Here is a 230,686-nt window from a genome sequence, read left to right on the forward strand (position 1 = left end):
TGCGGTGCAGTCCTAGACAGCTCCACCACACCGGAGGTCTTCGCCATGATCAAGCACCGGCACATGTCAACAACGCTCGTGATCAATACACCTAGGCCGATTGGGGACGCGCGGTCGTACGGCCATACGTATGTCCGTACGACCGCACACCCCGTACGTCTCCCCCTGAGCGCGGGGCCGGGTGCCGGTCAGCCCGCGATCACCGCGCCCAGCCACGCGCCCGCCACGACGAGGCACGCCAGGAGTTCGACCAGGACGGAGCCGCCCACCGCGCGCATCGCGGTGCGGGTCGCGGTCCAGGCGGCGCGGTGGCCGCCGAGGCGCACGCGCTCGGTCGCGTAGATCGTGCCGACGAAGCCGAGGACCGCGCCCAGCACGGGGATCAGGAAGAAACCGGCGATGGCGAAGGAGCCCGCGACCAGCACGGTGTGCCAGGTGATGCCCGAATCGCGGATCCGGCGCGCCGGGAGCAGCCACACCACCACCTGGACGACGGCCAGCAGACCGGTCGCCCCGGCCAGTACGCCCCAGGTCAGGCTCGTGTGCTCCTGCGTCGCCCACCACATGACGGCGGCCCAGCAGAGCAGCGTCCCCGGCACGCCGGGGGCCAGCACACCGACGAGTCCGAGCAGCATCACCGCGCCGATCAGGCACACCTGTGCGGTCCCCATGAGCCCACCCTGCCCGATGACGCGCCCGTCCGCCGGGCGGATCACCCTCGGGGCGCAAGGCGAGACCTGTCCGAGACCCGTAGGACCACTCGCGTACGCCGCTCGTACGCCGTCCGTACGCCGTGGGGACGTCGTCGGTCCGCCGCCCCGTCAACCGTCCGGTGGCGCGCTCACCCTTCCGGTGGGACCGGCGGGACCGGCGGACCGGCGACCGGCCACCGCGTACGGCCCCGCGCTCATACGTCCGTGTCGCCGCGCGCCACCCAGCCGCGTTCGTAGGCGTGCCAGCCGAGCTGGAGGCGGGTGGTGACCTCGGCGATCTCCATCAGCCGTTTGACCCGGCGCTGCACGGTGCGCAGCCCGAGGTCGAGCTGCTTGGCCGCCGAGGCGTCCGTCAGACCGGCCAGCAGCAGCGAGAGGATGCGCAGGTCGGTGCTGTCCGGCGCTTCGGGGGACTCCTCGGCCACGGTGCCCGTCCCGTCCAGGCTCAGCGGCATCCCCTGCCGCCACACTCCCTCGAACAGCCCCATCAGCGACTCCAGCAGCCCGCTGGCGTGCACGACCAGCGCGGCGGGCTGGGCGAGGCGGCGGGTCAGCGGCACCATCGCCAACGACCGGTCGGCCACCACCAGTTTGGTCGGCACCCGGTCCACCACCCGCACCTGTTCGTTCCTGCCGAGCGCGGCGGACACCTCCGTGAAACCGCTCGGGCTCGTCACGACGGAACGTTCCAGCACCACGCGGTACGTGACGCCGCGTCGGGACGCCTCCTGCTCGGCGTCGTTCTCCGTCCCGGTGATGGCCACCGGGCGGTCGGTGACCAGGGCGCAGACCTCGCTCTCCGCGCCGAACTGGAGTTGCAGGAAGCGCTGCGCCACCGCGTTGGCTCCGGTGACCACCTCGACCAGGTCGTGCACGGCCGGCTCCGTCGCCTCGGCGCGGAACTCGGCGGCCAGGACGGCGGCGGCCAGCTCCGCCTGCTCCAACTCGTGCCGCTGCCGGGTCAGCAGCGCCGACAGCGCCACGGCCGGTGGCGCGGCGACCCAGCGGCCGGGCCGCGCCGACGACTGCGCGACCAGCCCGTGCCCCTCCAGCCTGCGCAGGATGCGGCCCGCGTCCTCCTCGTTCAGCCCGAGGCGGTGCGACAGGTCGCCGACCTCGGCCGCGCCCAGGCCGACCAGCGCCCGGTAGGCCGATTCCTGCACTTCGTCCAGACCGATGGCGCCGAGCACGGAGCCCCCTCCCTGCGGTGATGGTGACGGTGGCGGAAATGAGCCACGGCGGTTTCCCGCCTTGGTCATCTTGTACTCCCGCAGGTCCGCTCTGCCAGTGTGATCGACACCGAGCTTTCCGGAGAGCTTGACGGAGAGCTTGACGGGGAGCTTTTCGGTGGCTTCGCGGGAGGCGGGACGGAGGGCGCCGGGGACGGTGTCCGTGGCAGCCCCCGGAAGAAGTCTCCGGACGCGTCCGAAGGTCACGGTGCGGTCCCCGGAGGATCTTTCCCGAGGTCCCGGCCGGGGACGCCGACTCCGCCGGGCGGCCCTGCTGTGGGGGCGGGGCCGGCCCGGCGGTTCCACGTTTCCCGGCGGCCCGCGCGGTGGACAATAAGGGCATGAGCCAGCAGGGGGACTCCCACAGCAGCCAAGAGGACGACTGGTGGCGTCAGTTGTACGACGACGACGCGGCCACGCCGTCCGCCACGCCGGATTCCGTCGACGCGCACTTCGATACGGCGCTGGACGCGGTGGCGCCTCCGCCGCCGACGCCGGCCGCCGACACGTTGCGACTGCGTCGGCCCACTCCGCCGCCTCCGCCCCCTTCCTGGCCGGGGCCGCCGCGCACACCGGGTGCGCCTCCGGCGCCGGTCCCGACCACGGCGCCGGTCTCGGCTCCGGAGCCCGCTTCGGTGTCGATTCCGGCTCAGCAGGACGCGTCGCCCGAGGTGCCGGCCGACGAGGCACCGGCTGACGAGGTGCCGGCCGACGTGGTGCCGGTCGATGTGGTGCCAGCCGAGCGGCCGGTCGAGCCGCCGGTCGAGTCCTCGGCCGAACCACCCGCCAAGCCGTCGATCGCCGCGCCGGACGCGCCGCCGGTCGATGACGCTCCCGCGTGGGACGCCTGGTCGGCCGAGCCGACCTTCGGCACGGCGCCGCCGCCACCGGAAGAGGCTCCGGAGGCCGCCGCGCCCGAGCCCACTCCGCCGCCCCGGCCGGAGCAACGCCCTTGGGACGCCTGGTCGTCCGCTCCCACCTTCGCCGAACGCCCCGAGCCGTCGGCCCCCGCCCCGGAGCCCCGCGAGGCGCCGCGCCCCGCGTCCGACTCCTGGTGGACCCGCTCACCTTCGGCCGCCCCCGAGCCGGCACCGGCGCCGGAGCCCGTCGCCGAAGAGCCGGAGGCGTCGGAGGGCGATACGCCCGGAGCATCGTGGGACGCGTGGTCGGCCACCCCGACCTTCGCCGTCGAGGACCCCCCGCCCGCTTCCCCGGACGAGCCTGCCCTCTGGCCCCGCACCGCCTGGCAGGCCCCGACCCCCGAGACGGCCGAACCGGCACCGGCCGAGCCGGACGATTCCGGACCGCCGTCGCCGACCGACTCGGCGCTCGACCAACTCCTGGCAGCCCGCCGCCCCGCGCCCGAGCCGCCCCCCTCCGACAACTCCTGGGCCACCCCGGAGGCGGACCGCCCCGAGGCCGAGCCCCACCGCCCGTTTACCGCCCCGACCGGCGCGGCGGACCCCAACTACCCCTGGCCGCCCGCCCCGACCACGCCGAGCGCACCCCCGAGCCCGCAGACCGCCCCGCCCGGACCTGCCCCCGATCGTTCCCCTTCTGCGGCCCAACCACCCGCCCCTGCGACACCGGACGAGCCCGCCCAGCCCATTCCCCCGCAGCCGTCCGCCCCGCCCGAGCCCCGCCGCCCGTGGGTCCCCCCGACCGAGGCGGAGCCCGCCCAGTCGGGTCCCTCCCCGCAGGCGGCTGACGCCGAGCCTGTCCCGGCCGACCGGGAGGCCCCCACCGCCTCCCCGGAGCCCGGCTCTCCCTGGGCTGTCCCGCCCGGGGCGGAGGTCGATCGCTCCTGGGCGGCCCAGCCGCCCGCCGTACCGGAGCCCGATCAGCCGAGCCCCCCGCAGCAGTCCGCCCCGGCCGAGCCCCGCCGTCCCTGGGTGGGTCCGACTGCCGTGGGTGTGCCGACCGCAGCGCAGAACGATCAGCCGGGTCCTTCTCCGGAGGCACTGGCCCAGCCGGGTCCTTCTCCGGAGACACCTGCGGCCGAGGCCGAACCGGTCGAGCCGGAGCCCGATCCGTCACGCCCTTCGCAGGCGGCTGACGCCGAGTCTGTCCCGGCGGTGCCGGGCGAGTCCGACGGGTCGGAGTCCGAACAGCCCAATCCCCCGCAGCCGTCCGCTTCGGTCGAGCCCCGCCGTCCTTGGGCGGGGCCCGCGGTCGTCGGCGTGCCGGTCGGCGGGCGGAAGGGGCAGGCGGGGGAGCGGGACGGTGCCGAGGCCGGGACCGGGGCGACCGAGGGCGCAGGGAAGGCGGCCGGGTCGGCGGCGGGGTGGGGGCGGGAGACGGGGTTCGTGGAAGGGGAGGTGCGGTGGGCGCCGGAGCTGCCGCCCGGGTGGGTGGCGGCGGTGGGGGCGCGCGACGAGGTCGCGGAGCCGGAGGTGGTGGGCGGGGGGCCGCCGACGTACGCGGCGGAGCCGACCGCGTGGCCGGAGGCGGAACCGGACGACCTCGGCGCCCTGGTGGCGGACACGGTGCTGGACGGCGCGCGGTACGGCCGCATGACGGTCCGGACGGTGTCGCTGCGCGGCGACTCGGCGCGGTACCGGGGCCAGCCCCGCAGGGACGCCCTCCTCACGGCCCGCTTCGGCAGCGGCGACGAGGCGCTGCTGCTGGTCGCGATGGCCAGCGGCGCCCGCGCGGCGGACGACGCGCACAAGGCGGCGCAGGACGCGGTGCGGTGGATCGCGGGCGCGGTCGGCCGGAGCAGGAACCGGCTCTCTGACGACCTGCGCGCGGCCCGCAGAGGCTCGCTCAAGTCGGGCCTGCACCGGCTGACCGACCGTTGCTACGGACGCCTGCGGGCCCGCGGCGAGGACCTGGGCCTGGACGAGGGCACGTACACCGCCTCGCTGCGCTGTCTGCTGCTGCCCGCGGACCCGGAGTGCCGGACCCGGCTGTTCTTCGGCGTCGGCGACGGCGGACTGTTCCGGATCAGGGACGACACCTGGCAGGACCTGGACCTGGCGCCGGACGAGACGGCGGCGCCGTTCCGCTTCCGGGCCACCGTCGCGCAGCCCGGCGACGCGCTGGTGATGTGCAGCGGCGGCCTCGCGGAACCGCTGCGCGGCGAGCCCGCGCTGGCCGTCCACCTGGCAGGCCGCTGGGGCGCGGGACCGCCCGGCATGGCCGCGTATCTGGCCGACGCCCAGACCCGCGTCAAGGGCTACGCCGACGACCGGACGGCGGTGACCGTCTGGGACGCGTGACCGGGCGCGCCCCGGCGCTCCCGGATGCGGGGCCACCCACTTCCCGGTGAGATGAGAGGAGTCACCGACGAGGACAGGTGGGCCCGATGGCGAAGCAGACCGTGGCCGAGCAGTTCATCGACGTGCTGGTGCGCGCGGGCGTACAGCGCGTGTACGGGGTGGTGGGCGACAGCCTCAACCCCGTCGTGGACGCCGTACGCCGCAACCGTTCCATCGAATGGGTGCACGTACGCCACGAGGAGGTCGCGGCCTTCGCGGCGGGCGCGGAGGCCCAGCTCACCGGCAAGCTCGCGGCCTGCGCGGGTTCCTGCGGCCCCGGCAATCTGCACCTGATCAACGGCCTGTACGACGCGCACCGCTCGATGGCCCCGGTGCTGGCGCTCGCCTCGCACATCCCCAGCAGCGAGATCGGCACCGGCTACTTCCAGGAGACCCACCCCGACCAGCTCTTCCGCGAGTGCAGCCACTACAGCGAGCTGATCTCCAACCCGGCGCAGATGCCGCGGGTCCTCCAGACCGCCATCCAGCACGCGGTGGGCCGCGGCGGCGTCAGCGTCATCAGCCTGCCGGGCGACATCGCCGCCCAGACCGCGCCGCAGCGCAGCATCGAGCACGCCCTGGTCACCCGCCGCCCCACCGTCCGCCCCGGCGACGCGGAACTCGACGTCTTCGCCCGGCTCGTCAACGGCGCCAACAAGGTCGCCCTGTTCTGCGGCAGCGGCACCGCGGGCTCGCACGACGAGGTGATGGCCTTCGCCGAACGCGTCAAGGCCCCGGTCGGCCACGCCCTGCGCGGCAAGGAGTGGATCCAGTACGACAATCCGTACGACGTCGGCATGAGCGGTCTGCTCGGCTACGGCGCCGCGTACGAGGCGATGCACGAGTGCGACCTGCTGATCCTGCTCGGCACCGACTTCCCGTACAACGCCTTCCTGCCGGACGACGTGACGATCGTGCAGGTCGACGTGCGGCCCGAGCACCTCGGGCGCCGCTCGAAGCTGGACCTGGCGGTGTGGGGCGACGTCGGCGAGACGCTGCGCTGCCTGACGCCGAAGGTGCGGGAGAAGTCCGACCGCAAATTCCTCAACCGGATGCTGAAGAAGCACAGCGACGCGCTGGAAGGCGTCGTGAAGGCGTACACCCGCAAGGTCGACAAGCACGTGCCGATCCACCCGGAGTACGTGGCGTCCGTGCTCGACGAAGAGGCCGCGGACGACGCGGTGTTCACCGTCGACACGGGCATGTGCAATGTGTGGGCGGCCCGTTATCTGACGCCCAACGGCAAGCGCCGCGTCATCGGCTCCTTCACGCACGGCTCGATGGCGAACGCGCTGCCGCAGGCGATCGGCGCGCAGTTCCTCGACCGCCGCAGGCAGGTGGTGTCGATGTCGGGCGACGGCGGCTTCACCATGCTGATGGGCGACTTCCTGACGCTCGTCCAGTACGAACTCCCCGTCAAGGTGGTGCTGTTCAACAACTCCTCGCTCGGCATGGTCGAGCTGGAGATGATGGTCGAGGGCCTGCCCGCGTACGGCACCACCAACCACAACCCGGACTTCGCGGCCATCGCCAACGCCGCCGGGGCCTACGGCGTCCGGGTGGAGAAGCCCAAGGACCTGCGGGACGCGCTGCGCGGCGCCTTCCGGCACAAGGGGCCCGCCCTGGTCGACGTCGTCACCGACCCGCACGCCCTGTCCATCCCGCCGAAGATCACCGGCGAGCAGATCGGCGGCTTCGCGCTGTCGGTGGGCAAGGTCGTACTGGACGGCGGCGTCGGCAAGATGGTGCAGCTCGCGCGCTCCAACCTGCGCAACGTGCCGCGCCCGTAGCCCCGTTCGGCTCCGTTGCGACCCAGGACCGCGCCCTCCGGCACACCCCGACCGGCACGTTCCACCGGCTCGACCCCCCGTCCCGGTCCAGCGGTGCCCGGACAATCAGCCGTCGCTGTACGGGTACCGCGGGACGGAACAGGGGGCCGACGGGAAAAGCCGTCAACTCTGGATCAGATCGAACTCCTCCCACTGCCCGATGGCCGCCCGATTCGCGATCAGCGCCGCCGCGCCCCCGTTCTCGGCCGTCACGTACTGGTTGTTGACCCGCGCCCGCAGGCTGACGCTCCCGTCGCCGTTGCGCACGAGCTGGAACTGCTCCCAGGTGCCGACCGCGTCGACCTTGGCGAGCAGCGGGGCGGCGCCCGCGTTGTCGGCCGTCACGTACTTGTTGTTGGCGTGCGCGCGCAGCGCGATCCAACCGCCGCCCTGGTCGATCTCGTCGAACTGCTCCCAGGGCCCGATGGCCGTACGGTTGGCGATCAGCGGCGCCGCGCCCGCGTTGTCCGCCGTCACGTACTGGCCGTTGGCGTGCGCGCGCAGCGAGACCACCGTGCCGCCGCCGGGCGCGGTGCCGCCGCCGTCCAGACCGATCTGCACATTGCCCAGGTGCTTGGCGGCGGTGGCGGGGGAGCCGGAGACCTGCGCGTAGGGCAGCGCCGTGGTCGGCGCGGCCACCGGCTCGACGAGGTACGACTGCCCCGAGGCGACCGGCACATTGAAGGTGCCCGCGGTGGTCGGCGCGACCACGACGGCGTTGCTCGAACCGTTCACCACCTGCACCGACTGACCGGGCCAGGGGTTGCGCACGCGCATGGTCTGCGACGACCCGGCCTGGATGGCGACCGTGACCGGGGTGCCGTTCTGGACCTGCACGTCCACCTTGGTGTTGCCCTGCACCGAGACCGTGCCCGCCGCGTCCCAGCCGGCCGGCCAGGCCGGGGCGATCCGCAGCAGCCCGTCGTAGTCCTGCACCAGCGCCTCGTTCAGCGCGGTCGCGACACCGGACGCCTGCTCGATGTACGCCTCCGTGCCGACGGTGTTGCCGAGGTCGGCCAGCCCGTTGATGTACACCTGGTGGCTCTGGGTGATCGACGTCAGCCTCGCCGCGACCTCACTGGCCAGCCCGAGCCTGGCCGCGTCGATCGCGTCCATGCTCCAGTCGTTGCCCCCGGTCACCGCCCGGTGGTTGTACGAGCGCACCGCCAGGTCCCGCAGCGCCCCCGGGTCGTCGGTGACCAGGTTGTACGGCCACACCGGCTCCAGGTCGATGTTCTCGCTGTTCCTGATCTGCGCGGTCGGCTGGTACGAGTACGCGATGATGTCGTTGTTCGACGCGTCCGCCGACGGCGGCAGCACCTGCGTACGGCCGTAGTCGGTACGCGCCCACGCCGGTATCTGGCCCTGCGCGGTGGTCAGTTGCGAGATCAGCGCGGTGTCCCCGGTGTTGAGGAGCTGCGCCGCCTTGATCACCACGGGGAAGAGCGCGGCGTCCGCGGCCAGGTCGGTCGTCGGGTCCTGCACCGCCCACTGCGTCTCGTGCGCGTTGGCGACCGCGTGCAGCTTCCCGTCCGAGCCGACCTTCTGGTAGTTGAGCAGGAAGGTCGCCGACGACTTCAGCAACGGGTAGTACGTGCGCAGGAAGTTGATGTCGCCGGTGGCCAGGTACTGCTGCCAGATGAACAGGCTGATCTCGGCGCCCGAGGTGATGTTCAGGGCGTTCCAGTTGGGGCTGCCCGGCTGGCTGCACGCCGCGTTGGCGCCGTTGCCCGGGTCGCCGCCGTTGCCGTTGAACCGCATGACCTCGGGGACGCAGGCGCCCGGTGTGCCGCCCATCTGCTGCTTGGTCCACGCCTCGATGGCGGCCAGGTTGTTCTGGTAGAGGTTGAAGATCGGGATGTTCAGCGCGAAGTTGCCGCTGCTGGTGTTCGCGGAGATCTGGGTGCGCAGATTCCACAGCCAGGTCGCCGACGGCGTCCAGTTCTGGTGGTCCTGGCCGAAGTTGAACATGTCGGCGACGCCCGCCTGGCTGCCCGGCACGGTGCCGCGCATCGAGGCGGCCTCCATGTACAGGTACAAGGTGCGCAGCGTCTCCATGTACTGCGCGGTGCCGTCGGCCGAATTCGCCTCAAGGACACCGGAGTTGGCCCAGAAGCCGGACCACCAGGACTGCTGGGAGGACAGCAGCGAGGACTCGGCGGCGGTCGCGTCGGAGCCGAGCAGATTCGCGGCGGTGGTCGCCGCGTTGCCGCCGGTCCAGGCCGGGGCGCCGAGGATCACCCGGTAGGAGCCGTCGGCGTTGGGGGTGAACGCGACCTTCACCTGGGTGGAGTTGACCACCGAGGCGGTGACATTGCGACCGCCCGCGGAGAGCGCGGCCAGCGAGCCGAAGGTACGGCCCGAGGAGCCCGCCTCCTGGTTGTCCACCCAGGTCTCGGCCAGCGTGCCGACGGTGCCCGAGACGGCGGCCTGCGGACCGCGGCCCGACCACAGGCTCAGCGTCGCGGTCTGCTGGGCGCCCGGATCGGCGCCGGTGACGTCCACGATCAGTTCGTCCTTGGTCGCCGACACCCAGGACTTGAGGGTCATGCCGCCGCCGGACTCGGTGAGCACACCGGTGTAGACGTCCAGCGAGCCCTTGAAGTCGCTCGCGTTCGTCAGCGCGGACAGGCCCGGAATCTGCACCTGGCCCGGGGACTTGCGGCCCGGCAGGGTGTCGGCGCGGTTGAGCTGCGCGGTGAAGCCGCCCGCGGCCCAGGCGGCGGCGCCCAGCGAGCCGTTGCCCAGCGGCAGCGACTGCGCGGCGGCGGTGTTCGGCGAGCCGAGCACGATGTTCGAGCGGCGGATCACATTGGGGGTGTCGACATGGAAGCCGCCGTTCTGCCAGGCCGTGGTCGCGGTCGCCGCCGCGGCCGGCGGGGCGGCGGCGGGGACGAGCAGGCCCGCGGTGAGCAGGCCCGCCGCCAGAAGTGCGGTGGTGACGAGCGCGGGTGGTCGGATCATTCGCCGACGTCCGAGTTTTCCTTGCGGTGAGTACACGGGCCCCTCCCGAGGCAACGGGACGACAACACAGGCGCAACACCCAAGAGACACATGGGATGAGTGCGCCACAGAGTGGAGGCCGTGACCGCGTAGTGTCAAGGATTTTCACAACGCTGAGTCGGCTATACATCGGACCTCTCTAGGGAGTGGAGGTCAGAGTGCCTGCCCGGGTCGAGAATCCGCGACGGCGGCGGCGCGATCCGCAGACCTCCGATGTGACGTCGGCTGCGCGCATCCGGGACACATCAGGGGATCACGCGTGCAGGACTGGAACCTGTGGGGCTGGGAATGCCTATCGGCAAGAAAGTTCGACCGGGGAATCGCGGCGGCGACCGGAGCGGGGCCATGGAAGAGCCCGAAGCAGGGGAACTGGGGGATCAGACGGACATCACGGGGCAGATACTGCGGCATACGGTGCGGCACGCCGACCTCCCGGCCGTGGCCGAGGTGCGTCGCCTGCTGCGCGAGCATCTGCGGGACTGGGGAGTGCCCGTGCTCTGCGACACGGCGGAGCTGCTCGCCACCGAGCTGGTCACCAACGCACTCCAGCACACCACCGACGGGGCGGTGCTCACCGCCACACTCGTCCCCGGGCGGACGGCCGGGGAGCGGCTGCGCGTCGAGGTCTACGACGACCTCGCCCGGCACCCGAGGCTCCCGGCCCAGGCGACCGCCCCCGAGGACCACGGCACTTCGGGCCGCGGGCTGCTCCTCGTGCAGTCCCTGGCCGACGCCTGGGGCGCGCACTCACGCGGCAAGGGCAAAGTCGTCTGGTTCGAAGTCGACGCCCGCCGCGCGTGACAGCGCCCACGGGGCGGGGACCCGGGTATCTCTCCCGTGCCCCACCACCCGTGGGCGGCAGTCGACAACCGGCTTTCGGCTCAGCCGAATTGGCGTTCCATTTCCTCCAGCTTGCGTTCCAGGGAGTCCAGTCGGGGGAGGGTCATCGTGTCGTCCTCCGCCGTCAGGTCGATGGTGAAAGGGGCCGCGGCGTCCTCGCGTACCGGCTGGAGCGCCGGACGGGCGCGGACGGGGAGTTCGGCCGCGTGGGCCTCTATGGCAGGCTCCGATGCGGCCTGGCCGCTGCCGCCCGCGGCACTGGCCGCCGGAGGCAGTTCGACCTGACGGCCGCCCCGGCCGCCACCACGCGGCCAGTTCCTGTGCTGCCGGTTGAGCGCCTTGACGCGCGCCCGCTCCAGCCGGTCGTGGTCGCGGCGGCGCATCACGTTCTGCTCGCGCTCCCGCTTGTCCTCCCGGACCTCCTCGACCGCCTCGTCCAGCGTGCGTACGCCTTCGAGGAGCATCAGGGACCAGGCCGCGTACGTCTCACGCGGTGCCCGCATCCACCGCACCATGCGGATCTGCGGCAGCGGACGCGGTACGAGCCCCTGTTCGCGCAGCGCCGCCCGGCGGGTCTGCTTCAGCGCGCGGTCGAAGAGGACCGCGGCCGAGAGCGACATCCCGGCGAAGAACTGCGGAGCACCGGCGTGGTCGATACCGCGCGGCGCGTGCACCCAGTTGAACCAGGCGGCGGCGCCGGCGAACAGCCACACCAGCATGCGCGAGCCGAGAGCCGCGTCACCGTGGCTGGCCTCACGGACGGCCAGTACGGAGCAGAACATCGCCGCGCCGTCCAGGCCGAACGGGACCAGGTACTCCCAGCCGCCGGTCAGGTTGAGGTTCTCCCGGCCGAAGCCGACCAGGCCGTGGAAGGAGAGGGCCGCGGCGACGGCGGCGCAGCAGAAGAGCAGCACGTACGAGGCGCTGCCGTATATCGCCTCCTTGCGACGACGGCGCTCCTCACTGCGCTCCCACGAATCCACCTGGGCGCCGTCGGCGCTGCTCGAACTCGCCTTGCGGTTGCGGAAGACGAGCACGCAGGCCACGAGGACGACCAGGCCGATGGCCCCCGAGAGCGCCCAGTCCAGCGATATGTCCGTAAGTCTCATGTGCGATTCCTAGTGTCGCTTCCGTCGCGCTCGGGCCGCGGGACGGCTTACGAGCGACATCTTTGCGAAGAGCGCGGATGACTGGAGAGGTTATGGCCCAAGAGCACGCCTTCGGATGGATTGCTCGAACTTCCGTGCCACAACAACTCAGTTGAGCGAGATCGTAGCGTGATCGTCAGGCCGCCGAGACCAGCCGCCTGATCCGGTCCGCGTCGCAGGTCCGCGGGCAGGTGGTGCAGGCATCGGCCGGACTGATCGTATAGAACCGGCAGCAGGTGAGCCGGTCCCGGGTCCGGCTCACGGGCGGTGACGGTGCGTCAGTACCGGTCGGGACCGTCAGTTCGCGGAATGCGGCGCCTCCCGCATACGGCGTAGTGCCACCGGGCAGCAGCGCGGCCAGCTCCGCCGCGGCCCGCTCCTCCTCGCCCAGCAACTGCCCCACGCGCCAGAGCCCTTCGGTGATCTCGTCGGTCGCCATGCCCCACAGCGCACGCGGTCCGCGCCGCAGCCGCGGCCCGAATCCCTCCAGCAGCGGCGCGAGATGCTCGGCCAGCGCGGCCCGCAGCTCGTCGCGCAGTGCCGCCTCGCCGGGCACGACGCGGGCGTGGGGGAGCGCCGCGGCCGGGTCGTCCGGCAGGCAGGCGAAGGAGCGCGGCCGTACGGTCATCCGGCCCGCCGCGCGGTGGAAGGACACGTCGGTGACCGCCAGCCGCGGCACCCGGCGGCTGAGGAACCACGGCACGGTGAAGAGCAGGCACGCGGGCCACGCGTAGCGGTGCAGCGCCAGCGCCGCCGCCACGTCGGGCCGCGGGCGGCGGCCGTGGTCGGCCGTGACCTGGGCGGCGACGGTGTCCGTGAGGGCGTCCGCCGCGGCGCCGCCGTCCGCCAGTTCGCGCGCCCCGACCCAGCCGGGGCCGTGCGGCAGCGGCTGGGTCACGTCGGTCGCCTCGGTCACGACGAGGCCGGGGAAGACCTCGGCGAGCCGGTCGTACGCCATGGTCAGTGGCGAGCCGGTCGGTGCGGCGGGCGGCAGGATTCTGGACACGGGCATGCGGCTCACCATCGGGTGTTTCGAGCGACACGAGATCGTTACGAGGTAAGGCTTACCTTACTCATGGAGAAGGGTTCTTGAGCAATCCGGGGTGTTTGCCACTACGGCATTCGGGGGAAAGGCGTGCCCGCACGCCCCCCTCCGGCTGCCCCGCGCCCCCACCGGCCCGCCCCGGCCGCCGCCCGCGCCGGGCGTGTCGCGTCGCGCCGCTACCGCTGCGCCTCCAGGTCGCGGAGCCAGCGGAGCTGGGTGGCGCGGTGCTCGGCGGAGCCGCCCTCGTGGCCGTTCCAGGGGTAGACGCTGATGTCCTTCGTGCTGCCCGACCAGTGGTTGTACGAGGCGAAGACCGTCGACGGCGGGCAGACCTGGTCCATGAGCGCCACCGAGTACAGCGCGGGAGCCGTCGCGCGGGCGGCGAAGTTGAGGCCGTCGAAGTACGAGAGGGTCGTGAACACGTCGTCGTCCGTGCCGCGTTGGGTCGCCAGGAACAGCACGATCTCCTGGTACGGGTCCCGGTCGGTGAGGGTCAGCGCGCGCCGGAAGTGCGACAGGAAGGGCACGTCGATCAGCGCCGCGGCGACCCCCGGGTGCAGTCCGGCGGCGGCGGTCGCGATGCCGCCGCCCTGGCTGCCGCCGGCCACGTACACCCGCCCGGCGTCGACGGCGGGATGGGCCGCCGCCACGTCCACCGCGCGGACGGCGTCGGTGAAGACCCGGCGGTAGTAGTACGCCTCGGGGTCCAGGATGCCGCGGGTCATGAAGCCGGGGGCCTGCGGGTTGCCGCCGCCGTGCGGGTCCGGCGTCGAGCCCGCGCTGTTGCGGCCCACCGCGCCCTGGCCGCGGGTGTCCACCACCAGCACGGCCCGGCCGGTGGCGGCCCACACCAGATGGTCGTGCGGCAGACCGCGCCCGCCGCCGTACCCGATGTACTGCACCACGCACGGCACCGGGCCCTCCGCGCCGCGCGGCACGACCAGCCAGGCGGATATCGGGTGGCCGCCCCAGCCGGAGAAGGTCGTGTCGAAGACGTCGACGGCCGTCAACGCGGCGTCGACGGGCAGGAATTCGGCGTCGGGAGCCGACCGCGCCGCCTCGTCGAGCGTGCGCTTCCAGAAGGCGTCGAAGTCGTCGGGCTCGTGGCGCTCCGGCCGGTACGAGCGCAGTTCTTCGAGGGGCAGATCGAACAGGGCCATGCGGACTCCATGGGCGAGAGCGAACCGAGAGTAAACAAGGTCGCACAAGAATAAACGAGACCGCACGCCCGGTCGGCTCCGCCAGCCCGGTCCGTTCTCTCGGGCTGGTCCAATGCCGGTGGGGGATAAGGCCGTTGGACCAGTCCACGCATGGTTCCGGAAGCTGACGTCGGACCTGTCCGACGTCACTGCGTCGCACGGAATCCGGTGCGGGGAATTCCCGTCGGCGGGCGGTGACCGGCGCGTGTACGGCGCTCCGCGCGATACCCCGTGGGGGTAATGCGCGGGCGGCCGGGGACACCACCGGCGCGGGTTACGCTTACCGCACTGCGCCACCCGAGTGGCGTCACCAGGCACTGGTCACCGGTCACGGCCAGGACGGCCGGTCACGCTCACGGAGTACGGAGAGGGACGCCGCGTGGAACGAGCCGCACCCGGGGGCGCCGAGCAGGTACGCGGCGACCACCCGCACGCCGGGCAGCCGGAGCTGCCCGCGCCGCGGCGCATGCCCGAGCGGCTGTCCGTACGCGACCAGGTGCTCGGAGCGCTGCGGCACGCGCTGGTCAGCGGTGAGCTGCCGCCCGGCACCGTGCACTCCGCGCCCGCCCTCGCCGGCCGCTACGGCGTCTCCGCCACGCCCATCCGCGAGGCCATGCAACTGCTGGCCCGCGAGGGCGCCGTCGAGGTGCTGCCCAACCGCGGCTTCCGGATCACCGAGCGCAGCGCCCGCGACCTGGCCGAGCTGGCCGAGATCCGCGCCCTGCTCGAGGTGCCCGTCGTCCTCGGCCTCGCCCGCAGCGTCACCGCCGACCAGTGGGAGGCGCTGCGCCCGCTGGCCGAGGCGACCGTGACCGCCGCCGCCCTCGGCGACCGGGCCGCCTACGCCGAGTCCGACCGCGCCTTCCACCGCGCGATGCTGGGCCTGTCGGGCAACCTCCAGCTCGTCTCCGTCGCCGACGAGCTGCACCGCCGCGCCCAGTGGCCGCTGGCCGTCCCGCGCCCGCCGCACGCCGCCCGCCCGGCCCCGGCGGAGCTGCTCGCCGACGCCACCGAGCACGCCGTACTGCTCGACGCCCTCGTCGCGGGGGACACCGACACCGTCGAGGCGCTGGTCAGGGAGCACTTCTCGGGCGCCGCCCGCGGCTGAGCCGGTCGAGACGGCCGAAGACGCCCGCGTATGCCGGTGAGCGGGTCGGCCATGGTCCGGGGGAGGGCCGCTGACGTTGGCTTGACCCATGACGACGACAGACGCACGACACGAGACGGTGCTGGTCCTCGGCGGCAACGGGAAGACCGGCCGCCGCGTCGCCGCCGGGCTGCGCGAGCACGGGCTGCGGGTACGGATCGGCTCGCGGGCGGGCGAGCCGCCGTTCCTCTGGGAGGACCGGGGGACCTGGCCGAAGGTGCTCGACGGCGTCCGCGCCGCCTACATCGCCTACTCCCCGGACCTGGCCGCGCCCGAGGGCGCCGACGACGTGGGCGCCTTCGCCGCGCTCGCCGTGGAGCTGGGCGTACGGCGGCTGGTCCTGCTCTCCGGCCGCGGCGAGCCGGGCGCGCTCCGCGGCGAGCGGGCCGTCCAGGACAGCGGCGCCGACTGGACGATCGTACGGTCGAGCTGGTTCGCCCAGAACTTCAGCGAGGACTATCTGCTGGAGCCGGTGCTCGCCGGGGAGATCGCGCTGCCCGCGGGTGAGGTCGGCGAGCCCTTCGTCGACGCCGAGGACGTCGCGGACGTCGCCGTGGCCGCGCTGACCGCGCCGGGGCACGAGGGGAAGGTGTACGAGGTCACCGGGCCCCGCCTGCTCACCTTCGGCGAGGCCACCGCCGAGATCGCCCGCGCCACGGGGCGCGACATCCGGTACACGCACCTGCCGGCCGCCGAGTACGCCGCCCTGCTCGGCTCCCACGGGCTTCCCGCCGAGCTGGTCTCGCTCCTCACCGACCTGTTCACCGAAGTCCTCGACGGCCGCAACGCCCACACCGCGGACGGCGTCCGGCAAGCCCTGGGGCGTCCGCCGCGCGACTTCACCGAATACGCCCTGCGGGCCGCTTCCGAAGGCGCCTGGACCCGGGGCTGACCCCGCGCCGCCCCGGGGAACGCAACCGCGCGGACCGCCGCCACCGGCAGGTGTCCGGAGACGCCCGAACCGCCCCGCCGGGGCCGGTGGCGGGGGCCTGCCCTAGGCCGCCGTGAAGGCCGGGGCGAGCCAGGTGGGGACGCCGTCCAGGAGGGCGTAGAGGCGGGCGGCCTCAAGGCGGAGCCGGGCGGCCTCGGGCTCGTCCTCGACATCGGCCAGGGCGAGCAGCGCCGGGGCGGTGCCGACGAGGTGCCCGAGGGAGACGCGGATGCGGAGGGACTCCGCGAAGCCGTGCCGGGCCTCGGCGATCTCGCCGTCGGCAGCGGCGAGCCCCGCGAGGTGGCGCCAGGTGAAGGAGGTCAGGAAGACGTCGCCGTGGGCGACGGCGCCGGCGTGGGCGCGGCGGTAGGCGGCGCGGGCGGCAGCCGGATTGGCGGCGATGTTCTCGGCGACCAGGCCGCGCCGGAAGTCCAGCAGCGGCCTGCCGGGAGAGGCGGGGGACAGCAGCGCGGCGGCGCGGCCGAACGCGGAGCTGGCCTCGTCGGCGCGGTCGCGTACGGAGAACAGCGTCGCGCCGTACGCGAGGTACCCCCGTTCGGAGGCGGCGGCACCGCGCTCCTCGTCGGTGCCCGCCAGCGCTTCGGCGGCGCGCAGCGCGTCCTCCGCATCGGACCAGCCGTCGAGGTGGTAGAAACACCCCTCGACCAGCAGTTCCGCCCTCCGTAGCGCGGCTCCGGCGTGGTCGGCGCAGAACGGCGCGAGCAGTGTCGCCGCCTCCGCCCAGCAGCCGCGAGCCCGCAGCCGCCATACGTCCGGTTCCCCGACCACCGATTCCGACAGGGCGGTTTCCGCCACAGTCTCTCCCCCAAGCGCGTCGTCGAGCGAGTGCGAGTTCCTGCTTACGTGCAGTGGCCGAAGTCCAACATGGCGCGGGGGTCCACGCCAAGGGGTTGGAGATCACCTTTTGTGAACGGGATCACTAATGCCTGTTCGGCAGGTCGGACGGTCCAACAGGTGAACGTGTGAAGGAGATTCGACGGCCACTCCGGCGGGCGCGCCGCCCGTACCGCCGTGCCGTCAGCTCATCCGCAGCGCGAGGAAGAAGTCCAACTTGTCCTCGAGGCGCGACAGATCACGCCCCGTCAGCTGTTCGATCCGCCCGATCCGGTACCGCAGCGTGTTCACGTGCAGGTGCAGCCGGGTGGCGCAGCGCGTCCAGGAGCCGTCGCACTCCAGGAACGCCCCAAGGGTCGGGATGAGGTCGGCGCGGTGCCTGCGGTCGTACGCGCGCAGCGGGTCGAGCAGCCGGGCGGTGAAGGCACGGCGCACGTCGTCGGGGACGAAGGGCAGCAGCAGGACGTGGGAGGCCAGCTCCTCGTGCCCGGCCACGCAGACCCGGCCGGGGCGGGCCGCGGCCACCCGGCGCGCGTGCCTGGCCTCCTCCAGGGCGCCGCGCAGCCCCTCGGCGGACTGCACGGCGGCGCTGACGCCGATGGTCAGCCGTCCGTCGTCGGCGAGCCCGCGGCCGAGCGGGCCGCGCAGCACGTCGAGCAGCCGGTCGGCGTGCAGGGTCGCGGGGGAGTCCTCGCCGCCCTCCTGGGCGCCGGGGACCGGCGGCGGCAGCGGTACCAGCGCCATCGCCTTGTCGTCCAGGTGCGCCACCGCGATCCGGTCCGTCGCCTCGGCCCCGGCCGCCGCCGGGTCGACCAGCACTTCCTCCAGCAGGTCCCGCGCCACCGGTCCCGGCGCCAGGTCGCCGCCCGCCCAGTCGACCCGGGCGACCACGATCTGCCACTGCGGCGCGCCGCCCGCGCCCGGCACCAGGACGGGCGCCGCGGCCCGCAGCCGGGCGCCGATCTCGGCGGGCGGCGCCCCGCCGCGCACCAGCTCGAAGACCTCCGCGGCCAGCCGCCGCCGTACCGTACGGGCCGCGTCCCGCCGCTCCCGCTCCACCGCGATGAGCTGCGTGACGCCGTGCAGCAGGTCCAGGCGCTCCGCGGGCCACTCTCCGGCGTCCGCCTCGACGGCGAGGAACCAGTCGGACAGTACGGTCGCCCGTACGTCCTCAGCCCCCGCGCGGACCGGGAAGAGCGAGTAGATCCGGCCGCCCTGGACCGCGACGCGGTGCGGCGCGGGCCGGGCGGTGCGGGCGGCGGCCTGCTGGGCGCCGGCCAGCTCGGCGCGGACCGAGGCGGCCAGCGACTGGCCGGAGCCGCCGATCTCCCGGCCGACCGCGGACAGCACCCAGGCGCGCAGGTCCAGGTCGCTGCCGAGCAGGTCGAGCACGGCGTCGGGGCCGCCGCCCGCGGGCCCCGACGACATCAGCCGCCGGTGCCGGTCCACGACCGCCGCGAGATCACCCGCCCGGCCGCCGGAGACCTGCCGGACCACGTACTCGGTGACGGTCGCGAAGGCCACCGTCTCGTCCACCGCGAACAGCGGCAGCCGGTGCCGGGCGCAGGCGGCCACCAGATCCTGCGGGATCGTGCTCAGCCCCGCCTCGCCCGCCGCGAGCGCCGCCACCCCGGCGCCGGCCAGCAGCCGGACGAAGGGCTCGCAGTCGTCGGGGCCGCGCCGCCAGGCCAGACCGGTGAGGACCAGTTCGCCGCCGGTCAGATAGCGGCTGGGGTCGCGCAGGTCCGTGGTCATCACCCCGCGGACCGTACGGTCCAGCTCGTCCTCGCCGCCGAGCAGCCGCAGGCCGAGGGCCTCGGTGTCCAGCAGTGCGCGCAGCCGCATAGTCGTCGCCTTGTCCTCTGCCGGGTCGTGGTCGCGGTCCCGGCCGTCGTCGCGGGAGCCCGGGTCGCAGTGTCGAACACCGGTGTTGCGGGTGGGCTGCCGCGAGGTTTCGGAGCGGACCCTTTCGGAGGAATCTACAAGACCCGCCCCTTGGCCAGCCAACCGCTTCATGTTTTCGGTGACTGCACCCGGACGGCCCCACAGCCGTGTACTGGGGCCACCCCGCGTGTACAGGACATGAACAGCCCACTCGGATTCGAGAAGAGAACCCCATGGAATTCCTGCGCCCCGCCAGCTGGGAGGAAGCGCTCGCCGCCAAGGCCGAGCATCCCTCCGCTGTGCCCATCGCGGGTGGCACGGACGTGATGGTCGAGATCAACTTCGACCACCGCAGGCCCGAGTTTCTGCTGGACCTGAACCGCATCGGTGAGCTCCAGGAGTGGGAGGCGGCCGAGGACACCGTCCGGCTCGGCGCCTCCGTCCCGTACACCCGGATCATGGAGAACCTCAGAGCCGAGCTGCCCGGCCTCGCGCTGGCCAGTCACACCGTCGCCTCCCCGCAGATCCGCAACCGCGGCGGTGTCGGCGGCAACCTCGGCACCGCCTCCCCGGCGGGTGACGCCCACCCGGCGCTGCTCGCGGGCGGCGGCGAGGTCGAGGCGCAGTCCGTACGCGGCACCCGGCTGATCCCCATCGACGACTTCTACCGGGGGGTGAAGCGCAACGCGCTGGAGCCCGACGAGCTGATCCGCGCCGTGCGGCTGAAGAAGGCGACCGGGCCGCAGCAGTTCTCCAAGGTCGGCACCCGCAACGCGATGGTCATCGCGGTCTGCGCCTTCGGCCTGGCCCTGCACCCCGAGATCCGCGAGGTCCGCACCGGCATCGGCTCGGCCGCGCCCACCCCGATCCGGGCGCGGACGGCCGAGGAGTTCCTGGCCGCCGCGCTGGACGAGGCCGGGCTGTGGGAGAGCCGCGGGGTGATCCCGCCCGCCGTCGCCCGGCAGTTCGCGGAGCTGGTCTCCGGGGCCGCCAACCCGATCGACGACGTCCGCGGCACCGCGTCCTACCGGCGGCACGCGCTGGCCGTCATGGCCCGCCGCACGCTCGGCTGGTCCTGGGAGCAGTACCGCGGCAACGAGCCCCACGAGCTGGACGACAGGAGCAAGCCATGCGCGTGACCTTCACCGTCAACGGCAGTCCGCAGGAAGCCGACGACGTATGGGAGGGCGAGAGCCTGCTGTACGTGCTGCGCGAGCGGATGGGCCTGCCCGGTTCCAAGAACGCCTGCGAGCAGGGCGAATGCGGCTCCTGCACGGTCCGCCTGGACGGCGTGCCGGTGTGTTCGTGTCTGGTCGCCGCGGGCCAGGCGCAGGACCGCGAGGTCGTCACCGTCGAGGGCCTGGCCGGTGAGGGCGGTGAACTCTCCACCGTCCAGCAGGCGTTCGTGGACGCGGGCGCCGTCCAGTGCGGCTTCTGCACCCCCGGACTGCTGGTCGCCGCCGACGAGTTGCTCGAACGCGTCCCCGAGCCGTCCGACGGCGACATCCGCGAGGCGCTGTCCGGCAACCTGTGCCGCTGCACCGGCTACGAGAAGATCCTCGACGCCGTACGGCTGGCCGCCGCCCGTACCGAAGGAGCGGTGTGAGCATGCCCAACACACCCGCGCCCGGCGCCGGTTCGTCCGTCACCCGGACACCCACCAGCCTCACTCAGGGCGCCGCCTCCAAGGGCGGCATCGGCGAGTCCACGCTGCGCCCTGACGGCATCCTGAAGGTCACCGGCGAATTCGCGTACTCCTCGGACCTGTGGCACGAGGACATGCTGTGGGGCTACACGCTGCGCAGCACCGTCGCGCACGCCGAGATCCGCTCCATCGACACCTCGCAGGCGCTGGCCACCTCGGGCGTCTACGCGGTGCTCACCTACGACGACCTGCCCACCGAGGTGAAGAACTACGGCCTGGAGATCCAGGACACCCCGGTCCTCGCCCACGGCAAGGTCCGCCACCACGGCGAGCCGGTGGCGCTGGTCGCCGCCGACCACCCGGAGACCGCGCGCCGCGCCGCCGCGAAGATCCGCGTGGAGTACGTCGACCTGCCGGTGATCACCGACGAGGCGTCCGCCACCGCGCCCGGTGCCGTCCTGGTCCACGAGGGCCGCGAGGACCACCACATCGGCCATGTCCCGCACCCCAACATCGTCCACCGCCAGCCCATCGTGCGCGGCGACGCGGACGCGGGGGCGGCCCGCGCCGACGTGGTCGTCAGCGGCGAGTACGTCTTCGGCATGCAGGACCAGGCGTTCCTCGGCCCCGAGTCCGGCCTGGCCGTGCCCGGCGAGGACGGCGGCGTCGACCTCTACGTGGCCACCCAGTGGCTCCACTCCGACCTGCGGCAGATCGCGCCGGTCCTCGGGCTGCCGGAGAAGAAGGTCCGGATGACGCTCTCCGGCGTCGGCGGCGCCTTCGGCGGCCGTGAGGACCTGTCGATGCAGATCCACGCCTGCCTGCTGGCGCTGCGCACCGGCAAGCCCGTCAAGATCGTCTACAACCGCTTCGAGTCCTTCTTCGGCCACGTCCACCGCCACCCCGCCAAGCTCTGGTACGAGCACGGCGCGACCCGCGACGGCAAGCTCACCCACATCAAGTGCCGGATCGTGCTGGACGGCGGCGCCTACGCCTCCGCCTCCCCGGCCGTCGTCGGCAACGCCGCCTCCCTGTCGGTCGGCCCGTACGTCGTCGAGGACGTCGACATCGAGGCGCTGGCCCTCTACACCAACAACCCGCCCTGCGGCGCGATGCGCGGCTTCGGCGCGGTCCAGGCGTGCTTCGCCTACGAGGCGCAGATGGACAAGGTCGCGGCCGAACTCGGCCTGGACCCGGTCGAGTTCCGTCAGCTCAACGCCATGGAGCAGGGCACGCTCATGCCGACGGGCCAGCCCGTCGACTCGCCCGCGCCGGTCGCCGAACTGCTGCGCCGGGTCAAGGCCCGCCCGCTGCCGCCCGAGCGCCAGTGGGAGGTGGCCGGGGGAGCCGCCGACGTACGCGCGCTGCCCGGTGGTCTGTCCAACACCACGCACGGCGAAGGCGTCGTACGCGGTGTCGGCTACGCGGTCGGCATCAAGAACGTCGGCTTCTCCGAGGGCTTCGACGACTACTCCACCGCCCGGGTGCGGATGGAGGTCATCAACGGCGAGCCGGTCGCGACCGTGCACACCGCGATGGCCGAGGTCGGCCAGGGCGGCGTCACCGTGCACGCCCAGATCGCCCGCACCGAACTCGGCGTCACCCAGGTCACCATCCAGCCCGCCGACACCCGGGTCGGCTCGGCCGGTTCCACCTCCGCCTCCCGGCAGACGTACATGACCGGCGGCGCGGTGAAGAACACCTGCGAAGCCGTACGCGAGAAGGTGCTGGAGACCGGCCGCCGCAAATTCGGCACCTACCACCCGGCGTGGGCCACCGCCGAACTCCTGCTGGAGGGCGGCAAGGTCGTCACCGACGGCGGCGAGGCGCTGGCCGACATCGCGGACGTCCTGGAGGACGAAGCCGTCGACCTGGAACTGGAGTTCAGGCACCGCCCGACCGTCGCGTTCGACCTGCGCACCGGACAGGGCAACGGCCACGTCCAGTACAGCTTCGCCGCGCACCGCGCGGTGGTCGAGGTCGACACCGAACTGGGCCTGGTCAAGGTGGTCGAACTCGCCTGCGCCCAGGACGTCGGCAAGGCGCTCAACCCGCTGTCGGTCGTCGGCCAGATCCAGGGCGGCACCACACAGGGCCTGGGCGTGGCGGTGATGGAGGAGATCATCGTCGACCCCAGGACCGCCAAGGTCCGCAACCCGTCCTTCACGGACTACCTGATCCCCACGATCCTCGACACGCCGACCATCCCGGTCGACGTGCTCGAACTCGCCGACGAGCACGCGCCCTACGGCCTGCGCGGCGTCGGCGAGGCGCCCACGTTGTCGTCCACTCCCGCGGTCCTCGCGGCGATCAGGAACGCGACGGGGCTGGAGTTGAACCGGACCCCGATCCGGCCGGAGCACCTGACCGGAACCTAGGCGGCCGGGGGGCTCCCGTCCCCCGGTCCCCCTTTCTTGTTCGTCTCGGGCCGTCCCCCGGGTCGTGCAGGCCACGCAGATCCCAAATCCCGTACACCGCGTACGAGTGCCCCTGTGAACCTTGGGAGTTGGCACCATGACCCAGACGCCAGTAGAGCCGCGGACGGCGGCGGAGGACGCGGGCGAAGGCTCGCGACAGCCCGCCGGGAGATCCTGGCTCGACCGGTACTTCCACATCTCGGCCCGAGGCTCGTCGATCCCCCGCGAGGTCCGCGGCGGCATCACGACCTTCATGGCGATGTGCTACATCCTGCTCCTCAACCCGCTGCTGCTGTCGGGACCCGACGTGGCGGGGCACAAGCTCAGCCACGCCGCGCTGATCACCGCGACGGCGCTGGCCGCCGCCGTCTCCACCCTGCTGATGGGCTTCGTCGGCAAGGTGCCGCTCGCGCTCGCGGCGGGGCTGAGCGTGGCCGGGGTGATCTCCACCCAAGTGGCTCCGAACATGACCTGGCCGCAGGCTATGGGTATGTGCGTGATCTACGGCGGCGTCATCGTGCTGCTGGTGGTCACCGGGCTGCGCGAGATCGTCATGAACGCGATACCGCTGGCGCTCAAGCACGGCATCACCATCGGCATCGGCATGTTCATCGCGATGATCGGCCTGGTCAACGCCGGTTTCGTCGGCAAGGGCGACCCGCACGGCACGGCGCCGGTCGCCCTCGGCGCCGGCGGCCAGCTGCGCGGCTGGCCCGTGCTGCTCTTCTGCGTGACCCTGCTGCTGATCTTCATGCTCCAGGCCAGGAATCTGCCGGGCGCGATCCTGATCGGCATCGTGGCCGGCACCGTCCTGTCCGTGATCGTCAACGCGGCGGGCGACCTCACGGCGGCCGACTGGGGAGGCAGCGCGCCCAAGCTGGAGGGCAGCGCGGTCTCGATGCCGGACTTCGGGCTCTTCGGCCATGTCGAGTTCGGCGGCTGGGGCTCGATCGGCGGTATGACCGTCGGCGTCATCGTTTTCACTCTGGTGCTCGCCGGGTTCTTCGACGCGATGGCCACCATCATCGGCGTCGGCACCGAGGCCGGGCTCGCCGACGACAAGGGCCGGATGCCGGGCCTGTCGAAGGCGCTGTTCGTCGACGGCGCGGGCGGCGCGATCGGCGGCGTCGCGGGAGCGTCGGGGCAGACCGTCTTCATCGAGTCCGCGACCGGCGTCGGCGAGGGCGCCCGCACCGGCCTGTCCTCGGTCGTCACCGGCGTCCTCTTCGCGCTCGGCCTGTTCTTCACCCCGCTGGCCCAGATCGTGCCCGGCCAGGTCGCCGCCGCCGCGCTCGTCGTGATCGGCGCGATGATGATGAGCAACGCACGGCACGTCGACTGGTCCGACCGCGCCGTGGCCGTACCCGTCTTCATGACCGTCGCCCTCATGCCGTTCACCTACTCCATCACCGCGGGAGTCGGCGCCGGGGTCGTCTCGTACACCGCCATCAAGGCCGCGCAGGGCAAGTGGCGCGAGCCGGGGCTGTTCATGTGGATTCTCACGGCCGTCTTCGTCGTCTATTTCGCCCTGCACCCGATCGAGGGCTGGCTCGGCGTCAAGTGACCGCCGGGCAGAGCGAGTTGTAGGAAGAAGGAGCTGGAACGCCATGCTGGACATCGCTGACGAGTTGTACCGCTGGTGCGGTCTCGGGCGTCCGTTCGCCGTCGCGACGGTCGTCGCGACCGGCGGCAGCGCCCCGCGCCAGCCCGGTGCGGCGCTCGCCGTCGACGGCGGCGGCGACGCCATCGGCAGCGTGTCCGGCGGGTGCGTGGAAGGCGCGGTCTACGAGCTGTGCCGGGAGGTGCTGGCCGCGGGCCCCGACGCGGCCGCGGTCCTCCAGCACTTCGGCTACTCCGACGAGGACGCCTTCGCCGTCGGCCTGACCTGCGGCGGCGAGATCGACATCTTCGTGCAGCGGATCGACCCCGCGGTACGGCCCGAGGTCGTCGCGGCGCTGGCCGCGGCCGTCTCCGGCGAGGCGGCGGCGGTGGCCCGCGTGGTCGAGGGCCCGGCGGAGCTGCTGGGCCGGGCGCTGCTGGTCCGCGAGGCCGAAGGCGCCGGTGCGTACGCGGGCTCGCTCGGTGACGACGAGCGGGACCGTACGGCGGCGGCCGAGACCCGCGCGCTGCTGGCCGCCGGGCGCACCGGGACCGTCGTGATCGGCGCGGACGGCAGCCGATGCGGCGCGCCGCTCACCCTGCTGGTCGAGGCCAGCGTGCCGCCGCCGCGGATGCTGGTCTTCGGGGCGATCGACTTCGCGGCGGCGCTGGTACGGGCGGGCAAGTTCCTCGGCTACCACGTGACGATCTGCGACGCGCGGCCGGTCTTCGCCACCGCCCGCCGCTTCCCCGAGGCCGACGAGGTAGTCGTCGACTGGCCGCACCGCTACCTGGAGGCAGAGGCGCGGCAGCGGCGGCTGGACGGCCGTACAGCGGTCTGCGTCCTCACCCACGACGCCAAGTTCGACATCCCCCTGCTGGAGCGGGCGCTGCGGCTGCCGCTGGCCTACATCGGCGCGATGGGCTCGCGCCGCACCCATCTCGCGCGCCTGGACCGGCTGCGCGACACCGGGGTGACCGAACTCGACCTGGCCAGGCTCCACTCGCCGATCGGCCTCGACCTCGGCGCCCGCACGCCCGAGGAGACCGCCCTGTCGATCGCCGCCGAGATCGTCGCCCACTCGCGCGGCGGCTCCGGCGCCCCCCTCACCGGCGCCCGCACCCCGATCCACCACGAGCCCAAGACCCCGTCCCGCCGCCTGGGCTCCCCGGCCGCGTAGCGGCCACCGGCCCGCCGAGACCGGGTGCGGGTCCCGATCGGGACCCGCACCCGGACCTCGCCGCACCGCCGTTGCGGGGCCCGGGCCCAGGGCGGCCCGAACTCCTGTTGGCGGTGTCGGTCAGCGTGCTTTGAGCGGCGCCTGGACGACCGGGGGCAGTTCCACGATGTCCGAGGGGTCCGGGGCGGGACCGCCGGGCATCTGGCCGGGATGGTCGACGACGCCGGTCGTCACGCGGGCGAAGGAATCGGAGAAGTCGCTCTCTCCGTGCCAGTCGACGCGGTCGCCGCGGTAGGTGTACGTGCTCGGGTCCAGGATGAGGTACTCGTGCGTTCGTTGCCGATCGTGGAAATCGAAGGCGATGGCGAGTCCCGGCCGACCGGCCGCGTCTCGCATCGGCGTGCTGACCAGCGTGGTTCCGGGGATCAGCGCCAGCGCGTGGTAAAGCGCGGCGTTGATCCGGGGCGGGACGGTCGATGCGGTCCGCAGAATGTGGAGGATCCTGGTGAACTGCGCTGCGGGTGTGACGGCCGGGGGCCGTTCACCCAGGCTGTGGAATATTCCGTAGGTGGGGGCCGCGCCCGGCTCTTCTCCTGAACTGTTGAAGAAGGGGTCAGTACTCACCCGCCTGAGGAGCTCGTGGGGATCGGTGGGCAGTCGGGACAGAACCTCGCGGGTCTCCCGCGGATGGTCCCCGACCTTCCCCGAGCGGAAGGGGGTGAAGACATCGCGCACCTGGACGGCAGTGCGGTTTCCTGACGCCAATGACTTGCCGACCGACGCGCTCTTGAGACCGTCGTACCGGTACCAGGACCGCTCGTGCCCGCACGTCGTCACGCAGACAACATCGTCCGTGTACAACCACTGGTGGAGACCCGGCTCCTTGCCCGGACCCTTCGCGGCGTTGTCCGCGGCGGCGTCCAGCACCTGGGCGACCGTCATGGCGTGTACCGGCCGGGGCTGCGCTCCCCGGACGGAGGAGGTCGCGACGATCGTGGTGGCCGCCACGCCCGCGGCCAGGCCCGCGAACGCGGTCCGACGTACGGCGGGACGTGCGAGGATTCCGCGGGCGGCCACCGGCAGCTTTGGTCGGGGTGCCCGCTCTGTTTCCCGCTGTTCGGCTCGTGCCTGTTCCAGTAGGGCCAGCTCGGCACCGAGGCGTTGCTTGAATCCGACCGGGGTGTTCATCGGGTGACCTCCGTGAGGGGGGAATCGAATGCGGCGGACGGGGTGGTGGATTCGGCACGCAGGGCGGCGCGGGCGCGGTGCAGGCGGACCCGGGCGGTCGCCTGGGAGATCCGGAGCACCTTCGCGGCCTCCTTGGTCGTGAGACCGTCGACAGCGACGAGGTCGATCACCGCGCGCAGCGGCTCGGAGAGCCCGGCGTGCCGGGCGAGCAACTCCCTGGCCGCCCATTCGGCGTCGATGCGCTCCTCGAAGCGCTGCATGTCCTGCTCGTCCAGCAGCCGCCGACCGCTGACCGCGGCCACCGCGTCCCGCTCACGTACCGCGCGGCGGGCATGCGCGGCCGTGGTGTTGCGGGCGATCCCGTAGAGCCACATGAGGTGCGTGCCGCGCCTGGGGTCGTAACCCTCGAATGCCTCCAGCGCGGCCACGAAGACGTCGGCGGTCAGGTCGGCGGCCAAGTGCCGGTCGGTGGTTCTCCGGGTAATGAAGCCGAGAACGGCGTCGAAGTGCGCCTCGTACACCTCGCCGAACGGGGTTCGGTTCCGTCCGGGCTCGTGCGTGGGTATCTGCACGCGGGGACCTCCTGTGCTGTCTGCCACCTGTCACCCATCACTTGGTTCGGGGACCGAAAACCGTTTCTTCCCGCAGGTCAGGGTGGTCAGTGGCTCGGCCGTCGCGCGCACCGCCCGCACCGCCCGCCCGCCGTCGCGGACAGCAACTGTCCGCGACGGGCCCTAGCGTAGGAGCCATGCTCACGCCGCTCGACCGCCGCACTCTCAACCGGACCCTGCTCGCGCGCCAGCTGCTGCTGGACCGGCGGCGGACGGCCGCCGAGGACGCCGTCGCCCATCTGCTCGGACTCCAGTCGCAGCACCCCACCTCGCCCTATCCGGGCCTGTGGACCCGGCTGAACGGCTTCCGCTTCGACGAGTTGGGCACGCTGCTCACCGAACGCGCGGTGGTGCGCGTCGTCTTGATGCGCGGCACCGTGCATCTGGTGACGGCGGCGGACGCGCTGCGGCTGCGGCCGTGGATCCAGCCGATGCTGGACCGGGGATTTCGCGGCTCGCAGTGGGCGGCGGGCGCCGCGGGCGTCGACCGCGCGGAACTGGTCGCGCACGGCCGCGAGGCGCTGGCCGAACGGCCGCTGGGACCCGCCGAGTTGCGTACCGCGCTGAGCGCCCGCTGGCCCGACGCGGACCCCGCCTCGCTGGTCAACGCGCTACGGGTGTGGGCGCCGCTGGCACAGGTGCCGCCGCGCGGGCTGTGGGGCGCGAGCGCCCAGCCCGCCTACACCCTGCTGGACGACTGGCTGGGACAGCCGATGGCCGACCCCGCCGCGACCGCCGCGGAACCGGCCGCGCTGGTCCGCCGCTACCTGGCCGCGTACGGCCCCGCCACCCCCGCCGACATGCAGAAGTGGTGCGGACTCACCGGCCTCAAGAAGGTCTTCACCGCGCTGGACTGCCGGACCTACACCGCCGAGGACGGCAGGGAGCTGTACGACCTGCCGGACGCGGAACTCACCGACCCCGCCACCGAGGTCTCCGCGCGCTTCGTCGCCGACTTCGACAATCTGCTGCTCTCGCACGCCGACCGCACCCGCGTCCTCGCCGACGAGCACCGGCCGCGGGTGATGACCGTCAACGGCATCATCCGCGGCACGGTCCTGGTCGACGGATTCGTCGGCGGCACCTGGCGGTTCGAGCGCGCCAAGGACACCGCGGCCGTCGTCGTCGCGCCCTTCGCACCGCTGCGCCCGGCCGACCGGGACGCGCTCGACGCGGAGGGTCTGCGGCTGCTGGCCGCCTCCGACCCGCGGGCGCGGACGCCCGAGGTGCGGTTCGAGCGACCCGCTGGGTGAGGCGGCGCGCTGCGACCGCTCAGCGCGCCGCCTCGAACGCCCGCCCCGCCGCCGTCTCCACCGGACCGCTGTGGAACAGCCCGCTGCTCGGCTTGCTGTCGTCGGCGGGCAGCCCGAACCAGGCGTACCGCTGGAGCCACGGCAGCCCGTCGAGCATCTTCGTCGCGGCCGTCACGAAGGCGGCCTGCTGGCTGTCGGTCGGGAAGCGGACGCCGTTGGCGAAGTCGATCAGTGCGAATTCGGTGAGCCAGATCGGCTTGTTGTACCGGTTGTGGACCGCCGTCAGATACGACTTGAGCTGGGAGACCGCGTTCGGCGTCGTGAAGTCCCCGCCGTACCAGTGCAGGGCGATGAAGTCGACGCGGTAGCCGCGCTGTTGAGCCCCCGACATGAACCGGTCGAGCCAGCCGCCGGCCGTGTCGCCGCCGTAGGCGACCGCGGGACTGCCGAGCACCTTGCCGTTCGCCATCAACTTCGGCCACAGCGACAGCGCCTGATCGACCGTCATGTTCGCCTGGCCGCCCATGTCCGGCTCGTTGAAGCCCAGCAGGTACGGACCCGCCGCCTTCGCCTGCGCCAGCGCCGTCGGACTCGCGCTGTCACCGCCCCAGATCATCGGCACGAAGCCGGGTCCGCTGATGCCGCCGTGCGTCGTGGACCACGTGTAGTACCAGCCCGCGCCCGACCGGTCGAGCGCGGTGCTCACACCGGGGAAGGACCACACCCCGACGCCCTTGCGGACCGAGGAGACCGGCGCGACCGGCGGCGGCGCCGCGGGCGGCGGCGCGTGGGTCGTCGGCGTGGGCTTGCGCGGCGGCTTCGTCGTCGGCTTGGCGCCGGTCCTCGTCGCGGACGGCGTGGGGGAGGGGGAGGCGGTCGTGGCGGGCGCCGAGATCGTCACCGAAGGACGGATCGGCGTGCTGTCGGCGGTCGGGGTGCCGGGGGACCGGTCGGCCGACAGGTGCACGGCCAGCAGCGCTCCGGCCGCCACCGCCGCGACCGCGCCCATCGCGGCGGCCGGGACGCTCAGCGGACCGTGCAGCAGCCTGCCGCGGATTCCCCGGGGCGCACCGCTCCGCCGTGGGGGGCGGTGTCGCGGAGCGGTGCGCGGGGCCGCCGCTTGGGGAGCGGCCTGGGAGGGGGGTATCGGGGAGTGCGCGGGCGGCGGGCCCGCGGGGCCGGTGTGCGGGGGCGCCGCCGGGGCGTGCCCGCCGAAGGGCGCGCTGAACGGCATCCCGAGCGGTACCGGCAGCAGCGGCAGCCCGCTGAGCAGCCGGTCCATCGGCAGCAGCGTCCGGCCGCGCTGCCCGCAGTCCGGGCAGCCGCGGATGTGCCGCGCGAAGCGCTTGCGCCACAGCGGGCTCGGCACACCGTCCCAGCCGCCGGTCACATGCGTGAGACCCGCGCAGCCGCCCGCGTCGCCGAGCGCGCGCACCACCGTGCGCGAGGTTTCGAGCTGTTCCTTCATCCGCTGGACCTTCACCGCGGCGTGCTGCCGGGTCAGGCCCAGGGCGTCGGCCAGCTCCGAGCGGCCGAGGTCGCCGGTCTCCTCCAGCCACCACAGCGCGAGCAGCGTACGGTCGTCGCGGTCCAGCCAGCGGGTGGCCTCCGCGATCTCCCGGCGCTGGTCGGTCAGCCCGAGCCGCAGGATCGTCACGGCGGCGAAGTCCGAGGCCGGGTCCGGTATCAGCTCCGCCGCGTCCAGGGCGGTCTGCTGGTGCCACGCCGCCTTTCGCGCCTGCTCGCGGTCGCGCACCTGGCGGACCGCGATGGCCACCAGCCAGGAGCGGAACGCCGCCGGGTCGCGCAGGTCGGACAGGCCGCGGACCACTCGCAGCAGCGTCTCCTGCACCACGTCGTCCACGTCGTCGTGCCCGTCCAGGGCGCGCCCGACGATGTTGTAGACCAGCGGCAGGCACTCCGCGACCAGCCGGTCGAGTGCCGCCTGGTCGCCCGCCCGCGCGGCACTCACCAACGCGGGGTCGGGACCGACCCGGTCGCCTGCGCGCATGCTGCTCACACTCCGTCCTGGCCCGGACTCCGGCCGGGTGACACGTATCTGCCCTCGGACAGGAGACGCTGCCACGACCAGGGGGATAACAGAAACCCGCCGGCCCCCCGGACTTCCCGCGCGGGGAGGTCCGGGGGGCCGGCGACCGGACGGCGGGCCGGGCCCCCGGTCCGGGGTCCCGGCCGCGCCACCGGATCAGGAGGACGGCACGGTGTCCGTGAAGGTGGTGCCCGCCGTGCGGTAGGCCGCGACCTGGGTCTGCACCTGGGCGGGCGTCAGCACCTGGTCCTTGAGGAAGTACACGTAGTCGACCTGCTGGTTGTACGAGCGCGGGGTGTTGCTCGTCTGGCCCGCGAGGTCGATCAGCCAGTGGTTGAAGTCGATCCACTGCGGCGTCTCGGGCAGGTACGGCTCGCCGTGCTGCGCGACCTGGTTGCCGTCGATGTAGTAGGTGATGTTCGTGTTGTCGATGGTGATCTGGAGGTTGTGCCAGCCGTCGAGGCTGCCGTACTGCTGGCCGTGGGTGTTGACCGCGTTCCACGGGTCCGGGTTGTAGGTCTCCCAGGACGTCTCGTACATGATGTTCTGGGTCTCGCCCCAGCCGCCGTTGGGCAGGTACTCGAAGTCCTGCTCGCTGTAGTTCGGGTCCATCGGCGCGTTGAGCGGCGTGAAGGTGAAGAAGGTCTGGTTGACGTGGTCGCCGTCGGGGCCGCCGGTCGGTGTGTCGTTGAACTTGACCCGGGCCGCGTAGGTGCCGTTCTTGAACTTCCTTGCGGTGGTCTGGAGTTCGGTCTCCTTGGTGCCCGCCGCCGTGCCGTCGGTGGTGAGCCGCAGATTCATCACCTTGTTGCTCGCGCCGTCGGCGACGAAGGTCACGTCCTGCGGCGACCAGGTGGCGCCGGCCACACCGGGGCCGCCCTGACCGGACTTGACCGTCCAGCCGTGCTGCTGCACGGCCGGGTCGGAGCTGGAGGTGTAGGTGAAGTCGTCGAACATCGCGGGACCGGTCGGGTTGCCGGTCGGCGGGGTGGTCGGGGGAGTGGTGGGCGGGTTGGTCGGGTCGTTGCCCGCGGGCGCGGTGCCCCAGACCACGGCGCCGCTCTTCTGCACCGTGACCTTGTTCCAGTTCGCGTACGCCGTCTGCGAGCCGTTGAAGGAGTAGTCGTCGGACTGCGTGAGGGTCTGCCAGTCGGCGCGGTAGAACCGCAGTTGCATGTCACCGGTGTTCTGACCCGGCGTCAGCGAACCCGCGCCCGAAGTGAAGCCGATCTCCAGGTAACGGTCCGCGGTGGCCGTCGGATTGGCCAGCGTCCCGAAGGTGCCGGTGATGTTGCCGCAGCCCTTGACCGCCCACGAGCACGCGAAGCGGTAACTGACGTTCGGGCCGTCGGACTTGAAGTAGTACCGCACGGTGACGGTGTTCAACGGCACCGTGGTGCTGCCGGTGTTGGTGACCTCCAGCCACGGCTCCGACTGGTCGGCGGTGGCGCCGGAGGCGCTGGTGCGGTACTGCGCGCTCAGCGAGTCCTGCGCCGCCGAGGCGGGCATCGCGGTGAGCGCGGCGCAGGCGAGACCGGCCGCCGTACAGACGGCCATCGCCGTACGGACGCGGGTCGACATGCGGAACTTTCCTGACACGGTGATCCCTTTCCAGAGGGGGGTGATGGTGCGGGACTACTGGGAGATGGTCCGGGGAGAGGTGGTGCGGGAGGTGGCTCGGGGGGTGTGCGGCGGGACCGCGGGGTGCGGAATCGTCCGGTGGGCGATACCCAGCGCCGCCAGCCGGTCCTCGTGCCGGAGCAGGGCGGGCAGGAAGTCCGTCGACCAGTCGCCCGCCGGATTCCAGGCCCGGTCGGCGAGCGCGCACAGCCGGGGGAAGATCAGGTACTCGGCGTGTTCGGCGGTCGGCACGAATTCGCTCCAGAGCTGCGCCTGCGTGCCCAGCACCCGTGCCGCCGCGGCCGGTTCCCAGTCGGCGGGTACGGTCTCGCCGCCGTGCACGGCCCGCAGGTCGACGATTCCGCCCGCCTGGCCGAGCGGTTCACCGGGCTGTTCGGTCTGCGGGTAGTCCAGATACGTGGAGCGGTGCGGCGCCATGATCACGTCGTGGCCGCGCCGGGCGGCGGCCAGCCCGTGGTCGGTGTCCCGCCACGGCATCACGGTGAACTCCGGCGGCAGCGTGCCCGAGTCCTCCGCCCAGCACAGCGGGCGCCGCCCCGCCTCGATCAGGAAGTCGCCGATCCGCCCGAGGAACCAGCCGCGCAGGTCCTTGGGCGCGGCCAGGCCCAGCTCCGCCGCGCGCCGCCGCGCCGCCGGGCTCTCCTCCCACTCGGTGACCGGGCACTCGTCGCCGCCGATGTGCACGTACGACGAGGGGAACACGTCGAGCACCTCGCCGAGCACGGTGCGGCAGAAGTCCAGCACCTCGTCGTGGACGCCGAGGATGTTGCGGCACACACCCCACTCGGTCCACACGTCCAGCTCGCGCCCCGGCACGTTCCCCAGGTGCGGATAGGCCGCCAGCGCCGCGCGGGTGTGCCCCGGCATCTCGATCTCCGGCACCACCGTGACCCCGCGCTCGGCCGCGTAGGCGACCAGCGACCGCAGCTCTGCGGTGGTGTACGCCCCGGCGTGCGGCAGGTCGTCGAACCGGCCGCTGCCCGAACGCCCGATCATCGAGCGGGGCCTGGCCCCGCCGACCTCGGTGAGCCGGGGGTAGGCGGCGACCGGCATCCGCCAGCCCTGGTCGTCGGTCAGGTGCAGATGCAGCACGTTCAGCTTGTGGAACGCCAGCAGGTCCACGAAGCGCCGCAGGAACGACACCGGCTGGAAGTGCCGGGCGACGTCCAGCATCATGCCGCGCCAGCCGAACCTCGGCACGTCGGTGACCTGCACGCACGGCATGCGCCAGGCGACCCCGCTCTCCGGGCGCTCCGACAGGGCCTGCGCGGGCAGCAGTTGACGGATCGTCTGCACACCGTGCAGCAGCCCGGCCGGCCTGGCCGCCCGCAGCAGCACCGCGTCGGGCCCGACGGTCAGGCCGTAGCCCTCCGCGCCGAGACCGCCGAGTTCGGGGTCGAGCGCGAGCACCACCCGGCCGGTGGGCGAGGGCCGCAGCGGCAGCCCGGTGGCGGGCGCGAGCAGCGTACGCAGCAGGTCCGCCGCGCCCTGGGCGCCGTCGCTCGCCCGGACGGACGTGGTCGCGTCGAAGGTGAAGTGGCCGGGGATACGGGCGAGATGGGAGGGGTGCGGAATGATCACAGCGGCTCCAGTGGGGGCGGCGGGGGTCGGCGGTCGACGGCGTCGAGCGAGGTGACCTGGGAGCGGGCGCGGGGAGCGGGCGTGGGGAGGGAGCGTGGGGAGCGGTCGCGGGCAGGGGGCGCGGGGAGCGGTCGCGGGGTCAGCCCTTCACGGCGCCGGCGGTCATTCCGGTGGTGACCCGGTTCTGGAGGACGAGGAAGACCAGCAGCACGGGCAGCATGAACAGCGAGGAGGCGGCCATCGTGGCGCCCCAGTCGGTACCGAAGACATTGCTGAACGAGGAGAGCCAGACCGGCAGCGTGCGGGCGTCCTGGTTCTTGATGATCAGCGTGTTGGCGAAGGCGAACTCGTTCCACGCCGTGATGAAGCCGAACAGCGACGTGGACAGCAGGCCGGGCGCGAGCAGCGGGAAGGTGACCCGGCGGAACGCCTGCGGCCTTGTGCAGCCGTCCACTTGGGCGGCCTCCTCCAGTTCCACCGGGATCGCCGCGAGGAAGCCGCGCAGCGTCACGATCGTGAACGGCAGCGTCGTCATGAAGTAGACCAGCGTCAGCATCGACAGCTTGTCGAGCATGTCGGTGTCCCGCGCGATCACGTACATCGGGATCAGCAGCGCCTCCCACGGCGCCATCTGCGCGGTGAAGACCAGCAGGATGAAGGCCCGCCGGCCGCGCCAGCGCATCCGGCCGACCGCGAAGGCCGCCAGCAGCGCCACCACCAGCGACATCAGCACCGCGCCGAGCGTCACGGTCAGGCTGTTGCGCCAGAAGGTGCCGAAGCCGTCGGCGTGCATGGCCGTGCGGAAGTGCGCGAAGGTGGGGTGCAGCGGCAGGAAGGACGGGGTGTCGGCCTGGATGGCGGTGGTCGGCTTGAAGGCCGTGATCACCATCCAGTAGACGGGGAAGGCGGCGACCGCCAGCGTGAACAGCGCGGCCAGATTGAGCGGCAGCCGCCGCAGGGACCCGCGGCCCGGCCGCTTCCGACGGCCCGCGCCGCCCGCGCCGCCCGGTCCGCCCGCGCGCGGGGCCTTACCAGTTGCGGTGAACGTGCTCACTGCGCGCCCTCCTCACGGAACATCCGGCGCAGGTTGAAGACCAGCACGCCGAGCAGGATCAGGACGGTCAGCGTGGAGACCGCGGACCCGAGGTCGTACTTGTGCAGGGACTGCGCGATCTGGAAGGCGTAGACCGGCAGCGTGGTGGTCGCCCCGTTGGGACCGCCCTCGCTGATCACCCAGATCTGGGCGAAGCACTTGAAGCACCAGATCACCTCGAGGGAGGTGATCAGCGCGAACAGCGGGCGCAGCATGGGGAAGGTGACCAGCCGGAAGGTCTGCCAGGCGCCCGCGCCGTCGATCCTGGCCGACTCGTACAGCTCCGCCGGGATCGTGGTGAGGCCGCCGTAGAGGGTCAGCGCCGCGAACGGCACGGACTGCCAGACCACCAGCGTCACCAGGATCGCGAAGGTCGAGCCGCCGTGCGCGAACCAGGTGTAGTCGCGGTACGACTCGAAGCCCAGCTTTACCAGTAGCCAGTTGACCACTCCGAAACGGGACTGGAACAGCCACTGGAAGATCGTGGTGGCCGCGATCACCGGAGTGGCCCAGGCGAGGACCAGACCGCTCATCACCGCGAGCCGCATCCGCTTGCCGAGCTTGACGAGCATCAGCGAGACGAGCGTGCCGAGCACCATGATCAGCACGACGTTCAGCCCGGTCCACCACAGGGTGCGGCGGACCACCGTCCAGAACTCCGGATCGTCCAGCACCGTACGGTAGTTGGCGAAGCCGACCCAGGTGGCGCCGCCGCGGATCAGCTCGCCGAGGCCGAAGTGCTGGAACGACATGACGGTGTTTCTGACCAGCGGGTAGACCAGCAGGAAGGCCGTGCCCACCACGGTGGGGGCGACCAGCAGATACGGCCAGACCGCGGCGAGCGGGCGGCGGCGGCGCCGGCGTTCGCGGGGCGGCGGTGGCGGTTCCGCGACGGCCGGCCGTGAGGCGGCGTTGGGAGCGGTGAGCACGGCGGTTCTCCTCGGGGCGCTGATCGGACGCTGTCGGGCGGACGCGGATCAGATAGGGAGCGGGCGGGGCGTGGCCGGTCAGGAGGCGGTGTTGAGGGCCTTGGTGACGGCCGCCGAGGCCGTCTTGCCCGCCGCGTCCGGGTCGCTGCCGGTCAGCACCTGCGTCATGTACTGCTTGATCGGGTTGTTGGCCTCGACCGCCGCCCAGTTGGGCGAGTTGGGCGTGGCATGGCCGTTGGCCGCGCCGACCGCCATCACCGAGGCGCCCTCGTTGCCCGCCAACACCCCCGCGAGCGAGGTGCGGTTGGGCACGTAGCTCATCTCCTTGGCCATGTCCGTCTGCCACTTGGTGCCCGCGAGCGCCTTGACCACCTCGTAGGCGAGCGCCTGGTGCCGGGACGCCTCGGGGATCACCAGGTCGGAGCCGCCGGTGAAGACCGCGCCCGGCTTGTCGGCGGTCTTGCCGGGGATCGGGAAGAAGCCGATCTTGTCCTTCATCGCGGGATTGGCCTTGACGATGGCGTCGGCGCCGCCGGGCACCGAGATGATCTGCGCGCTCTTGCCCTTGGCGAAGACGTCGGCCTGGAGCGGCTTGGCCTCGTCGGAGTCCTTCGGGCCCTTGCCGAGCGCCTGGAGCCGCTTGTAGAACTCCATGCCCGCCTTGGCCTGCGGGGTGTCCAGCGCGCCCTTCCAGTTGTCGCCGTCCTGGACCGCCAGGTCGCCGCCCTCGTCCCAGATGAATCCGGCCAGCGCGTACCAGGTCTGGCCCGGCAGGTAAATGCCGTCGTTGCCCCCGGTGTTGAGCTTGGTGGTGTCCTGGATCCACTCGTCGCGGGTCTTGGGCGGCGCGGCGATGCCCGCCTTCGAGAAGAGGTCCTTGTTGTAGATCACGACGCGGTTGGCCGCGTACCAGGGGATGCCGAACTGCTTGCCGTCGATCTTGCCGGGGTCGGCGAGGCCGGGAATCCAGTCGGCGCCCTGGAGGTCGGTCACCTTGTCGGTGAGGTCCTTGACGCCGCCGCTCGCCGCGTACTGCGCGACCTGCGTGTTGCCGACCTCCATCACGTCGGGTGCGTCGTTGCTGGCCAGCGCGCTGGTGATCTTCTGGCCTATGCCGTCCCACTCCTGGATCTGGATGTCCAGGGTGGTGCCCTTGTGCCCGGCCTCGAAGTCGGACCTGAAGCGGCTGAGGAAACCGTCGGACATGCTGCCGCGCATGATCCACACGGTGAGCTTGGCGGGAGCCGGCGTCTTGGCGGAACCGCCGGTGCCGCCGGAGTCACCGGAGCCGCCGGATCCGGAGGAGGAGCCGCACGCGGAGAGCGCGGCGACGGCGAGGACGAGCGCCGCGGCGCCGGGAACGAGTCTGGATCTCACGGGGATGTCACCTCGGGCAGGGAGCGAACAGGACTTACCACTTGCCAACTGGTCTAGTGCTGGTCAGTGAAAATGGCATAGACCACTGAGCACGTCAAGAGTTCGCGCACCCGTCGCCCGCCGACCCGCCGTCCGCCGCGCACCCGCCACACGCAGGCCGTATACGAATGAGGCCCCCGAAAGCCAGGTGGCAAGGAGCGCTGGCATACTGGTCAGCATCTGGATAACCTCAGCTCACCAGCACGTCGCATGAACCCACCGGCACGTCCCCCGAACTCAGCAGCACGTCATACGAACTCACCCGCACGACGGCGGCACACCGGTGACCCGTCGGCGGCAGGAAGGTGCCCCCCATGGCCAGCGAGCCGCCGCGCTCGGCGCTGAAACGCGAACGGGTCCGCGACTACCTGATGGAACTGGTCGAGTCGCGCGCGCCCGGCGACCCGATCCCGTCGGAGCGCACCCTGTGCGAGCAGCTCGGCGTCTCCCGCCCCACGCTCCGCTCCGCCGTGGACGAACTGGTCACCACGGGACTGCTGGTCCGCGAACACGGCCGCGGCATGTTCGTCGCCCGCGCCAAGATCACCCAGGAGCTGGCGCTCGACGGCCAGGCGCACCGCCTCCCGCAGGCGTCCGGCACCTGGGCCAGCCGCGTCCTGGAGTTCACCACCGTGCAGGCGGGCGCCCGCGTCGGCCGCAAGCTGCACATCTCCCCGGCCGCCGAGATCACCTACATCGCCCGGCTCCGGCTGGTCGACGACGAGCCGATGGCCATCGAATACCTGCACGTCCCGGCCGACCTCGTGCCCGGCCTCCACGCGGCGGACATGGAGTCCGGCGACTTCTACGACTTCCTGCGCGCCCGGCACGGCGTCCACGTGCACGAGGCCGTCCAGTCCATCGAGCCCACCGTGACCAACGACGAGGAGGCCCGGCTGATCGGCGTGCCCGTCCTGTCACCGGCGCTGCTCTTCGAACGGCTCACCAAGGACGCCACCGGCCGCCCGGTGGAGTACGTCCACTCCGTCTACCGCGGCGACCGCTACCGGATCGTCTCCCGGCTGGCCCTCGGCGACGCCGCGCCCGCGACCGCGCAGTCCGCCGACCGGCACCACCCGGGCATCCCGCCGGGCGACCTCGCGGGGCGCGGGGACGTGACGGCGCAGATGGTGGGGGAGGTGCAGCCCGCGGGCTGAGGCCGGGGGCGTACGTGCTCAGGGTGCGCCGCGGCGCACCCTGGCGTGCCGGGGTCTCGAACGGCGAACTACGGTGCCAGGCCCGCCGGTTGCTGGCGTATGCCGTCGCCGCCCTCGTCCCCTTCAGCGGTGCCCGCCGCGGCGCCGTCGGTGCCGCGCCGCGGGCAGGGGCGGCCCGCCGCCGGATCGGTCCAGGAAGCCGGGGGCCGGGCGGTCAGCAGCGGGTCGACGGTCAGATGCCGGGCGCCCAGCGGCTCGGCCATCGCGCGCAGCGCGCTCTCCGAGAGCTTGATCCACGGCTGGGTCGGCCCCAGCACCGAGCGCAGCCGCTGGTCACTGGTGAAGGCGACCGCCGTCCTGCTGCCGACGGGCGTACGCCACAGCCGTACGACATAGCCCGCGGGCCCCTGTCGCACCGGCACATACAGCGGCCCTTCCGGTACGGGCACGGATTCCGCGGTCGGCGAGACCGGCCCGGGGGGCGTCTCGCGGGCCGTCTGCTCGTGGGGCTGTCCTTCGGGAGTCCGGTCACCGGGTCCGTCGTGCTGGCTCACGTGCATGCAGCCACCGTAACCCGGCCGCCGGACGCGCATTCGGCGAGGTCGAGGCGTGGACACCGCGCCGACCGGGCGCGCGCGCCGCTTCGGCCGCCCGCCCGCCCCGCGCCCGGCACCCGCCGATCGAGTGACGCGTCCGCCGGTCACGGCCGCGGACCGCCGTCGTCCATGTGTCCTCGCCACGCTTATGGCGTCCGATCCGGGGCGAACGTTACGTTTGCGCCATGACAGCGCCGAACACCGTACTCACCTGGCAGGTCGAGGAGACCGGCGGATACGAGACCGCGTGGGTCGAACTGGCCGCCGGACGGCTGCGCGCGCACGGCCGCGCGGTCGGACTGAAGCCCGAACCGTACTGGCTGAGCTATGAGTTGGACACCGACGTCGGGTACGTGACCCGGCGGCTGCACGTCACCTCGCACACCGTCGACGGCACCTACGACCTCGAACTGCGCCGGGACGAGCGCAGCCGCTGGACGGCCAACGGGCAGGTCGTCCTCGCGCTCGACGGCGCGCTCGACTGCGACCTCGGCATGTCACCGCTCACCAACACGATGCCGGTGCTGCGGCACCAACTCCACCGCAACGAAGGCCATCAGGACTTCCTGATGGCCTTCGTCCCCGTCCCGACCCTCGCCGTCCGCCCCTCCATCCAGGGCTACACCCACCTGACCCCGCTGATGTCAGGGGCCCGGCTCGGCTACGCCTCCGGCACGTACCGCAGCGAGATCGACGTGGACGCCGACGGTCTGGTCGTGCACTACGAGGGCCTGGCCACGCGCCTCAACCGGGCGGCCCCCAAGCTCTGAGGGCGCGCCCACCGCCCCGCGGCCGGGTGCTCAGACGCCTCCGCCCTCCTCCGCGAGCACGGGACCCTCGGCCCCGCCCTTCGTCCGCCGCGCCCGGCCGATCGCGACGGCGGCCAGCAGCGGCGGGACCGCCGCCAGGAGGAAGCAGAGCGCCAGCGGCACGCCGGCGACCAGCAGCGCGGCCACGGCGCCACCGGCCGAAGACCCGGCGTTGACGGCCGAGTTGACCCAGGTCGTGGCGCGGGTGGTGGCGCCGTCGGGCGCCGCGCCCGCCGCCGCGAGATAGGCGGTCGAGAGGATCGGCGCGGTCAAGGTGCCCGCGGCGGCGACGCACAGGCCGAACACCGTGAGTACGGGGGCGGCGGCCGTGACCGAGACGAGCGCGGCCAGGACGAGGAGCAGGCCGGGGAGCCGGGCGGCGGCGGGCAGCCGCCAGGAGATCCGGCCGTACAGCAGACCGCCGAGCGCGCTGCCCGCCGACTGCGCGGCGAGGATCCAGCCGACCGCCGAGGGGTGGTGGTGCCGGTCGGCGAAGGCGATCACGAACAGCTCCACGCAGCCGAGGCAGCAGCCGATCCCGGCGGCGGCGTACGCGGCCCTGCGGACGCCGCCGCCCTTCTCGCCGAACAGCCGCAGCCGCCCGGCCGCCGAAGCGGTCGACGTGTGGCGCGGCGGCAGCAGCCGGGCGGCGGGGGAGGTGACCATCGCGAGCGTGCCGCAGCCGATCAGGGCGCCGGAGAGCACCAGGCCGTTCACCGGGTGCACGGCCACCACGAGCAGCGGCCCGCTGAGGAAGATCAGCTCCTCCGCGACCGTGTCGACGCTGAACGCCCTTTGCAGCAGCGCCTCGTCGGGCGTCAGCGCGTCCCACAGCGCGCGCATCGTCGGCCCGAGCGGCGGACACAGCGCCCCCGCCGCGCCGCTGAGCCCGGCGAACGCCCACAGCGGCGTGCCGGGCTCCCGTACGGCCGCGGCCAGGACGAACAGGGCCGCGGCGAACGGCAGCGCCAGCGTGGTCAGGCCGCGCCTTGCGCCCCAGCGGTCCACGAGCGCGGCCCGCGCGGGGCCGAGCAGGACGGACACGGTCGCGAAGAGCGTGGCCAGCAGCCCGCCGCGCGACAGCGACCCGGTGGCGGAGGTCAGGGACAGGACGAGGGAGAGCGAGACGACGCCGTAGCCGAGGCGTCCGAAAAGGGCCGCACCGAAGGTGCGGCGGGCATGGGGAAGACGGAAGACGGCAGCGTAGGACGCAGCCTGGACAGGCGCGGACATGGGGGTGATCCTCGGGTTTCCGGGGGAAGGCGGGCGGTTTCGCGTATGCCGCGCAGCGCCGTCAACCCGCCGTCAGGGCGGGGCCGGTCGTCTGTGGGCGCTTACCGCTGCCTAGACACGGTGGGGGAGGATCATGCGCCGCACCCTACCCGTCGGACAGGGTGCGGGAAAAGAGAGACCGGCCGCCCGGCCTGTGCGCACGGGGGCGGCGCACTGGCCGGGCGGCCGGTCGGGGGGCCGGGGGTGCCGGGTGTCCCGTCCCCACGATGACCCGGCGGCCCGGTCCCCTTGACCCCGGCCCACTACCGCTCACTGCGGGGCCGGGGGGCTTGGGGAGCCCGGAGGCTTGCTTACATGTGGACGGCCTGGACGGTGGTGTCGCCCTGGCTGGGACGGCCGCTGCGGTACATGAGGGCGGCGAGGACGAAGCCGACGGCGAAGAGGCCCGCCGACCACCAGTAGGCGGTGGAGTAGCTGTGGAGCTGGGCCTGCGCGGCCACGGCCGGGGACGGCTTGTGGCTGGACAGGTAGCTCGTCGCGGCGCTGGCGGCCAGCGTGTTGAGCAGCGCCGTACCGATGGAACCGCCCACCTGCTGCATGGTGTTGACGGCCGCGGAGGCCACACCGGCGTCGTCGGCGGCGATCCCCGCGGTGGCCACGCTCATGGCGGGCGGCAGGGCCAGGCCGATACCGAAGCCGATGACGAGCAACTGCGGCAGGACGTGCGCCGCGTAGGTGCTGTTGAGGTCGAGGACGGTCAGCCAGGCCATACCGGCGCCGGCCATCGCCATGCCGAGCGGGACGATCGGGCGGGGCCCGAACCGCGGCATCAGGTTGTTGGTGGCGATCTGCGCGGAGACCATCAGCGCGCCGATCATCGGCAGGAACGCCAGACCGGTCTTGACCGGCGTGTAGTGCAGCGACGCCTGGAGGAAGTAGGTCAGGAAGAGGAAGACGCCGAACATCCCGGCGCCGGAGATCGCCAGCATGATGAAGGACGCGCCGCGGTCACGGTCGAGCAGGACGCGCAGCGGCAGCAGCGGGTGCGCGGCCCTGGTCTGCCACCAGGCGAAGGCGCCGACCAGCACGCCGCCCGCGACCAGGAAGCCCCAGGTCATCGGGGAGCCCCAGTGGTGGGTCTCGGCGTTCGAGAAGCCGTAGACCAGGCCGAACAGACCCGCGACGACCATGACCGTGCCGGGGACGTCGAGCTTGGGGCGGTCGGCGGGAGCGCCCTTGCGCAGGAAGGCCATACCGCCGACGAAGGCGAGGACGGCGAAGATCAGGTTCACGTACAGCGTCCAGCGCCAGCTCAGGTGCTCGGTGAGCACACCGCCGAGCAGCAGGCCCACACCGCCGCCCGCGCCCGCGATGGCGCCGTAGATGCCGAACGCCTTGGCGCGTTCCTTGGCGTCGGTGAAGGTCGTGTTGAGCAGCGACAGCGCGGCCGGCGCGAGCAGGGCGCCGAACAGGCCCTGGAGGGCGCGGCCGGTGACCAGCACCTCGAAGTTCTGCGCGGCGCCGGCGAGGGCGGAGGCGCCCGCGAAGCCGACGACGCCGATCAGGAAGACGATCTTGCGGCCGATGAGGTCGGCCAGGCGTCCGCCGAGCAGCAGCAGGGAGCCGAAGGCGAGGGAGTACGCGGTGACGATCCACTGCCGGTTTCCGTCGCTGAAGCCGAGGGCGTTCTGGGCGGACGGCAGGGCGATGTTCACGATGGTGGCGTCGAGGACGACCATGAGCTGGGCGAGCGCGATGACGCTCAGCACCCACCAGCGGTGGTTCGCCTTCTCTGTCTTCTGCACCGGGCCCGTGGGGCCCGCGCCGAGGGGCCCTGAGGCCGCGGCGGAGTCGCCGACGTGCGCGTCGGCGGTGGACTGGGATGACATGAGGCGGGACTCCTGAGGAGGAACGGGACGGGCAGGAACCGACCGGAACCGCTGCATGAACGAAACGGTTTCGTACTCCAACGACGGTACGACCCGACCTATCGAAACGCAAACGTTTCGTTGCCGCGTGCCCTGTGCCTCTGATCACATCACCCGATCCACCCGTCCCACCAGGCGCGACGGCCGGGCGGGAGGGGTGAGGGCGCTGGTCCACCGCGCGCGTACATGCCACATCCGGCGCGCCGCGGGGTCCGTCCTACTGGTCGGCGCGCCCCGTGACCGCGACCGTCACACCCAGGCCGATCATCGCCAGACCCCCGGTGCCGCCGACGGCCGCCAGCCGCCGCGGCGAGCGGGCGAACCAGGTACGGGCCGCCGACGCGGTCAGCGCCCAGACGCTGTCGCAGATCAGCGCGATCACCGTGAACACCAGCCCGAGCAGCAGCATTTGCTCGTGTACGTGCCCCGCGCCCCGGTCGACGAACTGCGGCAGCACGGCCGCGAAGAACACCATCGTCTTCGGATTCGTCACGCCGACCACGAACCCCTCCCAGAGCGTACGGAGATCCCCCCGGGCGGCCCCGGCCGGTTCTTCCGCGCTCATCGCCGCCGACAGCGCGCCCCGCTGCCGGAACGCCTTCACCCCCAGATAGACCAGATACGCGGCGCCCGCCAGCTTCAGCGCCACGAACACCGTCACCGACCGCGCGACGATCTCCCCGAGCCCCACCGACACCGCCGTCACCAGCACATACGCGCCCGTGGCGTTCCCCAGCACACTGCCCAGCGCGGTCCGCCGCCCGTGGGCCAGCGCCCGGCCGAGCACGAACAGCACGCTCGGACCCGGAATCAGCACCAGCACCAACGACATCGCCGCGAATCCGGCCAACCGGTCGACCGACATCCCGTCCCCCTCCACGCCTCGACTCCCGCCGTCCGCGCCGTCGGCGCGCCGCAGGTCCGACGAGCGTAACGGCGGCCCCCCGGCCGAGGCTCCCCAATAACGCCGCCGTTCATCCGCCCGAGGTCAGGGCAGCAGGCCCTCGCGGCGCGCCGCGACCACGGCCTCGAGGCGCGTGTGGGCACCCAGCTTCCGCATCGCGGACCGCAGATAGCTCTTCACCGTCTCGGGCCGCAGCCGAAGCCGCGCGGCAGCCGCCGCGTTGGTGGCGCCCGACGCCACCGAGGCCAGCACGTCCAGCTCGCGCGGGGTCAGCGGCGCCGGGCGCGGGACCCGCGACGCCGCGCCGGAGGGGACCGCGGCCGAGGCCAACCGGGCGCAGGCGGACAGCAGTTCCTGCCGCAGCCGCACATCGGGGATGCGGGTGGCCAGCGCGCGCAGTTCGAGATGCGCCTCGCGCACCTGCTCCCAGGCCCGGGGGTCGGCGGTCAGCGGCTGCTGGCAGAAGGAGAGCAGCCGCTGGGCCTCGTCCCGTACGGCCAGCGCCTGCTCCAGTTCGCGGACCGCGTCGAGGGCGACGGACAGCGGACGGTCGCCCAGGGCGTACGGCTGCCGCAGCGCGCCGTACAGCACCCCGCGCACCCGGCGGCGGACGACGACGGGCACCGCGAGCACCGAGCGCAGCCCCTCGGCGGCGACGGGCGGGTCGTACTCGTGGCTGATCACGCGGGACGAGCCGTAGTCGGTGACCGAGCAGGGCCGGACCGTGGCGAGGGTCTTGCCGCCCAGACCGTTGCCGGTGGTGATGGCGAGGCCCCGCAGCGACTCGGTGTCGGTACCGGACATCTCGGAGATACGGAACTGCCGGGCGCCGTAGCCGCCCGCCTGGCCCGCGGCGCCGGTCACCAGCCCGCCGAAGGCCACCGGCAACAGCCCCGACCTGCGCATTCGCAGCAACGCGGCCCGTACCTCGACCGCCTCGCCCCGCTGACCGTCCACCCGATCCACCTCCTCGCCCCCGACCGTCCACCCCGGCCAGGAGCCCGTGACTCCCGGCCGGACGGAATCGGACACCGGCTCTCACCCCCGTCCGGGGGTAGTGAGACCCAGGTCACTACCGCACGATGCTACCGAGGGGTCCATCGATGAGGAGGACAGATGGCGGCAACGGACGCGACCGGTGCTTTCCGGGCCGCCCGTGACTTCCTGCTGCGGCACCGTGAGGACTACCAGGCGGCCCGCGAGGGCTTCCGGTGGCCGGAGCCCGAGGAATTCAACTGGGCGCTGGACTGGTTCGACGCCATCGCGAAGGACAACGACCGCACCGCGCTGTGGATCGTCGAGGAGGACGGCACCGAGGTCAGGATCTCCTTCGCGGAGATGGCCGAGCGGTCCGCGAAGGTGGCCAACTGGCTGCGGGCGCGCGGCGTCCGCGCGGGCGACCGGGTCCTGGTGATGCTCGGCAACCAGGCGGAGCAGTGGGAGACCGCGCTCGCCGCCATGAAGCTGCGGGCCGTCGTCATCCCCGCCACCCCGCTGCTCGGCCCCGCCGACCTGCGCGACCGTATCGACCGCGGCGCCGCCCGGCACGTCGTCGTACGCGCCGCGGACACCGGGAAATTCGCCGAAGTCCCCGGGGACTACACGCGGATCGCGGTCGGCGGCGCCCCCGACGGCTGGCTCCCCTACGAGGACGCGTACGCGGCGGACCCCGGCTTCGTACCCGAAGGGCCGACCCCCTCGGGCGACCCGCTGATGCTCTACTTCACCTCGGGCACCACCGCCAAGCCCAAGCTGGTCGAGCACAGCCACCTCTCGTACCCGGTCGGCCACCTCGCCACGATGTACTGGATCGGGCTGCGGCCCGGCGACGTCCACCTCAACATCTCGTCACCCGGATGGGCCAAGCACGCCTGGTCGAGTCTGTTCGCGCCGTGGAACGCCGAGGCGACCGTCTTCGTGCACAACTACACGCGCTTCGACGCCGCCCGGCTGATGTCCGAGATGGCACGCGCCCGGGTGACCAGTTTCTGCGCCCCGCCCACGGTCTGGCGGATGCTGATCCAGGCCGACCTCAGCGCGCTCGGCACCCCGCCGCGCGAGGCGGTCGCGGCCGGTGAACCGCTGAACCCCGAGGTCATCGAGCACGTACGGCGAGTGTGGGGCGTGCTGATCAGGGACGGCTTCGGGCAGACCGAGACCGCCGTGCAGGTCGCCAACAGCCCGGGCCAACTGGTCAAGGCCGGCTCCATGGGACGGCCGACGCCCGGCTACACGGTCGCGCTCGTCGACCCGGTGACCGGCGAGACCGGCGACGAGGGCGAGATCTGCCTCGACCTGCGCCAGGGCCGGCCGGTCGGCCTGATGACCGGGTACGCGGGCGAGCCCGAGCTGACCGCCGAGGCGATGGGCGGCGGCTTCTACCGCACCGGCGACATCGGCTCGCGCGACGCCGACGGCTACATCACGTACATCGGCCGCGCCGACGACGTCTTCAAGGCGTCCGACTACAAGATCTCGCCCTTCGAGCTGGAGAGCGCGCTGCTCGAACACGAGGCGGTCGCCGAGGCGGCGGTCGTGCCCGCGCCCGACGAACTGCGGCTGGCCGTACCGAAGGCGTACGTCGTCCTCGCCGAGGGCTGGGCCCCGGACGGCGAGACCGCCAAGGCGATCTTCGCGCACTCGCGGGCCGTCCTCGCCCCGTACAAGCGCATCAGGCGGCTGGAGTTCGCCGACCTCCCCAAGACCGTCTCCGGCAAGATCCGCCGCATCGAGCTGCGCGAACGCACGATGCACGACGGGAGCGGCGAATTCCACGAGGAGGACTACAAGTGAGCGCGGCGGGCGGCCCGGCGGCCCGGAGCGCCGAGCCCTCCTACGCGCACGGGACAGGGGAGACGCCGTTGCTCGGGGACACCATCGGGCGCAATCTCGACAGGGCGATCGCCGCGCACCCCGCACGCGAGGCCCTGGTGGACGTGGCGAGCGGGCGGCGCTGGACGTACGCCCAATTCGGCGCGGACGTCGACCGGTTGGCGCGCGGACTGCTCGGCCGCGGGGTGATCAAGGGCGACCGCGTCGGCATCTGGGCGGTCAACTGCCCCGAGTGGGTGCTGGTGCAGTACGCCACCGCGCGGATCGGCGCGGTCATGGTCAACATCAACCCGGCCTACCGCGTGCACGAACTCGACTACGTCCTGCGGCAGTCCGGCATCGAGATGCTGATCTCCTCCACCGGCCACAAGACCAGCGACTACCGCGGGATGGTCGGCGAGGTGCGCGGCAACTGTCCGCTGCTGCGCGAGGTCGTCTTCATCGGCGACCCGACCTGGGACGCCCTGCTGGCCGCCGCCGACGGTGTGTCCGAGGATCAAGTCGCCGCCGTCGAGGCGACGTTGAGCTGCGACGACCCGATCAACATCCAGTACACCTCGGGCACCACGGGCTTCCCCAAGGGCGCCACGCTCTCGCACCACAACATCCTCAACAACGGCTATTTCGTGGGCGAGACGGTCGGCTACACGCAGGAGGACCGGGTCTGTCTGCCGGTGCCCTTCTACCACTGCTTCGGCATGGTGATGGGCAACCTCGGCATCACCACGCACAGCGCGTGCATCGTCATCCCGGCCCCCTCCTTCGACCCGGCCGAGACCCTGCGCGCCGTCCAGGAGGAGCGCTGCACCTCGCTCTACGGCGTCCCCACGATGTTCATAGCCGAGCTGGGACTGCCCGACTTCGCCGACTACGACCTGTCGTCGCTGCGGACCGGCATCATGGCCGGATCGCCGTGCCCGGTCGAGGTGATGAAGCGGGTGATGGCCGAGATGCACATGGCCGAGGTGTCCATCTGCTACGGGATGACCGAGACCTCGCCGGTCTCCACCCAGACCCGGATGGACGACGCCCTCGAACACCGCACCGCCACCGTCGGCCGGGTCCTGCCGCACCTGGAGGTCAAGGTCGTCGACCCGGTCAGCGGCGTCACCGTGCCGCGCGGCGAGCCCGGCGAACTGTGCACCCGCGGCTACTCGGTGATGCTCGGCTACTGGGAGGAGCCGGAGCGCACGGCCGAGGCGGTGGACGCCGGGCGCTGGATGCACACCGGCGACCTCGCGACGATGCGGGACGACGGCTATCTCGCCATCGTCGGCCGGATCAAGGACATGATCATCCGCGGCGGGGAGAACGTGTACCCGCGGGAGATCGAGGAGTTCCTTTACACCCACCCGAAGATCTCCGACGTGCAGGTGGTCGGAGTGCCCGACGAGCGGTACGGCGAGGAGATCCTGGCCTGTGTGATCCCGCGCGACCCGGCCGACCCGCCGACCCTCGCCGAGATCAAGGACTTCTGCGCCGACCGGCTCGCGCACTTCAAGGTGCCGCGCCACCTGCGGATCATGGACGCCTTCCCGATGACGGTCAGCGGCAAGATCCGCAAGGTGGAGCTGCGGGAGGACTTCAAGCCCGGAGGAGCGTGACCGGCGGGCCCGAAGCCGCGTGACGGCCGGGCCGTGACCGCCGGGCCCGTGGACCTCAGACCCGCCGGGCCCGTCGGCCTCAGACCCGCAGCGGCACGACCGCCGTGGGCGCGTGGCCGGGCTCGGTGGCCAGCTCCTCGAATTCCACGACGTTGCTGATGTCGGCCGTCGTGCTCATCGAGATGTTGGTGATCCGCTCCAGGATCGCCTCGACCACCACCGGCACCCGGTACTCGGCCGCCAGCTTCTTGGCCTGCTCGAACGCCGCGCCCAGCTCGGCCGGGTCGGCGACCCGGATCGCCTTGCAGCCCAGGCCCTCGACCACCTTGACGTGGTCGACGCCGTAGACGCCCAGCTCGGGCGAGTTGACGTTCTCGAATTCCAGATTGACCTGGAAATCGATGTCGAGACCGATCTGCGCCTGCCGGATCAGCCCCAGGTACGAGTTGTTCACCAGCACGTGCACATATGGGATCCGGTGCTGCGCGCCGACCGCCAGCTCCTCCAGCATGAACTGGAAGTCGTAGTCGCCGGACAGGGCGACGACCTGCGCGTCCGGGTCCGCGGTGGCGACACCGAGGGCGGCCGGGATGGTCCAGCCCAGCGGGCCCGCCTGGCCGCAGTTGATCCAGTGCCGGGGGCGGTAGACGTGCAGCATCTGCGCGCCCGCGATCTGCGAGAGGCCGATGGTGGTGACGTACCGCGTCTCGGGGCCGAAGGCCCGGTTCATCTCCTCGTAGACGCGCTGCGGCTTGATCGGGATGTCGTCGAAGTGCGTACGCCGCTGCAAGGTCGCCTTGCGCTCCAGCGTGGAGTCGATCCAGGCGCGGCGGTCGGGCAGCCTGCCCTCGGCCTTCAGCTCGCGGGCGGCCTCGACGAAGAGCGCGAGCGCGGCCTTGGCGTCCGAGGCGATGCCGTAGTCGGGGGCGAAGATCTTGCCGATCTGGGTGGGCTCGATGTCGACGTGCACGAAGGTGCGGCCCGCGGTGTAGACGTCCAGCTTGTAGCCGGTGTGGCGGTTGGCCCAGCGGTTGCCGATGCCGAGGACGAAGTCCGACTCCAGGAACGTGGCGTTGCCGTACCGGTGCGAGGTCTGGAGGCCGACCATGCCCGCGTTCAGCTCGTGGTCGTCGGGGATGGCGCCCCAGCCCATCAGGGTCGGGATGACCGGGGTGCCGGTCAGCTCGGCGAATTCGACCAGCAGGTCGCTGGCGTCGGCGTTGAGGATGCCGCCGCCCGCGACGATCAGCGGGCGCCGCGAGGCCAGCAGCATCGCGAGCGCCTTGTCGATCTGGGCGCGGGACGCGGCGGGCTTGTAGACCGGCAGCGGCTGGTACGTCTCCGGGTCGAACTCGATCTCGGTGAGCTGGACATCGATCGGCAGGTCGATCAGCACGGGTCCCGGACGGCCCGAGCGCATCAGGTGGAACGCCTGCTGGAAGACGCCGGGGACCTGCGCGGCCTCCAGCACGGTGGTCGCCGCCTTGGTGACCGGCGCGGCGATCGAGGCGATGTCGACCGCCTGGAAGTCCTCCTTGTGGATCACGGAGGTCGGGGCCTGGCCGGTGATGCACAGGATCGGGACGGAGTCGCCGGTCGCCGAGTACAGGCCGGTGATCATGTCGGTGCCCGCGGGGCCCGAGGTGCCGACGCACACCCCGATGTTGCCGGGGCTGGTGCGGGTGTAGCCCTCGGCCATGTGCGAGGCGCCCTCGACGTGCCTGGCCAGCGTGTGGCGGATGCCGCCGGACGCCTTGAGCGCCGCGTAGAAGGGGTTGATCGCGGCCCCGGGCACACCGAAGGCGACGTCGACGCCCTCCAGCTTGAGGATCTCCACGGCCGCGCGGGCGGCGGTCATACGAGGCATGAGGTCCCTCTCCTGCTTCTGTCGGCGACTACTTCCCTCCACGCTTTCCGCTATGTGGAAAAGTAGTTCTGCGATATGGAATGAACGTAAGCCGTGCCGGTGCGCGCGTCAAGAGGCGTCCCGGGCAGCGAAATGGCGCCCGGCGCGCGGGAATTCGCGCTGCCGGGCGCCTCGGGGCACCGTGAAGGGGGGGCGGGTCAGCCGGGGGCCGGAAAGGGGGGATCAGCCGGAGGTGCCGGGAAAGGGGGGGCGGGTCAGCCGGGGGTGCCGGGGCCCGTCCTGATCAACTCGTCCGCCGCGTCGTTCACTGGCTGCGGGGTGCCGGTCAGGTCCATCACGAACAGCGGTACGCCGAGCTGGTCGGCGCGCAGCCGCGCGTCGTGGGCGTAACCGGCCAGCGAGAAGAAGGCCCCGACCGCGTCCTCGTTGGCGCAGTTCAGCCAGAGGCACTCCACGTCACGGGCCGCGGTGGGCTGCGTGGTCGGGTCGACCTGGGCGACCAGTCCGTCCCCGCGCAGATCGATGCCGTTGGCCGTACGGTCCCCGGCCAGCCGTATCCCGCCGAAGCCCAGCCACTTCAGGAACTGCGCGGCGGCGGTCAGCGCGTCCCTGCCGGTCCTGATCGTGACCGGCCGGAACGGCGGCCGGTCCGTCGGCGGCGGCGGAACCTGCCCGGTGGGCTCGGGCGGCGAATCCGCCTGATGCGCCCCCGCGGGCACGGCCCCGGCCTCCTGCGCGGCCTCGCCCGCCAACGGCAGACGGATCAGGGCGCCGCAGGCGCAGTCGAACTCCGGCTTCGGCCACTCGTCGGCCCGGCCGCAGTCGGGACACCGCAGCCGTACCCACGAGTCGTCCCACGTCTTGTGCCCGATCTGCTCGGGCGCGCCCCCGGACAGCACCGGGAGCGCGAGCGGCGCACCGCACGCGCACGGGAAGGTGGGCGCGGTGTACGTGTGCTCACAGTCGCAGGCCGGACAGCGCACGAGCACCCTCTCTGCCATGTGGACAACTCCCGGTCTGCGGCGGCGGAATGTGCCTATGACAACGTGCACATCCCATAGTGCAGGAGTTTGCCGCACCTGGACCACGGCCGGGAGCACTCCCCGTACGCCAGGGCATGACGGCCTTCCATGACGAGCGCGCTCGAAGAGAGCAAGAGGGTGGTACCGCCCGGTGGTGCGTTTGGGCGCGACAGGACAAGTCACGCACCACCGGGCGGAGTTCATGGGGTCAGGACATCGGGTGTGTCAGTCCTCGACCGGGAGGCCGGACAGCCGCTCCACGCCGCGCAGCAGCGCGGAGTGGTCGAGGCCGCCGTCGCCCTGGGCGCGCAGCGAGGCCACGAGGTTGGCCACCACGGAGCCGACCGGGAGCGCGGCGCCGACGGTACGCGCGGCGTCGGTGACGATGCCCATGTCCTTGTGGTGCAGGTCGATCCGGAAGCCGGGCGCGAATTCGCGCGCGAGGAAGTTGTCCTTCTTACGGGTCAGCACGGTGGAGCCGGCCAGACCGCCGTTGAGCACCTCAAGGGCGGCGTTCAGGTCGACGCCGGACTTCTCCAGGAAGACCACGGCCTCGGCGCACGCCTGGATGTTGACCGCGACGATCAACTGGTTGGCGGCCTTCACGGTCTGCCCCGCGCCGTGCGGGCCGCACAGGATCACCGTCTTGCCGAGCGCGTCCAGCAGCGGCTTGGCCTCGTCGAAGTCGGCCCGCTCACCGCCGACCATGATCGACAGTACGGCCTCGACCGCGCCCGCCTCGCCGCCGGACACCGGCGCGTCCAGCACGCGGATGCCCTTGTCCGCGGCGGCCTTCGCCAGGTCCACCGAGGTCTGCGGGGTGATGGAGGAGGTGTCGATGAGCAGCGCCCCCGACCGCGCGTGCGCCAGGATGCCGTCCTCGCCGTACGCGATGGCCTCGACCTGCGGCGACGCCGGGACCATCGTGACGATCACATCGGCGTCCCGTACGGCCTCGGCGATCGACCCGGCGGCCGTGCCGCCGTTGGCCGCCAGCCGCTCCAGCTTCGCCGCCTCCAGCGTGTAACCGGTGACGTCGTATCCGGCCTTGATCAGATTCTCGGCCATGGGGGAGCCCATGATGCCGAGTCCGATCCAGGCGACCTTGGGAAGGTGGGTGCTCATGGGGTCCTCTCAGGGGATGGTGGGGTACGGGAGCGCGGCCCGCGTGTCGGGAGCGCGCCGCTCCTCGCGCGTCTACGGGCGCGGCCGCCTGCCGGGAATCCAGCCGAAGGCGTTGCCCGAGCCGTCGGCGCCCGGCTTGTACTCCAGACCGGTCCAGCCGGTGTAGCCCGCCTTCCGCAAGCGGCCGAGCAGCTCCTCCAGCGGGAGGGTGCCGGTGCCGGGGGCGCCGCGGCCCGGATTGTCGGCGATCTGGACGTGCCCGGTCCTGTCGGCGTAGCGGTCGATGACCTCGGGCAGGTCCTCGCCGTTCATCGACAGGTGGTAGAGGTCCAGCAGGAAGCGCGCGTTGTCCAGGCCGGTGGCGGCGTTGACCCGGTCGACGACCGCGACCGCGGCCGGGGCGCTGACCAGCGGACAGCGCGGTGACTCGGGTGCGTTCAGCGCCTCGATGAGCAAGGTGGCGCCGACCCGGTGGGCGGCGCGCGCGGCCAGCACCAGGTTCTCCAGCGCCAGCTCGTCCTGGACCGCCGGGTCGACGCCGTCGACCCGGTTGCCGTACAGCGCGTTCAGCGCGGTGCAGCCGACGGACGCGGCGAAGTCCGCGGCGACGTCGATGTTGGCGCGGAAGCGGTCCGACTCGGCGCCGGGCACCGACAGCGCGCCGCGGTCGGGCCCCGGCAGCTCGCCCGCGTAGAAGTTCAGGCCCACGAGCCGGGTCCCGGCCGCTTCGAGCGCGGACCGCAGCCCGTCGAGCCGGGCCTGGTCCGGCGTGGGGTCGTCGGTCCACGGCCACCACAGCTCGACCGCGTCGAAGCCCGCCGCGGCGGCGGCCGCGGGCCGCTCCAGCAGCGGGAGTTCGGTGAACAGGATCGAGAGGTTCACATCGAAGCGCGCGTCGGTGAAGCTCACTAGTGTGCGCCCCTTCCGTATTGCGGAAGTTGTTTTCTGTCTTGTGGAACATTGAATCAGCCCCTCGGCGGCTGTCAAGTCTCCGCGGCCCCCTCCGCCGCCGGTCCGCGCCCCTCCGCCCGTCCGGGCCTTCTCCCGTGCGCGCGTCCGCGTGCGATCCGGTCGGTGGCGCCCCTGCGCAGCTCAGGCCGGGCGTGGGTGTCACGGAATGGCGCTGGTCTATTCCTCTGGCGAGCACGCCCGGTCAAAATCCGACAGAAACTTGACACGTAAATCAAAGTCGACCTCGCGGTGACGGGCATAAAGCCGCCCGGTGAGGGGTAAGGGGAATGCCGCTTTACGCTCCCGCAATACTGCGAAGTATGTCCGATTACTCGCATCCGTACCGGAGGGATACGGTCCGGTGTGTCCCGATTCCGGGAGCGAGTTCACATTTTGGGTACACCGACCCCATCTAACAGACCGGTAACCCGGTGTCACGTGATTTTTCCCTGGACAAGGCAAAGAGTGCTGCCGTACTGTCCTCGGTGACCGCCAATAGGTATGACCCTCAGGGGATTCTGCCTCACTCCGGCCCACTCCCGCCGGGTGTGACAGCGGTCGTAACGGGGCAACGGGGATGGTGGATTGGTGGTCTGGTCCAACGCGCTCGAAAATAGTGCTGGATTACCAACGGCAAAAGGCGATACGCCGCCGCAGGTAGTCCCGCAGACGCGATTCACGGTACTCGGAATGCTGGCCGTCACCGACGGCAGCGAATCCGCGGTGCTTCAGCCGTCGCGGCCCGCCGCACTCCTGGCCGCATTGCTGCTGAATGCCAATTCCGTCGTCTCCGCCGACTTCCTGCAACGCGTCATCTGGGGCGAGGAGACTCCTGCCCAGGCCAAGTCCGCCCTGCACAGTTGCGTCCTGCGATTGCGCCGGCTGTTCGGCAAATACGGGATCGCGGGCAACACCATCGAAGCCGTACCCGGCGGATACCGGCTCACGGCGGACGCCGCGACCCTCGACCTGGTGCAGTTCCGCGAACTCCTCGACCAGGCGTACGCCACCGAGGAGCCCGACGCCGAATTGCGTCTGCTGCGCTCCGCGCTCGCCCTGTGGCAGCCGCCGCTGCTGGCCAACGTCCCCTCCGACCTGCTGCACCGCGACGAACTGCCCCGACTGCACGAGGAATGGCTGCGCGCGATCGAGCGCGTCTTCGACCTCGAACTGGCATGCGGGCGGCACCGGGAGGCGGTGGCCGAGATCTGGCCGACGGCCCGCGCCCACCCGCTGCACGAGCGGTTCACCGAGCAGTTGATGGAAGCGCTGTACCGCGTCGGCCGCCGCGCCGAAGCGCTCGCCGAGTACCGGCGGGTCAAGAACCACCTCGCCCAGGCCCTCGGCGTGGACCCTGGACCCGCGCTGCAACGCCTCGAACTGGCCATCCTGCGCGGTGAATCCGAGCAGAGTCCGCCGCCGCAGGGCCGGCCGGTGACCCGCGGCGACCCGCGCCCGGCGGCATCCGGAGGCCCGGCGGCGGTCCGTGACGCGGGCGCCGACCCGGTCGCGGGCGAACCCGTCGAGGGCGGTCGCGTCCTGGACAGCCTGGTCGGCGCGGGACTGCTCGAAGAGGGCCCGCGCGGTCTCTACCGGATGCACGAACTCCTGCGGGTGTTCACCCGCGCAGCGGCGGCCGACGGGGTCGGCGGCGCCGCGCCCCCGGGACGCACCGGGCACACCCCCACCCCATCGCAGCGGCCGAGCGCCGTGGAACTGCATCCTACGGAGGCGTGACTGACATGGTGTCACCGTATGACGAGATCGCCGACACCCGGCCGCGGATCCGCCGGGACGTGCTCTACACGCAGACCCCGACCGGCGTGCACTTCCACAACGCGCGCGGCGGCTTCAGCGTCGTCATGCCCTCCGCCTACCGCTTCGCGACGCTGATCGTCCCGCACCTGACCGGCGACCACACCGTGGCCGCGCTCTGCCAGGGCCTCGGCGACAAGCAGCGCGAGATGGTGGTACGGCTGGTAGGCACGCTCTACGCGCGTGGTTTCGCCCGCGACGCCGTCCCCGCGCGGAGCGACACCGAACCGCTCGATCCCGCCGTCACCGAGCGCTTCGCCGCGCAGATCGACTACGTCGACCACTACACCGACGGCGCCGCCGACCGCTTCCGGCGCTTCCGGCAGGCCCGCGTGGCCGTACTCGGCGACGACGCCCTCGCCCGCTGGGCCGTCCTCGGTCTCGTCCGCAACGGCTGCGTCGCCGTCGCCGTGCCGCGCGCCGTCGACAGCCCCGGCAACCGCTTCGCCGAAGTCCTCGACGAGGCACGGGCGTTGCGCGCCGAGAACTGCCCGGTCGAGCTGGACTGGCTGGACGACCCGGCCGACGCGGAGGGCGCGCCCGGCACATACGGCTGGGAACACCTCGACGGCTACGACACGGTCCTGGTCACCGGCGAACGCGGCCCCCGGCAGATCGCCCGGCTCCTCGACGCGGGCCTGCCCGCCGGCCGACTGCTGCTCCCCGCCTGGACGTTCGGCGAGTCCGTCGTCATCGGCCCGCTCATGGCGACCGGCACCGCCGGCTGCTGGACCTGCGCGGCGCTGCGGCTCGGTGCCAACGGCGAGGCGGGCGCCGCGGCCGACCTGTGGAGCGCGGTCGCCCCCGCGGGGCCCCGCGACAGCGCCGCCCCCGTCGTCGGCGGACCGCTCGCCGCGATGATCGGCAACCTCCTGGCGTACGAGGTCTTCCGCCGCACCACCGGCGTCCTCCCGGCCGAGACGGAGAACCAACTCCTCGTCCAGGACATCGACTCGCTCGACACCGTCGCCGAACCGCTGCTCCCGCACCCGCGCTGCCCGCACTGCGGTACGGCGGCGGCCTCGGAGTCGGCCACGGCCTCGGACGCGGCTTCCGCGGACGCCCCGCTGGAACTGGCCGCCCTGGACAGCGAGTCGGCGGCCGAGGTCGGGGCCGCCGCGTCGCCGCTCGGCGGACCCGTCTCGGACGGCGCGGGCGAGGAGGACGCCGCGCAGGCCGCCCTTGCCGAGATCACCGGCCGGTCCGTCCTCGTCCAGCGCAGGACCGGCGTCTTCCAGGCGTACGCCGACGAGGAGTGGGCGCAGACACCGCTGAAGGTCAGCACCGTCGTACTCGGCACCGGACACCGCGCCCGGCGGGAGATCACCGCCTTCGACGTCCACCATGTCGCGGGCGCCCGGCTGCGGGCGCTGTACCGGGCAGCCGAGGTCTACGCGGAGCACGTCGTGCCCGTCCAACAAGCCCTGTCCGGAGCGGAGTTGGAGGCGGCGCGCGGCAAGTGGCGGTCCGTCGACCCGGCCGCGCTGAGCATCACCAGCGGACTCGGCACCGCGGCCGGGCTGGTCCCGCGCTGGTGCGCGGCCACCTCGCTGCTCAGCGGCGAGACGCTGCTGGTGCCCGCGGCGGCGCTGCGGCCGTTCGGCCCGGACAACCGCGAGCGGATCGTGGAGGCCACCTCCGCGGGCACCGGCGCGGGCGGCACCGCGGCCGAGGCCGCCACCCGAGGTGTGCTCACCGCGCTGGCCCACGACGCGTTGCGCCGCGCCGTCGGCGGATCGCTCGCCGTACAACACGTCCCCACCGCCGAGTTGGAGGGCGCGGACGCCGAACTCACCTTCCTCGCCCGCTCGGCCGCCGGGCTCGGCGTCGACCTGGAGATCCTCGACCTCGGCGCCCATGAGGAGCGCGTCCTGCCGGTCGTGCTGGCCCGCGCCGCCGATCCGGCGACCGGACAGGCCCGTTGGGCGGTGGCGGCCGGAGTGCGCTGGCGCGACGCGGCGCTCGACGCCGTACGCGACCTGCTCGGCGCCGTGCAGGTCGGCGGCGCGCCCGACGCGGGCGACCCGCTGCTGGCCGACCTCGCCCCCGGCGCCGTCGCGGTGACCGCCGAAACCCGCGCCGACCTGGCCGCCGCCACCGACTGGCCCACGGTCGCCGACCGCCTCCGCGCCACCGGCCGCGACCTGCTGACCGCCCCCACCCACGCCCCCGACCTGGCCGCGGGCCGCGTCCACACCACTCGCGTCCTGCTCACCACCGCCCCGGACCGGCCATGACCGCGGATCTCCTCGCGGACGCGTGCACGGCCCTGGCCGATCGCCTCACCGCCGGCCTGGCGGCCCACGCGCCTGTCGCCGACCCAGCCGCCGGGCCCGCCGGGACCGGTACGCCGGTGGCGCCCGGTGCTCGTGGTCAGGCGGTTGGCGTCGGCGTCGGCGTCGCGGAAGACCGTGCCCCGGCGCGGGCCGGAGCGGTTGTGGACGTCGGCGCGCCCGGTGCGCGCGGTCAGGCCGGTGGCGTCGCCGTCGTCGCCGGTCCGGCCCCGGCGCGGGCCGTACCGGCCGTGGTGGTCGGCGCGCTCGGTGTCCGTGACGAACTGACGCTGCCCGCGGGCGACTTCGACGTTCCGTCGACCGAGACCGTCGGCGTACGCGTCTACGGGCACCACACCGTCGTCGGTCCCTTCGCGCCCGGCGGCCGGGCCGGGTGCGGGCGGTGTCTGGCGCGGCGGTGGCAGAGCGTGCGGGCGCGGGCGCTGCGGGAGGCGCTGGAGACGGGTACGGGCACGCGGTCCGCGGGACGGCCGCCGCGGGCCACGGCCTTCGGGGTCGACGGCCTCGCCGCGCTCATCGCGGCCCACCACCAGCGGGGCGGGGCAGGAGGCGGGAAGACCGGCGGCGACAGCCGTCTGCCGTACGCGTTCCTGGTCGACATGGAGACCCTGCGCGTCACTCGCTTCGCCTTCGTGCCGGACGCCGAGTGCCCGCAGTGCGGGGAGCGCGCCGCCGATACGGCCGAGGGCGCGCGGATCGGCTTCGCGCCGTCGCCGAAGCCCGCGCCGGACGTGTTCAGGGCGCGGCCCGCGGACGACTACGACGTGCCGTTCGAGGCGTTCGTGAATCCGGCGGCGGGCATGCTCGGCCCCTCGGTCGTGCCCGATCTGATCTCGGCGTCCACGTCCTCGACGGTCGGCTCCTTCCTCCTGCGATCCGGCGACTATCTGCGCGAGTGCTTCTGGGGCGGCCACACCCCGCGCTACCGCTCCAGCGAACGCGTCGGCCTGCTCGAAGGACTTGAGCGCTTCGCCGGGATGCGCCCGCGCGGCAAACGGACGGACGTCACCGCCGCGTACAGCGAACTCGCCAGCGACGAAGCCGTGTTGGACCCGCGCACCTGCGGCCTGTACACCGACGACTTCCACCGCGCCGAGCCCGGCGTACGCCCCTTCGACCCCGAGCGGCCGATCCCGTGGGTGTGGGGCTGGTCGCTGCGCGACCAACGGCCGGTGCTCGTACCGGAGATCCTGGCGTACTACCACGCGCCCGGCGGCCTGGAGAACCGCTTCGTACAGGAGAGCTCCAACGGCTGCGCGTCCGGCGGGAGTCTGGCCGAGGCCGTGTACTTCGGGCTGATGGAGGTCGTCGAGCGCGACGCGTTCCTGCTCGGCTGGTACGCGAAGGCGCCGCTGCCCGAGATCGACGCGAGCGGCAGCGGCAGCCCCGAGACCCGCGCGATGATCGACCGGCTCGCGATGTACGGCTACCGGGCCCGGTTCTTCGACACCCGCGTCACCTTCCCGATCCCGGTCGTCACGGCCGTCGCGGAACGGATCGACGGCGGCCTCGGCCGGCTCTGCTTCGGCGCGGGCGCGGGCCTCGACCCGGAGGCGGCGCTCGCGGCCGGACTGTGCGAGATCGCCACCGACGCGGTCAACCTGCGCCGCAGGACCGCCCGCGACGAACCGCGACTGCGCGCCCTGGCCGCCGACTTCGGCCGCGTCCAGGTGCTGCACGACCACCCGCTGCTCTACGGGCTGCCCGAGATGGCCGTCCACGCCGACTTCCTGCTGCGCGGCGACGACCGGCCGCGCGTGGCGCTGGGCGACCTCACCACGACCGGGGTCGGCGCCGTACCGCCCGCCGACGACCTCGCCGACGACGTCACCGCCTGCGTCGAGGCGGTCGCCAAGGCCGGGTTCGACGTCATCGCCGTCGACCAGACCATGCCGGAACAGCGCGCCCTCGGCTTCCACACGGCCGGAGTCATCGTGCCGGGCCTGCTGCCCATCGACTTCGGCTGGCGCCGCCAACGCGCGCGCCATATGAGCAGGACGCGGACCGCGCTGCGGGAAGCGGGCCTGCGCGAGCGGGACTTGACGGCCGACGAACTCAACCAGGCCCCGCATCCGTTCCCTTGAGCCGCCCGCCGTCCCCGCGGCCTCACGGAGACCGAGACCGAAACAGAGCACCGAGCCCCGACCCGACACCCCGACCGAGCCCCGAGACCTGAGCCCCGAGCCCCGAGCCCTGAGACCTGAGCCCCGACCGTCGACCGAGAGAGGAACGCCCGTGGGATTCGCCCATGAGTACGCGACCGCCATCGTCCGGCGGGGCCGGTATCCCATGGAACCCGCCGACTTCGTGCCCGACTGGGCGGACCGGCCGAGGAAGGGCAAGCACTTCCCCGGCGCGGAGACCTTCCCGCTCCCACGCGACGAGGCACCGGCCGAAGCCACCGTCCAGCAGGGCCTGTTCGGCCCGCGCGGCACCGGCGCCTTCACCCTGCCGCTGCTCGCGGGGATGCTCCAGGAGTCCTACGGCCTGGTCGGCAGGCGTCTTGCCGTACAGGCCAACTCCGACCTCGGCACCCTGCCGATGTACACCCAGGCCAACTGGTCGCGCGGCACCGCCTCGGGCGGCGGCCTCTACCCGATCGGCGTGCACTGGGTCAGCGGCCCCTCCGGCCCGCTCACACCCGGCGTGTACTACTACTCGACGCCCCACCACCACATGCGGCGGCTGCTCGCCGGGGACGCCACGGCGGAGGTCCGGGCCGCGCTCGGCGGCCGACTCGGCGCGGACTGCGACCAGTTCCTCGTCCTCGGCGTGCGCTTCTGGCAGAACGCCTTCAAGTACAACAGCTTCAGCTACCACGTCGTCACGATGGACATCGGCGCGCTGCTCCAGACCTGGCGGATCTGGGCGCGGGCCCGCGGACTGCACATCGGCGCCGCGCTGTGGTTCGACGAGGCCCGGCTCGGACGGCTGCTCGGCCTCGGCCAGGACGAGGAGGGCGTCTTCGCCGTCGTACCGCTGACCTGGGACGGCGCCCCGTCGGCGGCCCCGGCGCTGCCGGCCGGCGACCCGCCGACCGCGCCACGGGTCCGCCACGCCGACCAGGAGCGCTCCCGCACCACCATGACGTTCGAGACCGTACGCCGGATGCACGCGGCGACCCTCGACGGCGCCGCGGACCGACCGGCCCCCGGAACGCTGGACACCGCGCTCGCGCTGCCCGTGCCCGAGGGCGGCGAGCGGACCGCGCTGCCCGCCCCCCGGCCCCTGGACACGCCCGTCGGACAGGCGCTGCGGGCCCGGCGCAGCAGCTTCGGCCGCTTCCAGGCCGTCCGCCCGCTGCCCGCCGACGCGCTGACGACCGTACTGGCCGCGGTCGACGCGGCGAGCAGCCTCGACACCGACACCGAGACCCCCGGCGCACCACCCCTCAGCCGCGCCTACGTCTTCGTCAACCATGTGGCGGGCATCGCGCAGGGCAGTTACCTCTACGACCGGGAGGACCGTTCGCTGCGGCTGGTCAAGGCCGGTGCGCCGGGCGAATTCCTCCAGCGCAACTACTTCCTCGCCAACTACAACCTGGAGCAGGCGGGGGCGGTGATCGTGCCCGTCGCCCGCACCACCGCCGTGCTCGACGCGGTCGGCGACCGCGGCTACCGGCTGGTCAACGCCGTGATCGGCGCCGTCTCGCAGGCCGTCTACACCGCGTCCGCCGCGGCCGGTCTCTCCTGCGGCGTCGCGCTCGGCTTCGACGCGATCTCCTTCACCGAGGAGCTGGCGCTCGACCTGACCGGTGAAGTGCCGCTGCTGATCATGATGATCGGCCACGAACGGCCCCGCCCGGCCGACTTCCGCTACGAGATCGCCTGACCGGGCGGCAACGGCCGCTGACGGCGGCCGAGTCCAGAACCCCGCACGACCCCGCACGACCTCACACGGCCCCAGGGCCTGAGGGACCGCAGAACCTTACGACCGCAGAGCCCGAGGACCGCAGGGGCCTTACGACCGCAGGACGGAAAGGAGCGGCATGAGCGTCATCGCCGACGCGCAGGACACCGAGGCGCCACGGAGCTGGCTGCTGCACCGCCGCTTCATGCTGCGGGTGGCGGGACTGCCGGTCGAGGCCGTCCACCGGCTGCGCTGCCCCGACACCCGGCGCTGGGCCGACCGCGTGCTCGCCGCCGAGGAGCGACTGGCCGCGCTCGCGGCCGAGTTGAGCGACCCGCTGACGGTCCTGGTGAAGGCCACCGAGGACGACACCGAGCGGCGCGCCGTGCTCGCGCTGCGCCGCCAGGTCTTCAACGACCGGCTGCCGCGCGACCCGGACGCCGTACGGGATCTCGCCGCCGCGCTCGGCGGCCCGACCGGCGAACTCCTCACCGACTGGCTGGAGTCCCGGCTCGGCCTTGAGCAACTGCGCGGCGATGGTGGCCCGTTGCTCGACCGGGACCTGGCCGCGAGCCGCGCGGAGCTGCGCGGCCTCGCGGGCGAGGAGCGGCTGCGGCTCGCCCTCGCCCTGGCCTCGCCGACGCTGGACGGCCAGCTCGACACGTTCATCGCCGACCGCGCCGCCGTACCGGACAAGCGGACCAGGAAGAAGGAGCGCTCGCTGCTGGCGTACCTCTACAGGACCGCCTGCAAGACCAGCCCGTTCAGCACCTTCACCGCCGTTGCCGAGGGCCGGTTCCGCGAGGTCGGGCCCGAGGTGCGGACCGGCGGCGACTGGACCAGCCACCCCCGGCTGAACGTCGTGGTGCTCGCCAGGCTCGCCGAGCTGATCGGCGCCGACGACACGCGGCGCGGCGACCTCCCCGTCGCCCTGTCGGCGGGCTGGGAACTGGACGAGAACCGGATCCGCTACGTACGCCGCTCGGTCACCGCGGGCGACGACAGCGCCGCCGTCAGCTTCGACGCGGCCCACGACCGGCTCTTCTTCCTGCGCCACAGCGACATCCTGGAGCGGATGATCGCCCTCTTCCACGGCGAAAAGCCCGTCAGATACGCCGAGTTGACGGCCTGGCTGGCGGCGGAGACCGGAGCGAGCCGGGACGAGGCGGCGCACTACGCCGCGACCCTGCTCGACCTCGGCATCCTCCAGATGACCGGCCTCGCCACCGATGTGCACGCCCCCGACCCGCTGCGGTCCTTCCAGAGCGCGCTGCGCGGCCTCGGCCGCGACTGGGCCGACGCCGTCGCCGACCGGCTCGACGCCCCGGCCGCCCGCGTCGACGCCTGGGCCACCGCCGACGTACCCGCCCGGCGCGCGCTGCTCGCCGGGCTGCGCCGCGACCTGACCACGCTCCAGACCGAACTGGGCGCCGCCGCGCCGTCGTTGCCGCAGACCCTGCTCTACGAGGACGTCCGCGAGGACGCGGTCGAGGCCGACGTCACGCAGTGGACGGAGCTGGCCGCCGCGCCGCTGCACGCCCTGACCGGCATGCTGCCCGCCTTCGACGTGGCCCTCCCGCAGCGCCTGGTCCTCAAGGGCTTCTTCCTGGCCCGCTACGGCCGTGGCGGCCGGTGCGACGACCTGCTGCGGCTCGTCCACGACTTCCACGAGGACATCTTCACGCAGTACCTCCAGTTCACCTCGATGAAGTCGCCCTGGGCGGCCGACGGCGGCCACGCGCCGGAGGAGAACTGGCTCGGCATGCCCGAGGTCACCGCGGTGGACCGGGCCCGCGCCGAGTTCACCCGCCGGATGCGCGACGCCTGGGCCGCGTACGCGGCGGCGCCCGGCGGCGAACTGCGCCTGGACGAGGACACGGTGGCCGCCGTCACCGCCGAACTCGCCCCGCTGGGCACGTCCTTCGCCCCGCACAGCCACTTCCTGCAACTCGCCCGCCGCGCCGAGGACCCGCTGGTGGTGCTCAACAACTCCTACGGCGGCCTGTCCTTCCCCTTCACCCGCTTCACGCACTGCTTCGACGCGGCACCTGAGAACGGCGGCGCGGCGGCACCCGGCGGCGCGGCGGCGGACGGCGGCGACCCCGCACCCGGCGGCCTCACCGACCGGCTACGCGAGACCCTGCGCGAATGGCAGCCGCCCGGCGCGGTGTTCGCCGAGATCACCGCCGGGTCCGCCACCACCAATCTCAACCTGCACGGACGGCTCACCGACCACGAGATCGTCTGCCCCGGCGAGAGCAGCACCGTGCCCGCCGCCGGCCGGATCGACCTGGACGACCTGTACGCGGAACACGACCCGGTGGACGACCGGCTGGTGCTGCGGTCCCGGCGGCTCGGCCGCGAGGTCGTCCCGCTCTACCTCGGCTACCTCGTCCCGATGGTGCTGCCCGAGGTGCCGCGCACGCTGCTGCTCTTCTCGCCGACCTCCCGCGCGGCGGTCGACGTGTGGCGCGGTGTACCCGCGGGCCCCGAGCGCGACGGCGTCACCGCGCGGCCCCGGGTCCGCTTCCGGAGCCTGGTGCTGCACCGCAGGTCGTGGACGGCGGCGCCCGGCGCGCTGCCCGCCCGTGAACCGGGCCTGGACGAGGCCGGGTTCTATCTGCGCTGGCAGCGATGGCGGCGCGACCACGGGCTGCCCGACCGGGTGTTCGCCACCGTCCACGAGGAGAAGGCCGACGACGCGAGCGGCTTCGGCGCGGTCTTCGGCGGCTCCAAGCCGCAATTCGTCGACTTCGACAGCCCGTTGTCACTGATCGCGCTCGACGGGCTGACCGGCGGCGGCCGTACCAGGACCGTCTTCGAGGAAATGCTGCCGGGCGAGCAGGAGTTGCACGTCCGCTCCCCGCGCGGCCACCACGTGGCGGAACTGGCCGTCGAAATCGTCCCCCGCGCGGCGGAACCGGCCGCGGCGGGCCACCACGGAAGGCAGGACAGCTCCGTATGACCACCTCCGGGGCGCGATCCGCCCCCGTCACCGGCCCGCGCCCGACACCGCGGTCCGCGCCCGATTCCGCGGCCGTGCCCGCACCGGCAGGCGCTTCGGGGCGCGGCGACTGGCAGGCGTTCCACGTCTTCTACGCCGCCAGCCCCCGCCCCTTCCTGCTCCAGTGCGTGCGCCCGCTGGTCGAAGGGCTCACCCGCGACGGCCTGTTGAGCGGCTACTTCTTCATCAACTACTGGCTGGAGGGCCCGCACATCAGGGTGCGGCTGCGCCCCTCGTCCCCGCAGGCCGCACCCGTGGTCACCGCGCGCGCCACCGCCGCCGTCGACGCCTTCCTGCGCAAGCGCCCCGCGCTCTACGAGGTCAAGGGCGGCTTCCTCGCCGACCTGTACAACACCCTCTTCGAGCTGGAGTTCCCCGGCGGCGAGCGCAACGGCCTGGTCGACGAGGAGGGCCGCATGCGCCTGCGGCCCAACAACTCCTTCAGCCCCGAGCCCTACGAGCCCGAGTACGGGAAGTACGGCGGCCCGGCCGGGGTCGAACTGGCCGAGTGGCACTTCCAGCGCTCCAGCGACCTGGTCATCGACGCGCTCGCCACCATGAACCTGCACCTGCGGACCGTACTGCTGGGCGTATCGGCCCAGTTGATGATGACCATGTCCGGGTGCCTGCTGCGCGACGACACCGCGCTGCTGGAATTCCTCGACCGCTACCACGAGTTCTGGAACTCCGCGTTCTCCGGCACCAACTACACCGCCCAGGACGGCTACGACCGCGCCTACGGCACGATGGAGGCCCTGCCCCAGCGCTTCCAGGAGATCCGCGCGGCGGTCGCGGAACCCGCGCCCGAGCGGCTGCCGACATTCCTCGCCGGGTGGGCCGAGCACTGCCTGGAGCTGCGCGAGCGCGTCATGGCCCTGGCGGACGGCGGCGACCTGGTCTTCCGCTCCTGGGACGGCACCCGCGACCTGCCGGTCACCGACCCCGGCCAGGCGCTGCCGATGCTGCTGTCGCCGTACATGCACATGACCAACAACCGGCTGTCGGTCACCGTCCGCGACGAGGCGTTCTTGTCGTACGTCCTGGCCCGCGCGCTGCGCGAGCCCCGGACGCCGCCCGGCGCCGACTCCGACGGCCGGTCCGAGCCGCAGCCCTCGGCGGCGCCATGACCACCGGCGGCCTGCTCGAACTGCGGCCCGCGCTGCGCCCCGGCATCCTGGTCGGCCCCGCCCTGATGCGCGGCCCCGCCCTCGTCCATCTGCTCAAGGACCCGGTCACCGGGGTACGGCTCGAAGTCGGCGCCAAAGAGCACTTCATCATCGCCCGGCTCGACGGCAGCCGGTCGCTCGCCGAGATCGGCGCGGAGTACGCGGACCGGTTCGGCGCGCGGCTCGGCGACGCGCAGTGGCAGCAGATGCTGCGGCTGCTGTCGACCCGTCAGCTCCTCGACGGCGGCGGCCGGCCGGTCGTCGTGCCCGCCGCCAGTGCCGAACCGGCCTTCAAATCAACGCTGTTGAGCGGGAAGACGCGCATGGTCGCGGACGCCCCCGCGCTCATGGACACCCTGCACGGCGCCACCGCCTTCGCCCGCAGGCGCGCCGTCCTGTTCCCGCTGCTCGCGCTGGCCGTCGCCGTCCTCGCCCTCGTCGGCCTCCGCTTCGGCCAACTGGCCGACCAGACCGGGCGCCTGTACGACCAGCCGGTCGCGCTCGCCGCCGTCGGCTGCGTGCTGTGGGTCAGCCTCGGCCTGCACGAACTGGCCCACGGGCTGGTCGCGCGGGCGTACGGGCTGCGGGTCGGGGAGATCGGGCTCCGCCGGGTCTGGGGCTTCATGACGTACCTCTACTGCGAGGTGCACGACGTCCAGTTCCTCGACCGGCGCGGCCGTCAGGTCGCCGTCGCGGCGGCGGGCGCCGTCATGAACCTCCTCTTCCTCGCGCCGTTCTGGCTCGTCTGGGCCCTCCTGCCGGAACACGCCCAGGCCCTCCCCTTCTTCGGCGGCCTCATCCTCCTCGGCACCGCCATGGCCCTGCTCAATCTCCTGCCGCTCCCGCCGCTCGACGGCTACAAAGCCCTCGGTTACACCCTGGGCACGCTCCAACTGGCCACCGAGAGCCGCCAGTTCCTGGGCGTGGCCGCGCGTGCCCCGCTCGGGCGGAGGGCCGACTCCGGCCGGGACGGCGCGGCTGCCGCCGCGACGACTGGCCGAGTGCCCGGCTCCGGCCGGAACGCCCGCGCGCGGCTCGCCGCCTACCCCACGCGGCTGCGCCTCATCTACGGCGGATACGCCGCCTGTTGCGCGGTGCTGGCCCTGGCGGCGCTCGCCGTGGCCGGACTGCTGTGCCGCGCGGCACTGCCGGACGACTGGCGCACCTGGACCCCGTACCTCCCGGTGGCCCTGGTCGCCGCGGCCCTCCTCCTGCGCCTGCTCGGCCTGCGCGCCGCGGCCATGCGCGAGGCGGCGCTCGCGCGCCGGACGCCGGGGGAGACGGCCGACCTCCGGCCGGGAAGCGGCTCCGCTGCGACCGCTACGGGCGCCACGGGCGCGGGAGCGTCGGCGCCCACCGGCTCCCCGGCCGCGCGGCGGGCGTCCGCGGCCGACGGGGCGCGGCCGTCCGGCGTGGCGCACGCCCTGCCGTCGTCCGCGACGACCGCCTCGGGCGCCTCGGGTGCCGCAGCGCGCGCGAAGGACTCTGAACGGCCCGCGTCAGCGGGGACACCTCAGGAGCGGGAGAAAGGCGACATGAAACGAACCGCACGTCCGACGGGGCCGGCGATCGAACTGGTCGGGGTCAGCAAGCGGTACGGCGAGGTGCACGCGCTCGACGGGGTGTCGCTGACGGTCGAGCAGGGCGAGTTCTTCGGCGTTCTCGGGCCCAACGGGGCCGGAAAGACCACGCTCGTGGAGATCGTGGAGGGGATGCGGAAGGCGGACGCGGGCAAGGTCGCCGTGTTCGGCCAGAGCCCGTGGCCGCGGAACATCGCGCTGCTGCGGCGGATCGGGGTGCAGACCCAGGCGTCGGCCTTCTTCACACGGCTGACCGCGTGGGAGCACCTGGAGACGGTCGCCGCGCTCCAGGGCGTGGACCGCGCCGCCGCGCGGCACGCGATGGACCTGGTCGGGCTGCGGGACAAGGAGCGCAGCCGGGTCGACGACCTGTCGGGCGGCCAGCGGCAGCGCCTGGCGCTGGCCACCGCGCTGGTCCACGAGCCCGACCTGATCTTCCTCGACGAGCCGACCGCCGCGCTCGACCCCGAGGCGCGCCGCGCCCTGTGGTCGGTGCTGCGGGACCTGCGCGGCGAGGGCCGCACCATCGTCTACACCACGCACTACCTGGACGAGGCGGAGGCGCTGTGCGACCGGGTGGCGATCATCGCCGACGGCCGCGTCGTGGCGCTCGACAGCCCCGGCTCGCTGATCAGGTCGATGGCCGCGCCCGCGCGGCTGCTGATCCCCGCCGGCCGGATCACGCTCGACCAGGCGCGCGCCGTCGAGGGCGTCGACCGGGCGTTCCTGGAGGGCGCCGAGGTCGTCGTCGAGACCCGGCACGCCAACCGGGTGCTGGTCGCGCTCGGCGAGTTCGTCGACATGGACGCGATCCAGACCAGGACCGCGACCCTGGAGGACGCGTATCTGCGGCTGACGGGACCGGGCGCCGGGGGAGCCGGAAAGGCGGAAGCCTCGGGCCCCGACACCGGGACCGGCCCCGACACCGGCCCCGATCCCGACACCGGTCCCGGTCCCGACCTCGACACCGGGACCGCCACCACGACGGCCGCCGTCGGAACGGAGCACCGTCCATGACCACCACCACCGCCTACTCCGCGCTGACCAGGGCCACATACCTGGCGTCGATACGCGACCGCACCACCGTCTTCTTCACCTTCGCCTTCCCGCTGGTCTTCCTGGTCGTCTTCGGTCTGCTCTTCCGCGGCCAGTCGGTCGACGGGGGCCTGGCGTACATCAACTACGTGGCACCCGGCGTGCTCTCGTGGGGCGTCGGCAACGCGGCGCTGTTCGGCCCGGCCTTCGCGCTGATGCACTGGCGGCGCGACGACATCCTGCGGCTGATCTGGCGTACGCCCACGCCGCTGCCCACCGTCCTCGCCTCGCGCTTCGTGGTCGCCGTCGTGGTCGGTCTGTCGCAGGCGGTGCTGTTCACGGCGGTCGCGCTGCTGCCCTTCTTCGGCCTCCACCTGGACGGGAGTTGGCCGCTCGCGCTGCCGCTGCTGGTCTTCGGCGTCGCCGCCTTCCTGGCGATGGGCCTGGTCGTCGGCAGCCTCGCCGACACCCCGGAGGCGGTCGCCGCCATCGCCAACTGCGTGATGGTCCCGATGGCGTTCCTGTCCGGCTCCTTCTACCCGGCGGACCTGCTGCCCGGCTGGATCCAGACCATGTCGTGGGTGCTGCCGCTGCGTTACCTCGACCACGGCCTCACCGATGTGCTGGCGGGGCGCGCCGACTTCGCCTCGCTCGCCGTCGACTGCGGCGGCCTGGCCGCCTTCACCGTCGTCTTCGGGCTGATCGCCGCCCGCACCTTCCGCTGGAGCAACCGGACATGAGCCTCGACACCGCGGTACGGCCCGCTCACGTGCCCGAGATCCCCGGGCAGACGCCGCTGGAGTCCGCGGGCCGCGACCTGGAACGGCGACTGGCCGCGCGAGCCGCCCGCGCCGCCGCGCCCGCGCCCAGGACCGCCGTCGTCGGCGGCACCGATGTGCTGCGCCCGGAACCGGCCGAGACCGCGGGGCGGCGCGCCCGCGCCACCGTGCACCTGACCGCCGACGCCGTGCTCCTCGGCCCCTGGGGCGGCTCGCCCGCCGAGGCCGCCTGCGGCACCTGCCTGGCCATCCGCTGGCAGCGGCTGCGCACCCGTACCGAACGCGAGGCGCTGGAGACGGGCCTCGCCCGTACCGCCGCCGGGCGCTGGCCCGTGCTGCCCGACTTCACGGTCGACGCGGTCTGGGCCCTCTACGAACTGACCCTCGGGCGGAAGGCGGGGGCCGGCTCGGAGACCGGTTCGGAGACGGGGGCCGGGACCGGCGGCCACGACCTGCCCCGGGTCACCCGGTACGACCTGGAGACCGGCCTCGTCCAGACCGTGCCGCTGCTCGCCGATCCGCTGTGCCCGCACCCGCACGGCGCCCCGCCCGCGACGACCGCACCGACCCGGCCCGACCTGCCAGCACCCGACGCGGCGGGCCTCGACGTATCCGCCGCCGACGTATCCGGCACCGGCCCGTCCGGGCCCCACCCGTCCGGGCCCGGGCACTTCCTCGCCACCGGGCCGGAGGCCGAGCCCTTTCCCGTCTCGCGGCACAAGCCCACCCCCGACAGCTACCGGCTGCGGTCGCCCGGCGCGTACGCCCTGCCGACCGCCGCGCTCGCCAACCCCGTGTGCGGGGTGCTCGGCGCGGGCACCTGGAGCGATGTCACCTCGCCGACCACCGCGCCCGTCGCGGGCAGCGTCTTCATGCGCGGTTACGCGGGCCTGACCGACGTCACGTGGAGCGGCCAGGCCAACTCCTTCGCGCACAGCAGGGACTTGGCGTTCCTCGAAGGGCTGGAGCGGTACGCGGGCACCCACCGCAGGGAGACCGGCGGCGTCGTCACCGACTCGTACGACAACCTCGGCGACGCGGCCCTCGACCCGCGCGACTGCGGGCTCTACACGCCGGAGACCTACGCCGCCGACCCGATGATCGCGCCCTTCGATCCCGCGCGGCCGATCCCCTGGGTACGCGGCTGGTCGCTGCGCGACGAGCGGGAGGTGCTGGTGCCGGCCCGGCTGGTCTACTACAGCGCGGGCACCGCCGCCGACCACTTCGTCTTCGAGTGCTCCAACGGCTGCGCGATCGGCAGTTGCCTGGAGGAGGCCGTGCTGTTCGGCCTGCTCGAACTCATCGAACGCGACGCGTTCCTGCTCGGCTGGTACGGCAACGCCCGGCTCACCGAGATCGACCTCGGCTCCTGCCGCAGCCCGGTGGTGCGCGCCATGACCGACCGGGCGGCGCTGTGCGGCTACGACGTGCACGCCTTCGACAACCGCATCGACCTCGCCGTGCCGGTCGTCACCGGCCTCGCCGTCCGCCGCGACGGAGGCCCCGGCACGCTCGCCTTCGCCGCGGGCGCCGCCTTCGACCCGGAGACCGCGGTGGAGTCGGCGGTCTCCGAGATCCTGACGTATCTCCCGCACCTGCCACGGCAGGTGACGGAGCGTCCGGCCGAACTGGAGGCGATGGCCGAGGACTTCGACCTCGTCCGCCGACTCCCCGACCACGCGGCCCTGTTCGGCCTGCCGCGGATGAGGGAGCACGTCGGCAGCTACCTGGAGCCGCCCGCCGTAAGGCCGTTGGACGAGATCTATGCGCGGTGGGAGCGGGACCGGCCGCGCGGGCTCGACCTGCGCGACGACGTCCTGTGGTGCCGGGACGAACTGGCGCGCGCCGGATGCGATGTCGTGGTGGTCGACCAGACCACCCCGGAGCAGCGGCGGATGGGCCTGCGGACGGTCTGCACGCTCGCGCCAGGTCTGCTGCCGATCGACTTCGGCTGGCCGCGGCAGCGCGCGCTGACCATGCCCCGGCTGCGTACCGCACAGCGCCGCGGCGGCCTGCGCCCCGACGACCTGCGCGACGACGAGGTGCGCCGGGTGCCGCACCCGTTCCCGTAGGAACCCGCAGGAACCCTGAGGAATCTCCGAGGAAACCGACGATGACGACGCCGCGACATGACTACTCCGCGGACCGGGGAGGCCGGTCCGCGGAGCGTGAAGCGGGTGGTGGCTCGTCAGGCGGTGCAGCTCGTGGTGCTGGTGGTGCTGGAGCAGGTGCTGGTGCTGGAGCAGCTCGTCGACGAGCCGAGCATGACCTCGCTGGCGTCCGAGTAGTCGGTGATCTCGAAGGTCTCCGACTCGAGCTCCAGGATCTCCTGGGCCAGAGAGGCGAGCGGCGTGTCCAGCTTGGAGATGTCAGCCATGATGACTCCTTCTCAGCAGGGAGCGCGGCCCGCGACGGGCCGGCCCCATCTTTCTACGCGCGTCCACTGGCGAATCACCCTGCCGCCCGCTGTCATCCCGCTTGCACCGCCCGCCGCCCCTGTCACGTGACCCGCATTCCGGCACCCCCGCCCCCGACCCCCGCCCGGAGCGCCCGATGAACCCGCCGACCGGACCCACACCCGTATCCGGACCCATGTCCGGGCTCCCGCCCGTCTCAGGAACCGTCTCCGACGCCGTCCTGACCCGCGCCGCCGAGCTGTATCTGGACCTGCACCGGCACCCCGAGCTGTCCGGGGCCGAGGAGCGCACCGCCGCCCGCTTCGCCGCCGCGCTCAGGGCCGCGGGACTGCGCGTCGAACGCGGCGTCGGCGGCCACGGCGTGGTCGGGGTGCTGGCCAACGGCCCCGGCCCCGTCGTCATGCTCCGCGCGGAGCTGGACGCCCTCCCCGTACGCGAGAACACCGGCCTGGCGTACGCCAGTTCCGCCACCGCCGCGGGACCCGACGGCGCCCCCGTCCCCGTCATGCACGCCTGCGGCCACGACATGCACCTGGCGTGCGCGGCGGGCGCGGCGGCGTCGCTCGCGGGGGCCGCCGACCGGTGGCAGGGCACGCTCGTCGTCGTCGGCCAGCCGGCCGAGGAGACGCTCAGCGGCGCCGCCGCCATGCTCGCCGACGGCCTCTACCGGCGCTTCCCCGTGCCCGACGACGTCCTCGCGCAGCATGTGGTGCCGCTGCCCGCGGGCATGGTCGCGCACGCGCAGGGCCCGCTGCTCGCGGGCAGCGTCACCCTGGAGATCGTGCTGTACGGCCGCGGCGGCCACGCGTCCACACCGCAGTTCGCCGCCGACCCGGTGATCACGGCCGCGGCGGTCGTCCTGCGCCTCCAGACCGTCGTGTCGCGCGAGACGGGTCCCGGCGAGCCGCTGGTGCTCACGGTCGGCTCGGTACGGGCGGGCACGCCCGGCGCGGGGAACGTCATCGCGGACTCCGCGACCCTCCAGGTGACCGTGCGGGCCTTCTCCGACGCCGCGCTCGACCGGGCCGTGGCCGCCGTCCACCGGATCGCGCGCGCCGAGTCCGCCGCCTCGCCCGACCCGCAGCCGCCCGCTCCCGACCTGCGCGTCCTGTCCCGTTCCTGCCCCACCGTGCCCGACGCCGAGCTGACCACCGCCGTGCGCCGCGCCCACGAGGCCGCCTTCGGTCCGCAGCGCGTCACCCGCTGGCAGCCGTCGACGGCCACGGAGGACTTCGCGCTGTACGGGGACGCGGGCCGCGCGCTGCACGGCGTGCCGGGGATACGGACCGGCTACTGGATGCTCGGCGCGGTCGGCCCCCGGCAGTGGGTCGAGGCGGGCCGCGGCGACACGGACACGGCCGGGCGGCTGGCGGCGCTGCCGCCGAACCACTCCTCGCGGTTCGCCCCGCACCCCCGCCTCACCCTCGAAGCGGGTATCGCGGCGATGACTGTGGCGGTACAGGCCCGTATGCCGTCGGTTAAGGTCGCATCGACCGCGTCGAGCGTATCGACGACGCCGTCCCGGCAGGACCGTCCGGCAGGGCGGGGGACGGCGGGCACGTAGCGCAGCCACCCGAGGGGCCCTGGTGAGACTGAGGCTGGAATTCACGACCGAGCCGTTCGACCTGGACGAGCCGCCCGAGCACGCGGTGGTGGCCCGTGAGGTGGTCGAGGGCGCGTCGCTCGACGCGGTGGACGTCGGCCCGTTCGGCAACACCGCCGAGGGCGAGGCCGACGCGGTCGTCGCGTCCGTCGCGGAGCTGCTGCGGCGCACGCTGGCGGCGGGCGCCACCCGGGTGTCGCTCCAGGTCAACGTGGTCGCGGCGGCCGGGCGGGCGCAGGAGGACGGCAAGTGACGGGCACCGGGGGGCACCCCTTCGCCGCGGCGGTGAAGCCGCTGGTGGACGCGATGGGCGCGGAGATGGTCGCGCCGGACGAGGCGCGCGGCGACGACGTGGTGCTGAGCTGGGAGGGCGAGGAGGTGGTGGCCGTCCGGCTGCCCCATCTGGCCGACTCCCTCGACCACCTGCTCGCCGACCTCGAACGCCGGCACGGCTCGCTGCCCGCCCTGGGCCGCAAGGACAAGCAGACCGTCGTCCGCATCCTGGAGGAGCGCGGCGCCTTCTCCGTGCGGCACGGCGTGGAGACCGTCGCGTCCGCGCTCGGCGTCAGCCGCTTCACCGTCTACAACTACCTGAACAGGGAGAACGCCCTGAACAGCGAGAAGAGTGCCCGCGAGAGCGAGTGACCGGCCGTTGTTTCCTCTTCCGTCCGCCCCCGGACGGCTTTGTTACCGGAAGTTTTCAACAAACTGTTGACGTCGTACGGCGGCGGCTCTTAGCTTGCGACTGTGACTTCCAGCGCATCGCCGGGTCTCTCCCGGCTCAATGAGGCCACCTCGTCAGCGGCGTCCGCGCTGCTCCACGAGGTGTGCGCCAGTACGGCGTGGGACGCCGCGCTGGCCGCCGGACGGCCGTACGACCGCCTCGACGACCTGCTCGCGGCGAGCGACACCGCCATGGCGGCGCTCACCGCGGACGACCTCGCGCAGGCGATGGCCGGACACCCGCCGGTCGGCCGCCCGACCCCGGGCGACGCCACGTCGGCGCGGGAGCAGAGCGGGGTCGGCGCGGCCGAGCGCGAGGAACTGCTCGCGCTCAACCTGGCCTACCAGGATGCGCACGGCCATGTCTTCCTGATCTGCGCCACCGGCAGGACCGGTGAGCAGATGCTGGCCGCCCTCAAGGAGCGGATCGGCAACGACACGGACACCGAACGCGAGATCGTCCGCGCCGAACTGGGAAAGATCAACCGCATCCGGCTCACCCGCCTCGCCGGAGCCGGAGCCGATACCGGGACCGGCACCAGTGCCACCGCCGGAGCCGGAGCCGCACGCGAGGCCGCGTCCGAAGGAGATCCCTCATGACCGACACGTCGGTGTCCACGCACATCCTGGACACGAGCGTCGGCCGCCCGGCGGAAGGCGTGCCCGTCCATCTGTCGGTGCGCGCCTCGTCCGGCGGGATCTGGTCGCCGCACGGGTCGTCCAAGACTGACGCCGACGGCCGCTGCAAGGATCTCCCGGCCCTGCCGGAAGGCACCACCTACGTACGGCTGCACTTCGACGTGGAGCCGTACCTCACCCGCCAAGCCAACGCACAGCAGGACGCCCCCCGCGCAAGGGACAGCGGAGCTTTCTTCCCGGAGGTGGCGATCGTCTTCGCCGTCAGGCCGGGCGAGCACTATCACGTACCGCTGCTGCTCAATCCGTTCGGCTACTCCGTATACCGAGGGAGCTAGCACCGATGACCGCCACTTCCCGCCCGTCCCACCCGGTTTTTCTCGGCCAGAACCAGTACGGCAAGGCAGAGAACCGTGTCGTCAGGATCACCCGCGAGGGCGGCACGCACCACATCAAGGACCTGAACGTCTCGGTCGCGCTCTCCGGCGACATGGACGACGTGCACCTGTCCGGCTCCAACGCCAACGTGCTGCCGACCGACACCACCAAGAACACGGTGTTCGCCTTCGCCAAGGAACACGGCATCGAGTCCGCCGAGCAGTTCGGCATCCACCTCGCCCGGCACTTCGTCACCAGCCAGGAGCCGATCAAGCGGGCGCGGATACGGATAGAGGAGTACTCCTGGGAGCGGATCGCCGCCTCCGAGGCGGGCTCCCGCTTCATCGGCGCCGACGAGATCCAGCACTCCTTCGTCCGCAAGGGCCAGGAGACCCGCACCACCGAGGTCGGCTACGACGGCGAGAACTGGCAGGTCGTCTCCGGCCTGAAGGACCTGGTGGTCATGAACTCCACCAACTCCGAGTTCTGGGGCTTCGTCAAGGACGAGTACACGACCCTCAAAGAGGCGTACGACCGCATCCTCGCCACCGAGGTCACCGCCCGCTGGCGGTTCAACTGGACCAGCGACGAGCGGCGCGCCCCGCAGTGGGAGAAGGCGTACGGGCAGGTCCGCACGGACCTGCTGGAGGCGTTCGCCGAGACGTACTCGCTCTCGCTCCAGCAGACCCTCTACGCGATGGGCTCGCGGGTCATCACCAGCCGCTCCTACGTGGACGAGGTCCGGCTCTCACTGCCCAACAAGCACCACTTCCTGGTCGACCTGGAGCCGTTCGGCCTCAAGAACGACAACGAGGTCTATCTCGCGGCCGACCGTCCGTACGGCCTCATCGAGGGCACCGTGCTGCGTGACGGCGCCGAGCCCCGCATCCCGGTGACGGACTGAGAGGCACCATCATGAGCAACCGCATCGTCATCGAGAACTGCGGCGTCGCGACCGTCGACGCCGACGACACCGAGTACGCCACCGGGCACGTCGTCGTCGCGGACAATCTGATCGAGTCCGTCGCAGCGGGCCCCGCACCGGCCGGTCTGGAGAACGTCACCCGCCGGATCGACGGCACCGGACACCTCGTCACCCCCGGCCTGGTCAACACCCACCACCACTTCTACCAGTGGATCACCCGCGGCCTCGCCCAGAACAGCAACCTCTTCAACTGGCTGGTCGAGCTGTACCCGACCTGGGCGCGGATCGACGAGCGGATGGTCTACGCGGCGGCCTCCGGTTCGCTCGGCGTGATGGCCCGCGGCGGCGTCACCACCGCGATGGACCACCACTACGTCTTCCCGCGCGGTTCGGGCGACCTGCTCGGCGCCGAGATCCGCGCCGCCGCCGAACTGGGCGTGCGCTTCACCGCCGCCCGCGGCTCGATGGACCGCGGCAAGAGCGACGGCGGACTGCCGCCGGACTTCGCCGTGGAGACCACCGAGGGCGCGCTGCTCGCGACCGAGGAGGCCATCGACACCCACCACGACGCCTCCTTCGGCTCGATGCTGCACATCGCCGCCGCGCCCTGCTCGCCCTTCTCGGTCTCCACCGAACTGCTGCGCGAGGCCGCGGTGCTGGCCCGCCGCAAGGGCGTCCGGCTGCACACGCACGGCAGCGAGACGGTGGAGGAGGAGAAGTTCTGCCACGAGCTGTTCGGCATGGGCCCGACGGACTACTTCGAGTCCACCGGCTGGCTCGGCGACGACGTGTGGATGGCGCACTGCGTCCACATGAACGACTCCGACATCGCCGCCTTCGCCCGGACCGGGACCGGCGTCGCGCACTGCCCGTCGTCCAACGCCCGGCTCGCCGCGGGCATCGCGCGGGTGCCCGACATGCTCGCCGCCGGGGTCCCGGTCGGCCTCGGCGTGGACGGCACCGCGTCCAACGAGTCCGGTGAACTCCACACCGAACTGCGCAACGCCCTGCTCATCAACCGCCTCGGCGGCGGCGAGAAGGCGCTGAACGCCCGTCAGGCCCTGCGCCTGGGCACGTACGGCGGCGCGCGCGTGCTCGGCCGTACCGCCGAGATCGGCTCCCTGGAGGCCGGGAAGCTCGCCGACCTCGTGCTGTGGAAGCTCGACGGCATCGCGCACGCCTCGATCGCCGACCCCGTCGCCGCGCTGGTCTTCGGCGCGGCGGCCCCGGTCACCCTGTCGCTGGTCAACGGTGTGCCGGTGGTCGAGAACAACCGGCTCACCCGCGCCGACGAGGACGCCATCGCGCGGTTGACCAGGACCGAGGCGCAGCGCCTCGCGCGGATCGCGGGCCTGGCGTAACACCGTAGGCACCGCCGCGAAAAGCGACCGGTCGGGGAGGGACGGCCCCCGACCGGTAGCCGGACCCTGTCCTGACACGGGTCCGGCGACACCGCCCCCGGACCGTGGGACCACGGTCGGCCCCGCGGCTCCGGGGGCGGTGCCTCCCCGAAACGACGGCCCGCACCACGGCCCGCACCCCGGCGCGCCCACCGGGCCGGGCGCCACGGCGGGTACGCGACGACCTCCCGCTCCGCGCCGTTTACTATGCGTTCAGCCGGACGTCCGCACCCCGCCGGGTGCGGGGCGCGGCAGGCAGGATCCCGCCACAGCCAGAGGTGAGCGCCCGTGAGCCCGACCGAGCCCGTACCCGCCGAAGGCTCCGCCGCCGAGCCCGCCACGGGGGCCGTCACCCTGGTCACCGGCGGCACCGGCACCCTCGGCCGCGCGCTGGTCGACCGGCTGCTCGCCGCCGGCCGCCCGGTACGCGTGCTCAGCCGCGGCCCGCGCGGGGCCGACGACGCGCGGCCGTACGAGTGGGCGGTCGGCGACCTGCGGACCGGCGTCGGCATCGACGGCGCGCTCTTCGACGGCGTCGGCACGATCGCGCACTGCGCGACCACCAACGGCCGCGGCGACGTCGAGGCCACCGAGCGGCTGACCGGAGCGGCGGTGCGCGCGGGCGGCGACCCGCACCTGGTGTACATCTCGATCGTCGGCGTCGACCGCGTCCCGCTCGGCTACTACCGCGCCAAACTCGCCGCGGAGACCGTCGTGGAGCAGTGCGGGCTGCCGTGGACGGTGCTGCGCACCACGCAGTTCCACGATCTGGTGGCCCGGCTCACCGTCGCGCAGCGGCGGTTGCCCGCGATCCTGACGCTGTCCGGAGTGAGCTTCCAGCCGGTCGACGTCACCGAGGTCGCGGACCGGCTCGCGGAGCTGGCCGGAGGCGAACCCGTGGGCCACGCACCGGACTTGGGCGGTCCGCAGATCCGCAGCGCCGCCGATCTGACCCGCGCGACCCTGCGCGCGGCGGGCCGCCGCAGGCTCGTCGTACCGCTGCGGCTGCCCGGCGCCCTGGCGGGCGCGCTGCGCGCGGGCGGCAATCTGACCCCCGATCACGCCGACGGCCGGATCACCTACGACTCCTGGCTCGCCGCCCGCACCCCGCCGAGGAAGCCGGGGCTCACAGCGCCCGGTGCATGATGTGCAGGCCGACATAGCCCAGACGCGGATGCCGGAACCCCTCGGGGACCGTACCGATCACCCGGAAGCCCAGTGACTCGTACAGCTTCACCGCGTACGTGTTGGACTCCACCACGGCGTTGAACTGCATGGCGCGGAAGCCCTCGCGCTCCGCCCAGCGCAGCGCCTCCTCGCACAGCGCGCGGCCCGCACCGCGGCCGCGGTGCGCGGGGTCGACCATGAAGCTGGCGCTGGAGACATGGGCGGCGTTGCCGCCCTGGTTGGCGTTCATCTTGGCGGTGCCGAGCACCGTGCCGTCGTCGCCGACGGCCACGACCGTCCGCGCGGGCGGCGCGAGCAGCCAGTAGTCCCTGGCCGTCGCCTCCGGGATGTCCGTCGGATAGCTGAAGGTCTCGCCGTCCACGCAGATCCGCCGCAGGAACGGCCAGATCAGCGGCCAGTCGGCCTCGGTCACATCACGGATGAGCATGCGGAGCAGCATGAACGGCCGCCGGCGCCGGGTGCAAGCGCGTTTCGGCGCGGCGGCCGTTCCCGGGCGCCGGGGCTCAGTCCGCCAGCAACTCGTAGGCGGGCAGCGTCAGGAAGTCGACGTACTCCGCGTCGAGCGCCGTGCGCAGCAGCAGCTCATGGGCCTCGGTCCACTTGCCCGCCGCGAACGCCTCCTCGCCGATCTCCTCGCGGATCGCGGCGAGTTCGTCGGCGGCCACCCGCAGCACGAGGTCGTGGGTCGCTTTCTCGCCGTTCTCGAAGACGACCCCCGCGTTGATCCACTGCCAGATCTGCGAGCGGGAGATCTCGGCGGTGGCGGCGTCCTCCATCAGGTTGAAGATCGCCACCGCGCCGAGGCCGCGCAGCCACGCCTCGATGTAACGGGTGCCGACCTGCACCGCGTTGCGCAGCCCGTCGAAGGTCGGCTTCGCGTCCAGCGAGGCGATGTCGATCAGCTCGGCCGCGGTGACGTGCACGTCCTCGCGCAGCCGGTCCTTCTGGTTCGGCCGGTCGCCGAGGACCGCGTCGAAGGAGGCGCGGGCGATCGGCACCAGGTCGGGGTGCGCGACCCACGAGCCGTCGAAACCGTCCCCGGCCTCACGGTCCTTGTCCGCCCTGACCTTCTCGAACGCGACCTTGTTGACCTCCGCGTCGCGCCGGGACGGGATGAAGGCGGCCATCCCGCCGATCGCGTGCGCGCCGCGCTTGTGGCAGGTGCGCACCAGCAGTTCGGTGTACGCACGCATGAACGGGGCCGTCATCGTCACCGCGTTGCGGTCCGGGAGCACGAAACGGGCGCCGCCGTCACGGAAGTTCTTGACGATGGAGAAGAGGTAGTCCCAGCGGCCCGCGTTCAACCCCGAGGCGTGGTCGCGCAGTTCGTACAGGATCTCGTCCATCTCGTACGCGGCGGTGATCGTCTCGATCAGCACGGTCGCGCGCACGGTGCCCTGCGGGACGCCCACGTAGTCCTGCGCGAAGACGAACACGTCGTTCCACAGCCGGGCTTCGAGGTGCGACTCGGTCTTGGGCAGGTAGAAGTACGGGCCCTTGCCGAGGTCGATCAGCCGCTGGGCGTTGTGGAAGAAGTACAGGCCGAAGTCGACCAGGCCGCCGGGGATCTGCTCGCCGTCCACGGTGAGGTGGCGTTCCGGCAGGTGCCAGCCGCGCGGGCGCATCACGACGGTGGCCAGGTCCGCCGGGTCGCCGAGCGCGTACGACTTGCCCTCGGGGGAGGTGAAGTCGATCCTGCGCTCGTAGGCGTCGATCATGTTGACCTGGCCGCCGATGACGTTCTCCCAGGTGGGGGCGGAGGCGTCCTCGAAGTCGGCGAGCCAGATCCGCGCGCCGGAGTTCAGCGCGTTGATGGTCATCTTGCGGTCGGTGGGGCCGGTGATCTCCACCCGGCGGTCGTCGAGCGCGGCGGGCGCGGGGGCGACCCGCCAGTCGCCGTCCCGGATGTGCGCGGTCTCCGGGAGGAAGTCGAGGGTGCCGGTGCGGGCGATCCCGGCGCGCCGCTCCTGGCGGCGGGCCAGCAACTCGGCGCGGCGGGGCGCGAAACGGCGGTGCAGCTCGGCGAGGAACACCAGCGCCTCGGGGGTCAGCACCTCCTCCGCGCGGGGGACGGGCCCGGCGGCCTCGGAGACGACGGCCGGAGACGGCGCTGATGCGGACATGCTGTCACTGCTCCAGAGTGCGAGTGTGTCTGGCGCCCGCCGGGGTGCGGGACTGGCACCGGGTGCCAGGGCCGGTCCGAGGTACGGGCGGTTCTGCAAGGTGGAGTATAGATTTCACAGTGCGGAAGTTCAACGCTTTGTGGCACGGGGTGCAGCCGCAGGCTCCGCCGGGTCCGGGGCGGGCCGGAGAAGCCCCAGGTCGGCGGGGGTGTCGATATCGGCCGGGTCGCCGATGTCACCGCACTCCACGAGCACGGTGTGGTCGGCGTGCTCGCGCAGATACGTACGCGCCCCGCGGTCCCCGGTGGCGCTGCCCGCGACCCCGGCCCAGCGGGCGCCCCCGATCAGCACCGGGTGGCCGCGCCTGCCGTCGTACACCGCGCAGGCCAGGGCCGACACCAGGGCCTCGCCTCCACCGGCCGCCGCCAGCACGCGGGCGACGGCAGCCGCGCCCACGCCGGGCTGGTCCACCAGGCCGATCAGCGCCGCGGCCGGGGCGTCGGCCGACGCCGCGAGCGAGGCGAGCCCGGCCCGCAGCGAGGAGCCCATGCCCTCCTCCCAGCGCGGATTGCGCACCACCACGCAGCCGGAGAGGTCGGCGCGCTCCACCACCTCGTCGGCCGCCGCGCCCAGCACCACGTGCACCGGGCCGCAGCCGCCCGCGCGCAGCACCCGTACCGCGTGCTCCACCAACGGCCGCCCCTCGTACGGCAGCAGCGCCTTCGGCCGCCCGCCCAGCCGCCGCCCGCCACCGGCCGCCAGCAGCAGTCCGGCTACCTCGCCCTTTGTGTGCATAACTCCTGCATACCGTGACGGGACCATGGCCGAACAGGCCGCGGTCGGCGTGGCGTGTTCCGGTATCGTCGGCGTGAGGGCCGGAAGGGGCGGTGACCGGCCGAGGGAACGGGGACTGATGGGCGCTCAGCACTTCCAGCCGCTGACGGCCGAGGATCCGACCGGCGTCCCGGGCTACCGGATCAGCGCGCGGCTCGGCGGGCGCGTCTACCTCGCGCACGCGCCGGGCGGCATACCGGTCGCGCTCCGCCTGATCGACCGGCTCCCGCCCGACGTCCACGCCCTGCGGCAGGTGCGCGGGCCCTACGTCGTCCCCTTCGTCGACGGCGGCACCGACGACTCCGGCGCGGGCCCCTGGCTCGCCACCGCCTACGTGCCCGGTCTCTCGCTGCGCACCGCCGTCACCACCACAGGGCCGCTCCCCGTCCCCAGCGTGCTGCGGCTCGTCGCCGGAATCGCCGAAGCGCTGCGCACCATCCACCACCGCGGCCTCACCCATGCCGCCCTCACCCCCGCCCACGTCCTCCTCGCCGCCGACGGCCCGCGCGTTAAGGACTTCGCCCTGACGGGCGTGGCCGCGTCCGATACGTCAGCCGCCGCGTCGTCGGCGAGCCGGACGGCGCCCGCGGGCGCCGCGGAGGGCTCGCCCGCCCAGGGACCGGCCCCCGTCTCGCTCATGGGGGAACCCGTCGCCGACGAGCCGCCCGCCGCGGCGGCGTTCCTGGCGCCCGAGCAGCTGGCGGGGAAGGCCGGGGGGCCCGCGGCCGATGTGTTCTCGCTGGGGCTGATCGCCGCGTACGCGGCCGTCGGAGGGGCGGCCGTGGGGGGCGGGGAGGCGGATCTCAACGAGCTGCCGGGGGAGCTGCGGGAGATCGTGACGCGGTGCCTGATCAAGGACCCCGCGCTGCGGCCGTCGCCCGCGCAGATCATCGCGATGTGCGCGCAGGCGGCGCCCGACGCGTCGCGGCGGCGGGCGGACCGGTGGCTGCCGCCCGCGCTGCTGGCGGCGATCGTTCCGGCGATGCCGCCGCCCGCGCCGCCGATACCGGTGGCGCCGCCGACCGGGCATCCGGGATCGCTGCACTACGGGTGGGCGCGGCCGAGCGCCGGGCACGTACCGTACCGCCCCCACCTGCCGCACTTGCCGCACCTCCCGCGCCCGCCCGCCCGGCGCCGGGGCGGCACCGTCCTGGCGGCGGTCGCCGCCCTGGCGGTCGTGGCCGCCGTCGGGGCCGTCCTCCTCGACCGCTCCGACGACGACCACCGCGCGAGCGGCGCGTCCACCGCCTCCACCGCGCCCGCCGCGGCGCCCACCACCTCGCCGCCGGACTCCGGCGCAGGAGGCGGGGACGCGACCGGCGCACCCGAGCAGCCGAGCGGCATCCGTTACGCGGGCATACGGCTCCCGGCGGGCTCGGGCCTGTCGCTGACCCAGGACCCGCCCGTGGTGCTCCCCGGCCCCTTCACCGGGGACATCGGCTTCACCCCGGAGCCCGAGGCGTTCGGCACCGACCCCGCCCACGGCACCGTCGCCCTGCTGGACCCGGCCGCGCCCGACACCCTCGAGGGCTGCCGCGGCGCCGCCGCAAGCCCTTCCATCCCGCGGGACTCGGTGAGCGCGGGCTCGCGCGTCTGCGTACAGTCCGCCGACGGCACGGTCGCGCTGGTCGTCTTCCGCGCGCTGACGCCGAAGGGCGCTCCGGCACCCAGTGCCAGTCTGGACGTCACCGTGTGGCGGACCGAGGGGCGCAGCGCCGAGGCCAACCAGGACGGCATTCCAAACCCACAAGCGCTCGGCACCGTGAATTTGGCGCATTTTTCGAAGACCGTATAGCGCGACCGGCTTCGCTTCGCGTTAACTGATCGGCCCCGGAGGCCACGTCGGAGAACCGGGGGCGGAGTGGGTGTGAGGCAGAAGTACGCGCTGGGGGAGACACAGGTGGTCAGTGCGCCGGGGGCGGCGGAATTACGGGCGGCGGTGGCTCGCGTTCAACGGGAACTCGCGGCGTATCGCCCGGCGTTGCCGGACCGCGCCGTCGCGGAGGACGAGCTGGCCGTCCTGGCCAGGCTCGCCGCGCAGCCGGCGCCGGCCGCGATACGCGACGCCGAGGCCGTTCGGCACTCTCTTTTACTCGTCGCCGCCGCTCTCGGTTCGGTCAGCGCCCTGACCGAACCGCTCGCGGAGCTGCACGAAACGGTGGAGCGCGCGACGCCGACGTGCTGACCGTGCGGGTGCCGTTCTTCGCGGGCGCCGCCCGTGCGTGGGTCGGTCCCGGTCCACGCGCGGGCGCAGGCGGTGCGCCTCAGGAGGACGGCGACGGCGCCGTCGTGGTGGCCAGGGCGAGCGACAGGGCCTGGGCCACCTCGTGGAGGACGGGGATGATCTTGTCGGTGGCGGATTCGGTGACGCGGCCGGCCGGGCCGGAGATGGAGATGGCGGCGGCGGTGGGGGAGTCGGGGACGGTGACGGCGAGGCAGCGGACGCCGACCTCTTGTTCGTTGTCGTCCACGGCGTAGCCCATCGCGCGGATGCGGCCGAGTTCGGTGAGGAAGACGTCCGGGTCGGTGATGGTGCGGTCGGTGGCGGCGGGCATGCCGGTCCGGGCGAGCAGGGCGCGTACCTCCTCCGGGGGAACGTCGGCGAGCAGGGCCTTGCCGACGCCGGTGGAGTGGGGGAGGACGCGGCGGCCGACCTCGGTGAACATCCGCATGGAGTGGCGGGAGGGGACCTGGGCCACGTAGACGACCTCGTCGCCGTCGAGCAGCGCCATGTTGGCGGTCTCGCCGGTGGCCTCGACCAGTTCGGCGAGGTAGGGGCGGGCCCAGGTGCCGAGCAGGCGGGAGGCGGTCTCGCCGAGGCGGATCAGGCGGGGGCCGAGCGCGTAGCGGCGGTTCGGCTGCTGGCGGACGTATCCGCAGCTCACGAGGGTGCGCATCAGGCGGTGGATGGTCGGCAGCGGGAGCCCGCTGCTGGAGGACAGCTCGCTGAGCCCCACCTCGCCGCCCGCGTCCGCCATGCGCTCCAGCAGGTCAAAGGCCCGTTCGAGGGACTGGACGCCCCCGGCGCGGTCAGCAGACACGTGCGATCCCCTCGGCAAGGTCGGCGTTCGTCGGCAATCATGGCGGTGCGGCGGTGCGGCGGTGCGGCGGTACGGCGGTGCGGCGGTGCGGCAGTGCGCGAAGGCGTCGGCGGCCAGGTCACCAGCCGTGCCGACGGTGTTGCGAAATGCAGTTTCCGCTCTGCGGAAGCTTACACGCCCTTGACGGTGTGCGGGATCTTCCTGCACATTGCGTTTCAACGAATTGTTGAAGGTGTGGTGGGAGGGTACGTGAAGGACGCGGAGGAACTGATCCTGCGCTCGCGGCGCGTCGTGACGCCGGAGGGCGAACGGCCCGCGGCGGTCGCCGTCAGCGGCGGAGTGATCAGCGCGGTGCGGCCGTACGAGGCCCCCGACCCGGCCGGTGCGCGCGTGGTCGACCTCGGCGACGACGTCCTGCTGCCCGGCCTGGTCGACACCCACGTGCACATCAACGACCCCGGCCGCACGGAGTGGGAAGGCTTCGCGACGGCCACCGCGGCGGCTGCGGCGGGCGGCATCACGACGCTCATCGACATGCCGCTCAACAGCGTCCCGCCGACCACCACCACCGCGCATCTGACGGTCAAGCGGGACACCGCGCGCGGCCGGGTGCACACCGACGTCGGCTTCTGGGGCGGCGCCGTCCCCGGCAACGTCAAGGACCTCCAACCCCTGCGCGACGCGGGCGTCTTCGGCTTCAAGTGCTTCCTGCTGCACTCCGGCGTCGACGAGTTCCCGCAGCTCGACCCGGCCGAACTGGAGGAAGCCCTCACCGAGTTGACCCGGTTCGACGCCCTGCTCATCGTGCACGCCGAGGACCCGGGGCTGATCGACGGCGCCCCGCGGCGCGGCGGCCCGCACTACGCCGACTTCCTCGCCTCCCGGCCGCGCGCCGCGGAGGACACCGCCGTCGCCGGTCTGATCGCGCTGGCCGAGCGGCTCGGCGCCCGCGTCCATGTGCTGCACCTGTCCTCCTCCGGGGCGCTGCCGCTGATCGCCGCGGCCAAGCGCGAGGGCGTCCGCGTCACGGTGGAGACCTGCCCGCACTTCCTCACCCTGACCGCGGAGGAAGTCCCGGACGGGGCAACGGAGTTCAAGTGCTGCCCGCCGATCCGCGAGGCCGCCAACCAGGACGCGCTCTGGCGGGCGCTGGCCGACGGCACCATCGACTGCGTGGTCTCCGACCACTCGCCGTCCACCGTCGACCTCAAGCGCAAGGACACCGGCGACTTCGCCGCCGCCTGGGGCGGCATCTCCTCGCTGCAACTCGGCCTGCCCGCGGTCTGGACCGAGGCCCGGCGCCGCGGCCACACCGTCGCCGACGTCGCCCGCTGGATGTCCGCGGGACCCGCCCGGCTCGCCGGACTCACCGCCAAGGGCGCCATCGCCGCGGGCTACGACGCCGACTTCGCGGTCCTCGCCCCCGAGGAGACCTTCACCGTCGACCCGGCCCGCCTGCACCACCGCAACCCGATCACCGCCTACGCGGGCAGGACCCTGCACGGTGTCGTACGCGGCACCTGGCTGCGCGGCGAGCGGATCGCCGACCACGGCGCGGTGACCGGCGAGCCCGTCGGCCGGCTCATCGAACGGCCGGCCGACGGGAGTTGAGACCCCGTCAGGGGCGGGCGCGCGGAAGGGGTGCCGCATCCCCGGGACGGCACCCCTCATCCGCGACCGCGATCTCAGGCCGCGCGCCGCACCCGGCGCCGGTGGGCGGCGATGATGTCCGCGTAGCGGCGACCGCTGCCCTTGATCGTGCGCTTCTGCGTCGGGTAGTCGACGTGCACCAGACCGAAGCGCTTGTCGTAGCCGTACGCCCACTCGAAGTTGTCCAGCAGCGACCAGGCGTAGTAACCGGCCAGCGGCACCCCGCGGCGGACCGCCCTTGCGCAGGCGGCCAGGTGCTCCTCCAGGTAGGTGGCCCGCTCCGGGTCGTCGACCTGTCCGTCGGGACCGACGGTGTCGTGGTAGGCGGAACCGTTCTCCGTCACGAAGATCCGGCTCGCGCCGTACTCCTCGGAGAGCCGGACCAGAAGCTGCTCCAGGCCGTCGGCGTTGACCTCCCAGTCCATCGCGGTCCGCCGGACGCCCGGCAGGTACACCGACTTGGCGTACGGCGCGGGGCCCGTCGGGTCGTCCGTGATGACATTGCGGAAGTAGTAGTTCAGACCCAGCCAGTCCAGCGGAGCGGCGATCGACTCCAGGTCGCCGTCCTTGATCGGCAGGTCCACGCCGTACAGCTCCACCATGTCCTGCGGGTAGCCGCGGCCGTGGATCGGGTCCAGCCACCAGCGGTTGGTGTGTCCGTCCGCGCGCCGGGCGGCGGCCACGTCGGCGTCGCGGTCGGTGGCGGGCTCGCACGGGCTGAGGTTGTTCACGATGCCGATCCGCAGATCGGAGTGGGCCGCGCGCAGCGCCTGCACGGCCAGGCCGTGGCCGACGTGCAGGTGGTACGAGGCGCGGACCGCCGCCGTCAGGTCCGTCCAGCCGGGGGCCATGGTGCCCTCCAGGTGGCCGATCCACGCCGAGCACAGCGGCTCGTTGAGCGTCGCCCAGTCCTTGACCCGGTCGCCGAGCGCCTGCCCGACGACGGCCGCGTACTCGCCGTACCGCTCGGCGGTCTCCCGCTCGGGCCAGCCGCCCCTGTCCTGCTGCGCCTGCGGCAGGTCCCAGTGGTACAGCGTGGCGTTGGGCGTGATGCCCGCTTCGAGCAGGGCGTCGACCAGCCGGTCGTAGAAGGCGAGTCCGGCGGCGTTGACGGCGCCGGAACCCTGCGGGATCACCCGCGGCCACGCGATCGAGAAGCGGTAGGAGTCGAGGTCCAGGGCGCGCATCAGCTCCAGGTCCTCGGGCCAGCGGTGGTAGTGGTCACAGGCGACGTCGCCGGTGTCGCCGCCCGCGACCTTGCCGGGGGTTCGGGAGAAGGTGTCCCAGATGGACGGGGCCCGGCCGTCCTCGTCCACCCCGCCCTCGATCTGGTAGGCGGCGGTGGCCGCGCCCCAGACGAAATCGGCGGGAAGAGAGCTGAGGTCGTTCACAAGCAGCCTTTCGGTGGGGTCACTTGACGGCGCCGGCGGTGAGCCCGGCGACGAGGTAACGCTGGAGGAGGAGGAATCCGGCGACCACCGGCACACTCACCACGAGCGACGCGGCCATGACCTGGTTCCAGTACACGTCGTTCTGGCTGGCGTAGCCGCGCAGACCCACGGCGAGTGTCCTGGTCGAGTCATTGGTCATGACGGACGCGAAGAGCACTTCGCCCCACGCCGTCATGAACGCGTAGACGCACACGGCGACGATGCCGGGGATGGCGGCCGGCACGACGACCCGGAACAGCGCGCCGAGCGGGCCGCAGCCGTCCACCTTCGCGGCCTCGTCGAGGTCGCGCGGGATGGAGTCGAAGTACCCGACCAGCATCCAGATGGAGAAGGGGAGGGAGAAGGTCAGATACGTGATGATCAGGCCGAGCCTGCTGCCGTAGAGCTGGATGCCCGTGCTGTTCCCGATGTTGACGAAGATCAGGAACAGCGGCAGCAGGAACAGGATGCCGGGGAACATCTGCGTCGACAGCACCGTGACGGTGAAGAACTGGCGGCCGGGGAAGCGGTAGCGGCTCACGCCGTACGCCGCGAAGATCGCGATGACCACCGAGAAGAGGGTGGCGCTCACCGACACGATCAGCGAGTTCATGAAGTAGTGCCCGAGCGGCACGGTCTTCCAGATGTCGACGTACGGCCGCAGGGTGAGGCCGTTCGGTATCCAGTGGAACGTGCCCTGCACGTCCTGCAACCGCTTCAGCGACGAACTGAGCATCACGTACACGGGAGTGAGCACGAAGAGCAGCAGCAGGGTCAGAACGACCCGGCGGGTCCACAGGAAGGACTTCGGGGAGGCCATCGGCGACGGCTGCACGGGGATCCTAGGCATCGACTTCCCGCTTCCGTGTGAACAGCAGGTAGAACGCGGTCACCACGAGCAGGAAGAGCAGCAGGAGCACGGACATCGCCGAGCCCGAGCCGAAGTTCCAGGTGATGAACGACGACTGGTAGATGTGGATGGAGATCAGGTCGGCCGCGTGCGGTGCGGAGTTGCCGAAGAGCACGAACGGCGTGTTGAAGTCGTTGAACGTCCACAGGAAGAGCACCAGGACCAGTACCTGGTTCACCGGCCGCAGCGACGGCAGGGTGATCTTGCGGATCTGCTGCCAGATGCCCGCGCCGTCCATCGCCGCGGCCTCGTACAGCTCGCGCGGGATGTTCTGGAGACCGGCCATCAGGCACAGGAACGCGAACGGCCAGGACTTCCACACCGACACGATGACCAGCGCCCAGAAGCTGTTGTCACCGATCAGCCAGAACGGCTTGTTGGAGGTGAGGTGCAACTGGTCGTGCAGTACGTGGTTCACCAGGCCGGTGTCCTGCTGGAACATGAACGCCCAGGTGATGACGGCCGCGTAGACCGGCAGCGCGTACGGCACCAGGAAGATCGCGCGCATGATCGCCCGGCCGCGGAAGGCGTCCTGCATGAGGATCGCCGCCGCGGTGCCGATCAGCCAGGACAGGCCGACCGACAGGACGGTGAACATGACGGTCACCCAGAACGAGTGCAGCAGCGCCTCGCCGACGGGCTGGTCGAACTTGACCGCCACGCGGTAGTTGTCGAGACCGGTCCAGGGCGCGCTGCCCCAGTCGCGGATGAAGAACTGCGTGAGCCCTTTGAAGCTGATCACGATGCCGACGACCATCGGCACCAGGTGGATCAGCAGTTCCAGGATCAGTGCGGGGAAGAGCATGAGGTACGGCACGCCGACGCGGCGCAGCCGAGCGGGAATACGCGGCCGGAGCCGGCCCCTTCCGACGGGCTTGCCGTCGGAGGGGCCGGCCTCGGGAGCGCTCCGAGGAGGGGCAGTGGCAGTCATGGAGCCGATCCTTAGGAAGCGGGCATCTGCTGCTGCGCCTTGGTCAGCGCGGCCTTGACGGAGTCGGTCGAGACGTCCTTGCCGGCCGCGGCGTCCGCGAACAGGTCCTTGACCGCGGTACCGACCAGGGTCTCGAACTGGGCCTCGTTGGCGACCTGCGGCAGCGGGGCGGCGGAGCTGCCCAGCACGCTCGCGAGGGTCTTCAGGTCCGGGGTCTGGAAGGCGGGGTCGCTCTGCGCGGCCTTGACCGGCGGCAGCGAACCGTACGTCGAGTTGAGGGTCTTCTGCTCGGCGTCGCTGGTCATGAAGTTGACGAACTTCAGGGCGCCGTCGATGTTCTTGGAGTTCTTGAAGACCGCCATGTTGATACCGGCGACCATCGAGGTCACACCGGCGTCGCCGGTCGCGCCCGCCTGGAGGGTCGGGACGGGAACCACGCCGTACTGGTCGGGGTTCATGCCGTGCGACTTGATCGAGGTGGCGGCGGACTGCCACATCATCATCGCGGCCTTGCCGGTGGCGAAGTCGGTGATGGTCTGGTTCTGCGCGTACTCCGCGTTGCCCTTCGCGGCGATCTTGTCCTTGGCGATGAAGTCGACGTACTGCTTCACCGCGGCGACGTTGTTCGGGGTGTCGAAGGTCGCCTTGCCGGACGCGTCGAACCAGTCGGAGCCCCGCTGCTTGGCCAGCACGAAGGCGTGGTGGATGTTCTCGGAACCGTTGCCGCCCTCGACCGCGAGGCCGTAGTGGCCGTCCTTGGTGAGCTTCTTGCCGTCGGCGACCAGCTCGTCCCAGGTCTTGGGCGGGTTGGCTATGCCGGCGTCGGCGAACATCTTCTTGTTGTAGTACAGGCCGTACGCCATCGAGTACAGCGGCACCGCGGCCGGGTCCTTGCCGGCCGCGCCGGCGGCGGCGATCGACGCGGGCGCGAACTTGTCCTTGCCGCCGATCTTCGCGAAGGTCGCGTCGTCGAAGGGCAGCAGGGCGCCGGTGGCCTGGAGGGAGGCGGACCAGGTGTTGCCGATGTTCAGCACGTCGGGACCCTGGCCGGAAGTGGCCGCCGCGAGGATCCGGTTGAGCAGGTCGGACCACGGGATGACCTCCAGCTTGACCTTGATGCCGGTCTGCTGGGTGAACTTGGCGAGTTCGGGGGTGAGCACCTGCTTGTCGTTGTCCAGGCTGGTGCCCTGGTTGCTGGCCCAGTACGTCAGCGTCTTGCCGCCGCCGCCACTGGTGCTCTTGCTGCCGCCGCCGCTGCCGCTGTCGTCCGAGCCGCCACAGGCGGAGACGGTGAGACCGAGCGCGGCCACGAGGGCAGTGGCCGCGAGGAGTCTGCTGGAGGTGCTGGAGGTGCGCATAACGGGTCCCTCTCAGAGGTGGGTTCGCTTCAGGAAGTGAACAGCGCCTGTGCCTTAATTCAGGCCGTGATTTAACTTGTGAGAAAAGGTGGCGTCAAGACCCTGTGCAGCGATAGATTCACGCCGGACGAGACGGGAGGGCGACAAAGTGGCTGAACGCGGCAAGCGAACAGTGCGTGACCTGCGGCGGGGCAACCGTGCATCGCTTCTGCGTCATTTGTATTTCGAGGGACCCCTCAGCCGCCAGGAGTTGGGCCGGGACACCGGCCTCAGCGCCGGGTCGATCAGCAACGTCGTCGGCGAGCTGATCGCCGACGGCATGGTCGAGGAGGCGGGTGCCGTCGAGTCCGACGGCGGCCGGCCGCGCATCCTGCTCCAGGTCTCCGCCGGATACGGATACGTGGTCGGCGTGGACGTCGGCGAGACCCGCGTCAGGGTCGAGCTGTTCGACCTCGCGCTGACCGAACGGGCCGCGGCCGACCTGCCGTTGTCCGACAGCGGCCACGACGTCGACCACGTCGTACGGCTCGCGCTCGAAGGCATCGAGTCCGTGGTCCGCGAGGCCGGGATCGACGACAGCGAGGTGCTCGGCGTCGGCATCGGCGTCCCCGGCATCGTCGAGCAGGGCGACAACGCGCCCGGCGAGGGCGACGGCGTCGTCGTGCACGGCCAGACCATCGGCTGGGAAGCCGTCCCCTTCGGCCGCCTGCTGCGCGCCGGGACCGCCCTTCCGCTCTACATCGACAACGGTGCCAAGACCCTCGGCCAGGCCGAGATGTGGTTCGGCGGCGGACGCGGCTCCGGCAACGTCGTCATCGCCCTCATCGGCTCCGGCGTCGGCGCGGCCGTGGTCGCCGACGGCACCCCGTACCGCGGCGCGAGCAGCAGCGCGGGGGAGTGGGGCCACACCACGCTGCGGGTCGGCGGGCGCACCTGCCGCTGCGGCTCACGCGGCTGCCTGGAGGCGTACGTCGGCGCCGAGGCACTGCTCGGCCGCTGGCCGTCGGCGCCCACGGGGGTCAGCGAGGAGACCGGCCTGGCCGCGCTCATCGCCGCCGCCGACCACGACCCCGAGGCCGGGGGACTGCTCGCCGAGGCCGCCGAATACCTCGGCGCCGGGATCGCCGACCTGATCAACCTCTTCAACCCGCAGCGCATCGTCATCGGCGGCTGGGCGGGACTGCTGCTCGGCCCCCGGCTGCTGCCCACCGTCCGCGAGGTCGCCGCCGCGTACTCCCTGCACCACCCCTGCGCGCAGACCTCCATCGAACTGGGCAGGCTCGGCGCCGACGCGGTCACCGTGGGCGCCGCGACACTGCCGCTGGCCCGTTTCCTCGACGCGGGCGGCGAGCGGACCGTACGGCTGCCCGCGCAGCCCGCAGGGCCCGACGGCGGCGGCCCGGCACACGGCGGCCCGGGTCCGGCGCGGAACCGGATCGCGCGGGCGATACGTTGACGGTGAGGCTGGTGGTGTGCCGCGCCGGGGCTACGCTCGGGCCGGCGGCCACCCGCCCGCCGCACCTTGGCCCGTCGTCCTAGGAGTACCGCTGTGACCCTCCAGCAGCAGATCGTCGGCAACGCCATGCAGATGGCCGTCTGCACCCTCAGCCCGGGCCAGACGGTGTACTGCGAGGCGGGGAAGTTCCTGTTCAAGACGGCCAACGTCTCGATGGAGACGCGGCTGGGCGGCCCCGGCTCGGGCGGTTCAGGCGCGGGTTCAGGTTCCGGGTCCGGCTCCGGCGGCTCCGGTGTGGGCGGCATGCTCCGGCAGGCCATGGGCACCGCCATGCAGGTCGGCCAGCGCGCCCTGGCCGGGGAGTCGCTGGCCTTCCAGTACTTCACCGCCTCGGGCGGCGAGGGCACCGTCGGCTTCGCCGGTGTGCTCCCCGGCGAGATGCGCGCCCTCGAACTGACCGGCTCACGCGCCTGGTTCGCCGAGAAGGACGCCTTCGTCGCCGCCGAGTCCACCGTCCAGTTCGGCATCGCCTTCGCGGGCGGACGCCAGGGCATGAGCGGCGGCGAGGGCTTCGTCCTGGAGAAGTTCACCGGCACCGGCACCGTGATCATCGCGGGCGCGGGCAACTTCATCGACCTCAACCCCGCCGAGTTCGGCGGCCGGATCGAGGTCGACACCGGCTGCATCGTCGCCTTCGAGGAGGGCATCCAGTACGGCGTCCAGCGCATCGGCGGCCTCAACCGCCAGGGCGTCATGAACGCCGTCTTCGGCGGCGAGGGCCTGTCCCTGGCCACCCTCGAAGGCAACGGCCGGGTCATCCTCCAGTCCATGACGATCGAAGGACTCGCCAACGCCCTCAAGAAGTCCCAGGGCGGCGACAAGCAGGGGCCCACCGGAGGTCTGTTCTCCACGCACGCGGGCTGACCCCGGCCGCCGCCGCTCCGGCCGGGGCGGGGTCCGGCACGCAGTGTCGGTCACACGCCCCAGTCGGCGCGCACCGAGGCGAAGAAGGAGTGGAAGTCGGGGAAGGTCTTCTTCACGCAGCCCGGCTCGTCGAAGGTGGTGCCCGGCGTGCGCAGCCCGGCGACCGCGAAGCTCATCGCGATGCGGTGGTCCCCGTGGCAGGCGATCTCGACCGGCGCGGGGGTCCCCGGCGCGATCTCGATCCAGTCGCGTCCCGTGGTGACCGTGATGCCCTGGCGCCGCAGATTCTCCGCGCACGCCTCCAGCCGGTCGCACTCCTTGACGCGGGTGTTGTAGACGTCCTCGATACGGACCGGCCCGTCGGCGAAGGGCGCGATGGCCGCGAGCGTCGGCATCGTGTCCGAGATGTCCCGCATGTTGACGGTGAGACCGCTCAGGCGGCCCGTGCCGGTGACGGTGGTGGCGTCCGGGCCGATCTCGACGTCGGCGCCCATCCGCCGCAGGACGTCCACGAAGCGCAGGTCGCCCTGGAGGGCGTCCGCGCCGAGCCCCGGCACGGTCGCGGTGCGGCCGCACAGCGCGGCGGCGGCGAAGAAGTAGCTGGCCGTGGAGGCGTCGGGCTCGATCGGGTAGTCGACGGCGCGGTAGCCGCCCGGCGGTACCACGAAGGTCGCGCCCTCGCGCGCCACCTCGACGCCGAAGCGCCGCATCATCGCCAGCGTGATCTCCACATAGGGCGCGGAGACCAGGTCCGTGACGTGGATCCGCAGCCCCTCGGCCATCAGCGGCCCCGCGAGCAGCAGCGCCGTCAGGAACTGCGACGACAGCCCCGCGTCCAGGTCGATCGCCCCGCCCTTGAGACCGTCGGCGACCACCGTCAGCGGCAGATGCCCCTCGGCCTCCTCGTGCGTCAGGTCCACGCCCAGCGAGCGCAGCGCCGTCGTGAGCGGCGCGACCGGGCGGCGGCGCATCTGCGCGGACGCGTCGAAGCGGTACGTGCCGTGGCCCGCGGCGGCCAGCGCGGGCAGGAAGCGGGCGGCGGTGGCGGCGTCACGGCAGTACACGTCGGCCTCCGGCACGGCGGGCCCCGACGGGCGGCCGGTGATCCGCCACGCCTGCGGATCGCGCTCGACGCGGTACCCGAGCCGGGTCAGGCCCTCCGCGAACCCGTCGGTGTCGTCCGACAGCAGCGGCCGGCGCAGCACAGTGGTGCCCTCGGCGGCGGCGGCGAGAAAGAGCGCCCGGGCGGTCACCGACTTGGAACCGGGGACGGCGACGACTGACACGGGGTGCCTCCTGGCAGGTAAGGGGCGCGCGCGTACGGCTCGGCCGCCGCCGTGATTCTAGAGCCTGCCCCCGCACGGGCCCTGGCCGGGGAGAGCGGTCAGAAGGTCACCGGGAGGCGGTGCACACCGCGGATGAGGAGGCCGGGGCGCCAGGTCAGGGCGCCCGGGTCGGCGGCGAGCGCCAGGCCGGGGCAGCGGTCGAGCAGGGTCCTGACGGCGATCCGGCCTTCGAGCCGGGCCAGCGGCGCGCCGAGGCAGTAGTGGATGCCGTGGCCGAAGGCGAGGTGCCCCTGCGGGGAGCGGCGGATGTCGAACGTGTCGGGCGCCGGATAGCGGCCGGGGTCGCGGTCGGCGGACGCGAGGGCGATCAGGACGGAGTCGCCCGAGGGCACGCGTACGCCGCCGATCTCCAGGGTCTCGCGGGCGAACCGCCACGTCGTGGTCTCCACCGGACCGTCGTAGCGCAGCATCTCCTCGACGGCGCCGTCGAGCAGTCCGGGGTCGGCGAGCAGGGCGGCGAGCTGGTCGGGGTGCCGGAGCAGGGCGAGGACGCCGATGGCGATGAGGTTGACGGTCGTCTCGTGCCCGGCGACCAGCAGCAGGAAGGCCATGCCCACCAGTTCGTCGGACGAGAGCCGGTCGCCGTCCTCGTACCGCGTACGGATCAGCGCGCTCAGCAGGTCGTCGCGCGGCGCGGCGCACCGCTTGTCCTCGATCAGCTCGACCAGGTACTCCGACATGGCCTGGACCGCGTCGGCCTCGGCCTCGGGGCCGGTGGGGCCGACGATCTCGTTGGACCAGCCGCGGAACGCCTTGCGGTCCAGGTCGGGCACGCCGAGCAGTTCGCAGATGACGGTCATCGGCAACGGGAAGGCGAGGGCGTCGACGAGGTCGGCGCTCCCGCCGGGCAGCATCGCCTCGACGAGGTCGTCGGTGATCGCCTGGACGCGCGGGCGCAGCGCCTCGACGCGGCGCGGGGTGAACTCCCGTGACACCAGCTTGCGCAGCCGGGTGTGCCGGGGCGGGTCGGCGTCCAGCATGTGGCTGGCGAAGCCGCCCGAGACGTCGCCGTCGGGCAGCAGCGACTGCCAGTTCTTGCTCAGCCGGCTGTCGGCGAGCGCGGCGCGCGCCTCGTCGTGCCCGACGACCAGCCACATCGCGCCGGTGTCCGCCGTCCGGACGTGGTGGACGGGGCCGCGCTCGCGCAGCCGCGCGTAGACGGGGTACGGGTCGGCGGTGAAGTCCTCGCCGTACGCGCGGGCGTAGACATGCAGATCCACCGTCTCCGGTGTGCTCACAGCTCCCCCTCGGGTCCGCGTCCCCCACGGACCAGCCTAACCAGGGGACACGGCGTTCAGACGGTGTCCGCCAGCCGTTCCAGGAGCTCGGTCAGCCGTTTCGTCACGGTCTCGCGGTCGCCCGACGTCAGCGCCGAGCCCATGCCGACCGCGACGGCGCCCGACGCGACCCACGAGGGCGCGTCGGCCACGGTGATGCCGCCGCAGGGCAGCAGGGCCGCCTGCGGCATGATCGCCAGCACGTCGGTGACCCACGCGGGGGTGAACGAGGTGGCCGGATAGAGTGTCAGCGCGTCCGCGCCCAGCTCCATCGCCCGCACCACCTCGCCGGGCGTGGCGACCCCGGGGAACACCGGTACGCCGTACCGGTGGCCGGTCTTCAGCACGTCCTCGTCCAGGCTCGGCGACAGCAGGAACCGCGCGCCCGCGTCGATCGCCATCCGCGCCGACACCGCGTCCAGTACGGTCCCCGCGCCGATCACCGCGTCGTCCCCGACCTCGCGCACCAGCGTCGTCACCGCCTCCAGCGCGAAGGGCGTCGTCAGCGAGATCTCCAGCGTCGTCAGCCCCGCGGACAGCAGCGTGTCCGCCGTCGCCGCCGCCTGGTCGTAACTCTCGCTACGGATCGTGGCGAACACCCGCTGCGCCAGTGCGGCTCGCGTGGTTTCCCAGCGGTACACGGCGTATCGCCGTCCTTCCTGAGGCTGCGGGCTGCTGCGCGGGCGCACCGAAGCGCGCGGGCGCGAACGGACCGTGCGCCGGTGGGGCGGTGCACGCGATCAGCACGGTACCGGCAGCCGCCTCGCCTTTCGCCGGGGGTGGGGGCAGCTGTCACCGCAACGTGACATGAGAGGAGCATGAGACCTGCGGTAAGCCTGCCCCCTGTTCCGCCCCGCACCCATCCTTCAGGGCGGGGCGCTGGCGGGTTCGTTGCCGTGGGCGGTGAGCTGATCTTTTCAGGGGCGCGGGGAACGCACCTTCCTGTGTCCCAGATGGCGGCGGCTCGCCGGGGGGAACGGTTTTGCGGGGAGAGGACGGCGTCAGCCGTAGCTTCGGGGGCGGAGAAGCCGACCTTGGGAGGGGCCGCATGCGCACGCGTACCGCCGCCGTCGCCGTGACGACGGGCCTGCTCGCGGCAGCGACGTGTCTGCCGGACGGAAGCGCCGCAGCCGCGACCGGCAGATTCTCGTACACGTTCATGACGCGGCAGGGGCCGCTGACCAGTGTGCTGACCGACCCGCCGAGCGGGCAGTGCCTCGTGCTGCCGGAGGTGATCGGGCCGAGGGCGTACGGAGCGGCGTACGCGCCGTGGAACGAGACGGGGGAGACGGTGCGGGTCTATACGGGGGCGGACTGCACCGGGGGGTACGCGACGCTGGGCCCGCACAGCCGGCGCGCCCCGGAGCAGGTCACGCTGCGGGCGGTGTGGGTGGGGTGACGGCGGGCTCGCGGGGGAGGTCGAGCGAGAAGTGGGTGCGGTAGGCGGCGAGCACGGCCTCGGCGTCGGGGAGTTCGCGCTCCTCGCGCGTGCCGGAGGCGGTGAGGACGAGGGTGCGCCCGCTGAGCGTCGCGCGCCCCTCGGGGGTGAGGCGGGAGCAGATGAGGGACGTGCGGAAGTGCGAGACGGGCGAGGTGCGCTGCCACCAGCAGGTGGCCTCGAAGTCCGCCAGCAGCCGGGGCCGCCGCTCCAGCAGATACTGCGGCTCACCGTCGCGCACGACGACAAGATCCCCCGCGTCCGAGTGGGCGTCGGCGTCGGCGTCGGCATCGGCGTCCGCGATCCGGAACACCCCTCCCGGATCGACCTGTTCACCCCGCTCGGCGTAGCGCAGCGGAAAGTGACTGTGGCGGCCGAAGCCGACATCGGCCAGCCACGTCTCGCCGTCCGCCGTCCGTACCCGCAGCGCGAGATGGTCGTACGGCGGCCCGACGCGGCCGTCCTTCCCGTACACCCGCGCGGCCAGCAGCTCCACCCCGTAGCCGAGCGAGCGCAGCAGCGCGCCGAAGGCGCCGTTCAACTCGTAGCAGAATCCGCCCCGTCGGTCCGTGACGACCTTCTCGAAGAGCGCGGGCTCGGTGAGCACGATGTCCTGGCCGAGGTGGATCGACAGGTTCTCGAAGGGGACGGCGAGCTGGTGCCGCAGGTGCAGTTCGCGCAGCCCCGCCGCGTCGGGGACGGCGGGCCGTTCGGCCCCGATGCGCTGGAGGTAGGCGTCTGCCTGCGAGGAGTCCATGCGCTCCTTTATACGTCCGCCCGCCCCGGCATCGGTGATCCCGGCCCTCAGACGAGCAGGTCCGCCAGGACATCCGTGGCCCGCACCACCCAGTCCGGATCACCGTGCCGCCGCCCCCACACGGCGGCCGTCACCGCGCGGTACTGCGCCCAGCGGCGGGCCCGTTCGCGGTCGATCCCGGCCGCGTCGGCGAAGACCGCGACGCGGCGCAGCAGGGCCGCCTTGAAGTCGGGCGCGGCCAGCAGGTCCTCGTAGCGGCCGCGCAGCAGCGTGGCCGTGTCGTACGCCGGGTCGCCGACGTACCCCTTGGGGTCGATGGCTAGCCACGGCTCGCGTGCGGAGGCCAGCACATTGGTGAAGTGCAGGTCGCCGTGGACGAGGGTGTCCGGCTCGTCGGGGCCCAGCTCCGCGAGGGTGGCGAGCGCGGCGTCGACGGTACGGGCGGGCAGCGGCTGCGCCAACTCGGCGAGGTCCGCGCGCAGTTCGGTCGCCCAGGGCTCCGCCTGGTCGCGCAGCCTGGGCAGTTCGGCGGGCGCGGGCACGGCCAGCCGCCGCGCCAGGGCGCCCGCGAGGGCCACCGCCTCGTCCTCCACGTCGGGGACTTCGGCGAGCGAGCGCGGCTCGGCCCGCTCCAGCAGCATCGCGAACCGCGCGTCGTCGCGCGCGTACAGCCGGACGGCGCCGCGCCCGCGCCACACGGCGAAGGCGTCCGGCTCGTGGACGTTCCCGGGGTGGGGGAAGGAGACCTTGAGGACGGCGGACCGGCCCTCGCCTTCGCGTACGGGCAGCACCACGCCGACCTGCCCGTGGACGACGGCCGCCTCCGGTACGCAGTCCCAGCGCTGGAGCAGTTCGTCGACGAGCGTCGGCAGCCCGGCGATCCACTCGCGGCCCCGGTCCGCCTCCCGCGCCACCGTGCCGCGCGCGAAGTCCTCGGGAATCTCGACCATCACGTCACCCTAGCCCGCGGCCCGCGCGCGAAGGACGCGAAGAGCGCGAAGGGCGCGAAAGAGGGGCCCGGCCGCGAGGAGGGGAGGCGGCCGGACCCCGGACGGTCAACGCGCCCTGGATCAGGGCGCGTTGACCAGCTCGTACGCGGGCACCTTGACCGTGCGGTGCCCCGGCGTGCCGCCCAGGATCACCTTGCGCAGCGCCACGTTGTTGCCGTAACTGCTCTCCTTGAGCCGGTGGTCGGGGTTGGCGATCACCTGGATGTAGTACGTGCCGTTCGCCAGCTTGCTGATGTCGAAGGACTGGCCGGGGCGGTACTGCGAGTACGTGTCGCCGTTGCCGACGTCCAGCACCTCGCGCACCGACAGCGCGCTGTGCTCACCGCAGGCGGTCGCCAGATCGGTGTTGTTCGGGTGCCAGTTGGCGTTCTTCACCGTGTAGTCGATGGCGTCGGTGTTGGCCAGGCAGAAGGCTTCCTTGCCGCTGCGGACGATCAGCTTCTTGTCGGAGCTCAGCAGCCGGTAGCTGGCGAAGTCCGAGAAGTGCCAGTGCTGGTGGCCGACGCGCGGGTCCCACTCCATGGTGCCGGTGGGCGTGTAGCCGACCTGCTTGCCCTTGGCGTCGTAGAAGTACTGGTAGGCGTCCATCTTCTCCTTGCCGGGAGTGCGGAAGCCGTCCACGACCAGCGGCGCCGGGCCCGCGTCCCACACGGTGGCGCTGAAGGCCAGGTAGTCGGTGCCGGTGGCCGGGGCGTCGCCCTCACCGCCGTCGCTGCCGTCGGTGATCGCGATGCCGTACGCGGGCAGCGCCCGCAGGTCCGGCTTCGGCACGTTGGACGGCACGCCCGCGGCGCCCGTCGGCCGGTGCGCGGCGGCCCTGAGCGTGCCCGGCGCGGAGCCCGCGCGCGGCTGTCCGCCCGGCAGCGCGGCCGACATCCGCGACCGCGCCGCGCCCGACCCGTCCTGCACGGTCCGCACGGTCACCTTCACCGTCGGCTGGTCGTTCGGAATCCCGAACACGTCCCGGTACTTCTTCGCCACGGAGATCTTCGCGGTGTACGTGCCGGCCTTCAGGTCGACCCCGCCGTCCGGGCCGATGCCCTGCGAGGCCGCCGCGGCCCAGCCCTTCTGGACGCCCCACACCGAGCCGAGCGTGAACGGGTTGTCGGAGCAGCCGTCCGGGTACGGCGAGGTGGCCGGGGCGTCCGGACGGATGCGGCCCGACGCGGAGTTCGGGCAGAAGGTGTCGCTGGTGCTCGCGACCTTCACGCCCTTGCTGTCGGTGATGGTCACCTGGAGGAAGCCCGGCAGCCCAGCGAAGTCCTTGACCAGCCCGGCGGGCAGCTTCTTCGTGACCGTCTTCGAGCCGCCGCGCGTCACCTGCGCGACGACCACCGGGTCCTTGTACGACTTACGGGTCACGCGGAGTTCGAACGGCGCCTTGTCGGCGGTGAGGTACGCGCCGAGGTCCAGGTAGACGCCGGTGTCGCCGTCGTAGCGGTCAGCGGTGATCGAGGTGGAGGCGGCCACCAGCTTCAGCTTGGGGGTCACGGGCGTCGCCGCTCCGGCGCCGGGTGCGGCGCCGACGCCGCCCGCGACCACGGCGAAAGCCGCCGCGGCCACGAGAGCCGAGCGCCTGAGACGTCGGCTGCCTTGGGTATGCGTCATCGAATTCCTCGCGTCCAGGTGCGGTTGGGTCTACCTGCGAACAGGGACGCGAGCGCGCACAGGTTGCCGCGCGGGCGAAAGAACGCCAATTTCTGTCCTGATAATGCCTTTACGGCATGTCGGGTGTACGCGGGCCGCCCCGTGTGCCCGTTCCGGAATCAGCTCGCGCCGAGCGCGGTCATCAGCTCGCGCCGAGCGCGGCCCGGCAGATCGGGCACCGGTCCTTGCCGTCCCACTCGGACCAGCCGAAAGCCTCCGGTGAAAGGGAGAGACCTTCCAATTCCCTGCGCACGGCCACCCGGTAGGTCCACACCGCGCCGAGATAGGGGTGATAGACGTCGTGGAAGGCGACGGACGTCGAAGCGGCCCCCGCCGCGACCGCCCGCTGAACGGCGCGCAGGTGCTCGAACATCGCCTGGCCCGCGCCCGCGACGGCGGTGGAGGCGTCGATGAAGAGCCGCTCGCGCGCCTCGTAGATCCCGGCGTCGTCGAGCGCGGCGCGCGACGCGGCGTCCACGTCCGGCTCCGCGCCCGGATTCTGGGCGATCCGGCGCAGGCCCGCGTGGCAGACCCCGGTGGCGCTGATGAAGTCGATGTAGACCGCCCGGCGCCGCGCGTCGGTGCCCCGGCCGTCCTCGTGGCGGCGGCGCAAATGGTCGGCGAGCACGGTGCCGGAAATGGCGATGCCACCGCCGCTGAGCGTCGCGACGAGCGTTCCCCAGTCCACATCTGCCCCCAGTGATGCTCCGCGCCGCCGGTCCCCGTGCCGGGCCCGGCGGAATTCCGCCGCCGGTCCCGGAGATGATCACGACATCGGCACCGGAAATCTACGCGTGGACGTGGACTTGACCAAGTCATGACGATTTGGTGAGGCCGCCACGCGAACGTACTGACCGGTACGTTCGTATTTCTGGTATGACGCTCCCGCAGACGAAGCCCCCATTGCGCAAATACCGCGACGTGGCACCGGAGGAGGACGTCCCCACCACCCGCACGACCGGACTCGACCCGGACTTCTGGTATCCGCTCGCCCGGTCCCGCGACCTCAAGAGCGGCAAGACGCTGGCCGTGAAGTACGCCGGGACGGAGATCGTCCTGGTCCGGCCGGAGAAGGGCGCGCCGTACGCCCTGGAGGACCGCTGCGCCCACCGCCAGGTCCCGCTGAGCATGGGCGTGGTGAAGGACGAGCGGCTGCTCTGCGGCTACCACTGCTGGACGTACGACCGCACGGGCGCGTGCGTGAACATCCCCTATCTGGACCGGAAGCGGAAACTGCCCAACGGCGTGCGCAGTTACGCGTGCCGCGAGGCGTACGGATTCGTCTTCGTCTTCCCCGGCGATCAGGAACTGGCCGAGGTCACGCCGATGCCGGAACTGCCCTCGTACGCCGACCGCCGGTACAAGACGCGCGTGCTCGACCGGGACATCGCCTGCCACTACTCGTTCATGCACGAGAACCTGATGGACATGAACCACCAGTTCCTGCACCGCAGTCTGATGGGCCGGATCCGGGCCAAGCTGCTGGACGTCCGCGAGGGCGAGGACTGGCTGGAGGCCGACTACTCCTTCTCGCGCACCGAGGGCAAGCAGTCCCTCGGCGAGCGCCTGATCATCGGCAGCGGCAACGACGACAAGTACGCGGACCTGATGACGATCCGCACCGGCTACCCGTACCAGACGCTGCGGTACTGGACCGACGGCAAGCGCGAGGAGCCCCCGGCCCTCGACCTGTGGAACGCCTACATGCCCACCGACCAGGCCCAGCACCACAATCACACCTACGGTCTGATCATGATCCAAAAACCCCCGGTCCCCGGCGTGATCCACCTGCTGTGGCCGGTCATCACGCTCTTCACCGAGGGCATCTTCGGCCAGGACCGCGTCATCGTCGAGGCGGAACAGCGCGCCTACGAGAGCCAGGGCGCCGACCTCAACAACGAGGTCTTCCCGATCATCCAGTCCCTCAAGTCGCTCCTCGCCCGCAAGGGCGTGCCGATCCCGCCCGTCGCATGCGGTGGTCCGGCCCAAGGCCCCGCGGACAGGCCCTAAAGACGGGGCCGGGTCCCGGGTGCCGGGCGCGCCCGGTCGTACGCCTCGCGGGCGGCCCGCGTGGCCGGGCGGTCCGACACCTCGGCGACCGGGACGTCCCACCACGCCTCGGCGCCGGGTCCGGGCCGCGCGGGGTCGGTCTCGACGTACACGGCCGTCGCCCGGGGCGACTCGCGGGCGGCGGCCAGCGCGGCGCGCAACTCCTTGGCCGTACGGGCGGTGAAGACCTCGAGGCCGAGGCTGGCGGCGTTGGCCGCGAGGTCCACCGGCAGCGGCTCGCCCGCGAAGGACCCGTCAGGGGCGCGGAACCGGTAGGCGGTGCCGAAGCGTTCGGCGCCGACCTGCTCGGACAGGCCCCCGATGGAGGCGTATCCGTGGTTCTGGACGATCACCACATTGATCGGAACGCCCTCCTGGACGGCGGTCACGACCTCGGTCGGCAGCATCAAGTACGTGCCGTCGCCCACGAGCGCGAACACCTCGCGGTCGGGCGCCGCCAGCTTCACGCCGATGGCGGCCGGGATCTCGTACCCCATGCAGGAGAAGCCGTACTCGACGTGATACTGCCCCACGTCCCGCGCCCGCCACAGTTTGTGCAGGTCACCCGGGAGGGAACCGGCCGCGTTGACCACCACGTCCCGGTCGTGCAGCACCGCGTCCATCGCCCCGACGACCTCGCTCTGCGACGGCGGTCCCTCGCCGCCGCCGTCACCGAAGGCCGCGTCCGTACGGGCGCGCCAGTCGGCCAGCGCCCGGCGCGCTTCGGAGGTCCGCCCCGGTGCCTGATGGCCCGTCAACTCGGCGGCCAGGGCGGCGATTCCGGCCCGAGCGTCGCCGACGAGCGCCAGTCCGGCCATCTTGTGGCCGTCGAAAGAGGCGATGTTGAGACTGACGAAGCGCGCGTCGGGCGCGAAGAGCGCACCGGACGCCGTGGTGAAGTCCGTCCACCGGGTGCCGACGCCGAGCACCACGTCGGCCTCCCGCGCCGCCGCGTCGGCGGGCGCCGTACCGGTGTGCCCGATGCCGCCGAGCGCCTGCGGATGGTCCCACCGCAGCGCGCCCTTGCCTCCTTGCGTCTCGGCCACCGGAATGCCGGTCGCCGCCGCCAACTCGGCCAGCGCGGGCGCCGCTTCGGAGATCCGCACCCCGCCGCCCGCGACGATCAGCGGCCGACGCGCGCCGCGCAGCAGGGCGGCGGCCTCGGCCACCGCGTCCGCGTCCGGCGCGGGCCGGCGCACCTGCCAGACCCGCTCGCGGAACAGCTCGTCCGGCCAGTCGTACGCCTCCGCCTGCACGTCCTGCGGCAGCGCCAGCGTCACCGCGCCCGTGTCGACGGGGTCGGTCAGCACCCGCATCGCCTGGAGCAGCGAGGCGGGCAGCATCTCGGGCCGCCAGATCCGGTCGAACCAGCGCGACACCGGCCGCAGCGCGTCATTGACGGTGATGTCGTACGCCCAGGGCACTTCGAGCTGCTGGAGCACCGGGTCGGCGGGGCGGGTCGCGAAGACGTCACCGGGGAGCAGCAGCACCGGCACCCGGTTGATCGTCGCGAGCGCCGCGCCCGTGACGAGATTGGTCGCGCCGGGACCGATCGACGTCGTGCACGCCATCGCCGAGAGCCCGTGCCGGGTCCTGGCGTAGCCGACGGCCGCGTGCACCATCGCCTGCTCGTTGCGCCCCTGGTGGTACGGCATCGCCTCGGGCCCGGCCGCCAGCAGCGCCTGGCCGACGCCCGCGACATTGCCGTGCCCGAAGATGCCCCACATCCCGGCCACCGACCGGTGGCGCACGCCGTCCCGCTCGGTGAACTGGACGGACAGGAACCGGACGAGGGCCTGTGCGACGGTGAGTCTGACGCTCATACGGTGCCGCCCTCCTGCTTCGTGACCGGCGCCTCGTACAACGGCAGCCGGGGGTCGGGGAGTTGGTCCGCCCATGACGCGCGGACCCACGCGTGTGCCGGGTCGTCGCTGATCAGCCAGGCCCGTTCGGCGCCCGGGCCCGCCATCACGTTCAGGTAGTACATGTCGTAGCCGGGGACCGCCATGCTCGGGCCGTGCCAGCCGTCGGGGATCAACACCGCGTCGCCGGTGCGGACTTCGGCGAGGACGTCGGTGGCACCTGCGGGGGAGGGGTAGACGCGCTGGTAGCCCAGCGCGGCCGGGCCGCCGCCGAACTCGTAGTAGTAGATCTCTTCGAGGACCGACTCGTGCGGGCCCGCCTCGTCGTGCTTGTGCGGCGGGAACGACGACCAGTTGCCGCCCGGTGTCAGCACCTCCACCGCGATCAGCCGGTCGCAGGCGAAGACGCCAGCCGCCGCGAAGTTGTTGACCTGGCGGCTCGCGCCGCCCGCCCCGCGCAGCTCCACCGGCACCGCGGAGGCCGGGCCGTACCGCGCGGGCAGCCGCCGCTCGCAGCGCGCCCCCGCCAGCGCCAGGCGGCTGCCGCCGGGGCTGACGACGGTGACCTCCGCGTCGCGCGGCACATACGCGAAGTCGCTGACGCCGCTGAACACGCTGACCCGGCCGCGCAGTTCGAAGGCGGCCTCGGTGCCGTCGGCCTGCGTCACCGTCACCGCGCAGCCGCCCGCCAGCGGCAGCACGATCCACTCGCTGTCCCCGGCCGCGAAGCGGCGCAGGGCGCCCGGCGCCAGGGTCAGGGTCCGCAGGGACGAGTACGACCAGCCCGCGACGGCCGGATCCACCCACAGGTCGAAGCCGTCCTTTTCCGCGGTGCCCGCGGCCAGATGGGTCACTGGGGCTCAACTCCTTCGGCGGGCGCGGCGGGCGCGGCGGGCGTGCCGGGTGTGGCGGGCGCGGTGGGTGGCGCGAGCACGGTGGGTGGCGCGGGCTCGCGCAGCAGCTCGTCGATCTCCCGGCGGGTCGGCATCGCGTCGGCGCACGCCAGGCGGGAGGCGACCAGGGCACCGGCCGCGTTGGCCGCCCGGAGCACGTCGGGCAGCGGCTCCCCGGACAGCAGGCCCGCGCACAGGGCTCCGCCGAAGGCGTCACCGGCCCCGAGGCCGTTGACGGCCTTCACCGGGACCGGCGGCACCGAGTGCTGCTCGCGGGCGGTTCTGCCCAGCACTCCGGCCGGGCCCTGCTTGACGACCGCCGTCCGCACGCCGCGCCGCAGCAGCAGCCCGGCCGCCGTCTCCGGGTCGCGGCTGCCGACCGCGATCTCCGTCTCGTCCAGATTGCCGACGGCCACCGTCGCGTACGCCAGCGCGCGGGAGTACAGCGCGGGGGCCTGCGCCGGGTCCTCCCAGAAGCCGGGGCGCCAGTCCAGGTCGAACCACACCTCGCCGCCCTCGCGGGCGTCCAGCGCCGCGAAGACGGTCGAGCGCGTCGGTTCCACCGCCAGGGCCGAGCCGGTGATCCACAGGGCCCGCGCCGTCCTGACCGCCGCGCGGTCCAGCGTGTCCGGTTCGAGGCACTGGTCGGGCGCGACCGGGCGCCGGTAGAAGTAGATCGGGAAGTCGTCGGGCGGGAACAACTCGCAGAACACGACGGGGGTTTGCACCCCGGGCACGGTCGTGACCAGCTTGTCGTCCACGCCGAAGCCTTTGAGCGCCGTGCGGACGTACGTGCCGAACGGGTCGTCACCCACGCCCGTCAGCACCGCCGTTCGCAGCCCGAGGCGGGCCGCCGCCACCGCCACGTTTCCGGCCGTCCCGCCGAGCGACTTCGCGAACGTCCGCACCTCCGCGAGCCCCACCCCGCTCTGCTCGGGATAAAGGTCCACCCCCACCCGCCCCAACGTCACCACGTCATACGCCCCGCCCTCAGGAGGGTTCTCTCCCCCGCCCGCCCGCCCCTGTGTCCTCAATCGCCGGACGGGCTCCGAGAGTTGGGGCGTAGAGGGCGTCGGGTCTGGCTGGGCGGGTTGGGGCTGAGAGGGCGTCGGGTCTGGCTGCGGGGGTTGGGGCTGAGAGGGCGCCGGGTCTGGCTGGGCGGGTTGGGGCGTAGAAGGCGTCGGGTCTGGCTGGGCGGGTTGGGGCTGAGAGGGCGCCGGGTCTGGCTGCGGGGGTTGGGAGGGAGGGGGAGCGGGACGCGACTGAGGGGGGTCGGGGGGAGACGCGGTGTGGCTCGGCTGCGGGGGCTGGGATCGGGATGCGGCGGGGCGCGACTGAGCGGGGTGGGGTGGGGCGTTGCCGGCGGCGGGCGGCCGGTGGGGGCGGGTCACGTCGGCCTGGGTCGCGCGCCCGCTTGCGCGCGCGTTGTTCGCAAGGGGCTGGCTCTTGTCGGTAGGGGAGGTCATTGGTGGGTGAGCCAGTGGAGGGAGGCGCGGATGGCGGGGAGGGGGCCTTGGCCGGGGGGTGGGGGGGCGGTGAGGACGGTGTCCTGCTCCATGACGTACCAGCCGGGGTAGCCGGCGGATTCGAGGTGGGTGATGAGGGCGCTGAGGTCGAGGCCGCCCTGGCCGAGGGGGCGGTAGAGGCCCTGCTGGACGGCGGAGGTGTAGGTGGTGCGGCCGTCCCGGACGGCGTCGGCGGCGGCGGGGTCGACGTCCTTGAGGTGGACGTGCGTGACGCGGGAGGCGGCCCGGCGCGCCAGGGCCACCGGGTCGGTGCCGCCGATGAGGAGGTGCCCGGTGTCGAGGCAGAGCCCGATCCGGCTGCCGTCGAGGACGCGGTCGACCTCGGCGGGCCCTTCGACGACGGTGCCGACATGGGGGTGGAGGGCGGCGGTGACGCCGAGCGAGGCGGCGAGGTCGGTGACGGCGTCGAGCCGGTCCAGCAGGGTGCGCCAGCCGTCGGCCGACACGGCGGGACGTTCGTCGTAGCCGTCGAGGCCGGTGGCCGCGGCCAGGACGAGCGTGCGGGCGCCCGCGGCGGTGAAGCGGTCGAGGTCGGCCCGGATGTCCGGCAGCGGATCGTGGCCGGGATCGTGCAGCACGGCGGGCACGAAGCCGCCGACCGCGGTGACGCCGCGGGCGGCCAGCAGCGGCCCCGGCAGAAAGCCGTCGGGCCCGAACTCACTGGCGGTGATGCCCAGCTCCGTCATCTCCGCCAGCACCCGCTCGGGCGTCAACTGGTGCCCCCAGCCGGGCACTTCGCACACACCCCAGGAAATCGGCGCCCCCGCGATCCGCTCCCGCTTCATGCCGTCACCACCTCCGGTGTCCCGTGGACCCGCCCCGCGGGCGCCGCCGTCCTGCCCGGCTCATGCCACCACTCCGCTCACGTCGCCCTCACGTACGCGCATGCCCACGTCGGCGACCGTCACCGGACGTCTCTCGCGGCGCGAGACCTCGCACGCCTCGGCGACGAGCAGCGCGCGCAACGCCTCCCGACCCTCGCAGGGATTCGGCTCCAGGCCGCGTACGACGCGCAGGAAGGCGGCCAGTTCGGCCCGGTAGGCGGCGGCGAAACGGTCGAGGAAGCCGGGCCAGGGCGCCGTGGGCAGGGCCGCGACCGCGACCGGCTCCATCGAGCGCAAGGGCGTCCGCGGGCCGACGCCCACCGCGATCTGGTCGTCGGTCCCGGCCAGCTCCATCCGGACGTCGTACCCCGCGCCGTGGTAGCGGGTCGCCGTCGCCGTCGCGAGGACACCGCCCTCCAGGGTGAGCAGCGCCGCCGCGGTGTCGGCGTCGCCCGCCGCGCGGAAGAAGTCGTCGCCGCCGTTGGCGCCCGCCGCGTAAACCTCGGTGATCTCCCGGCCGGTGACCCAGCGCAGCACGTCGAAGTCGTGGATGAGGCAGTCGCGGTAGAGGCCGCCGGAGAGCGGGACGTACGCGGCCGGCGGCGGCGCCGGGTCCGAGGTGACGGTGCGCACGGTGTGCAACCGGCCCACCCTGCCCGCCCGTACGGCCTCGCGCGCCGCGCGGTACCCGGCGTCGAAGCGCCGCTGGAAGCCGATCTGGAGCACGGCGCCCGCGGCCTCGACGGCGTCGAGCGCCGCCACCGTACCGGCGAGGTCGAGCGCCACCGGCTTCTCGCAGAAGGCGGGGACACCGGCGCGGGCGGCGCGGGTGATCAGCGCGGCGTGCGACGCGGTGGCGGAGGCGATGACGACGGCGTCCGGCGCGCTGTCGAAGAGCGCGTCCACCGAAAGGGCCGCGCGCCCGCCGACCGACGCGGCGACCTGCCGGGCGCGTACCGCCTCGGTGTCGGCGACCGTCACCTCGTCGACGTCCTCGTGGGCGGCCAGCGTGGCGGCGTGGAAGGAGCCGATCCGCCCGGCGCCGATGAGTCCGATCCGCATAGCTGCTACTTGCCCCTTCACCGCGGGAGACGTGCGCGCTGTCCCAACCTCCCGCGCCGCCCGCCCCCTGTCAACGCTTTGTCCGGACATAAGGACTTCCGGTGATCATGGGTGGCCGATACGCTCCCTCCGTGCCCAAGCAGGAGCCCACGCACGCACCCCCGCACGAACCAGGCCGCGAAGCCGTGCCGCCCGGCCGTGGGCGCCCGCAGGCCCGGCCCGTCCACCGCGATCTGCGGCTGGCCGTCGACCGCGCCAGCCCCGTACCGCTCTACTTCCAGCTCGCCCGGCAGCTCGAAGCCGCCATAGAAGAGGGCGCGCTCGCCCCCGGCAGCCTGCTCGGCAACGAGATAGAGCTGGCCGCGCGGCTCGGCCTGTCCCGGCCGACCGTCCGGCAGGCCATCCAGTCGCTGGTCGACAAGGGCCTGTTGGTGCGCCGCCGGGGCGTCGGCACCCAGGTGGTGCACAGCCATGTCGCCCGCCCGCTGGAACTGAGCAGCCTGTACGACGACCTGCTCGCCGCGGGCCGGCACCCCAGCACCCGGGTGCTCGCGAACGCCCGTGGGCCCGCGCCCGCCGCGGTCGCCGCCGCCCTGGGCCTGCCGGAGTCCTGCCAGGTCGCCGTCGTGCACCGGCTGCGCCTCACCCACGGCGAGCCGATGGCGTACCTGTGCAACTACCTCCCCTGCGACCTGCTGGAACCGGCCACCGGCGAGCTGGAGACCAACGGTCTGTACGCGCTGATGCGGCACCACGGCATCACCCTGCACAGCGCGGAGCAGACCGTGGGGGCCCGCGCGGCCACGGCCGAGGAGAGCCGGCTGCTGGCCGAGCCGCCGGGCGCGGCGCTGCTGACGATGCAGCGCACCACGTACGACGACCGGGGCCGCGCGATCGAGTTCGGCTCCCATCTGTACCGGGCCTCGCGCTACACCTTCGAGTTCCGGCTGCTGGTCAGAGCCTGAGGCAGGACCGGTGCGAAGACGCCCGCCGACCGCGTACGGACCCCCTCGCCGACTCCGGGAAGGCACCCTCTACCGCACCCCCGCCAACCCGCCGCACCGGCCCGCCGGGCATCGCGCCGTACCCCTTGACGGATACTTGGGCCGCCGGGATGGTCGCTCGCAACACTCTCATCCCGGCAGTAACAGGAACCGCAGGGAAAGGCAGGGCCTCGTGGCGATGGCAAGGGCGGGAACACGGGTGGTGGGCGTGCTGATGGCGGCGGTGCTCGGCGCGGTCTGCCTGGCCGGGTGCAGCAGCACCGGCGGCAAGCGCGCGGAGGACCGGGCCAAGCAGGCCGCGGCCAACGGCTCCGCCGTCAACACCCCGCACTGGACCTTCGCGATGGTCACCCACTCCGGCGCGGGCGACACCTTCTGGGACATCGTCCAGAGCGGCGCCAAGCAGGCCGCCGACAAGGACAACATCAAGTTCCTCTACTCCAACAGCGACCAGGCCAACGAGCAGTCGCAGCTCGTCCAGGCCGCCATCGACCAGCACGTGGACGGGCTGATCGTCACGCTCGCCAAGCCCGACGCGATGAAGGCCGTCGTGCTCAAGGCGGAGAAGGCCGGTATCCCGGTCATCACGATCAACTCCGGCTCGCAGGAGTCCAAGGAATTCGGCACGCTCGGCCACATCGGCCAGGACGAGACCATCGCGGGCCGCGCGGTCGGCGACGAGCTGAACAAGCGCGGCAGGAAGCACGCCCTGTGCGTGCTCCACGAGCAGGGCAACGTCGGCCACGAGCAGCGCTGCGCGGGCGCCAAGGCCACCTTCTCCGGGACGATGGACAACCTCTACGTCGACGGCACGAACATGCCCGACGTGCAGTCCGCCGTCCAGGCCAAGCTCCAGGCCGACAAGAGCATCGACTCCGTCGTCACCCTCGGCGCGCCCTTCGCGGCCACCGCGGTCAAGGCCAAGGACCAGGCGGGCTCCTCCGCCGAGGTCGACACCTTCGACCTGAACGCGCAGGTCGCCGCCTCCCTCAAGGCGGGCACCATCGGCTTCGCGGTCGACCAGCAGCCGTACCTCCAGGGCTACGAGGCGATCGACCTGCTGTGGCTGTACCGCTACAACGGCGACACCCTCGGCGGCGGCCAGCCCGTCCTGACCGGGCCGCAGATCGTCACCAAGGACGACGCGGAAGCCCTGCTGTCGTACACCAAGCGGGGCACCCGTTGAGCGGGCAGAGCACGCGCACCCCGGACGGCGGCGCCCCCGACCTGCTGGTGAGCCCGGTGGACGACGAGCGGCTGGCGCCGAGATCCGTCGTGCGCGCCCTGCTGGCCAGGCCCGAGCTGGGCTCCGTCGTCGGCGCGGTCGCCGTCTTCGTCTTCTTCTCCGTCGTCGCCGACGCCTTCCTGCGGGCGTCCAGCCTCGGCACGGTGCTGTACGCGTCCTCCACGATCGGCATCATGGCCGTCCCCGTGGCGCTGCTGATGATCGGCGGCGAGTTCGACCTGTCGGCCGGTGTCCTGGTGACCAGCTCCGCGCTGGTCTCCTCGATGTTCAGCTACCAGATGACCGCGAACGTCTGGGTCGGCGTCGGTGTGTCGCTGCTGGTCACCCTCGCCATCGGCTTCTTCAACGGCATCCTGCTCGTGCGCACCAAACTGCCCAGCTTCATCATCACGCTGGGCACCTTCCTGATGCTCACCGGCCTCAATCTGGGCTTCACCAAGCTCATCAGCGGCACCGTCTCCACCAAGACGATCGCCGACATGGAGGGCTTCCCGACCGCCCGCGACCTGTTCGCCTCGCACTGGACGATCGGCTCCGTCGACCTCCAGGTCACCATCTTGTGGTGGCTCGGCCTGGTCGCCGTGGCCACCTGGGTGCTGCTGCGCACCCGCGCGGGGAACTGGATCTTCGCCGCGGGCGGCAACGCGGACGCGGCCCGCGCGGTCGGCGTCCCCGTCGCCCGTACCAAGATCGGCCTGTACATGGCGGTCGCCTTCTGCGCCTGGATCTCGGGACAGCACCTGCTGTTCTCGTTCGACGTGGTGCAGTCGGGCGAGGGCGTCGGCAACGAATTCCTGTACATCATCGCGGCCGTCATCGGCGGCTGCCTGATGACCGGCGGATACGGCAGCGCCATCGGCTCGGCGGTCGGCGCGTTCATCTTCGGCATGACCAACAAGGGCATCGTGTACGCCCAGTGGAATCCGGACTGGTTCAAGTTCTTCCTCGGCGCGATGCTGCTGCTCGCGACGCTGCTGAACGCCTGGGTCCGCAAGCGGGCGGAGGCCGCGGCATGAGCGCAGAACCCGTCCTTGACACGGTCCCCGCGCCCGCCGGCGCCCCGCTGGTCGAGCTGACCGACGTCTCCAAGTCGTACGGGAACGTCCGCGCGCTGCGGGACGTCTCCCTCGAAGTGCGCGCGGGCGAGATCACCTGCGTCCTCGGCGACAACGGCGCGGGCAAGTCCACCCTCATCAAGATCATCGCCGGGCTGCACCAGCACGACACGGGCCGCTACGCCATCGAGGGCGAGGACGTACGGCACAGCTCGCCGCGCGAGGCGCTCGACCGCGGCATCGCCACCGTCTACCAGGACCTGGCGGTGGTCCCCCTGATGCCGGTCTGGCGGAATTTCTTCCTCGGCTCCGAGCCCACCCTCGGCCGCGGCCCGCTGCGCAGGCTCGACGTGGCCGCCATGCGCGCCACCACCCACCAGGCGCTGCTGCGGATGGGCATCGACCTGCGCGACGTCGACCAGCCGATCGGCACCCTGTCCGGCGGCGAGCGCCAGTGCGTGGCCATCGCCCGCGCCGTGCACTTCGGCGCGAAGGTGCTGGTCCTGGACGAGCCGACGGCCGCCCTCGGCGTCAAGCAGTCGGGTGTGGTGCTGAAATACGTGGCCGCCGCGCGCGACGCGGGGCTCGGTGTGGTACTCATCACGCACAATCCGCACCACGCGTATCTGGTCGGTGACCGGTTCATTCTGCTCAAGCGAGGCGCGATGTCGGGCAGCCACCTGAAGAAGGACATTACGCTGGACGAGCTGACCCGAGAGATGGCCGGGGGCAGCGAGCTGGACGAGCTGACCCACGAACTGATGCGCCGGACGACCACCACACCACCGGCGACCGACCCGGAGACCTCCGCTTGAGTGCCAATCGTGAACGTGTGTACCGCGGCGGCGCCGCCAGGGCGACGGTGCTCCAGACCGTCGGCCGCCGCGAGAGGCGCTCGCATCTGACCGCGCCCCGCGTCCCCACCGTCGGTATCGACATCGGCGGCACCAAGGTGATGGCCGGGGTGGTCGACGCGGACGGGGTCATCCTGGAGAAGATCCGCACCGAGACGCCCGACAAGTCCAAGAGCCCCAAGGTCGTCGAGGACACCATCGTCGAGCTGGTCCTGGACCTGTCGGAGCGGCACGACGTGCACGCGGTCGGCATCGGGGCGGCGGGCTGGGTCGACGCCGACCGCTCGCGGGTGCTCTTCGCCCCGCACCTGTCCTGGCGCGACGAGCCGCTGCGCGACCGGCTCGCCGAGCGCCTGCTGGTCCCCGTCATGGTCGACAACGACGCGAACACCGCGGCCTGGGCCGAGTGGCGCTTCGGCGCCGGGCGCGGCGAGGCCGACCTGGTGATGATCACCCTCGGCACCGGCATCGGCGGCGCGATCCTGGAGGACGGCCAGGTCAAGAGGGGCCGCTACGGCGTCGCTGGCGAGTTCGGCCATATGCAGGTGGTGCAGGGCGGCCACCGCTGCGCCTGCGGCAACCGCGGCTGCTGGGAGCAGTACAGCTCGGGGAACGCGCTGGTCAGGGAGGCCCGCGAGATGGCCGCCGCGGATTCCCCGGTCGCCTACGGGATCATCGACCGGGTCGGCGGCAGCATCAGCGAGATCACCGGACCGCTGATCACCGAGCTGGCCCGCGAGGGCGACGCGATGTGCGTCGAGCTGTTCCAGGACATCGGCCAGTGGCTGGGCATCGGCATCGCCAACCTCGCCGCCGCCCTCGACCCGTCCTGCTTCGTCATCGGCGGCGGCGTCAGCGCCGCCGACGACCTGCTGATCAACCCGGCCAGGGACGCCTTCCGGCGCAATCTCACCGGCCGCGGCTACCGGCCGGAGGCGCGGATCGCCAAGGCCGAACTGGGCCCCGAGGCCGGTATGGTCGGCGCCGCCGACCTGGCCCGGCTGGTCGCCCGCCGCTTCCGCCGCGCCACCCGCCGCCGCGTCGAGCGGTACGAACGCTACGGCCGCGTCTACGGACGGCAGGGAGCCCAGTCGTGACCACCACACCCTTCGACCAGGACACCCTGGAGCCGGGCCCCGAGTCCGACGGGGGACCGCCCGCGGACGGCGACGCGGGCCGGGCGCGGCTCGCACCGCCGCCGCGGAACCCGCCGCGCTGGGTCCGCTGGACCGTCGTCCCGCTGCTCGTCCTCGTACCGATCGGGTACGTGCTGATCTCCGCCGAGCAGAGCCGGGACAGCGGGGTCACCAAGCAGAAGGAGGCGGCCCTCAGCCATCTGGAGCTGGCCGTTCCGACCATCCTCCAGCGGCAGATATACCAACTGCCCTTCCCCGACGGCACCACGGGCCCCGGCTACCTGGAGACCAACTCCTGGGACACCAGCGCGCTGTACGTCCAGTTCACCACCACCTCCGGCGGCCTGGACACCTTCCTCGCGCAGGTCGGCAGCGCCCGGAACGTGCTGCGCGGGGGCAAGGACGCGATCACCGCCGCGCAGGCCAGGACGGCGGGCTGGGACTTCCTCACCGGCCGCACGTATGTGGGCATCAGCATGCACCAGGCCGGCGACAAACCGGACCGCAACATCGTGGTGGACCTCACCGACCCGGACGTCCCCACGGTGTACGCGGTCTCCACCGTCAACTTCCGGCACGGCTTCAAGGGATGACGGCGGCGGGGCGCCGATGTCAGGGGCGATGACAACGATGGCCCATGACAGTTTTCGCGGGCCCGCGGAAGCGGGCCACTCGGATTTCGGAAGCACACACTCCACTCGGTAGCGTGAGGCGATGAGCGACTCGACCGACGGCGATCTGGACCCGCGGCCCCCCCTTCAGCACCGCTTCGACGGCCCGGCCGACGCCCCCGTCCTGATCCTGGGGCCGGCCCTCGGCGCCACCTGGCACATGTGGGACCGGCAGCTCCCGGCGCTCACCGAGCAGTGGCGGGTGCTGCGCTACGAGCTGCCGGGCCACGGCGGCGCGCCCGCGCACCCCGCGGCCTCGGTCGACGACCTGGCCGCCCGGCTGCTCGCCGTCCTGGACGACGAGGGCGTCGACACCTTCGGCTACGCGGGCTGCTCGCTCGGCGCCGCCATCGGCGCCCGGCTCGCGCTGCTGCGCCCCGACCGGGTCGCCGCCCTCGCCCTGGTCTCGGCCGCCGCGCGGTACGCCACCGCCGACGTGTGGCGGCAGCGCGGCGTCGTGGTCCGTGCCAACGGCCTGGACCGCACGGCGCTGGCCAGCCCCGAGCGCTGGTTCACCGGCCCCTTCCTCGCCACCCAGCCCGCGATCACCGACTGGGCCGTGCAGATGGTCAGGACCACCGACGCGGACTGCTACATCGCCGGGTGCGAGGCGCTGGCCGCCTTCGACATCCGGGACGCGCTCGGCAGCATCAAGGTGCCGACGCTGGTGGTGGCGGGCGCCGACGACACCGAGACCCCGCCCGCCGACGCCCGGCTGCTGGTCGCCGGAATACCGGACGCCCGGCTCGCGGTCGTCCCGGCCACCGGCCACCTGGCGCCCGTCGAGGAGCCCGTGGCCGTCGGTGACCTGCTGGCGACGCACTTCGGCAGCGTGTGGACCGAGCCGGTGTCCGTGTCGACCGGCGCCGTCGCCGTACCCCCGGCGCCCGTCGTACCGCCGCAGGCCGTCGCCGCGCGGCCCGCCGTGGTGGCGCCCGACACGTACGAGGAAGGGCTGCGGATACGGCGCGAGGTGATCGGTGACGCGGAGGTCGACCAGGCGCTGGCCCGCGCCGAGGACTTCGGCGCCGACTTCGACAGCTTCCTGACCCGCTACGCCTGGGGCGAGGTCTGGTCGCGGCCCGGCCTCGACCGGCGCACCAGGAGCTGCGTGACGCTGACCGCGCTGACCGCCACCGGCAGGCTGGAGGAGCTGGCCGACCACACCAGGGCGGCGCTGCGCAACGGCCTGACCCCGGCGGAGATCGAGGAGGTCCTGCTGCACACCGCGCTCTACTGCGGCCTGCCCGCCGCCAGGGCCGCGGTGGACACCGCGCGTACGGTGATCCGGCAGGAGACCGGGGCGCACCCGTAGCAAGATGGAGGCGTACCGGAAAACGCCCAGCAACCGAAGATCCAGCATCCGAAACGCCCAGCATCCGAGAACCCCAGCACCCCAGCACCCCAGCACCCGAGTACCAGAGAAGCCAGAACGCGCTGCCGAGGACGGACCCTGTGAAGCTCACGAAGAAGCGCCACGCCTGCATCCGGCTGGAGAAGGACGGGCGCACGCTCGTCATCGATCCGGGCACCTTCAGCGAGGAGGACGCGGCGGTCGGCGCCGACGTCATCCTGGTCACGCACGAGCACCTGGACCACTTCAACGCCGGCCGGCTGCGCGCCGGGCTCGAAGCCAATCCGGGCGCGGAGCTGTGGACCCTGCGCGCGGTGGCCGACGAGGTCTCCGCGGCCTTCCCCGGCCGCGTGCACACCGTCGGCGACGGCGACACCTTCACCGCCGCGGGCTTCGACGTCCAGGTGCACGGCGAGCTGCACGCCGTGATCCACCCGGACATCCCGCGGATCACCAACGTCGGCTACCTGATCGACGGTTCGCTCTTCCACCCCGGTGACGCGCTGACCCTGCCCGGCACCGCCGTGGACACCCTGCTGCTGCCCGTGCAGGCCCCCTGGAGCAAGATCTCCGAGGTCATCGACTACGTCCGCGAGGTCAAGCCGCGCCGCGCCATCGACGTGCACGACGCGCTGCTGACCGACCTGGCCCGGCCGATCTACGACACGCAGATCGGCGGCCTCGGCGGCGCCGACCACGTACGGCTGGCGCCCGGCGACAGCACGCAGGCGTAGCAGCGCCGCCACCGGGTCACTGTCGGACCCACCGGTTAGGTTGGGGAGCATGCGCATCGCGACCTGGAACATCAACTCGATCACCGCCCGCCTTCCGCGGCTGCTCGCCTGGCTGGAGAGCAGCGGCACCGACGTCCTGTGCCTCCAGGAGACCAAGTGCACCGCCGAGCAGTTCCCGCGCGACGAGCTGCGCGAGCTGGGGTACGAGTCGGCGGTGCACGCCACCGGCAGGTGGAACGGGGTGGCGCTGGTCTCCCGCGTGGGCCTGGAGGACGTGGTCGAGGGCCTGCCCGGCGGACCCGACTGGGAGGGCGTGCACGAGCCGCGTTCGGTCTCCGCGACCTGCGGCGCGGTCCGTCTCTGGTCGGTCTACGTGCCCAACGGCCGTGAGGTCGACCACCCGCACTACGCGTACAAGCTCCAGTGGTTCGAGGCGCTGCGCGCCGCCGTCGCGCAGGACGCGGCCGGTCCGCGGCCCTTCGCGGTGCTCGGCGACTTCAATGTCGCGCCGGTGGACGAGGACGTGTGGGACCTGTCGGTCTTCGAGGGCCAGACGCATGTCACCGCCCCCGAGCGCGCCGCGCTGGCCGCCCTGCGCGAGACCGGCCTCACCGATGTGATGCCGCGCCCGCTGAAGTACGACCGCCCGTACACGTACTGGGATTACCGGCAGCTCGCCTTCCCCAAGAACCGCGGGATGCGGATCGACCTGGTGTACGGGAACGAGCCGTTCGCCAAGGCCGTCGGCGACGCGTACGTGGACCGCGAGGAGCGCAAGGGCAAGGGCGCCTCCGACCACGCGCCGGTCGTGGTGGACCTGGAGGTCTGACCGGGGGCCGCCGCGGCGCGCGGGGGCGCTCCGGCGGCCGGTCCCGGCACGCGCGCCTGTGGTCGCGGCGGCACGGCAGGTGCGACGCTGACCGCATGGACATCCCCCTGATCGGCAAGTGGCGCAGAAGACACGGCGTCGCCCGCGGTTTCGCCGTGTACACCGACGGCGCCCCCGACGCGACCGGCGTCGCGGAACTGCTCGGCGAGTGCGAACTGCTGCGCGCCCGCGCCGCCGACGACGGGGTGGACCTGGACGACACCCCCGAATCGCTCGCCGCCCTCGACCAGTTGGCGCCGAGCTGGCGGGACGACGAAGAGGTGCTGTCGGACCTCGGCAACGACGCGGGTCTCTACCTCGGCACCGTCATGGTGCTCACGGTCCCCGACGCGGCGTGGGAGATCCTGCCCAACGGCCAGCCCGTGGTGCGGCTCGCGTCCGGCCGCGAGATCGACACCGTGGCGATCGGCCACGCCTGGGCCGAGAGCGGCAGCCCCGAACTGTCCCAGGTGCTCGCGGAGTCGTCGGAAGACTGAGCCCGTACGGCGGTGCGGCTGTCACCCGATCCAGTGGTCATCACCACACAGTGGGGTGCGGTCCAGGGCGTGTCACCACGCGATGGCCGCGCAGGGCACTAGAGGACGTGCATGATGGCGCCGAAGGTCCCCCTTTTCGCACCAGTCCCCACCAGCTCGGTACCGGAGGCACGACGTGGACTCCCTTCAGCAGCTCCCGAACATCGGGTCGGTCCTGGCCGACCGCCTGCGCCGCGCGGGCGTCGACGACGCGGGCGAACTGCGACGGCTGGGCTCCGGCCGCGCCTTCGAGAAGATCCGGCCCGAACTGCCGGAAGACGCCTGCACGCACACGCTGCTCGCGCTGGAGGGCGCGCTGCGCGGCATGCGCTGGACCGCGATCCCGCAGACCGAACGCGACACCCTCGTCCATCGCGTGCTGGGCTGAGCGCGCGGATGACCCGGGAACCCCTGATCGTCCTGCGCGGAGTCAACAAGCACTTCGGCCCGCTGCACGTGCTCAAGGACATCGATCTGACCATCGGCCGCGGCGAGGTCGTCGTGATCATCGGTCCCTCGGGTTCCGGGAAGTCCACGCTGTGCCGGGCCATCAACCGCCTCGAACCCGTGGAGTCGGGCACGATCACCATCGACGGCGTGCCGCTGCCCGCCGAGGGCCGCGAGCTGGCCCGGCTCCGCGCCGATGTCGGCATGGTCTTCCAGTCCTTCAACCTCTTCGCGCACAAGACCGTCCTGCAGAACGTGATGCTCGCGCCGGTCAAGGTGCGCGGCCGGGGCAAGGCCGAGTCGGAGCGGCAGGCCCGCGAACTGCTGGACCGGGTGGGCCTGGTGGGGCACGAGGACAAGTTCCCCGCGCAGATGTCCGGCGGCCAGCAGCAGCGGGTGGCCATCGCCCGCGCACTGGCCATGAACCCCAAGGCGATGCTCTTCGACGAGCCCACCTCGGCCCTCGACCCCGAGATGATCAACGAGGTGCTGGAAGTGATGCGGCAGCTCGCCGAGGAGGGCATGACCATGGTCGTGGTCACCCACGAGATGGGCTTTGCCCGGTCCGCCGCGCACCGGGTGGTCTTCATGGCGGACGGCCGGATCGTCGAGGACCGGGTGCCGGAGGAGTTCTTCACCGCGCCGCGCAGCGAGCGCGCCAAGGACTTCCTCTCCAAGATCCTGCACCACTGATCAGCACCTGGACCGCCATGCGACGCACTCACCGGCCCGCCCGCCCGGCGCGCCCGGCGGCCGTGGCCCGTCTCGCGGCGCTGGCCGCGGTGACCGGGCTGGCCGCGCTGACCGCTGTGACCGGCTGCGGCAAGCAGGGCAGCCCGCCCGCCAAGGGCCCCCGCGCCGACGCCCTGCCCGCCTACCGGGTCAACCGCGACTTCTCGCTGCCCGCCTCCGCCACCTGGTCGGCCGCCCACCGGCGCGGCAGGCTCGTGGTCGGCGTCAAGGACGACCAGCCGTATCTCGGCGAGCGCGACCCGGCCACCGGCACGTACTCCGGTTTCGACATCGAGATCGCCAAGATGATGGCCGCCTCGCTCGGTTTCGCGGCCGACCGCGTGCAGTACAAGCCGATCGCCTCCGCCAACCGGGAGACCGCTCTGAGCAACGGCCAGATCGACTACTACGTCGGCACGTACACCATCAACGCGCTGCGCAAGAAGCAGGTCGGCTTCGCGGGCCCGTACTACATGGCCGGGCAGGGCCTGCTGGTGCGCAAGGACGAGAAGGACATCAACGGGCCGCAGGACCTGAAGGGCAAGAAGGTCTGCTCGGCGGCCGGTTCCACCCCGATCCAGCGGATCGAGCGCGACTACCCCGACGCCACGCCGGTCACGTACGACACGTACTCGGTGTGCGTGGACAATCTGCTGACCTACCAGGTCGACGCGGTCACCACCGACGACTCGATCCTGCTGGGCTACGCGGCCAAGGCGCCGAACGAGATGAAGCTGGTCGGCAAGCCGTTCTCGAAGGAGCCGTACGGCATCGGACTGGCCAAGGGCGACACGGCGCTGCGGGGCGCGCTGGACGACGCGATCGTGGCGCACGAGCGCGACGGCGACTGGAAGAAGGCGTACGCGGCGACGCTGGGTCTGTCCGGGGTCCCGGCGCCCGTACCGCCGCCGGTCGACCGGTACTGAGGGGGAGACACACCGCGTGAACGTCCTGACCGACAACTACTCGCTCTTCGGCAAGGGCCTGTGGGGCACCGTCCAGCTCACCCTGCTCGCCGGGGCGCTCTCGCTGGTCGTCGGGGTGATCGTCGCCGGATTCCGGGTGTCGCCCGTCAAAGCGCTCCGGGCGTTCGGCACCGCCTGGGTGATGGTGCTGCGCAACACCCCGCTGACGCTGCTGTTCTTCGCGGTGCTGCTCGGCCTGCCGCGCTTCGGACTGGTGCTGCCCTTCCGGGTGTTCGCGATCCTGGCGCTGGGCGCGTACACCTCGGCGTTCATCTGCGAGGCGGTCAGGGCCGGGATCAACACCGTGCCGCTCGGCCAGGGCGAGGCGGCCCGCAGCCTGGGCATGACCTTCACGCAGACGCTGAGCCTGGTGGTGCTGCCGCAGGCCGCCCGCGCGGTGATCTCGCCGATCGGCTCCACACTGATCGCTCTGGCCAAGAACTCCGCCATCGCCGGGTCCTTCTCGGTCACCGAACTGCTCGGCACGTACAAGCCGCTCAACGAACTGGGCTACAGCATCGTGTGGACCTTCGTCTGGATCGCCGTCGGCTATCTGATCGTCACGTTGACCATCAGCGCGGTCTTCACCGTGCTGGAGCGGAAGCTGGGGGTCGCGCGATGAGCGGAAGCAGCGCGCTGTACGACATTCCGGGGCCCAAGGCGCTGGCCAGGCACCGGCTGTACGCGTGGCTCACCACGGCGGTGCTCGCGGCGCTGGTCGGCTTCGTCGTCTACAAGCTGGTGGACACCGGGCAGTTCTCCGCCGTGAAGTGGCGGCCCTTCGCCTACGCGGGCATCCAGCGGCTGTTGCTCAAGGGCCTGGCCAACACGCTGAAGGCGTTCGCCTGGGCGGCGGTCCTCTCGCTGGTCTTCGGCGCGGTCTTCGCCGCCGGACGGCTCTCGGACCACCGGCCGGTGCGCTGGTTCAGCACGCTGGTGGTGGAGTTCTTCCGCGCGATGCCGCTGCTGGTGATGATCTTCTTCATCTTCATCGCCCTCAAGCTGGAGCCGATGACGGCCCTGGTCATCGGCCTGACGCTGTACAACGGCTCGGTGCTCGCCGAGGTGTTCAGGGCCGGTGTCAACTCCGTGCCGCGCGGCCAGGGCGAGGCCGCCTTCGCGCTCGGCATGCGCAAGACGCAGGTGATGGCGCAGGTGCTGGTGCCGCAGGCGGCCCGCGCGATGCTGCCCGCGATCGTCAGCCAGCTCGTGGTGGCCCTCAAGGACACCTCGCTCGGCTACCTCATCACCTACGAGGAGTTCCTGTACGCGGGCAAGCTGATCGCCACCAACCTCGACTACGACCTGCCCTTCATCCCGGTCGTGATGGTGATCGCGCCGATCTACATCGGGATGTGCATGCTGCTGTCGTGGTTCGCCAACTGGCTGGCGCACCGTGAACGGCACAGCCCCAAGGTCAAGGACGTGCCGGTCACGGTCGCCACACCGCCGGAGATCTGAGCCCTACGTCCCGCTCAGCGGTTCACCTGTCGTCGAACGGGACCGACAGTGTCGAGGGGTCGCCGGCCGGGGAGGAGAAGCCCACCGTCGCGAACGCCGGATTCTCCCCGATGTAGAGCGGGTCGACGGTGTCGACGACCAGCGCGAGCCGGTGCCCGGCCGGTACGTCGTACGCCGTCGCCTGGAGCGCGATGTCGGTGCCGAACGCCTTCCCCGGCGTCTTCCCGATCCAGGTGTACGGCGCGTGCGCGACGAGCTTGCCGGTGCCGAGCGCGTCCACGTCGTAGAGGTACGCGATCACCGTGCCGTTGGCCGCGGACGGGGTGAGCGTGGTGTGCAGCACGCTCGTGCCGCGCACGTGCTGGGCGGTGGCGTACGGCTGCGACTGCCACACCCCGGCGAAGGCGCGCGGCAGCAGCGGGATCGACGCGGTGGGCGGGGCCTTGGCGAACTGGTCGAGCAGGCTGGACAGGAAGATGACGCCGCCGTCGGCGCCGGAGTCCACGCCGGTGCCGATCGTGGTGTGCCAGCCGGTGCCCGCGTCGCCGCCGAGCGCCCCGGTGCGCGCGCCCTTGGCGCCCAGCGCCAGCTTCTCGGTCCGCGACGGCACCGAGGACCAGTCGGCGTACCCCTCGTAGGCCCCGGTGGAGCGGGAGGTGAGCTGGACCGGCGGCTGGCGGTCGATCCCGTTGTCGGTGCCCTTCAGATAGTGGTCGAGCCAGGCGCGCGCGTCGGTCCAGGTGTCGTTGGGCAGCCCGAGCAGTCCGGTCGCCTCCGCGGTGGCGTGGTCGCCGGGCCGGAACTCCAGCCGCTTGGGGCCGGTCAGCCTCTCGTAGAAGTCCGCGTACTGGTTGGGCGGGAAGAGGCTGTCGCCCCAGGCGTTGGCGAGCATGACGGCGGTGTGGTTGGCGTTGAGCCGGTCCACGTAGGTCAGCGGGGAGCGGAGCTTCGCCCAGGCGATCATGGTGTCCTCCGACGCCAGGTTCGCGCTGAGGAAATTGGCGAGGATCGACTGGAGTTCGGCGCTGGGGCGGCCGGTCAGATAAGCGGAGCCGCCGAGCAGGGCCGCCGCCTGGAGGTGCGGGGTGCGGCCCTGGTAGATCGACTCGACGAGGTCGGCCCAGCCGCTGAGCGCGGCCACCGCCTTGATCCGCGGGTCGTGCGCGGCCCCCAGCAGCCCGATCCCGGCGCCGTACGAGACACCGGCCATGCCGATCCGCGCCGGGTCCGCCGGGGTGTTGGCGAGGGTCCAGTCGATGACCTTCGAGACGTCGGCGACGTCCGGCGGGCCCGCGGTCTCGATCTCGCCACCGGAGAGCCAGAAGCCGCGGCTGGTGTAACTGACCACGACATAGCCGGAGTCGGCGAGCAGTTTCTCCTGGGCGAGGTACTCCAGGTCGTTGATCGCCCAACTGCTGGGCAGGACGACGACGGGGTAGCGCTGCGAGCCGTCGTAGCCGCCGGGGGTGTAGACGTTCGCCTTGAGGGTGATGCCGCCGGAGCCGGGGATGTCGACGAAGCGCAGGGCCGACGCGGCGGCCGGGGCCGCGGCGGCGGACACCTTCGGTACGGGGGCGGGGGCGGGGGCCGCGGTCGCGGCGGGGGCGAGGCCGAGGGCCGTGGAGGCGAGCAGCGCCGCGCCGACGACACCCGCTGTGGTTGCTCTCATGGACTGCTCCTGACACGCCGGATGCGAAGTGACTGGAGAGTAACCACGCGGACTTACCGAAGGTAACTCGCGTGCATGTTACGCACGGGTAACGATTGATGGGGAAGGTGCGACACCAGGGGCGCGACAGACCGCGCCGCCGCCCCGTTTGTCCGGCCCCGGGCCGGGCAGCCGCACCGCGGGGGGACAGCGGCCGAACGCGGGGGAAAGCAGGAAGAGCGGCACGCACGGGAGCGGGTGGCGGCACGAGGCGGCCACCACGCCACGAAGGGAGAGACGCCGCCATGAACGACGTCACCACGCACGACACCGAACCGGTCGACACGGCCGAGCTCACCGAACTCGCCCAGCAGTTGCGGGTGGACGCGGTACGCGCCGCCGACGCCGCCGGGTCCGGCCACCCCACGTCGTCGATGTCCGCGGCCGATCTGGCCGCCGTCCTCTTCGCCCGCCATCTGCGCTACGACTTCGACCGCCCCGACCACCCCGGCAACGACCACCTGATCCTGTCCAAGGGCCACGCCTCACCGCTGCTCTACGCCGCCTACAAGGCCGCGGGCGCGATCACCGACGAGGAACTGCTGACCTTCAGGAAGCTCGGCAGCCGCATGGAGGGCCACCCCACGCCCCGGCTGCCCTGGGTCGACGTCGCCACCGGATCGCTCGGCCAGGGGCTGCCGATCGGCGTCGGCGTCGCGATGTCCGCCAAACGCCTGGAGCACCTGCCGTACCGCACCTGGGTGCTGTGCGGGGACAGCGAGCTGGCCGAGGGCTCGGTGTGGGAGGCGTTCGAGCACGCCGGCATGGAAGGGCTCGACAATCTCACCGCGATTCTCGACGTCAACCGGCTCGGCCAGCGCGGCCCCACCCGGCACGGCTGGGACCTGGGCGCCTACACCCGCCGTATCCGCGCCTTCGGCTGGAACACCGTCGAGATCGACGGCCACGACATCGCCGCCGTGGACGAGGCGATGACCACCGCGCGCACCAACCGCGGCGCGCCCACCGCGATCATCGCCAGGACCCGCAAGGGCCGCGGCGTCGCGGCCGTCGAGGACCGCGAGGGCATGCACGGCAAGCCGCTGCCGGACGCCGAGGCCGCGATCCGCGAGCTCGGCGGCGTACGCGACCTGCGGGTCCACGTACGCCGTCCGCCGGACGCCGAGCGGCGCGAGCGCGGCGGGAACCCGTCCGCGGCGCTGCCGGAGTACCGGATCGGCGAGGACGTGGCCACCCGTACCGCCTTCGGCGAGGCGCTGGCCGCGCTCGGCACCCGGCGCGAGGACGTCGTGGTCCTGGACGGCGAGGTCGGCGACTCCACCAAGGCCGAGCTGTTCTCCAAGGAGCACCCCGAGCGGTACGTGGAGTGCTACATCGCCGAGCAGCAGCTCATCGGCGCCGCGGTCGGCTTCGGCGTACGCGGCTGGACACCGTACGCGGCCACTTTCGCCGCGTTCCTGACCCGCGCGCACGACTTCCTGCGGATGGCCGCGGTCAGCCGCTCCGACCTCAACGTCGTCGGCACGCACGCGGGCGTCGCGATCGGCGAGGACGGCCCGTCGCAGATGGCGCTGGAGGACCTGGCGATGATGCGCGCGGTGCACGGCAGCACCGTGCTGTATCCGTGCGACGCCAATCAGACGGCCAAGCTCGTCGCCGCGCTGGCCGACCGCACCGGCGTCGGCTATCTGCGGGCCACCCGCGGGGCCACCCCGGTGATCTACGGGCCCGAGGAGGACTTCCCGATCGGCGGCAGCAAGCTGCTGCGCGAGCACCCCGAGGACCAGGTCACCCTCATCGGCGCGGGCGTCACCCTGCACCAGGCGCTGGCCGCCGCCGACCGGCTCGTCGCCGACGGCATCCGCGCCCGTGTGCTCGACCTCTACTCGGTCAAGCCCGTCGACACCCAGGCGCTGCGCGCCGCCGCGCGGGCCACCGGCCGCTTCGTCACCGTCGAGGACCACCACCCCGAGGGCGGCCTGGCCGACGCGGTCCTGGAGTCCTTCGGCAACGGTCACCCGATGCCGCTGCTCACCCGCCTGGCCGTCCACACCATGCCCGGCTCCGCCACCCCCGAGGAACAGCTCCACGCGGCGGGCATCGACGCCGACGCCATCGCCGCCGCGGCCCGGACGCTGATCGGGCACACACACGAATGAGTGGAGAGCACACCCTGACCAGCACCGACCAGGACCTGACCGGCGACGCCCCGGAACCCTCCGGGCACACCGGAACGGGCGAGACGGAAACCGGCGACACGGAGACCGGCGACACGGCGGCAGGCGGCACGGAGGCGAGCGGTACGGACGCCGGTGACACGGACACCGGCCGTGCGGCGTCCGGACCGCCGAAGCCCGGCGCGGACGACACCGGCGGCGAGCGCGACGAGGGCACCAAGGGAGCGGTGCTCGTCGCGCTCGGCGCCAACCTGGTGATCGCCGCCGCGAAGACCGCCGCGGGCCTCTTCTCCGGATCGCCCGCGCTGCTCTCGGAGGCCGCGCACTCGGTGGCGGACAGCCTCAACGAGGTGTTCCTGCTGCTGTCGCTGCGCCGCAGCCGCCGCGCGCCCGACAGCGACCACCCCTTCGGCTACGGCAAGGAGCGCTACTTCTGGTCGCTGCTCGCCGCCGTCGGCATCTTCGTGCTCGGCGGCTGCTTCTCCTTCTACCAGGGCATTCACGCGCTCGGCGGCACGGAAGACGAGTCCCGCAGCGGATACGTGGCGGGTCTGGCCGTCCTGCTGATCGCGCTGCTCGCCGAGGGCGCTTCGCTGCTCAAGGCGGTGGTCCAGGCGCGCCGGTCCGACGAGGGCGCCGACGACCCGGCGCTGCGGACGGTCCTCGCCGAGGACAGCACCGCCGTGATCGGTGTGCTGTTCGCCGCCGCCGGCATGGTCATCCACATGACGACCGGCAACGCGCTGGGCGAGGCCATCGCCTCGATGGCGATCGGCGCCCTGCTGATGGTCGTCGCGTTCACCCTCGGCCGCACCGCCCACCACCAGCTCATCGGCGTCTCGGTCGACGCCGAACTGCGCGACGGCATCCGCGAACTGCTCCTGGGGCAGGGGGAGATCGACACCGTCGAGGAACTGCTCACCATGCGGCTCGGCCTGGACTCCACGCTGGTGGCCGCCAGGATCGACCTGGTGGGCGGCCTGGACAGCGAGCGGGTCGAGGAGGTCAGCCTGCGCATCCGGCGCGACATCCACGCCAAGTGGCCCACCGCCGACCGGGTGTTCCTCGACATCACCGACGCCGGAACGGAACGTGAAGCCCGAACGACGCGGGAGCGACGGGCCATTGACAGCGATGCGAGCACACCCGAGCCTGAGCATCGTCAATGACGACACCAGGGGAGGGCTCGATGGCCGCAGGTCTGGGCAACGGAAACGGCACCGCGGGCGACAAGGACACCGAAACCGGGAGCGTACGGGGCAGGACGTCCGGCAGGCGCACCGCCGTCACCGTGGCCGCGGCCCTCGGCGGGGCGCTCGCGCTCACCGCCGCCACCGTCTCGCCCGCGGCGGCCCACTCAGGAGGCCGCCCGCCCTCGCACGGGCGCCCGGCACCAGCCGTCCACTATGTCGCGCTCGGGGACTCGTACACCTCAGGCCCGGCCATCCCCACCCAGGTCGACGCCAACTGCGCGCGCTCCGACCGCAATTACCCGTCGCTGGTGAACGACGCGAACGCCTTCGCGTCGTTCACCGACGTGAGTTGCGGCGGCGCCACCACCGCCGAGATGTGGAAGCCGCAGGGCACCAACGGCCCGCAGCTCGACGCCGTCCACCGGGACACGACGCTGGTCACCGTGCAGATCGGCGGCAACGACGTCGGCTTCGGCCCGATCATCGCCACCTGCGCGGGGCTGAGCGTCACCGACGTCACGGGCAGCCCGTGCAAGGACCACTACCGGGCCACGGGCGTCGACCAGCTCACCGTGACCATCCTCAAGACGGCCCCCAAGATCGCCCAGGTGCTGCGCGCGGTCCACAGCAGGGCGCCGCACGCGGAGGTCGTCCTGGTCGGCTACCCCGACCTGCTGCCCGACGACGGCGTGGGCTGCTTCCCGTCCGTGCCCTTCGCGGCCGGGGACTTCCCGTACCTGAGGGACGTGGAGAAGAAGCTCAACGCGATGCTGCGGGTCGAGGCGCTGCTCGGCGGGGCGCGCTACGTCGACACGTACAAGCCGACCGTCGGGCACGACATGTGCAAGGCGCCCGCCGACCGCTGGATCGAGCCGCTGGCCCCGGCGTCACCCGCCGCGCCCGCGCACCCGAACGCCAAGGGCGAGCAGTCGATGGCCCGGGCGGTGCTGAGGACGGTCGGGACGGGACACCGCGTCGGTCACGGTCGGTAAGGCTCAGGGGTACCCCTGAGTCGCGGGCGCGCCGGGCGTCATGGATCATGACCTCATGCCGGTCCTGATAGCCGCGTGCGCGTTCGCGATGACCTTGGTGGGCGGGTTCGTCGCCCAGCGCATCGGCGACCGCAGGCACCTCGTCCTCGGCCTCGCGGCCGGTCTGATGCTGGGCGTCGTCGGCTTCGACCTGCTGCCCGAGGCGCTGGACATGCAGCCGCGGGACGTCTTCGGCGTCCCCGCCGCGCTGCTGATGTTCGTCGCCGGCTTCCTGGCCCTGCACATCGTCGAGCGCTCGGTGGCGATCCACCGGGCGCACGAGGGCGAGTACGCGCCGCACGCGCACGGCCACGGGCACGCCCACGCCCCGGTCAAGGGCATCGGCCTCACCGCGGGCGCCGCGCTCGTCGGGCACAGCGTCATGGACGGCTTCGCGATCGGCGCGGCCTTCCAGGCGGGCAGCACCGTCGGCATCGTGGTGGCCATCGCGGTCGTCTCGCACGACTTCGCGGACGGCTTCAACACGTACACGATCACCCGGATGTACGGGAACGACCACAGCAGGGCGCGGCTGCTGCTCGGCGCCGACGCGTTGGCGCCGGTGGCGGGCGCCGCGGTCACCCTCGCCTTCACCATCCCGGCCGGTGTCCTCGGCCTCTACCTCGGCTTCTTCGCCGGTTTCCTGCTCTACCTGGCGACCTCGGACATCCTCCCCGAGGCGCACAGCCCGCACCCGTCGACCTCGACGCTGCTGTGCACGGTCGGCGGAGCGTCCCTCATGTGGCTGGTGATCGGTCTGGCGGGATGACCTTGCCGCCCTTGGGCGCCTTCGGCGCCGTCGTCGCGGCCTTGGTGACGTCCGCGACCAGCTCCACCACGTCGGAGCCGTACGCCTGCGAATTGACCACCTTCAGCAGCAGGCAGAAGGTCGCGTCGGCGCCGTGCTTGCGGGCCAGCCGCACCTGGTGCCTGGCCAGATAGCGGACGGCGGCCTGGTTGGCGATGCCGCGCTGGCCGGAGGAGAGGAAGACCGGGCGGTCGTTGCCCGAGTCGCGGGCGGCGGCCAGCCGGGCCAGCAGCACGTACTCGACGGCGCCCTTCTCCATCAGGTACGTCTCGCCGCCGACGCTGATCGCGCCCTGCTCGGGCCCCGGCGCCGGGTCGGTGTCGATCTCGACGCCCGGCAGCATCGAGCGCAGATGCGCGGCCAGCCGGAGGTTGGCGGCCGGGCCGCCTATGCAGAATTCGGTGCGCGCGCCGAAGCCCTGCCAGGCCGTGTCGTGCGCCAGCACCTCGGCGTGCGCCCCGCACTCCTTGATCACCGCGGCCAGCTCCAGCAGCGCGAAGGCGTCGTGCCTGGCCAGGCTCCAGCCCCGCGAGCCGGGGTCGCGCGGCACCACCAGCAGGCACTCGGAGTCCTTCGGCAGGCCGAAGAAGCGCTGCTTGCGCTGGTGCCTGCGGCTGAGCAGGTAGGTGCGCGCGAACCAGCCCAGGGCGGCGCCGATGGCGAGGGCCACCAGGCCCAGGACGAGATTGCGGAGGTCGTCGCTCATGGCGCGGCATCGTAGCGGTGTTCGACCCACCGCGGGGATACGCGGTCCTGACGGGACAGGAGAGGTGAAGTTACGCTTCCGGGACGCCCGTTGAGTGGAGGACTCCGCAATGCGACGCACAAGTGACAGCAGTGGTGGCGACACCGGTCTCCGTAGCGGCCCGGGCGGCAGCCCCGGCGGCGCCCGGGGCAGGGCCGCGGGCACGCGTTCTGACAGCGGACCGGACGGCGGTCCGGGCGGCGGTCTGGGCGGCGGTCCGGAAGGCGGTCCGGGCGCGTCCCGTACGGCCGTCCGCGGGTCCCGCGTCCGCAGGACCGCCGTCCGCGCGGTCGCTGCGCTCGCCGTCACCGCGGCGGTGGCGGCGGTCACCGCCGCGGCGCCCGCCCGGCACGGCGGCCCCGCGCATCCGCCCGGCTCCACGGCCAAGACCCCGCTGGCCGTCGGCTACGGGGGAGCGGTCGCCAGCGTGGACGCCGACGCGTCGGCCGCCGGCATCGAGGTGCTGCGGCGCGGCGGCAACGCCGTGGACGCGGCCGTCGCCACCGCCGCCGCCCTCGGCGTGACCGAGCCGTACTCCTCGGGCATCGGCGGAGGCGGCTACTTCGTCTACTACGACGCGCGGCAGCACAAGGTCTCCACCATCGACGGCCGCGAGACCGCCCCGCGCAGCGCCACCGACCAGCTCTTCGTCGAGAACGGCCAGCCGCTCGCCTTCGCCGACGCGGTCACCAGCGGGCGCAGTGTCGGCGTGCCCGGCACCGCCGCCACCTGGCAGACCGCCCTGGACTCCTGGGGGAGCCGCTCGCTCGGCGACGTCCTCAAGCCCGCGGAGCGGATCGCCCGCGACGGCTTCACCGTGGACGCGACCTTCAACTCCCAGACCGCGGCGAACCAGGACCGCTTCAAGGACTTCCCCGCCACCGCCGCGCTCTTCCTGCCCGGCGGACAGCCCCCGGCGGTCGGCTCCACCCTGCGCAACCCCCAACTGGCGGCCACGTACAAGGAGTTGGGCCGCAAGGGGATCAACGCGATCTACCGCGGCGACATCGGCGCGGACATCGTCAGGACCGTACGCAAACCCCCGGTCGACCCGGCGTCCACCCGCGTGGTGCGCACCGGTGACCTGACCGCCGCGGATCTTGCCGCCTACCACGCCAAGACCCAGGCGCCGACGCACACGACCTACCGCGGCCTCGACGTGTACGGGCCCGCGCCCTCGTCGTCCGGCGGGACCACGGTGGCCGAGGCGCTGAACATCCTGGAGCACACCGACCTGGCGCACGCCGACCAGGCGCAGTATCTGCACCATTACATCGAGGCCAGCCGGATCGCCTTCGCCGACCGGGGCCGCTGGGTCGGCGACCCGGCGTTCGAGCAGGTGCCGACCGCGGGGCTGCTCTCCAAGGGCTTCGCCGCCTCGCGGGCCTGCCTGATCAAGGACGACGCGGCGCTCACCAGCCCGCTCCCGCCCGGCGACCCGGCGCACCCCACCCCGTGCGCCGCCACCGGCAAGGCCGCGCCGACCACCTACGAGGGCGAGAACACCACGCACCTGACCGTGGCCGACAAGTGGGGCAACGTCGTCGCCTACACCCTCACCATCGAGCAGACCGGCGGCAGCGCGATCACGGTCCCGGGCCGCGGCTTCCTGCTCAACAACGAGCTGACGGACTTCTCCTTCGTGCCCGCCAGCCCGGCCGTGCACGACCCGAACCTGCCGGGGCCCGGCAAGCGGCCCCGCTCGTCGATCTCGCCGACGATCGTGCTGAAGAACGGCCGGGTGGACTTCGCGGTCGGCTCGCCCGGCGGCGCGACCATCATCACCACCGTGCTCCAGGTGCTCACCGAACACGTCGACCGGGGCCTGCCGTTGGTGGACGCCATCGCCGCGCCGCGCGCCAGCCAGCGCAACGCGGCGGCGACCGAACTCGAACCGGCCCTGTGGAACAGCCCGCTCAAGGCACAACTCGAAGCCCTCGGGCAGCACTTCACGCAGAATCCGGAGATCGGCGCCGCCACCGGTGTGCAACGGCTCTCCGACGGCCGGTGGCTGGCCGCGGCGGAGCCGGTACGGCGCGGCGGCGGCTCGGCGCTGGTGGTGGTTCCCACGCGCTGACCTGCCTCGACGCGGCTACTCCGCTCAGGCGGCCGGGGCGGCGGGCAGCAGGGCGATGATCTCGTCCGTGCCCGCCGTCTCGGCCAGCCGCGGAAAGATCTTGGCGAACGCGTGGGCGTGCGACTCGGCGTCGGTGTCGGTCACCGCGTCGGCGGCGACCGTCACGTGGTAGCCGTGTTCGTGGGCCGCGCGGGCGGTGGACTCGACGCCGATGCTGGTCGATATGCCGGCCAGCACGATCTGCGTGACCCCGCGGCGGCGCAGCTCCAGGTCGAGCGCGGTGCCGTAGAAGGCGCCCCACTGGAGCTTGGTGATCCTGATGTCGCCGTCCTGGACATCCAGTTCGTCCACCAGCTCCGTCCAGTCGGCGGGCAGCGAACCGCTCATGGCCGGGCCCTCGTTGCGTCCTGGCGGGCCCCCGGCCACGTTCACCAGCACGACCGGCAGCCCGCGCTCGCGGAAGGCGGCGGCCAGCTTCGCGGCGCGCGCGACGATCTCCCGGGCCGGGTGCGCGGTGGGCAGCGCGACGATGCCGCGCTGGAGGTCGATGACGACAAGGGCGGTGCGGGGGTCGATCGTCGTGGCGGTCATGCGGGTAACTCCCTGTGCGGTGAACGGTGTTGCCGTGCTGTTCGGGTCGCGGGGTCGTGGCTGTGCGGTCACGCCTTGACCAGGCGCTGGAGGATGCCGAGCGCCTCGGTCAGCCGCCGCTGGTCCTCGGCGGACAGCTCGGTGGCGATCGCCTCGGCGAGCCAGCCGCGCCGGGCCCGGCGGCCGGTGCCGCGCAGCCGGACCCCTGCCTCGGTGAGGGAGAAGACGACCTGACGGCCGTCGGTGGGGTGCGGCGAGCGGGCGACGAGGCCGCGTTCCTCCAGGGCCGCGAGCGTCATCCGCATGGACTGCGGCCGGACGATCTCGGCGCGGGCCAGGGCGGCGGTGGTCGCCGGACCCTCGCTGCCGATCCGCCCCAGCACCGAGACCTGCGAGGGCGTGAGCGCGCCCTGCGCCGAGGCCGACGCGGTGCGCAACCGGCGCTGGAGCTGCGCGATCACCGTGGTCAGCTCGTCGGCGACCCGCGCCTGGTCCTGAGTGGGCATGGTTGCACCGTACGACGTCGACAGGAAAACTTGCAAGTTTGACTGTCGAAATCGTCCGCCGTTGAAAACTCCCCGTAGCAGCGCCGTAACACCGTGGGTGTCGAATGCCCACCGGGCGCGGGGAGCGGGGGCGGCGGATGCGAGGGTGTGATGACAACGGAACTGGCCGGTGCGGCAACGGAGTTCACGTTCTACTTCCGGTCGATGGTGGCGGCGCTCGGGGACCGTCCCGGCTGGTACGGGGTGTTCGCGGGGCGTGAGCCGGAGGCCGCGCACGCCTACGAGGGCGGCGCGGACATACCGCCCTGGGACGTCGTCGGGGCCGTCCTGCACGATCTGGCCGCCGCCGTCCGGGCGCCGCTCGACGAGGCGGAGGTGTCCCGTGCCCGGGTCCTGCACCGCGCCGCCGTCGCGGAGTGGGACGCCGCGCCCGGCGCGGAGAGCGCGCTCCGCCTCCGGCTCGAAGTGACCTCGCGGGCCCGTGACATGGCGCTGCTGCGCGAGCGCGAGGCGGCCCGCGCCCTCGACCAGGCCCCCGCCGACCCGGCGGGAGCCGCCACCGCCCGGCTCGCCAACATCCTCGCCTGGGCCCGCGACGACCGTGAGCGGGCCGCCGCCCGCTGCGACGAACTCCGCGCCCGGCTGGCCGCCTTCGCCGCGCCCCCGGCCGCCGACTGGTTCCGCCAGACACCCGAGCGCCATTCCGCCGCCCAGCCCTCCCCGGCCGCCGAGCGCGACCCCGCCGCCCAGCCCTCCCCGCCCGCCGAGCGCCATTCCGCCGCCCAGCTCTCCCCGGCCGCCGAGCGGCATCCCGCCGCCCAGCTCTCCCCGCCCCCCGAGCGCGACCCCGCCGCGCCCGCCGCCCGTACCGCCTCCTGGGCCCGCGACCCCCGCCCCGAGGAAGCCGCGCGACCGCGGCCCGCCAAGGCGACCGGCGCGCGCACCAAGGGCGCCTCCCGCCCGCGCGGCGCACGCTTCGCCGGGGCCTTCGAGGAGGCGGCGGGCGCCGAGGAAACGCCCCTGGAGCGGTCGGTGCCGCGCGGCGCGCGTTTCGCGGGCGCCCCCGCCGCCCCGGCCCCGCAGGCGACTGCCCAGGGACCCGTACGCGCCACCCCGCGCGGCGCGCGCTTCGCCGGCGCCCCGGAGAGCGCGGAACCGCGCCAGGCGCGGCCCACCCTCGACCCGCGCTGGCTGGCCGAGGCGCGGCAGGAGGCCGCGCGCCTCGGCGAGCTGCGCCGTACCGGGCAGAGCGGCGCCGCCTACGTCGTCATCTGCGAGGCGGCGGAAGGCCCGGCGCCCCGACTGCCCTACCTGCTCAGGGAGTTGGAGCGCACCGAACTGGCCGCCGACGTGGCCACCCTGCTCTGGGAGGTCGCCGCGCTGCCCGGCGCCCCGCTGGCCGCCGCCGCCTCTGAACTGGCCGCCGCGGGCCGTACCGGCGACTGCCGCACGCTCCTGCACCAGGCCGCGTCGCGCCCGCCTGCCGACCTGGCCACGATCGCGGGCGACCTGGCCGACGCGGGGCGCCACGAGGAGGCGGGCGAACTCCTGCGGACGCTCGCCCGGGCGCGTCCGCCCGAGGACGCCGCCGCCGTGGTCAGAGCCCGCCCCGGCCTGGCCGTTCCCGTCCTGGACGCCGCGGAAGCCGTCTCCAAATCCCGCCGCCGCGACATCGTGGCCGCCCTGCGCCGGGCGGGCCTGCCCGGCGGCTGACGCGGGCGCGCGCCGCCGAACGGGTTCCCCGAGGGGGAAACGTGATCGTCTTCGCCCGGTAACGGTAGCGGTCTTGCCACAGTGGGTAGGGCGCTTCTACGTTCTTCCCCACGGCTGGGATCTACGGGCGTAGAACGGGACTACCGGCGTGAAGCTGCCACGTCTGAGGAGCTGCTCATGAGCAATGTCGTGCGTGCCGCGCTCGTCCAGGCCACCTGGACCGGCGATACGGAATCGATGATCGCGAAGCACGAGGAACACGCCCGGGCCGCCGCCGCGCAGGGCGCGAAGGTGATCGGCTTCCAGGAGGTGTTCAACGCCCCCTACTTCTGCCAGGTCCAGGAGGCCGAGCACTACCGGTGGGCGGAGCCCGTCCCCGACGGGCCGACCGTCCAGCGGATGCGGGCGCTGGCCCGCGAGACCGGCATGGTCATCGTCGTGCCGGTCTTCGAGATCGAGCAGCCCGGCGTCTACTACAACACCGCGGCCGTGATCGACGCGGACGGCACCGTCCTCGGCAAGTACCGCAAGCACCACATCCCGCAGGTCAACGGCTTCTGGGAGAAGTACTACTTCAAGCCGGGCAACCTCGGCTGGCCGGTCTTCGAGACCGCCGTCGGCCGGATCGGCGTCTACATCTGCTACGACCGCCACTTCCCCGAGGGCTGGCGCGCCCTGGGCCTCGCGGGCGCCCAGATCGTCTACAACCCGTCGGCCACCAGCCGCGGCCTGTCGGCGTACCTGTGGAAGCTGGAGCAGCCCGCGGCGGCCGTCGCCAACGAGTACTTCATCGCCGCGATCAACCGGGTCGGCCGCGAGGAGTACGGCGACAACGACTTCTACGGCACCAGCTACTTCGTCGACCCGCGCGGCCAGTTCGTGGAGGGCACCGCCTCCGACACCAAGGAGGAACTGCTGGTCCGCGACCTGGACCTGGACCTGATCGACGAGGTCCGGCAGACCTGGGCCTTCTACCGCGACCGCAGGCCCGACGCCTACGGCGACCTGACGGAGGGCTGAGCGATGGCCACCGCGACCGAGAGCGCGCACGCCGCGCTGCACGCCCGCCACCGCGCCGTCCTGCCCGACTGGCTGGCCACGTACTACGCCCGGCCGATCGAGCTGACGCACGGCGAGGGCCGCCACGTCTGGGACGCCGAGGGCAACCGCTACCTGGACTTCTTCGGCGGCATCCTCACCACGATGACCGCGCACGCGCTGCCCGAGGTCACCGCCGCCGTCGCCGAGCAGGCCGGGAAGATCCTGCACTCCTCGACGCTCTACCTCAGCCGCCAGGCCGTGGAGCTGGCCGAGCGGATCGCCCGGCTGTCCGGCATCCCCGACGCCCGGGTCTTCTTCACCACCTCCGGCACCGAGGCCAACGACACGGCCCTGCTGCTGGCCACCGCCTACCGCCGCTCCAACCAGGTGCTGGCGCTGCGCAACAGCTACCACGGCCGCTCCTTCACCTCGATCGGCATCACCGGCAACAGCGCATGGTCGCCGACCAGCCTGTCCCCGCTCCAGACGCTGTACGTGCACGGCGGGGTGCGCAGCCGCGGGCCGTACGCGCATCTGACGGACGCCGAGTTCACCGCCGCGTGCGTCGCGGACCTGGAGGACATCCTCGGCCAGGCCAATGGCACGGTCGCCGCGCTCATCGCCGAACCCGTCCAGGGCGTCGGCGGCTTCACCTCGGGCCCCGACGGGCTGCTCGCCGCCTTCAAGCGGGTCCTGGACCGGCACGGCATCCTGTGGATCACCGACGAGGTGCAGACCGGCTGGGGCCGTACCGGCGACAACTTCTGGGGCTGGCAGGCGCACAGCGGCTCCGGCGCCCCCGACATCCTCACCTTCGCCAAGGGCATCGGCAACGGCATGTCCATGGGCGGCGTGGTGGCCCGCGCCGACGTCATGAACTGCCTGAACGCCAATTCCATCTCCACCTTCGGCGGCAGCCCGATCACCACCGCGGGAGCGCTGGCGAATCTCACCTACCTCCTCGACCACGACCTCCAGGGCAACGCCCGCCGGGTCGGCGGCCTGCTCAAGGCCCGCCTCACCGCCGTCTCCGCGGGCCTGGGCATCGTCCGCGAGGTGCGCGGACGCGGCCTGATGCTCGGCGTCGAACTGGTCGAGCCGGGCACCGACACCCCGTCCCCCGCGGCGGCCTCCGCCGTACTCGAAGCGGCCCGCGCGCACGGCCTGCTGATCGGCAAGGGCGGCCTCGCGGGGAACGTCCTGCGGATCGCCCCGCCGCTCTCGCTCACCGTCGCCGAGGCCGAGGAGGGCGCCGACCTGCTGGAGGCGGCCCTGAAACAGGCGCAGAGCGAACTCGCGGACCAGGCACCGGGCGAATCCGAAGGAGGGACCGCGCAGTGACCGCGACCCGTACCGTGATCCGCGGCGGCCTCGTCATCACCGCCGCCGACGAGATGCACGCCGACGTCTTGATCGAGGGCGGCAGGATCGCCGCCCTCGCCGCCCACGACAGCGACACCGCGGCGGGCTGGACCGCCGACACCGTCATCGACGCCACCGGGAAATACGTCATCCCCGGCGGCGTCGACGGGCACACCCACATGGAGATGCCGTTCGGCGGCACCACCGCCTCCGACACCTTCGAGACCGGCACCCGCGCCGCCGCCTGGGGCGGCACCACCACCATCGTCGACTTCGCCATCCAGGGCGTCGGCGCGTCGCTCCGCTCCGGGCTCGACGCCTGGCACGCCAAGGCCGACGCGCAGTGCGCGATCGACTACGCCTTCCACATGATCGTCTCCGACGTGAACGAGCACTCGCTCAAGGAGATGGACATCCTGGTCGAGGAGGGCGTGACCAGCTTCAAGATGTTCATGGCCTACCCCGGCGTCTTCTACAGCGACGACGGGCAGATCCTGCGCGCCATGCAGCGTGCCGCGGGCAACGGCGGCCTGACGATGATGCACGCCGAGAACGGCATCGCGATCGACGTCCTCGTCCAGCAGGCCCTCGAAGCGGGGAAGACCGACCCGCGCTACCACGGCGAGGTCAGGCACGCCCTGCTGGAGGCCGAGGCCACCCACCGCGCCATCCAGCTCGCCCGCGTCGCCGGCGCCCCGCTCTACATCGTGCACGTCTCCGCGCAGCAGGCCGTCGCCGAACTCACCGCCGCCCGCGACCTGGGCCTCAACGTCTTCGGCGAGACCTGTCCGCAGTACCTGTTCCTGTCCACCGACAACCTCGCCGAACCCGGCTTCGAGGGCGCCAAGTACGTGTGCAGTACGCCGCTGCGCCCCCGCGAGCACCAGGCCGCGCTCTGGCAGGGCCTGCGCACCAACGACCTCCAGGTGGTCTCCACCGACCACTGCCCGTTCTGCTTCACCGGGCAGAAGGACATGGGCGTCGGCGACTTCTCCAAGATCCCCAACGGCATGCCCGGCGTGGAGAACCGCATGGACCTCCTCCACCAGGGCGTCGTGGACGGGCACATCAGCCGCCGCCGCTGGATCGAGATCGCCTGCGCCACCCCGGCCCGGATGTTCGGCCTCTACCCGCGCAAGGGCACCATCGCGCCGGGCGCCGACGCCGACGTGGTGATCTACGACCCGCACGCCGAGCAGGTCATGTCCGCCGAGACCCACCACATGAACGTCGACTACTCCGCCTACGAGGGCAAGCGGACGACCGGCCGGGTCGAGACCGTGCTGTCCCGCGGGGTGCCCGTGATCGAGGACCGGTCGTACGTGGGCCGGGCCGGTCACGGCCAGTACACGCCGCGCGGCATCTGTCAGTACCTGATCTAGCCCTCAGCCTCACAGAAGGAGCGGCGCCATGGACTTCGGCCTCGTGCTGCAGACCGATCCACCCGCCTCGAACGTCGTCGGCCTGATGCGCCGCGCCGAGCGCAACGGCTTCACGTACGGCTGGACCTTCGACTCCGCCGTGCTGTGGCAGGAGCCGTTCGTCATCCACAGCCGCATCCTCGACCACACCGACCGGCTCAAGGTCGGCACGATGGTCACCAACCCCGGCACCCGCACCTGGGAGGTGACCGCCTCCACCTTCGCCACCCTCAACTCGATGTACGGCAACCGCACGGTCTGCGGCATCGGCCGCGGCGACTCGGCGATGCGGGTCGCCGGGCGCAAGCCCAACACCCTCGCGCGGGTCGGCGAGGCGATGACCGTCATCCGCGACCTCGCCGAGGGCCGCGAGGCCGTGGTCGACGGCACACCGCTGCGGCTGCCGTGGGTCGAGAACGGCGAACTGCCGGTCTGGATGGCGGCGTACGGCCCGAAGGCGCTGGCGCTGACCGGCGAGAAGGCCGACGGCTTCATCCTGCAACTCGCCGACGTCTACCTCACCGAATGGATGGTGAAGGCGGTACGGGACGCGGCCGAGAAGGCGGGCCGCGACCCGGCCTCGGTCACCGTCTGCGTCGCCGCGCCCGCCTACGTCACGGCCGACGACTCGCCCGAAGCCCTCGCGCACGCCCGCGAACAGTGCCGCTGGTTCGGCGGCATGGTCGGCAACCACGTCGCCGACCTCGTCAGCCGTTACGGCGAACACTCCGACCTGGTGCCGGAGGAACTGACCGAGTACATCGCCCAGCGGCACGGCTACGACTACGCGCACCACGGCCGCTCGGGCAACCCCGACACCGCCTTCGTGCCCGACGAGATCGTGGACCGCTTCTGCCTGATCGGCCCGGTCGACCGGCACCTGGACAAGCTGCGGGCCCTGCGGGACCTGGGCGTCGACCAGTTCGCGGTCTACGACATGCACGACGCGAAGGAGGCGACGATCGACGCGTACGGCGAACACATCATCCCGGTGCTGGGCTGAATCGCGCGGCCGGGTCCCGGCGCGCGGCTGACCTGGGGGAGCGGGCCCGCGGCGGCAGCGCCGCGGCTGCCCGCACCCGTGGGACGGCCGTTGTCCACAGGGCGGGAACCGCGCGGCGCCCGGGTCTGATTGGATGGCGGCATGGGCAATGAGGTCGGTGCGGTATCGGGTGACGCGGCGGGCGCGGACGGCGTCGGCGACGGCGTGGACGACGCACTGCTCGCCGCCGTCGAAGACGTGATCAGAGCGGTGGTCGCCGCCGAGGTGGTGCCGCGCTGGCGGCGGCTCGGCGACGACGACATCTCGCGCAAGAGCGGCCCGTACGACCTGGTCACCACCGCCGACCGGCGCGCCGAGGAACGGCTCACCGAAGAGCTGACCGCGCTGCTGCCCGGCTCCGTCGTGGTCGGCGAGGAGGCGGTCAGCGCCGACAGCGGCGTACTGGAACGGCTGGGCGGCGACGACCCGGTGTGGGTGGTCGACCCGGTCGACGGCACCTCCGCCTTCGTCCGCGGCGAGGACGGCTTCGCCACCCTGGTCGCCCTCGTGCGCGACGGCGTACCGCTCGCCTCCTGGACGTACGCCCCGCAGCGCGGCCTGTTCGCCACCGCGCGGCGCGGCCGGGGCGCGCATCTGGACGGCGAGCGGCTGCACACCCGCACCCCCGAGGCGGGCGAGCCGCTGCGGCTGTCCACCTCCAACCCGGTCTACCGCACCGGCTACGAACGCGACGCCCTGACCCGGCTGGACGCCTCGGGCGCGGTCTGCACCCCCTGCACCTGCGCGGGCCTGGCCTACCTGGACGTGGCCCGCGGCGCGATCGACGCTGTCGCCTTCTTCTGGGAAGCGCCCTGGGACCACGCGGCGGGACTGCTGCTCGCCACCGAGGCGGGCGGCGTCAGCCGTACGGCGTCCGGCGCGCCCTTCTCGATCCCCGGCGGCAACGAACTGCCCTTCACCCTCGCCCGCGACGAGGCCACCGCACGGCAGGTCACCGAGCTGATGGCGGCCGGAAGGTGAGCCGCGCGGTCGTGGCCGACGCCGTCGTCGTCGGCGCGGGTCCCAACGGGCTGACGGCGGCGGTGGAGTTGGCCCGCGCCGGGCTCTCCGTGCAGATCTACGAGGCCGCCGACACCGTGGGCGGCGGCGCCCGCACCGAGGAGCTGACGCTGCCGGGCTTCCGGCACGACCCCTGCTCCGCCGTGCACCCCTTCGGCATCGGCTCGCCCGCCTTCGGCGCGCTGCCGCTCGCCGAGCACGGCCTGGAGTGGCTCCAGCCGGAAGTCCCGATGGCGCACCCGTTCCCCGACGGCACCGCCGCCGTTCTCGCCCGCACAGTCGGCGAGACCGCGGCCTCGCTCGGCGCGCGCGACGCGGGCACCTACCGGCGGCTGCTCGCGCCGTACACCGGTCACTGGGACACGCTCGCCGCGGACTTCTTCCGGCCGCAGTGGGCCGGGATACCGCGTGACCCGTACCGCTTCCTCCGGTTCGGCCTGACCGGCACGCCGCCCGCCGCCGTCCTCGCCCAGCGCTTCCGCGACCCCAAGGCGCGGGCGCTGATCGCCGGGCTCGCCGGGCACGCGATCACCCGGCTCACGCAGCCGTTCACCGGGGCGATGGCGATGATGTTCGCGCTCGCCGCGCACGAGAACGGCTGGCCGGTCGCCCGCGGCGGCTCCCAGGCCATCTCCGACGCGCTGGCCGGGCACCTCACCGAACTGGGCGGCGTCATCCGCACCGGCGTCACCGTCCGCAAGCTCGACGAGCTGCCGCCCGCCCGCGCCTATGTCTTCGACACCTCGCCGACCGCGCTCGCCCGGATCGCCGGACTCGGCGACGCGTACCGCGGCTACCGCTACGGCGCCTCCGTCTTCAAGATCGACTACGCGCTGGACGGGCCGGTGCCGTGGACGTCCCCCGACGCGCGGCGCGCGGGCACCGTGCACATCGGGCCCAGCTACACCGAGATCGGCGACGCCCTCAACCGGGCGGTGACCGGGCGCCCGCCGCAGACGCCCTTCCTCATCACCGCCCAGCCGTCCGTGATCGACCCCTCCCGCGCCCCCGAGGGCAAGCACGTCTTCTGGGCCTACGGGCACGTCCCCCACGACTGGCACGGGGACGCCACCGATGCCGTCGAGCGCCAGATCGAGCGCTTCGCGCCGGGTTTCCGTGACCTCGTCCTCGCCCGCGCCGTCACCGGGCCCGCCGGTCTCGCCGCCCGCAACGCCAACTATGTCGGCGGTGACATCGCCTGCGGCGCCTACTCCGGACTCCAGTCCGTCATCCGGCCCCGCCTCGCCGCCAATCCCTACACCACCATCCGCCCCAACCTCTTCCTCTGCTCCTCGGCCACCCCGCCCGGCCCCGGCGTCCACGGCATGCCCGGCCACCACGCCGCCCGCGCCGTCCTCCACCACCTCCGCCGCGCCGCCCGCCGCTAACCCCGCCGCGCGGCGCCTATCCCGAGGGCGGCACCCCGATCTTTTAAGGGGCGCGGCCCCCAGGCGGTCACTCTGCCGGGGGCGGCACGCCGATCTTTTCAGGGGGCGCGGCGCCCGGGCGGTCACTCTGCTGCGGGCGGCACCCCGATCTTTTCAGGGGCGCGGCGCCCGGGCGGTCACTCTGCTGTGGGCGGCACCCCGATCTTTTCAGGGGCGCGGGGAACTGCGCGCCCAGCCACCGCCGGGCTTTCAGCCCGAAAACACACAGCAACTGCCCCGCTGCGGCCGGTATTTACAGCTCGCCACGGCTGGTGGCTGGGCGCGCAGTTCCCCGCGCCCCTCAAGCAGGCCCTGCGCCAGCCCGGCGCAGTTCCCCGCGCCCATAAGAACAGGCCCTGCGCCAGCCCAGCGCACATCCCCGCGCCCCTAAGAACAGGCCCTGCGCCAGCCCGGCGCGCAGTCCGGGTCAGGGGAGGGGGAGGCCGCGGCGGGCCTCGTGGACCAGGCGGGCCGCCGAGGCCACGGTGGCGGAAAGCTCCTCGGTCGAGAGCCCACTGCGACCGAGAAGAACGCCGACCTCGTCGGCGAACCCCGCGGGAGCCCCGGAAAGCACCGCGGCCGCGGGGAAGGCCCCCTTCTCGTTCAGGCACCACACCCGGTTCCAGGCGTGCAACGCCTGCGCGAGGACACCGAAGGCCCGCGACAGGCAGAGGGACACGTGCACGTGATCCCCCTTGACGGCCGACTTCGCGGCAGCGGCCACCGTGAACTCCGCCTCCCACGCGGCCTCGACCAGCGCCCGCCGCAACGCCTCGGGATACACCCGCGACTCGGCCCGGAGCGCCGCCAACTCCCCGTCGGTGTCGGCGAGTACGTGCCCGAGGGCGACCTCGCCCGGATAGCAGGGCGACCAGAAACCGAGCGGGTGCCCCGGCTGGATACCGACCTCGTAGCGGCCCTCGCGGCAGTCCTGCCACACCCGCCGGACGCGGTCGACGTCCCGCAGGATCCAGTCGACGGCGACCCCGTCCACGCGCAGCCACGCCCCGGCGTTGACCCACGGCCCCCACCCGCCCGGCGCGGCCACCTCCACCGGTTCCCCGGTGAACTCCCGCGCGAGCGCGGCCAACGCGGCCACATCCGGCTCGCCCCGGTAGTACACCCCGAGGTCCCAGTCCGAGTCCGCCCGGTGCGTCCCGCGCGCACGGCTGCCCCCGAGCAGCACCCCGACCACCCCGGGCACCTCCCGAAGGGCTTGGGCCATGGCGACCACGGGAACGTCCGGCGCGGCGGCGAGGACTTCGGGCAACGGCGGCTGATCAGCATGCATGCCGTGACGGTACGGGAGGGCGGGGCGGCCCCGCGCGCCTATTTCCGCTGCCCGCGCGGTGCCCGAGGCGACGCCTTGCCACGGTGCCGCGCCGTACCTATTCTTACTCACCAGTAAACTTACTCTGGAGTCAGGAAGGCCCGACATGGCGGCGCTCGACGACATCGACCTCGAACTCCTCGACTTCGGCACGGTCGAGCCGAAGGAATTCGCGCGGATCGTACGGGATCTTCCGGCCCGCCGGATCGCGGAGTTCATGAACGGAGCGCAGCGCCGACGGGTCCTGGACGAGGTCTTCCACCGGATGGGCACCCTCTTCAAGCCGGAGTCGGCAGGCCGCCGCGACGCCCTGATCCGCTGGCGGATCACGGCGGGGGACGAGGCACCGGACGTCTACGAGACGCACATCGCGAACGGCGCCTGCGCGGTCACGGCCGAGGACACCGGACGTACGCCGCAGCTCACCCTCACGATGGCCGCGCCGGAATTCCTCAAGCTGGTCTCGGGCAACGCCTCGGGCCCGGCGCTGTTCTTCACCCGGAAGCTGAAGGTGCAGGGGGACATCCGGCTGGCCGGCGGCCTGACCTACTTCTTCGACATCCCCAAGCCCTGACCGCCCGCCGCCGCATACGCCCGTACGGCCGCGACCGCCGCCCGCTCGTACGGTCGCGGCCGCGCGTCCGGGCCGAGCACGGCGCCGGTGACCAGCCGGAACAGCAGGGCGCGGACGAGGAGTTGGGCCCACGCGTCGGGGTCGGGGACATGGCCGTCCCCGGCGGGGCCGAGCGCGAGGACCGCGGGCCCCGCCCCGTACCAGAGCAGCGCGTCGACCACCACGACGGCCGCCGCCCAGTCGGCGGGGTACCAGTACGGCGGCCAGTCGATGACCGCGGGCGGCAGGCCGTCCGCGAAGAGCACATTGCCCAGCAGGTCGCCGTGCACGACCTGCGGCGCCGGTGCGCCGGACGGCTCGAACGGGCGGCGTTCTGCGGCCAGTTGGGCGATGAGCGCGGCCACCTCGGCGTCACCGTCGCCCCCGTCGTCCAGCGGCGACTCCTCCCAGGCGACCCGGGCCGCGTACGACCACGGACCCTCACGCGTGTCGAGGAAGCCGGGGCGCGGTACGTCCGCGAGCGCCGCGTGGAAGGCGGCGGCCGTCCGCAGCACATCGGCGGGCCGCCCCGGGTCGGACCGGCCGGCCACGTACTGCCACGCCTCCCAACCCTCCGCCGTCCAGCCGCCGTTCGCCGCCCGGACCGGCCGCGCGACCCGGAAGTGCGGGGACGCGGGCAGCGCAGTCAGCACCTCGGCCCGCCACGCGGTCTCGGCCGCGAGCCCGGTCGGCTTGAGCACCACCTCGCCGTCCCGCCAGGTCTGCCCCTGCCCGCCCGGCAGCGGCACCGGCCGCCCCGGCGCGCCGAAGGCCGCGAGCACGGCGGCAGACGGCGGGACCGACCCGGCTGGCTGGGTGGATTCGATCATGAGGCAAAATCCTAGATCCGGGGTCGCGGACCCGGCGACGGATATACCGCGCGGCGGCACGAGCCGGACGGTTCGACGGCACATGCGCCGCAGGCGAACTCGCCTCGCCGACCCGGCCCCCGACCTCGGACACCTCCCCGACAGGCCCCGCCGCCCAGCCGGTTGACGTGACGTCAGTTGACGCCCGCGCGGCGGCCGTTCTCCAGCTCCACAGGACCGGCGCCCGCGGCGAGGGCGGCCAGGGCCGCGTGGACACGGCGGGCGGCGCCCGGCGAGAAGTAGGAGTCGATCTCGTCGGCCGGGACCAGCTTCCAGGAGTCCAGTTCCTCCTCCTGGAGCCGTACCGCCGCCAGCCGCGTCTCGTCCAGCACGCCGCCGTCGTAGAGGTAGCTGGCCAGCGGCGGCCTGCCGGGCCCCGTCACCCAGTCGACGGCGAGCAGCGGGCCCGGCTCGATGTCCAGACCGATCTCCTCCGCGCTCTCCCGGCGGGCCGCCTGCCGCGGCGTCTCGTTCAGATCGGACTCGATGGTGCCGCCCGGCAGCGTCCAGGTCCCGTCGTCGCGGTAGTTCGGCTCGACGATGAGGATCCGGCCGTCGGCGGACCTGAAGAGGGTGTTCGCTCCCGAAATGATCTTCGGCAGCCCTGCGATGTACGTGGCGAAGTCGGTCGTCGTCATGCCGCCAAACCTACGACCACGGGCCGCGCGGCGGACTCGCGATCCGGTGATCGCGCGGTGACACAGCGCGGTGCCCATGGGCAGGCGGGCCCGGCCGGGATAGGGTCCCACCGGCGCGATGTTCCGTTTTCGGATGGGGAGTACGACAGTGTCCGACGCTGCAACAAGATCCACGGGACGTGTGCTGATCGCCGCGGACAAGTTCAAGGGCTCGCTGACGGCGGTGCAGGTGGCCGCGCATGTCGAGGCGGGGCTGCGCAAGGGCGCGCCCGGTGTGACCGTCACCTCCGTACCGGTCGCCGACGGCGGTGACGGCACCGTCGAGGCCGCCGTCACCGGCGGTTTCGAGCGCCGCACGGTACGCGTCACCGGACCGTTGGGCGAGCCGGTCGACGCCTCGTACGCGCTGCGTGACCGTACCGCCGTGGTCGAGATGGCCGAGGCGTCCGGCCTCCAGCACCTGCCGTCCGGCGTCTTCGCGCCGCTCACCGCGACCACGTACGGCACCGGCGAGCTGCTGAAGGCCGCGCTCGACGCGGGCGCCCGCACCATCGTGCTCGGCGTCGGCGGCAGCGCCACCAACGACGGCGGCGCGGGCATGCTCAGCGCGCTCGGCGCCCGGCTGCTGGACCGCGACGGCGCGCCCGTCGCGCCCGGCGGCGGCCCGCTGGCCGCGCTCGCCACCGCCGACCTGTCCGGGCTCGACCCGCGGCTGGTCGACACCGAGATCGTCCTCGCCAGCGACGTCGACAACCCCCTGCTCGGGCCCAAGGGCGCCGCCGCCGTCTACGGGCCGCAGAAGGGCGCCTCCGAGGCCGACGTCGCCACGCTCGACGCCGCCCTCGGGCACTACGTCGACGTCCTCGCCCTCGCCGAGGGTCCGACCGCCGCCGCGGCGGCCGACGCCCCTGGCGCGGGCGCCGCGGGCGGCATCGGCTACGGGGCCCTCGTCGGCCTCGGCGCCACCTTCCGGGCCGGTATCGACGTCATGCTCGACGTCCTCGGCTTCGCGGCCGCCCTCGACGGCGTCGACCTCGTCATCACCGGCGAGGGCTCCCTCGACGAGCAGACCCTGCACGGCAAGGCGCCGGTCGGCGTCGCCCAGGCCGCCCGCGCCCGTGACATCGACGTCGTCGCCGTCTGCGGCCGTCTCGCGCTCAGCCCCAGCGCCCTCGGCTCCGCCGGGATCCGCCGCGCCTACCCGCTCTCGTCCCTGGAACCGGACCCGGCCGTCTCCATCCCCAACGCAGGCCCGCTCCTGGAACAGCTCTCCGCCGAGCTGGCCCGCGACTTCCTGACCTAGCCAGCCCCAGCGCCAGCCCCAGCCCCCCCAGCCCCCAGCGCCAGGCGCAGGCGTGCGGAAACGACTGCGGCCCCTCCGCCGAGAGCGGAGGGGCCGCGGGCCGTAGCAGCACACCGGGGGCTCACCCCGGAGACATGTCAGCGCAGAGCGTCCGCCCTGGCCTCGCGACGATTGGCCCGCATCGTATTGACGCGGCGCGTGGTCGCGAAGCAGGGGATGACCGCCGCGGCCACGCACTGGAGGGCGGCGCCCGTCTGGAGGAGCAGGTGGCCGCCGGGGACGTCGAGGGTCCAGGCGGTCAGGCAGCCCATGCTGATGAGGATCCAGCCGAGGGTGATGACGGCGAGGCGTCCGCGCGGCTTGGGGTACTCCACGCGGCTCACCATGAGCCAGGCGACGCCGACGATGGCGACGACGGTGGGGATGAAGGGCAGCTCCAGCAGGACGACGGAGACGACCGTCATCGCCCCGAAGGGGCTGGGCATGCCCTGGAAGACACCGTCCCTGATCGTGGTGCAGGAGAAGCGGGCGAGCCGCAGCACCACGGCCAGGACGACCATCACCGCGGCGGCGGCCGACACCTTGCCGTGGGCGTCGTCGGCGACCAGACCCCAGACGACGACGAAGTAGGCGGGCGCGAGGCCGAAGCTGATCAGGTCGGAGAGATTGTCCAGCTCGGCGCCCATCGCGGAGCTGCGCAGCTTGCGCGCGACCAGCCCGTCGAAGAGGTCGAAGACGGACGCGAGCAGCATGAGCGTCACCGCGGTGGCGGCGCTGTGCTTGGACATGCCGCCGACGGTGGTGCCCATCAGGTGCGGGACCAGGACTCCGGTGGTCGTGAAGTACACGGCCATGAAGCCACAGATCGCATTACCGAGAGTGAGCGCGTCGGCGATGGACAGCCGGGTGGACAGCGGAAGGTCGGCTACCTCGTCCTCCAGCTCGGTGACCCAGTGCGACTGCGCCTGCACCGGAGTGTGAGTGTGGGCCTTTGCCTGCGTGTCGGGTTCAACCACGGTCAAGGCGAGTCACCCCAGCCGTGGTGGTCTGCCCGACCTCGACGTCGGGCTCGATGCCCTCCGGCAGGTACACGTCGACCCGCGAGCCGAACCGGATCAGGCCGATCCGCTCGCCCTGTTCCACCTTGCAGCCGCGCGGCACGTACGGAACGATCCTGCGCGCCACCGCGCCGGCGATCTGCACCATCTCGACATCGCCGATCTCGGTGTCGAAGTGCCAGACCACCCGCTCGTTGTTCTCGCTCTCCTTGTTGAACGCCGGTACGTATCCGCCGGGGATGTGCTCGACGGAGGTGACCGTGCCCGCGAGGGGCGCGCGGTTCACGTGGACGTTCAGCGGGCTCATGAAGATCGCGACGCGGGTACGCCCGTCCTTCCACGGCATGATGCTCTGCACCACACCGTCCGCGGGACAGATCACACGGCCCTCGGCGATCTCGCGCTCGGGGTCGCGGAAGAACCACAGCATGCCCGCGGCGAGCGCGGTGGCGGGGACGGCCACCGTCGCCCAGCGGCCTGAGCGGCGCGCGCGGACAAGGCTTACCGCCGCGGTGGCGACGGTCGGGAGGAGCCACGGCGACGCTCCGCGCGCGAGTCGTACGCCGACAAGGCCGTCGCGTGGTGCAGAGGAATGGCTGTGGGGCATGGAAGACCTTCGTAGCGGAGGGTGCCGCGAATTACTTCTGGGGACGGCGGCTTTAACCCGATGGTATCGGTTGACACGGGCAACTCGGCAAGCTCAAGGGCGAGTCGATGGCTGGTTCCCGTGCCGCGACGGCTCACGCAGTGTGACCTTCCCCTCGGGTAAATGTCAATAAATACGGACATTCTTCCTTCGGTTATCCCTGGAGACGATACTCCTCCAGCAGTCGCCGCCCGATGATCATTTTCTGGATCTCGGCGGTCCCCTCGCCGATCAGCAGCATCGGCGCCTCCCGGTACAGCCGCTCGATCTCGTACTCCTTGGAGAAGCCGTAGCCGCCGTGGATGCGGAACGCGTCCTCCACCACTTCCTTGCAGAACTCCGCGGCCAGGTACTTCGCCATCCCGGCCTCCAGGTCGTTGCGCTCGCCCGAATCCTTCTTACGTGCGGCGTTGACCATCATCCGGTGCGCGGCCTCCACCTTGGTGGCCATCTCGGCGAGCTTGAACTGGATCGCCTGGTGCTGTGCGATGGGTTTGCCGAACGTGTGCCGTTGCTGTGCGTAGGCGATGCCCAGTTCGAACGCCCGCTGTGCCACACCGCAGCCGCGCGCGGCCACATTGACCCGGCCGACCTCGACGCCGTCCATCATCTGGTAAAAACCCCGGCCGCTCTGTCCGCCGAGCACCCGGTCGGCCGGAACCCTCACGTCCTGGAGGATCAGTTCCGTGGTGTCGACGCCCTTGTAGCCCATCTTGTCGATCTTCCCTGGCACGGTGAGGCCGGGGACCGAGGCGTTGGCGCCGAAGCCGGGCTCCTTCTCGATCAGGAAGGTCGTCATCGACTTGTGCGGCGGCGCGTCCTCCGCCTGCCCCTCGTCGGTCCTGCACAGCACCGCGACCAGATGGGAAGAACCGCCGTTGGTCAGCCACATCTTTTGGCCGTTGACGACGTACGCGTCCCCGTCGCGTACGCCCTTGGTGCGGATCGCCGACACGTCGGAGCCCAGTTCCGGCTCCGACATCGAGAACGCGCCACGCACGTCGCCCGCCGCCATACGCGGCAGGAAATGGTCCTTCTGCTCCTGTGTGCCGTGCTGCTTGATCATGTAGGCGACGATGAAATGGGTGTTGATGATGCCGGACACGCTCATCCAGCCGCGCGCGATCTCCTCGACCGTCAGCGCGTACGTCAGCAGCGACTCGCCGAGGCCGCCGTACTCCTCGGGAATCATCAGGCCGAAGATGCCCAGTTCCTTGAGCCCTTCGACGATGTCCGTCGGATATTCGTCGCGGTGCTCCAACTCCGTGGCGACCGGCAGGATCTCCTTGTCCACGAAGGAGCGGACGGTGGAGAGGATCTCCTTCTGGACGTCGGTCAGCCCGTCGGTCTGCGCGAGGCGGCTCATGACTCAGCTCTCTCCCAGCTCGGGACGGCCGGGCTGTTCCCCGCCGCGCTCCTTGATGTACGTGGCGGTCGGCACCAGCACCTTGCGGCGGAAGACGCAGACCAGGGTGCCGTCCTGCTTGTAGCCCCTGGTCTCCACCTCGACGATGCCGCGGTCGTTCTTCGACTTCGACGGGCGCTTGTCGAGCACCGTCGTCTCGCCGTAGACCGTGTCGCCGTGGAAGGTCGGCGCCACGTGCTTCAGCGACTCGATCTCCAGATTGGCGATGGCCTTGCCTGAGACATCGGGCACCGACATCCCGAGCAGGAGCGAGTAGATGTAGTTGCCGACGACGACATTGCGGCCGAAGTCGGTTGTCTTCTCCGCGTAGTTGGCGTCCATGTGCAGCGGATGGTGATTCATCGTGAGGAGGCAGAAGAGGTGGTCGTCGTACTCGGTGACGGTCTTTCCCGGCCAGTGCTTGTAGATCGCACCGACCTCGAACTCCTCGTAAGTGCGGCCGAACTGCACGTCATACCTCCAGCTTTTCCAGCTTGTTCGCGAGCCGGATCTCGTCCACGATCCGGCCGATGATCCCGGTGATTCCGAAGTCCTTCGGGGTGAAGACGGCCGCCACTCCGGCCTCGATCAGCGCCTTGGCGTCCGCCGAGGGGATGATCCCGCCGACGACCACCGGGATGTCGTCCACCCCGGCCCCGCGCAGCCGCTCCAGCACGTCCGGCACCAGGGCGGCGTGCGAACCGGACAGGATCGACAGACCCACGCAGTGCACGTCCTCGGCCACCGCCGCCGACACGATCTGCTCGGGTGTCAGCCTGATCCCCTGGTAGACCACCTCGAAACCGGCGTCGCGGGCGCGTACGGCGATCTGCTCGGCGCCGTTGGAGTGCCCGTCGAGCCCCGGCTTGCCGACCAGCAGCCGCAGCCGTCCGCCGCCCAACTCCTTGGCCGTCTCGGCGACTTTGCGCCGTACCTCGGCCATCGGACTGCCCTCCTCGGCGGCCACCGCGACCGGCGCGCCGCTGACCCCGGTCGGCGCCCGGAACTCACCGAACACATCGCGCAGCGCCCACGACCACTCGCCGGTCGTCACCCCCGCCCGCGCGCAGTCCAGCGTCGCGGGCATCAGATTGTCGGTGCCCGCCGCGGCCGAGCGCAGCGCGGTCAGCGCCTCCTGCGCGCGCGCCTCGTCACGCGCCACCCGCCAGTCGTGCAGCGCGGCCACCACCCGCGCCTCGTTGGCCGGGTCGACGGTCATGATGGCCGTGCCGAGGTCGGCGGTCAGCGGACTGGTCTCGGTGGACTCGTAGACGTTGACGCCGACGATCTTCTCTTCGCCGGACTCGATCCGGGCCCGGCGCTCGGCGTGCGAGGACACCAACTCCGACTTCAGATAGCCCGATTCGACCGCCGCCATGGCGCCGCCCAGCTCCTGGATGTGCTCGATCTCGGCGGTGGCGAGCGCCACCAGCTCCTCGACCTTCGCCTCGATCACATGGCTGCCGTCGAAGATGTCCTCGTACTCCAGCAGGTCGCTCTCGTGCGCCAGCACCTGCTGGATGCGCAGGCTCCACTGCTGGTCCCAGGGCCGGGGCAGCCCCAACGCCTCGTTCCACGCCGGGAGTTGCACCGCACGGGCGCGGGCGTCCTTGGACAGCGTGACAGCCAGCATCTCCAGCACGATCCGCTGGACGTTGTTCTCCGGCTGCGCCTCGGTCAGGCCGAGCGAGTTGACCTGCACGCCGTAGCGGAAGCGGCGCTGCTTGGCGTTCTCGATGCCGTACCGCTCGCGGGTGACGGTGTCCCAGATCCGGCCGAAGGCGCGCATCTTGCACATCTCCTCGACGAAGCGCACGCCCGCGTTCACGAAGAAGGAGATCCGCGCGACGACATCGCCCCTGCGCTCCTCCGGGACCTGCCCCGAGGCGAAGACCGCGTCCAGGACGGCGATCGCCGTGGACATCGCGTAGGCGATCTCCTGGACCGGCGTGGCCCCGGCCTCCTGGAGGTGGTAGCTGCAGATGTTGATCGGGTTCCACTTGGGGAGGTGGTTGACCGTGTACGTGATCATGTCGGTGGTCAGCCGCAGCGACGGGACCGGCGGGAAGACATGCGTCCCCCGTGACAGGTACTCCTTGACGATGTCGTTCTGCGTCGTGCCCTGGAGCGCGGTGAGGCCCTCCTCGCCGAGTCCTTGCTCCTCGGCGACCACCTGGTAGAGCGCCAGCAGCCACATGGCGGTGGCGTTGATGGTCATCGAGGTGTTCATCCGCTCCAGCGGGATGTCCTGGAACAGCCGCCGCATGTCGCCGAGATGGGCGATCGGCACGCCGACCCGGCCGACCTCGCCGCGGGCCAGCACGTGGTCCGCGTCGTAGCCGGTCTGGGTCGGCAGGTCGAAGGCGACGGACAGGCCCGTCTGGCCCTTCTCCAGATTGCGCCGGTACAGCTCGTTGGACGCCTCCGCGGTCGAGTGCCCCGCGTAGGTCCGCATCAGCCAGGGCCGGTCCTTCTGACGCCCTGTCATCGGGCGTCCCCGGCAGGGGAGTCGGGGACACCGGACGTCGCGTCGCGGAACAGGTTGATCGAGGGCAGGTGCTTCGCGCGCAGCTCCGGGTCGGTGACGCCCATGCCCTCCTCGGGGGCCAGCGCGAGGACGCCGACCTTGCCCTGGTGGAGATTGCGGTGCACGTCGTACGCCGCCTGCCCGGTCTCGGCCAGCGTGTACGTCCGCGACAGCGTCGGGTGGATCTTCCCCTTGGCGATCAGCCGGTTGGCCTCCCACGCCTCGCGGTAGTTGGCGAAGTGCGAGCCGACGATCCGCTTCAGGCTCATCCACAGGTAGCGGTTGTCGTACTCGTGGGTGTAGCCGCTGGTGGACGCGCAGGTGACGATCGTGCCGCCCTTGCGGGTGACGTAGACCGAGGCGCCGAAGGTCTCGCGGCCGGGGTGCTCGAAGACGATGTCGACGTCCTCGCCGCCGGTCAGTTCGCGGATCCGGGCGCCGAACCGCTTCCACTCGCGCGGGTCCTGGTGGTGCTCGTCCTTCCAGAACCGGTAGCCCTCGGCGCTGCGGTCGATGATCGCCTCCGCGCCCATCGCCCGGCAGATGTCCGCCTTCTGCGGGCTGGAGACGACACAGATCGGGGTGGCGCCGCCCGCCAGCGCGAACTGCGTGGCGTACGAGCCGAGTCCGCCGCTCGCGCCCCAGATCAGCACGTTGTCGCCCTGCTTCATGCCCGCGCCGTTGCGCGAGACGAGCTGGCGGTAGGCCGTGGAGTTGACCAGTCCGGGCGCCGCGGCCTCCTCCCACGTGAGGTGCTCCGGCTTGGGCATGAGCTGGTTGGACTTGACCAGCGCGATCTCGGCGAGGCCGCCGAAGTTGGTCTCGAAGCCCCAGATCCGCTGCTCGGGGTCGAGCATCGTGTCGTTGTGCCCGTCGGCGGACTCCAGCTCCACGCTCAGGCAGTGCGCGACGACCCGGTCGCCGGGCTTCCAGGCGTTGACCCCGGCGCCGGTGCGCAGCACGACGCCCGCCAGGTCGGAGCCGATGACGTGGTACGGCAGGTCGTGCCGCTTGGCGAGCGGCGACATCCTGCCGTAGCGCTCGAGGAAGGAGAAGGTCGAGACCGGCTCGAAGATCGAGGTCCAGACCGAGTTGTAGTTGACCGAGCTGGCCATCACCGCCACCAGGGCCTCGCCGGGCCCGAGTTCGGGCAGCGGGACCTGGTCGAGGTGGAGCGAGGTGCGGGGGTCCTTCTCGCGGGTGGTGAGTCCGGCGAACATCTCGGCCTCGTCCTTGCGGACGGTGACGGCGCGGTAGGACTCCGGCAGCGGGAGGGCCGCGAAGTCGGCGGCCGAACTGTCAGGCGCGAGGATCGCGTCCAGGATTTCCTTCATGGTGTCTGACCTCCGGCGAAGCGTGCTGCTGCTGCGTTGGCGCTGGGGGAACGCAGGGGCGGATGGCTGGGGGTGCCGTCGTCGGTCCGGCGGGTACGGCGGTGGAACTGACCATGTGCGCGGTGGCGCGGGGATACCTGTGACGCAGGCGGGTCCGGGCCTTGGGGACAGTCGGCGTACGCGGGATATCCGTACGCCGGCCGCCCGGACTACCGTCACGGTATGGCACGCAGTGCCAGTCGTAAAGACACTGCGTGCCAAAAATTTGTCTCACGTGTCACCGGGACGCCACAAACGAGCGGCAGCGGCCGACCGGGGTTCCGGTCGGCCGCTGCCGTGGTTGCGGGTGCGGTGGGGCGGGCGCTCGGGCGCCGGGCGGGCGCCGACGGCACCCGGGGCGCTCAGGCGCGGCGCAGGGCCTGCTCTATCGTCCGCAGGATCTCGGCCGGGGAGGCGTCGGTGCGGGCGACCGCGACCACCACCTCACCCTGCCGCGACACGGTCGCCGCAGGCTCCACCGCGACCCGCGACGGTATCCGGCCCGCGCCGATGCCGCTGCCGAAGGTGGCCTTGATGACGTCGAAGGCGTGGTTGAGCTGCGCCTCCACATCGCCCTTGCCGTCATTGCGCAGCCAGCGCCGCAGGACGTGATTGTGCGCCGCGACCACCGCGGAGGCGGCCACCTCGGCCAGCAGCGGGTCGTCGTCGCCGTCCCGGTGCGCGCCCTCGTCGAAGTGGCCCAGCAGATAGCGGGTGAACAGCCGCTCGTACCGGGCCACCGAGGCGATCTCGCGCTCCCGCAGCGTCGGCACCTCGCGGGTCAGCCGGTACCGCTCGACCGACACCTCCGGCATGTACGCGTACATCCGCAGCACCTCGGTGATGCCCCGGCACACCGTGTCCAACGGGTGCTCGTACGGCTCCGCGGAGTCCAGCACCGCCTGCACCCGTACCAGCGTGTCGTCGTGGTCCGGGAAGATCGCCTCTTCCTTGGAGCGGAAGTGCCGGAAGAACGTACGGCGCGCCACCCCGGCCGTCGCCGCGATGTCGTCGACCGTCGTGGCCTCGTAACCCCGCTCGGCGAACAGGTGCATGGCCGCCGACGCGAGGTCCTGGCGCACCCGGTGGCGCTGGGCCGCGGCGCGACGGCCGTTCGCGGTCTCAGGTGGGTCGGACTTCGCGGGCTGGGACATGTGGGGAACGTAACACGGCGCGGCCCCCCGTCCGGCGGCCGGGGGGAAACGTCCCCAGTCCGCCGGACGACCGCGGTCCGACCTGCGCTCACGCCCGCCGGACGGCGCGCCGCCGGTGTCGGCGCGGCGCTCGGTGCCGTGCCCTGTTCCGCTGCCGGGGCGCGCCTCAGCGCCGGGCATACTCGCGGAAGCCGCGGCCGGTCTTACGGCCCAGGCAGCCCGCGGACACCAGGTGTTCCAGCAGCGGCGCGGGCGCCAGGCCCGGATCGCGGAACTCCTCGTGCAGCACCTGCTCGATCGCCAGCGACACGTCCAGGCCCACCACGTCGAGCAGCTCGAACGGGCCCATCGGATAGCCGCCGCCGAGCTTCATCGCCGCGTCGATGTCGTCCACGCTCGCGTAGTGGTCCTGGACCATCTTCACCGCGTTGTTGAGGTACGGGAACAGCAGCGCGTTCACGATGAAACCGGCCCGGTCGCCGCAGTCCACCGCGTGCTTGCGGACCGCGCCGCACACCTGGTGCACCGTCGCCCGCACGTCGTCCGCGGTCAGCACCGTGTGCACGACCTCGACCAGCTTCATCGCGGGCGCCGGGTTGAAGAAGTGCATCCCGACGACGTCCTGCGGGCGTCCGGTGGCCCGCGCGACCGCGACCACCGGCAGCGACGAGGTGGTGGTGGCCAGCACCGCGCCCGGCTTGCAGACCTTGTCGAGCATCTGGAAGAGCTGCTGCTTGACCGCCAGATCCTCCGCCACCGCCTCCACCACCAGGTCGGCGTCGGCGAAGGAGTCGTACGAACCGGACGGCGACACCCGCGCCACCGCCGCGTCCCGCTGCTCCTGGGTCAGCCGGCCCTTGGTGACCGAGCGGTCCAGCGACTTCGCCAGCCGCGCCACCGCCGATTCCGCCTTCTCCTGAGTACGGGCGGCCACCACGACGTCGAAGCCCGCCTTCGCGAAGACCTCGGCGATACCGGTCGCCATCGTGCCGGACCCCGCGACGCCCACCGCGCGCACCGGCCGCCCGGCCGGCCGGGTGTCCCCGGCGCCCGGAGTCTCCGCGTCCGGCACCACGACCGCGCTGCCCGGCGCCTGGTAGCTGTAGAAACCCCGGCCCGACTTACGGCCCCGCAGCCCGGCCGCCGTGAGCTGCTTGAGCACCGGCGCAGGGGCGTGCAGCCGGTCGTGGGACGCCTCGTACATCGCATCGAGGACGGTCGTGGCGGTGTCGACGCCGATCAGGTCGAGCAGCGCCAGCGGGCCCATCGGCAGCCCGCAGCCCAGCCGCATCGCCGCGTCGATGTCCTCGCGAGTGGCGTACCGCGCCTCGTACATCGCCGCCGCCTGGTTGAGATAGCCGAACAGCAGGCCGTCGGCGATGAAGCCCGGCCGGTCGCCGACCGGCACCGGCTCCTTGCCGAGGCTCCGCACGAGGGCGGTGACGGCCGCCGTGGTCTCCGGCGACGTCAGGACCGTCGACACGACCTCGACCAGCTTCATCGCGGGCGCGGGCGCGAAGAAGTGCAGCCCCAGCACCCGGTCGGGGCGGGAGGTCTCGGCCGCCAGCCGGGTCACCGACAGGGCGTTCGTGCCGGTCGCCAGGATCGCGTCCGGCTTGGCCAGCCGGTCAAGCTCGGTGAAGACCTCGCGCTTGATGTCGTAGCGCTCGTCGACCACCTCGATCACCAGATCCGCCTCGGCGGCGGCCCGCAGATCGGGGAACGTACGGAAGCGGGCCAGCGCGTCGCCGCGCTCCGCCTCGGTGCTCCGGCCGCGCTCCACGGCGCGCGCCGTGGAACGCTCCAGCGCCGTGACCGCGCGGCGCGCCGCGCTCTGGTCGATGTCGATGCCGATCACCTCGTGACCGGCGCGGGCCATGACCTCGGCGATGCCGGTGCCCATGGTGCCCAGGCCCACGACGGCGACGGTCGCCAGGGGCGCCGCGCTCGCGGCGGGAGGTGAGGATGCGGTCGCTGACGATGAGGGTGTGGACGGACGGTCCATCGCGTGACTCCAGACGCTGGGGAGACCGGAGCGCGCCACGCGCGCACACGGCTGAAGGAGTGAGGTGGAGTCGCGGGCCGGAAGTGCAGGGGTGCGTGCCCGCGCGAAGAGATAGGCGAGCCCTGTCCCGGGGCCGCGCCGCGATGATGCCGAACCGACGAGTGTTCCCGTCCACGGCGGCTGCGTCACCGACCACCGTGCACGTCCCCCGAGCGTAACCGGCGAGTAACTTCCCCGCCAGTCCTGTGCCCATGTGATCTGCGCCGCCCCCATCTGAGCGGCCCGCCCCCACCGGCCGGTGGTCCGGGAGCGACCGATCCGCCCCGCCGGGGCGGTAACGGGAAACTCGGCTCCTACAGTGGGGAGATGGACGTCGAGACCCGTGAACGCCTCGCTCGCAAGCTCACCGCCGTGGGTGAACCGTTGGAGGTGAGGGAGGCGGCCGCCGTGGAGTTGGCGGAGGCGGGAGACCGGCGGGCGTTCGAGACGCTGGCGTTGTTGCTGAACTACCGGGACGAGTCGCGGGCGAGCCGCGCCGCCGAGGCGCTGGCGCGGCTGGCGGACCCGCGGACCGGGCGGGCCGCCGCCGCGCTGGCCACCAACGAACTGCGGGTCGCGTACGCGCTGCCCGCCATCCGCCTCCTGGTCCGAATGCGGGCGCCCGAGGCCGTACCGGCGCTCACCACCACCCTGGAGCGGCTGCTCGCCCGGCCGACCCCCGCGCCCCACGAACGCATCGCGCTGGCCTGCGTGGAGGGCCTGGGCGCACTGTGCCTGCGGCAGGCGCCCCCCGCCGCCCGGCACGCGCTGCGCGCCGCGACCGCCCACCCGCCACTGGCCCCGGCCGCCCGCGCGGCGCTGGCCGACGCCTAGGGCCTGACGCCTGTCCGGAACCCGCGCGAGGTCATAGCAGCGTGAGCTGGGTGTTCTCCGCGGCGGGCCGTGCCGCCGGCACCTGGTCGCCGGACAGCCCCGCCTCCGGCTCGCCCGGCTTCCGGAAGCGCCGCGTGCCCTCGCGATGCGCGGGCCCGCAGCCGAACTCCGTGGCGAATTCGTGGACTTGGCGGGTGACCCGGCGCTGGTACCACGTCGGGGCGTACGCGCCGCCCGCGTACATCGTCTCGTAGCGCCGTACGAGATGCGGGTGGTGCCGGCCGAGCCACGTCATGTACCACTCGCGGGCGCCCGGCCGCAGATGGAGGACCAGGGGCGTGATCGAGGCGGCGCCCGCCGAGGCGATGGCGCGGACGGTGGCCCGCAACTGCTCGGGGGAGTCGCTGAGGAAGGGCAGGACGGGCGCCATCAGCACGGTGGGCGGCAGCCCGTTCGCCCGCAGGGTGCGGCAGACCGCCAGCCGGGTCTCGGGGGAAGGCGTACCCGGTTCCACGCTGCGCCACAGCTCGCCGTCGGTGAAGCCGACCGACAGCGCGATGGACACATCGGTGACGCCGGCGGCCTGCCGCAGCAGTTCCAGGTCGCGGAGGATCAGCGAGCCCTTGGTGAGGATCGAGAAGGGGTTGGCGCGGTCGCGCAGCGCGGCGATGATGCCGGGCATCAACTGATACCGGCCCTCCGCGCGCTGGTAGCAGTCCACGTTCGTGCCCATCGCGATGTGCTGGCCCTGCCAGCGCGCCGACGCCAGCTCCCGGCGCAGCAGCTCCGGCGCGTTGGTCTTCACCACGATCTGCGAGTCGAAGTCGATCCCGGTGTCGAGATCGAGATAGCTGTGCGTCTTGCGCGCGAAGCAGTACACGCAGGCGTGGCTGCACCCGCGGTACGGGTTGACCGTCCACTCGAAGGGCATGCGGGACGCCCCCGGCACCCGGTTGATGATCGACTTCGCCCGTATCTCGTGGAAGGTGATGCCGCGGAAGCCCGGCGTGTCGAAGGTCCGGGTGACCGCGTCGGCGCCGAACAGCGCGGGCGCGCCACCGGCCGCCGCGTCGTCGCCGCTCAGATGGTCCCAGCGCATCGCGCCCTCCTCCGGTTGTCTCCGGCCGCCCGTCTCCGGTCGCCCGTCCCTCCACAATAGAACACAGATTCGATAAGCGCGTGTGGTTGGCTTGTGCGGCGCGCCGGGAAGGCGCGCGACCTGGCACGGACCTGAGGAGAAGTCATGGCGCTGGTCGAGGCCACCACGGAGCGGATCGTCGACGCGGAGCCGGAGCGGGTGTACGCCGCCGTCGCCGACTACGCGGGCACCCGCGGCCGGGTGCTCCCTGAGCAGTTCAGCGAGTACGAGGTCCGGGAGGGCGGCCACGGCGCGGGCACCGTCGTCCACTGGAAGCTCCAGGCCACCAGCAAGCGGATCCGCGACTGCCTCTTCGACGTCTCCGCGCCCGCCGCGGACACGCTGGTCGAGACCGACCGCAATTCGACGCTCGTGAACACCTGGACGGTCACCCCGTCGGGCGAGGGCCGCAGCAAGGTCGTCGTCGTCACCACCTGGCAGGGCGCGAGCGGCGTCGGCGGCTTCTTCGAGCGCACCTTCGCGCCCAAGGGCCTCGGCCGTATCTACGACGCGCTGCTCGCCTCGCTGGCCGCCGACGTCGAGAAGAAGTGAGGCGCCGAGCGGGATGGGGCCGAGCGGAATGGCGCCGAGCGGAGTGGGGCCGAGCGGAGTGGGGCCGAGTGGAGTGAAGTGAGGGGAGCGCACCGCGGGGGAGTGAAGTCCCTTACGGTGCCGCTGGTTTCGTGATCGTTCACTGATACGGGTGGTTTCGCGTACTTCCTGAGAATCGTCGCGCTTGCTCGTCGTTGTCGCTTAATGCGGGAAACGGTGGCCAGGCAGGCGCGACGAGGGGAGTGGCAGTGGGTGGCAGCACGCTGATCGAGCGTCCGGCGGCCGTGGACGACGAACGGCCGGGGGAGGGGACCGGGGGTGCGGCCGAGGAGGCGGGCGGCGCCTCGGGACCGCCCGGCGGCAACGGCGCCGCGGTCGACCTCACACCGCGCCGGGTCCGGCTGGTCTTCGTCGGCCTGATGCTGGCGCTGCTGCTGGCCGCGCTCGACCAGATGATCGTGGCCACCGCCCTGCCGAAGATCGTCGGCGAGCTGCACGGCCTCGACAAGATGTCCTGGGTCGTCACCGCCTATCTGCTGGCGTCCACGATCGGACTGCCGATCTACGGCAAGCTCGGCGACCTCTTCGGCCGCAAGATCGTCTTTCAGTTCGCGATCATGACCTTCGTCATCGGCTCCGCGCTGGCCGCGTGGTCGCGCACCATGGACGAACTCATCGCCTTCCGCGCCATCCAGGGCATCGGCGGCGGCGGACTGATGATCGGCGTGCAGGCGATCATGGCCGACATCGTGCCGCCGCGGGAACGCGGGCGCTACATGGGCCTGATCGGCGCCGCCTTCGGCCTCGCGTCGGTCGCGGGACCGCTGCTCGGCGGCTTCTTCACCGACCACGCCTCCTGGCGCTGGTGCTTCTCCATCAACGTGCCCTTCGGCCTGGTCACCCTCGTCGTGATCAGCCTCGTGCTGAAACTCCCCAAGCCCGCCGTCCGGCCCCGCCTCGACGTGCTCGGCGCCCTGCTGCTGGCCGTCGGCTCCACCTGCCTGGTGCTCGTCACCACCTGGGGCGGCTCCAAGTACGGCTGGCAGTCCCGGGAGATCCTCGGCCTCGGCGCGGGCGCCGTGGTCAGCGCGCTGCTCTTCGTGCTCGTCGAGCGGTTCGCCGCGGAACCGGTCATCCCCTTGCGGCTGTTCCGCGACGGGGTCTTCAACACCACCGCCCTGATCGGCGGGATCGTCGGCGTCGCCCTGTTCGGCGCGGCCAGCTATCTGCCGACCTTCCTCCAGATGGTCGACGGCGCGAGCGCCACCGGATCGGGGCTCCTCATGCTGCCGATGATGATGGGCGTCGTCCTCGCCTCCATCGTCGGCGGGCAGTTGATCAGCAGGACAGGGCGCTACAAGATCTTCCCGATCATCGGCGGCGCCCTGTCGACGGCCGGCATGTATCTGCTGTCGCTGATGGACGCCGACACCCCGCAGGCCGAGTACAGCGTCTACATGGCCGTACTCGGTCTCGGCATCGGCCTGATGCTGCCCGTGCTGGTGCTCGCCGTGCAGAATTCGGTGCGCCCCACCGACATCGGCGCGGCCACCAGCGCCAACAACTACTTCCGGCAGATCGGCGGTTCGGTCGGCGCGGCCGTCTTCGGCACGCTCTTCGCCGACCGCCTCGCCAAGCGCCTCGCGGTCGAACTCCCCAAGGGCGCCCACCTGCCCGACGCCCAGTCGGTCACCCCCCAACTGGTCCGCACACTCCCCGCGGCTGTGCGCGACGGGTACGTCAACGCGTACGCCGAGGCCATGCCGCGGATCTTCCTCTACCTGGTGCCGGTGCTCGCGCTCGGCTTCCTCTTCGCCTTCCTCCTCAAGGAGAAACCCCTGGTGACCCAGCACGGCCCCGCTTCCCCGACGACCACGTACGACGGCGACACCGCCACCGACACCCTCACCGGCGCCGACGGCGCGCCCGGCTTCACCGTGACCGACTCGGCCGTGCCGGGCGCCCGCAAGAGCTACGCGGGCGGTGTGCCCGTGTGCGGCACCGTCCAGCACTCCGACGGCAGTTCCGTCGGCCGCGCCGCGCTCACCCTGATCGACGTCACGGGACGGCAGATCGGCCGCGGCGCGACCACCGAGGACGGCCGGTACGCGCTGAGCACCCCGGGCAGCGGCAGCTATGTGCTGATCGCCGCCGCGGGCGGCCACCAGCCGCAGGCCGTCAGCATCACCGTCGCCGACCGCCCGGTCGAACTCGACGTGGTGCTCGGCGGCGCCGGACGTCTGGCGGGCGCCGTGCGCACCGCGGACGGCACCCCGGTCAGGGACGCCATCGTGACCCTGACCGACATCCGCGGCGACGTCGTGGCGACCTCCCGCAGCGGACGCGAAGGCGCCTACGTCCTGAGCGAGTTGGTGGCGGGCGAGTACACGCTGGCGGCCAGCGCGCCCGCCTTCAGGCCCGCCGCGCTGCCGGTGTCGGTGCAGGCGTCGCGGGAGACCCGGCAGGACGTGGAGCTGGCGGGCGGCGCGGTGCTGCGCGGGACCGTACGCGCCCCCGGCGGGCGGCTGGTCGAGGACGCGCGGGTCACGCTGCTGGACGCGGCGGGCAATGTCGTGGACTCGGTCACCACCGGCCCCGACGGGCACTTCCGGTTCGTGGACCTCGCCGCCGGTGAGTACACGGTGATCGCCGCCGGTTACCCGCCGGTCGCCACCGTCCTCCAGGTCGCGGGCGGCGGCAGGACCGAGCGGGACCTCCAGCTCGGACACGCCGACTAGGGCCTGTCCGGCGGATACGTCGGACCCGCCGGATACGTCGGTCACGCCGACGAGGACCGTGCCGCCGCCGTACCCGCCGTGGACGCGCGGCCGTATCCACCGCCGTACGGAACGGGCAGTGACCCTTACTCCACAAGAGTGAGGGTCACTGCCCGTTGCCGTTCCCGGTCACCGCGGCCGTCGGCCGCCGGTCAGCCGGTCGGACAGCAGGCCGTGCAGGTCGGACAGCCGGCCGGTCAGCGCCCGGCCGGTGCCGCGCCGTCCGGCCTGCCGCTGCCGTCCACGTCGTTCTTGTTGCACTGCGTGCCGCGGATCAGCGCGTACGTGCCGCCGATCCGGTACGTGCCGGGCGAGGGCGCGTACAGCCGCGTCCAGTCGCCGTCCTGGATGAGACAGCCGTGCTTGTTGTCGTTGGCGCCCTCGATGCCCAGCACCGGGGACCACGGGATGCGCAGGATCACCGAGCCGCTGGTCGGCATCGTCACGGTCAGCTCGGCCGGACTCGCCTCGTCCACGATCGCGGGCGGATCGGCCAGCGGATCGGCGTTCGCGACCCTGTAGAGCTTCCAGTAGTCGTCGTGCCAGACCGGCGTCAGCCAGCTCTGGCCCGCCGCCACGATCTTCGCCTCGGCCACCGCCGCGCCGTCCGGGGTGTCCGACGGCAGCACCACGTATCCGACGCTCCAGCGCTGGAGCCACTGCCGGTAGGTCTCCGCGGTCAGCGTGCCGTCGTAGAAGAGCGGATTGCGCTCGACGTCCGCCTGCCGGTTCCAGCCGCGCGCCAGGTTGACGTGCGGGGCCAGGCCCGACGCCTCCCAGTGCGAGCGCAGCGGTACGACCTCGACCCGGCCCTTGTCCGCGCGCACCTTGGTGAGCTGCGCGATCAGCGGCGCCGCGTGCTCGACCGTGGACGAGGGCGCCGAGGTGTTCACCAGGTCCACCACGGGCTTGGAGATCTGCCAGCCCGCGACGCCCAGGAAGGCCAGGTAGAGCATCAGCGCCATCCGGCCGCCCCTGGTCCACGCCATGGCCACGATCAGCAGCACGGTGCCGCCGAACAGCAGGGCCAGCCGCTCCACATTGCTGCCGATCGGCGACGGGATGACGTACGTCAGCGCGACACCGGCCGCGTAGATCCAGCTCCCGACGCGTACGACGCGCCATTCGCGCGGCACCACCAGGGCGATCGCCACGGCCGTGGCGAAGGGGATGATGGCGAAGAACCACTTGAAGGGCTGCACCCCGTAGAAGGGGAAGAGCAGCGAGGTCGCGCCGACCACCAGGGGCGGGCAGACCGCCATCACATACGCGTCCTTGCGGCGCCCGGTGAGGAACAGCGCCGCCGCGACCACCAGGATGAAGAGCCCCGCGACCGGGCTGCACATGGTGGCCAGCGCGCCCATCAGCGTGGCGGTCAGCACCCGCGGGGTGCGGCGCGCGCCTACCGGCGGGTCGGTGGGGAACAGCAGCAGCGTGGCGATCAGACCGAACAGGACGCCCAGCGCGAAGGTGACCCGCCCGGAGAGCACGTCACCCCAAAGAGCGAACGCCGTCCACAGCGCGGGCAGCATCGGGCGCTTGATCCGGGCCCGGATCAGCAGTAGCGTCGCCGCCGTCGTGGACAAGGTGCCCGCGATCACGGCGGTGGTCCGCACCCCGAGCCCGGCCATGATGTACGGCGACAGAATGCTGTACGACGCGGGGTGCATGCCGCCGTACCAGGACAGGTTGTACGAGGCGGAGGGGTGGGCCCTTATGAAGTCCGTCCAGGCGTACTGCGCGGCCATGTCGCCGGAGTCCTTGGCCAGGAAATAGGCCCAGATCACATGCAGGACCGCGGCGAGCACCGTGGCGGCCACGACAGGATTGCGCAGGTCGACCCGCCGGAAAAGGGCCCCCGGTCCCCTCATGGCGGTCCAGCGCGCAGGCTGCCAGGTGGTCACGTGGCCTCTTCCAGTCGCGGATGCGGTGCGCCCCGGCCGGCATCCCTTCCGGCGAGGGGGTCGAACTCCACCGACGTGAGAGAGTTCGAACAGAGGGTTTGGACGCTAGCACGGGCAGTTTGGTTGCTCGCGCGCGGGCGTGCGCCCGGATTCGTACTTTCCCTCCCCTGGCACCCGGACCGGTCGTACCGTGGTTAACGGCATCGTAGATCTTGTGCCGGGGCGGTTCCCACCGCACTCCGGCCCCGGACCGCGGGGCCGAGGGAAGGAGCCCGACGAACCATGGACCGCCGTCAACCGCCGGAGCCGTCCGGACGTATCCCGCTCGCGGTGATCGTCGTGGACGCCGCCGGGCTGGTGTCGCACTGGAGTACGGGTGCGCGCCGGCTGTTCGGCTGGACACGGGAAGAGGCCGTCGGGCGGAACGCGCTCGACCTCTTACCGGTGGGCGGCGCACTCGACGTGCCCCCGGACGCCGCCCCGGGCGGCGGCACGGCGGGCACCGCGTACCCGTACGACGTCACCGGGCCCGACCTGGAGTCCTCGCTGGCCGGTGCCAGCTCCTACCCGACGGCGGGGCGCGCCCGGTTGTACGACTGCGTGCGGCGCACGGACGCCGACGGCGACGGGCGTGTCCCCCTGGACGTGCTGTGGTGGGCCTACCCGCTGGTCGGTCCGGGCCCCGAGCGGCTGCTCGTGCTGGCCACCGACGCCTCCTCAGCGGCCGGTTCCTCCGCCGCTGCCGGGACGCCCTCCGCGATGACCGACCCCGACGCGGCGGCGACCGACAGGTCGGGGGCGGCGGACTGCTCGGAGCGGATAGCGCCCGGCTTCGCGCTGCACACCGAATTCCCCGGCTCCGACCAGCTCGCCAGGCAACTGCCCGAGATCCTGCCGAGCATGAATCCGCTGGAGAGCGGGCGGATCGTGGCGCAGGTGCTGGAACTGGGCTATCCGGTGCTGGAGATAAGCCAGCACGACCGGGTGCCGGTCACCCCGGACTGGGGCGTGCCGCGCCGGGCCGAGCGGCAGGCCAGACGGCGCGCCGCCGAGGCCGCCGCGGCGGCCGACCCGCGGGCCGTCCCGGCCGACGAGTTGGCGCCCGACCTCGAATACGCGGCGGTCCGCGAACACCTCGAATTCCTCAACGAGGTGAGCGGCCGGATCGGCACCTCGCTCGATCTGGCCAGGACCATTCAGGAAGTCAGCGCGGCCGTCGTGCCGCGCTTCACTGATGTTGCGGGCACATATCTGCGCGAGCAGGTGCTGGCCGGTGAGGGCTTCCCCGACGGGCCGCCCGACGTCACCACCATGTGGTACCGCGTGGCGGTCGAGCACACCGACGAACCGGGCCGCTGGGACGACGTGGTGCCGGTCGGCGAGTCCATGCCCTTCCCCGCGCAGACGCCGTTCTTCCAGTGCATGACCACCGGCGACCCGGTGCTCGTGCCGCGGATCAGCGAGCCGATGGGCAACGCGATCGCCGCGCAGTTCCCCAAGCGCGACATCAGCCCGCTGATCAACAACCGCTCGATGCTCGTCGTCCCGCTGAAGGCGCGCGATGTGGTGCTGGGCTTCATGATCCTGCTGCGCCACCGCGAGCGGGCGGTGTTCAACGACATGGACCGCGTGACGGGCGCGGAACTGGCCGCCCGCGCCGGGCTCGTCCTCGACAACGCGCGCATGTACACGTATCAGGAGAATGTCGCCGACACCCTCCAGGACAGCATGCTGCCGCACATCGCGCCGCGGATGCCGGGGTGTGACGTGGCGACCCGCTACCTGCCGGGCGAGCGGCTGGGCCGGGTCGGCGGCGACTGGTTCGACAGCATCAAGCTGCCCGGCTCGCGGCTGGCGCTGGTGGTCGGCGACGTGATGGGCCACGGGCTGAACTCGGCCGCGATGATGGGCCAGTTCCGTACCGCCGTGCAGACCATGGCCGGGCTCGACATGCCACCGGCCCAACTGCTGCGCAATCTGGACGACCTGGCGCAGCGGCTCGGCGAGCAGTATCTGGCGACCTGCCTCTACGCGGTCTACGACCCGGTCGAGTCCGATCTGCTGATCGCCAACGCGGGACACATCCCGCCGGTGCTGGTCCGCGCCGTCGACGGCCGCAGCGAGCTGCTCGACGTGCCCACGGGCGCGCCGCTGGGCGTCGGCGGGGTGCCGTTCGAGACGGTACGGGTGCCGGTCGCGCCCGGCGACCGGCTCATCCTGTGCACCGACGGCCTGGTGGAGGTGCGCGGCCAGGACATCGGCACCGGTCTGGCCGCGCTGTGCGAGAGCGCCGCGCACCCGGCCGCGTCGATGGACGACGCCTGCGACACGATCATCCGCGCGCTCAACCCGCGCGGCGGTCGCAAGGACGACGTGGCGCTGCTGATGGCCCGGCTCAACGGCATCCCGCGGCACGACGTGATGACCTGGGAGCTGGAGCCGGACCCGCGCGAGGTGGCGCGGGCCCGCCGCCTGGTCCGCGAGACGCTGCTCGGCTGGGACCTGGTGGAGATGTCGGAGACGGCGGAGCTGCTGGTCGGCGAGGTGGTCACCAACGCGGTGCGGCACGCGCACACCCGGCGGATCGGGCTGCGGCTCGTCCGCGCGGGCGCGCTGCTGTGCGAGGTGACCGACGACGACCACGCCGTCCCCGTCCTGCTGAGCGCCGGGCCCGACGACGAGGGCGGGCGCGGCATGCGGATCGTCAGCAGGCTCGCCCGCGAGTGGGGCACCAGCCGCTTCGCGCAGGGCAAGTCCGTCTGGTTCGAGCAGCCGCTGCCGGGCCGGAGCCGCTGATCCCGCCGGCGCGGTCGGTTCCGTCCGAGGCGTTCAATACGCCGCTGCCGTCGATTCCGTCCGAGGCGTCGGTTCCGTCCGTGGCGTCGATGACGTCGGCGCCGTCGATTCCGCCCGGGCCGTTGACTCCGAAGTGACGGTCCGGTAGCTCCTGATGCGGGCACGGTCGGCGGCCGTGCCTGTGCCTTTTTCTACGATCGCGGTCCTGGGGAGTGGTGAGTACGCGTGAACGTGTCCAGCGGGTATGAGCAGGCGTGGGAGAGTTTCTGGCAGGACGCGCCCCACGAGCCCGGCGGAGTCTTCTGGGACTGCGACCCCGAGCTCGCGGCGGAACAGCACTACCCGCACTTCCGGGCGTACTTCGACCCCGGCCTTCCGGTGGTGGACCTCGGCTGCGGGAACGGGACGCAGACCCGCTTCCTGGCCGAGCGGTACGACCGGGTGGTCGGCGTGGACCTCTCGCGGGAGGCGATCGACCGGGCCAGGCGCGACGATCCGCACGGGGTGGCGGAGTACCAGCGGCTGGACGCGGTGGACACCGACGCGGTGGAGCGGCTGCACGAGGAGATCGGCGACGCCAACGTCTACATGCGCGGGGTGCTGCACCAGTGCGAGCCGGAGGACCGCGGGCGGCTGGCGGACGGCATAGCGGTGCTCACCGGGCACCGCGGCCGGGCCTTCGCGCTGGAGCTGGCGGAGGCGGCCAAGCCGGTGCTGATGGGGCTCGCGCAGGGGCCCTCCGGCCCGCCGCAGAAGCTCGGGGCGATCTTCGCGCACGGCATCGCGCCCGGCGAGGTGTCGGACGCGGCGCTGCCCGGATTCTTCCGGGCCGCCGGGCTCGAAGTGCTGGCCGACGGTGAACAGCCCCTGGTGACAACGGAGTTCAGGGTGGACGGGACACGCATAGAGATACCGTCGAAATGGCTGGTGGCGGGCCGTACCGGCTGATTCCCCCACCCGCTTCACTGGTCTGGACCACTGAAGTTATCCACAGGCCGGGCCCGGCCCTGGTGCGCCCTCCGGCCGCCGCGTAACGTGACGCAACATGAAGATCCTGATCTCGGCGGACATGGAAGGCGCGACGGGTGTCACCTGGCCCGCCGACGTGCTGCCCGGCAGCGAGCAGTGGCAGCGCTGCCGCCATATGTTCACCTCGGACGTCAACGCCGCCGTCGCGGGCTTCTACGACGGCGGCGCGGACGAGGTGCTGGTCAACGAGGCGCACTGGACCATGCGCAATCTCCTGCTGGAGAAGCTGGACGAGCGCGCCCAGATGCTCACCGGCCGCCACAAGGACCTGTCCATGGTCGAGGGCGTCCAGCACGGAGACGTGGACGGCATCGCCTTCGTCGGCTACCACACCGGCGCCGGGACCGAGGGCGTCCTCGCCCACACCTACCTCGCCAACTCCATCACCGGCGTGTGGGTCAACGGCGTCGCCGCCAGCGAGGGCAGGCTCAACGCGCTGGTCGTCGCCGAGTACGGCGTCCCCGTGGTGCTGGTGACCGGCGACGACAGGACCGGGATCGACGCCGAGGGGTACGCGCCGCAGGCCCGTACCGTCGCGGTGAAGGACTACGTGTCGCGTTACGCGGCCGTCTGCCGCCCGCCCGCGCGCACCGCCGCCGACATCAGGGCCGCCGCCAAGGACGCCGCCGCGCTGGCCGTGCGCCACGAGCCCGCGCAGGCCGGGCCCTTCACCGTCGAGCTGGAATTCGACGCCGTCCACCTGGCCGGGGCCGCCACCGTGGTGCCCGGCGTGGAGCGGACGGGGGAGCGGCGTGTCGCCTACACGCTGCCCACGATGTACGAGGGCATCAGGGCCTTCAAGGCGGTCACCACACTCGTGTCGCAAGCGGTGGAGGAGCAGTATGGCTGAGCGGACCGCCGAGCGAGACGTCCGGCACGACGCCGTGGACGCGCGGGCACTCGACGAGGTCGTGACCTTCACGTCCGACCTCATCAGGATCGACACCACCAACCGCGGCGGCGGCGACGGCAACGAACGGCCCGCCGCCGAATACGTCGCCCAGCAGCTCTCCGACGCCGGGATCGCAGCGCAGATCGTGGAATCCGCGCCCGGCCGCGCCAACGTGCTCGCCCGGATCGCGGGCAGCGACCCGGCCGCCGACGCGCTGCTCGTCCACGGCCACCTGGACGTCGTGCCCGCCGAGGCCGCCGACTGGACCGTGCACCCCTTCTCCGGCGAGATCAGGGACGGCGTCGTCTGGGGCCGCGGCGCCATCGACATGAAGAACATGGACGCGATGGTGCTCGCCACCGTCCGCGCCTGGGCCCGAACCGGACACCGCCCCACCCGCGACATCGTGCTCGCCTTCACCGCCGACGAGGAGGACAGCGCCTCCTACGGCTCCGGCTTCCTCACCGAGAAGCACGCCGACTTCTTCGAGGGCTGCACCGAAGGCATCAGCGAATCCGGCGCCTTCACCTTCCACGCCGGCGACGACCTGCGGATCTATCCCGTCGCCGCGGGCGAGCGCGGCACCGCCTGGCTCAAGCTCACCGCACACGGCAAGGCGGGCCACGGCTCCAAGGTCAACCGGGACAACGCGGTCAGCCGACTGGCCGCCGCCATCGCCCGGATCGGCGAGTACGACTGGCCCGTCCGCCTCACCGCCACCGTCACCGCCGCGCTCACCGAACTGGCCGCGCTCTACGGCGTCCCCGCCGACCAGGCCGCCCTGGACGACGTCGACACCCTCCTCGAACGGCTCGGCGCGGCGGCCGACCTGGTCAGGCCCACCGTCCGCAACAGCGCCAACCCGACGATGCTGCAAGCCGGTTACAAGGTCAACGTGATCCCCGGCTCCGCCACCGCCTACGTCGACGGACGCATGCTGCCCGGCGCCGAGGACGAGTTCGCCGCCACCATGGACCGGCTCACACGACCCGACGTCGACTGGGAGTTCCACCACCGCGAGATCCCGCTCCAGGCCCCGGTCGACTCCCCGACCTACGCCGCGATGCGCGAGTCGCTGGAACACTTCGACCCGCAGGCGCACGTCGTGCCCTACTGCATGTCCGGCGGCACCGACGCCAAGCAGTTCTCCCGGCTCGGCATCACCGGGTACGGCTTCTCACCGCTGCGGCTGCCCCCAGGCTTCGACTACCAGGCGCTCTTCCACGGCGTGGACGAGCGGGTGCCCGTCGACGCGCTGCACTTCGGCGTCCACGTCCTCGACCGCTTCCTGCGCGCCACGGGAACGGAGGCCGGAGCGTGACCACGACCACCGGGAGCACCACCCCGCACGGCGCCTGGCCCTCACCCGTCGACGCCACCACGGCCGCCGCACACGACGGCAGCCCCGAATTCGTCGGCATCGTCGGCGACGACGTCTGGTGGACCGCGCCCCGCCCCGCCGAAGGGGGCCGCCGCGCGCTGATCCGCCGCAGGCCCGACGGCACCGAGGAATGCCCGCTGCCCGCGCCGTGGAACGTCCGCAGCCGCGTCATCGAATACGGCGGCACCCCCTGGGCGGGCGCCGTCGTGGACGGCGCCCCGCTGGTGGTCTTCGCCAACTTCGCCGACCAGCGGCTCTACGCCTTCCGCCCCGACGAGCCGCAGACCCCGCCGCGCCCGCTGACCCCGGTCGGCGCCGTCGGCGGCGGACTGCGCTGGGCCGACCTGACACTGCACCGCGAGCGCGGTGAGGTCTGGGGAGTCCTGGAGGAGTTCACCGGCGACAAGCCCACCGACGTACGCCGCGTGCCCGCCGCCGTACCGCTCGACGGCTCCGCCGCCGACGACCGCGCGGCCGTACGCGAACTGGCCGCCGCCACGCACCGGTTCGTCACGGGACCGCGCCTGTCGCCCGACGGCACGCGGGCCGCCTGGACCGCCTGGGACCACCCGCTGATGCCCTGGGACGGCACCGAACTGCGGATCGCCGACGTCACCGCCGACGGCACCTTCACCGCCGCCCGCACCCTGATCGGCGGCCCCGAGGAATCCGTCACCCAGGTCGGCTGGGCGGCCGACGGCACCCTGCTCGCCGCCACCGACCGCACCGGCTGGTGGAATCTGCACCGCGTCGACCCGGCCACCGGCGAAGCCGTCAACCTCTGCGCACGCCAGGAGGAATTCGGCAACGCGCTGTGGAAACTCGGCCACCACTGGTTCGCCCCGCTCGACGACGGCCTGATCGCCGTCCTGCACGGCGTCGGCGCCCTGCGGCTCGGCCTGCTCGACCCCGCCACCGGCGAGGTCACCGACGCCCCCGGGCACTGGACCGAGTGGAATGCGACCCTCGCCGCGTCCGGCAGCCGCGTCATCGGCGTCGCGGGCAGTGCCCGCACCTCGTACGAACTGGTCGAGCTGGACGTCAAGACCGGCCGCACCCGCGTCATCGGCAGCGCGCACCACGACACGGTCGACCCCGCCTACGTGCCCGACGCCCTGGCCAGGACGTTCACCGGCCCCGGCGGCCGCGAGGTGCACGCGCAGGTCTACCCGCCGCGCAATCCGCTGGTCACCGCCGAGGGACCCGCGCCCTACGTCATCTGGGTGCACGGCGGACCCACCAGCCGCGCCCCGATGGTCCTCGACCTGGAGATCGCCTACTTCACCTCCCGCGGCATCGGCGTCGCCGAGGTCAACTACGGCGGCTCCACCGGTTACGGCCGCGCCTACCGCAACCGGCTGCGCGAACAGTGGGGCGTGGTGGACGTCGAGGACTGCGCCGCCGTCGCCGAGGGGCTGGTCGCCGAAGGCGTCGCCGACCCCGCGCGGCTGGCCATCCGCGGCGGCAGCGCCGGCGGCTGGACCAGCGCCGCGGCCCTGACCACCACCGACACCTACGCCTGCGGCACCGTCATCTACCCGATCCTCGACCTGCGCGGCTGGTCGCGGGAGGGCGGGGAGACGCACGACTTCGAGTCGGAGTACCTGGAGTCGCTGATCGGGCCGCTCGACGAGGTGCCCGAGCGCTACCGCGACCGCTCACCAGTCCACCACAGCGACCGGATAGACGTGCCGTTCCTGCTGCTCCAGGGCCTGGACGACGTGATCTGCCCGCCCGTGCAGTGCGAGCGGTTCCTGGAGGCCGTCGCCGGACGCGGCATCCCGCACGCGTATCTGACCTTCGAGGGCGAGAGCCACGGCTTCCGCCGCCTGGACACCATGGTCACCTGCCTGGAGGCCGAACTCGCCCTCTACGGGCAGGTCTTCGGCTTCACGCCGGAGGGCGTCGCGCCGCTGGAGCTGCACACATGACGGAGAGTTCTACGGCTGCCGCTGCCGCCTCCTCCGCCGACGCCTCTGCCGGACGGGGCTCCGGGGGCGGACCGCGGCAGGCGGCCGGCCCGGTCGGCGGGCCGGTGCCCGCGCTGATCCGCCCCCGGCGGCTGGCGCCCGGTGACCGGATCGGCGTCGTGGCGCCCAGCGGCCCCGTACCGCGCGAACGCCTCGACGCGGGCCTCGACATCCTGCGGAGCTGGGACCTCGACCCCGTCGTGGCACCGCACGTCCTGGACGACCACCCCTCCGGCTACCTCGCGGGCACCGACCGGGCCCGCGCCGACGACCTCCAACAGGCGTGGTGCGACCCGTCGTTGGCGGCCGTGCTGTGCGCCCGCGGCGGCTACGGCGCGCAGCGCATGGTCGACCTGCTCGACTGGGACGCCATGGGCGCGGCCACGCCCAAGGCGTTCATCGGCTACAGCGACATCACCGCGCTCCACGAGGCGTTCGCGACCCGGCTCGGCCTGGCCACGCTGCACGGCCCGATGGCGGCGACCGAGACCTTCCTCAAGGACGGCCCCACCCAGGACCACCTGCGGCGCACCCTCTTCACGCCCGACGAGACCCTGACGCCCACCTCCCCGACCGCCCGCACCCTCGTACCGGGCCGCGCGGCCGGGGTCACCCTCGGCGGCTGCGTCAGCCTGCTCGCCTCCGACCTCGGCACCCCGTACTCCCGCCCGTCCGCCGCGGGCGGCATCCTCGTCCTGGAGGACATCGGCGAGGAGCCGTACCGACTCGACCGCATCCTCACCCAACTCCTGCGCTCCGGCTGGCTCGACGGCGTCGCCGGAATCGTCCTCGGCTCCTGGCAGGACTGCGGCCCGTACCCCGCCGTCCGGTCCCTGATGACCGACCTCCTCGGCGGCCTCGGCGTACCGATCGTCGAGGAATTCGGCTTCGGCCACTGCGAGTCCACGCTGACCGTGCCGCTCGGGGTGCCCGCGGTGCTGGACGCGGACGCGGCGACGCTCACGTACGAGGTGCCCGCGCTCGTGTGAGGCGGCGCGGGGAGTTCTTACGGAGCGCTGACGCCCCGGCCGGGCCCGGTCCATCGGCCCGGCCGGGACCGTACGGTCGGGCCCATGCTGGTACTTGTCACGGGAGGCGCGGGCTTCATCGGCTCGCACATCGTCACCGCGCTGCGCACCGCCGGACACCGGGTACGGGTCCTCGACGCACTGCTGCCCGCCGCCCACCGGGCCCTGCCGCCGCCCGTGCCCGACGGCGTTGAATGGCGGCACGGCGACATCCGCGACCGGGCCGCCGTCGAGGAGGCCCTGCGCGGCGCCGACGCGGTCTGCCACCAGGCCGCCATGGTCGGCCTCGGCAAGGACTTCGCCGACGCCCCCGACTACGTGAGCTGCAACGACCTCGGCACCGCCGTGCTGCTCGCCGCTATGGCCGACGCGGGCGTACGGTCGCTCGTCCTCGCCGGGTCGATGGTCGTCTACGGCGAAGGACGTTACGAGTGCGCGCGGCACGGCGTCGTACGGCCGGGGCCGCGACAGGTCGCCGACCTCGACGCGGGCCGCTTCGAACCGCCGTGCCCCCGCTGCGGCGAACCGCTCGCGCCCGGCCTCGTCGACGAGGACGCGCCCGCCGACCCCCGCAACGTCTACGCCGCCACCAAGCTCGCCCAGGAACACCTCGCCGCCGCCTGGGCCCGCGCCGCCGACGGCCGGGCCGTCTCCCTGCGCTACCACAACGTCTACGGGCCCGGCATGCCCCGTGACACCCCCTACGCCGGTGTCGCCGCCCTCTTCCGCTCCGCTCTCGCCCGCGGCGAGGCCCCCGCCGTCTTCGAAGACGGCCGCCAGCGCCGGGACTTCATCCACGTTGCCGATGTGGCCGCCGCCAATGTCGCCGCCCTCGCCCGGCTCGGCGACCGGCCGCCCGGCGGCCTGCGCCCCTACAACATCGCCACCGGCACGCCGAGGACCGTCGGCGAGATGGCCACCGTCCTGTCCGCCGTCACCGGGGGGCCCGCGCCCCGCGTCACCGGGGCGTACCGGCTCGGCGACGTCCGCCACGTCACGGCCTCCGCGGCCCGCGCCCACCACGAACTCGCCTGGTCCCCCCGCGTCCCCTTCACCCAGGGCGTCACCGACTTCGCCCACGCCCCCCAACGCCCGTCGGCCTAGCCGGCCAGGCCCCCCATCCCGCAGGCGGCTGCGCCCCCGAGCGCGCGGGAACTGCGCGAGCAACCCACCACCGGCCGGCGGTCCGGGGACGACCGAATTGCCCCTGCCCCTGAAGGCACGGGGTGCCGCCCGTTAGAGGGGGGCGGCGGGGAGGACGACGTCGAAGCGGCAGCCGCCGGGGACGTTGTGCACGGCGGCACGCCCATGATGGGCCTCGACGATGCCACGGACGATGGCGAGCCCGAGCCCCGCCCCCGCCGGAGGCGTCCGCGCCCCGGTCCCGCGCCACCCGGTGTCGAAGACGCGGGGAAGGTCGTCGGCGGGGATGCCGCCGCAGCCGTCGGTGACGGAGAGCACGACGGAGCCGGAAGCGGCGTCGCGCCGAGCGGAAACGGCGACGGTGCCGTCCGCGGGGGTGCGGTGGATGGCGTTGGCCAGAAGATTGGCCAGGACCCGCGTCATCTCACGGCCGTCGACCTCCACCGGCACCGGCTCGACCCCGTCGCCGACCAGCCGTACACCGTGCTCGCGCGCCAGCGGATTGGCACCCGCTATGGCGTCGCCGACGAGGTCGTACATCGACATGCGGGTGGGGGAGAGGGCGAGAACGCCCGCCTGGATGCGGGAGAGTTCGAAGAGGTCGCCGACCATGCCGCTGAGCCGGTCGACCTCGGCCCGTATCTGCTTGTGGTAGCGGGCCGGGTCCTCCGCTATGCCGTCCTCCAGCGCCTCGGTCATCGCCCGCAGCCCGGCGAGCGGCGTCCGCAGGTCGTGCGAGATCCACGCGACCAGCTCGCGGCGCGACGCCTCAAGGGCGCGCTCGCGCTGGCGCGAGTCGGCCAGCTTGGCGCTGGTGACGGCCAACTCACGACCGAGTTCGGCGAGTTCGGCCGTGGGCGCGTGCGCGGGAGCGGCGAAGGCGTCGCCGTCGCCGAAGGCCCGCGTGGCGGCGGCCAGCGCGCGGCTGCCCGCCACGACCCGCCGCCCCAACAGCAGCGTGACGCCCAGCGACACCACGGCCGCCATCCCGCACACCGTCGTGACCACACCCAGGTCGTGCTGCGACAGGAACATCGCCCACGCCACCGACAGCGTCCCCGCGAGCATCGCCGCCACCGTCACGACGGCGACCACGGCGAGCGACAACGCCACCGACCGGTGCCGCAGCAGCCGCAGCGCGACCGCTCCGAGGACCCCGGCCGCCCCCGCCCCGGCCGCCGCGTAGGCGGCGATGAGCACCACGTCACGCATCGCGTCCCCCGCCCGAAGCCGGGGCCGCGCCCATGTCCCGGTCGCCCACCGGGTCGTCCGCGGGGTCGTCCGTGGGGCCGTCGGACGGGTCGAAGCGGTAGCCGACGCCCCAGACGGTGGTGATCAGGCGGGGCCGGGCGGGGTCGGCCTCGATCTTCTCGCGGAGGCGGCGGACGTGGACGGTCACGGTGGAGAGGTCGCCGAATTCCCAGCCCCAGACGCGGCGCATGAGTTCCTCGCGGCCGAGGACGCGGCCCGGGTGGTGGAGGAAGAAGGCGAGGAGGTCGAATTCGCGGATGGTGAGGGGGAGTTCGGCGCCGTGGCGGGTGGCGCGGCGGGCGGCCGGGTCGAGGGCGAGGGAGCCGGAGCGCAGCCACGCGCCGGGGGCGGAGGCGGGGTCGGGCGGGCTGCCCGCGCGGCGCAGGACGGACTCGACGCGGAGCACCAGCTCGCGAGGGCTGAACGGCTTGGTCACGTAGTCGTCCGCGCCGACTTCGAGCCCGAGGATGCGGTCGTCCTCGTCGCCACGGGCGGTGAGCATGACGACCGGCACGGGTCCGTTCTCGCGGATACGGCGGCAGACCTCGAGGCCGTCCATGCCGGGCAGCATGAGGTCGAGGACGACCAGATCGGGCCGGAGGGCGGCGGCGCGGGCGACGGCGGAGGGGCCGTCGGCGACGCGCTCGACGGCGAAGCCCGCCCGGTCGAGGTAGCCCGTGACGACCTCGGCGACGGTCGGGTCGTCGTCCACGACGAGGACCCGGCGGCGCGGGGCCGGGGCGGCGGGCACGGTGGGGCTGGTCATGCTGTCGAGTCTGACACCCGCCACGGAGGCCGGGGAGCGGTGCCGTCCGTGTTTCGTAAGGATCGCGGGTCCGTTATGTCCCTTGCGTCTCCGTAGGGTGATCCGTGTGACCAAGCCATCGCCCACCGTGGCCGGCGTCCCCGGCGTCCCCGGCGTCCCCGGCGTCCCCGGCGTCCCCGGCGTCCCCGGTGACGTCCGGTCCGCCGTCCCGGCCGACCTCCGCCCGGACGCCCGCCCCGATGTCCGTGCCGGCTCCCGCCCCGGCCCCCGTCCCCCCGCCGTCGCGGACGTCGTCCTGCCGTGCCTCGACGAGGCCGCCGCCCTTCCCTGGGTGCTGGACCGCATCCCGCCCGGCTGGCGCGCGATCGTCGTGGACAACGGCTCCACGGACGGCTCCGCCCGGATCGCCGCGGAACACGGCGCGTACGTCGTGCACGCGCCCGTACGCGGCTTCGGCGCCGCCTGCCACGCCGGACTGCTCGCCGCGACCGCCGACGTCGTCTGCTTCTGCGACTGCGACGGCTCCCTCGACCCGGCGCTGCTGCCGACCGTGGCGGGGCCGGTGCTGGACGGCGCCGCCGACCTGGTGCTCGGCCGCCGCCGCCCCACCACCTTCCGCGCCTGGCCGCCGCACGCCCGGCTGGCCAACCTCCAGCTCGCCCGGCTGCTGCACCGCCGCACCGGTCTGCGCCTGCACGACCTCGGCCCGATGCGGGCCGCCCGCCGCGAGGACCTGCTCGCGCTCGCCCTCACCGACCGCCGCTCCGGCTACCCGCTCCAAATGGTGGTCCGCGCCGCCGACGCGGACTGGCGGATCCGCGAGACCCCCGTCCCGTACGCGCCGCGCACCGGCCGCTCCAAGGTCACCGGCACCTGGCGCGGCACCTGGCACGCGGTCCGCGACATGACGGCGGTGCTGAACGAAAGAGCCGGTGACGGGAGAGCCGGTACCGAGAAGGCCGGTGACGGGAGAGCCGGTGGCGGGAGAGCCGGTACCGAGCAGGCCGGGAACGCGACGGTGGGCAGCGAGTCGGCCGGTCACGCCGCCGCAGGTGACGACTCGGCGGTTACGGCGGGTGCCCGATGAAGGCCGCGACGACGCTGCTGGTGATCGCCAAGTCTCCGGTGGCCGGGCGCGTCAAGACCCGTCTGACGCCGTACTGCACGGCCGCCGAGGCCGCCGTCCTGGCCGAGGCGGCGCTCCGGGACACGCTGGCCGCGGGCCTCGAACTCCCCTTCAGTCGACGGGTGTTGGTCCTGGACGGCGCTCCGGGACCGTGGCTGCCGGACGGCTACGAGGTCGCACCGCAGACCGGCGGCGGCCTGGACGAACGACTGGCCGGGGCCTTCGCCCTGTGCACGGGACCCGCGCTGCTGGTCGGCATGGACACCCCCCAACTCACCGCCGCCCTGCTGGAGTCCGCGCTGCGGCCGGACGCGTGGGACACCCGCGACGCCGTCTTCGGACCCGCCGCCGACGGCGGCTTCTGGGCGCTCGGCCTCGCCGAACCCGCCCGCCCCGACCTCCTCCTCGGCGTCCCCATGTCCACCCCGCACACGGGCGCCGTCCAGCGTGCCCGCCTCACCTCCGCCGGGCTCCGCGTCCACGACCTCCCCCTGCTGCGGGACGTCGACACCCCGTCCGACGCCGCCGCCGTCGCCGCCCTGGCACCGGCCACGCACTTCGCCGCGGCCTGGCGCCGCCTCGCCCCCATGAGCCGTCCCGCCGCCGCCACCGCCACCGTGCCCGCCGCTCCAGCCCCCGCCGGGGCCGCCCGGTGACCACCTCCGTACCCGTCGCGCGGTCCGCCACCGCGACCACCTGGGGCGGCGATCCGTACGCGCGCGCCCTGGTCAGCGGGCGCGGGCCGCTGTTCCTGCGGCGGGAGGACGGCTGGCTGCTGCCGCTCGAGGTCGAGCGCTGGTGCGCGCCGCCGGACGCCGCCGACCGTACGATGCTGCGCCGTTGCCGTGGACCGGTGCTGGACATCGGCTGCGGTCCCGGGCGGCTGGTGGCCGCCGTCGCCGGGTACGGGGTGCCGGTCCTCGGGCTCGACGTGAGCCCCGCCGCCGTGGCCCGCACCAAGGGCGCGGGCGGCGCGGTCCTGTGCCGCTCGGTCTTCGACCGCCTTCCCGCGGAGGGCCGTTGGGGCACCGCGCTGCTCGCCGACGGCAACATCGGCATCGGCGGCGACCCGCACACCCTCCTCGCGCGCGTCCGCGAACTCCTCGCCCCCGGCGGCCGGTTGCTCGCCGAGGCCGCGCCGCACGAGGTGGACGAGCGGGTGACCGTACGCGTCGAGGACGCCCACGGACGGCAGGGCCGCGACTTCCCGTGGGCCCGCCTCGGCCCCCTCGCGCTGCGCGCCGCCGCGCGCGCCACCGGCTGGTCGGTGGCGGAGGAGTGGTCGACGTCGGGCCGCCGCTTCGCCGCTCTGGTCAGCGTGCGGTAGGCGCGTGACGGCTCGCGCAGCGGCGTCCCGGCACGGAGCCCGGTACGTCAACTCGGCGTCAGCGTGGCCTCCATGACCCGGTAGCGGCCGGACGGGATGTCGTTGTCCATACGGATCCGCAGCGTGCCGGGCTCACCCGCGTCGACCTCGATGCGCCAGATCCACCCCTCGGCGTACTCGCCCTCGACGTCGATGCCGTGCGGTCCGGGCGTGCCGTGCATCAGCAGCGGGGCGGGCTGCTGATGCCAGGAGTCCGCCCACAGCGCGGTGAGCCGGGTGTTCTCGTCGGTCGCGCCGACGGTGAGCATGCCGTCCTGCGGTCCGTCGTCCGGGTGCTGCCAGGTGTAGGTGACGCTGGCCAGGTGACCGGCGGCGCCGAGGACGACCCGGGCGCCGGCCGGGGCCTCGTGGAAGGGGTCGGTGGGCATGAGCCGGAAGCCGGACCGTCCGTGCCAGACGCCGGGGACATCGGGGAATACCGTCATGCCCCCATCCTGGACTCCCCGGCGCCGGGCCGCTCGAAGGCGCGGTCCCGGGGCCGGAACACGAGGTCAGCGGCGCCGCCCGCGCGCCGTGCGTCCCACCCCGGCCACCCCCGCCCTCCCGGCCGCTCTCAGCCGTGGACCCGCACCGCGTACCCTCCGCCCCAGTTCGCGCCGCCGCGCCCACCCCCGGCGGCCGACCGCCCCGCACAGGGCGAGGGCCAGGACCGTACCCACCGCGATCGCGAGGCCGCGCGGATAGTCCAGGGGGAGGACGGACGGGTTGGCCGTCGGGCGCGGGCGCAGGAGCACGGGCAGGGCGATCAGGACGAGGCTGCCCGCGACGACGAAGGGCCACCGCGGACGGGGGCCGGGGCGGGTCGCGGCCAGGGCGCCGAGACCGAGGACGGCGGGGACCAGGACACCGTCGTGGAGCACGACGGCGCCCACGAGCCACTCCACCACCGCGGGCCAGTCCGAGATATGAGGGTCCGTCAGAAGCAGCGTCGCGCCGAAGGCCATACCGGCGAGGCCGACAGCGCCGACGCCATACCGCAGGAGGGTCGCCGGGCGTACGGCGGTGGGGCGTCTCATGTCAGCACCTCGAGACGGGTGACCCATTTGGTCTGGAGGACGCCCGGCCGGTTGGGGGCGATGATCCGGGCGGGGAAGCCGTGGTCGGGGGAGAGGACGTCGCCGTTCAGGGACAGCGCCAACAGGGTCAGCGGGTCCCGGGCGTAGAGGTCGCCCATCTCCATCACGGCGTAGGCGCCGTGCTGTTGGAGCGAGACGACGCGGACCCGCGCGTGGTGCGGGGCGCCCGCGCGGTCGAGGAGGTCGCGGATCCGGATGCCCGACCAGTGCGCGTTCTTGCTCCAGCCCTCGACGCAGGCGATCGGCAGCACCACGGAACGCTGTGGCAGCGCGCGCAGTTGAGGCAGCGTCAGTTCGTACGGGCGCGGGCCGCGTACGGTCAGACGCCAGTCGGCCAGGCGCGCCGCCGTGATGCCCGCGGCGGCGGCCGTACGGTTCACCGGCAGGTGCTGCGGGCCGTGGTCGGGGTGGCGCGGGGCCAGCAGGTCGAGGTCCTTGAGCGGGGTGAGGCTCTGCCCGACGGTCGTCACCGTCACGGCGCCGACCGCCGCGCCCACCGTGGCCAGGAAGGCCCGCCGGTCCCGGCCGTCGGCGGCGGGCAGCCGCAGCGTGCCCGGTGAGCGGCGCCACCAGTGCGCCGCGATCTCCGGCGCCTTCACCGCGATGTGCAGCGCCAGCGCGCCCACCACGACCCACGCCAGCGCCCAGTGGGCCGGACGGAAATTCCACGGCCAGGGGTACCACTGCACGGTGTTGAGCAGGCCGGTGACCAGTTGCAGCAGCGTCGCCGCGACCAGGACCAGGATCGACAGCCGCTCGAGGCCGTGCAGTACGGATCGCAGCGGCGGCCAGGCGAACAGCCGCGGATAGACCGTCCACAGCTTCGCCAGCACCAGCGGGATCGCGGCGATGCCGGTCGCCACATGCGTGCCCTGGGTCAACCGGTAGCCCCAACTCGGGCGGCTGGGAAGGTGGTTCACCGCCCAGCTCGGCGGCTGCTGCAAGTAGTGGCTGACCAGCCCGGTCACGAAGCAGACGACCAGCGCCGCCCCCAGCACCCGCCCCAGCGACACCGCCGTCCGCGCGTCGTGCAGCCGCCCTCTGAACGCGCCCTCCCGCAGCGGCCCCACCCGCGCCCACGCCGGAAACAGCACCCCCGCGGGCCGAGCGTGAGGCTTCGGAGCCCGCGGGGCGGGCCGTGCGGGAGGTGGAGGAGGTGTATCGGTCATGAGGCCATCTCACCCCCGCCGAGGCCCCCGCAGGAGCGCGCGACTCCTTACGGAACGCGTACGTCGCAGCGGTTCGGCTCCCGCTCGCCACGACCGGATGCGAGCGTGTGACCTGTGGGAATCCGTACCTCGCTCCTCGCCGCCCCCCGCAGGGCCGCCGCTGGCACCACCCCCGGCACCACCCGCCCAAGCGGCGCCGACACCGCACCCCCGCGCCGCGGCCGACCGGCGACCGCCCTCGTCGCCCTGCTCCTCACCGCCCTCGTCGCCGTCGTCGCGGCGACCCTCGCCGTCGGCGGCACCGAAGGCCGTCCGGACCGCCTGCCGTACTGGTACGCCGCCGCGTGGGCCCTGTTCGCGGCGGCCCTCCTCGCGCTCCGCAAGGTGCCGCGCCGCGCCGCGACCGTCCTCGTCGCCGCCGGAGGCGTCGCTCTCGCCCTGACCGGCCTGGCCACGGCCCCCCGCACCAGCAACGACATGTACCGCTACGCGTGGGACGGCGCGGTGCAGGCGTCGGGTGTCTCGCCGTACGCGTACCCGCCGAACGCGCCGGAGCTCGAACGGCTGCGGGAGCCATGGCTCTTCCCCCGCCAGGCGGACGGCCACTGCGCGGACTGGACGCAGATCCCTACCACCGCCGGTGACTGCACGCGGATCAACCGGCCCTCCGTGCACACCATTTACCCGCCCGTCGCCGAGGGCTGGTTCCTCGCCGTGCACGCGCTGTCGCCGCCGGGCACCCGGTACAAGCCGATGCAGGCCGGCGGCGCGCTGCTGGCCGCGGCGACCACGGGCGCGCTGCTCCTGGCGCTGCGGCGGCGCGGCGCCGACCCCCGCCGCGCCGCCCTGTGGGCGTGGTGCCCGATCGTGCCCGTGGCGGCCGTCAACGACGCGCACATCGACACCCTCGGCGTGCTCCTGACCGTCCTCGCGCTCGGCGCGACCGCGCGGCCCGTGCGCCGCGGCGCGCTGCTGGGCGCCGCCGTCGCGGTGAAGCTGCTGCCCGGCCTCGCCGTGCCCGGCGCGCTCGCCCGCCGCACCCCGCGCGAGGCGCTCCGCGTCCTGCTCCCCGCCGTCGCCGTAATCGTTCTCGCCTATCTGCCGTACGTCGTCGCGTCCGGCGGCGGGGTGCTCGGCTACCTGCCCGGGTACCTCCAGGAGGAGGGATACGAGCCGGGCAGCGTACGGCGCTTCGCCCTGCTGCGACTGGTGCTTCCGGACGGCGCGGCGGGCCCGGCCGCGATCGCGGCCGTCCTCGCGGTGGTGGTGTACGTACTGCGGCGTGGGGACCGGAACCGGCCGTGGAGCGGGGCCCTGCTCGTGACCGGCACCGCGCTGCTGCTGACCTCACCTTCCTACTACTGGTACGCGCTGTCGGTCGTCGCCCTCGTCGCGCTCGACGGCCGCTGGGAGTGGCTGGCCGTACCGCTGGCCGGACTCGCCCTCTACACCGGGAACGCGATGGGCGCCGGTGCCCATGGAAACGTGCTCCAGGCAACCGCGTACGGAGCCGCCGCACTGATCGTCGTCGCGGGCGCCGTTGTGCGCCGGAACACCTGCGGTAGCACCGTTGACACCCTGCCGCCGCCGTGTCGTACTTAGTGCTTGCCCGGCCGTTCAGCAGTGGCCCCTTCGGCACCCGCGATACGCGCACGCTCTGTGCCGCCGTCACCGAAGCCGCCCGACGGCCGTGGTGGACGGGGTCATGTGGGGGCTGTACCCGACGTCGTCACGCAGTCGCAGCCAGTACGCGCTTCGGCTTCTGGGGGAATGCGGTGGCGAGAGAGCACTATCCGACGACGGCCGAAGTCATCCAGGGCGCACGGCTGTTGACGTTGCGATATCCGAGACTGTGCCGTCTGCGGGCGGTCGGCCGGTCGCGGGCCGGGCGGCCCCTGCTCATGCTGACGGTGGATCAGGCGGAGGGCGGGAGCGAGCGGAACGCGCTCGTGGTGGCGGGACCGCACGCCAACGAGGCGGCGGTCGGCGGTGCCACGGTGCTCCGGCTCGCGTACCAGCTCGCCGCCGAGCGCGAGGGCGGCCACGGCGACGGCACCGCCTGGCACTTCCTGCTCTGCATCGACCCGGACGGCGCGGTGCTCAACGAGCCCTGGCTGTGCGGGCCTTACACCCTGCGCGGCCACTACGAGCACTTCTTCCGGCCGTGCGCGGCGGAACAGCCCGAATGGCTGCCGCCGCCGGGAGCCCCCGACGCGTCGCTCCCCGAGACCCGCGCGCTGCTCGGCGTACTGGACGCGCTGCGCCCGGTGTTGCAGTGCTCGCTGCACGGCATCGACGTGGGCGGCAGCTTCGTGCAGCTCACCAGCGACATCCCCGGCGTGCCCGCGCGGATCGGCAAGTCGGCCGCCGAGCTGGACATCCCGCTGGAGAGCGGGTCCTCCGACGCCTTCCAGTGGCCGAGCCCGGGACCCGGCGTCTACGTGATGCCGCCGGACGGCGACCCCGCGACCGTCGGGGACGGCGCCAACTCCACCTGGGCGCACGCCCGCCGCTACGACGGTGTCACCGCCGTCGTCGAAGTGCCCATGTGGGCCTGCGACCGCACCGCCGACATCTCCCCGCACCCCGCGCCCGACCACGCGCTGCGCGTCGCGGGCGCGGCGCTCCGCCGCGACCTGCCCCGCGTCGCCCGGGTCCTGGACAACCTCGACCCGCGCCTGGTCGGCGCGGACTCCCCGATGCTGCGCACCGTCAAGGAACTCGTCGGCATCGGCCCCCGGCTGTCCGCCGACTGGGACCCCGCCGTGCGCCCGCCCGGCGCGCTCCCGCTGCCGCCGATGACCACCGCGCGCGTCACCAGCATCGAGGTCTACGCGCAGCGCGTCCCGCTGCGCGCCGCCGCGATGCTCCGCCGCGTCGCCGACGTCCCCCGCGTCACGCGCCTGGTGGACGAGTGGTGCGCGGCGTACGAGAGCGCCTACCGCCCGCGCTGGGTGCCGATCGCCGACCAGGTCGAGCAGCAGGCGCGCAGCGTCATCGCGGTGTACGAAGAGCTGCGTACATGACCACGTCCTTCAACTCCCCGCCGACGCGCGCCCAGTCGCGCAGCAGCCCCTCGCGCTGGTAACCGGCGCTCTCCGCGGTGCGCAGCGAACCGGTGTTCCACGGCTCGGCGTACAAGTCGAGCCGGGCGATGCCCAGTTCGTGCAGGCCCCACTCGGTGATCGCCTTCAGCGCCGAACCTGCGGCGCCCGCGCGGCGCGCCGAGGCGAGCACCCAGTAGCCGACCGTGGCGCGGTCCGCGCTGATGATGTCGAGCCCCACGTTGCCGACCGCGCACCCGTCGGACGCCCGCGCGATCACCATCGGGTAGCGGCCCGCCGCCGGCCGTCCCCACTGCCGCTCGACGAAGGCGATCCCCTCGGCGTCGCTGTAGACCGGCGGCACGGTCGTGATCAGCGGAATCAGCGGGTCCGTCGACGCCTCGCGCACCGTGTGCAGGTCGGCCATCGACCACGGGCGCAAGGTGTAGTCGCCCGCCCCGAGCACCGGCGGTTCCCTGAGGTCGGTGAGGACGTCCCTGCGGTCCGAGCGGTGCCTGTGGTCCATGCGTCCGATGCTGCCAGCAGGGGGCGCGGCGGGCGAGTCCATGATGGACGTACGGGGCACGGGCCCGCGGCCGTCCCTGGTCACCCGTCGCCCGTCCCCGCCCCCTGTCCCCGCGCGCCCCCGCGCCCCGCCCTCCCGTCACCCCCGCGCGCGGACGGGTTCACGCCCCTTCGGCGACCGCAGGAACAGCGCGGAGGCCACCGCCCCCGCCGCCACCAGGGCCGCGTTGACCAGTACGGCGAGCGAGATCCCGCCGAGGAGTACGTGCGGCGCCGCCGACGAGGCCGCGCCCGCGCGGGCGGTGACGACCGCGCTCATCACCGGGATGCCCAGCGTGATGCCGACCTGCTGCGTCATCGTGGCGAGTCCGGTGGCCAGACCCTGCTCCTCGTCCGGCAGCCCGGACGTCGCGGTGACCATGAAGCCGACGATCGCCAGCATGTTGCCGACACCGCCGACGAAGGTCGCCGCCAGCAGGAGCCCTAGCCATCCGCGACCCTCCCCGAGCGGCACCAGCGACGCGGTGGCGACCGCCTGGACCCCGCCGCCGACGATCAGCGTCGCCCGCGTGCCGATCCGGCCGATCACCCGCGCCCCGAGCACCCCGCCCACGACGGTGCCCGCCCCCAGCACACCGAAGGCGAGACCGGTCGCGAGCGCCGAGAACCCCAGCACCTTCTGGAGGTAGAGCGTCATCAGGAAGACCAGCGACGTCTCCGTCACGAAGGCGATCAGCCCGGCCGCGTTCCCCCACACCACCGACCGGCGGCGCAGGAACCGTACCGGCACCAGCGGCGCCGGGGCCCGCCGCTCCACAGCGACGAAGGCGGCCAGCAGCGCCGCGCCCACCGGCAGGGCGGTCAGCGTCACCGGGGAGAGCCAGCCGCGCTCGCCCGTCGACGTGAAGCCGTAGACGACGGCGAGCAGCCCGCCGGTGACGGTCACCGCGCCGGGCACGTCGAGCCGGGGCCGCGCGGCGGGGCGGCTCTCGGCGATCAGCGCGGGCGCGGCGAGCAGCACCACGGCGGCCACCGGCACATTGACGAAGAACGCCCAGCGCCAGCTCAGCAGGTCGGTCAGCACCCCGCCGAGCACCGCGCCCGCCGTGAAACCGGCCGACATCAGCGCCCCGTTCAGACCGAGCGCCCGGTCCCGCAGCGGCCCCTGCGGGAACGACGTGGTCAGCAGCGCCATCCCGGCCGGGGTCACGGCCGCCGTCGCGAGACCCTGGGCGACCCGCGCCGCCAGCAGCATCGCCGGACCCGTCGCCAGCCCGCCCGCCAGCGACGACACCCCGAGCACCGCCATCCCGGCCAGGAACACCCGGCGCCGCCCGAACAGGTCCGCGACCCGGCCGAACAGCAGCGTGAATCCGGCGGCGGCCAGCGCGAACGCCGTCGCGATCCACTGGAGATTCGCCAGCGAGAAGCCGAGACCGCGGCCGACCACCGGCAGCGCCACGTTCAGGATCGAGAAGTCCACCGCGATCATGAACTGCGCGCCCAGCAGCAGCATCAGCGTCCAGCGCTGCCGCGCGCTCATCGGCGGCGGGCCGGACCTCGGGGCGGTGTCCGGTGCGCCGGTCCCGTCCGTCCGCGCGCTCCCCGTCCCCGCGGCGCGGCCCGTCCCCGCCGCGCGGCCCGCGCCCGTCGTCGGTGCGGGTGCGGGTGCGGGTGCCGGTGCGGATGCCGGTGTGGGTGTGGGTGCTGGTGTCGGTGGCGTCATCCTGCGGCCCTCCATAGCGCTGGTGCGGTCACCACGGAAGGCTCGTCGGCGGCGCGGCCCGTACCCAGACCCCCGTTCTTCGTACGCGGGCGGTGCCTACGCGGGCCGTACGTACGTCGGCGGTGCCTACCACCGGCAGGGTCAGGCTCCGCGCCGGGCGCCGGGGCAGACTGGACGCATGGACGGCACCGCGCGCACCCCCTCCGCACTGGGCGAATTCCTCCGCACCCGGCGGGCGCGGCTGCGCCCCGAGGACGTCGGCGTCGTCCCGTACGGTGCCCGGCGCCGCGTACCGGGCCTGCGCCGCGAGGAACTGGCCCAGCTCGCGGGCGTCAGCGTCGCGTACTACACGGCTCGAACAGGGCCAGAGCGCCAACGCCTCGCAGGCCGTGCTCGACGCGCTCGCCACCGCGCTGCGGCTCACCGACGACGAGCGCGCCCACCTGCGCCACCTCGCGCGCCCCGGCCGCGCGGGACGCCGCGCCCCGCAGCGGGCCGAGACCGTACGGCCCGCCACGCGGCAGCTCATCGCCGCCATGGACGCGGTGCCCGCCGTCGTGATGGGCCGCCGCTACGACGTCCTGGCCTGGAACGCGCTCGGCCACGCCCTCACCGCGGGCCACCTCGACCCCGACGCGCCCGACCGCCCGGCCGACCGCCCCAACGCCCAGCGGATGCTCTTCCTCGACCCGCACACCAGGGAACTGCACCCGCACTGGGACGAGGAGGCCCGGCGCGCCGTCGCCTCCCTGCGGCTGGCGGCGGGCGAGGCGGCCGACGACCGCGGATTCGCCGAACTCGTCGGCGAGCTGTCCATGAAGAGTCCGGAATTCGCCGCCCTGTGGTCCCGCCACCCGGTCAGCAACTGCACCACCGGCACCAAGACCTTCCACCACCCCGTGGTGGGCCGCTTCGACCTCGCCTTCGAGATGCTGCGGACCGCCGACGGCTCTGGGCACCGGCTGCTGCTGTTCAGCGCGGCGCCCGGCACCCCGGACGAGGCGGCGCTGCGCCTGCTGGCGGCGAGCGCTCAGGCGAGTACACACGGGAGCCCGTACGCGAGCACGCAGGTGAGCGCACAGGCGCGCGCAGCGGACGCGCTCACCCGTTCGGAGTAGTCCGCAGCCCGCCCCGGCGCCCCCGCACCGATCATGAACGCAAGGGGACAGCGCCGAACCGGGAGCAGGTGAGCGTGGTGAGCACCGAGAAGCCGCCGAGCGACAGCAGGTTCGGTTCGCTGGTGACCCCGGGCCGGGTGACCGTGGCCGTGCTCGCGGTCCTCGCCCTGATCTTCATCTTCGAGAACACCCGCGACGTCAAGATCCGGCTGCTGATCCCCGAGGTCACGATGCCGCTGTGGATGGCGCTGCTCGGCTGCTTCATCGTCGGCGCGCTGGCCGGGATGTACCTGCGGCGCGGCGGCCGCAACAGGGGCGGGCGCTGACGCCGGGACCTCGTGCGGGGCGCCGCGATCCGTGGGGTACGCGCGGGTGCGGTGCGATCAGCGGCTTGGACCGGCGGTTTTGACCGGCGGTTTGGATCAGCGGCTTGGATCGGCGGCTTACGGGCCCGGCGGCGTGACCAGCGGCTTGCCGAGGCACACGCTCAGCTCGTCGTGCCGGTAGTAGCCGAATTTCGGCACCGGCAAGTAGCCGCACGAGCGGTACAGCGCGATGGCCTCCGGCTGCCGCTGACCGGTCTCCAGCACCATCCGGGTCCTGCCCGCCGCCGTGGCCGTCCGCTCCAGCTCGGCCAGGATCGCGCGGGCGAGACCGCGCCCGCGCGCCCGCGCCACCACGAACATCCGCTTGATCTCCGCGTCGCCGTCCGCGTGCCCGTCGGGCGAGTCGTCCTGGGCGCGCCAGCCGCCACTGGCCACGGCGTGCCCGTCCTCGTCGTAGGCCAGCAGGTACAGCCCGCGCGGCGGGTCGAAATGGGCCGCGTCCATGAAGGTCGAGTCCCCGTCGCCGTACCGCTCCACGTACTCCTGCTGCACCAGGTCGTTGAGCTTCACCGCGTCGGGGTGGTCGTAACGCGTCGTTCTGATCTCCACGCCCGATATCGTACGTGCGCGGTCGTACGCACGTGCGGACGGGGGATACCGAAGCGGTCCAGCCGACCGGCCCCGGTATCGTCCAGCGCATGTCGACCACCGTCACCACCGTGAACGTCAACGGACTCCGCGCCGCCGCCAAGAAAGGCTTCCTGACCTGGCTGGAGGAGACCGAAGCCGACGTGGTCTGCCTCCAGGAGGTCCGCGCGGAGCCCGACCAGCTCACCGTCGAGCTGCGCGACCCGGCGGGCTGGCACGCCTTCCACGCGCCCTCCTCCGCCAAGGGCCGGGCCGGTGTCTCGCTGTACACCCGCGAGGAGCCCAGCGCCGTCCGCGTCGGCTTCGGCGCCACCGAATTCGCCGCCGCCGGGCGCTACCTGGAGGTCGACCTGCCCGGCACCGGACCCGGTCTGACCGTCGGCAGCCTCTACCTCCCCTCCGGCGAGGTCGGCACCGAGCGCCAGACGGAGAAGGAGCGCTTCATGAAGGACTTCGCCGTCCACCTCGGCGCGCTCCGCGACCACGCCGCCGAAACCGGCACCCATGCCCTGGTCTGCGGCGACTGGAACATCGCGCACCAGGAAGCGGATCTGAAGAACTGGCGCGGCAACCGCAAATCCGCCGGCTTCCTCCCCGAGGAACGCGCCTGGCTGACCGAACTCTTCGGCCCCGCGGGCTGGACCGACGTCGTCCGCCGCCTCCACCCCGACGTCGAGGGCCCCTACTCCTGGTGGTCCATGCGCGGCCAGGCGTTCGACAACAACACCGGCTGGCGCATCGACCTCCAGGTCGCCACCGAAGCCCTCGCCGGCGCGGCCACCACCGCCGTCGTCGAGCGCGCCGCGAGCTACGACCAGCGCTGGAGCGACCACGCCCCGGTGACGGTGACCTACGACATCTAGGCCACGGCGGCGCGGCGCGCGCGTCACACCCCCGGCTCCACCGTCTCCAAGTCATTGACGAGCGGCGCGGAACTCCGTGGCCGGGCCCGGTGGGCGATGGCATGCTGAGTCCGTGAACGGACCGCACATCACCGTCAGCATCCCGGCTGAGCTGCACCTCTTCGTGGCCGCCGACCGGCGCCGCGAGGAACCCGGCGCCGTGGTCACCGACGGCACGTCGTCGCTCGGGCACGTCGTGGAGTCGCTGGGCGTGCCGCTCACCGAGGTCGGCGGGCTGTCCGTCGACGGCCGCGCGGTCCCGAACGCGCACGTCCCGGCGCCGGGCGAGGCGGTACGGGTCCACGCGGTCGTACGGCCGCAGGAGGTGCCGGGCGCGCCGCTGCGCTTTCTGCTCGACGTCCATCTCGGCACGCTGGCACGGCGGTTGCGGCTGCTCGGGGTCGACGCGGCGTACGAGAACGAGGACATCGGCGACCCGGCGCTCGCCGCGCTCTCGGCGAGCGACCGCAGGGTCATGCTCACGCGTGACCGGGGTTTGCTGCGCCGCCGCGAACTGTGGGCGGGCGCGTACGTCTACAGCGACCGCCCGGCCGACCAACTGCGCGACATCCTCCAGCGGTTCGCGCCCGACCTCGCGCCCTGGACCCGCTGCGTCGCCTGCAACGGCCTGCTGACCCCCGCCGACAAGGAGTCCGTCCGCGACCGCCTGGAGGGCGGCACCGAACGCTCCTACGACGTCTTCGCCGCGTGCGCCTCCTGCGGCCGCGTCTACTGGCGCGGCGCCCACCACACCCGCCTCGAAGCCGTCGTCGCCGAAGCACTCCGCGACGCCGCCCCCACCCGCCACTGATCCCACCCGGCACTGATCCCGCGCGGCACTGACCCCACCCGGCTGACCCCGCGCGGACCGGCACCGCGCGGACCTTCACCGCGCGCCGAAGCCGCTGGTGGGACCGCCCGGTGCCCCTATGGGACCGGGCAGTGCCCTGCCCCCATGGGACCGGGCAGTGCCCTGCCCCCATGGGACCGGCCAGTGCCTGCATCAGCCTGACCACTACCCGCGCCGAAGGCCGCTCGCCCACCGACAAGAGAATGCGTCTGGACAAAAAAAGTTTTCGGTGAGACGCTGAAGCCATGTTGGACGTGAGCGTGATCGAGAACCCCGAAGCGGCGGCGACATCGCTGGACCCGATACGGTCCCGGCTGCTGGCCGAGCTGGCGGCGGGCCCGGCATCGGCGACGATGCTCGCGGCGAGGGTGGGGCTGCCGCGGCAGAAGGTGAACTACCACCTCAAGGCGTTGGAGAAGCACGGCCTGGTCGAGCTGTCGGGCGAGCGCAAGAAGGGCAATGTCACCGAGCGGCTGATGCGGGCGACCGCGGCCTCGTACGTGATCTCGCCGATGGCGCTGGCCGCCGTGCAGCCCGATCCGGCCCGCTTCCGCGACCAGCTCTCGGCGCGCTGGCTGCTGGCCGTCGCCGCCCGGCTGGTGCGGGACGTCGGCACGCTGATCACGGGCGCGGACCGGGCGCGGCAGCGGATCGCGACCTTCGCGCTCGACGGCGAGGTCCGCTTCGGCTCGGCGGCGGACCGCGCCGCGTTCGTGGACGAACTGACCCGCGGCATCGCCGCGCTGGTCGCCAAGTACCACGACGAGGAGGCCGAGGGCGGGCGTCCGCACCGGATCGTCGTCGCCCTGCACCCCACGGTGAAGACCCCCGAGGCCCCCGCCGTCACGAGCGGTGGCGCCGATGCCGCCGCTGTCGAACCGGCCGTCGGCCGGCCCACCACACCCCCTGAGGAAGCGTCATGAGGAAGCTTGTCGTCAGTGAGTTCCTGTCCGCCGACGGAGTCATGGAGGCGCCCCACGAGTGGCACGGGCCGTACTTCGACGACGACATGGCCGGTGCCGTGTCCGCCCAAATGGACGCGTCCGACGCCCTGTTGCTCGGCCGCACCACCTACGACGGCTTCGCCGCCGCGTGGCCCGCGATGGCCGGCCAGCCCGGCGGCGACCACATGAACGGCATCGCCAAATTCGTCGTCTCCAGCACGCTGGAGAAGGCCGAATGGAACAACTCCACCGTCCTCAGCGGAGATCCGGCCGCCGCCGTCCGCGAGCTGAAGCAGCGGGACGGCGCGAACATCACCGTGATGGGCAGCGCGACGCTCGTGCAGTTGCTGCTCGGGCAGGGCCTGGTGGACGAGTTCGACCTGCTGGTGCACCCGATCGTGGTCGGCCGCGGCAAGCGGCTGTTCCAGGACGGCCTGCCGCAGACCCCGTTCACCGTTGTCTCCTCCGAGATGTTCGCGTCCGGCGTCCACCACGTCGTCTACGCGCCGCGGAAGGCGTAGGGCCCGTCCGCCCTCCCGCACCCGCACGGCCCCCATCCGCGTATCCCCTGGAGCAAGGAGCTCTGAACAACCATGTCCAAGCACTTCGAGATCGTCCGTGAATTCGAGGTCGACGCCAGCCCGTCGCAGGTCTGGGACGCCATCACCACCGGTACCGGGGGCTGGTTGTGGCCCATGGAGTACGAGCCCAAGGAGGGCGGCGCGGCGCCGTTCGGCGGGACCGTGGTCGCGTGGGACCCGCCGCACCGGCTGACCGGGCGCACCGAGGACGCCGAGGGCATCTCGGTGCAGACCTTCAACCAGGTCGACCACCTCATCGAGCCCCGCGAGGGCGGCGGTTCATGGGTGCGGTACGTGCACAGCGGCATCCTCGTCGAGGACTGGGACAACCAGTACGACGGCGCGAACAAGCACACCGACTTCTACATGCACACCCTGCGGGAGTACCTGCGGTACTTCACCGGCCGCATCGCCGTCTTCGGCGGCGCGGAAGGCCCGAAGGCGTCCGGCGCGCCCGACGCCTTCGAGACGGCGGCCCGCGCGCTCGGGCTGGCGGACGACGCGGCCGAGGGCGCGACCGTACAGGTCGAACTGCCGGGCGCTGGACGGGTGGAGGCCGTGCTCGACTTCCGCAACCCGTACTTCATCGGGCTCCGCACCGACCAGGCGATGTACCGCTTCTTCGGCCGCAACCACTTCGGCGCGACGGTCGGCGTGAGCGTGCACGACTTCGCGCCGGGCGCCGACGCCGAGCGGATCGGCGCGGACTGGACGCGCTGGCTCGCCGGGGTCTACGCGTAACGCCCCCTCCCGCGGCCGGAGTCGGGCCTTCGCCGTACCGGAAATCCGTTATCCCCGCCGCTCACCGGCCGTCTCCTGATCGCCGGTGAGTCGGCATGTGCGGGACGTACGGGATGCGCTGGCCACAGGCATCAACGGTATTGACGGCGGCCACGGCGGCCACGGCGCGGAGGAAGCGATGGGACGCAGAGCTCGGCACGGCGGACGATCACGGCGCGGTGCCGTGTCGGCGGCGGTGGCGCTGGCCGTCGCGGCCCTGTGCGTGGCGGTCTGGGTGGTCTCCGGCCAACGGCCTGGCGGCGGTTCGGCCGACACCTCGGCCACGGCGGGCGCCGCGCCCGTATCGGCGGGGCAGGTCACGACCACGGCCGCGCCGTCCGTGACACCGACCGTCACCGCCTCCGCGACGACCGCCGCCAAGAAGCCGAAGCCGACCGCTTCCCGGCAGCCCCCGCGGCCGACCGTGTCGCGTACCGCCGCGCCGCCCGCCGGTACGAAGCTCCCACCGCGTTCCGGCACCCGGGTGTTCACCTTCGTCAACGACGTGGACCAGACGATCTGGCTCGCCTCGGGCGAGCAGACCGCCCGGCCCGCGCTCACCACCACCGGCTGGGTCCTGCGCCCTGGGCAGACCCTCGGCGTCCGCGTGCCCGACCACTGGAACGGCCGCTTCTGGGGCCGTACCGGCTGCTCGTTCGACGCCTCGGGCCGCGGCCACTGCGAGACCGGCGACTGCGACGGCCGCTTCCAGTGCCCCGGTTACGGGGTGATCCCGGCGACGCTGGCGGAGTTCAACCTCAACTCGTGGGACGGGATGGACTTCTACGACGTCAGCCTCGTCGACGGCTCCAACCTCCCGATGTACATCAACCTCGTCGGCGGTACGACGAAGGACCCGATCTCGGCGAACGGCTGCTCGGCCGCGGGCTGCACCCACGCCGTGGACTGTCCGGCCGCCCTCCAGGTGACGTCCGGTGGCCGGGTGGTCGGTTGCGAGTCGCCCTGCGGGGTCTTCGACACCGACCAGTACTGCTGCCGCGGCACGTGGGCGCCGCGCTCGATGTGCCTGCCCGACCAGTGGCCGGTGAGGTACGCGGACGTGTTCAAGAAGGCCGAGCCGTTCGCGTACTCGTACGTGGACGACGACGCGACCAGCACCTTCACCAGCCGGGGCGAGGCCGGGTACCGGATCACTTTCGGGCTGAGCCGCTGAGTCGCTGAGGCGGTGATGCGCTGATGCGGTGAGCCGCTGAGCCGGTGAGCCCGTGAGGCACCCGAAGGGCCCGACCGGCCGGGCGGGGACGACGTACCGACGCCGTATGTCAGGGCGGAGTCGGGGGCGGGAAGGGCGGCGGCCGTGACCGGCGCCGGGACGACGACGCGGGCGGCGCGGAAACCGCCGTCGTCGGCCCGGCCGACCGGGGACGGCCGCCGCCGATCCGCGATGAGTTTCGGCCGCGCCCGCGGTCCTATGGGGAGCAGCGGGCCCGTGTCCCGGGCGCGCCCCGACGAAAGCAGGCGTGAACGATGGCGACCTTCGTACTCGTCCCCGGCGCGGACGGCCGCGCCTGGGGCTGGCACCGGCTCGTACCGGAACTGCGCGCCCGCGGGCACGAGGCGGTGACGCTCGACCTGCCCGAGGACAGCGCCGCCGACCTCGACGCCTACGCGGACGCGATCGTGGCGGCGTGCGGCGACGTCGACCGGCTGGCCCGGCCGCTGGTCCTCGTCGCGCTGTCCCTCGCCGGATTCTCCGCGCCGCTGGCCTGCGAGCGGCTGCGTGCCGACCGGCTCGTACTCCTCAACGCGATGGTGCCGCTGCCCGGCGAGACGGCGGGGGAGTGGTGGGACCACACCGGCCAGCAGGCCGCGCGCGAGGCGTACGCGCGGGAGGAGGGACGCGACACCGCGTTCGACGTGCGCGTCGACTTCTTCCACGACGTGCCGCGGGAGATCACCGAGGAGGCCATGAACTCCGCCCCGTCGGGCGGCGCGCCGGAACGGGTCTTCACGCAACCGTGGCCGCTGACGGCGTGGCCCGATGTGCCCACCCGCTTCCTCCAGGGCGCGCAGGACCGCTTCTTCCCGCTGGAATTCCAGCGGCGGCTGGGCAAGGAGCGGATCGGCGTGGACGTCGAGGAACTGCCCGGCGGGCATCTGCTCGCGCTGAGCCGACCGCGCGAGCTGGCGCAGGCGCTGGTGCGGGACGTGTGAGCCGCGTGCGGCCGACCGCGTAAAACGGCGACTGCCCGGCGCAGAGGCGACTTCCCCCGGCCTGGAGGGACTTCCTGGCGCAGAGGCCACTGCCCGGCGGGCTTCCCGGCAGGGAGAGGGGTTTCCGACTTCCTGTACAGTTGTCCAGGAAGTCGGGGAGTGGGAAGTCCGGTCAACGGAAGGCGTGGTGCACGGTCGTGAAGGTCGTCGCGGGAATCCTGGTCGGCGCGGTCGCCGCCTTCCATGTGTACGCGCTCGTGCTGGAGATGTTCCTGTGGCGCGGTCCGCGCGGCCGGGCGCTGCACGGGCTCGACGACGAGGGCGCCAGGATCACCGCGCCGCTCGCCGCCAACCAGGGCCTCTACAACGGCTTCCTGGCCGCCGGACTCGTCTGGGGCCTGATCGCCTCCGACCCGGTGGGCTTCCAGGCGCGGGTGTTCTTCCTGTGCTGTGTGATCCTGGCGGGTGCGTACGGCGCGGCGACCGCGTCCCGCAAGATTCTCTTTGTGCAGTTCGCGCCCGCGGTCGTGGCGCTGGCGGCGGTGCTTGTGGCTGGATGAGGGGTGTGATCGCTACGGGTGAGGTGAGCGGGGGGGGCGCGACGTCCGATCCCCGTACGCTCAGGACCCGCGCCCGGCTGCGGGCCGCGCTGCTCGACGAGTGCGCGCAGCGCCCGCTGGACCAGATCAGCCTGTCGGCGGTGGCGCGCCGCGCGGGGGTCGGCCGGGCGACCCTGTATCTGCACTACGACGGTCTCCAGGCGCTCGCGGTCGACGCCTGCGCCGACGTCGTACGGGAAGCGGTCGACGCGCTGCACGCCTGGACCGCGCCGCCGGGGCCCGACGCGCCGCCCGCCCCGCTGGCCGAATTCCTCGCCGTCGTGGCCGGGCGGGCCGACCTCTACCGCGGTCTGATCGCGGAAGGCGGCGGCGGCCCGCTCGGCGCGCTCCTCCACGACGAACTCCGCGCTCGTTCGTTCGCCGACCGCACCCGCGCGGGCGCCCCGTCGCCCGCGCTCGCCGCCTCCGCCACCGCGGCCGTGTTCACCGGCCTGCTCGCCGACTGGCTGCACGGCCGTCTGGACCTTTCGCCGGACGCCTTCGCCGCTCACGTGTGGCGGCTGCTGGTCGCGATCCACCGCGCCGTCCGCTGATCCTTCGCTGACGCCCGGTCAGGGCGTACGGTGTGCGCGGCGGGTGCGGACGGTGGGGGATATGCGGGGCAAATCGGGCGAGAGGTCACCCTGGGTGGTGCATATGGGTCTGAGTTTGCGAGGATCGCCGGGATGACTTCCGCTCCCGCGGGCTCCTTCGCTGAGAGCCGCTCCACAGAAGGCCGTGGCCGAAACCGCCACCGGCGTCGGAAACATGTGCTGCGACGGAGGGCCGGGATCGGCGCCGCCGCGTTCGTCGTGCTGGCGGTCGTCGGCGCCGGATATGTGGTGATGGACCGGCACGGCGCGGGTTCCGCCGCCGCGGACAGCGGCAGGAACGGCGGCTCCGGGCACGGTCAGGCCGCGGTGCCCGGCGCGTCCGCCAAGGCCGCGGGCCCCGGCACCCTGAGCGTCAAGGACGAGGCGCCCACCGTGATCCCGGGCCTCGGCCCCAAGACCCGCTCCGCGATCCCCGCCGCCACCCGGCAGGTGCTGGTGGCCTCGGGCAAGGCCAAGAACTCCGCCGACTCCACCGTCACCCTGTGGTCCCGTACCGCCGACGGCCACTGGAGCGCGGGCGCGGCCTGGCCCGCGCACAACGCCCTGCGCGGCTGGACCGACAAGCACCACTCGGGCGATCTGCACAGCCCCATCGGCGTGTTCACCCTCAGCGACGCGGGCGGCTTCGACGCCGATCCGGGCGCCAAGCTGCCCTACCACCACTCGTCCGCCTTCCGCGCGGGCGGCGTCGGCTTCGACGGCGAGCCGCTGGACGCCGCCTTCGACTACGTCATCGCCATCGACTACAACCGCGTGCCCGGTACGTCCCCGCTCGACGGCACCCAGCCGCTCGGTGCCAACCGCGGCGGCGGCATCTGGGTCCACGTCGACCACGGCGGCCCGACGCACGGCTGCGTCAGCGTCTCCGCGGCGCACATGGTCGACCTCCTGCACACGCTCGTCCCGGCCGACCACCCGGTGATCGTGATGGGCGACCACGCCTCGCTGTCGGCGTAGTCCTCTCCCGGTCTCCGCGCCCGCTGACGGATCGCCGAGGCCGCGCATCCGCACGCCCGCCAGCGCACCGCGAATTGCGCCACCCTGCCGACGGTGACCCGCCCGAACACGACCGAGAAGACCCACAGGGCGGCACCCTCGCCCCGGGCCCCGCCCACCGCCGCCCACGGGTCAGACACCCGAACTCCCGCCCACCCGCTCCGGCAGCCCGCCCACGACGTCATACGCCCGCTCCTCCGGCACCAGCCGCTCCGCCCCTTCGACGTCCCCGGCCCCGACCAAGCGGTGCACCTCCCGCGCCAGCGGCGTCACATCCCTGATCCCCACGATCCACGTGTCCGCGTACTCCCGCACCGCCTCGCCCGACAGCCCGAGTTGCAGCGACCGGTACGGCAACGGCCGCAGCCGCACGTCCCGTTCGGGGTCCCACTGCACCCGCGCGGGAGCGCGCTTGAGCTGCCGACGCCACGCGTCCCGGTCGGCGTGCACGTCGGGGGAGTAGTGGGACAGACACGCGTGCCGAAGCGCCCACTCGAATCCGTCACGGGTGATCTCCACGGCGAGCACCGTTTCCTGCCCCGCCTTGGCGCCCCAACCGCAGCGGTACATCATCCACAGGAACGACGGCTTGATCCACGTCATGCGGTCCCGGCTCCAGGCGGCGGGGAAGCGGCCGTCGCGGGCGGCGGGGAGGCCGATCGCGGGGGCGTAGGCCTGGTAGACGGTGATCGTGGTGGGGGTGTGGAGGGCGCGGACGCGCCGGGCGGGTTCTCGCATGGGGACACAGTGCCGTCGCGGCGGTGGGGGCGGCCAGCGAATTGTGGGGCGGGGACGCCCGGCGAAGGGGGTGAGGGGAGGGCGGGGGCGGGGCGTTACTCCCCGGGGAGTACGGGTGGGGGCGGGGCGGGTTGACCGGGGGAGTACGGCAGAGGCATACCGCCGGGCGATGCGGCGCGGCGGCGTACGCGGGAGTCTGGTGAGGCACCCCGGACCGGCACACGGGTGGCCGGGAGTCCGGCCTCCGCCGGGGCTTTCGCACCCGCTCGCGAGGAGGCACGGCCATGGAAGACGAGCAGGAGCTGACGGACTTCGCGCGCCGATGGACCGAGGCGGAACGGCGCGGCGACGTCACCGCGCTGGACGCGCTGCTGACCGACGACTTCAGCGCGGTGGGACCGCGCGGCTTCGTCCTCGACAAGAAGCAGTGGCTCGACCGCTACGCCTCCGGCGCGCTCGTCCACGACGCCTTCACCTGGGCCGAGGTGACGATCCGTCAGTACGGGCGGGCGGCCGTCGCCACCGGGGTGCAGGGCCAGCAGAGCATCTTCGACGGGCGGGACGCGGACGGGTACTTCCGGGTGACGCAGACGATCGTCGAGACCGACGGCGTATGGCGGTTGGCCGCGCTCCACCTCAGTCCGACCGGCGACCGTCCGGGACCGGAGGCGTAGACGATGCGGATCAGTATCAGTGTCGCCCACGACGCCTGGCCCGAGGGACCGCGCGGCTCCGCACGGCAGTTGGAGCGGGTCGTCGCCACCGCCGACGAGATCGGGCTCGACACGGTGTGGGTCACGGACCATCTGACGCGGACGGACCCGACGCGGACGGACCCGACGCGGACCGACCCGACGCGCTCACCGGACGAGGCGGTCCTGGAGGCGTACGCGACGCTGGGACTCCTCGCGTCGCGCAGTGAACGGGTGCGGCTCGGCGCCATGGCGAGCCCGGTCGGCAACGGCGCGGCCGGCCCGCTGATCACGGCGGTCACGACGCTCGACGTCCTGTCCGGCGGCCGGGCCTGGCTCGGCATCGGCGCCGGATACGCCGACCACCAGGCCGCCGCGCTGGGCCCGCCCGCGCCCGGCGCCCCCGAACGCTTCGAGCGGATGGAGGACGTGCTGCGGCTCGCGCACCGGATGTGGTCGGGCGACGACAGCCCCTTCCGCGGCGCGCACTGCGACCTGGCCAGGCCGTACCCCAGTCCGCTGCCGCTCAGCGGCCCGCACCCGCCGGTGCTGATCGGCGGAAACGGCGAGGCCCGGATGCTGCCGCTGGTCGCGCGGTACGCCGACGCGTGCAATCTGCTCGACGTGCCCAACGGCGGCGCCACCATCCGCCGCAAGCTCGACATCCTCGCCGTGCACTGCCGCAAGATCGGCCGCCCGCTCGGCGACATCGACACATCCGTCAGCGTCGGGCTGCGGCCGCAGGAGTCGGCGGACGAACTCGTCGCGCACTGCCGCCACTTCGCCGCTCTGGGCATCGGGCACGTGGTGCTGGTGCCGGGCGGCCCGTGGACGGAGGCGTCGACGCGGACGCTGGCGGCGGCGCTGCGCGCGGTCCGCGGCCTGCACCGGGAGGAGGCGGCCGGCCCGAAGGCCGCCCGCCTCGACACCTACCGGGCACCCGCGTTCGGCGGCGCCGTCCCCGTCTGAGCGGAACGGGAAGGGTAGGCGGAGAAGGAGCGGCACCCCACGGCCGGCGGTCGCCGTGGGGTGCCGTGCTGCGCGGCCGCGGTCGGCCCTGGAACCAGGACCGTCAGCCGTTGCCGCGCGGCAGGACGAGCGACTGGATCTGGGGGAGCCCCTTCCAGTCGTTCGAGGCGATCGTCGCGTGAGCCGCGGCGAGTTGGGCGATCCGCGCCTGCGCGTCGGCCGGGGACGGATTCGCGTCGTCCAGGGCGGGCGCGACATTCTGCGAGTCGGTCATCACGAGCAGGTAATGACGCGCGTCGTACCAGTTCGTGTCGACGTTGAGGAACGCCGAGGCGTCACCGTCGAAGATCACGAACCACGGGCGCAGCGAGGCGTCGGAGTAGCGCGAACGCGGGTCACCCGACTGCACGTTGTGCACGGTCGGGAAGACCTGGGCGGTCGAGACGTGCCCCTTGAGGTAGCTCGCGTACTCGACGTCCGTCCACAGCGTGTCGGTCGGGTTGTTCTCCTCGACGGTGCCGGGGATGATCTCCAGGATCACCTTGCCCGCGAGTTGCTGCCGCGTCGGCCAGTTGCCCGCCTGGGCGGCCTCGTCGAGCGTGCCGTAGCTGCCGCCGCCGGGCTTGGCCAGCAGGTCGGACGGCTTGAACACCAGGCTGCCGAGGTGCGCGCTGATCGACTGGTCCAACTTGGCAGGGCTCATGCCGAGGTTGGCCTGGAAGCCCGCCTTCATCTCCAGCTTGATCATCAGCGGCGCGTGGCCGGGGTGCGCGCCGAGCCAGACGCGTACGTCGTCCAGGCAGCTCTCCAGATCCTTGTTCGCGCCACCCGTGTAGAGCTGCGACGGCGAGGACGCGTCCACGCAGTTGTTGCCGTTGCTGGTCAGGCTGGAGTGGCTGACCTTCCACTCCTGGGTGAAGAAGTCGTCCCACACGTCCAGTTCGATCAGCGACGTGCCCGTGTCCAACGCCTGGGCGAGGTACGGGAAGGCGGCGGGGTCGTAGGTGTTGTGCAGGCCGGACGTCGTGGCGCCCGAGAACGGCAGGGAGCCGGTGTCAGCGGCGGACGCGGATGCGCCGCCTCCGGCTCCGGCGACGGTGAACGCCAGGCATGTGGTGAGCACGCCGAGCAGCGCCGTGCGCAGTCGTAGGGAAACTCGTCGGGACAGCGGACCGGTCACGTGTCCTCCAGTGGGGGGGTGTCTCTCCGTCCGGACGGTGACTGCCGAGCGTGAATCGACGGAGACATGTCACGTAACACGATCTGGAATCCGGCTGTCAGCTACGAATCGAGCCGATCTTCAACGGAATTGACGCCACGTCAGGGGCGCTTCGGTGGGTTGTGGGGCCCGCGTCACGTCCGTACCGCTTTCAGCTCGCGCCCAGCAGCCGCAGCGCCGCCGTGGTGGCCGCGGCGGCGAGCACCACCACGAGGAAGGGTGCCCGGCGCCACGCGCACAGACCGCCGACGGCGACCCCGGCCGGGCGGGCGGCTCCGGCGAAGCCGTGGCCCTCGGTGAGGCTGGAGGTGGCGACCAGGGCGGCGAGCAGCACGACGACGCAGAGCGCCATCAGCCGTTCCAGGCGCGGCGAGAGGGTGACGCGGGCGCGCAGCACGGGCCCGGCGAAACGGAAGGCGAAGGTGCCCGCGCCCAGGGCGACGGTGGCGAGCAGCAGGCTCGTCCCCGTACTCATCGTCCCGCTCCGGTCCGCACGGCGGGGTCCGGCTCCTCGCGACGACCGCCCGCCCGCGCCGCTCCGACCCCGGCCAAGGCGAGCAACACCGGCAGTCCGGCGGGCAGATACGGCGTCGCGGCGAGTGCGATCGCCACTCCGGCCAGCGCTGCCCTGCGCGTCGCGGAGTCGCCGAGGGACGGCAGTACCAGGGCCAGCAGCACGGCTGGGAAGGCCGCGTCCAGCCCGAAGGCGTCGGTGTCGCCGACCGCGCCGCCGCCCAGAGCTCCCAGGACGACACCGGCGTTCCAGCAGACGAACAGGCCGATGCCGCACGCCCAGTACGCCGCCCGCCGCCGTTCGGGTTCGCGCTGGGCGAGGGTGAAGGCCACGGTCTCGTCCGCCATCAGATGGCTGCCCGCGATGCGGCGGAGCGGCCCGGTGCCGAAGACGTCGCCGACCGCGAAGCCGAACGGTACGTGCCGCGCGTTCACGAGCAGGCCCGCGACGACCGCCGCCACCGGATTGCCGCCCGCCGCGACGATGCCGATGAACATGAACTGCGACGCGCCCGCGAAGACCACCACCGACAGCAGCATCGGCAGCCACACCGGCAGGCCGAGCCCCACGGCGATGGCGCCGAACGACACCCCGACGACGGCATCGGCGACGCAGACCAGGGCGATGTCCCGCACCAGGTCCTTCTCCGGAGTTCGCCATATCGAACGCATCGCCGTCTATAATGAACGGAGCGAGGATCGTTCGTCAAGGCGAACGAGTGGACTAGTTTGGCGAACGAAGGGTGCGGCGATGGCGGCGGACAAGGGGGCGCACGCGTCAGGAGAGTCGGGGGAGCCGGGACGCGGCGCGGACGAGGGTGGACGGGAGCGGCAGAGCGGGCGGGCACCGCTGGCGGCCATCGCGGAATCCCTCCAGCGCGAGCGCCGCCGCGCGGGCCTGTCCCTCGCCGAGGTCGCCCGCCGCGCGGGCATCGCGAAATCCACGCTCTCCCAGCTCGAATCGGGCACCGGCAACCCCAGCGTCGAGACCCTGTGGGCGCTGAGCGTCACCCTGAACGTGGCCTTCGCCCAGCTCGTCGACCCGCCCCGCCCCCGCGTCCGCGTCGTCCGCGCGGGCGAGGGCGTCGCCTTCGCCGCCGAGCGCGCGGATTACGTGGCCACGCTCCTCGCCTCCTGCCCGCCGCACGCGCGCCGCGACATCTACCTGGTGTCCGTACAGCCCGGCACCGCCCGCGAGTCCGACCCGCACGCGCCCGGCATGATCGAGCACGTGGTGCTCAGTACCGGCCGCGCGCTGGTCGGCCTCACGGACGATCCCGTCGAACTCCACCCCGGCGACTACATCGCCTATCCGGGCGACGAGCCGCACATCTTCCGCGCGTTGGAGCCGGACACCCTCGCGGTGCTCGTCCAGGAACACCACTGACGCCGCCCTGAGTCAACTCCGCGTACAGCGCCCGTGGTGGCGGTGCGTCAGCCCGCGCGGAGCGTCAACGCGGCCGTGTGCAGGGTGCCTTGCGTGCGGAACTGGAGGAACAGCCGCCAGTCGCCCGCTGTCGGTAGCTCGGCGTGGAAGGCCAGTTCGGGGCCGCCGTGATCGCCGTTCACGGCCGTCGTCGGATGCAGGTGCGCGAACGCCAGATCGCCGGTGTGGAACGCGGTCAGGTGCGCGTACGTCCCCAGGTACGGCTGGAGATCGGTCACCGGGCGGCCGTTCCTGGTCACGGTCACGGCCAGCGTATGCGCCATGCCCGCCATGCCCGCCATGATGTCGCCCTTCACCGTCACCGTGTAACCGTCCACCGTGGCGCTGGTCTTGGGCGCGGGCAGCGGCACGGGCGACGAGGCGGTGCCGGGGACCGTGACCGTACGGCTCAGGACGACGTCCGTCCCCTTGCCGGGGCCCGCGTCCGGCGTGAAGGACGCGAAGAACCGCCACGCGCCGGGTGCGAGCGCCGCCAGCCGCGCCGTCCAGGTGCCGTCCTTCGCCATCCCCGGATGCACGTGCTGGAAGCCGGTGAGATCGGACCGGACCGCGTAGAAGTGCATCCGCTGCGTCTGGTCGAGCGCGAAGGCGGTCAACGGCCTGCCGCCGGGCGCGGTGACGGAGAAGCGGTACGTGGCGGGCGCGCCGGAAGGCAGTCGCGCGTCGGGGGAGACGAGGCGGTAGCCGTCGCGGTCGGCGGACAGGCCGTTGGCGGAGGCTGGGGCGTCCATGCCGTTCATGCCGTCCATGCCGTTCGTGGAGGGCGTGGACGGCATGGAGGGTTTCGAGGGCATGGACGCGGTGGGCGACGTGCGCGACTCGGGTGACGACGCCGGGGCGTGGCCGTGCGCCTGGCCGGCGGTCGTGGAGGAGCCGCCGCCGCAGGCGGTCAGGCCGAGCAGCAGAGCGCAGGTCGCGGCGGTGGCCGCGAGGAGAGCGGGCCGGAGTGTTCGCATGATGCTCTTTCGGGTGAGCGCGCGGAAAACGGCGCGCATATGGATGCGATGCGGACGGATGTGAGGGCGCGACGCCGCACCGGGAACTCCCCGGCGCGGCGGGCCCCTTCACGTCCGCGCGACGCACACCCGCAGCAATATCGCCCGCCCGCCCGGCGGCGGAGCGCGCCGCCGGTCCCGAGACGGCGCGGTGCCGGAGGCGGCCAACCCCGCCCCCAGCAACGGCGGTACGGCGAAGGCGACCTGCGCCCAGCCGGTGAGCGGTGCCCGCGCGCGTACGGGCGTGGCCCAACACGTACCGCCGGAGCCGGTCTTGGCGACGTGGGGGGCGGGGGCCTGCGGCCGTACGTGCGGAGTCGAGTGGGTGGTGGCGGCGACGGGCGCGGTAGCGGACATCCGCGCGATACCCATGTCCGTGCCCATGTTCATGGCCATGGCCATGGGCACGCCGTGGCAGCCCTCGCTCGCGGAAGCCGGTGCGCCGTGCATGAAGAACAGCCCGAGCAGGACCGCGCACACCGCCAACAGCCGGGGCGTACGCGACCGGTGCGCGTGTGCCGGGCCGTCGCCGTCCGCTGTCACCCGGTTGACGATATACCCCCAGGGGGTGTCTTGCTCAGGCGGGTGCCCGCGTGTTAACGCTGCGGGTACACGGTCCATGTGCGATGCCCGCGACACATGGACACATGGACACGTAAACACGCAGACGGCCGACCGGAAGGGGTGCGAGAGATGTCCGTACGCAGCGAGCGCGAAGGCGCCGTCACCACCGTGGTGCTGTCCAGGCCGGAGGCGCGCAACGCGGTGGACGGGCCCACGGCCGCCGCGCTCGCGGACGCCTTCCGTGCCTTCGACGCGGACGAGGAGGCGGCCGTCGCCGTCCTCTGGGGCGAGGGCGGCACCTTCTGCGCGGGCGCGGACCTCAAGGCTATCGGCACCGCACGCGGCAACACGGTCGCCGACGACGGCGACGGCCCGATGGGGCCGACCCGTATGCGGCTCGGGAAACCGGTGATCGCCGCCGTCTCCGGGCACGCCGTCGCGGGCGGTCTCGAACTCGCGCTCTGGTGCGACCTCCGCGTCGCCGAGGAAGACGCCGTGTTCGGCGTCTTCTGCCGCCGCTGGGGCGTGCCGCTGATCGACGGCGGCACCGTACGGCTGCCCCGGCTGATCGGCGCGGGCCGGGCGATGGACCTCGTCCTCACCGGCCGTCCGGTCGACGCGGCGGAAGCCCTCGCCATCGGCCTTGTCGACCGCGTCGTCCCGCCCGGCGCCGCCCGCGCCGCCGCCGAGCGACTCGCGGCCGAGATCGCCGCCTTCCCTCAGACCTGCCTGCGCGAGGACCGGCTCTCCCTGCTGGAGCAGGAAGGTCTGCCCGAAGAGGCCGCCCTGGCCGTGGAGTTGGCGCACGGCCGGATCTCCCTGACCGAGGCGGCGGCGGGCGCCTCCCGCTTCGCCTCCGGCGAGGGCCGCCACGGATCGTTCACCTGACGCCGAACGCCCGCCGTCGGCCGTACGTGCCGGCCCCGTAGCCCTGTCGGGGTCCCCGGACGGCCGCCCGCGTGCCCGTTGTGCTCGCGGGCGTGATCGTGTGACTCAACGGCACCTTCGGCGTCGGCAAGACCACGACGTCCCGGCTGCTCACCGAACTCCTCCCCGACGCGCGGATCTTCGACTCCGAGACGGTCGGCTCCATGCTGCGCCCCGTCCTCGCCTCGGTCCCCGTCGCCGACTTCCAGGACCATCCGCCGTGGCGCGCCCTCGTGGTCGAGACGGCCGCGCAGATCCTCGGTTACGTCGGCGGGACGCTGGTCGTACCGCAGTCGGTGCTGGTGCGGGCGTACTGGACCGAACTGCGGGACGGGTTCGCGAAGTCCGGCATTCCGCTGCGGCACTTCGTGCTGCACGCCGACCCGTTGACGCTCGCCGCGCGGATCGACAACGACCCCGAGGGCACCGGCATCCGACGCTGGCGGCACGACCACGTCGCCCCGTACGCCGCCGCCCTCCCCTGGCTGCGCGAGGAGGCCGAGATCGTCGAGACGGCGGACGTCGCCCCCGACGAGGTGGCGCGGCGGATCGCGGCCGCGGTGACCGCCCAGGGCGTGTCCGTGAAGTCGCCTCTGGCTGGCGGCGCCTGGCACGCACGCCCGCCGCGTCGCCGGAACACCCGAATAGCTCCGCTATGAGGCCACCCCGGAGCCTTGCGCTCAAGGGCCCCCGGACGGAGTCCGGGGGAACACCACACGCCCCATGGAGCGCCCATGATCCGCCGGACACGCCTTAGGACGTAACGGCCGCGAAGCCGCGTGCCGTTCGCCCGTCGGCCCGGCGGGGGTCATCCCCGGCCCAGCCGCAGGGCCCAGGCCAGGCAGCCGAGCGCGGCGGTCGTGGTCAGGACGCGGGCGACGTTCCAGCGCAGCCAGGCGGACTCGAACTGCTCCCGGACGGCGGCGAGATCGCGGATCTTCGACGGGTCGCCCGCGGCGGCGAGCTTGTCGTTGAGCGGGACGTTGAAGCCCATGGTGACGACGAGCGAGACGGCGTAGAGGACCACCCCCGCGATGATCCACGGCAGCGCGGACCGTCCGTCGCCGCGCCAGTGCAGCGCCGCCGCGATCCCGCCCAGGACCAGTGCGCCGCCGAAGGCGAGGCTGAACCAGCCGTTGAGTATGGCCACGTTGACGCGTTGCATGGCCTCCACGAACGTCCGGTCGTCGGAGGCGGCGAGGCCCGGCATGACGGCGACGGAGAAGGCGAAGTACAGGCCCGCCATCAGGCCGGTGGCGAGCGTGGCGGCGAGCAGCACGAGACTGCGGATGTCGCCGGACATGGCAACTCCTCTGGGTCCTCGGGGACGAGCGGTCGGATTCCGGCCCGACTCGGGCCGCTGGTAGGCGGGTTGGCGGTCCCGACCGGAGCGGTCCTGCGGGAGCGGCCGCTCCCGGCGCGGCTGCCGCTCCGGGTCCGCCGCGCCGCCGCCGGACATCGGCTGAGGCGGCGGCGTACCGTACGGCCACGCCGCGTAATCCTGCTGGTGCGGAGCCTGCTGAGGTGGCTGTTGAGGTGCCCGCTGAGGTGTCCGGTCGCGGGGCGCGGTATGCGCGTTCGGTGTCATGGCCTCAGTGAAACGGCGGCGAGGGCGGCGGGACCATCGTCGAAAAGCTCACCCCCATGCGCGGGCGTCCAGTCCTAGGCTGGGCGCATGGACGCACTGGCGAATCTGCTGGACGGGCCGCGGGCCCGAGGCGCCTTCCTGCTGCGGTCGATCCTCACCCCGCCCTGGTCGCTGCGGATCGAGGACCGGGCGCCGCTGACGCTGGCCCTGATGGTGCGCGGCGACGGCTGGGTGGTACCGGACAAGGGCGACCCCGTACGGCTGTGCCCCGGTGACATCGCGGTGATCCGCGGCCCGGAGCCGTACACGGTCGCGGACGCGCCGGCCACCGAGCCGCAGATCGTCATCCATCCCGGACAGGTCTCCGCGACCCCGCAGGGCGTCGAGCTGTGCGAGGAGATGGAGCTGGGGGTCCGGACGTGGGGTGACGTGCCGCCCGAGGCGGTGGGTACGGTCGGCGCGCCGGGACCGGTGCGGTCCGTGTCGGGAGCCGTCGGCGCAGGTCAGAGGGGTGCCGGGACCGCCGAGGACTCCGTGGTGATGATCACCGGGACGTATCAGATGCGCGGCGAGATCAGCCAGCGGCTGCTCTCCGCCCTGCCGCACGTCCTGGTCATGCCGGGCGACGCCTGGGCCAGCCCGCTGCCCGCACTGCTCTGCGAGGAGATCGTCAGGGACGAGCCGGGGCAGGAGGTCGTCCTCGACCGGCTCCTCGACCTGCTGCTGATCGCGGTGCTGCGCGCCTGGTTCTCCCGCCCGGAGGCCGGCGCGCCCGCCTGGTACGTCGCCCAGAGCGACCCGGTCGTCGGCCCCGCGCTGCGCCTGCTGCACGACGACCCCGCGCACCCGTGGACGGTCGCGGCGCTGGCCGCCAGGACCGGCGTCTCCCGCGCCGCCCTCGGCCGCCGCTTCACCGATCTCGTCGGCGAACCGCCCATGTCGTACCTGACCAACTGGCGGCTCTCCCTCGCCGCCGACCTGCTGCGCGAGCCGGACGCCACCATTGGCGCCGTGGCCCGCAAGGTGGGATACGGCAGCCCCTTCGCGCTCAGCGCCGCCTTCAAGCGCGTCCGCGGCATCAGCCCGCAGCAGCACCGCGAGGGTGTGGTGGCGGAGGGGAGCGCGGCGTCCTGATCCGTCCGGCGGGCGCGCGGGGGCCTTCGGGGGGCGCGTACGGGCGCCTCGTACGATTCCTGCGTCCCATGCACCGTTCGGTTTGAGCCGGGGTATCGGGCCGGAATTGTTTAGGCTGGCTGCATGAAGGACTGGGATCTCCGCAAGCTGCAAATCCTCCGCGCGCTGCGCGACACCGGTACGGTCACGGCCGCCGCGGGCGCGCTGCGGATGACCCCGTCGGCCGTCTCGCAGCAACTGGCCGCGCTCTCCAAGCAGATCGGCACGCCGGTGTTGGAGGCGCGCGGTCGCGGCGTACGGCTGACCGGCGCCGCGCACGTCCTGCTCAGACACGCCGAGGTCGTCTTCGCGCAACTCGAACGCGCGGGCGCCGAACTCGACGGGTACGCACAGGGCGAGGTCGGCGTCGTGAAGGTCGGCGCCATCGCCACGTCCATCACGCGCCTGGTGGTGCCCGCCGCGCGGCTGCTGCGCCGCGACGCGCCCGGCATCACCTTGTCGGTGCGCGAGGCGGAGGCCGCCGAGGTGTACGAGGAGCTGGCCGCCGGAGACGTGGATCTCGCGCTGTCGCTGGCCGTGGACGCGCCGACGGCCCGCGACACGCGCTTCGTGATCGCCCCGCTGCTCACCGACCCGCTGGACATCGCGCTGCCCGCGACGCATCCGCTGGCCGCCGCGCCGGGGCTGCGACTGGCCCAGCTCGCCGAGGACCCGTGGATCTTCGGCAGTCGCGGACCGTGGCGCGAGATCACCCTGGCGGCCTGCGCCGAGGCCGGATTCGTGCCGGAGCAGGCGCACGCCGCCGCCGACTGGCCCGCGATCTTCGCCCTGGTCGCGGCCGGAATGGGGATCGCGCTGGTGCCGCGGATGTCCGCGTCCGGCGCTCTGACCCAGGACTTGGCGGTACGGCCGCTGGACGTGGACCGGCCGCGGCGCCGGATCGTGGGCGCGGTGCGCGGCGGCTCGCAGGACGCCCCGCTGCTGCGGCGGACGCTGGGGGCGCTGCGGCGGGCCGCGGAGCTGGACCCGACCATGCAGTTGGACTGAATAATGGCTTCAGTAAGTTTCGATGGACGTGAAGGGTCGGGTCGGCCGAGAGTAGAGGCATGACGACGACAGAGACGCATGAGACGACGGCAGCGGGATCGGCGCCGGGGACGGCACCGGTTGGGGGAACGGCTGGGGGAGCGGCGACAGGCGCGGCGGCCGGGACCGGGGCCGGCACTTTCACGGACCTGACCTCCTTCACGGGTGACGCGCTTCCTTACGGCGGCGGCAACCCCTTCGCGGACTACCGCCGCGTGGAGCTTCCCTTCGCGGGACTCGCGGACCTGGCCGACCGCAGGCTGGGCGCGGGGGTGGTCGCCGCCAATGACGAGTTCTTCGCCGAGCGGGAGAATCTGCTGGTGGCCGGGCCCGCGGTCTTCGACCCCGAGCGCTTCGGGCACAAGGGCAAGATCATGGACGGCTGGGAGACGCGGCGCAGGCGGGGGGCGTCCGCGCAGGTCCCGCACCCCGATCCGGCCGACCACGACTGGGCGCTGATACGGCTGGGGACGCCGGGCGTGATCCGCGGCCTGGTGATCGACACCGCGCACTTCCGGGGCAATTACCCGCAGGCGGTGTCGGTGGAGGCCACCGCGCACTCGATGTCGGCGGCGCCCGAGGATCTGCTCGACCCGGCGGTGGAGTGGACCGAGCTGGTCCCGCGCACGGCGGTCGGCGGGCACGCGGAGAACGCGTTCGCGGTGCATGTGGAGCGCCGCTTCACCCACCTGCGCCTGCGGCAGCACCCCGACGGGGGGATCGCCCGGCTGCGGGTCTACGGCGAGGTGGCGCCCGACCCGGGGTGGCTGGCCGAGCTGGGCACCTTCGACCTGGTGGCGCTGGAGAACGGCGGCACAGTGGAGGACGCCTCCGACCGCTTCTACTCCCCGCCCGAGCACACCATCCTGCCCGGCCGCTCCCGGAAGATGGACGACGGCTGGGAGACCCGCCGCCGCCGTGACACCGGGAACGACTGGATCCAGTACCGGCTCGTGGACCAGGGCGTGATCCGTGCCATCGAGATCGACACGGCCTATCTCAAGGGCAACGCGGCGGGCTGGGCGACGCTGTCGGTCCGCGACGGGGAGGACGGCGAGTGGATCCCGCTGCTGCCGCGGGTCAAGCTCCAGCCGGACAGCGTGCACCGCTTCCTGGTCAACCCGATACCGGCCACCCACGTCCGGATCGAGATCTTCCCCGACGGCGGCATATCCCGGCTGCGGCTGCACGGCTCGCTGACCGAGCGCGGCGCGACCAGCCTGGCCGAGCGGACGGAAGCCATCAGCTAGCGCGAGGCCGACGTCGGGCAGGCCACCGTGGGGAGGGGGTCCCGTTCGTCAGGGTCTTCTGCGGGAGGGTCCTCAGCGGGCGGGGCTGAGGATCTGTTCCGACCAGGAGACCAGGTGCTCGAAGAGGCCGGTCCTGCGGCGGAGTACGGCCAGGGGGTCGTGGTCCACGTCGTAGGCGGCGGAGCCGACCCGGCCGCCGACGGCGAGGCGGGTGAGCATCAAAGGGGCGAGCCAGCAGTATTTGGCGGCGCCCGCGGCGGCCACCGAGCGGCGCAGCTCGTCCTCGCCCAGGGCGGCCCCGGCATCGCGGGCACCGGCCAGATAGCCCTCGATGACGGCGGCGGAGATCTCCGGCAGCAACTCCCCTGGTATCAGGCCGTCGGCGACGCAGTCCGGGATGAGGTTGGCGATGTCCTCGCCCACGGCGCCTTCCCCGACGAAGGCCCAGTCGAGCAGGACGGTACGGCCGCCGGCCGGTTGGGCGGCAGGGGCGCCGGGGGAGTGCGCGGGGGAGTCGTCCCGGGCGATCAGGTTGAGCGGCCAGACATCGAGGTGGCACAGGGTGCGGGGGCCGGATTCGGCGGCGGCGAGCAGGGTGTCGCGCTGCTCCCACATACGGCGCAGGCCGGTGCGCAGGGCGGCGGGCCAGACGGCGGCGGCGTCGGGCAGGTCCCAGGGGAGTTTAGCGGGCAGGGACTTGCTCTCCACGTACTGGCGGAGCCAGCCCCGGGAGAGCCAGGGCTCCGCAGGGAGCCGCCCGGTCCAGCGGGCCTGTGCGAAGCCGAGACCATGGGCGAAGGCGGCCAGGCGCTCCACCGGCCACTGTGAGCCGGGCACCCCGGTGACGTCCTCCAGCCACAGGGCGAAGGAGCCGTCCGCCCGCTCGTCCGCGGCGAGCAGGCGGGGGCCGTCGATCCCGGCGTCGGCGAAGACGGTCGCGGTCAGGCCGTCGCGGTAGGCGAGCGGCTCGCGGCGCCAGTGATTCCAGTGCTGCGGCTCGGGGCTGGTCTGCCAACTGCCCGAGCCCTTGGGGACGCACACCTTGAGGACCGCGCTGCCGTCGGGGCCGGTCACCCGCCAGATGCCGTCGGTGGCCTGGTTGTCCTGATTGTGGGTGAGTTCGGTGTAGGACCAGGTGGGTGCCGCACCGCCGAGGGCCGAGGCCACGCAGGAGGGGACGAGCGTCGCGGGGGTCACTGGGCGCCGAAGAGCTTCAGCAACTCGTCCTTGCCGAACATCCGGGCCGTGTCGACCGCGGACGGCACGCCCGCGGCCGGGTCGGCGCCGCCGTCGACCAGGGCGGTGATGACGTCCTGCTCGCCCTTGAAGACGGCGCCGGCCAACGGGGTCTGGCCCCGGTCGTTGGCACGGTCCGGCTCCGCGCCGCGGGCCAGCAGCGCCCGCACGGTCTGCCCGTGACCGTGGTATGCGGCGAGCATCAGCAGAGTGTCACCGCGGTCGTTGGTGAGATTCGCGGGGACTCCCGCGTCGATGTAGGCGGCCAGTTTGTCGGTGTCGCCCTGCCGGGCGAGGTCGAAGACCTGGGCGGCGAGCTGAAGCAGCTCGGGGTCGTGAGCGGGCTCGCTCTCGGCGGCGGGATCGGGCGTCGGCTCGGTCATGATCCCAGCCTACGCAGCGGGGCACTGTCCGTTGAAGAAGGAGATCACCACGCGTCGCGGCGCGCCCTGGCCGACCTGGACGTCCACCGGGACGCAGGCGTGGCCGTCACCGGCGACGAAGAAGCCGCCGATGAAGACGACGGGCTGGGCCGGGCAGGCGTCGAAGGTGATCGCGGGCGCCGGGGTGGACCCGAAGGCACGGCCGTACTCCAGCCCGGCCTTGGCCCGCTGCTCGGCGCCGATGGTCAAGGTGACCGTCGACCCGGTCCGTATGGAGGCGGCGACCTTGTAATGCCAGCCGTCGGAGTTGTGGTAGCCGTGGCCGGTCTGGTCGCCGTCGGCCAGGGCGCGCAGACCGGTCCAGGTGAGGGGACCCACTGTTACATCGTTCTTCGCGGTGGCCGGTGCGGCGGAAGACGAAGCGGAAGCAGCGGAAGAAGAGGAAGTAGAGGAAGGGGAGGTGGGTGCGATGGTGGTCGAACCAGCGGATTTCGCGGGGCTGTTGCCCGTGGTCACCTCGGTGGCGGAGCCGCCGGGCGAGCGCACGGCTTCGACGCACGCCACCGGGCGGGGGTGCTCGATGCTGCCGACCGGGGGCGGTGCCTCGATGGTGACGCGGGCGGAGTCGGTGACGACGGGGCGGTGCGTGGAACCGCCCGAGGAGCAGGCGGACAGCAGGGCGATCACCCCTAACGCCACACCGGACGCTCGTATCCCGCGACCAGACATGCGCATCACTCCCTCACGCAGGACGGTACGTGGTCAGCCGAGCGGCGGCCAGACCACCAACTGCCGTACCAGCGCGGGGTCTCCGGTCAGCCGCAGCGCGTCGGTCCCGTCCCAGGGGGCCCTGCGGTACAGCGCCAGCAGCAGATCGCTGGCGGGGCCGGAAAGGGTGGCACCGGGCTCCGGGCCGTCGCCGGGTCCGCCGCGGACCGCCGAGGCACCGGTGGTGTCGAGGATCAGGGTCCAGGCCGGGCCCTCGTCGGCGACCAGCGCGACACGGGCCGGTGCGTGCGGCCAGCCGTCCATCGAGCCGAAACCGACGTGCAGGAATTCATCCAGGGCGTCGGCGGCGAGGGCGGGCGGCAGCGGTTCGGTGACCCCCGCGGCCTCCTGCGCGTCGCGGGCGTGGACGGCCGCCTCCTGGACCTGGTGGCGGGCGACGGAACCCGAGGTCGCCGCGTTGCCCGACTCCGCCCACCAGGTCCAACAGCCGGTGTCGGGACCGGCCGCCCGCAGGGCGTCGAGCAGCAGCACCGTCGAGGCCGCCGACCAGGACTGCAGGTCGTCACCCGGCATGCGGTCGCCGAGCGCCCCGTCCGACGGCGGCCGGACGGCGGGGCCCGCGGCGACCGTCGCCGCCCAGAAGCGCTGCACCTGGCCGACATGCGTCAGCAGATCCCGGACGGTCCAGTCGGGGCAGCCCGGAATCCGGGCCTCGACGGGTGCGGCCCGCGCGGCCTCGCGCAGGACCGCGGACCGCTCCTCGATGAGTTCGAGCCAGTCGGTGAACCGGAGTTCGGGCGAGGCCGGCGTCTGCGAGGAGCGCGAAGTCGTCATGGCCACCGTTGTAGCAGCGACCACCGACAATGCCCCCGGTCCGGCGGCCGGGACAGCCCGCGGGCCCCATGTCCGGTGCGGTGCGCGGAAGATCGAGAAGGCCGCGCCCGGCCGGTCCCGCGGCCGAATTTATGGCCGGATTTCTGACCGATTCCACAGGTTTTGCCCAACCCTGACCACGGCGGGCTCTGTTCACCGCGACGGGAAACCTGTTCCATGGTCATCAGACGGCCGCCGCGACCGAAGGCGGCCACGTGTGCCAGAAGAGGTGGCCTTGCCTACGACCGTGCGGCGTACCGCTGTGAGCATTCCGGCCGCGGCCCTCGGCCCGGAGAACCCGCTGCCCGCATTGCGCCCGCTCGACGAGCTGCACCGGCTGGACCTCAAGGACCGCGAGGGACTGCCCGCCGACATGGCCAGGCAGCTCGGCTACGCGCCACTGCGCTCGGTGCTGCCGGTTCGCGTCCTCGACGGCTACGGCCGGGACCGCGCCCCGGCCGCCCTCGACGCACTCGTCATCGAGAACGACCGCATCCGCGCCACCGTGCTGCCCGGCCTCGGCGGCAGGCTGTACTCGCTGGTCCACAAGGCGACCGGACGTGAACTGCTCTACCGCAACCCGGTGTTCCAGCCCGCCGCGTTCGCGCTGGCCGGTGCCTGGTTCTCCGGCGGCGTGGAGTGGAATCTCGGCGCCACCGGCCACGCCGCCCACACCTGCGCCCCGCTGCACGCCGCCCGCGTCCCCGCCCCGGACGGCGGCGAGATGCTGCGCCTGTGGGAGTGGGAGCGGCTGCGCGACCTGCCCTTCCAGATCGACATGTGGCTGCCCGCCGACTCCGACTTCCTCTACGTCGGCATCCGGGTCCGCAATCCGCACGAGCGCACCGTGCCCGCCTACTGGTGGTCCAACATCGCCGTTCCCGAGACCGACCGCACCCGGGTGCTCGCCCCCGCCGACGCCGCCTGGCACTTCGGCTACAGCCGCACCCTCAGCCATGTGCCGGTCCCCGCGCCCGACGGCGCCACCGACATCACCTACACCACCCGCTCCGAGCACGCCGCCGACTACTTCTTCGACGTGGCCGACACCGACCGCCGCTGGATCACCGCCCTCGACGGCGAAGGACACGGCCTCGTCCAGACCTCCACCGACCTGCTGCGCGGACGCAAGCTCTTCCTGTGGGGCCACGGCCGCGGCGGGCGGCGCTGGCAGGAGTGGCTGACCGAGCCCGGCACCGGCGGCTACCTGGAGATCCAGGCCGGTCTCGCCAGGACACAGCTCGAACACATCCCCATGGCCGCGGATTCGGAATTCTCCTGGCTGGAGGCGTACGGACCGCTCGCCGCCGACCCCGCGCTCGTGCACGGCGACGACTGGTCCGCCGCGCGCGCCGAGGCCGGGGGACGACTCGAGGCCGCCCTCCCGCGCGCCACCGTTGACGCCGCCTACACCGCGTGGCTGGCGCACGCCGACACCGACCCCAAGGACCTGCTCGCCACCGGCTCCGGCTGGGGCGCCCTCGAAAGCGAGCGCGGCCACTTCCACCTGCCCGGCACCCCGTTCCCCGCCACCACGCTCGGCGACCCGCAGAAGCCCTGGCTGGAACTGCTGCTCGCCGGGATCTTCCCGAGACCCGCCGCCGACGCGCCGCCGGGACCCGCGCTCGTCTCCCCGGAGTGGCGCGAACTGCTGGAGTCCGCCGACACCTATCCCGGCAACGAGTGGTTCCGCGACTACTACCTCGGCATCGCCCAGTGGGCCGCGGGCGACCGCGCGCAGGCCGTGCGCAGTTGGGAACGGTCGGTCGCCGCCCACCCCTCGCCGTGGGGCCTGCGCGCCCTGGCCGTCGCCGAGGCCGACGCGGGCCAGACCGACCGCGCCGCCGACCGCTACCTGGCCGCGTACGACAGCCTGCGCGAGACGTTCACCGCGCTTCCGGACCGCCCGGACGTCCGGCGCGCCCTGATCGTCGAGGCCGTGCCCGTCCTGCTCGCCGCGGGCCGCGCCGCCGACGCCGAACGCGTCCTCGCCGATCCGGACCAGGCTCCGGAGGGCGACCGGCACGGCCCGGACTGCGGGCGGCTACGGCTGCTGCGCGCGCAGACCGCGCTCGCCCGCGGCCAAGTCGCCGAGGCCCGGGCGCTGTTCGACGAGGGCTTCGTCGTGGAGGACCTGTACGAGGGCGCCGAGGCGCTGACCGACACCTGGTACGCCATAGCCGAGCGCCTTGTCGCGGGCGACGGCCCCGTCACCGACGACATCAGGACCCGCGCGCGGGCGGAACACCCGCTGCCCGCCGCGTACGACTTCCGGATGCGGCCGGAGACGGTGCCGTAGGGAGCGGGCGGTCCCGGCCGCACAGCGACTGCGGCCGACGTCCGTTGGCCGCCGTGCCGCCTACGCCCGGCTCGCGGCGACCAGTGCCGCCGTCTCGTCCGCCGTCAGGTCACCGGGGCGGCGGCCGTCGCGGGCAAAGGAGTTGGCGGTACGGCGCAGCGCCTCGTTGACGGGCGTCGGCACGCCGAAGCGGCGGCCCAGCAGCACGATCTCGCCGTTGAGGTAGTCGGCCTCGATGGAGCCGGTGCCCCGGGTGAGGCTCTGCCAGGACGAACCGCCGCCGCGCTCACCGCCGTTGACGGGCAGCAGCTCCACCCGGTCGCCGCGCACGCGGGCCTGCTCCTCCTGGCTGACGTGCGCGACACCGGCCGCGTCCAGCACCGCGACTCCTTCCGCGCGGGCCCGCTGATACACCTCGAACAGCGGCCCCTCACCGATCGGACCGGACACCGCCTCCAGGGAGTTGCCCAGATTCGACAGCAATTTGCCGTACTTCCACGCCATCACGTCCTGCGAGACCGGCGCCGCGAAGCCCGAGCCCTCAAGGTCGGCGGCGATCCGCCGCGTCGTGTCGTCCGCGCCCGACGGATAGCGGCCCAAGGTCAGAATCCCGGACAGCGGCGCACCCGGCGCCTGCACGACACCCGGCTCCAGGTGGGAGGTCGGCAGCCAGACGCACATCCCGTGCACGTTCGGGAAGTGGCGCAGCGCCAGCCGCTCGTTCTCGACCCCGTTCTGCGCGCACACCACGGCGGGACCGGCACCGTCCGAGCCGACCCCGTACCCGTCCCACCGCGTCAGCACCGACGCCGTGTCCTGCGTCTTGACGCCCAGCACCAGCACGTCGTCGGGCCGCGCCCGCAGCGCCTCCGGCCCGTCCGCGACGGGCACGGGCAACGTCATCGTGCGGTCCGGCAGTTCGAGCCGCAGGCCCCGCTCGCGCAGCGCGTCGAGATGGCCGCCGCGTGCCACCAGGACGACCTCGTGACCGCCGTCGAACAGCCGCCCGCCGATCGTGCCGCCGACCGCTCCCGCTCCGATGATGATGTATCGCACACCAAGAGACTCGCACACGCCCGCCCCGGTCCCCCCGCCGCACCGCGCCGAAAACCGGTGGCCGGGCGCCCGCGCCCCCCGCCACAGTGATCGTCGGGGAGAACACCCGACCACCACCATCCGACCACCACATACGGGGGGACCGTCATGTCCACATTGCGCGTGACCGCGGAGCGGCTCACCATCCTCGACCACCCCAACGCCGACGCGCTCGAACTGGCGCAGGTCGGCCTCTACCGCGCCGTGGTCGCCAAAGGCGCCTACCGCAGCGGCGACTTCGCCGTCTACATCCCCGAACAGGCCGTGCTGCCCGAGCCGTTGATCACGGAGCTGGGCCTGACCGGCAGGCTGGCCGGAAGCGCCGCGAACCGCGTCAGGGCGGTCCGGCTGCGCGGCGAGCTGTCGCAGGGCATCGTCTGCCGTCCGGCCGCGCTCGACGGTACGGATCTGGAGCGGGCCGCCGCCGGGGGAGCGGACTTCGCCGAACGGCTCGGCATCGTCAAATGGGTGCCTCCGGTGCCGGTGTCGATGAGCGGCGACGTGGAGTCGGCGCCCGACCTGCTGCCCTGGATCGACATCGAGAACCTCAAGCGCTACCCGGACATCTTCGCGCCCGGCGACCCGGTCACCGTCACCGAGAAGCTGCACGGCACGGCCTGCTGCCTCACCTACTACGCGGACGGCGGCGCCGTGCACGTCACGTCCAAGGGCCTCGGCGGACAGCGCCTCGCCCTCACCGAGACCGACCGCAATCTCTACTGGCGCGCCGTCCTCGGCCACGGCCTGCCCGCCGTCGCGGCCCGGCTCGCCGAGCGGCTGGGCGCCGACCGGATCGGCGTCTACGGCGAGGTGTACGGCAGCGGCGTGCAGGATCTCGGCTACGGCGCCGACGCCCGCGCGCAGGGCGCGCCCGGTTACGCGGCGTTCGACGTGTGCGCGGACATCGGCGGGCGGGTGCGCTGGCTGGACGCCTTCGCGCTGCTGGCGGGCGAAGTGCCGCTGGTGCCCAAGCTGTTCGAGGGCCCCTTCGACCAGGAGGCGGTGCTGGCGCTGGCCCAGGGCACGGAGACGGTCTCCGGCCGCGGCCTGCACTTGCGCGAGGGCGTCGTGGTGCGCACGGCCGACGACCGCTACAGCGACGTGCTCGGCGGCCGGGCCATCGCCAAGGTCGTCAGCGACGCCTACCTGACCCGCAAAGGCGGCACGGAGTACGAGTGAGACCGGCCCCCGCGTGACCGCCGACCGCGTGACCGCCGACCGCGTGACCGCCAGCCGCCGACCGTGGGCCGACGCCCTTCCCCGAACAGCGTCGGCCCACGGTCGGCCCACCCCGGACCGTCAGCCCGCCCCGACCCGTCCGGCCCCCGCCTCCGCGCCGCCCTCCAGCCGTGCCCGCAACCGCCGCTTCGCCTCCGGCCACTCCTCGGCCAGCATCGAGAAGAAGACGCTGTCGCGCCACGTCACACCGTCCGAGCGCAGCCGGTGGCGGCGCCAGACCCCCTCGCGGACCGCGCCGAGCCGCGCGATGGCCCGCTGCGACCTGATGTTGAGATGATCCGTCTTCCAGCAGATCCGCCCCATGCCCAGTTCCTCGAAGGCATGGCCCATCAGCAGCAGCTTGGCCTCGGTGTTGACCGGGGTCCGCCAATGGGCGCGGCCGTACCAGGTCCAGCCGATCTCCAGCCGCTCGTCCCTGGCGCTCACGTCGTGGTACGTCGTCCAGCCGACGGCCCGGCCGCTCGCCCGCTCCACGACGGCGAAGGCGAGACCGCCCGCGGCCTCCGCGTCGGCGGCGACCCGTACAGCGAGATCGCGCAGCTCGTCCTCGGTGCGCGGCGGCTCCACCGGCAGCCAGCGCCACACCTCCTCGTCACCGCCGCCCGCGGCGAACAGATCGGGCACATGGCCGGGAGCGAGCGGTTCGAGGCGGACGAAACGGCCTTCGAGCACCGTGTGAGCGGGGGTTCTGGCAACCATGGACGCACCGTAACCAGCGGCCAGCGGGTCCTGGCAACGCGATTTCACCTCGTGGACCGCATGCTCTCGGCTCAGCCGGGTACGTGCGGGGGATCCGAGCACCGTTGACGCCAGAAGCGGCGAGAGGAACCAGAAGCGATGACCGACATCACCCCCGACGGCCTCGACCCGGACAGCGGCCTGCCCCCGGCGCAGCGCGCGCTGCGCGAGATCGCCCACGGCAGCGAGAACGTCGTCGCCCTCAGCACGCTCGCGGTCAGCGAAGTCCTGCTGCCGGTGCCGGGCGTGGACGAGGACCCCAACGGCGGCGAGCCTCCCCGGCAGATCCAGCTCCCGGTGTACGAACAGGAGGACGGCCGCCAGCTCGTGCCCGTCTTCACCTCCGAGACCCGGATGGCCGAAGCGCTGCCCACGACCAGTCGCTACCGGCTGGTCCAGCTCGCCGTGCTCAGCGGCGCCTGGCCCTCCGACGAACTGATCCTGTCCATCGACACCGGCAGCCCCGACTCGCTGAGCATCTCGGGGGAAGGCGTCCGCGCCCTGGCCGGGCTGGTCGGCGGCCAGAACTGACCGCCGCCCGCGTCGTCAGCCCCGCCCGAGCCGCCTGAGGCGGCTCCGAGCAGGCCCCGGCACGCCCCCCCGGACCCGGTCAGCCCCGGTACACCACCAGCCCGCCGGGCACCTTGTCGAGCAGCAGCTCACCGGGCGCGGGTGCCACCTCACCGTCGTAGGCGAGGTGGACGCCCTCGCCGGGCAGCCGCAGCCGCAGCCGCCGTACGGTCGCCGACGTGTACACCGGCGACCGGGTCAGCACCCCGGTGAGGGCCGCGCCCAGCAGCCGGGTACGGGCGAAGGGCCCGCCGTCCACGATGCGCACGTCCAGCACGCCGTCGTTGAGGTCGCGGCGGCGCACCGGGGCGAGCCCGACACTGGAGTAGCGGCAGTTCCCCGCGAAGATCAGCCACACCGAGCGCGGCCGTCCGTTCACCTCGATGTCCACCGGCTCGCAGGTCCGCAGGACGTGCACGGCGGCCAGCACACTGGCGGGCCAGCTCCCCACCCGCCGCGACCAGCGCTCCCGTACCCGTACCAGCTCCGGGTACGACCCGATGCTGAAGGTGTTGAGGAAGGGCGCCGACTCGCTGTACGGCGAGTCCAGGCTGGTGTGCCGGGCCACGTCCACATTGGCCGCCCGGCCCGCCGCGACCGCCTTCGCGGTGTCCTCGACGGTCTCCAGGCCGAGGTCGAGCGCGAAGTGGTTACGGGTGCCGCCGGGGAAGACCGCCAGCGGCAGCCGGTGGCGCAGGGCGACGGCCGTGGCCAGGCACACCGTGCCGTCACCGCCGCACACCCCGAGCGCGCCGCCCTGCTCCACGGCCGTGCGCGCCGCCTTCTCCAGCATCTCCAGCAGGTCGTCGTCCTCGGTGCACTCGCCGACCGACGCCTCGGGCAGCGCGGCGGCGATCCGGTCGACGGGCGCCGACAGCAGCGGCGGCGGCCCCGACGCGGAGTTCACCACCACGTGCAGCCCGCGGCCCTCGGGCAGCGACGGCACCTGCGCGTCGGCGCCCGGCTCCGGCTTTCCCGGAGCGGGCGGCACCAGGGCGCGTACGACGGCGGCGGCGCCAAGGCCCAGGGCCGCGCCAGCCACCACGTCACTCGGATAGTGCACTCCGGTGTAGATCCGTGAGAAGGCCACGCTCGCGGCGAGCGGCGCGATCACCAGGCCCCAGCGCGGCGACTCGATCGCCATGCCCGCGGCGAAGGCGGCGGCCGAGGCCGCGTGGCCCGAGGGGAACGACGAGGTGATCGGCTGGCGGTGCAGCCGCCGTATGACCGGGACGGTGTCGAGTATCGGCCGTGACCGCCGTACCGCGCCCTTGCCCGCGGTGTTGACCGTCAGCGACGCCAGTGCCAGCGAGCCCAGTCCGCGCGCCGCCGCCCGGCGTCCGGTCCTGCCGCCGGTGGCCGCGACGCCCGCGGCGACGGCGAACCACAGCCGGCCGTGGTTCGCGGCACTGCTCAGCCGGGGCAGCACCGGCTCCGCGCCCGGCCAGTGGCGCTCCGCCACCTCGGCGAACAGCGCCTTGTCCCAGTTCTTCCAGGGATACGTCATGCGGGCCGGTTACCCACCCCCGGCCGCGGCACACCGCCTGATCAAGGCCGTTGCCGTTCCGTCACGGACGGCCGCCCGCGTATCCGCCGGTACCGCACTCGCGTACCCGCCCGCGTATCCGCCGGTACCGCACCCGCGTATCCGCCCGCGGACCCACCGGTACCGCACCCGCGCCGCCGCCCCCGTGTCCGCCGTCCAGCGGTGCCGCCGCTGTAGTCTCACCGGGTGAACGAAGCTCACCCGCACGCCCCTTGGCCAGAGCCGGAACTCGTGATCTTCGACTGCGACGGTGTGCTGGTCGACAGCGAGAAGATCGCGGTGAAGGTGGACGCGTTCGTGCTCGCCGCGGTCGGCTGGCCGCTGAGCGAGGCCGAGATCGTGGAACGGTTCGTGGGCCGCTCCTACCGCGACATGACCACCGCCATCGAGAAACACCTGGGCCGCTCCCTGCCCGAGGACTGGGACGCCCCCTACCGGCACCTCTACCAGGAGGCGTTCGACGCCGACCTGACCGAGGTCGACGGCATCACGCAGGCTCTGGACGCGCTCACCCTGCCGAGCTGCGTCGCGTCGAGCACCAGCCACGAGGGGCTGCGCCACACGCTTGGCCTCACCGGGCTCTACGAGCGTTTCGAGGGCCGGATCTTCAGCGCGAGCGAGGTCGAGCACGGCAAGCCCGCCCCCGACCTCTTCCTGCACGCGGCCCGCAGCCTCGGCGTCGATCCCGCGCGCTGCGTGGTCGTCGAGGACAGCCGGTACGGGGTGGCCGCCGCCCGCGCGGCGGGCATGCGCGCGTACGGCTACTGCGGCGGACTCACCCCCGCGGGCTGGCTCGAAGGCCCCGGCACGACGGTCTTCGACGACATGCGCGACCTGCCCGCACTGCTGCTGCGCTGAATGCGGGGCGCGCCGCCGCCTCCTCACCCGCGCACTCGGCCGTCGGCCGCTCCACCGGCCGTTCCGTCGGATGCGGACCGCGCCGTTGCGTCGGATGCGGACCGCGCCGCCGCGGGAGAAAGTGGGCCCCAGGGGTGCCCACCTACGCAGCGGAGGTAACCGGATGCGGCTCGGCCCGCGGTACGACCTGCGACCCGACTCGGGACTGCCGCTGCCCGCGTACTGGCGGGAACGGACCGCCGACGCCCGGCCCGGCGCCGAGGTCCCTGGCGGCGGTCCGCGGCTGCTCGACGCCGCCTGCGGCTACTGGGCCCGGCGCGGCCTGCCCTGCCGCGCGGACCACGTGCTCGCCGCGCCCGGCGCGGAGCCGCTGCTCTTCGCGCTGCTCGCCGCCGTCGACGGCGACCCGGTGCTGGCCCGCCCCGCTCCCGCGTGGCAGGCCCCGGTGGCCCGGCTGCTCGGCCGCCGGGTGCACACCGCGCCCACCCCGCCCGAGGGCGGCGTGCCCGACCCCTTCGCGCTGCTGGAGACCGTACGGCGGGCGCGCGCGGCGGGCGCCGACCCGCGGCTGCTGGTGCTGTCCGCCGCCGACGACCCGACCGGCACCGTCACCGCGCCCGAGCTGCTGCACGAGACGTGCGAGGCCGCGGCGGAGGCGGGGCTGCTGATCGTCTCCGACGAGACGTACTCCGACACGCTCCACCACCGCGACACGGTGCTGCTCAGCCCGGCCGAGATGCTGCCCGACCACACCGTCGTCCTGGCCGACCTGGGCGCCACGCTGGTCCCGGCCGCGGTGCCCGCCGCGCTCGCCCGCTTCCCCGCCACCGCCCACGGCGCGGCCTGGCGGGAGCGGGCCCTCGACGTACTCGCCGCGCTGCGCGCCGTGCTGCCCGCGCCGGTCGCCGCCGCCACCGGATACGTCCTCACCGAGCCCGCGGAGGTCACCGACCGCACCGCCGCGGCCAACCGGCTGCACGCGCGTACCGCCGCTGCCGCCTTCCGCGCGATCACCGGCGCGGGGGCGACCTGCCGTCCGCCGCGCGCCGGTTTCCAGCTCTACCCGACGCTGCCCGCGCCCGGCCTGGACGCCGCCGCGCTGGAGGAGCGGCTGACCGTGGCCCTCGGCTACCCCGTACTCGGCGGCCACCGCTTCGGCGACGACCCGGACGAGCCGCGCGTGCGGATCAGCACGGGGCACCTGCACGGCGCCACCGAGGACGAGCGGCGGGTCGCGCTGGCCGCGCCCGACCCGCTCGCCGTCCCGCATGTCGTCGCCGCGCTGGCCGCGTTGGCCGTCGCCGTCAGCGGCCACGCCACCGGGTACCCGGAGGGCGGGTCGGGCCCCGCGGGCGGGGCGGTCGGCGAATCCGCGGGCATCGGCGAATCCGCGCGCATCGGTGAATCCGCCGACATCGGCGAATCGGCGGACACCGGATCGCGGGGGCGTGGGACCTGACCTATTTTTTGGGTAGGTCGATGAACGATGATCGGGGATCCGGTGGGTGCGAGCGGTGTTCGGGACGGCCGGGCGGGCCACACGCGCCTCGCCCACCCTCCCCACACCCTGTGCCGCGGCCACGGGTCCTGCCGGTCCCGTCGGGCTTCCCGGCCCGGCCGGAACCGCCGGGGCCGCCGCCCCGGCCCGCTGTTGCCCGGCGAGTGTCGCCGACGGCGCCGAGACCGTGACGGATGGGAGTCCCGATGACCGATCAGAGCGAGCGCACCCTCGCCGAGAGCGAGAGCACCCTCGCCGGTCCGCGTCCGCTGGGCGAGTTGAGGACCTGGCCCAAGTCGTTCGCCGACCGGCTGACGGACCCGCTGCCGGGGCTGCGCGACGTCCTGCGCTCGGTACGGGAACGCAGCATGCGCCCGCCGGCCGCCGCGCTCGCGCAGGTGCCGTCGCTGCCGGTCGAGCAAGGACCGCTGCCCGCGACGACGGCGGGCACGGTCAGCCTCACCTGGGTGGGACACGCGAGCTGGGTGATCGGCATCGGCGGGCTGACCGTGCTCACCGACCCCGTCTGGTCCCGCCGGATCCCCGGCACCCCGGCCAGAGTCACCCCGGTGGGCGTGCCCTGGGAGACGCTGCCCCCCGTGGACGCCGTCGTCATCAGCCACAACCACTACGACCACCTCGACGCGCCGACGCTGAAGCGGCTGCCGCGCGACACCGCGCTGTTCGTGCCCGCGGGCCTGGCCGCCTGGTGCCGCCGCCGAGGCTTCACGCGGGTCACCGAACTCGACTGGTGGGAGGCGGCGGAACTGGGCGGTGTCCGCTTCGACTTCGTCCCCGCGCACCACTGGAGCAAGCGCACGCTCACCGACACCTGCCGCTCGCTGTGGGGCGGCTGGGTGCTGACCGACGGCTCGGGGCGGCGCGTCTACTTCGCCGGGGACACCGGCTACGGCCACTGGTTCCGCGAGATCGGCCGCGCCCACCCCGGCATCGACCTCGCGCTGCTGCCGATCGGCGCCTACTCGCCGCGCTGGATGCTCAGCACCGTGCACACCGACCCGGAAGAGGCCGTACGCGCCTGCCTCGACGTGGGCGCGACCGCGATGGCGCCCATGCACTGGGCGACGTTCCTGCTCTCCGCGGAGCCGCCGCTGGAACCGCTCACCCGGCTGCACGCCGCGTGGGCCGCGACCGGCCGCCCCCGCGACGACCTGTGGGACCTGCCGATCGGCGGCTCACGGGTGCTGTCCGGCACGCCGTGAGGGCACGGCACGCCGAGGCACGGCACGCCGTGAGGGCAAGCCCGGCGGCCTGATCGCGGGACGGCCGCCCCCGCTTGCGGCGCGCGGCCTACTTGCGGCGCAGCCGCCGCACGATCATGGGCCCCGCCGCGAAGGCGAACGTCAGCCCCACCGCGAGCGCCACCCCCTGCCACGGCTCGGGGAACAGCGACCCGCCCAGGATGCCGACCAGTTGATACGCCGCCGCCCACACCAGACAGGCCGGGATGTCGCCGCGGACGAACCGCCGCAGCGACATCTCGCCCAGCAGGCACGCCACCATCACCGGGATACGGCCCGCCGGGATCAGCCGGGACAGCACCAGGACGGCCGCGCCGTGCGCGTCCAGCCGGTTCTGCGCCTTCTCCAGCGTCGTGTTGTCCACCCGGTCCTGGAGCCGGTGCAGCCAGCGCGAGCCGTTGCGGGACCGCACCCCGCGCAGGCCGAGCCAGTACAGCGCCACGTCGCCGAGGAAGGCGGCGAAGGACGACACGAGGAACACCCCGAGCAGCGCGAGCGGGGGTTGCGACTGGTGGAAGGCGACGACGGCCGCGCTGGAGACCACCGCGCCGGTCGGCACCACCGGCACCAGCGAGCCGAGCGACACCAGCAAAAACAGCGACGGATAACCTATGGCCTGCTGCGTGGTCTCGGACGCGGGGGAATTGGCGGCGGCCGACGCCAGGAACCCGATCACCCGCGGCTCTCCCGCCCGGCGTCCTCGACCAGCACCGACTGCCCGTGGTCGAGCCGGTGCACCGACACCCGCGGGGCCAGCCGGGCGGCGATCCGCACGAACTCCTCGCCGGGCGTGTGGAATTCGTGCGGCCGTACCGCGTCCATGCCGATCGGCCAGAATGTGCCGTAGTGCACCGGCACCGCGGCTCGCGGCGCCAGATCGGCCAGCACCCGCGCGGCCCGCGCCGCGTCCAGATGCCCGTGCCCGAGGAACGGGCCCCAGCCGCCGACCGGCAGCAGCGCCACATCGCAGGGGCCGACCGCGTCGGCCAGCCCGTCGAACAGCCCGGTGTCCCCGGCGAAGTACGTGCGCGCGGCCCCCTCCACCACATAGCCGAGCGCGGGGGAGCGCTCAGGCCCGTACGGCAGCCGCCGTCCGTCGTGCGCGGCGGGCACCGCCCTGACCGTCAGCTCCCCGCCGTCCGCGCCGCGTACCAGGAGCGAGTCGCCCGCGCCGACCTCCACCAGCCGCAGCCGGTCACGCAGCCGCCGCAGCCCCGGCACCGCGGCGACCGCGCCGCGCGGCAGGACCACGGTGGTGCCCGCCGCCAGCCGCCGCACCGAGTCCAGGTGCAGGTGGTCGGCGTGCAGATGAGAGATGAGTACGGCGTCGGCCGCGGTCGCCGACGCGGGCGGTACGGCGCCGCGCCGCCTGCGCAGATGGGCGAGCCGCCGGGTGAACAGCGGGTCGGTGAGCACCCGTACCCCGGAGTCCCGCACGGTCACCGTGGCATGGCCCCACCACGTGATCTCCACCGCCACCGCGCCCGTCCTTTCCCGGCATCCGTCCAGGGCGCCCGTATCGCACACACGCGTCGCACCTCCCCGGTCAGGGGACTCGTACCGTGCCCGCGCACACCCTCGCAGGCCCGAGCGTATGCCCTGCCGAGGGCCGGGCCCGGCGCGCGCCCCGACGGGGCGCCGGGACGCGGCGGGCGGTATGGCACTGTGGAGGTGTGCCGCAGCCTGCGAAGAGACGGGAACGGGCCGTCGGCCGGAGCGTGGTGAGGGCCGTCGGCCGGGTGCTCGCTGTGTGGATGGTCTCCAGCGCGACCCTGGCCGTACTCGCCTGGGTGCTCCCCGACTTCCGCCTCGAGGCTCCCAACGGCGACAGCCCCACCCAGATCGCGGTGACCTCGGCGATCGGCGCGGGCGCCTTCGGCGTACTGAGCGCGCTCGTGTGGCCGCTGCTGGTCCGCGCCCTGCTGCTCGTGCCCGCCCTCGTGCTCGGCGCCCTGGTCTTCTTCCTCAACGGCTCGCTGCTGCTCGTCGCCCTGCGCTTCACCCCCGACGGCCGCGGCCAGGTCGCCCCGGCCACCGCCGTGGTGATCGCCGCCGTGATGTCCGCGACGTCCTCCGCCACCAGCACCGCCCTCGCGGTACGGGACGACGCCGCGTACGGCCGCAGGCTCGCCCGGCTCGCGGGCCGCAGAACCCGCGCGAGCGACCCGCCGCTGCCGACCACGCCCGGCACGGTCTTCCTGCAACTCGACGGCGTGGGCCACGACGTGCTGCGCGACGCCCTCACCTCCGCGCCGCCCGCGATGCCGACCCTGGCCGGCTGGCTCGGCACCACCCACCGGCTCACCCCGTGGCGCACCGACTGGAGCAGCCAGACCGGCGCGAGCCAGCTCGCCATCCTGCACGGCACGAACCACGACGTGCCCGCCTTCCGCTGGTTCGAGAAGGAGACCGGCCAGCTGATGGTCTGCAACCGGCCCTCCAGCGCCGCGGAACTGGAGCGCCGCGCGGTGGCCCGTACCGGCTTTCGCGGCCTGCTCGCCGAGGACGGCGCCAGCCGCGGCAATCTGTTCACCGGCGGCGCGGAGCAGTCCGCGCTGGTGATGTCGGTGGCGGCCCGCCGCGACAAGTTCAGCCGCTCCAGATCCGGCTACTTCGCCTACTTCTCCGACCCGGCGAACGCGGTGCGCACCGCCTGGTCGTTCAGCGCCGAGGTGTGCCGCGAGATCGGGGAGTCGACGGCGTCGCGGCTGCGCAGGGACCGGCCCCGGATCAAGCGCGGCGGCCTCTACCCGCTGCTGCGCGCCTTCGCCACCGTCGTGGAACGGGACGTGGCCGTGGCCGCCGTCATCGGCGACATGCTGGCCGGAAGGACCGCCGTCTACGCGGACCTCGTGGCGTACGACGAGGTCGCCCACCACTCGGGCCCGCGCAGCAAGGACGCGCGCAAGGTGCTGGGCCGGCTCGACCGCTCGGTGGCGCTGATCGCCGACGCCTCGCGGTACGCGCCCCGGCCGTACCGCATCGTCCTGCTGTCCGACCACGGGCAGAGCGAGGGCGAGACCTTCGAGAGCGCGTACGGGGTGACCTTCCGCGAACTGGTGCGGGCCGGTTGCGGGCTGGCCGGGACCGAACGGCAGGCCAGGCGGCGGGCGGCGCGCGGCGCCGAGGCACGGGCGGCGGCCCGCACCGCGCTGCGCCGCCCCGAGCAGGAGCGGCGGGCGCAGGAGGAGGCCGAGTGCGCGGGGCCCGCGTCGCAGCCGGTCGTGCTGGCCTCGGGCAACCTCGGGCTCGTCGCCTTCCCCGAGATCGAGGGGCGGGCCACGCTGGAGGAGATCGACCGCCGCTCGCCCGCGCTCCTCGACGCGCTCACCGGGCACCCCGGTATCGGCTTCGTGCTCGTGCACAGCGCCGAGCGCGGTCCGCTCGTGCTGGGCCCCGACGGCTCGCAGCGCGAGCTGGCCACCGGGCGGATCAAGGGCGACGACCCGCTCGCGCCCTTCGGCGAGGGCGCCGCGGACGCCGTGCTGCGGGCGGACGGCTTCCCCCACATCGCCGACCTCATGGTCAACTCCGCCTGCGATCCGCGCTCCGGAGCCGTGCACGCCTTCGAGGAACAGGCCGGTTCGCACGGGGGCCTGGGCGGCCCGCAGAGCCACCCCTTCCTCCTGACCCCCGTCGAACTCCCCGTGCCGCCCGCCCCCCTCGTCGGAGCCGAGGCCCTGCACTCCCTGCTGCGCACATGGCTCACCCCGCCGCGCCCCGCCTCATCCCAGGAGAAGCGGCCCGGCGAGGAGCGATCCCGCGAGGAACCCACCCACCAGGAACCGGTTCGTGAGGAACCGACCCGCGCGACGACGGCGTGAACCGACCTGACGCCGCCGCCGGTCAGGCCGTGGCGCCGCCGTCGATGACCAGGTCGGTGCCCACGGTGGAGGTGGCCGCGGGGGAGGCGAGGTGGAGGACGGCGGCGGCGATCTCGGCGACGCTGGACGCGCGGCCGAGGGGGATCTGGGCGCGCAGGCGGGCGGCCTTGGCGGCGGGGGTCTCGCCGGGGCGCGAGGACATGGGGGTGTCGACGGCGCCGGGGCTGACGGCGTTGATCCGGACGCCGTCGCCGATGTGGTCGAGGGCGGCGGCGCGGGTGAGGGCGCTGACGGCGGCCTTGGCCGCGGTGTACGCGCCGAGGCCGGGAACGCGGCGGTGGGCGCCGATGTTGGAGGCGACGTTGACGACGGCGCCGCCGCCGTGCGCCCGCATGTAGCCGATCTCGTACTTCATGGAGAGCCACAGCCCGGTCAGGTTGGTGTCGAGGCTGTGCCGCCAGTCGGCCTCGGATATGTCGGCGACCGGGGCGGGAGGGGTGATGACGCCGACGTTGTTCACGGCCACGTCGAGGCCGCCGAAGCGGGCCGTCACGGCGTCGACCAGGCGCTCGACGTCCGGCGCGACGGTGATGTCGGCGGGTACGGCGGCGGCCTCGCCGACGCCCTCGGCCGCGATGAGGGCGACCGTCTCCTCAAGGGTCCGCTCACTCCGCCCGGCGACGGCGACGCGGGCGCCCGCACGGGCGAAGGCGAGCGCGACGGCCCGCCCGATACCGCTGCCGCCGCCGGTGACGAGGACGGCCCTGCCGGTGAAGGTGTCGGACATGACGGCTCTCCAGATGCCTTGGGTGCCTACGGGAATGAGAACGATCGGTCGCGAAAAGGGGGCTCGGACCCGTCCGGTCAGTCGAGCAGGGCCAGCGCCTGCGCCGCGGCGTCGCGCGGGCGTTCCGGGTCGCCGCCGGCCTTGCCGACCACGCGGATCCCCTGGAGCAGCACCAGGAGCATGCGGGCCAGCGCCCGCGGGTCCCGCCCGGCGGGCAGCTCGCCCTGGGCGCGGGCCCGCAGCAGCGCCGAGGTCAGCCCGGCCTCCAGCAGGTCCCAGCTCGCCTCCACCCGGCGGGCCGCGGCCCGGTCGTGCGGGGCCAGTTCCACCGCGGTGTTGGTCATGAAGCAGCCGCGCCGCAGTTCGTCGCGCGCGGACTCCTCGGCGAAGCGGGTCACCACCGCCCGTACCCCCGGCAGCGCGGGCCCCGGCTGTGACAACTCCTCCAGCAGCCGCGGGTCGCACAGCTCGCCGTAGCGGCGCAGCGCCAGCAGATACAGCTCGTGCTTGCTGCCGAAGGTGGCGTAGACGCTCGCCCGCGCGATGCCCAGCGCCTCGACGACGTCGGCCATCGACGTGGCCTCGTAACCGCGCCGCCAGAACAGCTCAAGTGCCGCCTGGAGCGCCGTGTCCGGGTCGAATTCCTTGCTCCTCGCCATGCCGATGACCCTAGGGTCAATGAGAACGATCGGTCAAGAAAGAGCCGATCGTCAACTAAAGGTTGACGATCGAGGAATCGTCAACCTAACGTTGACGCATGACCCAACACCCGGTACGACTCGACGACCTCATCGACTACGTCAAGGAACAGCACCCCGGCAGCGAACCGCTCGAAGACCTCCAGCACGCGGTGGCCGTCGCCACCCACGTCGGCGAAATCGCCGACCACCTCATCGGCCACTTCGTGGACCAGGCCCGCAGGGCGGGCGCCTCCTGGACCGACATCGGCCAGCACATGGGGGTGAGCAAGCAGGCCGCGCAGAAGCGGTTCGTGCCCAAGGTCCCCGAGGACCTGGAGTATCTGAGCGTGGAGGCGGGCTTCAACCGCTTCACCGCGCGCGCCCGCAAGACCGTCGCCGCCGGACAGGAGGAGGCCCGCGGCGCCAGGCACAGCGCCGTGGCACCCGAGCACCTGGTCCTCGGCCTGCTGGACGAGCCCCACGGCCTCGCCGCCCTGTGCTTCGGCGCCCTCGGCGTCAGCGCGGAAGCCGTCCGCGCCGCCGTTTCCACCCCCGGCACCGAGGAAGAGCCTCTCAAGGGCAACCTCCCGGTCAGCCCCGCCGCCAAGAAGACCCTCCACCTGGCGCTGCGCGAGGCCCTGCGGCTCGGCCACAACTACATCGGCACCGAACACATCCTGCTCGGCGTCCTCAGCGACGACCAGGAACCCGCCGCCAGAGCGCTCGCCGGCCTCGGCGTCACGCACGAGGCGGCGGAGGCGTGGACCCTCGCGAGCCTGGCCGACCTCGCCAAGGAGTGACCGGCACGGCCGCCCGGCGCCGGCCCGGCCCTCCCCGGCCGGTCCGGCGTCGCCCCTCAGCTCTCCTTGCGCAGCGCCAGCAGCCGGTACACCGGGTCGGGGCGCGGCACCTGCTGGCCGGGAAGCAGCGCCAGCCGCCGCACCAGCGCGCCGGCCTGCTCGTCGTCCAGCGCCAGCGCCGACGCGTAGTACCCGCGCTCCAGATCCCCGGCGGTCCGCTCGGGGGAGCGGCCCTGCCCGTGGCCGGTGAAGCGCGCCTCGCCCGCCCTGCGCAGCCCGTGCTCTGAGGCGACGGCCAGGATCCGCGGGGCCGCGTCGTACGCCTTCCGCACCCGGTACGGCGCCAGCAGTTCGTCCACGTCGCTGTTCATGTCGTGGCCCGAGTCCTTGTCGACCGTC

At 73.0% G+C, this 230,686-nt stretch carries 198 protein-coding genes and 3 pseudogenes (1 of these 201 cut by a window edge); 111 read left to right on the forward strand and 90 right to left on the reverse strand.

Features of this window, described 5'->3' with window-relative positions; genetic code table 11:
* Positions 1-188: 188 nt before the first annotated feature.
* Positions 189-671 (reverse strand): DUF456 domain-containing protein, encoded by a 483-nt coding sequence (locus tag ABZX65_RS15415; protein WP_188282878.1) that lies wholly within the window; start codon positions 669-671, stop codon positions 189-191.
* A gap of 236 nt (positions 672-907) precedes the next feature.
* The gene (locus ABZX65_RS15420) at positions 908-1,903 is read right to left on the reverse strand and encodes a helix-turn-helix domain-containing protein (RefSeq protein WP_355338832.1); all 996 of its coding nucleotides are present in this window, start codon (positions 1,901-1,903) and stop codon (positions 908-910) included.
* Between the two features lie 380 nt (positions 1,904-2,283).
* Between ABZX65_RS15420 and ABZX65_RS15425 the strand changes: the two genes are divergently transcribed.
* Complete coding sequence (locus ABZX65_RS15425) at positions 2,284-5,163, forward strand: protein phosphatase 2C domain-containing protein (RefSeq protein ID WP_355338835.1); 2,880 nt, start codon at positions 2,284-2,286, stop codon at positions 5,161-5,163.
* An 86-nt stretch (positions 5,164-5,249) separates the two neighbouring features.
* Positions 5,250-6,992 (forward strand): pyruvate dehydrogenase, encoded by a 1,743-nt coding sequence (locus ABZX65_RS15430; RefSeq protein WP_355338838.1) that lies wholly within the window; start codon positions 5,250-5,252, stop codon positions 6,990-6,992.
* Between the two features lie 162 nt (positions 6,993-7,154).
* Here the strand turns inward: ABZX65_RS15430 and ABZX65_RS15435 are convergent, their stop codons facing one another.
* Positions 7,155-9,995, reverse strand: coding sequence for a hypothetical protein (locus tag ABZX65_RS15435; protein ID WP_355338841.1), 2,841 nt, complete (start codon positions 9,993-9,995; stop codon positions 7,155-7,157).
* Positions 9,996-10,379: 384 nt separating this feature from the next.
* Between ABZX65_RS15435 and ABZX65_RS15440 the strand changes: the two genes are divergently transcribed.
* Positions 10,380-10,835 carry an ATP-binding protein gene (locus tag ABZX65_RS15440; protein ID WP_355338844.1) on the forward strand — a complete coding sequence of 152 codons (456 nt, stop codon included), beginning with the start codon at positions 10,380-10,382 and terminating at the stop codon, positions 10,833-10,835.
* An 80-nt stretch (positions 10,836-10,915) separates the two neighbouring features.
* Here ABZX65_RS15440 and ABZX65_RS15445 read toward each other — a convergent pair whose 3' ends face one another.
* From ABZX65_RS15445 to ABZX65_RS15455, 3 genes are all read right to left on the reverse strand, one after another.
* On the reverse strand, positions 10,916-11,983 hold the full coding sequence (locus ABZX65_RS15445) for a DUF2637 domain-containing protein (protein WP_355338847.1): 1,068 nt from the start codon (positions 11,981-11,983) through the stop codon (positions 10,916-10,918).
* 175 nt (positions 11,984-12,158) lie between these two features.
* Positions 12,159-13,034: a (2Fe-2S)-binding protein gene (locus ABZX65_RS15450; RefSeq protein ID WP_355338850.1), complete on the reverse strand. Its 876-nt coding sequence runs from the start codon at positions 13,032-13,034 to the stop codon at positions 12,159-12,161.
* A 209-nt stretch (positions 13,035-13,243) separates the two neighbouring features.
* Positions 13,244-14,227, reverse strand: a complete 984-nt coding sequence (locus ABZX65_RS15455; RefSeq protein WP_355338853.1) for an acetylxylan esterase — start codon at positions 14,225-14,227, stop codon at positions 13,244-13,246.
* 418 nt (positions 14,228-14,645) lie between these two features.
* On the opposite strand from ABZX65_RS15455, the gene ABZX65_RS15460 reads away from it, so the two are divergent.
* Positions 14,646-15,374 (forward strand): GntR family transcriptional regulator, encoded by a 729-nt coding sequence (locus tag ABZX65_RS15460; RefSeq protein WP_355338857.1) that lies wholly within the window; start codon positions 14,646-14,648, stop codon positions 15,372-15,374.
* Positions 15,375-15,462: 88 nt separating this feature from the next.
* Complete coding sequence (locus tag ABZX65_RS15465) at positions 15,463-16,305, forward strand: NmrA family transcriptional regulator (RefSeq protein ID WP_355338860.1); 843 nt, start codon at positions 15,463-15,465, stop codon at positions 16,303-16,305.
* A 102-nt stretch (positions 16,306-16,407) separates the two neighbouring features.
* Here ABZX65_RS15465 and ABZX65_RS15470 read toward each other — a convergent pair whose 3' ends face one another.
* Both ABZX65_RS15470 and ABZX65_RS15475 read right to left on the reverse strand, forming a co-directional pair.
* Positions 16,408-17,160: a hypothetical protein gene (locus tag ABZX65_RS15470; protein ID WP_355338863.1), complete on the reverse strand. Its 753-nt coding sequence runs from the start codon at positions 17,158-17,160 to the stop codon at positions 16,408-16,410.
* A 222-nt stretch (positions 17,161-17,382) separates the two neighbouring features.
* On the reverse strand, positions 17,383-19,044 hold the full coding sequence (locus ABZX65_RS15475) for a PucR family transcriptional regulator ligand-binding domain-containing protein (protein WP_355338866.1): 1,662 nt from the start codon (positions 19,042-19,044) through the stop codon (positions 17,383-17,385).
* Between the two features lie 272 nt (positions 19,045-19,316).
* Between ABZX65_RS15475 and ABZX65_RS15480 the strand changes: the two genes are divergently transcribed.
* From ABZX65_RS15480 to ABZX65_RS15500, 5 genes are all read left to right on the forward strand, one after another.
* Positions 19,317-20,222, forward strand: coding sequence for a xanthine dehydrogenase family protein subunit M (locus ABZX65_RS15480; protein ID WP_355338869.1), 906 nt, complete (start codon positions 19,317-19,319; stop codon positions 20,220-20,222).
* Entirely contained in the window at positions 20,213-20,689 is a 477-nt protein-coding gene (locus tag ABZX65_RS15485; protein WP_355338872.1) for a (2Fe-2S)-binding protein, read from the forward strand. Before ABZX65_RS15480 ends, ABZX65_RS15485 begins: the two co-directional genes overlap by 10 nt.
* A 2-nt stretch (positions 20,690-20,691) precedes the next feature.
* Entirely contained in the window at positions 20,692-23,106 is a 2,415-nt protein-coding gene (locus ABZX65_RS15490; protein ID WP_355338875.1) for a molybdopterin cofactor-binding domain-containing protein, read from the forward strand.
* A gap of 136 nt (positions 23,107-23,242) precedes the next feature.
* Entirely contained in the window at positions 23,243-24,709 is a 1,467-nt protein-coding gene (locus ABZX65_RS15495) for an NCS2 family permease (RefSeq protein ID WP_355338878.1), read from the forward strand.
* Between the two features lie 43 nt (positions 24,710-24,752).
* Positions 24,753-25,925: an XdhC/CoxI family protein gene (locus ABZX65_RS15500; protein ID WP_355338881.1), complete on the forward strand. Its 1,173-nt coding sequence runs from the start codon at positions 24,753-24,755 to the stop codon at positions 25,923-25,925.
* A gap of 120 nt (positions 25,926-26,045) precedes the next feature.
* On the opposite strand, the gene ABZX65_RS15505 is transcribed toward ABZX65_RS15500, so the two are convergent.
* Both ABZX65_RS15505 and ABZX65_RS15510 read right to left on the reverse strand, forming a co-directional pair.
* Entirely contained in the window at positions 26,046-27,113 is a 1,068-nt protein-coding gene (locus ABZX65_RS15505; protein WP_355338884.1) for a CU044_5270 family protein, read from the reverse strand.
* A complete protein-coding gene (locus tag ABZX65_RS15510) occupies positions 27,110-27,685 on the reverse strand; it encodes an RNA polymerase sigma factor (RefSeq protein WP_355338887.1) in 576 nt (191 codons plus the stop codon). The genes ABZX65_RS15505 and ABZX65_RS15510 overlap by 4 nt, the downstream gene beginning before the upstream one ends.
* Before the next feature lie 176 nt (positions 27,686-27,861).
* On the opposite strand from ABZX65_RS15510, the gene ABZX65_RS15515 reads away from it, so the two are divergent.
* A complete protein-coding gene (locus tag ABZX65_RS15515) occupies positions 27,862-28,977 on the forward strand; it encodes a winged helix DNA-binding domain-containing protein (RefSeq protein WP_355338889.1) in 1,116 nt (371 codons plus the stop codon).
* Between the two features lie 19 nt (positions 28,978-28,996).
* Here the strand turns inward: ABZX65_RS15515 and ABZX65_RS15520 are convergent, their stop codons facing one another.
* From ABZX65_RS15520 to ABZX65_RS15545, 6 genes are all read right to left on the reverse strand, one after another.
* Positions 28,997-30,988, reverse strand: coding sequence for a sigma-70 family RNA polymerase sigma factor (locus ABZX65_RS15520; RefSeq protein WP_355338892.1), 1,992 nt, complete (start codon positions 30,986-30,988; stop codon positions 28,997-28,999).
* Positions 30,989-31,183: 195 nt separating this feature from the next.
* Positions 31,184-32,608 carry a cellulose binding domain-containing protein gene (locus ABZX65_RS15525; protein ID WP_355338895.1) on the reverse strand — a complete coding sequence of 475 codons (1,425 nt, stop codon included), beginning with the start codon at positions 32,606-32,608 and terminating at the stop codon, positions 31,184-31,186.
* Between the two features lie 54 nt (positions 32,609-32,662).
* Complete coding sequence (locus ABZX65_RS15530) at positions 32,663-34,246, reverse strand: beta-N-acetylhexosaminidase (protein ID WP_355339479.1); 1,584 nt, start codon at positions 34,244-34,246, stop codon at positions 32,663-32,665.
* Positions 34,247-34,388: 142 nt separating this feature from the next.
* Complete coding sequence (locus ABZX65_RS15535) at positions 34,389-35,138, reverse strand: carbohydrate ABC transporter permease (protein WP_355339482.1); 750 nt, start codon at positions 35,136-35,138, stop codon at positions 34,389-34,391.
* 161 nt (positions 35,139-35,299) lie between these two features.
* Entirely contained in the window at positions 35,300-36,163 is an 864-nt protein-coding gene (locus ABZX65_RS15540; RefSeq protein ID WP_355339485.1) for a sugar ABC transporter permease, read from the reverse strand.
* 186 nt (positions 36,164-36,349) lie between these two features.
* Positions 36,350-37,648: an extracellular solute-binding protein gene (locus ABZX65_RS15545; protein WP_355338898.1), complete on the reverse strand. Its 1,299-nt coding sequence runs from the start codon at positions 37,646-37,648 to the stop codon at positions 36,350-36,352.
* A 353-nt stretch (positions 37,649-38,001) separates the two neighbouring features.
* Here ABZX65_RS15545 and ABZX65_RS15550 point away from each other — a divergent pair, with 353 nt between their 5' ends.
* Positions 38,002-38,844: a GntR family transcriptional regulator gene (locus ABZX65_RS15550; protein WP_355338901.1), complete on the forward strand. Its 843-nt coding sequence runs from the start codon at positions 38,002-38,004 to the stop codon at positions 38,842-38,844.
* A 68-nt stretch (positions 38,845-38,912) separates the two neighbouring features.
* On the opposite strand, the gene ABZX65_RS15555 is transcribed toward ABZX65_RS15550, so the two are convergent.
* A complete protein-coding gene (locus ABZX65_RS15555; protein WP_355338904.1) occupies positions 38,913-39,404 on the reverse strand; it encodes an SAV_915 family protein in 492 nt (163 codons plus the stop codon).
* A gap of 221 nt (positions 39,405-39,625) precedes the next feature.
* Here ABZX65_RS15555 and ABZX65_RS15560 point away from each other — a divergent pair, with 221 nt between their 5' ends.
* Complete coding sequence (locus ABZX65_RS15560; protein ID WP_355338907.1) at positions 39,626-40,210, forward strand: putative glycolipid-binding domain-containing protein; 585 nt, start codon at positions 39,626-39,628, stop codon at positions 40,208-40,210.
* 30 nt (positions 40,211-40,240) lie between these two features.
* On the opposite strand, the gene ABZX65_RS15565 is transcribed toward ABZX65_RS15560, so the two are convergent.
* The 4 genes from ABZX65_RS15565 to ABZX65_RS15580 form a co-directional block, all read right to left on the reverse strand.
* Positions 40,241-41,482: an MFS transporter gene (locus ABZX65_RS15565; protein ID WP_355338910.1), complete on the reverse strand. Its 1,242-nt coding sequence runs from the start codon at positions 41,480-41,482 to the stop codon at positions 40,241-40,243.
* A 350-nt stretch (positions 41,483-41,832) separates the two neighbouring features.
* Positions 41,833-43,371, reverse strand: a complete 1,539-nt coding sequence (locus ABZX65_RS15570) for a DHA2 family efflux MFS transporter permease subunit (RefSeq protein WP_355338913.1) — start codon at positions 43,369-43,371, stop codon at positions 41,833-41,835.
* 256 nt (positions 43,372-43,627) lie between these two features.
* Positions 43,628-44,275 carry a LysE family translocator gene (locus tag ABZX65_RS15575; protein WP_355339488.1) on the reverse strand — a complete coding sequence of 216 codons (648 nt, stop codon included), beginning with the start codon at positions 44,273-44,275 and terminating at the stop codon, positions 43,628-43,630.
* Positions 44,276-44,398: 123 nt separating this feature from the next.
* Positions 44,399-45,220, reverse strand: a complete 822-nt coding sequence (locus ABZX65_RS15580; protein WP_355339491.1) for a LuxR C-terminal-related transcriptional regulator — start codon at positions 45,218-45,220, stop codon at positions 44,399-44,401.
* Between the two features lie 210 nt (positions 45,221-45,430).
* Between ABZX65_RS15580 and ABZX65_RS15585 the strand changes: the two genes are divergently transcribed.
* Together ABZX65_RS15585 and ABZX65_RS15590 are read left to right on the forward strand one after the other, a co-directional pair.
* Positions 45,431-47,107, forward strand: coding sequence for an AMP-binding protein (locus tag ABZX65_RS15585; RefSeq protein ID WP_355338916.1), 1,677 nt, complete (start codon positions 45,431-45,433; stop codon positions 47,105-47,107).
* A complete protein-coding gene (locus ABZX65_RS15590) occupies positions 47,104-48,750 on the forward strand; it encodes an AMP-binding protein (RefSeq protein WP_355338919.1) in 1,647 nt (548 codons plus the stop codon). The genes ABZX65_RS15585 and ABZX65_RS15590 overlap by 4 nt, the downstream gene beginning before the upstream one ends.
* Before the next feature lie 79 nt (positions 48,751-48,829).
* Here the strand turns inward: ABZX65_RS15590 and gcl are convergent, their stop codons facing one another.
* The 4 genes from gcl to ABZX65_RS15610 form a co-directional block, all read right to left on the reverse strand.
* The gene (gcl, locus tag ABZX65_RS15595; RefSeq protein ID WP_355338922.1) at positions 48,830-50,617 is read right to left on the reverse strand and encodes a glyoxylate carboligase; all 1,788 of its coding nucleotides are present in this window, start codon (positions 50,615-50,617) and stop codon (positions 48,830-48,832) included.
* Between the two features lie 254 nt (positions 50,618-50,871).
* Positions 50,872-51,618, reverse strand: a complete 747-nt coding sequence (locus ABZX65_RS15600) for a hypothetical protein (protein WP_355338925.1) — start codon at positions 51,616-51,618, stop codon at positions 50,872-50,874.
* 246 nt (positions 51,619-51,864) lie between these two features.
* Positions 51,865-52,764 (reverse strand): 2-hydroxy-3-oxopropionate reductase, encoded by a 900-nt coding sequence (locus ABZX65_RS15605; RefSeq protein WP_355338928.1) that lies wholly within the window; start codon positions 52,762-52,764, stop codon positions 51,865-51,867.
* A gap of 72 nt (positions 52,765-52,836) precedes the next feature.
* Positions 52,837-53,673: a TIM barrel protein gene (locus tag ABZX65_RS15610; RefSeq protein ID WP_355338931.1), complete on the reverse strand. Its 837-nt coding sequence runs from the start codon at positions 53,671-53,673 to the stop codon at positions 52,837-52,839.
* A gap of 732 nt (positions 53,674-54,405) precedes the next feature.
* Here ABZX65_RS15610 and ABZX65_RS15615 point away from each other — a divergent pair.
* From ABZX65_RS15615 to ABZX65_RS15655, 9 genes and pseudogenes are all read left to right on the forward strand, one after another.
* A pseudogene (locus tag ABZX65_RS15615) lies at positions 54,406-55,119 on the forward strand (BTAD domain-containing putative transcriptional regulator); the annotation flags it as partial.
* Positions 55,120-55,457: 338 nt separating this feature from the next.
* Positions 55,458-57,767, forward strand: a complete 2,310-nt coding sequence (locus tag ABZX65_RS15620; protein WP_355338934.1) for a TOMM precursor leader peptide-binding protein — start codon at positions 55,458-55,460, stop codon at positions 57,765-57,767.
* Positions 57,764-59,908 (forward strand): TOMM precursor leader peptide-binding protein, encoded by a 2,145-nt coding sequence (locus ABZX65_RS15625; protein WP_355338937.1) that lies wholly within the window; start codon positions 57,764-57,766, stop codon positions 59,906-59,908. The genes ABZX65_RS15620 and ABZX65_RS15625 overlap by 4 nt, the downstream gene beginning before the upstream one ends.
* A gap of 151 nt (positions 59,909-60,059) precedes the next feature.
* On the forward strand, positions 60,060-61,655 hold the full coding sequence (locus ABZX65_RS15630) for a nitroreductase family protein (RefSeq protein ID WP_355338940.1): 1,596 nt from the start codon (positions 60,060-60,062) through the stop codon (positions 61,653-61,655).
* A 157-nt stretch (positions 61,656-61,812) separates the two neighbouring features.
* Entirely contained in the window at positions 61,813-64,638 is a 2,826-nt protein-coding gene (locus tag ABZX65_RS15635; protein WP_355338943.1) for a lantibiotic dehydratase, read from the forward strand.
* Positions 64,635-65,804: a lantibiotic dehydratase C-terminal domain-containing protein gene (locus ABZX65_RS15640; protein ID WP_355338946.1), complete on the forward strand. Its 1,170-nt coding sequence runs from the start codon at positions 64,635-64,637 to the stop codon at positions 65,802-65,804. The genes ABZX65_RS15635 and ABZX65_RS15640 overlap by 4 nt, the downstream gene beginning before the upstream one ends.
* A gap of 1,574 nt (positions 65,805-67,378) precedes the next feature.
* Positions 67,379-68,284: pseudogene (locus ABZX65_RS15645) on the forward strand (ABC transporter ATP-binding protein); the annotation flags it as partial.
* Between the two features lie 152 nt (positions 68,285-68,436).
* Positions 68,437-69,198 (forward strand): ABC transporter permease, encoded by a 762-nt coding sequence (locus tag ABZX65_RS15650; RefSeq protein ID WP_188281751.1) that lies wholly within the window; start codon positions 68,437-68,439, stop codon positions 69,196-69,198.
* Entirely contained in the window at positions 69,195-71,309 is a 2,115-nt protein-coding gene (locus ABZX65_RS15655) for a TOMM precursor leader peptide-binding protein (RefSeq protein WP_355338949.1), read from the forward strand. The genes ABZX65_RS15650 and ABZX65_RS15655 overlap by 4 nt, the downstream gene beginning before the upstream one ends.
* A 116-nt stretch (positions 71,310-71,425) precedes the next feature.
* On the opposite strand, the gene ABZX65_RS15660 is transcribed toward ABZX65_RS15655, so the two are convergent.
* Positions 71,426-71,614, reverse strand: coding sequence for a thiazolylpeptide-type bacteriocin (locus ABZX65_RS15660; protein WP_093711265.1), 189 nt, complete (start codon positions 71,612-71,614; stop codon positions 71,426-71,428).
* A 215-nt stretch (positions 71,615-71,829) separates the two neighbouring features.
* Here ABZX65_RS15660 and ABZX65_RS15665 point away from each other — a divergent pair, with 215 nt between their 5' ends.
* From ABZX65_RS15665 to ABZX65_RS15700, 8 genes are all read left to right on the forward strand, one after another.
* Positions 71,830-73,218 carry an amidohydrolase gene (locus ABZX65_RS15665; protein WP_355338953.1) on the forward strand — a complete coding sequence of 463 codons (1,389 nt, stop codon included), beginning with the start codon at positions 71,830-71,832 and terminating at the stop codon, positions 73,216-73,218.
* A 22-nt stretch (positions 73,219-73,240) separates the two neighbouring features.
* Entirely contained in the window at positions 73,241-73,510 is a 270-nt protein-coding gene (locus tag ABZX65_RS15670) for a hypothetical protein (RefSeq protein WP_355338956.1), read from the forward strand.
* Complete coding sequence (locus ABZX65_RS15675; RefSeq protein WP_317452687.1) at positions 73,507-73,902, forward strand: helix-turn-helix domain-containing protein; 396 nt, start codon at positions 73,507-73,509, stop codon at positions 73,900-73,902. Before ABZX65_RS15670 ends, ABZX65_RS15675 begins: the two co-directional genes overlap by 4 nt.
* Before the next feature lie 102 nt (positions 73,903-74,004).
* Positions 74,005-74,580, forward strand: a complete 576-nt coding sequence (gene uraD, locus ABZX65_RS15680; RefSeq protein WP_355338959.1) for a 2-oxo-4-hydroxy-4-carboxy-5-ureidoimidazoline decarboxylase — start codon at positions 74,005-74,007, stop codon at positions 74,578-74,580.
* Positions 74,577-74,954: a hydroxyisourate hydrolase gene (gene uraH, locus ABZX65_RS15685; protein ID WP_355338962.1), complete on the forward strand. Its 378-nt coding sequence runs from the start codon at positions 74,577-74,579 to the stop codon at positions 74,952-74,954. The genes uraD and uraH overlap by 4 nt, the downstream gene beginning before the upstream one ends.
* Before the next feature lie 5 nt (positions 74,955-74,959).
* Positions 74,960-75,898 carry a factor-independent urate hydroxylase gene (pucL, locus tag ABZX65_RS15690; RefSeq protein ID WP_355338965.1) on the forward strand — a complete coding sequence of 313 codons (939 nt, stop codon included), beginning with the start codon at positions 74,960-74,962 and terminating at the stop codon, positions 75,896-75,898.
* A gap of 11 nt (positions 75,899-75,909) precedes the next feature.
* A complete protein-coding gene (locus ABZX65_RS15695) occupies positions 75,910-77,280 on the forward strand; it encodes an 8-oxoguanine deaminase (protein WP_355338968.1) in 1,371 nt (456 codons plus the stop codon).
* Positions 77,281-77,673: 393 nt separating this feature from the next.
* Positions 77,674-78,465 carry an NAD(P)H-binding protein gene (locus ABZX65_RS15700; protein ID WP_355339494.1) on the forward strand — a complete coding sequence of 264 codons (792 nt, stop codon included), beginning with the start codon at positions 77,674-77,676 and terminating at the stop codon, positions 78,463-78,465.
* Here the strand turns inward: ABZX65_RS15700 and ABZX65_RS15705 are convergent.
* The 3 genes from ABZX65_RS15705 to ABZX65_RS15715 form a co-directional block, all read right to left on the reverse strand.
* The gene (locus ABZX65_RS15705; protein ID WP_355338971.1) at positions 78,446-78,934 is read right to left on the reverse strand and encodes a GNAT family N-acetyltransferase; all 489 of its coding nucleotides are present in this window, start codon (positions 78,932-78,934) and stop codon (positions 78,446-78,448) included. The genes ABZX65_RS15700 and ABZX65_RS15705 overlap by 20 nt on opposite strands.
* A gap of 76 nt (positions 78,935-79,010) precedes the next feature.
* Positions 79,011-80,630, reverse strand: a complete 1,620-nt coding sequence (aceB, locus tag ABZX65_RS15710; protein ID WP_355338974.1) for a malate synthase A — start codon at positions 80,628-80,630, stop codon at positions 79,011-79,013.
* A gap of 129 nt (positions 80,631-80,759) precedes the next feature.
* Complete coding sequence (locus ABZX65_RS15715) at positions 80,760-81,425, reverse strand: nucleotidyltransferase family protein (RefSeq protein ID WP_355338977.1); 666 nt, start codon at positions 81,423-81,425, stop codon at positions 80,760-80,762.
* A 118-nt stretch (positions 81,426-81,543) separates the two neighbouring features.
* Here ABZX65_RS15715 and ABZX65_RS15720 point away from each other — a divergent pair, with 118 nt between their 5' ends.
* Together ABZX65_RS15720 and ABZX65_RS15725 are read left to right on the forward strand one after the other, a co-directional pair.
* Positions 81,544-83,259, forward strand: coding sequence for a hypothetical protein (locus ABZX65_RS15720; RefSeq protein ID WP_355338980.1), 1,716 nt, complete (start codon positions 81,544-81,546; stop codon positions 83,257-83,259).
* A gap of 72 nt (positions 83,260-83,331) precedes the next feature.
* Positions 83,332-83,649 (forward strand): DUF5955 family protein, encoded by a 318-nt coding sequence (locus ABZX65_RS15725; RefSeq protein WP_355338983.1) that lies wholly within the window; start codon positions 83,332-83,334, stop codon positions 83,647-83,649.
* A gap of 79 nt (positions 83,650-83,728) precedes the next feature.
* Here the strand turns inward: ABZX65_RS15725 and ABZX65_RS15730 are convergent, their stop codons facing one another.
* The gene (locus ABZX65_RS15730; protein ID WP_355338986.1) at positions 83,729-84,505 is read right to left on the reverse strand and encodes an IclR family transcriptional regulator; all 777 of its coding nucleotides are present in this window, start codon (positions 84,503-84,505) and stop codon (positions 83,729-83,731) included.
* A gap of 249 nt (positions 84,506-84,754) precedes the next feature.
* Here ABZX65_RS15730 and allB point away from each other — a divergent pair, with 249 nt between their 5' ends.
* Entirely contained in the window at positions 84,755-86,116 is a 1,362-nt protein-coding gene (allB, locus tag ABZX65_RS15735; protein WP_355338989.1) for an allantoinase AllB, read from the forward strand.
* Positions 86,117-86,190: 74 nt separating this feature from the next.
* Here the strand turns inward: allB and ABZX65_RS15740 are convergent, their stop codons facing one another.
* The 4 genes from ABZX65_RS15740 to ABZX65_RS15755 are packed head-to-tail and all read right to left on the reverse strand — an operon-like array spanning position 86,191 to position 90,784.
* Positions 86,191-87,546 carry a GH1 family beta-glucosidase gene (locus ABZX65_RS15740; RefSeq protein WP_355338992.1) on the reverse strand — a complete coding sequence of 452 codons (1,356 nt, stop codon included), beginning with the start codon at positions 87,544-87,546 and terminating at the stop codon, positions 86,191-86,193.
* Between the two features lie 19 nt (positions 87,547-87,565).
* A complete protein-coding gene (locus tag ABZX65_RS15745; protein ID WP_355338995.1) occupies positions 87,566-88,435 on the reverse strand; it encodes a carbohydrate ABC transporter permease in 870 nt (289 codons plus the stop codon).
* Complete coding sequence (locus tag ABZX65_RS15750; protein ID WP_355338998.1) at positions 88,428-89,426, reverse strand: sugar ABC transporter permease; 999 nt, start codon at positions 89,424-89,426, stop codon at positions 88,428-88,430. The genes ABZX65_RS15745 and ABZX65_RS15750 overlap by 8 nt, the downstream gene beginning before the upstream one ends.
* 11 nt (positions 89,427-89,437) lie before the next feature.
* Positions 89,438-90,784, reverse strand: a complete 1,347-nt coding sequence (locus tag ABZX65_RS15755) for a sugar ABC transporter substrate-binding protein (RefSeq protein ID WP_355339001.1) — start codon at positions 90,782-90,784, stop codon at positions 89,438-89,440.
* Positions 90,785-90,932: 148 nt separating this feature from the next.
* On the opposite strand from ABZX65_RS15755, the gene ABZX65_RS15760 reads away from it, so the two are divergent.
* Positions 90,933-92,240: an ROK family transcriptional regulator gene (locus ABZX65_RS15760; RefSeq protein WP_355339004.1), complete on the forward strand. Its 1,308-nt coding sequence runs from the start codon at positions 90,933-90,935 to the stop codon at positions 92,238-92,240.
* Between the two features lie 93 nt (positions 92,241-92,333).
* A complete protein-coding gene (locus ABZX65_RS15765) occupies positions 92,334-93,164 on the forward strand; it encodes an AIM24 family protein (RefSeq protein ID WP_355339007.1) in 831 nt (276 codons plus the stop codon).
* Between the two features lie 50 nt (positions 93,165-93,214).
* Here ABZX65_RS15765 and aroA read toward each other — a convergent pair whose 3' ends face one another.
* From aroA to ABZX65_RS15780, 3 genes are all read right to left on the reverse strand, one after another.
* On the reverse strand, positions 93,215-94,450 hold the full coding sequence (gene aroA, locus ABZX65_RS15770; RefSeq protein ID WP_355339010.1) for a 3-phosphoshikimate 1-carboxyvinyltransferase: 1,236 nt from the start codon (positions 94,448-94,450) through the stop codon (positions 93,215-93,217).
* A 98-nt stretch (positions 94,451-94,548) separates the two neighbouring features.
* Entirely contained in the window at positions 94,549-95,748 is a 1,200-nt protein-coding gene (locus ABZX65_RS15775) for a cytochrome P450 (protein ID WP_355339013.1), read from the reverse strand.
* Between the two features lie 56 nt (positions 95,749-95,804).
* A complete protein-coding gene (locus tag ABZX65_RS15780) occupies positions 95,805-96,428 on the reverse strand; it encodes a bifunctional 4-hydroxy-2-oxoglutarate aldolase/2-dehydro-3-deoxy-phosphogluconate aldolase (protein WP_355339016.1) in 624 nt (207 codons plus the stop codon).
* 407 nt (positions 96,429-96,835) lie between these two features.
* Here ABZX65_RS15780 and ABZX65_RS15785 point away from each other — a divergent pair, with 407 nt between their 5' ends.
* Positions 96,836-97,186 (forward strand): hypothetical protein, encoded by a 351-nt coding sequence (locus tag ABZX65_RS15785; RefSeq protein ID WP_355339019.1) that lies wholly within the window; start codon positions 96,836-96,838, stop codon positions 97,184-97,186.
* On the opposite strand, the gene ABZX65_RS15790 is transcribed toward ABZX65_RS15785, so the two are convergent.
* The 4 genes from ABZX65_RS15790 to ABZX65_RS15805 all read right to left on the reverse strand — a co-directional run bounded on the left by ABZX65_RS15790 (position 97,158) and on the right by ABZX65_RS15805 (position 101,327).
* Positions 97,158-97,982 (reverse strand): arylamine N-acetyltransferase, encoded by an 825-nt coding sequence (locus tag ABZX65_RS15790; RefSeq protein WP_355339022.1) that lies wholly within the window; start codon positions 97,980-97,982, stop codon positions 97,158-97,160. The two genes, ABZX65_RS15785 and ABZX65_RS15790, sit on opposite strands and share 29 nt — an antisense overlap.
* A gap of 47 nt (positions 97,983-98,029) precedes the next feature.
* On the reverse strand, positions 98,030-98,932 hold the full coding sequence (locus ABZX65_RS15795) for an aminoglycoside phosphotransferase family protein (RefSeq protein WP_355339025.1): 903 nt from the start codon (positions 98,930-98,932) through the stop codon (positions 98,030-98,032).
* 120 nt (positions 98,933-99,052) lie between these two features.
* A complete protein-coding gene (locus ABZX65_RS15800) occupies positions 99,053-100,600 on the reverse strand; it encodes a lysyl oxidase family protein (protein ID WP_355339028.1) in 1,548 nt (515 codons plus the stop codon).
* Between the two features lie 181 nt (positions 100,601-100,781).
* Positions 100,782-101,327, reverse strand: a complete 546-nt coding sequence (locus tag ABZX65_RS15805; RefSeq protein WP_188285437.1) for a CchlQ — start codon at positions 101,325-101,327, stop codon at positions 100,782-100,784.
* Positions 101,328-101,515: 188 nt separating this feature from the next.
* On the opposite strand from ABZX65_RS15805, the gene ABZX65_RS15810 reads away from it, so the two are divergent.
* On the forward strand, positions 101,516-102,649 hold the full coding sequence (locus tag ABZX65_RS15810) for an aromatic ring-hydroxylating dioxygenase subunit alpha (RefSeq protein WP_355339031.1): 1,134 nt from the start codon (positions 101,516-101,518) through the stop codon (positions 102,647-102,649).
* Here the strand turns inward: ABZX65_RS15810 and iolD are convergent.
* The 5 genes from iolD to ABZX65_RS15835 form a co-directional block, all read right to left on the reverse strand.
* The gene (iolD, locus tag ABZX65_RS15815; protein WP_355339034.1) at positions 102,646-104,511 is read right to left on the reverse strand and encodes a 3D-(3,5/4)-trihydroxycyclohexane-1,2-dione acylhydrolase (decyclizing); all 1,866 of its coding nucleotides are present in this window, start codon (positions 104,509-104,511) and stop codon (positions 102,646-102,648) included. The two genes, ABZX65_RS15810 and iolD, sit on opposite strands and share 4 nt — an antisense overlap.
* Positions 104,508-105,395 carry a 5-deoxy-glucuronate isomerase gene (gene iolB, locus ABZX65_RS15820; RefSeq protein ID WP_355339497.1) on the reverse strand — a complete coding sequence of 296 codons (888 nt, stop codon included), beginning with the start codon at positions 105,393-105,395 and terminating at the stop codon, positions 104,508-104,510. Before iolB ends, iolD begins: the two co-directional genes overlap by 4 nt.
* Before the next feature lie 5 nt (positions 105,396-105,400).
* Positions 105,401-106,477 carry a 5-dehydro-2-deoxygluconokinase gene (gene iolC / locus ABZX65_RS15825; protein ID WP_355339037.1) on the reverse strand — a complete coding sequence of 359 codons (1,077 nt, stop codon included), beginning with the start codon at positions 106,475-106,477 and terminating at the stop codon, positions 105,401-105,403.
* Positions 106,478-106,905: 428 nt separating this feature from the next.
* Positions 106,906-107,754: a TIM barrel protein gene (locus ABZX65_RS15830; protein WP_355339040.1), complete on the reverse strand. Its 849-nt coding sequence runs from the start codon at positions 107,752-107,754 to the stop codon at positions 106,906-106,908.
* Positions 107,755-107,814: 60 nt separating this feature from the next.
* Positions 107,815-108,855, reverse strand: coding sequence for a Gfo/Idh/MocA family oxidoreductase (locus ABZX65_RS15835; protein WP_355339043.1), 1,041 nt, complete (start codon positions 108,853-108,855; stop codon positions 107,815-107,817).
* A gap of 233 nt (positions 108,856-109,088) precedes the next feature.
* Here ABZX65_RS15835 and ABZX65_RS15840 point away from each other — a divergent pair, with 233 nt between their 5' ends.
* The 15 genes from ABZX65_RS15840 to ABZX65_RS15910 all read left to right on the forward strand — a co-directional run bounded on the left by ABZX65_RS15840 (position 109,089) and on the right by ABZX65_RS15910 (position 121,918).
* The gene (locus ABZX65_RS15840; protein ID WP_355339500.1) at positions 109,089-109,820 is read left to right on the forward strand and encodes a GntR family transcriptional regulator; all 732 of its coding nucleotides are present in this window, start codon (positions 109,089-109,091) and stop codon (positions 109,818-109,820) included.
* Positions 109,821-110,037: 217 nt separating this feature from the next.
* Positions 110,038-111,045, forward strand: coding sequence for a sugar ABC transporter substrate-binding protein (locus tag ABZX65_RS15845; protein WP_355339503.1), 1,008 nt, complete (start codon positions 110,038-110,040; stop codon positions 111,043-111,045).
* Positions 111,046-111,092: 47 nt separating this feature from the next.
* Positions 111,093-112,121 carry an ABC transporter permease gene (locus ABZX65_RS15850; RefSeq protein WP_355339506.1) on the forward strand — a complete coding sequence of 343 codons (1,029 nt, stop codon included), beginning with the start codon at positions 111,093-111,095 and terminating at the stop codon, positions 112,119-112,121.
* Positions 112,118-112,975, forward strand: coding sequence for an ATP-binding cassette domain-containing protein (locus ABZX65_RS15855; protein ID WP_355339046.1), 858 nt, complete (start codon positions 112,118-112,120; stop codon positions 112,973-112,975). Before ABZX65_RS15850 ends, ABZX65_RS15855 begins: the two co-directional genes overlap by 4 nt.
* Positions 112,972-114,111 carry an ROK family glucokinase gene (locus tag ABZX65_RS15860; protein ID WP_355339048.1) on the forward strand — a complete coding sequence of 380 codons (1,140 nt, stop codon included), beginning with the start codon at positions 112,972-112,974 and terminating at the stop codon, positions 114,109-114,111. Before ABZX65_RS15855 ends, ABZX65_RS15860 begins: the two co-directional genes overlap by 4 nt.
* Entirely contained in the window at positions 114,108-114,743 is a 636-nt protein-coding gene (locus tag ABZX65_RS15865) for a hypothetical protein (protein ID WP_355339051.1), read from the forward strand. Before ABZX65_RS15860 ends, ABZX65_RS15865 begins: the two co-directional genes overlap by 4 nt.
* A 121-nt stretch (positions 114,744-114,864) precedes the next feature.
* Positions 114,865-116,136, forward strand: a complete 1,272-nt coding sequence (locus ABZX65_RS15870) for an alpha/beta fold hydrolase (RefSeq protein ID WP_355339054.1) — start codon at positions 114,865-114,867, stop codon at positions 116,134-116,136.
* A gap of 140 nt (positions 116,137-116,276) precedes the next feature.
* Positions 116,277-116,909: an MBL fold metallo-hydrolase gene (locus ABZX65_RS15875; RefSeq protein ID WP_355339056.1), complete on the forward strand. Its 633-nt coding sequence runs from the start codon at positions 116,277-116,279 to the stop codon at positions 116,907-116,909.
* A gap of 49 nt (positions 116,910-116,958) precedes the next feature.
* The gene (locus ABZX65_RS15880) at positions 116,959-117,738 is read left to right on the forward strand and encodes an exodeoxyribonuclease III (protein WP_355339059.1); all 780 of its coding nucleotides are present in this window, start codon (positions 116,959-116,961) and stop codon (positions 117,736-117,738) included.
* Positions 117,739-117,833: 95 nt separating this feature from the next.
* The gene (locus ABZX65_RS15885; RefSeq protein WP_355339062.1) at positions 117,834-118,274 is read left to right on the forward strand and encodes a DUF6278 family protein; all 441 of its coding nucleotides are present in this window, start codon (positions 117,834-117,836) and stop codon (positions 118,272-118,274) included.
* A gap of 175 nt (positions 118,275-118,449) precedes the next feature.
* Positions 118,450-118,701, forward strand: coding sequence for a TfoX/Sxy family DNA transformation protein (locus ABZX65_RS15890; RefSeq protein ID WP_188285422.1), 252 nt, complete (start codon positions 118,450-118,452; stop codon positions 118,699-118,701).
* 8 nt (positions 118,702-118,709) lie between these two features.
* A complete protein-coding gene (locus tag ABZX65_RS15895; protein WP_188285421.1) occupies positions 118,710-119,453 on the forward strand; it encodes an amino acid ABC transporter ATP-binding protein in 744 nt (247 codons plus the stop codon).
* Positions 119,454-119,470: 17 nt separating this feature from the next.
* Positions 119,471-120,418 (forward strand): glutamate ABC transporter substrate-binding protein, encoded by a 948-nt coding sequence (locus tag ABZX65_RS15900; RefSeq protein WP_355339066.1) that lies wholly within the window; start codon positions 119,471-119,473, stop codon positions 120,416-120,418.
* A gap of 16 nt (positions 120,419-120,434) precedes the next feature.
* Entirely contained in the window at positions 120,435-121,079 is a 645-nt protein-coding gene (locus ABZX65_RS15905) for an amino acid ABC transporter permease (RefSeq protein WP_355339069.1), read from the forward strand.
* Positions 121,076-121,918 carry an amino acid ABC transporter permease gene (locus tag ABZX65_RS15910; RefSeq protein WP_355339072.1) on the forward strand — a complete coding sequence of 281 codons (843 nt, stop codon included), beginning with the start codon at positions 121,076-121,078 and terminating at the stop codon, positions 121,916-121,918. Before ABZX65_RS15905 ends, ABZX65_RS15910 begins: the two co-directional genes overlap by 4 nt.
* A gap of 22 nt (positions 121,919-121,940) precedes the next feature.
* Here the strand turns inward: ABZX65_RS15910 and ABZX65_RS15915 are convergent, their stop codons facing one another.
* Positions 121,941-123,587, reverse strand: a complete 1,647-nt coding sequence (locus tag ABZX65_RS15915) for a CocE/NonD family hydrolase (protein WP_355339074.1) — start codon at positions 123,585-123,587, stop codon at positions 121,941-121,943.
* 284 nt (positions 123,588-123,871) lie between these two features.
* Between ABZX65_RS15915 and ABZX65_RS15920 the strand changes: the two genes are divergently transcribed.
* Genes ABZX65_RS15920 through ABZX65_RS15935 form a run of 4 tightly spaced genes read left to right on the forward strand, consistent with a single transcriptional unit; the run spans position 123,872 to position 128,757 of the window.
* Positions 123,872-125,746, forward strand: a complete 1,875-nt coding sequence (locus ABZX65_RS15920) for a transketolase (RefSeq protein WP_355339077.1) — start codon at positions 123,872-123,874, stop codon at positions 125,744-125,746.
* A complete protein-coding gene (locus ABZX65_RS15925; RefSeq protein ID WP_355339080.1) occupies positions 125,743-126,933 on the forward strand; it encodes a cation diffusion facilitator family transporter in 1,191 nt (396 codons plus the stop codon). Before ABZX65_RS15920 ends, ABZX65_RS15925 begins: the two co-directional genes overlap by 4 nt.
* 20 nt (positions 126,934-126,953) lie before the next feature.
* On the forward strand, positions 126,954-127,949 hold the full coding sequence (locus ABZX65_RS15930) for an SGNH/GDSL hydrolase family protein (RefSeq protein WP_355339083.1): 996 nt from the start codon (positions 126,954-126,956) through the stop codon (positions 127,947-127,949).
* Between the two features lie 55 nt (positions 127,950-128,004).
* On the forward strand, positions 128,005-128,757 hold the full coding sequence (locus ABZX65_RS15935) for a ZIP family metal transporter (RefSeq protein ID WP_355339086.1): 753 nt from the start codon (positions 128,005-128,007) through the stop codon (positions 128,755-128,757).
* On the opposite strand, the gene ABZX65_RS15940 is transcribed toward ABZX65_RS15935, so the two are convergent.
* The gene (locus ABZX65_RS15940) at positions 128,726-129,502 is read right to left on the reverse strand and encodes a hypothetical protein (protein ID WP_355339089.1); all 777 of its coding nucleotides are present in this window, start codon (positions 129,500-129,502) and stop codon (positions 128,726-128,728) included. The genes ABZX65_RS15935 and ABZX65_RS15940 overlap by 32 nt on opposite strands.
* Positions 129,503-129,611: 109 nt before the next feature.
* Here ABZX65_RS15940 and ggt point away from each other — a divergent pair, with 109 nt between their 5' ends.
* Entirely contained in the window at positions 129,612-131,618 is a 2,007-nt protein-coding gene (ggt, locus tag ABZX65_RS15945; protein WP_355339092.1) for a gamma-glutamyltransferase, read from the forward strand.
* Positions 131,619-131,642: 24 nt separating this feature from the next.
* Here ggt and ABZX65_RS15950 read toward each other — a convergent pair whose 3' ends face one another.
* Positions 131,643-132,209 carry an isochorismatase family protein gene (locus ABZX65_RS15950; protein ID WP_355339095.1) on the reverse strand — a complete coding sequence of 189 codons (567 nt, stop codon included), beginning with the start codon at positions 132,207-132,209 and terminating at the stop codon, positions 131,643-131,645.
* 68 nt (positions 132,210-132,277) lie between these two features.
* Positions 132,278-132,715: a MarR family transcriptional regulator gene (locus ABZX65_RS15955; RefSeq protein WP_355339098.1), complete on the reverse strand. Its 438-nt coding sequence runs from the start codon at positions 132,713-132,715 to the stop codon at positions 132,278-132,280.
* Positions 132,716-132,865: 150 nt separating this feature from the next.
* Here ABZX65_RS15955 and ABZX65_RS15960 point away from each other — a divergent pair, with 150 nt between their 5' ends.
* The 7 genes from ABZX65_RS15960 (at position 132,866) to ABZX65_RS15990 (ending at position 141,702) form a co-directional block, all read left to right on the forward strand.
* Positions 132,866-134,428 (forward strand): hypothetical protein, encoded by a 1,563-nt coding sequence (locus ABZX65_RS15960; protein ID WP_355339101.1) that lies wholly within the window; start codon positions 132,866-132,868, stop codon positions 134,426-134,428.
* 177 nt (positions 134,429-134,605) lie between these two features.
* Positions 134,606-135,448, forward strand: a complete 843-nt coding sequence (locus ABZX65_RS15965) for a nitrilase-related carbon-nitrogen hydrolase (protein ID WP_355339104.1) — start codon at positions 134,606-134,608, stop codon at positions 135,446-135,448.
* Positions 135,449-135,451: 3 nt separating this feature from the next.
* Entirely contained in the window at positions 135,452-136,810 is a 1,359-nt protein-coding gene (locus tag ABZX65_RS15970) for an aspartate aminotransferase family protein (RefSeq protein ID WP_355339107.1), read from the forward strand.
* A complete protein-coding gene (gene hydA / locus ABZX65_RS15975; protein ID WP_355339110.1) occupies positions 136,807-138,213 on the forward strand; it encodes a dihydropyrimidinase in 1,407 nt (468 codons plus the stop codon). The genes ABZX65_RS15970 and hydA overlap by 4 nt, the downstream gene beginning before the upstream one ends.
* A gap of 28 nt (positions 138,214-138,241) precedes the next feature.
* Positions 138,242-139,255 (forward strand): TIGR03842 family LLM class F420-dependent oxidoreductase, encoded by a 1,014-nt coding sequence (locus ABZX65_RS15980; RefSeq protein WP_188281266.1) that lies wholly within the window; start codon positions 138,242-138,244, stop codon positions 139,253-139,255.
* Between the two features lie 141 nt (positions 139,256-139,396).
* Positions 139,397-140,275: an inositol monophosphatase family protein gene (locus tag ABZX65_RS15985; RefSeq protein WP_355339114.1), complete on the forward strand. Its 879-nt coding sequence runs from the start codon at positions 139,397-139,399 to the stop codon at positions 140,273-140,275.
* Positions 140,276-140,286: 11 nt separating this feature from the next.
* A complete protein-coding gene (locus ABZX65_RS15990) occupies positions 140,287-141,702 on the forward strand; it encodes an NAD(P)/FAD-dependent oxidoreductase (protein WP_355339509.1) in 1,416 nt (471 codons plus the stop codon).
* A gap of 466 nt (positions 141,703-142,168) precedes the next feature.
* On the opposite strand, the gene ABZX65_RS15995 is transcribed toward ABZX65_RS15990, so the two are convergent.
* Entirely contained in the window at positions 142,169-142,966 is a 798-nt protein-coding gene (locus tag ABZX65_RS15995) for a nucleotidyltransferase domain-containing protein (RefSeq protein ID WP_355339512.1), read from the reverse strand.
* Positions 142,967-143,177: 211 nt separating this feature from the next.
* Here ABZX65_RS15995 and ABZX65_RS16000 point away from each other — a divergent pair, with 211 nt between their 5' ends.
* On the forward strand, positions 143,178-143,645 hold the full coding sequence (locus ABZX65_RS16000; protein WP_355339117.1) for an SCP2 sterol-binding domain-containing protein: 468 nt from the start codon (positions 143,178-143,180) through the stop codon (positions 143,643-143,645).
* Here the strand turns inward: ABZX65_RS16000 and ABZX65_RS16005 are convergent.
* Both ABZX65_RS16005 and ABZX65_RS16010 read right to left on the reverse strand, forming a co-directional pair.
* Positions 143,618-144,514, reverse strand: coding sequence for a TIGR02569 family protein (locus tag ABZX65_RS16005; protein ID WP_355339120.1), 897 nt, complete (start codon positions 144,512-144,514; stop codon positions 143,618-143,620). The two genes, ABZX65_RS16000 and ABZX65_RS16005, sit on opposite strands and share 28 nt — an antisense overlap.
* 173 nt (positions 144,515-144,687) lie before the next feature.
* Positions 144,688-145,191, reverse strand: coding sequence for an NUDIX hydrolase (locus tag ABZX65_RS16010; protein ID WP_355339123.1), 504 nt, complete (start codon positions 145,189-145,191; stop codon positions 144,688-144,690).
* 133 nt (positions 145,192-145,324) lie between these two features.
* Here ABZX65_RS16010 and ABZX65_RS16015 point away from each other — a divergent pair, with 133 nt between their 5' ends.
* Positions 145,325-146,494 (forward strand): glycerate kinase, encoded by a 1,170-nt coding sequence (locus tag ABZX65_RS16015; protein ID WP_355339126.1) that lies wholly within the window; start codon positions 145,325-145,327, stop codon positions 146,492-146,494.
* Positions 146,495-146,631: 137 nt separating this feature from the next.
* Here the strand turns inward: ABZX65_RS16015 and pssA are convergent, their stop codons facing one another.
* The 8 genes from pssA to ABZX65_RS16055 all read right to left on the reverse strand — a co-directional run bounded on the left by pssA (position 146,632) and on the right by ABZX65_RS16055 (position 156,662).
* Entirely contained in the window at positions 146,632-147,465 is an 834-nt protein-coding gene (gene pssA / locus ABZX65_RS16020; RefSeq protein WP_355339129.1) for a CDP-diacylglycerol--serine O-phosphatidyltransferase, read from the reverse strand.
* Between the two features lie 37 nt (positions 147,466-147,502).
* Positions 147,503-148,159: a phosphatidylserine decarboxylase gene (locus ABZX65_RS16025; protein WP_355339132.1), complete on the reverse strand. Its 657-nt coding sequence runs from the start codon at positions 148,157-148,159 to the stop codon at positions 147,503-147,505.
* 193 nt (positions 148,160-148,352) lie between these two features.
* Positions 148,353-149,564, reverse strand: a complete 1,212-nt coding sequence (locus tag ABZX65_RS16030) for an acyl-CoA dehydrogenase family protein (protein WP_355339135.1) — start codon at positions 149,562-149,564, stop codon at positions 148,353-148,355.
* A gap of 3 nt (positions 149,565-149,567) precedes the next feature.
* The gene (locus ABZX65_RS16035; protein ID WP_355339138.1) at positions 149,568-150,074 is read right to left on the reverse strand and encodes a MaoC family dehydratase; all 507 of its coding nucleotides are present in this window, start codon (positions 150,072-150,074) and stop codon (positions 149,568-149,570) included.
* 1 nt (position 150,075) lies between these two features.
* Positions 150,076-152,091 carry a protein meaA gene (locus ABZX65_RS16040; RefSeq protein ID WP_355339141.1) on the reverse strand — a complete coding sequence of 672 codons (2,016 nt, stop codon included), beginning with the start codon at positions 152,089-152,091 and terminating at the stop codon, positions 150,076-150,078.
* Complete coding sequence (gene ccrA, locus ABZX65_RS16045; RefSeq protein WP_355339144.1) at positions 152,088-153,464, reverse strand: crotonyl-CoA carboxylase/reductase; 1,377 nt, start codon at positions 153,462-153,464, stop codon at positions 152,088-152,090. Before ccrA ends, ABZX65_RS16040 begins: the two co-directional genes overlap by 4 nt.
* A 401-nt stretch (positions 153,465-153,865) precedes the next feature.
* Complete coding sequence (locus tag ABZX65_RS16050) at positions 153,866-154,657, reverse strand: TetR family transcriptional regulator (protein WP_355339147.1); 792 nt, start codon at positions 154,655-154,657, stop codon at positions 153,866-153,868.
* Positions 154,658-154,823: 166 nt separating this feature from the next.
* Positions 154,824-156,662 (reverse strand): 3-hydroxybutyryl-CoA dehydrogenase, encoded by a 1,839-nt coding sequence (locus ABZX65_RS16055; protein WP_355339150.1) that lies wholly within the window; start codon positions 156,660-156,662, stop codon positions 154,824-154,826.
* 366 nt (positions 156,663-157,028) lie between these two features.
* Between ABZX65_RS16055 and ABZX65_RS16060 the strand changes: the two genes are divergently transcribed.
* Positions 157,029-157,535: an adenylosuccinate lyase gene (locus tag ABZX65_RS16060; RefSeq protein ID WP_355339153.1), complete on the forward strand. Its 507-nt coding sequence runs from the start codon at positions 157,029-157,031 to the stop codon at positions 157,533-157,535.
* Positions 157,536-157,566: 31 nt separating this feature from the next.
* Here ABZX65_RS16060 and ABZX65_RS16065 read toward each other — a convergent pair whose 3' ends face one another.
* Entirely contained in the window at positions 157,567-158,634 is a 1,068-nt protein-coding gene (locus ABZX65_RS16065) for an Rv2578c family radical SAM protein (protein WP_355339156.1), read from the reverse strand.
* Positions 158,635-158,778: 144 nt separating this feature from the next.
* Here ABZX65_RS16065 and ABZX65_RS16070 point away from each other — a divergent pair, with 144 nt between their 5' ends.
* Entirely contained in the window at positions 158,779-159,225 is a 447-nt protein-coding gene (locus ABZX65_RS16070; protein ID WP_355339159.1) for an SRPBCC family protein, read from the forward strand.
* A 284-nt stretch (positions 159,226-159,509) separates the two neighbouring features.
* Complete coding sequence (locus ABZX65_RS16075) at positions 159,510-161,963, forward strand: MFS transporter (RefSeq protein WP_355339515.1); 2,454 nt, start codon at positions 159,510-159,512, stop codon at positions 161,961-161,963.
* A 236-nt stretch (positions 161,964-162,199) separates the two neighbouring features.
* On the opposite strand, the gene ABZX65_RS16080 is transcribed toward ABZX65_RS16075, so the two are convergent.
* Positions 162,200-163,906: an MFS transporter gene (locus ABZX65_RS16080; protein ID WP_355339162.1), complete on the reverse strand. Its 1,707-nt coding sequence runs from the start codon at positions 163,904-163,906 to the stop codon at positions 162,200-162,202.
* Between the two features lie 282 nt (positions 163,907-164,188).
* Here ABZX65_RS16080 and ABZX65_RS16085 point away from each other — a divergent pair, with 282 nt between their 5' ends.
* The 7 genes from ABZX65_RS16085 (at position 164,189) to ABZX65_RS16115 (ending at position 174,106) form a co-directional block, all read left to right on the forward strand.
* Positions 164,189-166,702, forward strand: coding sequence for a SpoIIE family protein phosphatase (locus ABZX65_RS16085; RefSeq protein ID WP_355339165.1), 2,514 nt, complete (start codon positions 164,189-164,191; stop codon positions 166,700-166,702).
* Positions 166,703-166,927: 225 nt separating this feature from the next.
* On the forward strand, positions 166,928-167,650 hold the full coding sequence (locus ABZX65_RS16090) for a class I SAM-dependent methyltransferase (RefSeq protein ID WP_355339168.1): 723 nt from the start codon (positions 166,928-166,930) through the stop codon (positions 167,648-167,650).
* Positions 167,651-167,747: 97 nt separating this feature from the next.
* A complete protein-coding gene (locus ABZX65_RS16095; RefSeq protein ID WP_188281247.1) occupies positions 167,748-168,581 on the forward strand; it encodes a M55 family metallopeptidase in 834 nt (277 codons plus the stop codon).
* The gene (locus ABZX65_RS16100) at positions 168,574-169,944 is read left to right on the forward strand and encodes a M20/M25/M40 family metallo-hydrolase (RefSeq protein WP_355339172.1); all 1,371 of its coding nucleotides are present in this window, start codon (positions 168,574-168,576) and stop codon (positions 169,942-169,944) included. The genes ABZX65_RS16095 and ABZX65_RS16100 overlap by 8 nt, the downstream gene beginning before the upstream one ends.
* The gene (locus ABZX65_RS16105; RefSeq protein ID WP_355339175.1) at positions 169,941-171,935 is read left to right on the forward strand and encodes an LpqB family beta-propeller domain-containing protein; all 1,995 of its coding nucleotides are present in this window, start codon (positions 169,941-169,943) and stop codon (positions 171,933-171,935) included. The genes ABZX65_RS16100 and ABZX65_RS16105 overlap by 4 nt, the downstream gene beginning before the upstream one ends.
* 104 nt (positions 171,936-172,039) lie before the next feature.
* Entirely contained in the window at positions 172,040-172,963 is a 924-nt protein-coding gene (locus ABZX65_RS16110) for an LD-carboxypeptidase (protein ID WP_355339518.1), read from the forward strand.
* 84 nt (positions 172,964-173,047) lie between these two features.
* The gene (locus tag ABZX65_RS16115; protein WP_355339178.1) at positions 173,048-174,106 is read left to right on the forward strand and encodes an NAD-dependent epimerase/dehydratase family protein; all 1,059 of its coding nucleotides are present in this window, start codon (positions 173,048-173,050) and stop codon (positions 174,104-174,106) included.
* 132 nt (positions 174,107-174,238) lie between these two features.
* Here the strand turns inward: ABZX65_RS16115 and ABZX65_RS16120 are convergent, their stop codons facing one another.
* The gene (locus tag ABZX65_RS16120; protein WP_355339181.1) at positions 174,239-175,357 is read right to left on the reverse strand and encodes a HAMP domain-containing sensor histidine kinase; all 1,119 of its coding nucleotides are present in this window, start codon (positions 175,355-175,357) and stop codon (positions 174,239-174,241) included.
* Positions 175,350-176,162, reverse strand: coding sequence for a response regulator transcription factor (locus tag ABZX65_RS16125; RefSeq protein WP_355339184.1), 813 nt, complete (start codon positions 176,160-176,162; stop codon positions 175,350-175,352). The genes ABZX65_RS16120 and ABZX65_RS16125 overlap by 8 nt, the downstream gene beginning before the upstream one ends.
* Before the next feature lie 295 nt (positions 176,163-176,457).
* Between ABZX65_RS16125 and ABZX65_RS16130 the strand changes: the two genes are divergently transcribed.
* The 3 genes from ABZX65_RS16130 to ABZX65_RS16140 are packed head-to-tail and all read left to right on the forward strand — an operon-like array spanning position 176,458 to position 178,615.
* Positions 176,458-177,249: a glycosyltransferase family 2 protein gene (locus ABZX65_RS16130; protein WP_355339521.1), complete on the forward strand. Its 792-nt coding sequence runs from the start codon at positions 176,458-176,460 to the stop codon at positions 177,247-177,249.
* Positions 177,246-177,944 carry a DUF2064 domain-containing protein gene (locus ABZX65_RS16135; protein WP_355339187.1) on the forward strand — a complete coding sequence of 233 codons (699 nt, stop codon included), beginning with the start codon at positions 177,246-177,248 and terminating at the stop codon, positions 177,942-177,944. The genes ABZX65_RS16130 and ABZX65_RS16135 overlap by 4 nt, the downstream gene beginning before the upstream one ends.
* Complete coding sequence (locus tag ABZX65_RS16140) at positions 177,941-178,615, forward strand: class I SAM-dependent methyltransferase (protein ID WP_355339190.1); 675 nt, start codon at positions 177,941-177,943, stop codon at positions 178,613-178,615. The genes ABZX65_RS16135 and ABZX65_RS16140 overlap by 4 nt, the downstream gene beginning before the upstream one ends.
* A 47-nt stretch (positions 178,616-178,662) precedes the next feature.
* On the opposite strand, the gene ABZX65_RS16145 is transcribed toward ABZX65_RS16140, so the two are convergent.
* From ABZX65_RS16145 to ABZX65_RS16155, 3 genes are all read right to left on the reverse strand, one after another.
* Positions 178,663-179,100 (reverse strand): hypothetical protein, encoded by a 438-nt coding sequence (locus tag ABZX65_RS16145; protein WP_355339193.1) that lies wholly within the window; start codon positions 179,098-179,100, stop codon positions 178,663-178,665.
* Between the two features lie 66 nt (positions 179,101-179,166).
* Positions 179,167-179,691, reverse strand: a complete 525-nt coding sequence (locus tag ABZX65_RS16150) for a hypothetical protein (protein ID WP_355339196.1) — start codon at positions 179,689-179,691, stop codon at positions 179,167-179,169.
* Complete coding sequence (locus tag ABZX65_RS16155; protein ID WP_355339199.1) at positions 179,688-180,845, reverse strand: molybdopterin-dependent oxidoreductase; 1,158 nt, start codon at positions 180,843-180,845, stop codon at positions 179,688-179,690. Before ABZX65_RS16155 ends, ABZX65_RS16150 begins: the two co-directional genes overlap by 4 nt.
* 189 nt (positions 180,846-181,034) lie before the next feature.
* On the opposite strand from ABZX65_RS16155, the gene ABZX65_RS16160 reads away from it, so the two are divergent.
* Positions 181,035-182,522, forward strand: a complete 1,488-nt coding sequence (locus tag ABZX65_RS16160; protein ID WP_355339202.1) for a glycosyltransferase 87 family protein — start codon at positions 181,035-181,037, stop codon at positions 182,520-182,522.
* Between the two features lie 173 nt (positions 182,523-182,695).
* Positions 182,696-183,946 (forward strand): M14 family zinc carboxypeptidase, encoded by a 1,251-nt coding sequence (locus ABZX65_RS16165; RefSeq protein ID WP_355339205.1) that lies wholly within the window; start codon positions 182,696-182,698, stop codon positions 183,944-183,946.
* Here the strand turns inward: ABZX65_RS16165 and ABZX65_RS16170 are convergent.
* Together ABZX65_RS16170 and ABZX65_RS16175 are read right to left on the reverse strand one after the other, a co-directional pair.
* Positions 183,915-184,490, reverse strand: coding sequence for a GNAT family protein (locus ABZX65_RS16170; protein WP_355339208.1), 576 nt, complete (start codon positions 184,488-184,490; stop codon positions 183,915-183,917). The genes ABZX65_RS16165 and ABZX65_RS16170 overlap by 32 nt on opposite strands.
* Positions 184,491-184,628: 138 nt before the next feature.
* Positions 184,629-186,032: an MFS transporter gene (locus ABZX65_RS16175; protein ID WP_355339211.1), complete on the reverse strand. Its 1,404-nt coding sequence runs from the start codon at positions 186,030-186,032 to the stop codon at positions 184,629-184,631.
* A 361-nt stretch (positions 186,033-186,393) separates the two neighbouring features.
* On the opposite strand from ABZX65_RS16175, the pseudogene ABZX65_RS16180 reads away from it, so the two are divergent.
* Positions 186,394-187,333: pseudogene (locus ABZX65_RS16180) on the forward strand (helix-turn-helix transcriptional regulator).
* A 77-nt stretch (positions 187,334-187,410) separates the two neighbouring features.
* Positions 187,411-187,659: a LapA family protein gene (locus tag ABZX65_RS16185; RefSeq protein WP_355339214.1), complete on the forward strand. Its 249-nt coding sequence runs from the start codon at positions 187,411-187,413 to the stop codon at positions 187,657-187,659.
* 117 nt (positions 187,660-187,776) lie between these two features.
* Here ABZX65_RS16185 and ABZX65_RS16190 read toward each other — a convergent pair whose 3' ends face one another.
* Positions 187,777-188,268, reverse strand: coding sequence for a GNAT family N-acetyltransferase (locus ABZX65_RS16190; protein ID WP_355339217.1), 492 nt, complete (start codon positions 188,266-188,268; stop codon positions 187,777-187,779).
* A gap of 89 nt (positions 188,269-188,357) precedes the next feature.
* Between ABZX65_RS16190 and ABZX65_RS16195 the strand changes: the two genes are divergently transcribed.
* From ABZX65_RS16195 to ABZX65_RS16240, 10 genes are all read left to right on the forward strand, one after another.
* Positions 188,358-189,170: an exodeoxyribonuclease III gene (locus tag ABZX65_RS16195; protein WP_355339220.1), complete on the forward strand. Its 813-nt coding sequence runs from the start codon at positions 188,358-188,360 to the stop codon at positions 189,168-189,170.
* 112 nt (positions 189,171-189,282) lie between these two features.
* Entirely contained in the window at positions 189,283-190,020 is a 738-nt protein-coding gene (locus ABZX65_RS16200) for a Mut7-C RNAse domain-containing protein (RefSeq protein ID WP_355339223.1), read from the forward strand.
* Between the two features lie 284 nt (positions 190,021-190,304).
* Positions 190,305-190,982, forward strand: a complete 678-nt coding sequence (locus ABZX65_RS16205; RefSeq protein ID WP_355339226.1) for a helix-turn-helix domain-containing protein — start codon at positions 190,305-190,307, stop codon at positions 190,980-190,982.
* Positions 190,979-191,524: a dihydrofolate reductase family protein gene (locus ABZX65_RS16210; protein ID WP_355339229.1), complete on the forward strand. Its 546-nt coding sequence runs from the start codon at positions 190,979-190,981 to the stop codon at positions 191,522-191,524. Before ABZX65_RS16205 ends, ABZX65_RS16210 begins: the two co-directional genes overlap by 4 nt.
* A 72-nt stretch (positions 191,525-191,596) precedes the next feature.
* A complete protein-coding gene (locus ABZX65_RS16215; protein WP_355339231.1) occupies positions 191,597-192,325 on the forward strand; it encodes an SRPBCC domain-containing protein in 729 nt (242 codons plus the stop codon).
* A gap of 178 nt (positions 192,326-192,503) precedes the next feature.
* Entirely contained in the window at positions 192,504-193,538 is a 1,035-nt protein-coding gene (locus ABZX65_RS16220) for a thaumatin family protein (protein WP_355339234.1), read from the forward strand.
* Between the two features lie 314 nt (positions 193,539-193,852).
* Positions 193,853-194,539, forward strand: a complete 687-nt coding sequence (locus tag ABZX65_RS16225) for an alpha/beta hydrolase (protein ID WP_355339237.1) — start codon at positions 193,853-193,855, stop codon at positions 194,537-194,539.
* A 197-nt stretch (positions 194,540-194,736) separates the two neighbouring features.
* A complete protein-coding gene (locus ABZX65_RS16230; protein ID WP_355339239.1) occupies positions 194,737-195,099 on the forward strand; it encodes a DUF1304 domain-containing protein in 363 nt (120 codons plus the stop codon).
* A 23-nt stretch (positions 195,100-195,122) separates the two neighbouring features.
* Positions 195,123-195,692: a TetR/AcrR family transcriptional regulator gene (locus tag ABZX65_RS16235; protein WP_355339241.1), complete on the forward strand. Its 570-nt coding sequence runs from the start codon at positions 195,123-195,125 to the stop codon at positions 195,690-195,692.
* Positions 195,693-195,908: 216 nt separating this feature from the next.
* The gene (locus ABZX65_RS16240; RefSeq protein ID WP_355339244.1) at positions 195,909-196,709 is read left to right on the forward strand and encodes a L,D-transpeptidase family protein; all 801 of its coding nucleotides are present in this window, start codon (positions 195,909-195,911) and stop codon (positions 196,707-196,709) included.
* A gap of 171 nt (positions 196,710-196,880) precedes the next feature.
* On the opposite strand, the gene ABZX65_RS16245 is transcribed toward ABZX65_RS16240, so the two are convergent.
* Positions 196,881-197,486: a DUF4291 domain-containing protein gene (locus tag ABZX65_RS16245; RefSeq protein WP_355339247.1), complete on the reverse strand. Its 606-nt coding sequence runs from the start codon at positions 197,484-197,486 to the stop codon at positions 196,881-196,883.
* A gap of 284 nt (positions 197,487-197,770) precedes the next feature.
* Here ABZX65_RS16245 and ABZX65_RS16250 point away from each other — a divergent pair, with 284 nt between their 5' ends.
* Entirely contained in the window at positions 197,771-198,160 is a 390-nt protein-coding gene (locus ABZX65_RS16250; protein ID WP_355339250.1) for a nuclear transport factor 2 family protein, read from the forward strand.
* Between the two features lie 3 nt (positions 198,161-198,163).
* A complete protein-coding gene (locus ABZX65_RS16255; protein ID WP_355339253.1) occupies positions 198,164-199,147 on the forward strand; it encodes an LLM class flavin-dependent oxidoreductase in 984 nt (327 codons plus the stop codon).
* Positions 199,148-199,250: 103 nt separating this feature from the next.
* Here the strand turns inward: ABZX65_RS16255 and ABZX65_RS16260 are convergent, their stop codons facing one another.
* From ABZX65_RS16260 to ABZX65_RS16270, 3 genes are all read right to left on the reverse strand, one after another.
* Positions 199,251-200,327, reverse strand: coding sequence for a phosphatidylinositol-specific phospholipase C domain-containing protein (locus ABZX65_RS16260; RefSeq protein WP_355339256.1), 1,077 nt, complete (start codon positions 200,325-200,327; stop codon positions 199,251-199,253).
* Positions 200,328-200,517: 190 nt separating this feature from the next.
* On the reverse strand, positions 200,518-200,841 hold the full coding sequence (locus ABZX65_RS16265) for an AzlD domain-containing protein (RefSeq protein ID WP_355339259.1): 324 nt from the start codon (positions 200,839-200,841) through the stop codon (positions 200,518-200,520).
* Positions 200,838-201,551 (reverse strand): AzlC family ABC transporter permease, encoded by a 714-nt coding sequence (locus ABZX65_RS16270; protein ID WP_355339262.1) that lies wholly within the window; start codon positions 201,549-201,551, stop codon positions 200,838-200,840. The genes ABZX65_RS16265 and ABZX65_RS16270 overlap by 4 nt, the downstream gene beginning before the upstream one ends.
* Positions 201,552-201,630: 79 nt before the next feature.
* Here ABZX65_RS16270 and ABZX65_RS16275 point away from each other — a divergent pair, with 79 nt between their 5' ends.
* Positions 201,631-202,266 carry an XRE family transcriptional regulator gene (locus ABZX65_RS16275; RefSeq protein WP_355339265.1) on the forward strand — a complete coding sequence of 212 codons (636 nt, stop codon included), beginning with the start codon at positions 201,631-201,633 and terminating at the stop codon, positions 202,264-202,266.
* 47 nt (positions 202,267-202,313) lie between these two features.
* On the opposite strand, the gene ABZX65_RS16280 is transcribed toward ABZX65_RS16275, so the two are convergent.
* Both ABZX65_RS16280 and ABZX65_RS16285 read right to left on the reverse strand, forming a co-directional pair.
* Positions 202,314-203,282, reverse strand: a complete 969-nt coding sequence (locus tag ABZX65_RS16280; protein ID WP_355339268.1) for a hypothetical protein — start codon at positions 203,280-203,282, stop codon at positions 202,314-202,316.
* A gap of 108 nt (positions 203,283-203,390) precedes the next feature.
* On the reverse strand, positions 203,391-203,864 hold the full coding sequence (locus ABZX65_RS16285; protein WP_355339271.1) for a hypothetical protein: 474 nt from the start codon (positions 203,862-203,864) through the stop codon (positions 203,391-203,393).
* 150 nt (positions 203,865-204,014) lie between these two features.
* Here ABZX65_RS16285 and ABZX65_RS16290 point away from each other — a divergent pair, with 150 nt between their 5' ends.
* Both ABZX65_RS16290 and ABZX65_RS16295 read left to right on the forward strand, forming a co-directional pair.
* The gene (locus tag ABZX65_RS16290) at positions 204,015-204,773 is read left to right on the forward strand and encodes a crotonase/enoyl-CoA hydratase family protein (protein WP_355339274.1); all 759 of its coding nucleotides are present in this window, start codon (positions 204,015-204,017) and stop codon (positions 204,771-204,773) included.
* A gap of 146 nt (positions 204,774-204,919) precedes the next feature.
* Positions 204,920-205,471 (forward strand): ATP-binding protein, encoded by a 552-nt coding sequence (locus tag ABZX65_RS16295; RefSeq protein WP_355339524.1) that lies wholly within the window; start codon positions 204,920-204,922, stop codon positions 205,469-205,471.
* 149 nt (positions 205,472-205,620) lie between these two features.
* Here ABZX65_RS16295 and ABZX65_RS16300 read toward each other — a convergent pair whose 3' ends face one another.
* Positions 205,621-206,115 (reverse strand): anthrone oxygenase family protein, encoded by a 495-nt coding sequence (locus ABZX65_RS16300; RefSeq protein WP_355339277.1) that lies wholly within the window; start codon positions 206,113-206,115, stop codon positions 205,621-205,623.
* 372 nt (positions 206,116-206,487) lie between these two features.
* On the opposite strand from ABZX65_RS16300, the gene ABZX65_RS16305 reads away from it, so the two are divergent.
* The 3 genes from ABZX65_RS16305 to alc all read left to right on the forward strand — a co-directional run bounded on the left by ABZX65_RS16305 (position 206,488) and on the right by alc (position 209,870).
* Positions 206,488-207,534: an AraC family transcriptional regulator gene (locus ABZX65_RS16305; RefSeq protein ID WP_355339280.1), complete on the forward strand. Its 1,047-nt coding sequence runs from the start codon at positions 206,488-206,490 to the stop codon at positions 207,532-207,534.
* A gap of 123 nt (positions 207,535-207,657) precedes the next feature.
* A complete protein-coding gene (locus tag ABZX65_RS16310) occupies positions 207,658-208,581 on the forward strand; it encodes a LysR substrate-binding domain-containing protein (protein WP_355339283.1) in 924 nt (307 codons plus the stop codon).
* Between the two features lie 59 nt (positions 208,582-208,640).
* Positions 208,641-209,870 carry an allantoicase gene (alc, locus tag ABZX65_RS16315; protein ID WP_355339286.1) on the forward strand — a complete coding sequence of 410 codons (1,230 nt, stop codon included), beginning with the start codon at positions 208,641-208,643 and terminating at the stop codon, positions 209,868-209,870.
* Between the two features lie 72 nt (positions 209,871-209,942).
* On the opposite strand, the gene ABZX65_RS16320 is transcribed toward alc, so the two are convergent.
* The 4 genes from ABZX65_RS16320 to ABZX65_RS16335 form a co-directional block, all read right to left on the reverse strand.
* Positions 209,943-211,067: an aminoglycoside phosphotransferase gene (locus ABZX65_RS16320; RefSeq protein WP_355339289.1), complete on the reverse strand. Its 1,125-nt coding sequence runs from the start codon at positions 211,065-211,067 to the stop codon at positions 209,943-209,945.
* Positions 211,064-211,489, reverse strand: a complete 426-nt coding sequence (locus ABZX65_RS16325; protein ID WP_355339292.1) for an ankyrin repeat domain-containing protein — start codon at positions 211,487-211,489, stop codon at positions 211,064-211,066. The genes ABZX65_RS16320 and ABZX65_RS16325 overlap by 4 nt, the downstream gene beginning before the upstream one ends.
* Positions 211,490-211,498: 9 nt before the next feature.
* Complete coding sequence (locus ABZX65_RS16330) at positions 211,499-212,188, reverse strand: hypothetical protein (protein ID WP_355339295.1); 690 nt, start codon at positions 212,186-212,188, stop codon at positions 211,499-211,501.
* Positions 212,189-212,251: 63 nt separating this feature from the next.
* Complete coding sequence (locus ABZX65_RS16335; protein ID WP_355339298.1) at positions 212,252-213,052, reverse strand: maleylpyruvate isomerase family mycothiol-dependent enzyme; 801 nt, start codon at positions 213,050-213,052, stop codon at positions 212,252-212,254.
* Positions 213,053-213,338: 286 nt separating this feature from the next.
* Here ABZX65_RS16335 and ABZX65_RS16340 point away from each other — a divergent pair, with 286 nt between their 5' ends.
* Entirely contained in the window at positions 213,339-215,390 is a 2,052-nt protein-coding gene (locus ABZX65_RS16340) for a DUF5107 domain-containing protein (protein ID WP_355339301.1), read from the forward strand.
* 60 nt (positions 215,391-215,450) lie between these two features.
* On the opposite strand, the gene ABZX65_RS16345 is transcribed toward ABZX65_RS16340, so the two are convergent.
* On the reverse strand, positions 215,451-216,446 hold the full coding sequence (locus ABZX65_RS16345; RefSeq protein WP_355339304.1) for a 2-dehydropantoate 2-reductase N-terminal domain-containing protein: 996 nt from the start codon (positions 216,444-216,446) through the stop codon (positions 215,451-215,453).
* 147 nt (positions 216,447-216,593) lie between these two features.
* On the opposite strand from ABZX65_RS16345, the gene ABZX65_RS16350 reads away from it, so the two are divergent.
* A complete protein-coding gene (locus ABZX65_RS16350) occupies positions 216,594-217,664 on the forward strand; it encodes an RNA ligase (ATP) (RefSeq protein WP_355339307.1) in 1,071 nt (356 codons plus the stop codon).
* A 120-nt stretch (positions 217,665-217,784) separates the two neighbouring features.
* Here the strand turns inward: ABZX65_RS16350 and ABZX65_RS16355 are convergent, their stop codons facing one another.
* On the reverse strand, positions 217,785-218,423 hold the full coding sequence (locus ABZX65_RS16355; RefSeq protein WP_355339310.1) for a GNAT family N-acetyltransferase: 639 nt from the start codon (positions 218,421-218,423) through the stop codon (positions 217,785-217,787).
* 138 nt (positions 218,424-218,561) lie between these two features.
* Here ABZX65_RS16355 and ABZX65_RS16360 point away from each other — a divergent pair, with 138 nt between their 5' ends.
* Positions 218,562-218,993 (forward strand): SseB family protein, encoded by a 432-nt coding sequence (locus ABZX65_RS16360; protein ID WP_355339313.1) that lies wholly within the window; start codon positions 218,562-218,564, stop codon positions 218,991-218,993.
* 79 nt (positions 218,994-219,072) lie between these two features.
* Here ABZX65_RS16360 and ABZX65_RS16365 read toward each other — a convergent pair whose 3' ends face one another.
* Positions 219,073-220,539 (reverse strand): phosphatase PAP2 family protein, encoded by a 1,467-nt coding sequence (locus ABZX65_RS16365; protein ID WP_355339316.1) that lies wholly within the window; start codon positions 220,537-220,539, stop codon positions 219,073-219,075.
* Between the two features lie 270 nt (positions 220,540-220,809).
* Here ABZX65_RS16365 and ABZX65_RS16370 point away from each other — a divergent pair, with 270 nt between their 5' ends.
* From ABZX65_RS16370 to ABZX65_RS16380, 3 genes are all read left to right on the forward strand, one after another.
* Entirely contained in the window at positions 220,810-221,436 is a 627-nt protein-coding gene (locus ABZX65_RS16370; protein WP_355339527.1) for an HAD family hydrolase, read from the forward strand.
* Positions 221,437-221,599: 163 nt separating this feature from the next.
* Entirely contained in the window at positions 221,600-222,895 is a 1,296-nt protein-coding gene (locus tag ABZX65_RS16375) for a pyridoxal phosphate-dependent aminotransferase (protein WP_355339319.1), read from the forward strand.
* 245 nt (positions 222,896-223,140) lie between these two features.
* Positions 223,141-224,157, forward strand: a complete 1,017-nt coding sequence (locus ABZX65_RS16380; RefSeq protein WP_355339322.1) for an MBL fold metallo-hydrolase — start codon at positions 223,141-223,143, stop codon at positions 224,155-224,157.
* Positions 224,158-224,245: 88 nt separating this feature from the next.
* On the opposite strand, the gene ABZX65_RS16385 is transcribed toward ABZX65_RS16380, so the two are convergent.
* Together ABZX65_RS16385 and ABZX65_RS16390 are read right to left on the reverse strand one after the other, a co-directional pair.
* Positions 224,246-224,872 (reverse strand): VTT domain-containing protein, encoded by a 627-nt coding sequence (locus ABZX65_RS16385; RefSeq protein WP_355339325.1) that lies wholly within the window; start codon positions 224,870-224,872, stop codon positions 224,246-224,248.
* Positions 224,869-225,675 carry an MBL fold metallo-hydrolase gene (locus tag ABZX65_RS16390; RefSeq protein WP_355339328.1) on the reverse strand — a complete coding sequence of 269 codons (807 nt, stop codon included), beginning with the start codon at positions 225,673-225,675 and terminating at the stop codon, positions 224,869-224,871. Before ABZX65_RS16390 ends, ABZX65_RS16385 begins: the two co-directional genes overlap by 4 nt.
* A gap of 275 nt (positions 225,676-225,950) precedes the next feature.
* Between ABZX65_RS16390 and ABZX65_RS16395 the strand changes: the two genes are divergently transcribed.
* Positions 225,951-228,020, forward strand: a complete 2,070-nt coding sequence (locus tag ABZX65_RS16395; protein ID WP_355339529.1) for a phage holin family protein — start codon at positions 225,951-225,953, stop codon at positions 228,018-228,020.
* Between the two features lie 22 nt (positions 228,021-228,042).
* Here ABZX65_RS16395 and ABZX65_RS16400 read toward each other — a convergent pair whose 3' ends face one another.
* Together ABZX65_RS16400 and ABZX65_RS16405 are read right to left on the reverse strand one after the other, a co-directional pair.
* Positions 228,043-228,807: an SDR family oxidoreductase gene (locus tag ABZX65_RS16400; RefSeq protein WP_355339331.1), complete on the reverse strand. Its 765-nt coding sequence runs from the start codon at positions 228,805-228,807 to the stop codon at positions 228,043-228,045.
* A 77-nt stretch (positions 228,808-228,884) separates the two neighbouring features.
* Positions 228,885-229,466 (reverse strand): TetR family transcriptional regulator, encoded by a 582-nt coding sequence (locus ABZX65_RS16405; RefSeq protein ID WP_355339334.1) that lies wholly within the window; start codon positions 229,464-229,466, stop codon positions 228,885-228,887.
* A 98-nt stretch (positions 229,467-229,564) separates the two neighbouring features.
* Here ABZX65_RS16405 and ABZX65_RS16410 point away from each other — a divergent pair, with 98 nt between their 5' ends.
* Positions 229,565-230,287: a Clp protease N-terminal domain-containing protein gene (locus ABZX65_RS16410; RefSeq protein ID WP_355339337.1), complete on the forward strand. Its 723-nt coding sequence runs from the start codon at positions 229,565-229,567 to the stop codon at positions 230,285-230,287.
* 56 nt (positions 230,288-230,343) lie between these two features.
* Here the strand turns inward: ABZX65_RS16410 and ABZX65_RS16415 are convergent, their stop codons facing one another.
* Positions 230,344-230,686 carry the end of a class I SAM-dependent methyltransferase gene (locus tag ABZX65_RS16415; RefSeq protein ID WP_355339340.1) on the reverse strand. Its footprint extends 389 nt past the window's final position, so only the last 343 of its 732 coding nucleotides appear in the window; its start codon lies beyond the right edge, outside the window; the stop codon is at positions 230,344-230,346.

The organism is Streptomyces sp. NPDC003300 (assembly GCF_040610915.1).
GTDB lineage: Bacteria > Actinomycetota > Actinomycetes > Streptomycetales > Streptomycetaceae > Actinacidiphila.

Bases quoted from the DNA above. Each gene is read 5' to 3' on its own strand.
- ABZX65_RS15415 (WP_188282878.1), bottom strand. From the start codon at position 671: ATGGGGACCGCACAGGTGTGCCTGATCGGCGCGGTGATGCTGCTCGGA.
- ABZX65_RS15425 (WP_355338835.1), top strand. From the start codon at position 2,284: ATGAGCCAGCAGGGGGACTCCCACAGCAGCCAAGAGGACGACTGGTGG.
- ABZX65_RS15430 (WP_355338838.1), top strand. From the start codon at position 5,250: ATGGCGAAGCAGACCGTGGCCGAGCAGTTCATCGACGTGCTGGTGCGC.
- ABZX65_RS15435 (WP_355338841.1), bottom strand. From the start codon at position 9,995: ATGATCCGACCACCCGCGCTCGTCACCACCGCACTTCTGGCGGCGGGC.
- ABZX65_RS15440 (WP_355338844.1), top strand. From the start codon at position 10,380: ATGGAAGAGCCCGAAGCAGGGGAACTGGGGGATCAGACGGACATCACG.
- ABZX65_RS15445 (WP_355338847.1), bottom strand. From the start codon at position 11,983: ATGAGACTTACGGACATATCGCTGGACTGGGCGCTCTCGGGGGCCATC.
- ABZX65_RS15450 (WP_355338850.1), bottom strand. From the start codon at position 13,034: ATGCCCGTGTCCAGAATCCTGCCGCCCGCCGCACCGACCGGCTCGCCA.
- ABZX65_RS15455 (WP_355338853.1), bottom strand. From the start codon at position 14,227: ATGGCCCTGTTCGATCTGCCCCTCGAAGAACTGCGCTCGTACCGGCCG.
- ABZX65_RS15465 (WP_355338860.1), top strand. From the start codon at position 15,463: ATGACGACGACAGACGCACGACACGAGACGGTGCTGGTCCTCGGCGGC.
- ABZX65_RS15475 (WP_355338866.1), bottom strand. From the start codon at position 19,044: ATGCGGCTGCGCGCACTGCTGGACACCGAGGCCCTCGGCCTGCGGCTG.
- ABZX65_RS15480 (WP_355338869.1), top strand. From the start codon at position 19,317: ATGGAATTCCTGCGCCCCGCCAGCTGGGAGGAAGCGCTCGCCGCCAAG.
- ABZX65_RS15485 (WP_355338872.1), top strand. From the start codon at position 20,213: ATGCGCGTGACCTTCACCGTCAACGGCAGTCCGCAGGAAGCCGACGAC.
- ABZX65_RS15490 (WP_355338875.1), top strand. From the start codon at position 20,692: ATGCCCAACACACCCGCGCCCGGCGCCGGTTCGTCCGTCACCCGGACA.
- ABZX65_RS15495 (WP_355338878.1), top strand. From the start codon at position 23,243: ATGACCCAGACGCCAGTAGAGCCGCGGACGGCGGCGGAGGACGCGGGC.
- ABZX65_RS15500 (WP_355338881.1), top strand. From the start codon at position 24,753: ATGCTGGACATCGCTGACGAGTTGTACCGCTGGTGCGGTCTCGGGCGT.
- ABZX65_RS15505 (WP_355338884.1), bottom strand. From the start codon at position 27,113: ATGAACACCCCGGTCGGATTCAAGCAACGCCTCGGTGCCGAGCTGGCC.
- ABZX65_RS15515 (WP_355338889.1), top strand. From the start codon at position 27,862: ATGCTCACGCCGCTCGACCGCCGCACTCTCAACCGGACCCTGCTCGCG.
- ABZX65_RS15520 (WP_355338892.1), bottom strand. From the start codon at position 30,988: ATGCGCGCAGGCGACCGGGTCGGTCCCGACCCCGCGTTGGTGAGTGCC.
- ABZX65_RS15525 (WP_355338895.1), bottom strand. From the start codon at position 32,608: ATGTCGACCCGCGTCCGTACGGCGATGGCCGTCTGTACGGCGGCCGGT.
- ABZX65_RS15535 (WP_355339482.1), bottom strand. From the start codon at position 35,138: ATGGTGATCACGGCCTTCAAGCCGACCACCGCCATCCAGGCCGACACC.
- ABZX65_RS15550 (WP_355338901.1), top strand. From the start codon at position 38,002: ATGGCCAGCGAGCCGCCGCGCTCGGCGCTGAAACGCGAACGGGTCCGC.
- ABZX65_RS15555 (WP_355338904.1), bottom strand. From the start codon at position 39,404: ATGCACGTGAGCCAGCACGACGGACCCGGTGACCGGACTCCCGAAGGA.
- ABZX65_RS15560 (WP_355338907.1), top strand. From the start codon at position 39,626: ATGACAGCGCCGAACACCGTACTCACCTGGCAGGTCGAGGAGACCGGC.
- ABZX65_RS15565 (WP_355338910.1), bottom strand. From the start codon at position 41,482: ATGTCCGCGCCTGTCCAGGCTGCGTCCTACGCTGCCGTCTTCCGTCTT.
- ABZX65_RS15570 (WP_355338913.1), bottom strand. From the start codon at position 43,371: ATGTCATCCCAGTCCACCGCCGACGCGCACGTCGGCGACTCCGCCGCG.
- ABZX65_RS15575 (WP_355339488.1), bottom strand. From the start codon at position 44,275: ATGTCGGTCGACCGGTTGGCCGGATTCGCGGCGATGTCGTTGGTGCTG.
- ABZX65_RS15580 (WP_355339491.1), bottom strand. From the start codon at position 45,220: ATGCGCAGGTCGGGGCTGTTGCCGGTGGCCTTCGGCGGGCTGGTGACC.
- ABZX65_RS15585 (WP_355338916.1), top strand. From the start codon at position 45,431: ATGGCGGCAACGGACGCGACCGGTGCTTTCCGGGCCGCCCGTGACTTC.
- gcl (WP_355338922.1), bottom strand. From the start codon at position 50,617: ATGCCTCGTATGACCGCCGCCCGCGCGGCCGTGGAGATCCTCAAGCTG.
- ABZX65_RS15600 (WP_355338925.1), bottom strand. From the start codon at position 51,618: ATGGCAGAGAGGGTGCTCGTGCGCTGTCCGGCCTGCGACTGTGAGCAC.
- ABZX65_RS15605 (WP_355338928.1), bottom strand. From the start codon at position 52,764: ATGAGCACCCACCTTCCCAAGGTCGCCTGGATCGGACTCGGCATCATG.
- ABZX65_RS15620 (WP_355338934.1), top strand. From the start codon at position 55,458: ATGGTGTCACCGTATGACGAGATCGCCGACACCCGGCCGCGGATCCGC.
- ABZX65_RS15625 (WP_355338937.1), top strand. From the start codon at position 57,764: ATGACCGCGGATCTCCTCGCGGACGCGTGCACGGCCCTGGCCGATCGC.
- ABZX65_RS15635 (WP_355338943.1), top strand. From the start codon at position 61,813: ATGAGCGTCATCGCCGACGCGCAGGACACCGAGGCGCCACGGAGCTGG.
- ABZX65_RS15640 (WP_355338946.1), top strand. From the start codon at position 64,635: ATGACCACCTCCGGGGCGCGATCCGCCCCCGTCACCGGCCCGCGCCCG.
- ABZX65_RS15650 (WP_188281751.1), top strand. From the start codon at position 68,437: ATGACCACCACCACCGCCTACTCCGCGCTGACCAGGGCCACATACCTG.
- ABZX65_RS15655 (WP_355338949.1), top strand. From the start codon at position 69,195: ATGAGCCTCGACACCGCGGTACGGCCCGCTCACGTGCCCGAGATCCCC.
- ABZX65_RS15660 (WP_093711265.1), bottom strand. From the start codon at position 71,614: ATGGCTGACATCTCCAAGCTGGACACGCCGCTCGCCTCTCTGGCCCAG.
- ABZX65_RS15665 (WP_355338953.1), top strand. From the start codon at position 71,830: ATGTCCGGGCTCCCGCCCGTCTCAGGAACCGTCTCCGACGCCGTCCTG.
- uraH (WP_355338962.1), top strand. From the start codon at position 74,577: ATGACCGACACGTCGGTGTCCACGCACATCCTGGACACGAGCGTCGGC.
- pucL (WP_355338965.1), top strand. From the start codon at position 74,960: ATGACCGCCACTTCCCGCCCGTCCCACCCGGTTTTTCTCGGCCAGAAC.
- ABZX65_RS15695 (WP_355338968.1), top strand. From the start codon at position 75,910: ATGAGCAACCGCATCGTCATCGAGAACTGCGGCGTCGCGACCGTCGAC.
- ABZX65_RS15705 (WP_355338971.1), bottom strand. From the start codon at position 78,934: ATGCTCATCCGTGATGTGACCGAGGCCGACTGGCCGCTGATCTGGCCG.
- aceB (WP_355338974.1), bottom strand. From the start codon at position 80,630: ATGTCCGCATCAGCGCCGTCTCCGGCCGTCGTCTCCGAGGCCGCCGGG.
- ABZX65_RS15715 (WP_355338977.1), bottom strand. From the start codon at position 81,425: ATGCACACAAAGGGCGAGGTAGCCGGACTGCTGCTGGCGGCCGGTGGC.
- ABZX65_RS15720 (WP_355338980.1), top strand. From the start codon at position 81,544: ATGGGCGCTCAGCACTTCCAGCCGCTGACGGCCGAGGATCCGACCGGC.
- ABZX65_RS15745 (WP_355338995.1), bottom strand. From the start codon at position 88,435: ATGCCTAGGATCCCCGTGCAGCCGTCGCCGATGGCCTCCCCGAAGTCC.
- ABZX65_RS15750 (WP_355338998.1), bottom strand. From the start codon at position 89,426: ATGACTGCCACTGCCCCTCCTCGGAGCGCTCCCGAGGCCGGCCCCTCC.
- ABZX65_RS15755 (WP_355339001.1), bottom strand. From the start codon at position 90,784: ATGCGCACCTCCAGCACCTCCAGCAGACTCCTCGCGGCCACTGCCCTC.
- ABZX65_RS15785 (WP_355339019.1), top strand. From the start codon at position 96,836: ATGCGCACGCGTACCGCCGCCGTCGCCGTGACGACGGGCCTGCTCGCG.
- ABZX65_RS15790 (WP_355339022.1), bottom strand. From the start codon at position 97,982: ATGGACTCCTCGCAGGCAGACGCCTACCTCCAGCGCATCGGGGCCGAA.
- ABZX65_RS15795 (WP_355339025.1), bottom strand. From the start codon at position 98,932: ATGGTCGAGATTCCCGAGGACTTCGCGCGCGGCACGGTGGCGCGGGAG.
- ABZX65_RS15800 (WP_355339028.1), bottom strand. From the start codon at position 100,600: ATGACGCATACCCAAGGCAGCCGACGTCTCAGGCGCTCGGCTCTCGTG.
- ABZX65_RS15810 (WP_355339031.1), top strand. From the start codon at position 101,516: ATGACGCTCCCGCAGACGAAGCCCCCATTGCGCAAATACCGCGACGTG.
- iolD (WP_355339034.1), bottom strand. From the start codon at position 104,511: ATGAGCGTCAGACTCACCGTCGCACAGGCCCTCGTCCGGTTCCTGTCC.
- ABZX65_RS15830 (WP_355339040.1), bottom strand. From the start codon at position 107,754: ATGAAGCGGGAGCGGATCGCGGGGGCGCCGATTTCCTGGGGTGTGTGC.
- ABZX65_RS15835 (WP_355339043.1), bottom strand. From the start codon at position 108,855: ATGCGGATCGGACTCATCGGCGCCGGGCGGATCGGCTCCTTCCACGCC.
- ABZX65_RS15845 (WP_355339503.1), top strand. From the start codon at position 110,038: ATGGCAAGGGCGGGAACACGGGTGGTGGGCGTGCTGATGGCGGCGGTG.
- ABZX65_RS15855 (WP_355339046.1), top strand. From the start codon at position 112,118: ATGAGCGCAGAACCCGTCCTTGACACGGTCCCCGCGCCCGCCGGCGCC.
- ABZX65_RS15870 (WP_355339054.1), top strand. From the start codon at position 114,865: ATGAGCGACTCGACCGACGGCGATCTGGACCCGCGGCCCCCCCTTCAG.
- ABZX65_RS15880 (WP_355339059.1), top strand. From the start codon at position 116,959: ATGCGCATCGCGACCTGGAACATCAACTCGATCACCGCCCGCCTTCCG.
- ABZX65_RS15885 (WP_355339062.1), top strand. From the start codon at position 117,834: ATGGACATCCCCCTGATCGGCAAGTGGCGCAGAAGACACGGCGTCGCC.
- ABZX65_RS15895 (WP_188285421.1), top strand. From the start codon at position 118,710: ATGACCCGGGAACCCCTGATCGTCCTGCGCGGAGTCAACAAGCACTTC.
- ABZX65_RS15900 (WP_355339066.1), top strand. From the start codon at position 119,471: ATGCGACGCACTCACCGGCCCGCCCGCCCGGCGCGCCCGGCGGCCGTG.
- ABZX65_RS15910 (WP_355339072.1), top strand. From the start codon at position 121,076: ATGAGCGGAAGCAGCGCGCTGTACGACATTCCGGGGCCCAAGGCGCTG.
- ABZX65_RS15915 (WP_355339074.1), bottom strand. From the start codon at position 123,587: ATGAGAGCAACCACAGCGGGTGTCGTCGGCGCGGCGCTGCTCGCCTCC.
- ABZX65_RS15920 (WP_355339077.1), top strand. From the start codon at position 123,872: ATGAACGACGTCACCACGCACGACACCGAACCGGTCGACACGGCCGAG.
- ABZX65_RS15925 (WP_355339080.1), top strand. From the start codon at position 125,743: ATGAGTGGAGAGCACACCCTGACCAGCACCGACCAGGACCTGACCGGC.
- ABZX65_RS15930 (WP_355339083.1), top strand. From the start codon at position 126,954: ATGGCCGCAGGTCTGGGCAACGGAAACGGCACCGCGGGCGACAAGGAC.
- ABZX65_RS15935 (WP_355339086.1), top strand. From the start codon at position 128,005: ATGCCGGTCCTGATAGCCGCGTGCGCGTTCGCGATGACCTTGGTGGGC.
- ABZX65_RS15940 (WP_355339089.1), bottom strand. From the start codon at position 129,502: ATGAGCGACGACCTCCGCAATCTCGTCCTGGGCCTGGTGGCCCTCGCC.
- ggt (WP_355339092.1), top strand. From the start codon at position 129,612: ATGCGACGCACAAGTGACAGCAGTGGTGGCGACACCGGTCTCCGTAGC.
- ABZX65_RS15950 (WP_355339095.1), bottom strand. From the start codon at position 132,209: ATGACCGCCACGACGATCGACCCCCGCACCGCCCTTGTCGTCATCGAC.
- ABZX65_RS15955 (WP_355339098.1), bottom strand. From the start codon at position 132,715: ATGCCCACTCAGGACCAGGCGCGGGTCGCCGACGAGCTGACCACGGTG.
- ABZX65_RS15960 (WP_355339101.1), top strand. From the start codon at position 132,866: ATGACAACGGAACTGGCCGGTGCGGCAACGGAGTTCACGTTCTACTTC.
- ABZX65_RS15965 (WP_355339104.1), top strand. From the start codon at position 134,606: ATGAGCAATGTCGTGCGTGCCGCGCTCGTCCAGGCCACCTGGACCGGC.
- ABZX65_RS15970 (WP_355339107.1), top strand. From the start codon at position 135,452: ATGGCCACCGCGACCGAGAGCGCGCACGCCGCGCTGCACGCCCGCCAC.
- ABZX65_RS15980 (WP_188281266.1), top strand. From the start codon at position 138,242: ATGGACTTCGGCCTCGTGCTGCAGACCGATCCACCCGCCTCGAACGTC.
- ABZX65_RS15985 (WP_355339114.1), top strand. From the start codon at position 139,397: ATGGGCAATGAGGTCGGTGCGGTATCGGGTGACGCGGCGGGCGCGGAC.
- ABZX65_RS15995 (WP_355339512.1), bottom strand. From the start codon at position 142,966: ATGGCCCAAGCCCTTCGGGAGGTGCCCGGGGTGGTCGGGGTGCTGCTC.
- ABZX65_RS16000 (WP_355339117.1), top strand. From the start codon at position 143,178: ATGGCGGCGCTCGACGACATCGACCTCGAACTCCTCGACTTCGGCACG.
- ABZX65_RS16005 (WP_355339120.1), bottom strand. From the start codon at position 144,514: ATGATCGAATCCACCCAGCCAGCCGGGTCGGTCCCGCCGTCTGCCGCC.
- ABZX65_RS16010 (WP_355339123.1), bottom strand. From the start codon at position 145,191: ATGACGACGACCGACTTCGCCACGTACATCGCAGGGCTGCCGAAGATC.
- ABZX65_RS16015 (WP_355339126.1), top strand. From the start codon at position 145,325: ATGGGGAGTACGACAGTGTCCGACGCTGCAACAAGATCCACGGGACGT.
- ABZX65_RS16025 (WP_355339132.1), bottom strand. From the start codon at position 148,159: ATGCCCCACAGCCATTCCTCTGCACCACGCGACGGCCTTGTCGGCGTA.
- ABZX65_RS16030 (WP_355339135.1), bottom strand. From the start codon at position 149,564: ATGAGCCGCCTCGCGCAGACCGACGGGCTGACCGACGTCCAGAAGGAG.
- ABZX65_RS16040 (WP_355339141.1), bottom strand. From the start codon at position 152,091: ATGACAGGGCGTCAGAAGGACCGGCCCTGGCTGATGCGGACCTACGCG.
- ccrA (WP_355339144.1), bottom strand. From the start codon at position 153,464: ATGAAGGAAATCCTGGACGCGATCCTCGCGCCTGACAGTTCGGCCGCC.
- ABZX65_RS16050 (WP_355339147.1), bottom strand. From the start codon at position 154,657: ATGTCCCAGCCCGCGAAGTCCGACCCACCTGAGACCGCGAACGGCCGT.
- ABZX65_RS16055 (WP_355339150.1), bottom strand. From the start codon at position 156,662: ATGGACCGTCCGTCCACACCCTCATCGTCAGCGACCGCATCCTCACCT.
- ABZX65_RS16060 (WP_355339153.1), top strand. From the start codon at position 157,029: ATGGACGTCGAGACCCGTGAACGCCTCGCTCGCAAGCTCACCGCCGTG.
- ABZX65_RS16065 (WP_355339156.1), bottom strand. From the start codon at position 158,634: ATGCGCTGGGACCATCTGAGCGGCGACGACGCGGCGGCCGGTGGCGCG.
- ABZX65_RS16070 (WP_355339159.1), top strand. From the start codon at position 158,779: ATGGCGCTGGTCGAGGCCACCACGGAGCGGATCGTCGACGCGGAGCCG.
- ABZX65_RS16085 (WP_355339165.1), top strand. From the start codon at position 164,189: ATGGACCGCCGTCAACCGCCGGAGCCGTCCGGACGTATCCCGCTCGCG.
- ABZX65_RS16095 (WP_188281247.1), top strand. From the start codon at position 167,748: ATGAAGATCCTGATCTCGGCGGACATGGAAGGCGCGACGGGTGTCACC.
- ABZX65_RS16100 (WP_355339172.1), top strand. From the start codon at position 168,574: ATGGCTGAGCGGACCGCCGAGCGAGACGTCCGGCACGACGCCGTGGAC.
- ABZX65_RS16115 (WP_355339178.1), top strand. From the start codon at position 173,048: ATGCTGGTACTTGTCACGGGAGGCGCGGGCTTCATCGGCTCGCACATC.
- ABZX65_RS16120 (WP_355339181.1), bottom strand. From the start codon at position 175,357: ATGCGTGACGTGGTGCTCATCGCCGCCTACGCGGCGGCCGGGGCGGGG.
- ABZX65_RS16125 (WP_355339184.1), bottom strand. From the start codon at position 176,162: ATGACCAGCCCCACCGTGCCCGCCGCCCCGGCCCCGCGCCGCCGGGTC.
- ABZX65_RS16135 (WP_355339187.1), top strand. From the start codon at position 177,246: ATGAAGGCCGCGACGACGCTGCTGGTGATCGCCAAGTCTCCGGTGGCC.
- ABZX65_RS16145 (WP_355339193.1), bottom strand. From the start codon at position 179,100: ATGACGGTATTCCCCGATGTCCCCGGCGTCTGGCACGGACGGTCCGGC.
- ABZX65_RS16150 (WP_355339196.1), bottom strand. From the start codon at position 179,691: ATGAGACGCCCCACCGCCGTACGCCCGGCGACCCTCCTGCGGTATGGC.
- ABZX65_RS16170 (WP_355339208.1), bottom strand. From the start codon at position 184,490: ATGGACCACAGGCACCGCTCGGACCGCAGGGACGTCCTCACCGACCTC.
- ABZX65_RS16175 (WP_355339211.1), bottom strand. From the start codon at position 186,032: ATGAGCGCGCGGCAGCGCTGGACGCTGATGCTGCTGCTGGGCGCGCAG.
- ABZX65_RS16195 (WP_355339220.1), top strand. From the start codon at position 188,358: ATGTCGACCACCGTCACCACCGTGAACGTCAACGGACTCCGCGCCGCC.
- ABZX65_RS16205 (WP_355339226.1), top strand. From the start codon at position 190,305: ATGTTGGACGTGAGCGTGATCGAGAACCCCGAAGCGGCGGCGACATCG.
- ABZX65_RS16210 (WP_355339229.1), top strand. From the start codon at position 190,979: ATGAGGAAGCTTGTCGTCAGTGAGTTCCTGTCCGCCGACGGAGTCATG.
- ABZX65_RS16215 (WP_355339231.1), top strand. From the start codon at position 191,597: ATGTCCAAGCACTTCGAGATCGTCCGTGAATTCGAGGTCGACGCCAGC.
- ABZX65_RS16220 (WP_355339234.1), top strand. From the start codon at position 192,504: ATGGGACGCAGAGCTCGGCACGGCGGACGATCACGGCGCGGTGCCGTG.
- ABZX65_RS16225 (WP_355339237.1), top strand. From the start codon at position 193,853: ATGGCGACCTTCGTACTCGTCCCCGGCGCGGACGGCCGCGCCTGGGGC.
- ABZX65_RS16245 (WP_355339247.1), bottom strand. From the start codon at position 197,486: ATGCGAGAACCCGCCCGGCGCGTCCGCGCCCTCCACACCCCCACCACG.
- ABZX65_RS16250 (WP_355339250.1), top strand. From the start codon at position 197,771: ATGGAAGACGAGCAGGAGCTGACGGACTTCGCGCGCCGATGGACCGAG.
- ABZX65_RS16255 (WP_355339253.1), top strand. From the start codon at position 198,164: ATGCGGATCAGTATCAGTGTCGCCCACGACGCCTGGCCCGAGGGACCG.
- ABZX65_RS16265 (WP_355339259.1), bottom strand. From the start codon at position 200,841: ATGAGTACGGGGACGAGCCTGCTGCTCGCCACCGTCGCCCTGGGCGCG.
- ABZX65_RS16270 (WP_355339262.1), bottom strand. From the start codon at position 201,551: ATGCGTTCGATATGGCGAACTCCGGAGAAGGACCTGGTGCGGGACATC.
- ABZX65_RS16275 (WP_355339265.1), top strand. From the start codon at position 201,631: ATGGCGGCGGACAAGGGGGCGCACGCGTCAGGAGAGTCGGGGGAGCCG.
- ABZX65_RS16280 (WP_355339268.1), bottom strand. From the start codon at position 203,282: ATGCGAACACTCCGGCCCGCTCTCCTCGCGGCCACCGCCGCGACCTGC.
- ABZX65_RS16290 (WP_355339274.1), top strand. From the start codon at position 204,015: ATGTCCGTACGCAGCGAGCGCGAAGGCGCCGTCACCACCGTGGTGCTG.
- ABZX65_RS16300 (WP_355339277.1), bottom strand. From the start codon at position 206,115: ATGTCCGGCGACATCCGCAGTCTCGTGCTGCTCGCCGCCACGCTCGCC.
- ABZX65_RS16305 (WP_355339280.1), top strand. From the start codon at position 206,488: ATGGACGCACTGGCGAATCTGCTGGACGGGCCGCGGGCCCGAGGCGCC.
- ABZX65_RS16310 (WP_355339283.1), top strand. From the start codon at position 207,658: ATGAAGGACTGGGATCTCCGCAAGCTGCAAATCCTCCGCGCGCTGCGC.
- alc (WP_355339286.1), top strand. From the start codon at position 208,641: ATGACGACGACAGAGACGCATGAGACGACGGCAGCGGGATCGGCGCCG.
- ABZX65_RS16325 (WP_355339292.1), bottom strand. From the start codon at position 211,489: ATGACCGAGCCGACGCCCGATCCCGCCGCCGAGAGCGAGCCCGCTCAC.
- ABZX65_RS16335 (WP_355339298.1), bottom strand. From the start codon at position 213,052: ATGACGACTTCGCGCTCCTCGCAGACGCCGGCCTCGCCCGAACTCCGG.
- ABZX65_RS16350 (WP_355339307.1), top strand. From the start codon at position 216,594: ATGTCCACATTGCGCGTGACCGCGGAGCGGCTCACCATCCTCGACCAC.
- ABZX65_RS16355 (WP_355339310.1), bottom strand. From the start codon at position 218,423: ATGGTTGCCAGAACCCCCGCTCACACGGTGCTCGAAGGCCGTTTCGTC.
- ABZX65_RS16360 (WP_355339313.1), top strand. From the start codon at position 218,562: ATGACCGACATCACCCCCGACGGCCTCGACCCGGACAGCGGCCTGCCC.
- ABZX65_RS16365 (WP_355339316.1), bottom strand. From the start codon at position 220,539: ATGACGTATCCCTGGAAGAACTGGGACAAGGCGCTGTTCGCCGAGGTG.
- ABZX65_RS16375 (WP_355339319.1), top strand. From the start codon at position 221,600: ATGCGGCTCGGCCCGCGGTACGACCTGCGACCCGACTCGGGACTGCCG.
- ABZX65_RS16380 (WP_355339322.1), top strand. From the start codon at position 223,141: ATGACCGATCAGAGCGAGCGCACCCTCGCCGAGAGCGAGAGCACCCTC.
- ABZX65_RS16395 (WP_355339529.1), top strand. From the start codon at position 225,951: ATGGTCTCCAGCGCGACCCTGGCCGTACTCGCCTGGGTGCTCCCCGAC.
- ABZX65_RS16400 (WP_355339331.1), bottom strand. From the start codon at position 228,807: ATGTCCGACACCTTCACCGGCAGGGCCGTCCTCGTCACCGGCGGCGGC.
- ABZX65_RS16405 (WP_355339334.1), bottom strand. From the start codon at position 229,466: ATGGCGAGGAGCAAGGAATTCGACCCGGACACGGCGCTCCAGGCGGCA.
- ABZX65_RS16410 (WP_355339337.1), top strand. From the start codon at position 229,565: ATGACCCAACACCCGGTACGACTCGACGACCTCATCGACTACGTCAAG.